The 225446-nt window shown below is 57.8% G+C and carries 239 protein-coding genes, 1 tRNA gene and 18 pseudogenes (2 of these 258 running past the window's edge); 122 read left to right on the top strand and 136 right to left on the bottom strand.

The features are described from left to right. The 4 genes from RBB80_RS17800 to RBB80_RS17785 form a co-directional block, all read left to right on the top strand. A protein-coding gene (locus RBB80_RS17800; protein WP_433963823.1) for a hypothetical protein crosses the window boundary here: on the top strand, positions 1 to 872 show its 3' portion. Its footprint begins 226 nt before the window's first position; the window shows 872 of its 1098 coding nt (coding positions 227–1098); its start codon lies beyond the left edge, outside the window; its stop codon occupies positions 870 to 872. A gap of 141 nt (positions 873 to 1013) precedes the next feature. Next, positions 1014 to 1805, top strand: a complete 792-nt coding sequence (locus tag RBB80_RS17795) for a glycoside hydrolase family 18 protein (protein ID WP_433963822.1) — start codon at positions 1014 to 1016, stop codon at positions 1803 to 1805. A 10-nt stretch (positions 1806 to 1815) separates the two neighbouring features. Further along, the gene (locus RBB80_RS17790; RefSeq protein ID WP_433963821.1) at positions 1816 to 2205 is read left to right on the top strand and encodes a glycosyl hydrolase family 18 protein; all 390 of its coding nucleotides are present in this window, start codon (positions 1816 to 1818) and stop codon (positions 2203 to 2205) included. Next, positions 2202 to 3443 carry a DUF5009 domain-containing protein gene (locus RBB80_RS17785; protein WP_433963820.1) on the top strand — a complete coding sequence of 414 codons (1242 nt, stop codon included), beginning with the start codon at positions 2202 to 2204 and terminating at the stop codon, positions 3441 to 3443. The genes RBB80_RS17790 and RBB80_RS17785 overlap by 4 nt, the downstream gene beginning before the upstream one ends. 16 nt (positions 3444 to 3459) lie before the next feature. Here the strand turns inward: RBB80_RS17785 and RBB80_RS17780 are convergent. The 5 genes and pseudogenes from RBB80_RS17780 to RBB80_RS17760 form a co-directional block, all read right to left on the bottom strand. Beyond that, positions 3460 to 4616: pseudogene (locus RBB80_RS17780) on the bottom strand (acyl-CoA dehydrogenase). 240 nt (positions 4617 to 4856) lie between these two features. Beyond that, a pseudogene (locus tag RBB80_RS17775) lies at positions 4857 to 6013 on the bottom strand (trans-sulfuration enzyme family protein). 42 nt (positions 6014 to 6055) lie between these two features. Beyond that, positions 6056 to 6982 (bottom strand): cysteine synthase A, encoded by a 927-nt coding sequence (cysK, locus tag RBB80_RS17770; RefSeq protein WP_433963819.1) that lies wholly within the window; start codon positions 6980 to 6982, stop codon positions 6056 to 6058. 101 nt (positions 6983 to 7083) lie between these two features. Continuing rightward, on the bottom strand, positions 7084 to 8202 hold the full coding sequence (locus RBB80_RS17765; protein WP_433963818.1) for a VWA domain-containing protein: 1119 nt from the start codon (positions 8200 to 8202) through the stop codon (positions 7084 to 7086). 16 nt (positions 8203 to 8218) lie between these two features. Beyond that, positions 8219 to 9208, bottom strand: a complete 990-nt coding sequence (locus RBB80_RS17760; RefSeq protein ID WP_433963817.1) for a VWA domain-containing protein — start codon at positions 9206 to 9208, stop codon at positions 8219 to 8221. Positions 9209 to 9624: 416 nt separating this feature from the next. On the opposite strand from RBB80_RS17760, the pseudogene RBB80_RS17755 reads away from it, so the two are divergent. From RBB80_RS17755 to RBB80_RS17730, 6 genes and pseudogenes are all read left to right on the top strand, one after another. Then, positions 9625 to 9819, top strand: a pseudogene (locus RBB80_RS17755) (DUF1015 family protein); the annotation flags it as partial. A gap of 70 nt (positions 9820 to 9889) precedes the next feature. Continuing rightward, positions 9890 to 11107, top strand: a complete 1218-nt coding sequence (locus RBB80_RS17750; RefSeq protein WP_433969732.1) for a DUF1015 family protein — start codon at positions 9890 to 9892, stop codon at positions 11105 to 11107. Between the two features lie 296 nt (positions 11108 to 11403). After that, the gene (locus RBB80_RS17745; protein ID WP_433963816.1) at positions 11404 to 12123 is read left to right on the top strand and encodes an N-acetylmuramoyl-L-alanine amidase family protein; all 720 of its coding nucleotides are present in this window, start codon (positions 11404 to 11406) and stop codon (positions 12121 to 12123) included. After that, the gene (locus RBB80_RS17740) at positions 12120 to 12773 is read left to right on the top strand and encodes a GerMN domain-containing protein (RefSeq protein ID WP_433963815.1); all 654 of its coding nucleotides are present in this window, start codon (positions 12120 to 12122) and stop codon (positions 12771 to 12773) included. Before RBB80_RS17745 ends, RBB80_RS17740 begins: the two co-directional genes overlap by 4 nt. A 174-nt stretch (positions 12774 to 12947) precedes the next feature. Next, positions 12948 to 13805 carry a glutamate racemase gene (gene murI / locus RBB80_RS17735; RefSeq protein ID WP_433963814.1) on the top strand — a complete coding sequence of 286 codons (858 nt, stop codon included), beginning with the start codon at positions 12948 to 12950 and terminating at the stop codon, positions 13803 to 13805. 37 nt (positions 13806 to 13842) lie between these two features. After that, complete coding sequence (locus tag RBB80_RS17730) at positions 13843 to 14220, top strand: EVE domain-containing protein (protein WP_433963813.1); 378 nt, start codon at positions 13843 to 13845, stop codon at positions 14218 to 14220. Here RBB80_RS17730 and RBB80_RS17725 read toward each other — a convergent pair. After that, positions 14217 to 15533: a Gfo/Idh/MocA family oxidoreductase gene (locus RBB80_RS17725; RefSeq protein WP_433963812.1), complete on the bottom strand. Its 1317-nt coding sequence runs from the start codon at positions 15531 to 15533 to the stop codon at positions 14217 to 14219. The genes RBB80_RS17730 and RBB80_RS17725 overlap by 4 nt on opposite strands. Positions 15534 to 15667: 134 nt before the next feature. On the opposite strand from RBB80_RS17725, the gene RBB80_RS17720 reads away from it, so the two are divergent. Then, entirely contained in the window at positions 15668 to 16429 is a 762-nt protein-coding gene (locus RBB80_RS17720; RefSeq protein ID WP_433963811.1) for an enoyl-ACP reductase FabI, read from the top strand. A gap of 197 nt (positions 16430 to 16626) precedes the next feature. Next, positions 16627 to 17136, top strand: a complete 510-nt coding sequence (locus tag RBB80_RS17715; RefSeq protein ID WP_433963810.1) for a DinB family protein — start codon at positions 16627 to 16629, stop codon at positions 17134 to 17136. A gap of 10 nt (positions 17137 to 17146) precedes the next feature. On the opposite strand, the gene RBB80_RS17710 is transcribed toward RBB80_RS17715, so the two are convergent. Continuing rightward, the gene (locus tag RBB80_RS17710; RefSeq protein WP_433963809.1) at positions 17147 to 17638 is read right to left on the bottom strand and encodes an amidohydrolase family protein; all 492 of its coding nucleotides are present in this window, start codon (positions 17636 to 17638) and stop codon (positions 17147 to 17149) included. Then, positions 17596 to 18447 (bottom strand): amidohydrolase family protein, encoded by an 852-nt coding sequence (locus RBB80_RS17705; RefSeq protein ID WP_433963808.1) that lies wholly within the window; start codon positions 18445 to 18447, stop codon positions 17596 to 17598. Before RBB80_RS17705 ends, RBB80_RS17710 begins: the two co-directional genes overlap by 43 nt. 102 nt (positions 18448 to 18549) lie before the next feature. Here RBB80_RS17705 and RBB80_RS17700 point away from each other — a divergent pair, with 102 nt between their 5' ends. Further along, positions 18550 to 19320 (top strand): amidohydrolase family protein, encoded by a 771-nt coding sequence (locus tag RBB80_RS17700; protein ID WP_433963807.1) that lies wholly within the window; start codon positions 18550 to 18552, stop codon positions 19318 to 19320. Further along, entirely contained in the window at positions 19217 to 19951 is a 735-nt protein-coding gene (locus RBB80_RS17695) for an amidohydrolase family protein (protein WP_433969731.1), read from the top strand. The genes RBB80_RS17700 and RBB80_RS17695 overlap by 104 nt, the downstream gene beginning before the upstream one ends. Positions 19952 to 20152: 201 nt before the next feature. Here RBB80_RS17695 and RBB80_RS17690 read toward each other — a convergent pair whose 3' ends face one another. From RBB80_RS17690 to RBB80_RS17660, 7 genes are all read right to left on the bottom strand, one after another. Beyond that, entirely contained in the window at positions 20153 to 21976 is a 1824-nt protein-coding gene (locus RBB80_RS17690; RefSeq protein ID WP_433963806.1) for an ABC-F family ATP-binding cassette domain-containing protein, read from the bottom strand. Positions 21977 to 22068: 92 nt separating this feature from the next. Then, positions 22069 to 22392, bottom strand: a complete 324-nt coding sequence (locus RBB80_RS17685) for a hypothetical protein (protein ID WP_433963805.1) — start codon at positions 22390 to 22392, stop codon at positions 22069 to 22071. Positions 22393 to 22665: 273 nt separating this feature from the next. Then, positions 22666 to 23037, bottom strand: a complete 372-nt coding sequence (locus RBB80_RS17680) for a hypothetical protein (protein ID WP_433963804.1) — start codon at positions 23035 to 23037, stop codon at positions 22666 to 22668. Between the two features lie 146 nt (positions 23038 to 23183). Continuing rightward, positions 23184 to 23441: a hypothetical protein gene (locus RBB80_RS17675; protein ID WP_433963803.1), complete on the bottom strand. Its 258-nt coding sequence runs from the start codon at positions 23439 to 23441 to the stop codon at positions 23184 to 23186. A 250-nt stretch (positions 23442 to 23691) separates the two neighbouring features. Beyond that, positions 23692 to 25164: a bacillithiol biosynthesis cysteine-adding enzyme BshC gene (bshC, locus tag RBB80_RS17670; protein WP_433963802.1), complete on the bottom strand. Its 1473-nt coding sequence runs from the start codon at positions 25162 to 25164 to the stop codon at positions 23692 to 23694. Next, positions 25161 to 25319 carry a hypothetical protein gene (locus RBB80_RS17665; protein WP_433963801.1) on the bottom strand — a complete coding sequence of 53 codons (159 nt, stop codon included), beginning with the start codon at positions 25317 to 25319 and terminating at the stop codon, positions 25161 to 25163. The genes bshC and RBB80_RS17665 overlap by 4 nt, the downstream gene beginning before the upstream one ends. An 89-nt stretch (positions 25320 to 25408) precedes the next feature. Further along, a complete protein-coding gene (locus RBB80_RS17660; protein ID WP_433963800.1) occupies positions 25409 to 25651 on the bottom strand; it encodes a hypothetical protein in 243 nt (80 codons plus the stop codon). A gap of 65 nt (positions 25652 to 25716) precedes the next feature. Here RBB80_RS17660 and RBB80_RS17655 point away from each other — a divergent pair, with 65 nt between their 5' ends. The 8 genes and pseudogenes from RBB80_RS17655 to RBB80_RS17620 all read left to right on the top strand — a co-directional run bounded on the left by RBB80_RS17655 (position 25717) and on the right by RBB80_RS17620 (position 31246). Further along, the gene (locus RBB80_RS17655) at positions 25717 to 26088 is read left to right on the top strand and encodes an NUDIX hydrolase (RefSeq protein ID WP_433963799.1); all 372 of its coding nucleotides are present in this window, start codon (positions 25717 to 25719) and stop codon (positions 26086 to 26088) included. 310 nt (positions 26089 to 26398) lie between these two features. Next, positions 26399 to 26638: a cold shock domain-containing protein gene (locus RBB80_RS17650; RefSeq protein ID WP_433969729.1), complete on the top strand. Its 240-nt coding sequence runs from the start codon at positions 26399 to 26401 to the stop codon at positions 26636 to 26638. 132 nt (positions 26639 to 26770) lie between these two features. Continuing rightward, positions 26771 to 27355 carry a helix-hairpin-helix domain-containing protein gene (locus tag RBB80_RS17645; RefSeq protein ID WP_433963798.1) on the top strand — a complete coding sequence of 195 codons (585 nt, stop codon included), beginning with the start codon at positions 26771 to 26773 and terminating at the stop codon, positions 27353 to 27355. Positions 27356 to 27570: 215 nt separating this feature from the next. Beyond that, positions 27571 to 27870: pseudogene (locus RBB80_RS17640) on the top strand (DNA polymerase III); the annotation flags it as partial. 410 nt (positions 27871 to 28280) lie between these two features. After that, positions 28281 to 28835: a PHP domain-containing protein gene (locus tag RBB80_RS17635; protein ID WP_433963797.1), complete on the top strand. Its 555-nt coding sequence runs from the start codon at positions 28281 to 28283 to the stop codon at positions 28833 to 28835. Positions 28836 to 29017: 182 nt separating this feature from the next. Next, a complete protein-coding gene (locus RBB80_RS17630) occupies positions 29018 to 29716 on the top strand; it encodes a hypothetical protein (RefSeq protein ID WP_433963796.1) in 699 nt (232 codons plus the stop codon). Between the two features lie 208 nt (positions 29717 to 29924). Then, positions 29925 to 30503 (top strand): annotated as a pseudogene (locus RBB80_RS17625) (MFS transporter); the annotation flags it as partial. An 11-nt stretch (positions 30504 to 30514) separates the two neighbouring features. Further along, positions 30515 to 31246: an MFS transporter gene (locus RBB80_RS17620; RefSeq protein WP_433963795.1), complete on the top strand. Its 732-nt coding sequence runs from the start codon at positions 30515 to 30517 to the stop codon at positions 31244 to 31246. A gap of 59 nt (positions 31247 to 31305) precedes the next feature. Here RBB80_RS17620 and RBB80_RS17615 read toward each other — a convergent pair whose 3' ends face one another. Together RBB80_RS17615 and RBB80_RS17610 are read right to left on the bottom strand one after the other, a co-directional pair. After that, the gene (locus RBB80_RS17615) at positions 31306 to 31548 is read right to left on the bottom strand and encodes an Rrf2 family transcriptional regulator (RefSeq protein WP_433963794.1); all 243 of its coding nucleotides are present in this window, start codon (positions 31546 to 31548) and stop codon (positions 31306 to 31308) included. Continuing rightward, on the bottom strand, positions 31524 to 31730 hold the full coding sequence (locus RBB80_RS17610) for a hypothetical protein (protein ID WP_433963793.1): 207 nt from the start codon (positions 31728 to 31730) through the stop codon (positions 31524 to 31526). The genes RBB80_RS17615 and RBB80_RS17610 overlap by 25 nt, the downstream gene beginning before the upstream one ends. Positions 31731 to 31772: 42 nt before the next feature. Here RBB80_RS17610 and RBB80_RS17605 point away from each other — a divergent pair. Next, positions 31773 to 32565: pseudogene (locus tag RBB80_RS17605) on the top strand (TIGR00282 family metallophosphoesterase). A gap of 202 nt (positions 32566 to 32767) precedes the next feature. On the opposite strand, the gene RBB80_RS17600 reads toward RBB80_RS17605, so the two are convergent. From RBB80_RS17600 to RBB80_RS17580, 5 genes are all read right to left on the bottom strand, one after another. Continuing rightward, entirely contained in the window at positions 32768 to 33601 is an 834-nt protein-coding gene (locus RBB80_RS17600) for an EAL domain-containing protein (RefSeq protein WP_433963792.1), read from the bottom strand. A gap of 352 nt (positions 33602 to 33953) precedes the next feature. Then, positions 33954 to 34133, bottom strand: coding sequence for a hypothetical protein (locus tag RBB80_RS17595; RefSeq protein ID WP_433963791.1), 180 nt, complete (start codon positions 34131 to 34133; stop codon positions 33954 to 33956). 11 nt (positions 34134 to 34144) lie between these two features. Then, positions 34145 to 34540: a hypothetical protein gene (locus RBB80_RS17590; RefSeq protein ID WP_433963790.1), complete on the bottom strand. Its 396-nt coding sequence runs from the start codon at positions 34538 to 34540 to the stop codon at positions 34145 to 34147. Between the two features lie 168 nt (positions 34541 to 34708). After that, the gene (locus tag RBB80_RS17585) at positions 34709 to 35251 is read right to left on the bottom strand and encodes a DinB family protein (protein ID WP_433963789.1); all 543 of its coding nucleotides are present in this window, start codon (positions 35249 to 35251) and stop codon (positions 34709 to 34711) included. Positions 35252 to 35461: 210 nt separating this feature from the next. Further along, complete coding sequence (locus RBB80_RS17580) at positions 35462 to 36541, bottom strand: trypsin-like serine peptidase (RefSeq protein WP_433963788.1); 1080 nt, start codon at positions 36539 to 36541, stop codon at positions 35462 to 35464. 352 nt (positions 36542 to 36893) lie between these two features. On the opposite strand from RBB80_RS17580, the gene RBB80_RS17575 reads away from it, so the two are divergent. Both RBB80_RS17575 and RBB80_RS17570 read left to right on the top strand, forming a co-directional pair. After that, positions 36894 to 37736, top strand: a complete 843-nt coding sequence (locus RBB80_RS17575) for a cysteine desulfurase family protein (RefSeq protein WP_433963787.1) — start codon at positions 36894 to 36896, stop codon at positions 37734 to 37736. Positions 37737 to 37778: 42 nt separating this feature from the next. Further along, positions 37779 to 38234 (top strand): aminotransferase class V-fold PLP-dependent enzyme, encoded by a 456-nt coding sequence (locus tag RBB80_RS17570; protein WP_433963786.1) that lies wholly within the window; start codon positions 37779 to 37781, stop codon positions 38232 to 38234. Positions 38235 to 38812: 578 nt separating this feature from the next. Here RBB80_RS17570 and RBB80_RS17565 read toward each other — a convergent pair. Further along, positions 38813 to 39754: an amino acid permease gene (locus RBB80_RS17565; protein ID WP_433963785.1), complete on the bottom strand. Its 942-nt coding sequence runs from the start codon at positions 39752 to 39754 to the stop codon at positions 38813 to 38815. A gap of 2 nt (positions 39755 to 39756) precedes the next feature. Next, a complete protein-coding gene (locus RBB80_RS17560; protein WP_433963784.1) occupies positions 39757 to 40695 on the bottom strand; it encodes an amino acid permease in 939 nt (312 codons plus the stop codon). A 178-nt stretch (positions 40696 to 40873) separates the two neighbouring features. On the opposite strand from RBB80_RS17560, the gene RBB80_RS17555 reads away from it, so the two are divergent. The 3 genes and pseudogenes from RBB80_RS17555 to RBB80_RS17545 form a co-directional block, all read left to right on the top strand. Beyond that, positions 40874 to 41440: a glutathione peroxidase gene (locus tag RBB80_RS17555; RefSeq protein ID WP_433963783.1), complete on the top strand. Its 567-nt coding sequence runs from the start codon at positions 40874 to 40876 to the stop codon at positions 41438 to 41440. A 471-nt stretch (positions 41441 to 41911) separates the two neighbouring features. After that, positions 41912 to 42568: a hypothetical protein gene (locus RBB80_RS17550; RefSeq protein WP_433963782.1), complete on the top strand. Its 657-nt coding sequence runs from the start codon at positions 41912 to 41914 to the stop codon at positions 42566 to 42568. 289 nt (positions 42569 to 42857) lie between these two features. Further along, a pseudogene (locus RBB80_RS17545) lies at positions 42858 to 43742 on the top strand (hypothetical protein); the annotation flags it as partial. A gap of 501 nt (positions 43743 to 44243) precedes the next feature. On the opposite strand, the gene RBB80_RS17540 reads toward RBB80_RS17545, so the two are convergent. The 3 genes from RBB80_RS17540 to RBB80_RS17530 are packed head-to-tail and all read right to left on the bottom strand — an operon-like array spanning position 44244 to position 45187. Continuing rightward, entirely contained in the window at positions 44244 to 44414 is a 171-nt protein-coding gene (locus tag RBB80_RS17540; protein WP_433963781.1) for a hypothetical protein, read from the bottom strand. A gap of 39 nt (positions 44415 to 44453) precedes the next feature. Further along, a complete protein-coding gene (locus RBB80_RS17535; protein WP_433969727.1) occupies positions 44454 to 44531 on the bottom strand; it encodes a hypothetical protein in 78 nt (25 codons plus the stop codon). Next, entirely contained in the window at positions 44507 to 45187 is a 681-nt protein-coding gene (locus RBB80_RS17530) for an SDR family NAD(P)-dependent oxidoreductase (protein ID WP_433963780.1), read from the bottom strand. The genes RBB80_RS17535 and RBB80_RS17530 overlap by 25 nt, the downstream gene beginning before the upstream one ends. Before the next feature lie 156 nt (positions 45188 to 45343). Here RBB80_RS17530 and RBB80_RS17525 point away from each other — a divergent pair, with 156 nt between their 5' ends. Continuing rightward, positions 45344 to 46102, top strand: a complete 759-nt coding sequence (locus RBB80_RS17525; RefSeq protein WP_433963779.1) for a DUF4239 domain-containing protein — start codon at positions 45344 to 45346, stop codon at positions 46100 to 46102. Between the two features lie 166 nt (positions 46103 to 46268). Continuing rightward, a pseudogene (locus tag RBB80_RS17520) lies at positions 46269 to 47270 on the top strand (alpha/beta fold hydrolase); the annotation flags it as partial. A gap of 243 nt (positions 47271 to 47513) precedes the next feature. On the opposite strand, the gene RBB80_RS17515 reads toward RBB80_RS17520, so the two are convergent. Continuing rightward, on the bottom strand, positions 47514 to 48839 hold the full coding sequence (locus RBB80_RS17515; RefSeq protein WP_433963778.1) for a protein kinase domain-containing protein: 1326 nt from the start codon (positions 48837 to 48839) through the stop codon (positions 47514 to 47516). Positions 48840 to 48990: 151 nt separating this feature from the next. Continuing rightward, positions 48991 to 50367, bottom strand: a complete 1377-nt coding sequence (locus RBB80_RS17510; protein WP_433963777.1) for a serine hydrolase domain-containing protein — start codon at positions 50365 to 50367, stop codon at positions 48991 to 48993. 206 nt (positions 50368 to 50573) lie between these two features. On the opposite strand from RBB80_RS17510, the gene RBB80_RS17505 reads away from it, so the two are divergent. The 4 genes from RBB80_RS17505 to RBB80_RS17490 all read left to right on the top strand — a co-directional run bounded on the left by RBB80_RS17505 (position 50574) and on the right by RBB80_RS17490 (position 54624). Further along, the gene (locus RBB80_RS17505; protein WP_433963776.1) at positions 50574 to 50909 is read left to right on the top strand and encodes a YegP family protein; all 336 of its coding nucleotides are present in this window, start codon (positions 50574 to 50576) and stop codon (positions 50907 to 50909) included. Between the two features lie 399 nt (positions 50910 to 51308). After that, on the top strand, positions 51309 to 52931 hold the full coding sequence (locus tag RBB80_RS17500) for a hypothetical protein (protein ID WP_433963775.1): 1623 nt from the start codon (positions 51309 to 51311) through the stop codon (positions 52929 to 52931). 23 nt (positions 52932 to 52954) lie between these two features. Continuing rightward, complete coding sequence (locus tag RBB80_RS17495) at positions 52955 to 53164, top strand: hypothetical protein (protein WP_433963774.1); 210 nt, start codon at positions 52955 to 52957, stop codon at positions 53162 to 53164. A 179-nt stretch (positions 53165 to 53343) separates the two neighbouring features. Further along, positions 53344 to 54624 carry a glycoside hydrolase family 38 C-terminal domain-containing protein gene (locus RBB80_RS17490; protein ID WP_433963773.1) on the top strand — a complete coding sequence of 427 codons (1281 nt, stop codon included), beginning with the start codon at positions 53344 to 53346 and terminating at the stop codon, positions 54622 to 54624. A gap of 206 nt (positions 54625 to 54830) precedes the next feature. On the opposite strand, the gene RBB80_RS17485 is transcribed toward RBB80_RS17490, so the two are convergent. Further along, positions 54831 to 55607 carry a hypothetical protein gene (locus RBB80_RS17485; protein WP_433963772.1) on the bottom strand — a complete coding sequence of 259 codons (777 nt, stop codon included), beginning with the start codon at positions 55605 to 55607 and terminating at the stop codon, positions 54831 to 54833. 263 nt (positions 55608 to 55870) lie between these two features. On the opposite strand from RBB80_RS17485, the gene RBB80_RS17480 reads away from it, so the two are divergent. The 3 genes and pseudogenes from RBB80_RS17480 to mnmA all read left to right on the top strand — a co-directional run bounded on the left by RBB80_RS17480 (position 55871) and on the right by mnmA (position 58759). Continuing rightward, a complete protein-coding gene (locus RBB80_RS17480) occupies positions 55871 to 56821 on the top strand; it encodes a hypothetical protein (protein ID WP_433963771.1) in 951 nt (316 codons plus the stop codon). A 75-nt stretch (positions 56822 to 56896) separates the two neighbouring features. Continuing rightward, positions 56897 to 57346, top strand: a complete 450-nt coding sequence (locus tag RBB80_RS17475; protein ID WP_433963770.1) for a VOC family protein — start codon at positions 56897 to 56899, stop codon at positions 57344 to 57346. A gap of 295 nt (positions 57347 to 57641) precedes the next feature. Beyond that, positions 57642 to 58759 (top strand): annotated as a pseudogene (gene mnmA, locus RBB80_RS17470) (tRNA 2-thiouridine(34) synthase MnmA). 13 nt (positions 58760 to 58772) lie between these two features. Here mnmA and RBB80_RS17465 read toward each other — a convergent pair. Both RBB80_RS17465 and RBB80_RS17460 read right to left on the bottom strand, forming a co-directional pair. Then, positions 58773 to 59354 carry a hypothetical protein gene (locus tag RBB80_RS17465; RefSeq protein WP_433963769.1) on the bottom strand — a complete coding sequence of 194 codons (582 nt, stop codon included), beginning with the start codon at positions 59352 to 59354 and terminating at the stop codon, positions 58773 to 58775. Between the two features lie 105 nt (positions 59355 to 59459). Beyond that, positions 59460 to 59855: a YtxH domain-containing protein gene (locus RBB80_RS17460; protein WP_433963768.1), complete on the bottom strand. Its 396-nt coding sequence runs from the start codon at positions 59853 to 59855 to the stop codon at positions 59460 to 59462. A gap of 445 nt (positions 59856 to 60300) precedes the next feature. Between RBB80_RS17460 and RBB80_RS17455 the strand changes: the two genes are divergently transcribed. From RBB80_RS17455 to RBB80_RS17440, 4 genes are all read left to right on the top strand, one after another. Next, positions 60301 to 60768, top strand: a complete 468-nt coding sequence (locus RBB80_RS17455; protein WP_433963767.1) for a BON domain-containing protein — start codon at positions 60301 to 60303, stop codon at positions 60766 to 60768. A gap of 290 nt (positions 60769 to 61058) precedes the next feature. After that, positions 61059 to 61436 carry a hypothetical protein gene (locus tag RBB80_RS17450; protein ID WP_433963766.1) on the top strand — a complete coding sequence of 126 codons (378 nt, stop codon included), beginning with the start codon at positions 61059 to 61061 and terminating at the stop codon, positions 61434 to 61436. Between the two features lie 163 nt (positions 61437 to 61599). Next, positions 61600 to 62643 (top strand): hypothetical protein, encoded by a 1044-nt coding sequence (locus tag RBB80_RS17445; RefSeq protein ID WP_433963765.1) that lies wholly within the window; start codon positions 61600 to 61602, stop codon positions 62641 to 62643. Next, a complete protein-coding gene (locus RBB80_RS17440) occupies positions 62640 to 63395 on the top strand; it encodes a 1,4-alpha-glucan branching protein domain-containing protein (RefSeq protein ID WP_433963764.1) in 756 nt (251 codons plus the stop codon). The genes RBB80_RS17445 and RBB80_RS17440 overlap by 4 nt, the downstream gene beginning before the upstream one ends. A 25-nt stretch (positions 63396 to 63420) precedes the next feature. On the opposite strand, the gene RBB80_RS17435 is transcribed toward RBB80_RS17440, so the two are convergent. Further along, positions 63421 to 64092: a DUF4197 domain-containing protein gene (locus RBB80_RS17435; RefSeq protein WP_433963763.1), complete on the bottom strand. Its 672-nt coding sequence runs from the start codon at positions 64090 to 64092 to the stop codon at positions 63421 to 63423. Positions 64093 to 64623: 531 nt separating this feature from the next. On the opposite strand from RBB80_RS17435, the gene RBB80_RS17430 reads away from it, so the two are divergent. Then, entirely contained in the window at positions 64624 to 65529 is a 906-nt protein-coding gene (locus RBB80_RS17430; protein WP_433963762.1) for a hypothetical protein, read from the top strand. A gap of 56 nt (positions 65530 to 65585) precedes the next feature. On the opposite strand, the gene RBB80_RS17425 is transcribed toward RBB80_RS17430, so the two are convergent. After that, the gene (locus RBB80_RS17425) at positions 65586 to 65771 is read right to left on the bottom strand and encodes a hypothetical protein (protein WP_433970074.1); all 186 of its coding nucleotides are present in this window, start codon (positions 65769 to 65771) and stop codon (positions 65586 to 65588) included. Between RBB80_RS17425 and RBB80_RS17420 the strand changes: the two are divergent. From RBB80_RS17420 to RBB80_RS17405, 4 genes and pseudogenes are all read left to right on the top strand, one after another. Continuing rightward, positions 65688 to 65891 (top strand): annotated as a pseudogene (locus tag RBB80_RS17420) (class I SAM-dependent methyltransferase); the annotation flags it as partial. The gene RBB80_RS17425 and the pseudogene RBB80_RS17420 sit on opposite strands and share 84 nt — an antisense overlap. Before the next feature lie 944 nt (positions 65892 to 66835). After that, complete coding sequence (locus tag RBB80_RS17415) at positions 66836 to 68356, top strand: M1 family aminopeptidase (RefSeq protein ID WP_433963761.1); 1521 nt, start codon at positions 66836 to 66838, stop codon at positions 68354 to 68356. A gap of 16 nt (positions 68357 to 68372) precedes the next feature. Beyond that, a complete protein-coding gene (locus tag RBB80_RS17410) occupies positions 68373 to 69347 on the top strand; it encodes a hypothetical protein (RefSeq protein ID WP_433963760.1) in 975 nt (324 codons plus the stop codon). Positions 69348 to 69721: 374 nt separating this feature from the next. After that, entirely contained in the window at positions 69722 to 70138 is a 417-nt protein-coding gene (locus RBB80_RS17405; protein WP_433963759.1) for a SixA phosphatase family protein, read from the top strand. On the opposite strand, the gene RBB80_RS17400 is transcribed toward RBB80_RS17405, so the two are convergent. Continuing rightward, entirely contained in the window at positions 70090 to 70944 is an 855-nt protein-coding gene (locus RBB80_RS17400) for a hypothetical protein (RefSeq protein ID WP_433963758.1), read from the bottom strand. The two genes, RBB80_RS17405 and RBB80_RS17400, sit on opposite strands and share 49 nt — an antisense overlap. Beyond that, positions 70923 to 71651, bottom strand: a complete 729-nt coding sequence (locus RBB80_RS17395; RefSeq protein ID WP_433963757.1) for a Ppx/GppA phosphatase family protein — start codon at positions 71649 to 71651, stop codon at positions 70923 to 70925. Before RBB80_RS17395 ends, RBB80_RS17400 begins: the two co-directional genes overlap by 22 nt. Positions 71652 to 71813: 162 nt before the next feature. Here RBB80_RS17395 and RBB80_RS17390 point away from each other — a divergent pair, with 162 nt between their 5' ends. From RBB80_RS17390 to RBB80_RS17370, 5 genes and pseudogenes are all read left to right on the top strand, one after another. Beyond that, on the top strand, positions 71814 to 73991 hold the full coding sequence (locus RBB80_RS17390) for an ArnT family glycosyltransferase (protein WP_433963756.1): 2178 nt from the start codon (positions 71814 to 71816) through the stop codon (positions 73989 to 73991). A 125-nt stretch (positions 73992 to 74116) separates the two neighbouring features. Then, positions 74117 to 74416, top strand: coding sequence for an ArnT family glycosyltransferase (locus tag RBB80_RS17385; protein ID WP_433963755.1), 300 nt, complete (start codon positions 74117 to 74119; stop codon positions 74414 to 74416). Continuing rightward, positions 74371 to 74934 (top strand): ArnT family glycosyltransferase, encoded by a 564-nt coding sequence (locus tag RBB80_RS17380; protein ID WP_433963754.1) that lies wholly within the window; start codon positions 74371 to 74373, stop codon positions 74932 to 74934. The genes RBB80_RS17385 and RBB80_RS17380 overlap by 46 nt, the downstream gene beginning before the upstream one ends. Then, positions 74886 to 76070: a hypothetical protein gene (locus RBB80_RS17375; protein ID WP_433963753.1), complete on the top strand. Its 1185-nt coding sequence runs from the start codon at positions 74886 to 74888 to the stop codon at positions 76068 to 76070. The genes RBB80_RS17380 and RBB80_RS17375 overlap by 49 nt, the downstream gene beginning before the upstream one ends. 104 nt (positions 76071 to 76174) lie before the next feature. Next, positions 76175 to 77134: pseudogene (locus RBB80_RS17370) on the top strand (ceramide glucosyltransferase); the annotation flags it as partial. 264 nt (positions 77135 to 77398) lie between these two features. Here RBB80_RS17370 and RBB80_RS17365 read toward each other — a convergent pair. Next, on the bottom strand, positions 77399 to 77800 hold the full coding sequence (locus tag RBB80_RS17365) for a MerR family transcriptional regulator (RefSeq protein WP_433969725.1): 402 nt from the start codon (positions 77798 to 77800) through the stop codon (positions 77399 to 77401). Positions 77801 to 77917: 117 nt separating this feature from the next. Here RBB80_RS17365 and RBB80_RS17360 point away from each other — a divergent pair, with 117 nt between their 5' ends. After that, complete coding sequence (locus RBB80_RS17360) at positions 77918 to 78667, top strand: SDR family NAD(P)-dependent oxidoreductase (RefSeq protein WP_433963752.1); 750 nt, start codon at positions 77918 to 77920, stop codon at positions 78665 to 78667. 384 nt (positions 78668 to 79051) lie between these two features. Here the strand turns inward: RBB80_RS17360 and RBB80_RS17355 are convergent, their stop codons facing one another. The 6 genes from RBB80_RS17355 to dnaK all read right to left on the bottom strand — a co-directional run bounded on the left by RBB80_RS17355 (position 79052) and on the right by dnaK (position 84360). Continuing rightward, positions 79052 to 80302 (bottom strand): DnaJ C-terminal domain-containing protein, encoded by a 1251-nt coding sequence (locus RBB80_RS17355; protein ID WP_433963751.1) that lies wholly within the window; start codon positions 80300 to 80302, stop codon positions 79052 to 79054. Positions 80303 to 80351: 49 nt separating this feature from the next. Continuing rightward, complete coding sequence (locus tag RBB80_RS17350; protein ID WP_433963750.1) at positions 80352 to 81254, bottom strand: Fpg/Nei family DNA glycosylase; 903 nt, start codon at positions 81252 to 81254, stop codon at positions 80352 to 80354. After that, positions 81238 to 81654, bottom strand: a complete 417-nt coding sequence (locus RBB80_RS17345) for a hypothetical protein (RefSeq protein WP_433963749.1) — start codon at positions 81652 to 81654, stop codon at positions 81238 to 81240. Before RBB80_RS17345 ends, RBB80_RS17350 begins: the two co-directional genes overlap by 17 nt. Further along, the gene (locus RBB80_RS17340; protein ID WP_433963748.1) at positions 81651 to 81983 is read right to left on the bottom strand and encodes a hypothetical protein; all 333 of its coding nucleotides are present in this window, start codon (positions 81981 to 81983) and stop codon (positions 81651 to 81653) included. The genes RBB80_RS17345 and RBB80_RS17340 overlap by 4 nt, the downstream gene beginning before the upstream one ends. Before the next feature lie 71 nt (positions 81984 to 82054). Then, positions 82055 to 82312: a hypothetical protein gene (locus tag RBB80_RS17335; protein ID WP_433963747.1), complete on the bottom strand. Its 258-nt coding sequence runs from the start codon at positions 82310 to 82312 to the stop codon at positions 82055 to 82057. Positions 82313 to 82443: 131 nt separating this feature from the next. Beyond that, a complete protein-coding gene (gene dnaK / locus RBB80_RS17330) occupies positions 82444 to 84360 on the bottom strand; it encodes a molecular chaperone DnaK (RefSeq protein ID WP_433963746.1) in 1917 nt (638 codons plus the stop codon). A 356-nt stretch (positions 84361 to 84716) separates the two neighbouring features. Between dnaK and RBB80_RS17325 the strand changes: the two genes are divergently transcribed. From RBB80_RS17325 to RBB80_RS17310, 4 genes are all read left to right on the top strand, one after another. Then, entirely contained in the window at positions 84717 to 84998 is a 282-nt protein-coding gene (locus RBB80_RS17325; protein ID WP_433963745.1) for a hypothetical protein, read from the top strand. Positions 84999 to 85191: 193 nt separating this feature from the next. Further along, on the top strand, positions 85192 to 86745 hold the full coding sequence (locus tag RBB80_RS17320; protein ID WP_433963744.1) for a DHA2 family efflux MFS transporter permease subunit: 1554 nt from the start codon (positions 85192 to 85194) through the stop codon (positions 86743 to 86745). A 171-nt stretch (positions 86746 to 86916) separates the two neighbouring features. After that, entirely contained in the window at positions 86917 to 88629 is a 1713-nt protein-coding gene (locus RBB80_RS17315) for a hypothetical protein (protein ID WP_433963743.1), read from the top strand. A 258-nt stretch (positions 88630 to 88887) separates the two neighbouring features. After that, the gene (locus RBB80_RS17310) at positions 88888 to 89922 is read left to right on the top strand and encodes a polyprenyl synthetase family protein (RefSeq protein ID WP_433963742.1); all 1035 of its coding nucleotides are present in this window, start codon (positions 88888 to 88890) and stop codon (positions 89920 to 89922) included. Between the two features lie 248 nt (positions 89923 to 90170). Here the strand turns inward: RBB80_RS17310 and RBB80_RS17305 are convergent, their stop codons facing one another. Further along, positions 90171 to 90401, bottom strand: coding sequence for a hypothetical protein (locus tag RBB80_RS17305; RefSeq protein ID WP_433963741.1), 231 nt, complete (start codon positions 90399 to 90401; stop codon positions 90171 to 90173). A 244-nt stretch (positions 90402 to 90645) separates the two neighbouring features. On the opposite strand from RBB80_RS17305, the gene RBB80_RS17300 reads away from it, so the two are divergent. The 4 genes from RBB80_RS17300 to RBB80_RS17285 all read left to right on the top strand — a co-directional run bounded on the left by RBB80_RS17300 (position 90646) and on the right by RBB80_RS17285 (position 92762). Then, entirely contained in the window at positions 90646 to 91233 is a 588-nt protein-coding gene (locus RBB80_RS17300) for a twin-arginine translocation signal domain-containing protein (RefSeq protein WP_433963740.1), read from the top strand. 8 nt (positions 91234 to 91241) lie between these two features. Then, a complete protein-coding gene (locus RBB80_RS17295; RefSeq protein WP_433963739.1) occupies positions 91242 to 91508 on the top strand; it encodes a hypothetical protein in 267 nt (88 codons plus the stop codon). Positions 91509 to 91607: 99 nt separating this feature from the next. Then, on the top strand, positions 91608 to 91979 hold the full coding sequence (locus RBB80_RS17290) for a metal-sulfur cluster assembly factor (protein ID WP_433963738.1): 372 nt from the start codon (positions 91608 to 91610) through the stop codon (positions 91977 to 91979). Positions 91980 to 91982: 3 nt separating this feature from the next. After that, positions 91983 to 92762 (top strand): class I SAM-dependent methyltransferase, encoded by a 780-nt coding sequence (locus tag RBB80_RS17285; RefSeq protein WP_433963737.1) that lies wholly within the window; start codon positions 91983 to 91985, stop codon positions 92760 to 92762. A 142-nt stretch (positions 92763 to 92904) separates the two neighbouring features. On the opposite strand, the gene RBB80_RS17280 is transcribed toward RBB80_RS17285, so the two are convergent. The 5 genes from RBB80_RS17280 to RBB80_RS17260 all read right to left on the bottom strand — a co-directional run bounded on the left by RBB80_RS17280 (position 92905) and on the right by RBB80_RS17260 (position 97435). Then, a complete protein-coding gene (locus tag RBB80_RS17280; RefSeq protein WP_433963736.1) occupies positions 92905 to 93330 on the bottom strand; it encodes a DUF4019 domain-containing protein in 426 nt (141 codons plus the stop codon). 128 nt (positions 93331 to 93458) lie between these two features. Beyond that, positions 93459 to 93929: a tRNA (adenosine(37)-N6)-threonylcarbamoyltransferase complex ATPase subunit type 1 TsaE gene (gene tsaE / locus RBB80_RS17275; protein ID WP_433963735.1), complete on the bottom strand. Its 471-nt coding sequence runs from the start codon at positions 93927 to 93929 to the stop codon at positions 93459 to 93461. Between the two features lie 206 nt (positions 93930 to 94135). Further along, positions 94136 to 95026: a hypothetical protein gene (locus tag RBB80_RS17270; RefSeq protein WP_433963734.1), complete on the bottom strand. Its 891-nt coding sequence runs from the start codon at positions 95024 to 95026 to the stop codon at positions 94136 to 94138. A 790-nt stretch (positions 95027 to 95816) separates the two neighbouring features. After that, a complete protein-coding gene (locus tag RBB80_RS17265; RefSeq protein WP_433963733.1) occupies positions 95817 to 96578 on the bottom strand; it encodes a heme-binding domain-containing protein in 762 nt (253 codons plus the stop codon). After that, positions 96578 to 97435, bottom strand: a complete 858-nt coding sequence (locus RBB80_RS17260) for a metallophosphoesterase family protein (protein ID WP_433963732.1) — start codon at positions 97433 to 97435, stop codon at positions 96578 to 96580. Before RBB80_RS17260 ends, RBB80_RS17265 begins: the two co-directional genes overlap by 1 nt. Before the next feature lie 447 nt (positions 97436 to 97882). Between RBB80_RS17260 and RBB80_RS17255 the strand changes: the two genes are divergently transcribed. Beyond that, the gene (locus tag RBB80_RS17255) at positions 97883 to 98602 is read left to right on the top strand and encodes an RNA polymerase sigma factor (protein WP_433963731.1); all 720 of its coding nucleotides are present in this window, start codon (positions 97883 to 97885) and stop codon (positions 98600 to 98602) included. After that, positions 98599 to 99225 carry an anti-sigma factor family protein gene (locus tag RBB80_RS17250; protein WP_433963730.1) on the top strand — a complete coding sequence of 209 codons (627 nt, stop codon included), beginning with the start codon at positions 98599 to 98601 and terminating at the stop codon, positions 99223 to 99225. The genes RBB80_RS17255 and RBB80_RS17250 overlap by 4 nt, the downstream gene beginning before the upstream one ends. A gap of 234 nt (positions 99226 to 99459) precedes the next feature. Here the strand turns inward: RBB80_RS17250 and RBB80_RS17245 are convergent, their stop codons facing one another. The 4 genes and pseudogenes from RBB80_RS17245 to RBB80_RS17230 form a co-directional block, all read right to left on the bottom strand. Continuing rightward, positions 99460 to 99855, bottom strand: coding sequence for a glycerol-3-phosphate dehydrogenase C-terminal domain-containing protein (locus tag RBB80_RS17245; RefSeq protein ID WP_433969723.1), 396 nt, complete (start codon positions 99853 to 99855; stop codon positions 99460 to 99462). 135 nt (positions 99856 to 99990) lie between these two features. Beyond that, positions 99991 to 101044, bottom strand: a pseudogene (locus tag RBB80_RS17240) (glycerol-3-phosphate dehydrogenase/oxidase); the annotation flags it as partial. Positions 101045 to 101055: 11 nt separating this feature from the next. Next, positions 101056 to 102552 (bottom strand): glycerol kinase GlpK, encoded by a 1497-nt coding sequence (glpK, locus tag RBB80_RS17235; RefSeq protein WP_433963729.1) that lies wholly within the window; start codon positions 102550 to 102552, stop codon positions 101056 to 101058. Between the two features lie 51 nt (positions 102553 to 102603). Then, a complete protein-coding gene (locus tag RBB80_RS17230) occupies positions 102604 to 103413 on the bottom strand; it encodes an MIP/aquaporin family protein (RefSeq protein ID WP_433963728.1) in 810 nt (269 codons plus the stop codon). A 300-nt stretch (positions 103414 to 103713) separates the two neighbouring features. On the opposite strand from RBB80_RS17230, the gene RBB80_RS17225 reads away from it, so the two are divergent. Then, positions 103714 to 104355: an O-methyltransferase gene (locus RBB80_RS17225; RefSeq protein WP_433963727.1), complete on the top strand. Its 642-nt coding sequence runs from the start codon at positions 103714 to 103716 to the stop codon at positions 104353 to 104355. Positions 104356 to 104372: 17 nt separating this feature from the next. Next, a complete protein-coding gene (locus tag RBB80_RS17220; protein WP_433963726.1) occupies positions 104373 to 105704 on the top strand; it encodes an ArnT family glycosyltransferase in 1332 nt (443 codons plus the stop codon). Positions 105705 to 105724: 20 nt separating this feature from the next. On the opposite strand, the gene RBB80_RS17215 is transcribed toward RBB80_RS17220, so the two are convergent. After that, positions 105725 to 106531 (bottom strand): glycosyltransferase family 2 protein, encoded by an 807-nt coding sequence (locus RBB80_RS17215; protein WP_433963725.1) that lies wholly within the window; start codon positions 106529 to 106531, stop codon positions 105725 to 105727. Between the two features lie 167 nt (positions 106532 to 106698). Between RBB80_RS17215 and RBB80_RS17210 the strand changes: the two genes are divergently transcribed. The 4 genes from RBB80_RS17210 (at position 106699) to RBB80_RS17195 (ending at position 111761) form a co-directional block, all read left to right on the top strand. Further along, the gene (locus RBB80_RS17210; RefSeq protein WP_433963724.1) at positions 106699 to 107763 is read left to right on the top strand and encodes a multicopper oxidase domain-containing protein; all 1065 of its coding nucleotides are present in this window, start codon (positions 106699 to 106701) and stop codon (positions 107761 to 107763) included. Between the two features lie 82 nt (positions 107764 to 107845). Next, complete coding sequence (locus RBB80_RS17205) at positions 107846 to 108412, top strand: multicopper oxidase domain-containing protein (protein ID WP_433963723.1); 567 nt, start codon at positions 107846 to 107848, stop codon at positions 108410 to 108412. A gap of 230 nt (positions 108413 to 108642) precedes the next feature. Beyond that, complete coding sequence (locus RBB80_RS17200; RefSeq protein WP_433963722.1) at positions 108643 to 110586, top strand: alkaline phosphatase family protein; 1944 nt, start codon at positions 108643 to 108645, stop codon at positions 110584 to 110586. A gap of 95 nt (positions 110587 to 110681) precedes the next feature. Next, a complete protein-coding gene (locus tag RBB80_RS17195) occupies positions 110682 to 111761 on the top strand; it encodes a YncE family protein (protein ID WP_433963721.1) in 1080 nt (359 codons plus the stop codon). Positions 111762 to 111822: 61 nt separating this feature from the next. Here RBB80_RS17195 and RBB80_RS17190 read toward each other — a convergent pair whose 3' ends face one another. Continuing rightward, positions 111823 to 112923: a radical SAM protein gene (locus tag RBB80_RS17190; protein ID WP_433963720.1), complete on the bottom strand. Its 1101-nt coding sequence runs from the start codon at positions 112921 to 112923 to the stop codon at positions 111823 to 111825. Between the two features lie 210 nt (positions 112924 to 113133). Between RBB80_RS17190 and RBB80_RS17185 the strand changes: the two genes are divergently transcribed. The 3 genes from RBB80_RS17185 to pulA all read left to right on the top strand — a co-directional run bounded on the left by RBB80_RS17185 (position 113134) and on the right by pulA (position 116926). Next, positions 113134 to 113916 (top strand): pullulanase-associated domain-containing protein, encoded by a 783-nt coding sequence (locus RBB80_RS17185; protein WP_433963719.1) that lies wholly within the window; start codon positions 113134 to 113136, stop codon positions 113914 to 113916. Positions 113917 to 114053: 137 nt separating this feature from the next. Beyond that, positions 114054 to 114446 carry a pullulanase-associated domain-containing protein gene (locus RBB80_RS17180; RefSeq protein ID WP_433963718.1) on the top strand — a complete coding sequence of 131 codons (393 nt, stop codon included), beginning with the start codon at positions 114054 to 114056 and terminating at the stop codon, positions 114444 to 114446. A gap of 11 nt (positions 114447 to 114457) precedes the next feature. Beyond that, the gene (pulA, locus tag RBB80_RS17175; protein WP_433963717.1) at positions 114458 to 116926 is read left to right on the top strand and encodes a pullulanase-type alpha-1,6-glucosidase; all 2469 of its coding nucleotides are present in this window, start codon (positions 114458 to 114460) and stop codon (positions 116924 to 116926) included. Positions 116927 to 117025: 99 nt separating this feature from the next. On the opposite strand, the gene RBB80_RS17170 is transcribed toward pulA, so the two are convergent. From RBB80_RS17170 to RBB80_RS17150, 5 genes are all read right to left on the bottom strand, one after another. Then, the gene (locus RBB80_RS17170; protein WP_433963716.1) at positions 117026 to 119287 is read right to left on the bottom strand and encodes an ABC transporter permease; all 2262 of its coding nucleotides are present in this window, start codon (positions 119285 to 119287) and stop codon (positions 117026 to 117028) included. Continuing rightward, the gene (locus RBB80_RS17165; protein ID WP_433963715.1) at positions 119203 to 119664 is read right to left on the bottom strand and encodes a permease prefix domain 1-containing protein; all 462 of its coding nucleotides are present in this window, start codon (positions 119662 to 119664) and stop codon (positions 119203 to 119205) included. The genes RBB80_RS17170 and RBB80_RS17165 overlap by 85 nt, the downstream gene beginning before the upstream one ends. Before the next feature lie 16 nt (positions 119665 to 119680). Beyond that, positions 119681 to 120013: a PadR family transcriptional regulator gene (locus RBB80_RS17160; protein WP_433963714.1), complete on the bottom strand. Its 333-nt coding sequence runs from the start codon at positions 120011 to 120013 to the stop codon at positions 119681 to 119683. Between the two features lie 251 nt (positions 120014 to 120264). Next, a complete protein-coding gene (locus RBB80_RS17155; protein ID WP_433963713.1) occupies positions 120265 to 120738 on the bottom strand; it encodes a cupin domain-containing protein in 474 nt (157 codons plus the stop codon). A gap of 21 nt (positions 120739 to 120759) precedes the next feature. Further along, the gene (locus tag RBB80_RS17150) at positions 120760 to 121095 is read right to left on the bottom strand and encodes a hypothetical protein (RefSeq protein ID WP_433963712.1); all 336 of its coding nucleotides are present in this window, start codon (positions 121093 to 121095) and stop codon (positions 120760 to 120762) included. A 358-nt stretch (positions 121096 to 121453) separates the two neighbouring features. On the opposite strand from RBB80_RS17150, the pseudogene mtnA reads away from it, so the two are divergent. The 5 genes and pseudogenes from mtnA to mscL all read left to right on the top strand — a co-directional run bounded on the left by mtnA (position 121454) and on the right by mscL (position 125470). Continuing rightward, positions 121454 to 122520, top strand: a pseudogene (mtnA, locus tag RBB80_RS17145) (S-methyl-5-thioribose-1-phosphate isomerase). Between the two features lie 96 nt (positions 122521 to 122616). Beyond that, on the top strand, positions 122617 to 123915 hold the full coding sequence (locus RBB80_RS17140; protein WP_433963711.1) for a VWA domain-containing protein: 1299 nt from the start codon (positions 122617 to 122619) through the stop codon (positions 123913 to 123915). A 56-nt stretch (positions 123916 to 123971) separates the two neighbouring features. Beyond that, positions 123972 to 124496 (top strand): hypothetical protein, encoded by a 525-nt coding sequence (locus RBB80_RS17135; protein ID WP_433963710.1) that lies wholly within the window; start codon positions 123972 to 123974, stop codon positions 124494 to 124496. Between the two features lie 123 nt (positions 124497 to 124619). Beyond that, positions 124620 to 124925: a permease gene (locus RBB80_RS17130; protein WP_433963709.1), complete on the top strand. Its 306-nt coding sequence runs from the start codon at positions 124620 to 124622 to the stop codon at positions 124923 to 124925. A gap of 146 nt (positions 124926 to 125071) precedes the next feature. Continuing rightward, positions 125072 to 125470 carry a large conductance mechanosensitive channel protein MscL gene (mscL, locus tag RBB80_RS17125; RefSeq protein WP_433963708.1) on the top strand — a complete coding sequence of 133 codons (399 nt, stop codon included), beginning with the start codon at positions 125072 to 125074 and terminating at the stop codon, positions 125468 to 125470. A gap of 215 nt (positions 125471 to 125685) precedes the next feature. Here mscL and RBB80_RS17120 read toward each other — a convergent pair whose 3' ends face one another. Beyond that, the gene (locus RBB80_RS17120; protein WP_433963707.1) at positions 125686 to 126426 is read right to left on the bottom strand and encodes a class I SAM-dependent methyltransferase; all 741 of its coding nucleotides are present in this window, start codon (positions 126424 to 126426) and stop codon (positions 125686 to 125688) included. Positions 126427 to 126620: 194 nt separating this feature from the next. Further along, positions 126621 to 127073, bottom strand: coding sequence for a hypothetical protein (locus RBB80_RS17115; RefSeq protein ID WP_433963706.1), 453 nt, complete (start codon positions 127071 to 127073; stop codon positions 126621 to 126623). Here RBB80_RS17115 and RBB80_RS17110 point away from each other — a divergent pair. From RBB80_RS17110 to RBB80_RS17100, 3 genes are read left to right on the top strand one after another with little or no spacing between them, the layout of a single operon-like run. Continuing rightward, entirely contained in the window at positions 127054 to 127761 is a 708-nt protein-coding gene (locus tag RBB80_RS17110) for a PA domain-containing protein (protein WP_433963705.1), read from the top strand. The genes RBB80_RS17115 and RBB80_RS17110 overlap by 20 nt on opposite strands. After that, positions 127716 to 128762: a M28 family peptidase gene (locus tag RBB80_RS17105; protein ID WP_433963704.1), complete on the top strand. Its 1047-nt coding sequence runs from the start codon at positions 127716 to 127718 to the stop codon at positions 128760 to 128762. Before RBB80_RS17110 ends, RBB80_RS17105 begins: the two co-directional genes overlap by 46 nt. Further along, complete coding sequence (locus RBB80_RS17100) at positions 128690 to 128878, top strand: transferrin receptor-like dimerization domain-containing protein (protein ID WP_433969722.1); 189 nt, start codon at positions 128690 to 128692, stop codon at positions 128876 to 128878. The genes RBB80_RS17105 and RBB80_RS17100 overlap by 73 nt, the downstream gene beginning before the upstream one ends. Before the next feature lie 315 nt (positions 128879 to 129193). On the opposite strand, the gene RBB80_RS17095 is transcribed toward RBB80_RS17100, so the two are convergent. Both RBB80_RS17095 and thiC read right to left on the bottom strand, forming a co-directional pair. Beyond that, on the bottom strand, positions 129194 to 129514 hold the full coding sequence (locus tag RBB80_RS17095; protein ID WP_433963703.1) for a hypothetical protein: 321 nt from the start codon (positions 129512 to 129514) through the stop codon (positions 129194 to 129196). Positions 129515 to 129530: 16 nt separating this feature from the next. After that, entirely contained in the window at positions 129531 to 131027 is a 1497-nt protein-coding gene (gene thiC / locus RBB80_RS17090; protein WP_433963702.1) for a phosphomethylpyrimidine synthase ThiC, read from the bottom strand. 338 nt (positions 131028 to 131365) lie between these two features. Here thiC and RBB80_RS17085 point away from each other — a divergent pair, with 338 nt between their 5' ends. From RBB80_RS17085 to RBB80_RS17075, 3 genes and pseudogenes are all read left to right on the top strand, one after another. Continuing rightward, entirely contained in the window at positions 131366 to 131899 is a 534-nt protein-coding gene (locus RBB80_RS17085; protein WP_433963701.1) for a ferritin-like domain-containing protein, read from the top strand. 93 nt (positions 131900 to 131992) lie between these two features. After that, positions 131993 to 132571: a TetR/AcrR family transcriptional regulator gene (locus RBB80_RS17080; RefSeq protein ID WP_433963700.1), complete on the top strand. Its 579-nt coding sequence runs from the start codon at positions 131993 to 131995 to the stop codon at positions 132569 to 132571. Between the two features lie 107 nt (positions 132572 to 132678). Next, positions 132679 to 133463 (top strand): annotated as a pseudogene (locus tag RBB80_RS17075) (alpha/beta fold hydrolase). 190 nt (positions 133464 to 133653) lie between these two features. Here the strand turns inward: RBB80_RS17075 and RBB80_RS17070 are convergent. Continuing rightward, positions 133654 to 134172 carry a GNAT family N-acetyltransferase gene (locus tag RBB80_RS17070; RefSeq protein ID WP_433963699.1) on the bottom strand — a complete coding sequence of 173 codons (519 nt, stop codon included), beginning with the start codon at positions 134170 to 134172 and terminating at the stop codon, positions 133654 to 133656. A gap of 491 nt (positions 134173 to 134663) precedes the next feature. Here RBB80_RS17070 and RBB80_RS17065 point away from each other — a divergent pair, with 491 nt between their 5' ends. The 6 genes and pseudogenes from RBB80_RS17065 (at position 134664) to RBB80_RS17040 (ending at position 139383) form a co-directional block, all read left to right on the top strand. Next, complete coding sequence (locus tag RBB80_RS17065; protein WP_433963698.1) at positions 134664 to 135119, top strand: cytochrome c maturation protein CcmE; 456 nt, start codon at positions 134664 to 134666, stop codon at positions 135117 to 135119. A gap of 18 nt (positions 135120 to 135137) precedes the next feature. Then, a complete protein-coding gene (locus RBB80_RS17060) occupies positions 135138 to 135884 on the top strand; it encodes an ABC transporter ATP-binding protein (protein WP_433963697.1) in 747 nt (248 codons plus the stop codon). Further along, a pseudogene (ybaK, locus tag RBB80_RS17055) lies at positions 135881 to 136378 on the top strand (Cys-tRNA(Pro) deacylase). Before RBB80_RS17060 ends, ybaK begins: the two are co-directional and overlap by 4 nt. Continuing rightward, complete coding sequence (locus RBB80_RS17050) at positions 136375 to 137064, top strand: heme exporter protein CcmB (protein ID WP_433963696.1); 690 nt, start codon at positions 136375 to 136377, stop codon at positions 137062 to 137064. Before ybaK ends, RBB80_RS17050 begins: the two are co-directional and overlap by 4 nt. Before the next feature lie 23 nt (positions 137065 to 137087). Next, positions 137088 to 137825: a cytochrome c biogenesis protein CcsA gene (gene ccsA / locus RBB80_RS17045; RefSeq protein ID WP_433963695.1), complete on the top strand. Its 738-nt coding sequence runs from the start codon at positions 137088 to 137090 to the stop codon at positions 137823 to 137825. A gap of 337 nt (positions 137826 to 138162) precedes the next feature. Beyond that, positions 138163 to 139383, top strand: a complete 1221-nt coding sequence (locus RBB80_RS17040; protein WP_433963694.1) for a YncE family protein — start codon at positions 138163 to 138165, stop codon at positions 139381 to 139383. Between the two features lie 402 nt (positions 139384 to 139785). Here the strand turns inward: RBB80_RS17040 and RBB80_RS17035 are convergent, their stop codons facing one another. The 6 genes from RBB80_RS17035 to queG all read right to left on the bottom strand — a co-directional run bounded on the left by RBB80_RS17035 (position 139786) and on the right by queG (position 144241). Beyond that, positions 139786 to 141024 (bottom strand): PP2C family protein-serine/threonine phosphatase, encoded by a 1239-nt coding sequence (locus RBB80_RS17035; RefSeq protein ID WP_433963693.1) that lies wholly within the window; start codon positions 141022 to 141024, stop codon positions 139786 to 139788. A 220-nt stretch (positions 141025 to 141244) separates the two neighbouring features. Further along, positions 141245 to 142024, bottom strand: a complete 780-nt coding sequence (locus RBB80_RS17030) for a hypothetical protein (RefSeq protein WP_433963692.1) — start codon at positions 142022 to 142024, stop codon at positions 141245 to 141247. Beyond that, positions 142008 to 142538, bottom strand: a complete 531-nt coding sequence (locus tag RBB80_RS17025; protein ID WP_433963691.1) for a YihY/virulence factor BrkB family protein — start codon at positions 142536 to 142538, stop codon at positions 142008 to 142010. Before RBB80_RS17025 ends, RBB80_RS17030 begins: the two co-directional genes overlap by 17 nt. After that, positions 142535 to 142972, bottom strand: a complete 438-nt coding sequence (locus RBB80_RS17020; RefSeq protein WP_433963690.1) for a hypothetical protein — start codon at positions 142970 to 142972, stop codon at positions 142535 to 142537. Before RBB80_RS17020 ends, RBB80_RS17025 begins: the two co-directional genes overlap by 4 nt. A 94-nt stretch (positions 142973 to 143066) precedes the next feature. Further along, positions 143067 to 143276: a hypothetical protein gene (locus RBB80_RS17015; RefSeq protein ID WP_433963689.1), complete on the bottom strand. Its 210-nt coding sequence runs from the start codon at positions 143274 to 143276 to the stop codon at positions 143067 to 143069. Beyond that, a complete protein-coding gene (queG, locus tag RBB80_RS17010) occupies positions 143240 to 144241 on the bottom strand; it encodes a tRNA epoxyqueuosine(34) reductase QueG (protein ID WP_433963688.1) in 1002 nt (333 codons plus the stop codon). The genes RBB80_RS17015 and queG overlap by 37 nt, the downstream gene beginning before the upstream one ends. A gap of 453 nt (positions 144242 to 144694) precedes the next feature. Here queG and RBB80_RS17005 point away from each other — a divergent pair. Both RBB80_RS17005 and RBB80_RS17000 read left to right on the top strand, forming a co-directional pair. After that, a tRNA-Ser gene (locus tag RBB80_RS17005) sits at positions 144695 to 144786 on the top strand. A 172-nt stretch (positions 144787 to 144958) separates the two neighbouring features. Continuing rightward, positions 144959 to 145438 carry a hypothetical protein gene (locus tag RBB80_RS17000; RefSeq protein WP_433963687.1) on the top strand — a complete coding sequence of 160 codons (480 nt, stop codon included), beginning with the start codon at positions 144959 to 144961 and terminating at the stop codon, positions 145436 to 145438. Positions 145439 to 145774: 336 nt separating this feature from the next. Here the strand turns inward: RBB80_RS17000 and RBB80_RS16995 are convergent, their stop codons facing one another. Beyond that, the gene (locus tag RBB80_RS16995) at positions 145775 to 146809 is read right to left on the bottom strand and encodes a hypothetical protein (RefSeq protein WP_433963686.1); all 1035 of its coding nucleotides are present in this window, start codon (positions 146807 to 146809) and stop codon (positions 145775 to 145777) included. Between the two features lie 307 nt (positions 146810 to 147116). On the opposite strand from RBB80_RS16995, the gene RBB80_RS16990 reads away from it, so the two are divergent. After that, positions 147117 to 147518 (top strand): hypothetical protein, encoded by a 402-nt coding sequence (locus RBB80_RS16990; RefSeq protein ID WP_433963685.1) that lies wholly within the window; start codon positions 147117 to 147119, stop codon positions 147516 to 147518. Positions 147519 to 147858: 340 nt separating this feature from the next. Here RBB80_RS16990 and RBB80_RS16985 read toward each other — a convergent pair whose 3' ends face one another. After that, positions 147859 to 148119, bottom strand: coding sequence for a hypothetical protein (locus tag RBB80_RS16985; protein WP_433963684.1), 261 nt, complete (start codon positions 148117 to 148119; stop codon positions 147859 to 147861). A 321-nt stretch (positions 148120 to 148440) separates the two neighbouring features. On the opposite strand from RBB80_RS16985, the gene RBB80_RS16980 reads away from it, so the two are divergent. Continuing rightward, a complete protein-coding gene (locus RBB80_RS16980) occupies positions 148441 to 149022 on the top strand; it encodes a PEP-CTERM sorting domain-containing protein (RefSeq protein ID WP_433963683.1) in 582 nt (193 codons plus the stop codon). A 935-nt stretch (positions 149023 to 149957) separates the two neighbouring features. Here RBB80_RS16980 and RBB80_RS16975 read toward each other — a convergent pair. The 22 genes from RBB80_RS16975 to RBB80_RS16870 form a co-directional block, all read right to left on the bottom strand. Beyond that, complete coding sequence (locus RBB80_RS16975) at positions 149958 to 150416, bottom strand: lysozyme (RefSeq protein WP_433963682.1); 459 nt, start codon at positions 150414 to 150416, stop codon at positions 149958 to 149960. Then, positions 150416 to 150688, bottom strand: a complete 273-nt coding sequence (locus RBB80_RS16970; protein WP_433963681.1) for a hypothetical protein — start codon at positions 150686 to 150688, stop codon at positions 150416 to 150418. Before RBB80_RS16970 ends, RBB80_RS16975 begins: the two co-directional genes overlap by 1 nt. A gap of 90 nt (positions 150689 to 150778) precedes the next feature. Then, positions 150779 to 152866, bottom strand: a complete 2088-nt coding sequence (locus tag RBB80_RS16965) for a hypothetical protein (protein ID WP_433963680.1) — start codon at positions 152864 to 152866, stop codon at positions 150779 to 150781. A 32-nt stretch (positions 152867 to 152898) separates the two neighbouring features. Then, complete coding sequence (locus tag RBB80_RS16960; protein WP_433963679.1) at positions 152899 to 153483, bottom strand: hypothetical protein; 585 nt, start codon at positions 153481 to 153483, stop codon at positions 152899 to 152901. Continuing rightward, entirely contained in the window at positions 153483 to 155807 is a 2325-nt protein-coding gene (locus tag RBB80_RS16955) for a hypothetical protein (protein ID WP_433963678.1), read from the bottom strand. Before RBB80_RS16955 ends, RBB80_RS16960 begins: the two co-directional genes overlap by 1 nt. A gap of 21 nt (positions 155808 to 155828) precedes the next feature. Then, positions 155829 to 156551, bottom strand: a complete 723-nt coding sequence (locus RBB80_RS16950; protein WP_433963677.1) for a hypothetical protein — start codon at positions 156549 to 156551, stop codon at positions 155829 to 155831. After that, complete coding sequence (locus RBB80_RS16945; RefSeq protein WP_433963676.1) at positions 156532 to 156789, bottom strand: hypothetical protein; 258 nt, start codon at positions 156787 to 156789, stop codon at positions 156532 to 156534. Before RBB80_RS16945 ends, RBB80_RS16950 begins: the two co-directional genes overlap by 20 nt. Next, on the bottom strand, positions 156789 to 157301 hold the full coding sequence (locus RBB80_RS16940; protein ID WP_433963675.1) for a hypothetical protein: 513 nt from the start codon (positions 157299 to 157301) through the stop codon (positions 156789 to 156791). The genes RBB80_RS16945 and RBB80_RS16940 overlap by 1 nt, the downstream gene beginning before the upstream one ends. Continuing rightward, positions 157302 to 157655: a hypothetical protein gene (locus tag RBB80_RS16935; protein WP_433963674.1), complete on the bottom strand. Its 354-nt coding sequence runs from the start codon at positions 157653 to 157655 to the stop codon at positions 157302 to 157304. It lies immediately after the preceding gene. A 4-nt stretch (positions 157656 to 157659) separates the two neighbouring features. After that, a complete protein-coding gene (locus RBB80_RS16930) occupies positions 157660 to 158013 on the bottom strand; it encodes a hypothetical protein (protein ID WP_433963673.1) in 354 nt (117 codons plus the stop codon). Positions 158014 to 158015: 2 nt separating this feature from the next. Continuing rightward, positions 158016 to 159287 carry a carbohydrate binding domain-containing protein gene (locus RBB80_RS16925; protein ID WP_433963672.1) on the bottom strand — a complete coding sequence of 424 codons (1272 nt, stop codon included), beginning with the start codon at positions 159285 to 159287 and terminating at the stop codon, positions 158016 to 158018. Continuing rightward, the gene (locus tag RBB80_RS16920) at positions 159284 to 161227 is read right to left on the bottom strand and encodes a hypothetical protein (protein ID WP_433963671.1); all 1944 of its coding nucleotides are present in this window, start codon (positions 161225 to 161227) and stop codon (positions 159284 to 159286) included. Before RBB80_RS16920 ends, RBB80_RS16925 begins: the two co-directional genes overlap by 4 nt. Position 161228: 1 nt before the next feature. Beyond that, on the bottom strand, positions 161229 to 161690 hold the full coding sequence (locus RBB80_RS16915; RefSeq protein WP_433963670.1) for a DUF6950 family protein: 462 nt from the start codon (positions 161688 to 161690) through the stop codon (positions 161229 to 161231). A 4-nt stretch (positions 161691 to 161694) separates the two neighbouring features. Further along, the gene (locus RBB80_RS16910) at positions 161695 to 162246 is read right to left on the bottom strand and encodes a hypothetical protein (RefSeq protein WP_433963669.1); all 552 of its coding nucleotides are present in this window, start codon (positions 162244 to 162246) and stop codon (positions 161695 to 161697) included. 5 nt (positions 162247 to 162251) lie between these two features. Next, positions 162252 to 162902 carry a hypothetical protein gene (locus tag RBB80_RS16905; protein WP_433963668.1) on the bottom strand — a complete coding sequence of 217 codons (651 nt, stop codon included), beginning with the start codon at positions 162900 to 162902 and terminating at the stop codon, positions 162252 to 162254. A gap of 18 nt (positions 162903 to 162920) precedes the next feature. After that, positions 162921 to 164087, bottom strand: a complete 1167-nt coding sequence (locus RBB80_RS16900) for a phage tail tape measure C-terminal domain-containing protein (protein ID WP_433963667.1) — start codon at positions 164085 to 164087, stop codon at positions 162921 to 162923. A gap of 308 nt (positions 164088 to 164395) precedes the next feature. After that, positions 164396 to 164650: a hypothetical protein gene (locus RBB80_RS16895; protein ID WP_433963666.1), complete on the bottom strand. Its 255-nt coding sequence runs from the start codon at positions 164648 to 164650 to the stop codon at positions 164396 to 164398. Between the two features lie 29 nt (positions 164651 to 164679). Then, positions 164680 to 165360 carry a hypothetical protein gene (locus RBB80_RS16890; protein WP_433963665.1) on the bottom strand — a complete coding sequence of 227 codons (681 nt, stop codon included), beginning with the start codon at positions 165358 to 165360 and terminating at the stop codon, positions 164680 to 164682. A 234-nt stretch (positions 165361 to 165594) separates the two neighbouring features. Beyond that, positions 165595 to 165858: an HK97 gp10 family phage protein gene (locus tag RBB80_RS16885; protein ID WP_433963664.1), complete on the bottom strand. Its 264-nt coding sequence runs from the start codon at positions 165856 to 165858 to the stop codon at positions 165595 to 165597. Positions 165859 to 165860: 2 nt separating this feature from the next. Then, entirely contained in the window at positions 165861 to 166190 is a 330-nt protein-coding gene (locus RBB80_RS16880; RefSeq protein ID WP_433963663.1) for a hypothetical protein, read from the bottom strand. Positions 166191 to 166207: 17 nt separating this feature from the next. Then, positions 166208 to 166591: a hypothetical protein gene (locus RBB80_RS16875; RefSeq protein WP_433963662.1), complete on the bottom strand. Its 384-nt coding sequence runs from the start codon at positions 166589 to 166591 to the stop codon at positions 166208 to 166210. 78 nt (positions 166592 to 166669) lie between these two features. Further along, on the bottom strand, positions 166670 to 167158 hold the full coding sequence (locus RBB80_RS16870) for a hypothetical protein (protein ID WP_433963661.1): 489 nt from the start codon (positions 167156 to 167158) through the stop codon (positions 166670 to 166672). 2 nt (positions 167159 to 167160) lie between these two features. Here RBB80_RS16870 and RBB80_RS16865 point away from each other — a divergent pair, with 2 nt between their 5' ends. After that, on the top strand, positions 167161 to 167574 hold the full coding sequence (locus RBB80_RS16865; RefSeq protein WP_433963660.1) for a hypothetical protein: 414 nt from the start codon (positions 167161 to 167163) through the stop codon (positions 167572 to 167574). Here RBB80_RS16865 and RBB80_RS16860 read toward each other — a convergent pair. The 14 genes from RBB80_RS16860 to RBB80_RS16795 all read right to left on the bottom strand — a co-directional run bounded on the left by RBB80_RS16860 (position 167560) and on the right by RBB80_RS16795 (position 176938). Next, positions 167560 to 167919 carry a phage head closure protein gene (locus RBB80_RS16860; RefSeq protein WP_433963659.1) on the bottom strand — a complete coding sequence of 120 codons (360 nt, stop codon included), beginning with the start codon at positions 167917 to 167919 and terminating at the stop codon, positions 167560 to 167562. The two genes, RBB80_RS16865 and RBB80_RS16860, sit on opposite strands and share 15 nt — an antisense overlap. After that, complete coding sequence (locus RBB80_RS16855; RefSeq protein ID WP_433963658.1) at positions 167916 to 168590, bottom strand: head-tail connector protein; 675 nt, start codon at positions 168588 to 168590, stop codon at positions 167916 to 167918. The genes RBB80_RS16860 and RBB80_RS16855 overlap by 4 nt, the downstream gene beginning before the upstream one ends. Next, entirely contained in the window at positions 168591 to 168785 is a 195-nt protein-coding gene (locus tag RBB80_RS16850) for a hypothetical protein (RefSeq protein WP_433963657.1), read from the bottom strand. It lies immediately after the preceding gene. A gap of 52 nt (positions 168786 to 168837) precedes the next feature. Further along, positions 168838 to 170037 carry a phage major capsid protein gene (locus tag RBB80_RS16845; RefSeq protein ID WP_433963656.1) on the bottom strand — a complete coding sequence of 400 codons (1200 nt, stop codon included), beginning with the start codon at positions 170035 to 170037 and terminating at the stop codon, positions 168838 to 168840. A gap of 168 nt (positions 170038 to 170205) precedes the next feature. After that, positions 170206 to 170925, bottom strand: coding sequence for an HK97 family phage prohead protease (locus RBB80_RS16840; protein WP_433963655.1), 720 nt, complete (start codon positions 170923 to 170925; stop codon positions 170206 to 170208). Further along, on the bottom strand, positions 170918 to 172633 hold the full coding sequence (locus RBB80_RS16835) for a phage portal protein (RefSeq protein WP_433963654.1): 1716 nt from the start codon (positions 172631 to 172633) through the stop codon (positions 170918 to 170920). Before RBB80_RS16835 ends, RBB80_RS16840 begins: the two co-directional genes overlap by 8 nt. 14 nt (positions 172634 to 172647) lie before the next feature. After that, positions 172648 to 172887 (bottom strand): terminase TerL endonuclease subunit, encoded by a 240-nt coding sequence (locus RBB80_RS16830; protein WP_433963653.1) that lies wholly within the window; start codon positions 172885 to 172887, stop codon positions 172648 to 172650. Then, the gene (locus RBB80_RS16825; RefSeq protein WP_433963652.1) at positions 172884 to 174371 is read right to left on the bottom strand and encodes a terminase large subunit; all 1488 of its coding nucleotides are present in this window, start codon (positions 174369 to 174371) and stop codon (positions 172884 to 172886) included. The genes RBB80_RS16830 and RBB80_RS16825 overlap by 4 nt, the downstream gene beginning before the upstream one ends. Beyond that, positions 174310 to 174711 (bottom strand): hypothetical protein, encoded by a 402-nt coding sequence (locus tag RBB80_RS16820; protein WP_433963651.1) that lies wholly within the window; start codon positions 174709 to 174711, stop codon positions 174310 to 174312. Before RBB80_RS16820 ends, RBB80_RS16825 begins: the two co-directional genes overlap by 62 nt. 534 nt (positions 174712 to 175245) lie before the next feature. After that, positions 175246 to 175635: a hypothetical protein gene (locus RBB80_RS16815; protein ID WP_433963650.1), complete on the bottom strand. Its 390-nt coding sequence runs from the start codon at positions 175633 to 175635 to the stop codon at positions 175246 to 175248. Beyond that, a complete protein-coding gene (locus RBB80_RS16810; RefSeq protein WP_433969720.1) occupies positions 175636 to 175788 on the bottom strand; it encodes an HNH endonuclease signature motif containing protein in 153 nt (50 codons plus the stop codon). A gap of 29 nt (positions 175789 to 175817) precedes the next feature. Next, a complete protein-coding gene (locus tag RBB80_RS16805; RefSeq protein WP_433963649.1) occupies positions 175818 to 175982 on the bottom strand; it encodes a hypothetical protein in 165 nt (54 codons plus the stop codon). Between the two features lie 9 nt (positions 175983 to 175991). Beyond that, positions 175992 to 176273, bottom strand: coding sequence for a hypothetical protein (locus tag RBB80_RS16800; protein WP_433963648.1), 282 nt, complete (start codon positions 176271 to 176273; stop codon positions 175992 to 175994). After that, on the bottom strand, positions 176273 to 176938 hold the full coding sequence (locus RBB80_RS16795) for a hypothetical protein (RefSeq protein ID WP_433963647.1): 666 nt from the start codon (positions 176936 to 176938) through the stop codon (positions 176273 to 176275). The genes RBB80_RS16800 and RBB80_RS16795 overlap by 1 nt, the downstream gene beginning before the upstream one ends. A 1356-nt stretch (positions 176939 to 178294) precedes the next feature. Here RBB80_RS16795 and RBB80_RS16790 point away from each other — a divergent pair. From RBB80_RS16790 to RBB80_RS16760, 7 genes are all read left to right on the top strand, one after another. Then, positions 178295 to 178999 (top strand): hypothetical protein, encoded by a 705-nt coding sequence (locus RBB80_RS16790; protein WP_433963646.1) that lies wholly within the window; start codon positions 178295 to 178297, stop codon positions 178997 to 178999. Positions 179000 to 179129: 130 nt separating this feature from the next. Further along, entirely contained in the window at positions 179130 to 179657 is a 528-nt protein-coding gene (locus tag RBB80_RS16785) for a hypothetical protein (protein WP_433963645.1), read from the top strand. Beyond that, on the top strand, positions 179657 to 179779 hold the full coding sequence (locus RBB80_RS16780) for a hypothetical protein (protein WP_433963644.1): 123 nt from the start codon (positions 179657 to 179659) through the stop codon (positions 179777 to 179779). The genes RBB80_RS16785 and RBB80_RS16780 overlap by 1 nt, the downstream gene beginning before the upstream one ends. Before the next feature lie 97 nt (positions 179780 to 179876). Continuing rightward, positions 179877 to 180146 (top strand): hypothetical protein, encoded by a 270-nt coding sequence (locus RBB80_RS16775; RefSeq protein WP_433963643.1) that lies wholly within the window; start codon positions 179877 to 179879, stop codon positions 180144 to 180146. After that, entirely contained in the window at positions 180139 to 180702 is a 564-nt protein-coding gene (locus tag RBB80_RS16770) for a sigma factor (protein ID WP_433963642.1), read from the top strand. The genes RBB80_RS16775 and RBB80_RS16770 overlap by 8 nt, the downstream gene beginning before the upstream one ends. A gap of 158 nt (positions 180703 to 180860) precedes the next feature. Next, positions 180861 to 181166 carry a hypothetical protein gene (locus RBB80_RS16765; protein WP_433970072.1) on the top strand — a complete coding sequence of 102 codons (306 nt, stop codon included), beginning with the start codon at positions 180861 to 180863 and terminating at the stop codon, positions 181164 to 181166. Further along, on the top strand, positions 181069 to 181365 hold the full coding sequence (locus RBB80_RS16760) for a helix-turn-helix domain-containing protein (RefSeq protein ID WP_433963641.1): 297 nt from the start codon (positions 181069 to 181071) through the stop codon (positions 181363 to 181365). The genes RBB80_RS16765 and RBB80_RS16760 overlap by 98 nt, the downstream gene beginning before the upstream one ends. Before the next feature lie 54 nt (positions 181366 to 181419). Here RBB80_RS16760 and RBB80_RS16755 read toward each other — a convergent pair whose 3' ends face one another. Further along, on the bottom strand, positions 181420 to 182553 hold the full coding sequence (locus RBB80_RS16755) for a tyrosine-type recombinase/integrase (RefSeq protein ID WP_433963640.1): 1134 nt from the start codon (positions 182551 to 182553) through the stop codon (positions 181420 to 181422). 241 nt (positions 182554 to 182794) lie between these two features. Here RBB80_RS16755 and RBB80_RS16750 point away from each other — a divergent pair, with 241 nt between their 5' ends. From RBB80_RS16750 to RBB80_RS16735, 4 genes are all read left to right on the top strand, one after another. Continuing rightward, the gene (locus RBB80_RS16750) at positions 182795 to 183148 is read left to right on the top strand and encodes an Arm DNA-binding domain-containing protein (RefSeq protein WP_433963639.1); all 354 of its coding nucleotides are present in this window, start codon (positions 182795 to 182797) and stop codon (positions 183146 to 183148) included. 4 nt (positions 183149 to 183152) lie between these two features. Then, positions 183153 to 183611 carry a tyrosine-type recombinase/integrase gene (locus RBB80_RS16745; RefSeq protein WP_433963638.1) on the top strand — a complete coding sequence of 153 codons (459 nt, stop codon included), beginning with the start codon at positions 183153 to 183155 and terminating at the stop codon, positions 183609 to 183611. Between the two features lie 100 nt (positions 183612 to 183711). Next, positions 183712 to 184125, top strand: a complete 414-nt coding sequence (locus RBB80_RS16740) for a tyrosine-type recombinase/integrase (protein WP_433963637.1) — start codon at positions 183712 to 183714, stop codon at positions 184123 to 184125. A 654-nt stretch (positions 184126 to 184779) separates the two neighbouring features. Beyond that, on the top strand, positions 184780 to 185421 hold the full coding sequence (locus RBB80_RS16735; RefSeq protein WP_433963636.1) for a choice-of-anchor R domain-containing protein: 642 nt from the start codon (positions 184780 to 184782) through the stop codon (positions 185419 to 185421). Positions 185422 to 185493: 72 nt separating this feature from the next. Here RBB80_RS16735 and RBB80_RS16730 read toward each other — a convergent pair whose 3' ends face one another. Continuing rightward, positions 185494 to 185739 (bottom strand): DUF2961 domain-containing protein, encoded by a 246-nt coding sequence (locus tag RBB80_RS16730; protein ID WP_433963635.1) that lies wholly within the window; start codon positions 185737 to 185739, stop codon positions 185494 to 185496. Between the two features lie 386 nt (positions 185740 to 186125). Between RBB80_RS16730 and RBB80_RS16725 the strand changes: the two genes are divergently transcribed. Further along, complete coding sequence (locus RBB80_RS16725; RefSeq protein ID WP_433963634.1) at positions 186126 to 186452, top strand: hypothetical protein; 327 nt, start codon at positions 186126 to 186128, stop codon at positions 186450 to 186452. A 171-nt stretch (positions 186453 to 186623) separates the two neighbouring features. Then, the gene (locus RBB80_RS16720; protein ID WP_433963633.1) at positions 186624 to 188054 is read left to right on the top strand and encodes a DUF2252 domain-containing protein; all 1431 of its coding nucleotides are present in this window, start codon (positions 186624 to 186626) and stop codon (positions 188052 to 188054) included. Between the two features lie 225 nt (positions 188055 to 188279). On the opposite strand, the gene RBB80_RS16715 is transcribed toward RBB80_RS16720, so the two are convergent. The 4 genes and pseudogenes from RBB80_RS16715 to RBB80_RS16700 all read right to left on the bottom strand — a co-directional run bounded on the left by RBB80_RS16715 (position 188280) and on the right by RBB80_RS16700 (position 191576). Then, entirely contained in the window at positions 188280 to 188978 is a 699-nt protein-coding gene (locus RBB80_RS16715) for an IS30 family transposase (protein WP_433969718.1), read from the bottom strand. A gap of 215 nt (positions 188979 to 189193) precedes the next feature. Beyond that, positions 189194 to 189391: pseudogene (locus tag RBB80_RS16710) on the bottom strand (IS30 family transposase); the annotation flags it as partial. 430 nt (positions 189392 to 189821) lie between these two features. Further along, on the bottom strand, positions 189822 to 190850 hold the full coding sequence (locus RBB80_RS16705; RefSeq protein WP_433969717.1) for an IS110 family transposase: 1029 nt from the start codon (positions 190848 to 190850) through the stop codon (positions 189822 to 189824). A gap of 183 nt (positions 190851 to 191033) precedes the next feature. Then, positions 191034 to 191576, bottom strand: a complete 543-nt coding sequence (locus RBB80_RS16700; RefSeq protein WP_433963632.1) for a TetR/AcrR family transcriptional regulator — start codon at positions 191574 to 191576, stop codon at positions 191034 to 191036. 157 nt (positions 191577 to 191733) lie between these two features. On the opposite strand from RBB80_RS16700, the gene RBB80_RS16695 reads away from it, so the two are divergent. Continuing rightward, positions 191734 to 192627: an NmrA family NAD(P)-binding protein gene (locus tag RBB80_RS16695; RefSeq protein ID WP_433963631.1), complete on the top strand. Its 894-nt coding sequence runs from the start codon at positions 191734 to 191736 to the stop codon at positions 192625 to 192627. Between the two features lie 551 nt (positions 192628 to 193178). Then, positions 193179 to 193535, top strand: a complete 357-nt coding sequence (locus tag RBB80_RS16690) for a hypothetical protein (protein WP_433970071.1) — start codon at positions 193179 to 193181, stop codon at positions 193533 to 193535. Here the strand turns inward: RBB80_RS16690 and RBB80_RS16685 are convergent. Then, positions 193432 to 194387: pseudogene (locus RBB80_RS16685) on the bottom strand (LysR family transcriptional regulator). The gene RBB80_RS16690 and the pseudogene RBB80_RS16685 overlap by 104 nt on opposite strands. A gap of 131 nt (positions 194388 to 194518) precedes the next feature. On the opposite strand from RBB80_RS16685, the gene RBB80_RS16680 reads away from it, so the two are divergent. Genes RBB80_RS16680 through RBB80_RS16660 form a run of 5 tightly spaced genes read left to right on the top strand, consistent with a single transcriptional unit; the run spans position 194519 to position 197857 of the window. Continuing rightward, positions 194519 to 194779 (top strand): hypothetical protein, encoded by a 261-nt coding sequence (locus tag RBB80_RS16680; RefSeq protein WP_433963630.1) that lies wholly within the window; start codon positions 194519 to 194521, stop codon positions 194777 to 194779. Continuing rightward, on the top strand, positions 194773 to 195546 hold the full coding sequence (locus RBB80_RS16675) for an MBL fold metallo-hydrolase (protein ID WP_433963629.1): 774 nt from the start codon (positions 194773 to 194775) through the stop codon (positions 195544 to 195546). Before RBB80_RS16680 ends, RBB80_RS16675 begins: the two co-directional genes overlap by 7 nt. 58 nt (positions 195547 to 195604) lie before the next feature. Beyond that, positions 195605 to 196699 carry a DUF1275 family protein gene (locus RBB80_RS16670; RefSeq protein ID WP_433963628.1) on the top strand — a complete coding sequence of 365 codons (1095 nt, stop codon included), beginning with the start codon at positions 195605 to 195607 and terminating at the stop codon, positions 196697 to 196699. Positions 196700 to 196734: 35 nt separating this feature from the next. After that, positions 196735 to 197178: an alpha/beta hydrolase gene (locus RBB80_RS16665; RefSeq protein WP_433963627.1), complete on the top strand. Its 444-nt coding sequence runs from the start codon at positions 196735 to 196737 to the stop codon at positions 197176 to 197178. A gap of 40 nt (positions 197179 to 197218) precedes the next feature. Further along, positions 197219 to 197857 (top strand): FMN-dependent NADH-azoreductase, encoded by a 639-nt coding sequence (locus RBB80_RS16660; protein ID WP_433963626.1) that lies wholly within the window; start codon positions 197219 to 197221, stop codon positions 197855 to 197857. Between the two features lie 769 nt (positions 197858 to 198626). Here the strand turns inward: RBB80_RS16660 and RBB80_RS16655 are convergent. The 4 genes from RBB80_RS16655 to RBB80_RS16640 all read right to left on the bottom strand — a co-directional run bounded on the left by RBB80_RS16655 (position 198627) and on the right by RBB80_RS16640 (position 202630). Beyond that, on the bottom strand, positions 198627 to 199184 hold the full coding sequence (locus RBB80_RS16655) for a DUF2252 family protein (RefSeq protein WP_433963625.1): 558 nt from the start codon (positions 199182 to 199184) through the stop codon (positions 198627 to 198629). A gap of 468 nt (positions 199185 to 199652) precedes the next feature. Beyond that, positions 199653 to 200078, bottom strand: coding sequence for a hypothetical protein (locus RBB80_RS16650; protein ID WP_433963624.1), 426 nt, complete (start codon positions 200076 to 200078; stop codon positions 199653 to 199655). Between the two features lie 832 nt (positions 200079 to 200910). Beyond that, positions 200911 to 202302, bottom strand: a complete 1392-nt coding sequence (locus tag RBB80_RS16645; RefSeq protein ID WP_433963623.1) for a transporter substrate-binding domain-containing protein — start codon at positions 202300 to 202302, stop codon at positions 200911 to 200913. A 94-nt stretch (positions 202303 to 202396) separates the two neighbouring features. Then, positions 202397 to 202630 carry a hypothetical protein gene (locus tag RBB80_RS16640; RefSeq protein WP_433963622.1) on the bottom strand — a complete coding sequence of 78 codons (234 nt, stop codon included), beginning with the start codon at positions 202628 to 202630 and terminating at the stop codon, positions 202397 to 202399. 526 nt (positions 202631 to 203156) lie between these two features. On the opposite strand from RBB80_RS16640, the pseudogene RBB80_RS16635 reads away from it, so the two are divergent. Continuing rightward, a pseudogene (locus tag RBB80_RS16635) lies at positions 203157 to 204306 on the top strand (IS30 family transposase). Positions 204307 to 204719: 413 nt separating this feature from the next. Here the strand turns inward: RBB80_RS16635 and RBB80_RS16630 are convergent. The 3 genes from RBB80_RS16630 to RBB80_RS16620 form a co-directional block, all read right to left on the bottom strand. Continuing rightward, positions 204720 to 205091 carry a transposase gene (locus tag RBB80_RS16630; protein WP_433963621.1) on the bottom strand — a complete coding sequence of 124 codons (372 nt, stop codon included), beginning with the start codon at positions 205089 to 205091 and terminating at the stop codon, positions 204720 to 204722. Further along, a complete protein-coding gene (locus RBB80_RS16625) occupies positions 204994 to 205839 on the bottom strand; it encodes an IS110 family transposase (protein ID WP_433963620.1) in 846 nt (281 codons plus the stop codon). The genes RBB80_RS16630 and RBB80_RS16625 overlap by 98 nt, the downstream gene beginning before the upstream one ends. 135 nt (positions 205840 to 205974) lie before the next feature. Then, a complete protein-coding gene (locus RBB80_RS16620; protein WP_433963619.1) occupies positions 205975 to 206145 on the bottom strand; it encodes a hypothetical protein in 171 nt (56 codons plus the stop codon). Between the two features lie 507 nt (positions 206146 to 206652). On the opposite strand from RBB80_RS16620, the gene RBB80_RS16615 reads away from it, so the two are divergent. Both RBB80_RS16615 and RBB80_RS16610 read left to right on the top strand, forming a co-directional pair. Next, a complete protein-coding gene (locus RBB80_RS16615) occupies positions 206653 to 207417 on the top strand; it encodes a hypothetical protein (protein WP_433963618.1) in 765 nt (254 codons plus the stop codon). Next, on the top strand, positions 207384 to 208691 hold the full coding sequence (locus tag RBB80_RS16610; protein ID WP_433963617.1) for a PP2C family protein-serine/threonine phosphatase: 1308 nt from the start codon (positions 207384 to 207386) through the stop codon (positions 208689 to 208691). Before RBB80_RS16615 ends, RBB80_RS16610 begins: the two co-directional genes overlap by 34 nt. Positions 208692 to 208804: 113 nt before the next feature. Here RBB80_RS16610 and RBB80_RS16605 read toward each other — a convergent pair whose 3' ends face one another. Then, positions 208805 to 209584, bottom strand: a complete 780-nt coding sequence (locus tag RBB80_RS16605) for a transposase (RefSeq protein WP_433963616.1) — start codon at positions 209582 to 209584, stop codon at positions 208805 to 208807. 382 nt (positions 209585 to 209966) lie between these two features. Between RBB80_RS16605 and RBB80_RS16600 the strand changes: the two genes are divergently transcribed. Further along, on the top strand, positions 209967 to 210206 hold the full coding sequence (locus RBB80_RS16600) for a hypothetical protein (RefSeq protein ID WP_433963615.1): 240 nt from the start codon (positions 209967 to 209969) through the stop codon (positions 210204 to 210206). Here the strand turns inward: RBB80_RS16600 and RBB80_RS16595 are convergent. From RBB80_RS16595 to RBB80_RS16585, 3 genes are all read right to left on the bottom strand, one after another. Next, positions 210193 to 210816, bottom strand: a complete 624-nt coding sequence (locus RBB80_RS16595; RefSeq protein ID WP_433963614.1) for a hypothetical protein — start codon at positions 210814 to 210816, stop codon at positions 210193 to 210195. The two genes, RBB80_RS16600 and RBB80_RS16595, sit on opposite strands and share 14 nt — an antisense overlap. 247 nt (positions 210817 to 211063) lie before the next feature. After that, a complete protein-coding gene (locus tag RBB80_RS16590) occupies positions 211064 to 211234 on the bottom strand; it encodes a hypothetical protein (RefSeq protein ID WP_433963613.1) in 171 nt (56 codons plus the stop codon). Positions 211235 to 211385: 151 nt separating this feature from the next. Next, entirely contained in the window at positions 211386 to 211685 is a 300-nt protein-coding gene (locus RBB80_RS16585) for a hypothetical protein (protein WP_433963612.1), read from the bottom strand. Positions 211686 to 211706: 21 nt separating this feature from the next. Between RBB80_RS16585 and RBB80_RS16580 the strand changes: the two genes are divergently transcribed. Then, positions 211707 to 212045 carry a hypothetical protein gene (locus tag RBB80_RS16580; RefSeq protein WP_433970069.1) on the top strand — a complete coding sequence of 113 codons (339 nt, stop codon included), beginning with the start codon at positions 211707 to 211709 and terminating at the stop codon, positions 212043 to 212045. Here the strand turns inward: RBB80_RS16580 and RBB80_RS16575 are convergent. The 6 genes from RBB80_RS16575 to RBB80_RS16550 all read right to left on the bottom strand — a co-directional run bounded on the left by RBB80_RS16575 (position 211983) and on the right by RBB80_RS16550 (position 217165). Beyond that, positions 211983 to 212189: an AlpA family phage regulatory protein gene (locus RBB80_RS16575; protein WP_433963611.1), complete on the bottom strand. Its 207-nt coding sequence runs from the start codon at positions 212187 to 212189 to the stop codon at positions 211983 to 211985. The two genes, RBB80_RS16580 and RBB80_RS16575, sit on opposite strands and share 63 nt — an antisense overlap. Positions 212190 to 212580: 391 nt before the next feature. After that, on the bottom strand, positions 212581 to 214014 hold the full coding sequence (locus RBB80_RS16570) for an APC family permease (protein WP_433963610.1): 1434 nt from the start codon (positions 214012 to 214014) through the stop codon (positions 212581 to 212583). Beyond that, positions 214011 to 214622, bottom strand: a complete 612-nt coding sequence (locus tag RBB80_RS16565) for a phytoene desaturase family protein (RefSeq protein WP_433963609.1) — start codon at positions 214620 to 214622, stop codon at positions 214011 to 214013. The genes RBB80_RS16570 and RBB80_RS16565 overlap by 4 nt, the downstream gene beginning before the upstream one ends. Next, positions 214592 to 215632 carry a phytoene desaturase family protein gene (locus RBB80_RS16560; RefSeq protein ID WP_433963608.1) on the bottom strand — a complete coding sequence of 347 codons (1041 nt, stop codon included), beginning with the start codon at positions 215630 to 215632 and terminating at the stop codon, positions 214592 to 214594. Before RBB80_RS16560 ends, RBB80_RS16565 begins: the two co-directional genes overlap by 31 nt. Before the next feature lie 148 nt (positions 215633 to 215780). Next, positions 215781 to 216323 (bottom strand): MOFRL family protein, encoded by a 543-nt coding sequence (locus tag RBB80_RS16555; RefSeq protein WP_433963607.1) that lies wholly within the window; start codon positions 216321 to 216323, stop codon positions 215781 to 215783. Continuing rightward, complete coding sequence (locus tag RBB80_RS16550) at positions 216320 to 217165, bottom strand: DUF4147 domain-containing protein (protein WP_433963606.1); 846 nt, start codon at positions 217163 to 217165, stop codon at positions 216320 to 216322. Before RBB80_RS16550 ends, RBB80_RS16555 begins: the two co-directional genes overlap by 4 nt. Before the next feature lie 309 nt (positions 217166 to 217474). Here RBB80_RS16550 and RBB80_RS16545 point away from each other — a divergent pair, with 309 nt between their 5' ends. The 3 genes from RBB80_RS16545 to RBB80_RS16535 all read left to right on the top strand — a co-directional run bounded on the left by RBB80_RS16545 (position 217475) and on the right by RBB80_RS16535 (position 221983). Beyond that, positions 217475 to 218383, top strand: coding sequence for an NAD(P)-dependent oxidoreductase (locus RBB80_RS16545; protein WP_433963605.1), 909 nt, complete (start codon positions 217475 to 217477; stop codon positions 218381 to 218383). Between the two features lie 110 nt (positions 218384 to 218493). Continuing rightward, on the top strand, positions 218494 to 219837 hold the full coding sequence (locus tag RBB80_RS16540; RefSeq protein ID WP_433963604.1) for a Gfo/Idh/MocA family protein: 1344 nt from the start codon (positions 218494 to 218496) through the stop codon (positions 219835 to 219837). A 340-nt stretch (positions 219838 to 220177) separates the two neighbouring features. Then, entirely contained in the window at positions 220178 to 221983 is a 1806-nt protein-coding gene (locus RBB80_RS16535; RefSeq protein WP_433963603.1) for a coagulation factor 5/8 type domain-containing protein, read from the top strand. 131 nt (positions 221984 to 222114) lie between these two features. Here RBB80_RS16535 and RBB80_RS16530 read toward each other — a convergent pair whose 3' ends face one another. Beyond that, positions 222115 to 223170: a HoxN/HupN/NixA family nickel/cobalt transporter gene (locus RBB80_RS16530; RefSeq protein ID WP_433963602.1), complete on the bottom strand. Its 1056-nt coding sequence runs from the start codon at positions 223168 to 223170 to the stop codon at positions 222115 to 222117. 139 nt (positions 223171 to 223309) lie between these two features. Then, complete coding sequence (locus tag RBB80_RS16525) at positions 223310 to 223822, bottom strand: cupin domain-containing protein (protein WP_433963601.1); 513 nt, start codon at positions 223820 to 223822, stop codon at positions 223310 to 223312. Between the two features lie 72 nt (positions 223823 to 223894). Between RBB80_RS16525 and RBB80_RS16520 the strand changes: the two genes are divergently transcribed. After that, the gene (locus tag RBB80_RS16520) at positions 223895 to 225280 is read left to right on the top strand and encodes a solute carrier family 23 protein (protein WP_433963600.1); all 1386 of its coding nucleotides are present in this window, start codon (positions 223895 to 223897) and stop codon (positions 225278 to 225280) included. Here the strand turns inward: RBB80_RS16520 and RBB80_RS16515 are convergent. After that, positions 225226 to 225446 carry the final stretch of a sensor histidine kinase gene (locus RBB80_RS16515; protein WP_433963599.1) on the bottom strand. The gene runs 505 nt beyond the window's last position, so the window shows 221 of its 726 coding nt (coding positions 506–726); its start codon lies off the right edge, out of view; the stop codon is at positions 225226 to 225228. The two genes, RBB80_RS16520 and RBB80_RS16515, sit on opposite strands and share 55 nt — an antisense overlap.

The following is a 225446-nucleotide window of genomic DNA, read 5'->3' as shown; positions in this document are numbered from 1 at the left end:
CGCTCCCCATTACGACTCTGTCAGTTTTGAATCCAGCGCTCAGCCAGATTACAAATATCAGCTTCACAGAGTCAGAAGCCGTGATGAACTACAACTCGCTGCAGGTAACTGGACGTCGTCGCCTCAGTCACGGCCTCGAGTTCCTCGCCAACTGGACTTACAGCAAGGGCCTGAGCAACAACCTTGGCTACTACGGAGCCAGTGGTGGCGCGGGCGACTCACAGAGCGCCTACTGGCAGGATGCGTACAACGGAGGAGCCGACTACGGTCCGGAGTTCTTCGATTCACGTCACAACATCTCCGTCTCCGGATACTATGAGCTGCCCTTCGGTCGCGGACGTCAGTTTGGAAGCGGTATCAACCGCTTTGCGGACGAAGCCATCGGAGGCTGGAAGTTCAGCACCATTATGAGCTTCCATACCGGCTTCCCAATCACGGTGAACTCAAACGCCCTTTACTCAACCACGGTCAATGCAAGGGCCTCACGCGCTAATCACCTTCGTCCGATGAAGGTAGTTGGACGAACGTCTCATAGCTGGTTTGGAACCGATCCTTCGGCCCAGCCTTGTGCCAACGATACTGACAATGGTCTCTGTGGTTATAGCGCAGAGAGCGCGTTTCGGTTCGGCAACGCCTCTGTTGGATCAGAACGTGCCCCAAGTTATCAGCAGGTTGATCTGTCTCTCTCGAAAGACTTCGCAATCACTGAAGGAAGCCATCTGGAGTTCCGCAGCGACTTCCTGAACGCCTTCAACATGGTCTCCCTCTCTCCGCCGAGCAACAATGCCACCCCCGGCAACTCGTTCGGGCAGATCACCTCCGCAGTCAACGAACCTCGTAACATCCAACTCGCACTGAAGGTAGTCTTCTAACCTCCAGGCGACTATTTCCTAAGGACGGCGAAGACAATTTCGCCGTCCTTCCTTTTGGATGTCTAATCAGAGACTCTCTTACTGCAAGGACATCTCGAGACCACAAGGCATATCTCGTCTGGCGAGCTGTGATAACAATCCATGAAAAATCACTACAGTTTTTTCGAGCTCATAATGGGTCGCCCACTCTCGTTGGCGTTGGGTATCCTCATTCTAGCTATGCACAGCCCCGTCCCTTCACAAGCTGCAACGCCCCTCACACATAAAAAAGAGGTCATTGCATACATTTTTCCAAAAGACAGGATCATTGCACCCGGAGAAATAACAGCAGGAAAATTGACGCGGATCAACTACGCGTTTGCCAACCTGCAAAACGGTCAAATTGTAGAAGGCTTCGCGCACGATGCTGAGAACTTCGCGGCCCTCAATGCTCTAAAACACGACAACCCATCTCTCACTATATTGGTTTCAGTTGGCGGTTGGACATGGTCCGGTGATTTCTCTGACATGGCCCTTACAGAACAAAGCAGAAAGATCTTCATCGATAGCGCGGTCAAATTCGTAGAAAAATACCAGTTGGATGGCCTCGATATCGATTGGGAGTACCCCGGAATGCCTGGCGATAATCATCGCTTTCGCCCCGAAGACAAGCAAAACTACACTCTTCTTCTCAAAGAGCTGAAGTCAAGATTCGATCACGAGGAGAAGAGCCTTCATCGGCACCTCCTGACTTCTATCGCTACCGGTGCTTCAACTGAATTCCTCGAACACACTGAAATGGGTAAGGTGCAAAAATACGTGGACACCGTCAACCTGATGTCCTACGACTACTACGTTCCAAGTTGGGATAAAACCACCGGGCACCATGCGCCTCTCTTCATCAATCCAGCCGATCCAAAAAATCTCCGCCGACCGCACTATTCACGAGTATGAGAGTGCTGGCGTGCCCGCGAAAAAATTAGTGCTCGGCGTGCCCTTCTATGGAAAGAGCTGGACTCAGGTTCCCGACCAAAGCCACGGACTTTTTCAGCCCGGCAAGGAAGCACCCAATACCTACCTCCCGTACAACTCTTTATCCAGCCTGCAGGGTGACGGTTACACTCGCTATTGGGATGCGCAGGCTTCTGCCCCGTATCTCTACAATCGCGACACCCAGACCTTCATATCGTATGAGGACCCGGAGTCACTAAAGAAGAAGTGCGAGTATGTGATTGATCACAAGCTAGCCGGCGTCATGTTCTGGGAGTACTCCGGTGACTCGGCCAACACCCTCCTTGATTCGATCAATATCGGTCTGCAGCAACACTCCACGACGCCACCGGAGTCCAAGTGAATTCGACGATTGAACTTCCGCTCACGCGCATTACCAGTTCAACCCGCGCCAACCGCGTCGCATCCGTCGATATCTTTCGCGGACTCACGATGACTCTGATGATCTTTGTCAACGAATTGGCCGCAGTCAAAGGTCTTCCCTGGTGGAACTATCACGCACTCGCAAAGGTCGACGCCATGACCTACGTCGATATGGTGTTCCCAGCTTTCCTATTCATCCTCGGAATGACAATTCCCATCGCCCTGGAACATCGCCTTCGTAAAAATCCATCCATGCCGGCTCTCTGGCTCCATGTGATCCTGCGAACGATCGCCTTAATCGTCCTCGGCCTCATTCTCGCAAACGCAGAGCTTGGAAGCCGTTCGCTGATGGGGATAGATCCGATGCTGTGGACCATCCTGGCGCTTACCGGTGCCGTACTTTATTGGAACGTATACAGCCGCTCCGAACGCCACCAAACTCTATTTCGAATCCTGCGGTTTTCCGGTCTGGCACTAATGGTGGTGATGTTTGCCATCTTCCGCAGAACGACGCTTGACGGACACGCAGCATGGATCAGCACATCTTATCCAGAGATCCTCGGACTGCTCGGATACACGTACCTCGCAGTCTCAATCCTATACATCGCAACTCGACGATGGCGCTGGGCACCCCTCGTGTGGTTCATCGCCATGACCGTCCTCTGCATCGCATCAACGGCAAAGTGGATTTTATTTCTCCACGGCGTTCCACTCTACCTATGGCCCTTCGGCAACGGGGCCATGGCTTCGATCGCTTTAGCCGGTGTAGTCACTTCGGGCATCTTCGTAGACAACCGCAGCCCCCGATGGAACACCTTTCGACAGAAATCTGTCGCGGCCATCTCATTCGCCAGCATCACGCTCTTATGCGGATGGCTCCTTACTCCATTGGGCATCTCAAAGATACGCGCCACGCCAACCTGGTGTCTCTACAGCGTTGGCTGCAGCGTATTGGTATTCACGCTGCTCTACTGGATCTGCGATGTCAGGCGAGCGGTTCGCTGGGCCGCATTTACGCGTCCGGCCGGCGAAAATACCCTTCTGACCTATCTGCTCCCCGACTTCTATTTCTTTATCGCCTCTGCGTGTGGTTTCACATACTTCGCGGAACACGCTAACTCAGGCTTCCCGGGCGTAATAAGGTGCCTGATCTTCACAGCATTGATTCTGGCGCTAGCTGCACTTCTGACCAAGTGGAAACTAAGACTCCAGATCTGACCGATACGAAATCGCGCTAGCCACGGCTAGGACTCTTCCCCAGCAGCTCTCGCGCAATCACCATTCGCTGAATCTCGCTCGTCCCTTCGCCAATCGGGCAGAGTCTTACATCCCGGTAAAACTTCTCCGCCGGATAATCCTTGATGAACCCATACCCCCCATGAATCTGCACGCCCTCGTCGCAGATCCTGCACGCAGCCTCGCTCGCATACAGCTTCGCCATCGCAGACTCCAGCGTCACTTTCTTGCCCGCATCCTTCATCTGCGCGGCACGCATCGTCAACAACCACGCTGCATCGAGCTGCGTCGCCATGTCCGCCAGTTTGAATTGAATCGCCTGAAACTCGCTAATAGCCTTCCCAAACTGCCGTCTCTCCTGCGCATACTTCATCGCCGCATCGAGCGCCCCTCGCGCCATCCCCAAACTCAGCGCAGCGATTGAAATTCTTCCTCCATCCAGCACGCGCATAGCATCTTTGAACCCGTCTCCCTCTTTCCCAACCAGGTTCTCCAATGGAACCTCGCAGTCCTCGAAGATCAATTCCGCTGTGTCGCTCGCCCGCAGCCCCAGCTTGTTCTCCTTCCGACCCGAGCGAAACCCCTTCGTTCCGCGCTCCACCACGAACCCCGAGATCCCGCCGCGAGTTCCTTCTCCTTATCCGTCACCGCGAGCACCACCGCGCAGTTCGCATAGCTTCCATTGGTGATGAACGTCTTACTCCCATTCAGCACCCATCTGTCGCCCTGCTTTACGGCCGTAGTGCGCGCGCCGCCAGCATCCGAGCCCGAACCCGGCTCCGTCAACCCCCACGCACCCAGCCACTGGCCACTGGCCAGCTTTGGAATCCACCGTTTTCTCTGCTCATCGTTCCCACAAAGCATGATGTGATTCGTACAAAGTGAGTTATGCGCCGCGACGATAATTCCTACACTCCCATCGACGCGCGAAAGTTCCTCAATCGCGAGCACATACTCCACGTAACCCATACCCGCTCCGCCCAGAGACTCGGGAAAGATCACCCCCAGCAGACCCATCTCCCCAAGCTTCTTCACCACCTCGTGCGGAAACTCGCTTTTCTCATCCCACTCCGAGACATGCGGCGCAATTTCGCCTTCGGCAAACGCCCGTACTGCGCTCTGCAACTGCTTCTGCTCATCGGTCAACCCAAACATGGACCCCTCCAAAGGCTTCATAACCTGCGCTAATACATGTATCACATCCATGCATACTCTGGCACGCTGCCGAACAGGTGTACCTTGCTCTGTCAGGGCGAATTCTGTGGTCCTCCGTTGGGTCGGAGTTGATTATCCCGACCAACGGGAGCACTGACACCTGTTCCTCGCCACCGCAAGGTATACAAGTCACGAAGTGACCGCCCTCCGCGCAGGAGGCCCGTCCGGCAGGACACCGCTTCAGATCTTATCCAGAGCTTGCGCCAAATCCGCGACGATATCCTCCACATCCTCAATCCCCACCGAAACCCGCATCAATCCGTCCGTAATTCCCAGACGCGCGCGACCCTCCGCTCCCACCGCAGCATGCGTCATCGTTGCCGGATGACATATCAGCGTCTCCACCCCTCCCAGGGATTCCGCCAGCAGTCCAAGCCGAAGCGCCTTTGCAAACTTGTTTGCCTTCTCCAGCGACCCCAGTTCCATCGAAATCATGGACCCGAACCCGTGCTGTTGCCGTTTCGCCAGTTCATGCTGCGGATGCTCAACCAACCCTGGATAAAACACCTGCTGCACCTTTGCATGGCTCTTCAAAAATCAGCAACCACGCGGCCATTTGCATCATGCTGCTTCATCCGCACCGCCAGCGTCTTCACTCCACGCAGCAGCAGATAGCTCTCAAACGGCGACAAGATTCCGCCCGTACACTTCTGCACAAACCGAAAGTTCTCTGCATGCTCCCGCTTGGTGCAGATCAGCACGCCGCCCAGCCCGTCCGAGTGGCCGTTCAAAAACTTCGTCGTCGAGTGCATCACGATGTCGGCACCCAGTGCGATCGGCTGCTGCAGGTAGGGCGACAGGAATGTGTTGTCAACACTCAGTTCCACGCCCTTCGCATGGCAGATCCTCGCCACCGCGCCAATATCCGTCAGCGACATCATTGGATTGGTCGGCGTCTCGATATGCACAAGCTTCGTCGCCGGAGTAATCGCAGCGGCAACATTCTCGGCCACGCTCGTATCGACGTAGGTAAACGTCAACCCGTAGTTTGTCAGCACCTTGTCGAACAGCCGCCCGGTCCCACCATACACATTATCCGAGCAGACTACATGGTCGCCCGACTTCATCATCGTGCATAGCGCGGTGATAGCCGCCATTCCGCTGCCGAACACATGAGCGCTCGTCCCACCTTCCAGGGAACACAGGCTCTCCTCCAACGCATCCCGTGTCGGATTAGTCAGCCGGGCGTACTCATGCCCCTTGTTCTTTCCGATCTCCTCCTGCTGATACGTCGAGGTCAGATAAATCGGTACGTTCACCGCGCCAGTCAGTTCATCCGGAGCCTGTCCATCATGAATCGCCCGCGTTGCAAAACCATGTCTCTTCTTCGCTTCCATTATTTGTAACCTCAATAATCACAATCTATTCGCAATCCAGAACTAATTCAGCAATTCCTTCGACAAATACCGCTCCGCCGAATCCGGAATCACCGTCACCACTCTCTTCCCCGCTCCAAGCTCCCGCGCCACATCAACCGCCGCGCACAACATCGCTCCCGCGCTGGACCCTGCAAACACACCTTCTTCCGCAGCCAGCCGTTTCACCATCTCCAACGCCGGCTCGTCCATCACCATCATCACGCGATCGCATACGGAGCGGTCAAACGTCGCAGGTATAAACGAAACTCCAATTCCCTCTACCTTATGCGGCCCTGGCTCCCCACCCTCCAGAACGCTCCCCTGCGGCTCTACGGCAACGGTCAAGATCTCTGCCCGTTTCTTCTTGAGAAACCGGGCGACTCCAGTAAACGTCCCCGCTGATCCCACGCCCGAGACCCATGCGTCCACGCGGCCTTCCATCTGTTCCCAGATCTCTGCCGCCGTCGTCTCCTCATGAAAGTCAGGGTTCGCCGGATTCTCAAACTGCAGCGCAGCGAACGCCCCCGGCGTCTCTTTCTCGAATTGCAAGGCCATCCGAATCGCCCCCGCCATGCCATCGGCCTCAGGAGTCCGCACCACTGTCGCTCCGAGTCCGCGCATCAGCTTGCACTTCTCCTCGGCAAACTGCTCCGGCACATACAGCATCACCTTGTACCCGCGATTGACTCCGATCAGCGCCAGCCCAACACCAGTATTCCCGGCCGTCGCCTCCACTATCGTGCCGCCAGGCTGCAGCACGCCCCGTCGCTCAGCGTCCAGCACAATCCCAAGCGCAGCTCTGTCCTTGATACTCCCACCCGGATTCAAGAACTCCAGCTTCGCCCAGATCTCTGCGCAGTTCTCGCTACCACTTCTCAGTTCAAGACGGCGAAGACGCACCATTGGCGTCTGCCCTACTAATTCCAAAATGCTCTCAACGACCTTCATCAATCCAATCCTTCACACACAAAATCGACCGTCATTCAACGTACTAACAGACGGAGGTATCCCAAGGCAATCGCCTGTAACTCCATCAGCGATCCTACGCCTCAGTTCTTCTTTTCTGGGTCACTAAAGCTTGCGCCGCCACCTTTGCTCGCATCCGCAACCACTCTCGGATAGTACCCGGTCCGGGTCCGCACCGACAGGCGCCCGAAGCTCTTAGACTTAGCCTCCACGTGCACCTCGCGATAACCACCCAACGTTGGCGACTTCGTTGAGTGATACGAGATCGTGTACTGCGTGCGAATATCCTGCGCCACCTCCGCGGCGATCGCATCGACCTCCTTCACCGACTTCGGAAAGTAAGCCGCACCACCGGTCTGCTCCGCCAGCGTCTCCAGCACCCTGCGCGCATGCCGCGACTCGCGCTTATCGGTATCCTCGCCAAACAACAAGCCCACGCAGTAAATCACCGGACCATCGAGATCTTGAATCCTCCGAATCGTCTGCTCCAGCGTCGCACTCGAAGCATTGTCTTCACCGTCTGTAATCACCAGCAGAACCTGCTTCGGATGTTTCGCATTCTTCGCCAGATAATCCGCCGAAGCCACCAGTGCGTCGTAGATCGCCGTTCCACCGCTCGACTTGATATATCCCAGGCCCTGTTGCAGCTTGTCGATATTGTTCGTAAAGTCCTGATCGATGAACGCCTCCCATGAGAAGTCCACCAGGAACTCTTCATCCTCGGGATTGGACAGCTTCACAAAATCGAGCGACGCCTTGTCCACCGCCACCCGCTTGTCGTACATCGACCCGGAACTGTCGATCAGCAGCCCCAGCGACACCGGCAGATCCTCGTGCCGAAACGAGTTGATCGTCTGCGGAACTCCATCTTCATAGATATGAAACGCATCTTTATCCAGCGTTTGAATCGACCGCCCGCTCCCATCCAGCACCGTCGCATTCAGGCGGACCTCGTAAGCATCCTGCCGCAGCGTATATTTGCCGTTCTCCCGCCCAATCACACCACTCCCCGCACCCTGCGGCGCGCCAGTCTGGCTCCGCGCTGGCGCATCAGGATCAGGTGAAGCCACCGGATCGCGATCGACAGTCAGCGAAGGCTGTTGTGAAACGGGTTGTTGTTTCGCGGGTGTCGGCGGAGATGCCGGCCGCTGGGCCCAACCGCCCACCCCACCGGCCATCAGCATCAACCATCCTGTGGCCATCCCTGGCCAAAAACTCTTACTGCGAAGGTGCATAGTACCCCTGGCGATTATGTACCGTCAGGTTCGGAAGCCCTGGCGGCGGAACGAGTCGTATCTTCAATTTACGCCAGTTCCCGTCCTGCTTCACCTCCGAAGGCCTGTACCCGATCACATATTCATTCCTCAGCTCCGCGCTGATCCGCGAAGCAATATCTCCCAGATCCCCCATCTCCGACACCCGGAACATCCTTCCTCCAGTCATATCGCAGATATCCGTCAACAGGATAGGACCCAGTTGCTCCTCGGTCGTCGGCGCATACTGATCGAAGATTCCGATCGAATAAATCTGCACATCGCTCTCCCGAACCACCCGCCGCAGCTCGCCCTCTGTATACCGGCTTCGATTATCCCCGCCGTCCGAGATAATCAGCAACGCCTTCCGCTCATACTTGGCCTGCTTCAGCTTATCCACACCAAGATAGATCGCATCGATCAGCGCAGTCCGGTTTTCGGGCTTCAACATCACCATCCGCGCCTCAACATCGTCCACGTCTGACGTGTAGTCGACAATCACCGCTGGCCGGTCATTGAAGCCAACCACGAAGAATTCGTCCTGCGGATTCGACGTTCTCAAAAACTCACTGAGCGCCTTCCGAGCCCGTACAAACTTCGACGACATGCTCCCGCTCAAGTCGAAGATGATCCCGATCGTCACAGGCGCATCCTGCGTCGAAAAGCTCTTGATTACCTGTCCCACATTATTGTCGAAGACCTCGAAGTTCTCCCGCTCCAACCCCGTAACCAGCCGGTTCATCGAATCAGTAACAGTCGCTGGAATCAGCACCAGGTTCACATCCACACGAATCCGCGCGTCCCGCCTCGAGGTGGCCAGCGCAGCCGCGTTTGCCGCCCCTTCAATGACAGGTTTCGTCTCCTCAGGTGTCTTCGGTGGTTTAGGTGGCGCCGGCGTATTTACTACATCCAGCGGATTTTCCTGCTCCTGAGCGCGGCAAACTCTACTCCCCAATGCACACCACAGCCCCAGGCACAGCAATCCCGCGAGCCCCCATGCAGCCCGACGCCCTCTCCGGCGACCTGCCCAATCTCTCCGCCTGTCGTCCTCGACAACTACTCTGTCCCGTATGTTGATCTCCATCTCGGCACCTATGCAATCCTCGCGACCACCTGGCCGTCGTACCATCCGTGGAGCTCCTCCACACCGTCTCCACTCATTACCAGACCCACAGCCCGCCAAGTCCACCAGATGCTGCGTTCTGAAGATAATAGACCCCGTGTCAACCCCTTTTGTCATCATTTCATCGCAGAACATCGCTAATCCTGTCTCGTCAACGTTCCACGCAGGCTTTCGGATTCGTTGCACCCTCTCTTCACGCCCAACCCGTACAATCACCTCATATTCCAACTCCGGAGAACCTTCAAAGCATGGCCCGTCTTTACCCCTTCCGCGCCCTCCGTTACGACCCCGCCCGCGTCAACATGGAAGACGTCGTCACCCAGCCCTACGACAAGATCACCCCGGCCATGCAGCAGCACTACTACGAAGCCAGCCCCTACAACCTCATCCGCGTCATCCTCGGCAAACACGAGCCCAACGACACCGAAGCGCAGGACTTCCTCCCCCGGCGAAAAGGCGCACAACGTCTACACCCGCGCCGCCGAAACCCTCCGCGAGTGGCGCAGCGACCGCATCCTCGCCGAAGAGTCCGAGCCCGCCGTCTACGGCTACTCCCAGACATACACTGTGCCCGGCACAAACGAAACCCGCGAACGTCGCGGCTTCATCGCCCTCGGCCACCTCTACGACTACGCTGACAAGGTCGTCTACCGCCACGAGCAGACCTTCCCCAAACACAAGTCCGACCGCCTCGCCCTCTTCAAGGCCACCCGCGCCTACTGCGAGCAGATCTACATGCTCTACTCCGACCCCGCCTTCACCGCCGAGAAGCTCATCTTCGGCGCCAACGGCCCCGACAAGAACTTCAGCGGCATGATCGGCCCCGACACCGCTCCAGCCGACCTCGCCATCACCGACGAGTACAACGTCGTCCATCGCCTCTGGAAGATCGCCGACCCCAACACCATCAACCTCCTCCTCACCGCCATGGCCGACAAGAAGCTCATCATCGCCGACGGCCACCACCGCTACGAGACCTCTGTCGCCTACGCCAAAGAGCGCTCAGCCCAGCTCAAACTCCCCTTCAAGCAGCCCATCCCGGGCGACGACGACAGCTCCCTCCGTCATCGCCGACGGCGACACCCGGTCCACCCTGCCCACCCCGCCTTCCCCGAAGCCGCCATGATGATGACCTTCGTCAACATGGACGCTCCCGGAATCACCATCCTGCCCACCCACCGCGTCGTCCACGGCCTGCCCAGCTTCAGCTCACCCGACTTCGTCACCAAAGCCAGCGCCTTCTTCAACGTCAAGGCACTCTCCTCCCCAGACCTGGCCGCCCTCAACGCCACCCATGGCACCGCCTTCCTCGCCGCCACAGGGGACGGCAACTACCTCCTCACCCCAAAGCCCGACGTCATCGCAGCGGCACTAAAAGGCATCTCCCCCGCCAGGCCCAACTCGATGTCGTGCAACTCCACAGCATCATCCTCGACAAGCTCCTGGGCCTCGATCAGGACACCATCACCCGCCTCGGCAACGTCCGCTACATCCGCGAGGCCTCCGAAGCCACCGCTCTCGTCGCCAGCGGTGAAGCCGACATCGCCTTCCTCATCAAACCCATCACCCTCGACCAGCTCCGCGACATCTCCCTCTCCGGCGACGTCATGCCCCAAAAATCCACCGACTTCTACCCCAAACTCCTCAGCGGCCTGGCCATCTACGCCCTCGACTAACACCCCTGACAGAACAGAAAGCCAGCTTGCATTGTCAACCGCAGCTTTTTGCTAGTGCTTTGTCCTTCTGTTTGTCATTCCGCACCCTGAGCGAAGCCAAAGGGAAGGAATCTGCTGTTGCTTTGTTGTCGCTTGTTCTTTTGTTTGTCATTCCGCACCCTGAGCGAAGTCGAAGGGGAAAGGAATCTGCCGTTGTCCTTGAAGTTTCGCCTCTGAACAAAATCGTCATCTCGACCGAAGCAGCTCACAGTCTCATCGTGAGCTGCGGAGTGGAGAGACCCCGTATTTCGCTTTTCTCTTACCTCTCCTGCCGCGCTCGACCGCACCCATTACAATCATCCAGACACTCTCTTGACGCACCCCTGCAAACAATTCGCCGCGCGCCTGTCCCTCGTCCTCCTCGCGAGCCTAGCCCCCATCACCGCTCAAGCCCAGCAACCCCTCCCCCGCACCACCATCTTCCTCGACCCCGCCCACGGCGGCCCAGACTCCGGCGCCAGGCTCTCCGACAGCCTCCCCGAAAAATCCCTCACTCTCGCCTTCGCCACCCGCCTCCGCGCCCTCCTCTCCACCAGCGGCTTCTCCGTCATCGCCACCCGCGACTCCGACCCCGCGGTCCCCTTCACCACCGACCAGCGCGCCGAGATCGCCAACCACTCCCACCCCACCGCCTGCCTCGTCCTCCACGCCACCGCCAGCGGCAACGGCATCCACGTCATCACCTCCGACGTTCCCCCACCCGACGACTCCGACGCCGACACCCACCACGCGATCCCCTGGGACACCGCCCAATCCGCCTCCATCCCCCAAAGCCTCGCCCTCGCCAACTCCCTCGGCCTCGCCCTCCTCCACTCCAGGCTCCCCGTCCTCCTCACCCGCTCCTCCCTCCGCCCTCTCGACAACCTCACCTGCCCCGCCGTCGCCATCGAGATCGCCCCCTTAGTCCCCGCCGACGGGGAAGCCACCCCTGTCAGCGACGCCAACTATCAGCAGCAGATCGCCCAGGCCATCGCCACCGGACTCGCCAACTGGCGCAGAAACCAGAACCCCGCCGCCGGAGCCGCCCGATGATCCCCCGCTATCAGCGCATCCTCTTCTGGAGCCTCATCGCAGGTATCTTTCTCATGTCCGCCTTCCTCCTCCGCGGCTGCCAGCAGGCTCACAAGCGTCTCGCCGCACTCAACGACGCCACTCCCATCGCCGCCCCCACCGCCACCAGCACCGAAGACGTCACGCTCTACCTCGCTAACGACGCCGACGCCTCCATCACCCCAACCACCGAATCCGTCGCGCTCCCTCAGGCCCCCACCCTCCGCGCTCGCACCCTCCTCGAGCACCTCCTCGCAGCCTACGCCCTCCCCAACTCCGCCCACCCACTCCAAAGCGGTCCCACAGTCGATGATGTCTTCCTCCTCACTCCCGCGACAAACACTCCCGACAAGTATCACGCCGACTCATCCCAGGGTGCGCAGTTGGCGATCGTCAATCTCCGAGGCTCCTTCGTAGACGACCACCCCTCTGGCATCCAGGTCGAAGCGCTCACAGTGCAATCGATCATCGGCACCCTCCACGCCGCCCTCCCGCAGGTCACCGGCGTCCGTTTCCTCGTCGACGGCCAGCCTCACGACACCCTAGCCGGCCACGCCGACCTCCTCCGCACCTACCCTGCAACCGACACCACCTCCCACCCGACCCCACCAACCGAAAATCCTCAGCTATAAAGAAAGAGCATAAATAGTTCATTCCTCGCCATCGTTCTGGCCGTTCTACGCTTCTGCCGTCATCCTGAGCGCAGCGAAGGATCCCGAAGGTCACCAAGCATTCACAACCTTCGGAACCCTTCCACCAAAAAATGTTCAACAATAACAAGAGCCTTCAGCAATAACAAAACAGCCATGACCGACAGCACTGCAGCCAATCCAAACACCCCAAAATCCCTCACCATCGGTGTCTTCGACTCCGGCTTTGGAGGTCTCACGGTCCTCCGAGCCCTGCTCCCCCTGATCCCAGGCGCCCACTACATCTTCCTCGGTGACACCGCGCGTCTCCCCTACGGCTCCAAGTCCCGCGAAACCGTCGCTCGTTACGCCGTCTCCAGCGCAAAGTTCCTCCACAAACAAGGAGCCGACCTCCTCGTCATCGCATGCAACACCGCCACCGCCCTCGCCCTGCCAGACATCCAGCAAGCCCTGCCCATCCCCGTCATCGGTGTAGTCGAACCCGGAGCCCAGGCTGCCCTCGCGACCTCAAGCTTCCCCGACAGCCAGAACCACGTCCTCGTCCTCGCCACCACCGCCACGGTCCAATCCCACGCCTACACCCACGCCCTCAACGCCCTCGGCCTCCAAGCCTGCGAAAAAGCCTGCCCACTCCTCGTCCCCCTCGTCGAAGAGGGCTGGACCAACCACCCCGTCACCGACGATGTCCTCACAATCTACCTAACCGAAGCCCTAGCCGCCGCGCCCGCCACGCAAACCCTCCTTCTAGGCTGCACTCACTACCCCCTCATCGAGCCCGCCATCCACCGCATCCTCAACTCCATCGGCCACCCCCTCACCATCATCGACTCCGCCGAAGCCACCGCCCGAGCCACCGCCACCCTCGTCGCCCACCACTTCCCCAACCTCACCCCCACCGCCAAACCCACCTGCACCTTCTACGCCACCGACTCCATCGAGAAATTCCAGCGCCTCGGCTCCAACTTCCTCGGCCAACCAGTAGCCGAAGTAAACCTCATCGACCTCGGCGGCTAGCCTGAACCTGCTTTATCCTTCAAACGGAGAGAATACGATGCCCTACCTGCTGAAAACCGAACCAACCAAATACTCCTTCGAAGACCTCGAGCGCGATGGCGAGACCACATGGGACGGCATCTCCAACAATCAGGCCCTCCTCAATCTTCGCGGCATGAAGAAGGGCGACAAGCTCGTCATCTACCACTCCGTCGTGGGCAAAGCAGCCGTAGGTACCGCAAAGGTCGTCTCCGTCGACGCCACCGACCCCAAAAATCCCCAGGTCCGAATCCAGCCCGTCAAGCGCCTCAAGACAGAAAAACCCCTCGACGCCATCCGCGCCGCCGCCGTCTTCAAAGACTCCATCATGTTCCGCCAGTTCCGCCTCTCCGTCGTCCCACTCACCGACGCGCAGTACGACTGGCTCACCGCCTAGGCCTTCTTCAAGATCACCTTCTTCTCAAAGTAGGAAGCATTCGCCATGTGGCAAGCCGCCGCCGCATGGTATCCAAACACCACGTCCTCCGCCACCGGCTTCCGAGACCTCACCGCGTCGAAGAACGTCGCCAGGTGCGGCCGCAGCTCATCCCACGACGGCCCCTTCCACATCATCGTGTCATCCAGCGGATGCTCCGCCAGAAACGCATCATGCTCGGCATGCCACTGCTTCTCGTACTGCGCATGCATCGCCGCCGGAAACCCATTGATCCCGTACGCCGGCGACCGATCCACTCCCAACTCCGGAATCAGCGTAACCGTATTGCTATTCGAAATCTCGATCACACCCTTCGGTCCCATCACGCGCGTTACCTCAGGCGTCTCCGTTCCCAGCGTCAGCCGCACCGTCACCGGCACATCGCCATACTCGAACGAGGTCACCATCAGGTCCGGCATATTCCGCCCATCCTTCCAGCGATAGATTCCCCCAATCGAATAAGCCCTATCCGGAATTGCATTGATCCCGGTTACAAATTGCATTCCGCTCAGCAGATGCACCATCAGATCGCCCGCCATCCCGGTGCCATATTCACGAAAGGCACGCCACCGCGCAAACGCAATCGGATCAAACGCCTTCTTCGGCGCAGTACCCTGCCACGTCGCCCAGTCCAGCGTCTCCGGCGAGAGGTCCAGCGGTGGTGGATACACCCACGCCCCACCCGGCGAGTTCCTCCCCAGCTGCAGCTCCACCTGGTGCACCTCACCAATCGCCCCGCTGTCGTACAACTCCTTCGCCTTCGCAAACACCTTCGAACTCACCCGCTGCGAACCCACCTGCACAAAGTTTTTGCTCCCCTTCACAGCCGCGACCATCTCCTCGCCCTCGGCAATCGTATGCGACATCGGCTTCTCACAATGCACATCCTTCCCCGCGCGAATCGCATCGACGGTCACTTGCTTATGCCAGTGATCCGGCACCGCAACAATCACTGCCTCGATATTTTTGTCCTCCAGAATCTCCTGGTACCGTCGCGTCGTCTTGATATTCGCGCCCGCAATCTCCTTGGCAAGCGTATGCCGCCCGTCATACAGATCGCACGCCGCAACACACTGCGCCTGCGGCAGAGTCACCGCGGCCCTCAGCAACGAAGACCCCTGAATCCCCACCCCAATGCTCGCAAACCGTACCCGGTCCCCACTCGCCACCGGCGGCGCCTGCTCCTGCCCAAGCATCACCGCTCCCGGCAACGCCGCCGCCATCGCCAACCCGCTGCCCGTCTGCAAAAACCGCCTGCGCGAAAACTCCGACATCAAAATATCCTCCTCAATCAACGCCTCCACTATAGAGGAACCTCACCCCCTCTCCTATCGCCCTCACCCTGCTATCCTTTCTGTTGGGCCGCCCCTCCACCGCCCAAGCCGTCTCGAAAGGATTACCGCGCATCATGATTGACCTCAAAGGCAAAGTAGCCGTCGTCTTCGGCCTCGCCAACAAACGCAGCATCGCCTGGGGCATCGCCCAGAAGCTCTCCGAAGCCGGCGCCACCCTCGCCATCTGCTACCAGAACGAGCGCCTCCAGCGCGAAGCCGAAGAACTCGCCGCCGACCTGCCCGGCACCAAGACCTTCCGTTGCGACGTCTCCATCGACGCCGACATCGACGGCGTCATCGAGCAGCTCAAATCCGCCTACGGCAAAATCGACATCCTCGTCCACTCCATCGGCTTTGCTCCGAACATCAAAAACAACGTCCTCAACACCACCCGCGAAGACTTCCGCATCGCGCACGACATCAGCGTCTACTCCCTCATCGCCCTCGCTCGCGCAGCCGAACCACTCATGGCCGAAGGCAGCTCCATCCTCACCCTCACCTACTACGGCGCCGAAAAAGTCTTCCCCAACTACAACATCATGGGCGTAGCAAAAGCCGGACTCGAAGCCGCCGTGCGTTACCTGGCCTCAGATCTCGGCGCAAAGAAGATTCGCGTCAACGCCATCTCCGCCGGCCCCATCAAAACCCTCGCCGCCCGCGGCATCAGCGACTTCACCAGCATCCTCACCGCAGTCGAGCAGCGCGCCCCACTCCATCGCAACGTCGACGCCCTAGAGGTCGGTAACACCGCCCTCTTCCTCTCGAGCCCCCTAGCCAGCGGCATCACCGGCGAAATCACCTTCGTCGACTGCGGCTTCAACATCACCGGCCTCTAGCATCGTCCTCGCCCTACTCCCCACTGACACCAACCACACCATCGATAACAACCAACAAACACGTCATCCTGAGCGAAGCAGGTCACAGTCTCACCGTGACCTGCGCAGTCGAAGGATCCCTGTATTTCGCATCTGTTTTTTCATCCCTCTCCCCTCCCGCTTCGTATATCCTTCTGTCCGTATAGAGGGAGCCACACATGACCATTGCTGAAATCCTCCTCCAGGACTTCGACACCGAGATCTCCAACACCCGCCGCACCCTCGAGCGTGTCCCCGAAGGCAAGAACGACTGGAAGTGTCACGACAAGTCCATGGTCCTCGGCAAACTCGCCATGCACTGCGCCACCCTGCCGCTCTTCGGCTCGTACATCATCGAAGACGAAGGCATGGACATGGCCGCCTCAAAACATCCTCACATGCCACTCGAGTTCACCACCCGCGCCAACGCCCTGCAAAAGCTCGACGAGAGTGCCGACGCCTGTCGCAAGGCCATCGCCGCATCCTCCGACGAGGATCTCGCCAAACTCTGGAAGTTCAGCTACGGGGACCAGCTCATCTCCAACAACTCGCGCGTCCAATCCTTCCGCCAGATGTGCTTCAACCACCTCATCCACCACACCGCGCAGCTGGGCGTCTACCTCCGCCTCAACGACATCCCCGTCCCCGCACTCTACGGCCCCTCCGCCGACGAGCAGTGGTCAGCCTGAAAGCAGCACCTCAAGGCCGCCTGTAAACCACCCCATTCTTCATCACAAACCCGACCTTCGTCGTCGCCGAGATATCCTGCAACGGATCTCCCGCCACCGCGATCACATCCGCATAGTACCCGGCCTTCAACTCCCCAATCTTCCCCGCCCAACCCAGCAGTCTCGCGCCGTTCAGCAGATCCGCCTGCAGCACCGCCGCCGGCTTCATCCCAAACTCCACCATCAACTCCAACTCCCGCGCCTGCGTCCCGTGCGGGAACGGCCCCACATCGCTCCCCACCGCCATCGGCACCCCCGCCGCCAACTGCTTCTTGAACTCTGCCGCATGATACGTAATCAACTGCCTCTCCCTAGCCTCTGCCGGCTTGCTCACAGCGTGGTCCGCAAAATACTCGCTAATCGCAAACGTAGGCACAGCATAAATCTGCTTCTCCTTCATCCCCCTCATCGTCGCGTCGCTCAACTGGTACGCATGATCGACCGAAGCCACGCCAGCCGCCACCGCAAACCCCGTCCCCGGCTCCCCCGTCGCATGGACCGCCACCCCCGCCCCGAACCCACTCCACCGCCCGTCCGCTCAGCCTCTTTCACCGCCGCTCGAAGCTCCGCCTCCGTGTACTGATACGGCGTCACGAACTCACCGTCCCGCACCCCATCCGTCCCTGTCTCATACACCTTCGTAAAGTCCGCCCCGCCCTTCCTCTGCTCCCGCATCACCTTCACAATCTCCTCACTCGAATCCGCATAGTCGGCATTCGAGAGCACCCTCTGCGCCGGGTTATACCCAATCGCATCCTCATGCCCACCCGTCAAATCGATCGCATTGCAACTCATCCGCATCCGCGGCCCCGGAATCAACCCCGAGTTGATCGCATTCCGCACCGCGACATCCGCGCAGCCCGCACCCTCGGTACCCATATCGCGCTCCGCCGTAAATCCCGCCATCAAATCCGCCTTCGCCGCCCCCGCTGCAACCAATGTCCGCTCCGGCACACTCTCCTGCACTGTCTGCAGATCCTCCGCCCCCGGATGCAGAAACAGATGCACATGCGCATCGATCAACCCCGGCATCAGCGTCGCATCCCCCAGGTCGATCACCTCCGCTCCAGCAGGTCGCTCCACATGCGCTCCCACCGCAACAATCCTCTCTTCCTCCACCAAAATCTCACCCGGTGCCACCACCTTCCCCGCAGCCACATCCAGCATCCGCGCCGCATGCAGCACCACCACATGCTTCGCCGAAGCTGCATCCTGCGCTACGCATAGCGACGCCGCAAAACCCGCAACCAACCCACAGAGAAGTTTTTTCATAGTCCAAGCAGCATATCGCACCCTCGCAAGCAAGCTATAGCAAGCAGCTAAGTCCCGGCACTTTCCAATTGACTTGACAATCCATCCACGCTAAACACAACCATGGCCAGTCAACTTTCAACCGCGCTTCGCAGAATCTTCGTCTTGCTGGCAATCCTGACTTACCCCGCATTCGCCGCAAATCCCAGGCTCCTCATCCGCAACGCGCGAATCATGACCATGGCCAGCAACCAGCGCGAGCCCATCAACGGTTACCTCTCCGTAGCCTCCGACGGCACTATCCTCGCCGTCGCCGCCGGAGAACCGCCCGCCACCCTCCATGCCGACAAGATCATCGACGCCCACGGAGACCTCATGATCCCCGGCTTCATCTCCGCGCACAGCCACCTCTGGCAGGCAGCCTACCGCGGTCTCGCCGCCGACAAGACTCTTCCCGGCTGGATCGACGACCTTTACGGCGTCCACGCCTCCAAAGCCTCACCCGAGGACATGTACTGGTTCGCTCTCCTCGGCTCGTTAGACCACCTCGAGCACGGCATCACCACCGCCTACAACTTCACCTACGGCGGACGAGCCAACCCCCGAACTCAACAACCAGTTCGAAGAAGCCCAGTTCCGCGGCGCAGCCGAGTCCGGCATCCGCTTCGTGCACAGCTACGGCCCCGACCGCATGTCTCCCTCAATCACCATCGATCAGGCACGCATGCGCCTCAAAGCCTTCCTCGACTGGACCGCCACTCAACCACCAAACTCCCACTTCCTCAGCGTCATGATCAGCGGCATGACCGCCTTCAACGACACCTACCAGCAGGCCGTGATGGAAGCAGACATGATGAAGGAGTTCCATCTCGGCAACCAGACCCACTACATTGAAGCGCCCGACGATCAAGGCGAACAGCGCGCCAAATTTCGCTGGATGATGGACAGCGGCCTGCTCAACAACCAGCTCATCTTCGGCCACTTCATCCACTCCGACGAATTCATCCTCCAGCAAACCGCCAAAGCCGGCGCCTCCATGTCGTGGAACCCACTCTCGAACGGTCGCCTGGCCTCCGGTGTCGCTGACATTCCGAAGTACCTCAAGATGGGCATCCGCGTCGGCATGGGCGTCGACGGCGAAGCCAGCGCCGACCTCGCAGACCCCTTCGAAAACATGCGCACCGGCCTCTACGCCATCCACGACAAGTACGAAGACGCCACCGTCATGAGCCCCTACCAGGTCCTCTGGCTGCACACCATGGGCTCCGCCGATGTCCTCAACGTCAAAGACAAACTAGGCTCGCTCGAACCCGGCAAGTTCGCCGACTTCCTCCTCATCAACCCCAAGCGTCTCGGCGTCTCCCTCGAAGACCCCTACGCCAACCTCGTCCTCATCGCCGCCGAGCGAGACATCGACAGCGTCTACGTAGGCGGCGAGTTGATGGTCGAGCACAATCAGCTTCTCCACCAAGACCTCGACAAAGTTCAATCCGAATCCGACCGCCGAGTCCTGGCGCAGCACTAGAGCAAAGTAGCAGTTGGCGTAGAGTCTGCCGTGCCCTTTTGTTTGTCATTCCCGAAGGAATCTGCGGTTGCCTTCCTCCACACCAACAGCAAATCCGCGCTAAAGCCGGGTGCCCCATATCTCGATTTTGAGATGTGGGCATCGGGCGAAAGCCCGACCGCTCTCTTCAGCCACCCAAACATATCCCCAGCAGCGAAGAATCTACCCAACCTTCTCGGTCAACTCAGCCCACCGAGCATACAGCCCATCTGCAGCCTCCTGCGCCGCCTCCATCTCCGCAAGCGCCGCCGTCAACCGCTTCGCATCCACCGCCACCGCCGGATCTTCTATCATCTCCCGAGCCTTCTGCAGCCGATCCTCCGCCGACTCCACCGCAGCCTCAATCCCCGCATACTCGCGAGCCTCCAGATACGAAAGCTTCTTCTTCCCACCGGACGTTCCATTCGAAACCGCCGCAGAAGCAGCAGGCGAAACCGCAACCCCCGCAGCCCCCGGAGCAATCGCCTCCTCCACCTTCACACCCCGCCACTGCTCCCACTGCGAGTAGTCCGCAAACATCTCCGACCCACCCCGCCCATCCAGCCCCAACACAATCGTCGACACCCGATCCAACATGTAACGATCATGGGTCACTAATACCAGCGCGCCCGTGTACTCCAGCAAGCTCTCCTCCAGAATCTCGAGCGTCGCAATATCCAGATCGTTCGTCGGCTCATCGAGCAGCAACAGATCCGCAGGCTCCAGCATCAACTTCGCAATCAACACCCGCGCCCGCTCGCCTCCACTCAGCCTCTCGACAGGCTGATTAAGTTGTTCGCTGGTGAAGAGAAACTTGGTAGCATAACTAGCCACATGCACCACCCTGCCCTGGTACACCACCGAGTCAGAATCCGGAGCCAGCGCCCGTCGCAGCGTCACGCCCTCCTCCAACTCGCGCATCTGGCTGAAGTAAACAATCTTCAGTGAAGCCGCCTTCTTGATCGTCCCCTTCGAAGGCTCCAACTCTCCAGTCAACAACCGCAGCAGAGTAGTCTTCCCGCTACCATTCGGTCCCACCAATCCCACGCGCATCCCCGAGGTCACCAGAAAATTAAGCCCCTCCACAATCTTCCGATCACCCAGCACAACCGAAACATCCTCCAACTCCACCAGCCGCTTCGTCTGCCGATCGGTCGCCGAAAAATCAATCCCCGCGCTCGACGTCTGCACCCGCGAGTTGACCTCCTTCAACTGCCCAATCAGATCCTGCGCATTATCGATCCGCGCCTTCGCCTTCGTACTCCTCGCCTTCGGACCGCGCCGCAACCAGTCCACCTCAATCTTCACGCGATTCTTCAGCGCATCCTGCAGCTTGCTCTGCGCCTCCATATACGCCTGCTTGCCCTCGATAAACTTCGAGTAAGTCCCCTTCACACGCAGCAGCCCTTCGGCATACACGCGGTTCAGTTCCACTATCTCTGTCGCAACATTCTCAAGAAAATAACGATCATGGCTGATAAGCACACAAGCAAAACTACCCTCATTCAGCAGCTCCTCCAGCCACGCAATCCCGGCTAAATCCAGATGGTTCGTCGGCTCATCCAGCAGCAGCACATCCGGGTGGGTCACCACCGCCTCCGCAATCGCCAGCCGCTTCCTCCACCCGCCGCTCAGCCGCGCCGCCTCCGCCGTCAAATCCGGAAAACCGGTCCGCCCCGAAGTCTCCCGCAGCCGTCCCTCATGCTCCCCTTCGGAAACCTTCGCCCGCACCAGCGCAGCCTCCAGCACCTCGCGCACCGTCACCCCCGGCGCAAACACCGACTCCTGCGCTACATATCCCACCCGCGCCCGCTTCCGCACCGCTACATCCCCGGCATCAGCGTCTTCATCACCCGCCAGCACCTTCAGCAGCGTAGACTTCCCCGCTCCATTGGGTCCAATCAACCCAATACGATCCCCATCACTCACGGTAAAACTGATCTCACGAAACAAAGGCGTAGCGCCAAAGGCCTTAGTCAAACCCTGCGCATTTAAGATTGGTGGCATTTCTTCAGTCTACCGTCTCTGCCAGATGCTTCCTAATCGAGCTAGGGCGAATCGTCACGGCTTGCGAGCCTCGCTTTGACTAACTGGAGAGTTCAGTCTTGTTCGATCGCCCTCGACTGAGGATTCAGCGAATAGTGGTGTCCGCCGCCTGAGATGAAGATAGTGCCATCTCGCCCCACGCTCATCTCATCGATCATTCCGGTCTGATGGGTAAGTGCGACGATTTCCGCACCCGTCACATCACTCATTTGATAAACGTTGTAGTCGAACATTCCACCTTTGCCTTCTGTCGCCGCAGTGAAGACGATGTCCATCCCGTCGTGCACGTAGGCAGCCTCCCCGAAGGAAGGACCGCTTGATGGCTCAGAGGGCACATGAGGTTGAAATATCCCTTTGGTTTGGTGAGGCTTGGCCATATCGAACTCTTCGATTAGTGATCCTATCGGGTATCCTGTCGTACTCACGAGAAATCTTTCTCCATCAGTAGAAACAGATAGCGAGCGAAGGTCGAAAAACTCCTGCTGAGTCAACTCCTCCGGCGCAACACCACCGATCGGGCCATCTGCACTGACCAAGACCTTAACCACGTCGAATTTGTGCCGTCGCGGACGAGCGATCGGAGAGTAATGCCCGTTGAAGCGAGATTTTACGTAAAGCAAGGTTTGGCCATCTGGGCAAAAACGCTGGCATCACAGCATCTTCTTCAGGATTTGATACGCGATGGGCATGGCTGCCATCGACTCTCGACAACCAAACCTCTGACTTTGCTTCGGGTCCTTCCGCCAACGCATACGCGACAGCATCTCCATTAGGGAAAGTACCCCATCGGTCTCCCAACCGCTTTTGCGATCCGTGAGGCGATGAATCGTGCCTGCTCCCGCAGTCTTGAGATAAAGCCACGACGAACTGCCTCCTACCACGGAGAAAACTCGCGGTATGGTGCTGCTTGCCGTCGCATTCGGCGACTTGTTGAGGGGGACAATGGGAGTGCTTTGACTACGGCACCCTGTGCTCAACCAAATAGTGCAGAAAAGAACAGAAACTCCAAACTTTTCGATCAAGAAAACTCTCCAGTTACCTGAGCAGAAAACGTCCAACTTCCTGCGGCAGTATAGCTTGGATCGTCGAAAGTTATACAGACCAAAGCAATATCGATGTCCTTATATTGCCCGGAGTCTTTTGACCTGAATCAGCATCACAAAATCAACTAATCCAGATCGAAATCCCTCAGTGGCCGATCCGTCAGCGGAGTCTCCTTCGCCTTCTTTACCGCCTCGGCAAACTTCTTCGCCATCACATCATCTTTGTTCTTCTGCGCATCCACACTCTGCTGAAAGATCGAATCCCTCCGCGCATCCGCCTCGCGCAACGCCTTCGCCGCCTCGCCAAAGTCCTCGAACATCTTCTTCTTCGGAGCAGACGTATGCGCAATCACCGACCGCGTCACCGGATCCACCTTCAGCATCCCCCACAATCCGGACACATCACCTCAAACGGCTGATCGCTCAAACCCATCGCAACACCTCACCCACCCATTCTAAAACCGCCAGCAAAGGTTGTCGCATAAGCAACGCACGACACACTTTTATCTCGCCCCAAAAATCGTCATCTCGACCGAAGCGACGCACGGTCTCATCGTGGGTCGCGCAGCGGAGAGACCCCGTATTTCGCTCTTGCATCTGAGTTTTTGCATCTGATCAGCTTCGGCCGGAGCCCTATAGCCGTACCACCACATGCCCCGGACACTGGTTCCCTGCCACCCCAACCAGCTTCTCCACCAGCCCATCCCCATACCGCGCCATAAACCAGACCCCCGCCACCACGCGTTCCTGCGGATGCTCACCCGGAAACACATTCAGCACAACCGCCTCCGCATGCTTCCGCAGACTCGCCTCCTTCTGCAGCTCAAACGTAGCCGCCATCCTCCGCAGTCGATTCATCTGGTACAGCATCTTCGACCCCGAAACCTCCGCGGACCGTCCCAGCGACTCATCCATCCCACCGAGATACTCGGTCAGCGCGCTCAACTCCGTCTCCACCGCATTCCCCACCGCAGCTAACTTGCGCTTCCCCTCAATCGGCATCGCCCGCGCCCCCAGCCTCTGCGCCAGCGTCTCCGCCGTGGTCATCGCATCCGGCAGCTGCACCTCATCCTTATCCATCACCGCAGCAATCGCCGGCTCCAGCAGGGTCGCGCTCAACCGCGGCAGCACCGGCGTAATCCGTCCCAATATCGCCTCATACAAAACCGCACTCTGCGCAAAGTAAGCAATCTCCGCCGGCCCACCCACATAAGCCGCAGTCGGCAACACCGTATCCTGAAACACCGGCCGCAGCAGCGCATTCGGGCTCAGCCTCTCAGGTGCCGCCTCCAGAATCGCAATCAACTCCGTCGTCGAATAACTTCGCCCTCCGGCCTTCCACTGCCCCTCTGCACTGCGCCGCAGAGCCACCCGCTCTCCCGTCGCCTCATCCAGCAGAAACAACATCGAGCCACCCTCGGCCACCAGCACCTGCGCATGATACCCACGCTCCACCAACTCTTCACCCCGAGCAATCAAAGCATCCTGCAACTCCTCTGCATGTTCAATCGCATATCGCAGCGTGCCGGTGCCCAATGCATGAAACGCCCGCGAGGCCGCATCCATCACCACCAGCCCCTGCTCTGAGAAGATCCTCGCGATCAGCCGTCCAAACGCCAACGCCAGCGTAGGCTGCCTCCCGCCTTCAGGCCTATAACACTCCCGCAGCCACTCACTCACCGGAGCGAACTCCAGCAGTTCGCTGGCCCGCTCCAGCACCGCCTCCAACCCAGGCCCAGGAACCACCACCCCACCCACCGGCACAGCCTTCGTCACTTTTATCCCAGCGCGCAGCGTCTCCACCGAACTCTTCGTCAACAGCGAAACCTGGTCCACCTCTTCCAGATCATGATCCTCGGTCGCCATCCAGAACACCGGCACATGCTCGACACCCGTAGCCTTCGTAGCTTCTTTCGCCCGCGCCACTGCCGTAGCCGCCTTCAGAATCGTCAACAGCGGCCCACCGAACAGCACCACCTGCTGCCCCGTCACCACCGCCCGCGCACCCGCGCGCAGCTTCGCAATGTTCGCCTTCGCGGCATCCCCCGCGCCAAACTCCACCGCCTGCTTCTCCAACAAATCCGCCAGCACCCCGGCATCCTTCACCGGCAGACCATTCCCGATCCACTTCCTGTAAACGGCTCAGCCCCATACCACCGCCGAACCGCGGAATCGCCGGCGCTCTCCGCCATCGCAAGATAGTCGCGATAAATCTGCGACACATGCGGCAACACCGTGATCGGATAACACTCAACGCTCATGCAGACCTATCCTCAACCTCATACACTGCGGCAACACACAGTCCCACAACAATTTTCTGCGCATCCCGTTTGATGCCCGTCACCCAAGTCTAGATGCAGGATGATACTTTAGCCTCATGTCCGTACAAAGAAAGAAGTCCACCAAGCCCAGCGCCCTCCAGACACAGGCCCCGAAACCACCAGCCGCAACCACCATCAAACCAGCTTCGAAGTTTGCCAAACCAAAGCTCATCTCCTCCAAACTCTCCTACAATGGCAAAGTCTTCTCCGTCTTCACCGACAAGGTCGAAGAACCCAGCGGCTTCGTCCACACCCGCGATGTCATCCGTCACAACGGCTCCGTGGTCGTTCTCGCCATAGACGAGTCCAAAACCCCGCCGACCCCGACGTCATCCTCGTGCGACAGTTTCGCCACGCTGCCGGCCAGTTCCTCATCGAGTTGCCCGCCGGACGCGTCGACGCCAAGGAAGCAACCCTGGCCGCAGCCAAACGCGAGATGATCGAAGAGACCGGCTATCGCGCCAAGCGCTGGACCCTCCTCAACAAATACTTCGCCAGCCCCGGCTTCCTCGGCGAATGGATGCAGATTTATCTCGCCCGCGACATCCGCGAGGGCGCCGCCGCCCCGGAACCCGACGAAAACATCGAGGTCTTCCGCCTCCCACTCTCCGAAGCCCTCGCCCTCATCGCGGCCAACAAGATCCACGACGGCAAAACCCTCATCGGTCTCATGCTCTACGACTCCGCCCGCCGGTCCGGCCGCCTCTAGCATCGAAATCCGCTACAAATTATTTAATCGAACTCAAGCTCCTACTCGACACAGCACCCCGGGGGCTGCGAATCTTCGCGCCATTCCCCAGGTTGAAGCCTCGTTCAGCCACCATCGCAGGGCATCGTGACGGCGCAGCACGTTCGTAACCACTCCTTTGGTTATCGCAAAAAAACAGGCCGCAGATCACGGCTTGCAGAAAACTCCCAAGAAGCTGTTTGCGTCAGACCTTAGCAATGGCGGTGCCGTTGAAACGCTTTCACTTCCCGGTACACCATCAATGTTAGGACGCACAAAGGGAGCATCTCAAGTGGCTCAATATAAGGGTACGGTCAAATGGTTCAACAACGCAAAAGGCTACGGTTTCCTGGGCCGCGATGGCGGGGCCGATGTCTTCGTCCATTACAGCTCCATCCAACGCGAGGGGTACAAGAGCCTTAAAGAAGGAGATGAAGTGGAGTTCGACATCATCCAGGGCACAAAAGGACCACAGGCCGATCAGGTGGCTCGTCTCAAAGAAGCAACTCAGGCACAGTCTCAGACTCAGTAAGACAGAGGTTCGATCCTCTACGGTCGGCGCAGCGGCTCGTACGATCAGCCCTGCTCGGCCCCTGCAAGGCTTTATCTCTCACATCTGTTGCATACTGACATCAGTGGCCGCACTCGCCTCTGAAGCCTTCCCATGGACAATATCTCGATCGCCCGCCTCCTCGACGAAACCGCCTCCCTCCTCGAGATCGACTCAGCCGACCCCTTCCGCATACGCTCCTACCGCCGCGCAGCCGAGGCCGTCGAGCAGCAAACCACTCAGCTCTCCACCCTCGCCGACGACCCCAAAGCGCTCCTCGCCATCCCCGGCATCGGCAAAGGCATGGCCGCCAACATAGTCTTTCTGCTCACCACCGGCACCATGCCCCTCCGCGAAGAGCTCCTGCAAAAATACAAACCCACCATGCTCGATCTCCTTCGCCTCCCCGGCATGGGCCCGAAAACCGTAGCCCTCGTCTGGTCCGCCTGCCAGGTCTGCGACATCGACGGCCTCGAAGCCGCCGCCAAAGCCGGCCATCTCACCAAGCTCCCCGCATGGGCGAAAAGTTCGTCACCAAGCTGCTCAAGGGAATCGAAGACCACCGCAAAAACTCCAGCCGCTTCCGCATCGACAAGGCCCAGCAACACGCCGACACCATCATCAATCTCATCCGAGCCTTCCCCGGCATCGACGAGATCATCCCCGCAGGCTCCCTCCGCCGCGGCCGCGAGACCGTAGGCGACCTCGACCTCCTTGCCACTGGCCCCGCCTGCGAACCCGACGTCGTCAGCGCAGCCGTCGAACACGTCGCATCCCTTCCCCTCATCGACAAGCTCATCGCCAAAGGCCAGAACAAAGTCTCCTTCACCCTTCGCAACAACCTTCAGGTCGACGTCCGCCTCCTCCCCCGCGCCAGCTACGGAGCCGCCCTCCAATACTTCACCGGCAGCAAGATGCACAACGTAGCTCTCCGTCAGCGCGCCATCAAACGCGGCCTCACCCTCAGCGAGTACGCGCTCCTTCGCCTGGAAGACAACGTCATCGTAGCCGCAGCCTCCGAAGCCGACATCTACAACGCACTCGACCTCGACTACATCCCACCCGAGCTCCGCGAGAACGGCGGCGAACTCGAGGCCGCCGCAAACCACACCCTCCCTCAACTCATCACACGAGCCGACATCCGCGGCGACCTCCACATGCACACCGAGGCCACAGACGGCCGCGACACCATCCGCCAGATGGCCGAAGCCGCCCTCGCCCGCGGCCTCTCCTACATCGCCATCACCGACCACAGCAAAAACCTCGCCATGACCAACGGCCTCGACGACACTCGCGCCCTCGCCCACATAAAACGCATCCGCGAAGTCGACGAAGAACTTCAGCAGGACCTCCTCGAACTCTCCGAGGCCCTTCAGCGTGACACACCTCCCTCAAAGTCAACCCTGAAGGATCTCTTCTCTCTTCTCAAAGACATGTCGTCTCGACCGCAGCAAGAAAACTCTTCAACCACCCCCAAAAGCCCATCGTCTCAACCCGAGCACGAAAGCCCTCTGACCTCCCAAAAACTCTGTCGTCTCGACCGGAGCACACCGAAGTGGAGAGACACGCTGTCGCACCCTCCGACCCATCCAAAACTTCGTCATCTCGACCGGAGCGCAGCGAAGTGGAGAGACCCCCGCATTTCGCCGCCCCCGGCACAAATCTCACCTTCCGCATCCTCCCCGGCATCGAAGTCGACATCCTCGCCGACGGCACCCTCGACCTCGACGACGCCACCCTCGCCCAGATGGACATTGTCGTAGCCAGCGTCCACTCCCACTTCAATCAGCCCGCCGAGGAGATGACCGCACGCGTCCTCCGCGCCCTCGAAAACCCACACGTCCGCATCCTCGGCCACCCCACAGGCCGCAAGGTCCTCGGCCGCGAACCCTACGCCATCAACATCGACACCATCTTAAAATCCGCCGCACAAAAAGGCGTAGCCGTCGAACACAACGCCAGCCCAGCCCGCGCCGACCTAAGCGACCTCCACCTTCGCCTCGCCAAAAAACACGGCTGCAAGATCGTCATCAACACCGACGCCCACGCCACCGAGGAGCTCGACCAGATGCGCTACGGCATCACCCAGCTCCGCCGCGCCTGGCTCACCCCCGCCGACATCCTCAACACCCAACCCACCGCCGAGGCCCTCCTCCAAAACCTCCGCCCCAAACCTTAGTTCCACAGAACAACGAAGTGGAGCCGTTCCAGTTGCCTTGCAGTTGCAGTTGCAGTTGCCTGCTCTCTTGTTTGTCATTCCGCAGCGCAGCGGAGGAATCTGCGGTTGCCTTCCCTCACTTCAAATCAAGGAACCACCGAACCACCAGCCACGTACCACCACTAACACCACAGGAGAGCCGCGTGCGTAAATCATTCCTCTTCGTCTTCGCCTTTATGGCCGCCACAACGCTCTGCGCCCGCGCCGCGCAATCCGACTCCATGGACTGCGGCGAGTTCGACAAGCCCATCACCACGCACGACTACACCAGCGCGCCCTCCGACACCCTTCAGCCACACCACCTCGAATTCGCCCGCCCCTTCGCCCCCAGCGGCCGACTGAAGCTCCACATCTGCCGCGCCGACCTGCGCGTGAACGTTCGGCCCGACACCAGGGAGATCAAGCTCACCGTCAATCTCAACACCCAATCCGGCAGCTACACTGTCGCCAACTACGTGCAAACCTTCCGCATCCAGCCCGACAACGGCGTCATCCAGCTCAAGTTCCCGAAGGCAGCCCACGCAACCGTAACCGTCACCCTCCCCATGGGCTTGAACTCCGACAACGAGATCAACCTAGGCTACGGTGACCTCGACTTCAACGCCACCGGCAGCTCTGGCCACCGCGAGATCAACCTGGGCATGGGCCACATGCAGCTCGTTCTCAACAAAGACAAAAGCTACTCCAAAATGGAAGTCAACGTAGGCTTGGGCACCCTCCACGACCACCGCCCCGGCGGCTCAGACGGCCACTTCACCACCACCAAAGAGTACGCAGGCACCGGCGCCGGCTCCCTCGAGATCAACGTAGGCATGGGCTCACTCGACATCCGCAACGAATAGCCCGCACAACAGATCCTCCCAACCACGCCCAAAGCAACTCCTCCGAAGCCTCGCAATTAAACGCATAGCTTCTCCAGCCCTGCGGCTGCTATGCTTCCCCGCTGTGAGCCCGCGCCCGAACATCTCGTCTCATCCGGCTGCTCCCACCCAGCAGACTCACAACCCATCTCTCGCTGCGGTTCATCTCGAAGAACCTGCGAGAATCTCCATGCGAAAGCCCGAGCGCAGCTTCTGGCAGATCTGGAATATGAGCTTCGGCTTCCTCGGCATTCAGTTCGGATGGGGCCTCCAGATGGCCAACATGAGTGCCATCTACGAGTACCTCGGAGCCCGCGCCGATCAGATCCCCATCCTGTGGCTCGCCGCCCCACTCACCGGCCTGCTCATCCAACCCATCATCGGCAACGCCAGCGACCACACCTGGGGCCCACTCGGCCGCCGCCGCCCCTACTTTCTCGTCGGAGCCATCCTCAGCTCCCTCATGCTCCTCTTCATGCCCAACTGCTCCAGCCTCTGGATGGCCGCCGGCATGCTCTGGATCCTCGATGCCTCCATCAACGTCAGCATGGAGCCATTTCGTGCCTTCGTCGCAGACATCCTTCCCGAAGGCCAGCGCACTCGCGGCTTCGCCATGCAGAGCCTCTTCATCGGCCTCGGCGCCGTCATCGCGTCCGCACTCCCCTGGCTCCTCACCAACGTCTTCCACATGACCCAGGTTGTCGGCGACACCCGCGCCGTCCCCACCACCGTCCGCATCTCGTTCTACATCGGCGCAGTGGCCTATCTCGGCGCGGTCCTATGGACCATCTTCACCACGCCCGAATATCCTCCCGAGAACATGGAAGCATTTCGCCGAGCCAAAAAAGAAAAACCGGCCTCCTCGCCGGCGCAAAGGAGATCCTCTCCGCAATCGCCCACACTCCGGAGACCATGCGCAGGCTTGGCCCCGTCCAGCTCTTCACCTGGCTCGGCCTCTTCTGCATGTGGCTCTACTTCCCCGTCGCAGTCGCCCACAACGTCTTCGGCGCCAACGACCCCACCTCACCCCTCTACAAAGAAGGCATCGAGTGGGGAGGCATCTGCTTCGCCGCCTACTCCGCCGTCTGCTTCGTCTTCTCCTTCACCCTGCCTTTTCTCGCCAGAAAGATCGGAAGAAAGAAGACCCACACCGCCTGCCTGCTGTGCGGAGCCATCGGCCTCATCTCCGTCGTCGTCATGCACAACAAGTACATGCTCCTCTTCACCATGCTCGGCGTAGGCATCGCCTGGGCCAGCACACTCTCCATGCCCTACGCGATGCTCGCCGCCACCCTGCCGCCCGAGCGCACCGGCGTCTACATGGGCATCTTCAACTTCTTCGTCGTCACGCCCGAAATCCTGGCCTCGCTCTTCTTCGGCTGGATCATGACCCACTTCCTCCACAACAACCGCATCTACGCCATCCTTGCAGGTGGCCTCTGCATGCTCATCGCAGCCGCCCTCATGCAGCGAGTCACCGATCCCCGCACCCTCAGTGTTCAGGACATATAACCAACAAACGCAGAAAAGCCCCGGCTCACACCGAGGCTCTCTCCAAAAGATCGAAAAATCTACTTCGTCTTCTTCATCCGCTTCACCACTCCAGACAGCGTGTGCTCATTCATCGCAGCCACAGCGTCCCCGCGCACCTTCTTGATCCACGCGCTCACGGCCTTATCCTCGATGCTCAACCAGTCTCCCGCCGAAGCCTCGAACACATCCCCAAGCCCGATCTGCTTGGCCGCAACCTTCAGCTTCGCCCCGCCATGCGGCCCCTTCTTCTGCTCGATCAGCCCCGCCTTATGCAGCAGCAAAAGGCTCTTCGCACCATCACGGCGCTCTCCTTCAGCTCTTCCGCAATCGCCGACGAGGTATGCATTGCCCCCGGCTCACTCGCCAGCACCGCCAAAATTCGCACGCTTAACTGAAACCGCCCACTCTGTGCCATGCAAAAAGCTACCACACCCAGCCGAAGATTCGCCGAATCATCCCTCATCCTCGAAGATTTCTCCACCCAGCCACCATGTAAACTTCTTCAGTGAACATCCTTTTTGTCGGCGACGTCTTCGGCTCCGCCGGCCGCCACATCGTCCGCGAACACCTGCCCCACGTCCTCGAAACCAACGAAGTCGACCTCCTCGTCATCAACGGAGAAAACGCCGCCGGCGGCTTCGGCATCACCCCTCCATCGCAGAAGAGCTCTTCGACCTCGGGGCCCACGTCATCACCACCGGCAACCACATCTGGGACAAACGCGAGATCTTCGAGTACATGACCGTCCCCGCCGACTCCCACGTCCGTGGCCGCCGCGTCCTCCGCCCCGCCAACTACGCCGTCGGCACCCCGGCTTCGGCGTCTACCAGGGCGAGCTCCCCACCGGCCAGGCCTACGCCGTCATGAACCTCCAGTGCCGCGTCTTCATGTCCTCCTGCGACGACCCCTTCCGCAAAGCCGACGAACTCCTCAGCAAGATCACCGCCAAGGTCATCCTCCTCGACCTCCACGGCGAAGCCACCTCAGAAAAAGTAGCTCTCGGCTGGTACCTCGACGGCCGCATCACCGCTCTCCTCGGCACCCACACCCACATCCCCACCGCCGACGAGCGCGTCCTCCCCAACGGCACCGCCTATCAAACCGACGTAGGCATGTCCGGCCCGTACGACTCCGTCATCGGCGTAGAAAAAGAGTTAGTCCTCGCCCGCTTCCTAACCGGCATGCCCGGCAAGTTCGAACCCGCCAAGGGCAACCCCAAAATGTGCGCCGCCCTCATCCAATGCGACGGAGCCACCGGCCGCGCCCAGCACATCCAGCGCATCATGCTCGGCGAGTAGCTTTCTTCGTACCTGCACAGAAACTTTATAGATCGTCATCTCGACCGGAGCCGTGCGGTCTTATCGCACGGCGCAGTGGATTGCGGCCACAGCTCTCAGTTGCAGCGAACCGATTCATACAGCGGTATCCGTCAAGACCCCCGCATTTCGCCTTTTGCAGTTGCTTGTTTTCTCCGAAATCAGGTCACAAGCCGGATAACTGTTACAGAATCTCTTGAATTTCTGGACCGCTTCTTAGGCGAATAGCCCTGCCATCACTGCCTGATCGCATTGCGAAACCACTCCAGCTCCGTCCGCGTGATCCGGGAAAATGCTTCGGCTCACTCCGCGGATATCGCACCTGCGGAATCTCGCACCCTGCCGGACGCGCAAACAGAAATCCCTGCATGTAACGGATCCCGAACCCTCGCAGCGTCAGGTACTCCTCCACCGTCTCGACACCCTCGGCGATCAGCTTCACCCGAAGCTTACGGCACACCTTGCTGAATGCCTCGACGATCGTCTTCTTCGCGCGGTTCGACGCGATCCCCTTGATCAGCTCCCGATCGATCTTCACCACATCCGGAGCGCATCGCGCCAACACACTCAGCCCCGCATACCCCGCCCCGAAGTCATCAATCGCAATCACCACCCCAGCCTTGCGATGCAGATCGACGATCCGTGCCAGTTCGTTGCCATCCAGCCGCACACCCTCTGACAACTCCAGCACCAGAGACTCTGTTCGCAGTCCATAGTGCTTCGCCAGCCGAACCACGTAGTAAGCGTCCTTGCCGCGCAGCTCCATCAAAGGCCCAAGGTTGATGGCAAGTTTAACGCCGCTCTCCTCCAACCGCATCGCTGCAGCCAGACGCAACGACCTCGCCATCGCAAGCTTGTCGAATGCAGGAATCTCAGAAGGCTCAAAGTCCTTTACCAGCTCGGAGTAGTTCTCTCCATGCGGCCCGCGGCACAGTGCCTCATACGCATAGACCGTCTCGGTCTCTAAGTCCACGATCGGCTGCAAGACAATCTGAAACTCAGGAAAAGTCCTTCGCATCCGATGCTTCGATCTGTAACCGCTCCGCGTCGAATCAAACATTACAGGGCCCCCTTACTTCACACAGCGCAATCAGTCTGGGAGAGACAAACATTTCCTTTGCTTCCACTCGCCAAACGGGCCATGTCGGGGTGTTCTCCCCTACAATCCGGCAAGTTGTAATTGAGCTAACGAAGAAAACATCGGCTCGGATGTAGCCTTTCTTTAATTCCCACTCCAAAAGTGGCTCTTTCGGCGGCAATTTGATATCACCGATGAATTCCCCAACCCCAATCCACAGCGGAAAAAGAGCAGCCCGAAAAGGCTGCCCTCTTCCCTACGCATCAAATCCCCATCGGCAGCGGGGACTAGCCTACTTCCTGCTCGCCGGCGGCACAATCCCGTTCATCCGCAGATACTCCACCAGCTGCCCATAATGATCGAAGCCATGCGCCACCAGGCCGCCCGCAAGGCTCGCCCGCGTCTGCGTCCCACGCACGCTCTCAAAAGCGTTCTTCGTCGTCAGCGTGCCAAACGCCTTATGCGCAAACACGAACGAAGCCTTCAGCGCCTCAACCGCCTGATCCTTCCCTTGATATCCGCCAGCGCCTTCACATCCACATCCGGCTTCGTCCCGCTCACCATCGAACCATAAAAGTAGTTCGCCGAAGCCACATGCAGCACCATCGCGCGAAATGTGCTCACCGTCGCATATTCGCTTCCCTGCCCAGCCGCAAAGATCGCCGCACTCGGTGCGAAATCAAACTTGTCCGCCGGCATCGCCTCGGCCAGCGGCACAAACTCCTCTTCCAAGCCCTTCAGCATCCCATCGAAGCTCTTCGCCGGTTCAATGATCGTTCCCGCAGCAATCTTCGGCTCTTTCGCATCCATCTGCGCCCGCGCGCCCGTCACACAACAACCCGCCAGCGCCAACGCCACAACCATCCGCTTCATCATCATCGTCTCTCCATATCGTTTCAAATGTGTTACAAACATTAGCCGCAGAACCGCGCTAAGCCTATCAGATTTCACCTCTTCATATGTCACGAAGCAGCGCCCCGCAGCCATCAACTCCGCGAAATCATCCCCACGATAAAAATCCTCCCAGCACCCAATGCCCTGCAGAGTCTAAGAGGAAGGAAACATCGCATCAGCCTTGACCTCTTCAATCTGCAACGCATGCCGCTTCGCATGCTGGCCCAACACCACCAGCCACTGATAGCAGTCCAGATCTCCAAACGCAATGTGAGGAAAGAAGTGTTCGCGAAGACTCGCATCCGACTTTGCAGCAAAATCCACCGTCCGCGCCCGAACCCTTCGCAGCTCCGCCACCAGCTCGCTCCGGTCAGTCCACCGCCCCACCGGGCGAACAGCCTCCCGCGCACTGAACTTGATAGCCCGTGCCTCCGCCAGTCCAAGTACCAGCGGCTCCTTCTTCCCAACCTCAGCCATCTTCTCCGGCTCCGCAACCCCGGCCAACGTCTTCGCGATCGCGCCCCGAATGAACTCCTCAAACAGAATGCAGTGCTCGATAATCTCCGCGATCGACCACCGATCCGGTCTCTCTCGAAACTTCCACTGCTCCTCCGTCAAACCATCAACCAACTCCTGCAGACGCGCCTCACTGGAAGCCAGTTGCTCCAACACAAGTCGCCGCTCCTCTACTTCCATTTCTCGCTCCCGTCCTGCCAACCACTCTCTTCCAACGATTGAAGCACAACATCGGCGGCAAAAACAGAAGCCTCTGCTCTCAATAAATAACTCACACTCACCAGGCCACCTAGTCCCAGTTCGCACGAGCCCAGTTGATCAGTTGCAAAAAGGCAGGCCCCGCCGATGCCACATTGTTATCGTCTTCAAACGGCCACGGAGCAAAAGGATTCAGCGAAAACTCCGCCTCCCCCCAACATCCACGCCCACAACATAAGGCCCATCCGGCCACTCAGCAAAATACGGCCCGCCGGAGTCCCCGGGACTGGAATCCCCGTCCTGAGTCTCCAGTTCCATAGCATCGCCGGAGTCGTTGCTATCCTCATCGTCATCATGAAAGCTGATCCCACCCTGAAAAGAGGGCTGCTCCGCATTCGCGATGAGACCCGGATAGCCAACCAGAGTCCAGACATTCAGATCGTTCCAGTTATCGTCATACGACCGTGAACCGAGCCAGCCCAGACTATCTCCCAGGCGGTCCTGCAGCTTCAACACCGCAAAATCAAACGCGGGGGCTGGAGGGCTATTCGTGTCGTACGAGGAAGACGCCTCAACATACGAGGTCACCCCAACGCCCGCGACCGACACTCCATTAAAGTAGCCCGGCGTAAATTGAATCATCGCCGGGTTCGCGCCCCACGGCACCATGTGCGACGCAGTGATCACGGTATTGGGTCCCACCAGCGTTCCCGTTCCGATCCCCGACGGGATAAAGCTCGAAGGATCCGTATAAACATCCAGCCTCCCTATGCACTGCCACGGATACCCCGACGGGAAGAAGGCCTGCCGCGCATCGCTGCCCCAGATATATCCGTGCGGATAGAGGCGGCTGCCGTCTTTGCGCCTCAGCATGGTTCTCGTCATCCGCGGAGACAGCTTCGGATGGTAGATCCGGTCAGCCCACTCCGCATAGAAAGGAGGCGAGGGCGGAGGCAGAGGCAGCGTCGGAGACTCCACCTGGATTCCGGGGCGCTGGCGAATGTACTCCTGAATAGGCAATCCACGCACCAACCCGTACTTGTTTTCAATCTGGTACGCCGCCATCCCATCCTTCAGCGACACCTTGTGGATCAACTTCTCTAACTTCAAATCGCCCGGCGCATCAACAAAGGTAAAGCTGTTGGATGACTTGAGTGATTGCAGCGCCTTGGGCGCCGTTCCGTGCTTCATCACATTGTCTAAGCGAAACACCTGCTCCCGAGTCAGTGGTGAAGATGCTTTGTGAGAGTCCAGTTTTGCCTTTCGCGCCATAGTGATCTCCTTGTGATTCAGATCTCAAGTTCCCATCACGCCCGGGGAATTCAGGAGGTCCATCTGGCGCACACTCGACCGCTTAGGCCAGCGTCACTTCATCCTCGATCTCTCCCTCTCTTCGCGTTTCGCCCTCCGGCCAATAAACTCGCACCTTCCACGTTCCCAGGAAACGAGAGCCCATACTTCATGCCTTGTATCGTGACGAATCGAGCCTTCGCGTTACGCCGGATTTATCTTCTTCGCTCACACTCGATGCGAGTACAACGTGCGGCATAAAACGTTGGCGGTCCTGTATCAAATCCTATGCACGCCAGTCAGCTTCGAATCACACTGGCAGTAAAATAAAACCATGAGCCGAATCTACATGGACGCAAACGCCACCACGCCTCTCCTCCCCGAGGTCTTCGAGGCCATGCGTCCCTTCTTCCTGGAGCACTACGGCAACGCCAGCTCCATCCATCAACAAGGCCAGTTCGCTCGCGCCGCCGTCGACCACGCCCGCGACCAGATCGCCAATCTCCTCCACTGCCGCACCTCCGAGATCGTCTTCACCTCCGGCGGCACCGAGAGCGACAACCTCGCCCTCTTCGGCACGCTCGAGAATGCCGCCGCACCCGCTCACTTCATCACCACCAGCATCGAGCACGACGCCATCCTCCGCGCCGCCGCGGCCCTCGCCAAAAAGAAGATAGAAGTCACCATCCTCCCCAGCACCCCGCAAGGCGTCATCGAGCCAACCGCCTTACTCGCAGCCATCCGCCCCGAGACAAAGCTCGTCAGCGTCATGTTCGCCAACAACGAGACCGGCGTCATCCAGCCCATCGCCGCGCTGGCCGCCATCGCCCACGCCTCTGGCGCTCTCTTCCACACCGACGCCGTCCAGGTCGTAGGCCGACTCCCACTCGACCTCAGCCCCAAAGGCGCGCTCAAGGACGTTGACCTCCTCACAATCTCGGGCCACAAGATCTACGCCCCCAAAGGCATCGGTGTCCTCTTCGTTCGTCGCAACGTCCGCCTCGCCCCTATGCTCCACGGCGGCAGCCACGAGCGCCAGCGCCGCGCCGGAACCGAAAACGTAGCCGGCATCGTCGCCATCGGTAAAGCCGCCGAACTGGCCCAGGCCTGGCTTGCGCAAGCCCCTCCACAGACTCAGTCACCGACAACACAAATCCGGGCACCAACACAAATCTGAGCAACGAAAAAATCCGGGTGCCCCCTATCTCGACTCTGAGATGTGGGCATCGGGCGCAAGCCCGACCGCTCCCCCCACCTCATCTCCGCCGACAGCCCCGCACATCTCGCTGCCCTGCGCGACCGTCTCGAGCAAGCCATCCTATCCCAGGTAGAAGAGTGCGGCGTCAACGGAGCCGGAGCCCCGCGCGTCTCCAACACCACCAGCCTCTACTTCGATCACCTCGAAGCCGAAGCCCTCGTCATCGCTCTCGACCTCAAGGGCCTCTCCGTCAGCGGAGGCTCCGCCTGCCAATCCGGAGCTACCGAACCCTCCCACGTCCTCACCGCAATGGGCCTCTCTCCCGCCCGCGCCCGCGCCAGCATCCGCTTCTCTCTCTCCCGCCTCACCACCGGCGAAGAGATCGACGAAGCCCTTACCCTCATCCCGACCGCGGTAGCCCGCCTCCGCGACCTGAGCCCCACCTGGCGCAAGGCCCCCGCCCTGACTCCCGCCTAGTGGGCTGAATCTAAAAAGCAGCGAAGGATCCCATAAGCCACCCGCAAGCCTTTGCTGTCATCCTAAGCGCAGCGAAGAATCCCATAGCCACCCACAAGCCCTTGCTGTCATCCTGAGCGCAACAAAGGATCCCATAGGCACCCACAAGCCTTTGCTGTCATCCTGAGCGCAGCGAAGAATCCCATAGCCACCCACAAGCCTTTGCTGTCATCCTGAGCGCAGCGAAGGATCCCGACGAGCCCCGCGCTACCCCTACCGCTCGTCTCTTTCAGCCCGCCTCTCCACGCCGTTGCCTGTTCTTTATCTTCCCTTGCGAGATGCTCCCCATCGACACGCAATTTTTGCGTTGTGAACTTCACATTCAAAACAACTAGCCGACCAAAAGGAAGCGCCTCGCAAGAGGCGGCCAAATCCGGCAAAAATAAATCCGCACAAGTTGGCGTATCTTCCGTCACGGAAAAACACGCGGCGAAACACCACGTTCCACCACGCATCTCACCGCAAATTCACCACCGGAAAACCACGTCCAAAAGACCGTTTTCGCCAAAACCCCCAGCAAAAACGGCCCTCCACTACGCTCACAGGTACCAGGGAATATTAACCACCACAATCCTCTGATTCCCCTTCACCAGCAGCAACAACTTCAACAACTGAACCCGCTGATTATGCAGCGCATTCTCCCACCAGTGCCGCACCACCAGCTCCGGCAGCAGAACCGCCACCTTCCGCCCGGGATTATCCTCCTCGAGCTTCAAAATGTAGTCCATCAGCGGGGTAATAACGAATCGGTACGAGGAAGGAATCGTCACCAGCTCCGGTTCCTGCAGCCCGTCCTTCTTGATCGGATCCATCACATACTCATGCCAAAGCTCGTCCAGACTGCCCTCTTCGTCATCCGAGTGCACATGCACGACTTTGATCTCCTTCGAAAGCAGCAGCCCAAACCGCATCGCCTTCTCCGTAATCCGGTCCCACCGCGCCATCGGTATCACCACAATCGGCTCCTGCAGATTCACCAGGTTCAACGGCGTCATATCCGCCATCTCCCGCTTCACCCGCGAGTAGTGCCGCTTTACCACCCACATGATTGCAATCAGCATCGGAACCAGCAAGGCCGTGACCCACGCCCCCGCCCGGAACTTCGCCACCAGCACAACGAGCGTTGTAATCCCCGTCGCCACCGCGCCCGTGCCGTTCACAACCATGTGCCAGACGCGTCCCTTGTGAGCCTCGCCCTTCTTCCAATGCACCACCATCCCCGCCTGCGAGAGCGTGAACGCAAGGAACGCTCCAATCGCATACAGCGGAATCAACCGGTCCGTCACACCACCAAACAGAATCAGGATCACCGCCGTGAACCCTGTCAGCGCATAGATCCCATGCGAGTACAACAGCCGCCGCCCGCGCAGAATAAACACATGCGGCAGATAATCATGCAGCGCAATCGCCCGCGTCAGTCGAGGAAAATCAGCAAACGCCGTGTTCGCACTCAACGCCAGCGCCAGCAGAACGCTGCCCATCGTCAGAAAATAAAACCACCCCGCCCGAAGACCGCAGTCACCAGCAGGCTCAGCAAACTTTGAAAATGCGCCGCATCCGGATCCATCGGCATCACCTGGTAGGTCTTAGCCAGATAAGCAATCCCGAACAGCAGCACCATCAGGATCCCGATAATCACCGTAAGCGTCCGCTGCGCCCGCTGCACCCTGGGTTCGCCGAACGCCATCACTCCGTTCGACACCGCCTCCACACCAGTCATCGCCGCGCATCCGCTCGCGAACGCCTTCAGCAGCATCCACGTTCCCAGCGTCCCCACCGTGGCCGGCAGCGCAGCAGGAATCGGAGCCATCGGCATCGGATGCCCACCCGCATGCACCGTCTTCCACATCCCAACCACAATCAGCGCCAGCAGCGTGCTCACAAAAAGGAACGTAGGCACCATAAATGCCGTTCCCGTATCCTTCACGCCGCGCATATTCACCAACGCAAGAATCACAAGAATGATCAGACAAATCAGCAGAGTATGGTTCTGCAAACCTGCAAACCGCGTGCCCTGCACCGACGACGTCAGCGCCGTCACACCCGCCGAGATCCCCACCGCCGCCGTCAGAATATAGTCGATCATCAGCGCCGCCGCTGCCAGCAGCCCAGGCTTCTCGCCCAAATTCTCCGATGCGACCGTAAAACTTCCACCCCCGCCAGGGTAAGCAGCAATCGTCTGTCTGTAACTGAAGTACACGATCGCCAGCAGAATCAGAATCGCCCCGATAATCCGCCAGCCATACTCCACCCCGCCGATCCCCAAGGGAATCAGCAGTGTCATCGCCGCCTCCGGCCCGTACGCGGCGCTTGTCAGCCCATCCAGGCCGAAGATGGGTATTCCCGCTGCGACACCAATATGCTCTGCCCGCTCCTCACTCGTAGCAAGCGGCCGTCCAATAATCGAATCTGTTAATGACATACGATTTAGATCCTACCGCCTCTGTCAACCCAACTCACTCAATCTCCAAATTTAACCTTCACCCCCTCCAAAAAGTCGTAAAGATCGCATAAAGACTCGTACGATCCCCGCCGCCCGAAAGGAGTTCCGAACATCGCGCCCCGCCTATAATCAACTCATAAAGATTTCAGGAGAATTCATGTCCACTGCTGCTCTCTACGACATCCCCGTCCACAAAATCACCGGCGAAGGCACCTCGCTCGCCGACTACCGCGGCAAAGTCCTCCTCATCGTCAACGTCGCCTCCAAGTGCGGCCTCACGCCCCAGTACGACGCCCTCGAAAAGATCTACGCCCGCTTCAAAGACTCCGGCTTCGTCGTCTGTGGCTTCCCTGCCAACGACTTCGGCGCTCAGGAACCGGGCTCGAACGAGGACATCCAGACCTTCTGCCGCTCCACCTTCGGCGTCGACTTCCCCATGTTCTCGAAGATCACCGTCACCGGCCCCAACACCCACCCTCTCTACCAATCCCTCATCGCCGCCGAACCAAAGGCCACCAGCCCGGGCCGCGAAGCCTTCCGCGAAAACCTCAACGGCTTCCTCCAGCAGCACAACTCCACCACCAATCCCGAACCCGGCATCCTCTGGAACTTCGAAAAGTTCCTCATCGACCGCAACGGCAGGGTCGCCGCCCGTTTCTCGCCCGAGGTCCTCCCCGACGATCCGGCCGTAGTCGCCGCCATCGAATCCGCCCTCAACTCCTGAACATCGAACCACAAACTTTGAGCCGGAGAGCACTCTCCAGAGCATGTCTCAAAACTCCTCTCCAAAATCGTCATTTCGACCGGAGCCGCGCAGGTCTCATCGCGTGGCGGATTTGAGCCAGAGACGCACTCTCCAGAGCATGTCTCAAAACTCCCTTCCAAATCGTCATTTCGACCGAAGCCGCGCAGGTCTCATCGCGTGGCGGATTTGAGCCAGAGACGCACTCTCCAGAGCATGTCTCAAAACTCCCCTCCAAATCGTCATTTCGACCGGAGCCGCGCAGTCTCATCGCGCGGCGGAGTGGAGAAACCCCGCATTTCGCTCTTTGCTTCTACCTTTCACCGATCCACAGCCTTCGGGGGTGCTTAGCCTACTGAGGCCCAAAAATCAGCCTGCGTCCTTTCGTTCTCCTCATCCGTCTCACCTAATATCTAAAATCCCCCTTAGCTTCGAGAGGAACCGTCCCCGCTAATGACCATCCGCACTGCTCTCCTGCCTCTAGCCCTGCTCACCCTCGGAACCCCTGGCCTTCTGCAAGCCCAGCAGGCTCCCATTCAGATCACCGCCGACCTCTCCGAAGCTCCCCGCAAGGTCTATCACGCCGAAGTCGACATTCCCGTCCAGCCCGGCCCCGTCTCTCTCACCACGCCCAAGTGGATCCCCGGCAACCACCGCCCCACAGGCCCCGTCGATGACATTACCGGAGTCGTCTTCACCGCTAACGGCAAAGTCCTCCCCTGGCGTCGCGACGACGAAGACCTCTACGAGTTCCACGTCACCGTCCCCGATGGAGTCACCACCCTCCACGCTCACCTCGACTGCATCGTCACCGCCCGCGTCACCGACAAGCTCGCCGTCCTCGAATGGGAAAAACTCCTCCTCTACCCCGCGAAGACTCCCGTCAAAGACATCGCCATTCAGCCCTCCGTCAAAGTCCCTGCAGGTTGGGGCATCGGCACCGCGCTCACTCCAACCGACGGCTATGATCCGCAGAACCCCAAAGGCGGCCTCACCCACTACGCCGCCACCACCGTCGAGCAGCTCGAAGACTCCCCGTCATCACCGGCCAGTACTTCCACGAGTTCGCCCTCGCACCCGAGGTCACACCCAAGCACTACATCGACGTAGTCTCCGACTCACCCGAAGACTCGAAGCTCCGCCCCGCGCTCCTCGCCGAACTCAACAACCTCGTCCGCGAAACCGGCGCCGCCTACGACTCGCGCCACTACAACGTCTACCACTTCCTCCTCACCCTCTCTGACGTAGCCGGCGGCGAGGCCTCGAGCACGGCCAGTCCTCCGACAACGGTGTAGGCGAAAAGGGCTTCTCCGACCCCTCGCATCAACTCGCCGAATCCGACCTCCTCTCCCACGAGTTCACCCACTCCTGGAACGGCAAGTACCGCCGCCCCTTCAACCTCTATCAGGACGACTTCGAGAAGATGCAGCAGGGCTCGCTCCTCTGGGTCTACGAAGGCATGACCCACTACCTCGGCAACGTCCTCGCCGCCCGCTCCGGCCTCAAGTCGCAGGAGCAGTACCGCGACATGCTCGCACTCTCCGCCGCACAGCTTGATTACAAGCCCGGACGCGAGTGGCGCTCCACCGAAGACACCGCCATCGCCGCCAGCATCCTCCGCGGCGGCAACCCCGCCTGGTCGAACTGGCGCCGAGGCCAGGACTACTACCAGGAAGGCGAGCTCTTCTGGCTCGACGCCGACACCCTCATCCGCCAGAAGACGAACAACAAGAAGTCCCTCACCGACTTCCTTCACATCTTCCTCGGCAAAGGCGGCAACACCGGCCCGCTCATCGTCACCTACAACCGCGACGAGCTCATCGCCGACCTCGACCAGGTCTACAAGTACGACTGGGCCACCTTCATCCACGAGCATATCGACAACCTCAACCCCCACGCCGACCTCGCCGGCATCGAACGCGGCGGCTACAAGCTCGTCTACACCGATGAGCCTTCAAAGTCCGAACGCACCATGGCCGACTCCGGCAGCCGCCGCGGCACTTCGGTCAACGTCTGGTACTCCTCGGTATCCGCATCACCGCCGAAGGCAACATCGCCGACGTCCGCTGGAACGGCCCAGCCGACAAAGCAAAACTCTTCCCCGGACAGAAGATCATCGCCGTCAACGGAAAGGTCTACTCCCCCGACGCCCTCAAGACCGCAGTCAAACAGGCAAAGGGAACCTCCGAGCCCATCCACTTCATCCTCCAGAGCGACGCCTTCGTCACCACCGCCGACATCGACTACCACGACGGCGCACGCTACCCACAACTGGTCCGCGTAGACGGCACCCCCGCCTACCTCGACGACATCACCAAACCACTAGCCAAGTCCGAACCCATCCCCGCAGAGAAGAAAGAAAAAGACTCCACGGAAGAATCATCCAAATAAAAATAGAAAACTCGAAAACCAAAGCGCCGTCCTCAATCAAAGGCGGCGCTTTTCACTGCGACCTGGAAGTAACGAACTGCCAAAGCGGTTCCCTCGCGGGTGCAGGGGCAAATTCGTAGTGCAGGGGCAAATTCGTAGCATCGCTAATCCCTTATCACTCGTCATCTCGACCGAAGTCGCGCAGTCTTATCGCGCGACGCAGTGGAGAGATCCCTGTATTTCGTCTTTAGGTAGTGGGTGTGTTTTTTGCAATTCTCTAGATATATCCGATTGCTGGTAGCCTCATATTCGTCCACATAGAGAACTTAGACAATGCCAGAGCTATATCTGTACTTTCGCTGCCCGAAATGTTGATGACCGAACGATACTCCCCGACTCCACCCTTGTAGATCCATCAGCACGTCACCGTCGGATGCCAGGGATACTTGGATTTACATCCCAACGCGAAACCACTATTTTCGCTACCCGTAGCACCATACACCTCGCCCGTCACATAGCTTGCCTCCTGCGAAGCCAGCAACACATACAGAGGAGCCATCTCCACCGGCTGCCCCGGCCGTTTCATCGGCGTCTCCGAACCGAAATCCGGAATCTTCTTGGCAGGCTACCCACCGCTGGTCTGCAGCGGAGTCCACACCGGCCCCGGTGCCACACAGTTCACCCGAATCCCCTCCTCCGCCACCTGCCGCGCCAGCGCTCTCGTAAACGCAAGGATCGCTGCCTTCGTCGGAGCGTAGTCGAGCAAACTTGACTAGGATGCGTCGCCTGAATCGAAGCCGTCGTAATGATCGATCCACCCGGCGGCATCAACAGCAGCGCCGCCTTGCACATCCAGAACAGCGCAAACACATTCACCCGATAGGTCTCTTCAAACAGCTTTGTCGTCATGTCCGCAATCTTTTCGACCGCGTGCTGTCTGCCCGCCACACAAGCCAGAATATCCAGCCCACCCAGCTTCTTATGCGCCTCCTTCACCAGCTTCACGCAGAACTTCTCATCCTTCAGATCGCCCGGCAGCGCAATCGCCTTCCTTCCTTCAGCCTCAATCAACGCAATCACCTCACGCGCATCCGCCTCTTCGCTGGGCAGATAGTTGATCGCAACATCAGCGCCCTCTCGCGCAAAGGCAATCGCCGCAGCACGTCCAATCCCAGAGTCCCCGCCCGTCACCAGCGCCTTCCGATTCGGCAGCCGTCCGCTCCCCCGGTAGCTCGTCTCGCCATGATCGGCCTTCGGCGTCATCTTCTTATCCAGCCCCGGCACCCCCTGCGTCTGCTTCTTGAACCTTGGCCGCGGATACTGCTTCGTCGGATCCTGCAACGTATAAAGACCACTCATCGAAATCACCAACCCCTTTTCATAAAGCTTTCACTTGCCCGATTGGATGCGGATTCGGCGAAGACACGCTAACCCATCCCCGCGAAAAAATTAGGGGCTGAACCCTGGCAAAATTCGATAAGCTTGAAGACCATCACGCGGAGATACTCGGCCTGCATGCTTACTCTCACCCAAAACATAGTCATCCTCATCGTCACGATGGCCTGCTCCATGCTCTTCCTGGCTCTTCTCAACCGCGTCTGGCCACGCGAACGCCGCACCGTGCACAACGACCTCATCGGCTGGCAGCTCGGCATCCTCGGCACCACCTACGCGGTCATTCTTGGCTTCATGCTCTACACCGTCTGGACCAACTTCGGTGAAGCAAACCTCAACGCCGACCTCGAAGCCAACTCCCTGCGCAACCTCCATCAACTCGCCGAAGGTCTTCCGTCGCCGCAGCGCCTACTCCTCCAACACCAGACCCGCGCCTACGTCGATGCGGTCATCAACCAGGACTGGCCCGAGATGCATAACAGCCGCCTCCCCGAAGAAAGCAGCCTCATCAATCGCGATATGTGGAAGACCCTCATGTCCGTCAAAGCCGCCTCCCCCTCCGAACTCCTCGCCGAAGATCACGCCCTCAGCGAACTAAGCGCCCTCACCGAACACCGCCGCACCCGCCTCATCCAAAGCGCCTATCGCCTTCCCACCATCTTCTGGGCGGTTCTCCTCGCCGGCGGACTCGTCACCATTCTCTCGGCCTCCCTCTTCGGCTCAGCCAATCGAGCCCTTCACGCGCTCCAGATCTTCTGCTTCACCCTCCTCATCACCCTCGTGCTGCTCGCCATCGCCGACGTCAACCTGCCCTTTCGCGGCTGGGTGCACGTCACCGACTTCGCCTTCCAGCGCGCCCAGCAAAATATGAGCGAATAGCAGCTCCGATCGTGATATCCGATATATCTTGGATCCAGCGCAAAACTATCGCCTGCCCGGGAGTCAACATTGACATCGCAGACCAGCCACCTTCGCCGCTTCGCTCTCCTCTCTCCTCTCCGTCGTAGCCGCCGCCACAGCCCAGACCGCGCCCACAAAGTGGCCCGCCCAGGACGCCACCTACGTCATCAAAAACTTCCACTTCAACACCGGAGAAACCCTCCCCGAACTGAAGCTCCACTACCTCACCCTCGGCCAACCCCACCGCGGCGCCGACGGCCACACCGACAACGCCGTCCTCCTCCTCCACGGCACCGGCGGCGACGCCCACTCCCTCCTCAACCCCGCCTTCTCTGGCATCCTCTTCGGCCCCGGCCAACCATTCGACATCACAAAATTCTTCATCATCCTCCCCGACGACATCGGCCAGGGCGAATCTTCCAAGCCCTCCGACGGCCTCCACATGCGCTTCCCGCAGTACGACTACGACGACATGGTCGCCTCGCAGCACACCATGCTCCTCGAAGGCCTCCACGTCGATCACCTCCGCCTCATCCTCGGCACCTCCATGGGCTGCATGCAGTCCTTCGTCTGGGGCGAGACCTTCCCCAAATTCTCTGATGCCCTCGCGCCCTTCGCCTGCCTCCCCGTCGAACTCGCAGGCCGCAACCGCATGTGGCGCTACATGGCCATGGAGTCCATCAAGCACGATCCCGCCTGGAACAACGGCGAGTACACCACCGAACCCGCCGAAGGCCTCCGAGGAGCAAACGACCTCATCGTCATCGCCGGCAGCGCCCCGCTCCAGATGCAGAAAAACAACCCCACCCGCGCCCAGGCCGAAGCCTACATCGACCGCGTCCTCACCGCCGACATCGCCCGCACCGATGCCAACAACTTCCTCTACTACGTCAACGCCTCGCGCAACTACAATCCCGAACCGAAGCTCTCCACCATCACCGCCCCTGTCCTCTGGATCAACTCCGCCGACGACTTCATCAACCCACCCGAACTCGGCATCGCGGAAAAGTTGGTCGCCCGGATGCCCAACGCAAAGTTCATCCTCATCCCCATCTCCGACGCCACCCGCGGCCACGGCACCCACACCCAGGCCGTCGTCTGGAAGCAGTACCTCATCGACTTCCTGGCTCAGACAGAAAAACACTAGAGCGAAGTCTTATTCCCTTCCGACCAACGGGACGACCAACACCCACCAATCGCCCCGAAAAAGGTATACGAGTCACGAAGTGACCGCCCGTATCGGGGTCCCACAAACAGGTCTTCGTTTGTGGGGTGACAAAGCGCAGTGGGCCCGTCCGGCAGGACCTATCTTTCACACCAAAAACTGAAACAAAAAAGGTGCGGAGAGCCCTCTCTCCGCACCTTCGTTCCTTACCACACCGGCAATCAGCTACCGACGATAGTTCTGAGCATAGCTGTCATGAGGCAGACCTTCCCCGCGACCCTTCCTCACCATCGCAAACGCCTCATCCCGGCTCATCGTCCCGCCAACCACAACCAGGTACGGCGCATGCCCATTCGGCGTGAACACCTCGGGCCGCAGATCCGGATGCTTCGCGGCAATAGTTGTCACCTTCTGCTGAGCCAAAGCCTCATGGTTATAAGTAAACGCCACCACCCGCCACTGGCCATTGCCACTCCCCTGCGTCGTTCGCTCAGGCACCGAAGCCACCGGCGTCACCGCAGCCGCAGCAGGAGTGGCTACAGCAGGAGCCGCTTCAGCAGCAGGAGCCTCCAGGGCGGGCGCGGGAGCCGCGTCACTTCCCTCCGTCACAATCGCAGGCACAGCAGAGTTCGCCTGTACCGCCGCGCTCGACTTCGACCATCGACCATGCACAAAGAATGCAATCAGCAGCAACAGCAGCATCGCCCCCACACCGATCGCAAGCCGCCGCCCTTCGATGCCGCGTGTCTCCACCTCCACCGGCACTTGGACGCGATGCGTAGGATACGTCGGAAGCTCAGCAGGCGTCTCAGCCACCTTCTCCGTCTGAGGCTCCTTCACCGCAACAGGGCGGGCCTCTACCCGAATCTCCGTATCCGGCCGCAACGCCGCGACGATCTCCGGAATTCCCCACTCCCCGCTCATTCCCTTGCGAATAATTGCATCGAACGGAGCCTCCAGCGGCTGGTCTCGCTTCGTCTCGTCCAACACCTTCTTCTGCGTCAACGCCTGCAGCAGCACCACCGCGAAATCACGCGCGTCTTTGCTCTTCAGCTCGCGTCCCTCCTGCCCCTCGGGAGTCTCCCGAATGCAGTCGCTTCGCAGCTTGATCGCCTCACCAACCGCAAGCACATTCGCCGGCTCGATATGCTCATGCACAAAGCCATTCGTATGCAGCGCGTCGAGCGCAGACGCAAGGCTCGTCGCCACCTGTCTCGTCTCCTGCACCGTCAACCGTCGCTCCGCCACAATCTCGCCCATGTTGGCATCCACAGACTCCATCACCGCGTAGACCAGCGAGGTCTCATCCAGCGTCACGCGGCCAAACTGAATCAGCTTCACGAGATGCGGATGATTCAGTGCCTGGATCCCGCGCCACCGCACCAGGATCTCCTCATCATCGAAGTGAGATTCGATCAGCCGTATCACCGTCGGCCCACCCACGCCGTTCGACGTCGAAAAGAAGGCGCTCCTGCCTTCGGGCCGTATCAGCTTCGTGAGAGGAAACGCTCCATCGATCGTTCTTCCTTCATATTCCGTCCAGAGTTCCATGTTAATCCACCGTCCTAAGTATTGACTCAAGGGAGAAGGCCGCACAGGCCAAAATAAAACAAAGAGGGACGACGAAAACACCTTTGTGCAACCATACGCCTCGTACACCAGTGACCATTATCCTTTATTGCGCCGCGCCTCTCAACGGATACTAGCTCCCCGATGGAATTACCAGGTATTGCTCTAGCTTCCCGTCCGGCTCCTCATACGTCGTCACCCGCAGTTGCCTGTCAGGAAAGCTCACGGTAAAGACCCGAAACCTCATCCCGCCACGCAACTCCTCGTCCGCCTGCTTGAAGCTGCTAGGCGTCCCCAGGGGTTTCAAGCTGCTCGCAAAATCCTGCAACGCCTCCGCCGTAAAATAAGCATCGCAAAACGCCGTCAACTGCGAACGATCCAGCTTCCCGTCCTGCAACCCGGTAAAGATATCCAGCGCACGCTTCTCCGCCGCCGCAGCGCCATCCGCCGCACTGGGGCCGGCGCTCTGCCCAAGCACCAGCGGAGCGATCTTCCGCACCAAAGCAGCCGCCGCGCTCGAAGCATCTTCATTCGTCAGCACCGTCACCGCCGCCTTGTCGTCAGGAAACACCGTATTCTGCGAGACAAACCCCGATACCTCCCCGCTATGCGACACGATGCGGTGCCCCTCTCGCTCCCCCACCTGCACCCCCAACCCATAATGCGTGCCGCTCCCGTCCTTCAGCTTCGCCTCCGTAAACATCTCCTCATAGGAAGCCGGAGCCAGCAACGTCCTATTCATCAAGCTGATATTCCACAACGCCAGATCGCTCGCCGGCATCGCCAGCTCCCCCGCCGCAAACATCCATCCCGTACCCTCCTGCGGAGCCGGACGCAGCGGCCCCAGAGCATGCTGGTAATAGCCCGTCGGATCGTTGGCCGGCAGCCGGCTCGCATCCGAGTTCAAAACCCCGGTCATCTTCAATGGCTTGAAGACCCGCTCCTGCAACTGCTCGATCAACGGCTTGCCAGCAACAATCTCCGCGATCCGCCCCGCAATCACATAGTTCGTATTCGAGTACTGCCACTTCGTCCCGGGCTCGAAGTCCAGCGGCTTCTTTCCCCACACGTCCAGAATGTGTTGTGGCGTCGACGGCTGCATCATCGACGTCATCACATAGTCCTCAGGCCAGAAGTCCTGATACCCCGAGGTCATCGAAAGCACCTGCCGCACCGTCACGTCCTTCGCCCGCGTCAACTCCGGCAGATACTTCCCCACAGGATCGTCCAGCTTCACCTTGCCGTCCTGCACCAGCAACAAAATCACCGCCGCCGTAAACTGCTTGCTCACCGACCCGATCGAGTACTGCATCCTCGACTCCGCCAACATCACCGGCTCCAGCCGCGCCTTTCCATAAGCCTTCACGAACGCGATCTTCCCATCCTGCACCACCGCCACCGAAGCACTCGGCACGCCAGTATCCTTCATCACCTCAGCCGCCGCCGCGTCGATCCCGGCCGCCGTAGCTGCCGACAGCAAACTCTGCGACCACGCCGCGCTTACCGCCACAAAACCCAATCCAAAAACGCCGCCGCTCTAACTCGCAGATTCACCATGCACGAAAGACTATCAGCGCCCCCATCGACTCGCCACCCCGCCGCATTCAACCAGCGAACATAATTATTTAAGGCTCTCAAAACACCAACTACAATCCTCGTCAGCAGATTCCGGGCCCCAGCAAACACTCCCAAAGCACCCACCCTCAAGGAGAGTCCATGTCAGGCACGTTCGAAATCAAGAAGGCAAAAGACGGCGAGTTCTACTTCCATCTAAAGGCCAGCAACGGCCAGATCATCCTGGCCAGCGAGATGTACGTCGGCAAGTCTTCCGCCGAAAATGGCATCGAGTCAGTCAAGAAGAACGCCTCCAACGACGCCCACTACGAGCGCAAGGAATCCAAAAACGGCCAGCACATGTTCAACCTCAAGGCCGCCAACCACCAAGTCATCGGCACCAGCGAAACCTACACCACCACCTCGGCGCGCGACGCCGGCATCGAGTCCGTCAAAGCCAACGCCCCCGAAGCCCCAATCCACGACCTGACCGCATAAGTACCCGGACATGTGAACGCCGCACGTTCATTCTGGCAATCCGGCAATGCGTTAGATTTGAAGTCGTGGACTATCGCCGAACTGACTTGCTAGCGGTGGCGCGCTCATGTGCGGTGGAGGGGCAACTGTGAAGATCAAAGCGGTTGAAAACTCGACTGCTGTGGCGGAATTGACTGGGGAGAGATAAGCATAATCAATAACGCTCTTAACGAAATTTGTAATGGTATCCACCTCGAAGGAGAATTCGATACACGCATGGGATACTCGGCCGAAGAGGCCAGGAGTCTTCTATGCCAAGTTAACCAACTGGGCAGAACGATCAAGATTTGAGCTATCCCCAATACCCACAACGACCCCGTTCTTTGTAGGTTCCCGTATGCATTTGCTACCCTTGCCTTTATGCGTCTTCGCCAGCTTTCGCTCGCCCTCCTGCTCTCCTGCACCACCCTCCTCGCCCAATCCTTCACTCCAGTCCGCGAGCAGAAAAATCTCTCCCCCGCCGCAGCAGCCAAGCTACACACCCTCGAGACTCTCAACTCCCTCCCCGCAGGCGACTGGCGCTTCCACGTAGGCGACATCCCCCACGGCGAATCCACCAGCCTCGACGACTCCTCCTGGACCCTCGTTCAGCCCAAGTCCAAAGCTCCCCACGAAGCCGTCTGGTACCGCCGCGAGATCGAAGTCCCCAGGACACTCAACGGCTACGACATCACCGGCACCCGCATCTCCTTTCAGTTCCGCTCGAATGCCAACGGCGCCGTCCCCGAGATCATCTACTTCAACGGCAAGCGCGTAGCCCTCGGCGAAGACCTCGAGCCCATCGTCCTCTTCGACCCCGCCAAACCCGGCGACAAGATCCTCGTAGCCGTCAAACTCCTCCAAACCGTCGACGACAAAACCTTCTCCGATGTCCGCCTCACCATCGAGCCAAACCCCAACGCCACCGGTGCAACTGCCCGCCCCTCCCCAGACGACATCCGCATCCAGTGCATCGCCGCCGCAAACCTCCTGCCCGCACTCCCCACCCCACGCAAAGACCTCCTCCCAAAAGTCGAAGAAGCCGTAGCCGCCATCGACACCGACGCCCTCGCCTCCGCCGACCAGGTCGCCTTCGACAAATCCCTCCGCCACGCGCAGGAGATCCTCGCCACCCTCCACCCCGTCCTCTCCGAAGCCAAGATCGACCTCGCCGGAAACTCCCACATCGACGCCGCCTGGCTCTGGCCCCGCAGCGAAACCATCGACGTCGTCAAGCGCACCTTCACCACCGCGCTCCAGCTCATGAACGAGTACCCCGACTACACCTTCTCCCAATCCGCCGCGCAGTACACCGAATGGATGGCCGAAAAATACCCCGCCCTTAACGAACAGATCAAGCAGCGCGTCAAAGAGGGCCGTTGGGAGATCGTAGGCGGCATGTGGGTCGAGCCCGACCTCAACCTCCCCGACGGCGAATCACAGGTTCGCCAGCTCCTCCTCGGCCAGCGCCTCTTCAAAAAGGAGTACGACGTTACCGCCCGCATCGGCTGGAACCCCGACTCCTTCGGCTACAACTGGCAGACACCCCAGATCTACAAGCGCTCCGGCCTCGACTACTTCGTCACCCAGAAGATGCACTGGAACGACACCAACCAGCTCCCCTTCCGCCTCTTCTGGTGGGAGTCTCCCGACGGCAGCAAAGTCCTCACCTACTTCCCCACCGACTACGTCCACGACAACGTCAACCCCACCCGCATCTCCGGCGACTTCGCCGAATCCGCCGACCGCAACCCCGGCACCACCGAGATGCTCGACCTCTACGGCATCGGCGACCACGGCGGCGGCCCCACCCGCGCCATGCTCGACCAGGCCGACCACTGGATCGCCGCCGGCAAACACGACGCAGTCCCCACCATGCGCTACCACACCGCGCAAAGCTACTTCACCAACGTAGAAAAAACCTCAACCCCACTTCCCCCACCTGGGACTACGACTCGATCGCGAAGGGCTACACCGCCCCACCCGCCGCCAACGGCGCACTAGGAATCCCCACGTGGAAAGATGAGTTGTACTTCGAATTCCACCGCGGCGTCTACACCACGCAAGCCGCACACAAGCGCAACATGCGCACCAGCGAAGTAGCCACCCTCGACGCCGAAAAGCTGGCCTCCCTCGCCTGGCTGAACGGCCAGCCCTACCCCAACCCCGAACTCACCGAAAGCTGGAAAAAATCACCTTCAACGGCTTCCACGACCTCGCCGCCGGCTCCGGCATAGCCGTCATCTACAAAGACGCCCAACGCGACTTCACCGAAGTCTTCAACTCCGACAAACTCATCACCGAGGCCTCTCTCAAAACCCTCTCCGACCAAATCAACACAACAAACCAACCCGGCGAAGCGATCCTCGTCACCAACACGCTCGCATGGCCGCGCAAAGAGACAATCAAGATCGATGTGCAAACGCCCGAAGCTGGTGAACTCACCCTCACCGATGACGCCGGACGCAAGCTTCCCTACGAAGACCTGAACGAAGGATTAAATAATCGAGATCACACCGTGCTCGCCACGGTCGATGTACCTGCACTCGGTTACACGGTCCTGCACGCAACCGCTTCATCGTCAGCCAAGCAGCCGCGTGGCTACGAAACCGCCCCCGCCGACCTGACCCTCGCCAACGACAAGCTCATCGTGACCATCGATCCAAAGACTGGCTGCATCACCCAAATCACCGATCCGACGATGGTCCACAAGTACCTGGCCCCCAATTCCTGCGGCAACCAACTTCAAGCCTTCATCGACACCCCGAAGGAATACGACGCCTGGAACATCGACCCCGGCACCCTCGACAAAGCCCCATCCATCATCGACCATGTCGACTCCATCCACGTCGTCAGATACAGCCCACTCCGCAAGGCCATCCGCATCTCTCGCCACTGGCAAAATTCCACGTTCACCCAGAGCATCTCCCTCGACGCCGGAGCCGATCACATCGACATCTCCAACGACATCGACTGGCACGAATCCCACGTCCTCCTCAAAGCCGCCTTCCCGCTAGCCGCCACCTCCCCCAAAGCCACCTACGAGATCCCCTACGGCTCCATCGAGCGCCCCACCACCCGCAACAACTCCTGGGAGAAAGCCCAGTTCGAAGTCCCCGCCATGCGCTGGGCCGACCTCGGCGACGACCACCAGGGCCTCTCCATCCTCAACGACTCCAAGTATGGCTACGACGCCGTCGGCAACACCCTTCGCATCACGCTCCTCCGCTCCCCCACCTGGCCTGACGCCGAAGCCGACCGCGGCCACCAGCACTTCGTCTACTCCCTCTACCCCCACACCGGCACCTGGAAGCAGGCCCAGACCGTCCGCCGCGGCTACGAACTCAACGACCCCCTCAAAGCCACACAAGTCTTCGCCCACACTGGCACTCTCCCCGCCGAACACTCCTTCGCCAGCATCGAAAACCCCAACGTAACCCTAACCGCCATCAAAAAAGCCGAAGACTCCGACGCCCTCGTCTTCCGCATGTACGAGTGGGCCGGCACCGCCACCGAAGTAAAACTCCACATCCCCCACGGCGCCACCTACGCCATCGAATCCAACATGATGGAAAAGCCCGAAGGCGACCACCTCTCACTCACCAACGACGTAGTCACCGTCCCCATCGAACCCTACGAGATCCTCACCCTCCAGGCCATCTACCCAAACCCGTCCGTATCCGGGAACAAACCGTAGATCATCATCCGCCCACCAGCAGAGTGCTGCCGAAGGTCTCCCTTCCGGTAGCACTTTTTTCGCCCCGAAAAACATCTGGCACCCGCGTCATTTCCACCGATCTATACTCTCTACAACCCTTGACCCAATCAACTTGACCCAATCAACTTGACCCAACCACGTACTGCCGCAAGGTTTCTCTCATGATGCGCCGCGCTCTGCTCAGTCTAGGCACGACCTTCTTCCTCATCCTTCCCTCGCCCGCTCAGCGCCCAGGCCGAGATCGGGATCAGCCCATCAATCCACAGGCCCCGCTTCAGGCCGAACTCCTCTCGCCCGTCGACGCCGGCAAACTTTCCATCGGAGCCTCGGTCTTCGCCAAAGCACGAGTCGATTGGAATCAGCCCACATGCCATCTGCGCGTGGGATCGATGGTTGTCGGTCACGTCCTCGAGCTCGAGAAGCGAACAAAACAAAACAAAGGATCCAGCGTCGCCATCGCCTTCGACCACGCCGACTGCGAAGGCCGCATCACTCCCTTTCCGTTCACTCTCTTCGCCCTCGTCGCCGCTCCCGAAGTCGATGAAGGTATCCCCCTCAGAGACACCAGCACAAACTTTGGCGCGGCAAGCACCCAACCTCACATGGCCGGAGGTCTCAAGGGACCCTCCACCGCCCCTAGGCCAGTGGCCACCAAAGATGACATGAGCCTCGGCGGGAAGACCACGAAGGACAGGACCCCTTCGGTCATTCTCGCCGGACAGGTCATCGGCCTCAAGAAGGTTACCCTCAGTGTAGGCACCGGTCCCGAGGGCTCCTCCGTCCTCTCCTCTCTCAAAGACAACATCCGGCTCGAAGGGGCGACCCAGCTTGTCCTTATGCCCCAGGCTTCGGTCGCTCCCAAACCAAACCCGACCCCCACGGCAGACAGAGAACTTCCAACCCTCACCTCCGAGTCTTCTTCTCCCCTCCCACGCCTGCGCCTGCTCCCGTCCTCCCCCCACCCCCACCCCCACCCGAGATCGACGAAACCAGCGTCTGCACCGCCCCCTGTTCCCTCGTCCCCGCAACCCACGACGTTGTCTCCGCAGACGCCTCGCTCTCTGTCTCTACAGCCCTCTTCGGCTTCGTACCCCACAACACCAGAGAGTTCAGCGCCTTCGACTACCAATCCACCCTCTCCTACCTCGACTCCCACAATCTTCTCTTCACCTACGATCCCCACCGCCTGCGCCAACGCTTTCCCGCCGGCATCCGCTCCGAGTCCATGCGCACCATTCGAGCCGTACTCCTCGACCCCTCCACCCTCAAGGTCAAAAAGATCGTCGACTGGCAGGTCCAGGGAGAAGGCCAGTTCATCTGGCGCGCCGCACCTGGCGAAATTCTCGTTCATCTCGGCCATCACCTGCGCCTGCTCGGCACAGACCTCACCGTCCTGCGAGAGACCTCGGTCCCCGGTCAACTCGTCTTCGTCTCAAGCTCTCCTTCCGGCGATTACGTCGCCGTCGGAACTCTGCATGAGCGCCACACGCCCACCATGCACGACCAGCTCGCCGAAGATCTCCGCATCGAGCCCGAAGAAGACATCGACATTCAGCTCTACGACCGAAACTTCACTGTCCTGCTCACCACCCTCCAGAGCTCCTCTCTGCCTCCACCCGTCCTCTCTGACGCTGGTGAAATCCGAGTCCACTCCATCGGCCAGGACCGCTGGCGCATCCGCGAACTTCGCTGGGATCGTACCGAACGCACCATCGCCAACATCAACTCCGAGTGCCGCCCAAACCTCGCCACCCCACTGCCCGACTCCGTCTTCCTGGTCGGCTGCAGCAACGCTCCACTTCGAAACTGGTATCGTCTCCTCCGTCTCGACGGACGTCCCATCCTCAACGGCCACGGCTCCTCTGAGGAGATCGAGCAATCCTCCGGCAGCAGCAATCAGGACGACCTCGCCGTTCGAATCGTGCGCGCCCGCTTCTCCAAAGCACGCGGCGGAAGCTTCAAAAGCAGGAACTCAAGGAGCAGGAGGTCAGTGTCTTCAGGGTCAGAGACGGAAAGCGCATCTTCTTCTCCATCAATCCCGACGTCTCCCTCGCCGAGCAATCCTTCGCCTTGTCGCCCGACGGTGCTCAGCTCGCCATTCTCTCCGGTATCAACCTCTCGATCTACCCCGTCGCGAAAGCAACTCAGTAAAATACAAAATCAATCTCACAGATGAAGCCACCTCCAGAGCCCTACCGTCGGGGATTGGCGTCACACCAGGCTCGCTCGCACGATCTACAAGAGGACGTCCATGATCGCGAACCGTTCTGTCCCCGTCGACACGGTACTTCCCCACATCTTTTACCGCGACCTGGCCGCAGCCATCGATTGCTTAACCAGGACCTTCGGCTTCGCGGAACACTACCGCTATGGAGACCCCGTCAGCGGCGCCCAACTTTATCTGGGCAAAGCGTGGATCATGGTCCAGGGCACACGCGCAGACAGAGCCACACCCGCGCAGTTAGGCGCCTCCACCCAGAGCCTGCCCATCTTTGTGGAAGATGTCGAATCCCACTTCAACCAGACGAAGAGTTCAGGAGCCACCATCGTCGAGGAACTTAATGAGACCGTCTACGGCGAGCTCCAATACGCCGCGCTCGATCTTGACGGTCACCTCTGGTTATTTTCTCGACACGCCCGCGACCTAAGTCCCGAACAATGGGGCGCTACCTCGGCTCCGACCACTTCTCAGGGAACCTGACCCCCGAAAATTCTGTCAAGCCCCAACACAGCAAAACCCGCGCCAACCCAGCGAAATCGCGTGGCGTATCAGTTCCACTCCAACTGCTATACTCAATAAAGAGTAAGAAAAAGCCCCGATAATCCGGGGCTTTCCGTGCGTTTAGCACATAAGCCCTTTGAAATGAGGAATCTGCAAGTAAGTCCTTTGGCAGGAATATTTTACAGAGATAACTCTGCCGCAAGTATTTGAAAATAAGCACCTTACACGCGGGTAATAGGGGGTACCCCAGCCTGGCCGCACCAGAGAACCAACAATGCCCACTGAGCCCAACAACACGATTGCGGTCGCCATGTCCGGAGGAGTCGACTCCTCCGCCGTAGCCGCCCTCCTGCGCGCCCAGGGCCACGAACTCGTCGGCCTCACCCTCCAGCTCTGGAACCAGCGCCGTCTCGCCGGACACGAGGGCATGCCCGAAGCCGTCCAGGGCCGCTGCTGCTCCATCGACGACGTCTACGACGCCCGCCACGTCGCCGAGCAGCTCAACATCCCCTACTACGTCGTCAACCAGCAGGAGCGATTCGAAGCCGACGTCGTCAAGCCCTTCGTCTCTGAGTACCTCGCCGGCCGCACGCCCATCCCCTGCACCCTCTGCAACAATCACCTCAAGTTCGACCAGCTCCTCACCACCGCCCGCCAGATCGGCGCCGACCGTATCGCCACCGGCCACTACGCGCGCAACCGCTTCGATGAAGCACGTCAGCGCTGGATCCTCTCCCGCCCCGAAGACAAGTCGAAGGACCAGACCTACTTCCTCTTCGGCCTGACGCAGGAGCAGTTAAGCCGCACCATGTTTCCATTGGGCGAGATGCAGAAGCCCGCCGTCCGCCAGATGGCCGCAGACGCAGGCCTCGCCGTAGCCCAGAAGTCTGACTCCCAGGAGATCTGCTTTATCCCCGGCGGCGACTACAACACATTCCTCAAGGCCTACCTCGACGAGCAGGGCGAAGATCTCCCCAACACATCCGGCGAGCTCGTCACCACCACCGGCGAAGTCATCGGCCACCACGAAGGCATCCAGAGCTTCACCGTCGGCCAGCGCAAGGGCCTCGGCATCACCAGCCCCAACCCGCTCTATGTCCTCGCCATCCACCCCGACTCGCACCAGGTCACCGTAGGCTCAGACGAAGATCTCCTCTCGCGCGATCTCTTCGCCAACCGCCTCAACTGGATCTCAATCCCCGAACTCACGGAACCCATTCGCGTAAGCATCAAGATCCGCCATCGCCACACCCCGGCCATGGCCACGCTCACCCGCGTCGACGATCAGACAGTCCACGCCCTCTTCGACGAGCCCCAACGTGCAATCACCCCGGCCAGTCCGCCGTCTTCTATCAGGAAGACGAGGTAGTCGGGGGTGGTTGGATCACCTGACAGAATTCAGAACCTACCAGCCGTCATCGGAGTCAGGACTACGAGCGCTCGTTCGTCCGCTCCCAAATCCCTTCGCCCGGCCAACCAGAACGTCCAACCCCGCCTTCAACCCATTCACCAGACCGGAAACCTCGCGCAGCGGAACCTTGATACCCCGCTGAACCGTCTCCGAGATGTCGGAGGTGGTATTCAGAACCGAAGTCACCATCCCATCCACCCGTGCCATCTGCGCCCGAGTCTTCGAGTTCAAATCGCTCGCGGTCGCGTCAAACTCCGTCGCTTTCGCACGAAGCACATGGCTCGTCTCGACCAGGTTCTCGGTGATGATCTTTACCTTCGGAGCGGTGTCCTGAATGAAGCTGTGAGAACTCTCCATAAGGGGCATCACCTTCGCGCGAATCTCTTCAAAAATCTCAAGCCCCCGCTTCCGAGCCTTTGCCGCGCCAACAGCCACCCTAACCACAGCAATCGCCTGGACCAGCATCGACAAGGCCACGATGCCGACAAAGATCATCAACAGCTTCGAATTCCCCGACGAAAGCGAGTCCGGGTCCTGCAGCCACATACCTGACATCACGATCCGTATCGCTTCCATAACGTCTCTCAATCCCTCATGTTACGAGATAACAATCATAAGGCCCGGCCGCCAGCGAGGGTCGACCGGGCCCAGACTATCAGAACCGACTAACAGATAACCGCTTTACGACGGAGAATCGCCCGTCGTATTCGCATACGCCTCTTTACCCGCATCAATCGCGGCACTCACTTTATCGGTATGTTCCTGCACCAGGCCTTTGCCCTTCTCAACATACTGAGCCCATTGAGTCCGACCGCGGTCGTAGTACTCCTTACCGCGATCGACATATTCGCTCACCTGCTGTTTGCCTTGGGCAGCCAGAACATTCGCACGATCCTGCGCCTGCTGCGCGAGAACAGCCGCTTTGTCCTTGGCATCGAGAGCGCTCGCTACCAGATCCTCACGCGTCTCTTTCCCAGCCTTCGGGGCATACAGTACCCCTACAAGTGCACCAATCCCCAATCCCGCCAGGAACCAACCCAGTCCACTCACTCCACTCTCGTTGTCGTTATCTGACATGCTCATTCTCCTCTTTCAGGCTTCAAGTGCGGAATCTGCTTCTCCGCCTTTTATAACTCAACTTGCAGATTTCTAATCCATCGGATCTGAAATCGGATCCGGAACACTCTGCCCCGCCCAACCAACCGGCAAGGCCTCAATGCCTTCGTTTAGGGAGATGCCCCACGCTCCAATTAGGTTGCGCGCCCATCGCCACACGCATCATTTGCCACAAACCATGCACCCCTGCTCGCATCCCGTTTGATCGGCGCCAACCAAATGCTACCCACGAATTTTCGATATCTTTCGGAATCAGATCCGTCTAATCCTCAGGTAGACAACCCTCCGCAAAAGATGAGGAAACCCGTATTCGCTGGAAACTTCGATCTGAGACGCTGCACCGGATAGCTGTTCAGTGATTTAGAGTGTTCGCAGTGCAAGTCACTCGACGCACGAAAGGGGCTTCATGTACGCCGACCGTCATCTCTCCGCCACCCGCGCCTTACTGGCCATCGCAACTCTCGCCATCACTTTAGGCTTGTCCGGATGCAAGAGTTCCGCGCCCTCTGCTCCAACCGACGACGCCAGCCTCACCGCCGCGCTTCAAAGCCGCATCTCCAGCGACAACGCCCTCACATCTGAATCCATTCAGTCCTCCGTTCAGAACTCTGTCGCCACCCTCACCGGCAACGTCAGCAGCGAAGCAGCGCGCTCTCTCGCCGCAGCCGACGCCGCTCAGGTCGCCGGGATCAAGACCGTAGTCAACAATCTCTCCGTGCAGGCTCCCGCTCCAGCCATCACCGCCGCAGCCGTCCCCCTCCGCCTCCTTCCCCAGTCGCACCAAAGAAACTCCCCGCCCCCAAACCAGCACCGAAGCCAAAAGCCCCCGTCGTCCACGACTCTGCGCCTGCCGATATTCCAGCCCCTGAGGTAGCAGCCGCCGCTCCGCCTCCGCCTCCGACCCCGCAACAGGAACTCCCTCCGCCTCCTCCACCCCCACCACCTGCGCCCGAGTTCCGTAACATTACGGTCCCACCCGACACCACGATCCCCATCCGCATCACCCAAACCCTCGACAGCGCCACCACTCAACAGGGCGACACCTTCACCGGCACCATCGCCACCGACATCATCCTCGACGGTATCGTTGTCATTCGCCAGGGAACCCCTGTCTCAGGCCGTGTCTCCGCCGTCCAGGAAGCAGCCCACTACAAAGGCAGTTCCTTGCTTACCGTCGAACTCACCAGCATTAATCGCCGTGGCGAAAAGCTCGCCGTCACCACCGAACCCTACAGCGTCGAGGGCAAGGGCCGCGGCAAAAATACAGCCGAAAAAGTCGGCGGCGGAGCAGCCGTCGGTGCTATCCTCGGTGGCATCCTCGGCGGCGGCAAAGGAGCCGCCATCGGCGCAGCAGCCGGCGGCGGTGTTGGTGCCGGAGCAAACACCATCACGCGCGGCGAACAAGTTCAGATCCCATCCGAAAGCCTCATCCGCTTCCGCCTGACTAACACCTTATCCCTCAAAGTTCCAACAAAAAATACCGAGAGCACCAGTTCCAATCCTGACCTTCAACAGCGGCCTGGAGACCAGCCGCCACAATAGCAAACCTTTGCATCGAACCGTTTAGAACAGGGGAGCCAGACCACTCGGCCTCTCGCCCCATCGCCTGAAACTCATCATCGCGAAACGCTTCTAAACCAAGCTGCACCTACGAATCCGTCACAAGACTGCCCTAACCAAAACGTCACTCCAGAGGTGTTCCGTCTTGACGAAGGCATCGCTCGACAATGCGTCTCGCCCCGCAGGGTTTCTCACCTTCACCCTGCATGCGCATCTTCCCTATGTCGTCAATCACGGCACGTGGCCCCACGGCCTGGAGTGGCTCCACGAAGCCGCAGCCGAGACCTACCTCCCCTTCCTCCGCGTCCTCAAAAATCTAGAGCGCGATCAAATCCGTTTCTCCTGCAACCTCAATCTCTCGCCCATTCTGCTGGAACAGCTCTCTCACCCTGTCTTCCTGGCCGAGTTCCCCCACTACCTCACCCGCAAGATCGTCGCAGCTCGTGAAGACGAAGCGTTTTTCCTGCAATCCGGCGACGGTCATCTTGCCGAGACTGCCCGTTTCTGGCAGCGCTTCTTTTCCCAGGCACTCGAAGACTTCAACCACTTCGACCGTGATCTCATCTCCGCCTTTCGCCACTTCAACGACACCGGCCTCATCGACATCATCACCTGCGGAGCCACCCACGGATACATGCCTCTGCTCGGCACCGACGAGAGCCTCCGAGCCCAGATCCGCACCGCCGTCGACACCCACATCCGCCACTTCGGCAAAGCTCCCCGCGGCATCTGGGCACCCGAGTGTGGCTACCGCCCCGCCGGCCCCTGGAGCTATCCCGTCACCAACGCCGACGGCAGCCCTACCCCTCCAGCTTTCAATCGCATCGGCGTCGAACAAGCTCTCTCCGAGTCCGGCCTCGAGTTCTTCTTCGTAGACACCCACCTTATCGAGGAGTCCCGGCGCACCTCCTCCCCTACGACCGCCCCGGCAATAACAAGCCGCAAAGCCCTGATGAGGATCGCCAGACCCACCAGCCGCATCGTTCCCTCTATCAGCCCTACTACGTTGATGGCCCCTACGACAAACAACACGCCACGACCATCTTTCCCCGCGATCCCCGCACCGGCCTCCAGGTCTGGTCCGGCGATACCGGTTACCCCGGCGACAGCGTCTACCTCGACTTCCACAAGAAGCGCTGGCCCGGCGGTCATCGTTACTGGCGCGTCACCGGCTCCAGGGTCGACATGAACGACAAACAGCCCTACTACCCCCAGGAAGCCGCCGAGCGCACCAAAGCTCACGCCAGTCACTTCGTCCATCTCGTCTACGAGGCGCTAAAGTCCGGCTTCAACGACACCGTCCCACCCATCCTCTGCTCCCCCTTCGACGCCGAACTCTTCGGCCACTGGTGGTTCGAGGGCCCACTCTGGCTCGAAGCTGTCGCCCGCAATCTCCATGACTACGAGTCGGGAATCAAACTCATCAGCTGCGCCGACTACCTCGATCATTATCCACGCGCCGGCTTCATCGCCATGCACGAAGGATCCTGGGGATCGGAAGGCAACAACCAGGTCTGGCTTAACCCTGAGACCAGCTGGACCTACACCCACATCTATCCCGCCGAGCTCTACGTCCGCGACGTATGCACCGCAGGCCTCTGGCGCACCTCCTCCCTGGGCATTCGCATCATGCAACAACTATGCCGCGAACTCCTTCTTCTGGAATCCTCCGACTGGCAGTTCCTCATCACCACCGGCGCAGCCCGCGACTACGCCGAAATTCGCTTCCTCACCCACAACGATCAGTTCAACGAAATCAAAGCCCTCTGGCAAACCTACGAATCAACCGGCACAATCACCGAAGCCGAGCAAACGCGCCTCACCGAGATCGAGCTCCGAGACAGTATCTTCCCCGACATCGATCCTGGACTGTGGGTCGCTGGCGCCTCCGAGACACGCCCCGACCAACCCGCAACCCATCCAGTCGAAACCACAGTCTGACTACATCCCAGCGTCTCGCCTTATCTCAAAGCTTGCCGAACACACTCTTGAGCAGTGGAGTCACTTGAGCCGATGGATTGGTGCGGATCTTCGCCTCTTCCTGCCCCATCATTGTGAACATTCCATCGACGCTCTTCTCCAGAACATAGCCATTGATGTCGACCGACGGCGTCTTCCCAAACGGCATCTGCGGTGCAGATCCCATCATCTCGGTGAACTTCTCCGTCACCCCCGTCTTCGCCATCTCCCGTTCGATGATGGGTCGAAAAGCCTCTGACACCTGCGAGGAAGTTGTCCTCTTGAAGTAGTCTGTCCCTGCCGTATTGCCGCCCATCACAATCTGCTTTGCGTCTTCAAAACTCATTGCCTTCAGCGCATCCATAAAGATCGACTTTGCCGCGGGAGCCGCCGCCTCCGCCGCCGCGTTCATGCTGTGCTCGAACTCATCAACCTTCGCGCCCATCCCAATCGCGCGCAAACCCTTCTCCACCGTACGCAGCTTCTCAGGCATCGTTATCTTGATCAGCGGATTGTTCTCAAACCCTCCGGGCCTGCCGGTCTCAGCCACCGCCGAGGTCACTCCACGCGACAGCGCTTCCTTCAATCCACCCGAAGCCTGCGCAGTCGTTAGAGAGGAAGCATCTCCCATCACAAACTTCGGAGAGCTACTGACACCGACCGCGGGATTCATCAGCATCGCGAAAAGCGCAAGGTTGCACACAGAGCGTATTTGCACGGATAAACCATACTCCCGCAAAATGAGTCCACGAAAACTTCTCAACCTCGAGAGATCGAGATAGCGTCTCCAGTTTCATCTCGTCAACGTATCTTCACACCAATGTTCCAACGCCCTGGGCCACCATCGCCACCCTACCCGTCATGGTCAATCAACGCCGGGCCAAAACCTGTCAAGCCCCTCATCATAGAAAACCCGCGCCAATCCAGCACATTCGCGTGGCGTATCAGTTCCACGCCACCAGCTTTAATGGATAAAGCAGACAAGACCCCGGAACCACCGGGGTTTTTCCATTTAACTTGTAAACCCTTTGATTGGAGATATTTGCCCACAAGCCTTTTGAAATGAATATTTTGCAAAGGAGATAAATCGCAAATAACTCAAAACAAGCATTTTACATAGGGTAACCCCCAGGGAGTGCCCCCACAAGCTCTACCCTGAAGCCAACCAAAGCAGCCCAGGCCAATCGAAAGGAGAAGCCCGACAGTAACGATGCCGACCCAGACCCAACCCCGCAACGCCGCTGTCATCCAACCCAGCATCATCACCCAACCGAACAACCCACTAACCCGCTGGCATCTTCTCTCGCTCGACGCCCCTACCGTCGCCGCCCTCTGGACCTCGTTCATCGCCTCGGTCAGCCACATCCATCTCCCGCTCGCCTCCACTCTCGCCATGGCCATCGCCGTCTGGATGCTCTATGCTGCCGACCGCCTGCTTGACACCCGCTTCATCGGCACATCACGCAAGGAACACCTCGAAGCCCGTCACTTCTTCCATCACCACCATCGCCGCGTCTTCCTCACCGGCGTCCTCCTCGCTTCGGCCGCGCTCGCAATCCTCCTTCCTCAACTGGAAGCCGAAGCCATCCACCTCTACCTCGTCCTCGGAGGGCTTCTCTTCGGCTACTTCATCCTCATCCACGCCACCAACAGCGCACACCGTCTCCCCAAGGAGATCGCCGTAGGCCTCTTCTTCGCCGCAGCTACCTTCATCCCCACCGTAGCTCGCCGCCCCGACCTCCGCATCCCCCTGCTCCCCATTGCCATCCTCCTCGCAATCCTCTGCAGCCTCAACTGCCTCTTCATCTACGCCTGGGAACACGCTGCCCCAACAAGCACAAACCAGACCCACTCCAGCCCTCCAACCCACGCCACGACGCGTCTTGCACTTCGCAACCTCCCACTTCTCACCATCAATCTCATCGTCCTCAGCGTCGCCTTCGCTCTCCTCGACCATCAAGTTCCCTGGCCGATCCCCTATGCGATCGCCGTCTCTGCCGCATCCCTTCTGCTCCTTCATCATCGTCGGCACCACATAGCGCGCCTCACGCTGCGAAGCCTCGCCGACCTCGCCCTCACCACTCCCGTCCTTCTCCTCCCGCTTCTCCGTCGCTAATGGTCCCCCAACCCAACTTCGACCGCATCGCGCGTCCCTATCGATGGCTTGAATACCTAACCCTCGGCCGCGCCCTCGAACACTGCCGCCTTCACTTCCTTCCCCATCTCCTGAAACAAAAACAAGCCCTCATCCTCGGCGACGGAGACGGCCGTTTCCTGTCCGAACTCCTCCAGCAAAACCCCGCCCTCCACGCCGATGCAGTGGATACCAGCGCCGCCATGCTGCAGCTCCTCCGCCAACGCTGCGAAACCCTGACCCCTGACGCATCCTCACGCCTCACAACCCATCACGCCAACGCGCTAACCGTCCCTCTCGACAGATCCTACGACCTGATCGTCTCTCACTTCTTCCTCGACTGCCTCACCCAACCCGACCTGGAAACCCTCATCAACCGCATCGCTCCCACCCTCTGCCCTCAAGCACTCTGGCTAGTCACGGACTTCCACATCCCCACCGGCCTCATGCGTCTTCCCGCAAAGATCCTCGTCCGCAGCCTCTACATCGCCTTCCGCATACTCACCGGACTCCGCACTGCAAAACTCCCTGACCACGCCACGCCACTCCAGCAAGCCGGCCTCACCCGAATCGCCCACCAGCACCGATTAGCTGGCCTTCTAGTGACCGAACTCTGGCAATTCAACTCACCTGCTCAACAAATGCCTGAGGAAACGAAGCAAACTTTTTCCGCCCGGAGCGGAGAACCGCCCTACAATCCCCGTATGTCGCGCACCCACTCCTTCCCTGTCGCCGCGCTCCTCCTCATGCCTCTCGTCCTGCACGCCCAGACAACTCTGCAACCCAGCATCGCCACCAACTCCCCCGATGGCAAGCCACTCTCCACCCGCGTCGTCGCATACAACATCGACGCTAAACTCGACGCCAGTAAGAAGACTCTCGACGCCACTGAGACCCTCACGTACAAAAACCTAACCGGCCAACCCCTCACCTCCATCCCCTTTCATCTCTACCTCAACGCGTTCCGCCCCGAGTCCACCTTCACCAACGAAACCCACTTCACCGGCGGTGTTCGCGGCTCCGAAGACGATAACAACTATCCCGCTAACGAGCGTGGCAGCATTACCATCTCCCACATCGACGCCGACGGCTACGGCGACCTCACCGCCTCCATGCACTTCATCGCCCCCGACGACAACAACGCCGAAGACCACACCGTAGCCGAACTAGCCCTTCCCCATCCCCTCGCTCCCAACGACTCCGTCACCTTCCATCTCGTCTTCCACGACGTCTTCCCTCTCTCTGTTGCGCGCAATGGCTACAAGCGCGACTTCATCATGGGAGGCCAGTGGTATCCCAAGCCCGGCGTCTTCTGGCACGCAGCCTGGAACTGCCACCAGTACCACGCCACCACCGAGTTCTTCTCCGACTTCGCCACCTTCAACGTCTCACTTACCCTCCCCGCCGCTACGTCGTCGGAGCCAGCGGCGTCCCCACCGGCGAAATCATCAACACCGACAACACCAAAACCCTCACCTTCTACGGCGAAGACATCGGCGACTTCGCCTGGGCCGCCAGCCCCAACTTCACCATCACCGACGGCACCTATCTCTCTTCCCTCGGACCAGTAAAGATCCACGTCCTCGCGCTCGCCTCCCATCCCAAAGCCGGCGCCCGTTACCTCGACATCATGCAGAAGACCCTCGCGCAATATGATCATCGCTACGGGCCCTATCCCTACAAGGTCATCACGGCCATCGACCCCGAACCCGGCTCCGAGATGGGCGGCATGGAGTACCCCACTCTCTTCACTGGCGACACCTCCTGGTACGATCCCACCTACCTCACCGAGCAGGCCGTCGAGCACGAGTTCGGCCACCAGTACTGGTACGGAATGGTCGCCACCAACGAGTTCGAAGACGCCTGGCTCGACGAAGGCATCAACTCCTACACCGAAGTTACGGTCATGAACGCGATCCTCGGCTCCCAGAGCTCCACCTTCGGCCGGTCGTACGCAAACTTCAGCGACACCGACCTCCGACGCCTCGACTACATCGCCAAGCCTGACTTCGATCCGGTCACTCGCTGGGCCTTCAAATTTCGTGACTTCTTCTCCTACGGCGGCATCACCTACGGAAAATCGGCGACACTCCTCGCCACACTCGAAGGCCTCATCGGTCGCGACACCATGGAGGAAGCGATGCGCACCTACTTCCTGCGCTACCGCTTCACCCATTCAACCACCGAAGACTTCCTCCGCACCATCGAAGAGGTCGCGATCAAAAACGGTCGCGCTACCGCCATCGGAGGCACGGTCATCAATCCTTCAACACAGACCGTGCGTCATGCAGACACAGCTCAGCTCATTCAGCAGAGTGGCCTCGCCGCCGTCTTCAACGCTCCAAGCAACTCTCAGGTAGTCCCCATCTCAAGCCTCCGCCCTTACTTCAACCAGGCCGTCTACGGAACGCAGGTTCTCGACTACGCCGTGGATCAAGTCTCCTCCGATCCAGTCACCTGGTGGCTTCCCGAACCGAAAGACAAGAAGCAGACCCAATACCTCTCCACCGTCTACCTGCATCGCAAGGGCGACTTCACCCTCCCTGTCACCGCCGAGATCTCCTTCGACGACAACACCCGCCTTCGTGAACACTGGGACGGTGTCGATCGCTGGACCAAATTCACCTACACCCGCAATGCAAAGATCCTCTCCGTCGAGATCGATCCCGACCACACCCTCCTGCTCGACAAAGACTTCTTCAACAACAGCTTCACCACCGCAACCAACAACGTCCCTGCACGCAAGATCTCCAATATCTGGCTCAGTCTTCAACAACTCTTAGCCCAACTCTCCTCCTGGATCGTGTAAGTGCTGGATCGTGTGAGTGATCGTCCGACAAACCTCAAGCCCCGCAACCACGAATCAGGAGTTCCGCCACATGCTTGAACGCCGCAACATCTTCCTTCACGGCCTGTTCCTGACGTTACGCCGCTTCCCGGCGGTTCTGTGGACCTACGTCTTCAATCTTGGCTTCGCCCTGCTCTTCACCGTTCGCCTCCATAGTCAGTTCAGCTCGATCATGGATCACTCCCTGGCCGCACAACGACTCATGGGCGGCTTCGACATCGGCACAATGGGTCAAGCTCTTCTCACCCTTCAAGACGGTCCCTCCGCTAACAGAACGGAGTCCTACTCCGCGATTCCCCTCTATCTCCTCGTGTATTTCTTGCTGGTGCCCGGAACCCTGTACTGTTACCAGACCAAGAGCCCTGCCCGCCTCAGTACACTGGTGCACCAGGGCCTGCTGCACTTCTGGAGATTCTTCCGAATCACCCTCCTCACCATCCTTGTCGCGGCGCTCATCCTCGGCCCTCTCGCGTTTCTCCAGGCCAGGTGGGCCGAACACGTCGACAAACACGCCGTCGAACGCCAGGCTTTCTTCGCAACCCTTGTCGGCTACGTCTTGATCTTCCTCGTAGCCTCCATCCTTCGTCTCTACTTCGATCTAGTCGAGGTCTACACCGTCCAACTAGGTCTGCATCTGCGCCACAACGGCAAGCCGGACCGCCGCGTCCGCCGCGCCCTCGCCCCGGCGTGGCGAACCCTTCGCGCTCACTTCTCGCAAGCGTGGCCCATCTTCCTCTTCCTCACCCTCCTCGGAGCGGCCGCAGTAATCCTCACCGCCCGCGTCTCCATGCACATGCTCGCCCAGCCGCGAGTCTGGCCAATGTTTCTGCTTGCCCAATCAGGCCTCTTCGTCTTCTTATTCACCCGCTTCTGGCAGCGCGGAGCCGAAACCTCCCTCGCGCTCCAGAACCCAATCTTCACCCCTCGCCCTTGCCGATCCTTCCAATCGTAAGCACGGTCAACCCTATCGACCACCCGCAGCCCAATCACCCCATTTCAACTCCCACCCCGATCCAGCAAATCCCGCAGACGGCCCCGCCCCTTGACCCTATCCCGAACCCAGAACCCGCCTCCCCCTCCCTCGACGAGCCAGATCCGGGAGTCTTCCATCACGACCCGGTCAAACCACCGCAGTAGCCCGGCACCTCACCACCCGCTCACCGCCGGGCCGCGTTCCAGAAACAACACTACGGTAGAATGTGAATAGATTATGAATTTGTATATCCTTCGCCACGCCAGTGCCGGCCTTCGCCGATCAAACCCCTTCTCGACCTGAAGCGTCCCCTCGATAAAGAAGGGAAAAAGCACAGCCTACAGCTCGCCTACGTGCTCAATGCATTGAACATACAGTTCGATCTCATCGTCTCGAGCTCTCTCAAGCGCAGCCTCCAGACCGCCACTATGATCGGCACCGAGACCGGCTACGAGGCCCCGATTCAACAGTCTGACGCACTCGCTCCCTCTGCCACCGTGAAAGACTTCCAAAAGCTCCTTCGGGAGCTCTCCAACCGCGAAAACGTACTCATGGTTGGCCATAACCCCAACATCTCCGTGTTCTTAGGATCACTCCTGGTGCCAGCCTCAAGCCCGGAAGCCAAAATCCGCCTCCGCAAGGGCTCCATCGCCCGGGTCGTCCTAACCCGAGGCCCTGCCACTCTGCAGGCCCTCCTGGACCCCCGCACCGTCCGCGCCCTCTACGCCACCTCGACGAAGAGCTCCCGCCGGAAGATCTCGCGGAAGTAAGCCGCCTCCTTCTTCAGCGACCAGGCCTCCAACTCTGCCCCGCCGCGCCCCGGGACCAGCTCCAGCAGCACCCGCTTCGGATACACATGCGTCTTCATCTGGAGTACCGCACTCGCCCGGTCCTGATTCAGCGCCACGGCCAGCCGCAGCAGCACTACTGCCCGCGTAACGTTTGCATGCTCATCCACAGGAATCCATCGCATCGGCCGATCCAGCGGATCTGGACGGCTCTTTCCCATATACCGGGCGACAGCGCTGACAATCATTCGTTGCTCAGGAGAAAACCCGAAGATCTCCGAGTTCGCAATGATGTATTGCGTATGCCGGTAGTGTCCCTGGTGGTTCATAAACTTCCCGACATCCTGCATCATCGCCGCCGCCTCAAGCCACAGCCTGTACTCCTCTGGCAACTCGTGCACCCGCGCCAGCGCATCGAACAGCTCCACCACATGTTGCCTTACCGGCTCCACCTGCCGCTGCTCGATTCCATATCTCTCACAGACCTCCAACACCCCCGCCCAGCGTTCGCTCTCAATTTTCTGGTGCACCGAAGTCCTCAGATCCACCTCCGCCAGCATCTGCGCCAACATCCCATCCCGCAACCCCAGCGGCGAGTAGCGAAAGCCCTTCAACCCCATCTTTTCCAGCAAGCTCGCATACACGAGCGACCCGCCAATAATGATCTCCGACCGCCGCGGACCGATCCCCGGAACGGCCTCCCGCTCCGCATTGTTCATCTTCGCCAACCGATCAGCGAGCCTCCGCACATCCGGAGTATCCGCAGTCAAAGCCCCGACGCGCTCCATCCGTTTTTTGCCAGCGTCTTCTTCACCACCCTGCCTTTGCGAACATGCCCACTCGCCTCGGCCAGCGCCGACGCCGTTCCCGAGGTCGCAATCACCAACCCCACCCTCGGCGTCCCCAGCTTCTTCTCTGCCCGCTTCAACTCGCGGTCGATGAACTGTTTCAACCGCGCAACATCCTCCTTCGACGGCGGATCGGTCCGCAGAAACTCCTCCTGCAGCCGTACCGCGCCCAACGGCATGCTCACCATCGTCTTGATCCGTCCACCATCGGAGAGCGTCACCTCACAGCTCCCGCCACCCAGGTCAATCAGCAGAGAACGACCCCGTGCCCCGACCTCATGCGTCACTACCCCCAGATGAATCAACCGCCCTTCCTCAAGCCCCGAGATCACCTCAACGCTCCATCCAGTGGTCGCCTTCACCCACTCGGTAAACGCCGCCGCATTCCGCGCATCCCGCATCGCGCTCGTCGCCACCACACGGACCTTGTCCGCCACATGGAGTTGTACTGCTTTATGAAACCGCTTGAGCGCCCGAATAGTCGCCGCCATCGCCTCCGGCGAGATCACTCCGGTCTGAAAGACACTCTCTCCCAGCCGCGTAACTTCGCGATCTTCGTGCAAAGTCTTCAATCGGTGCATCTGAACCGTAGCAATCTTCAACCGGCAAGAGTTCGACCCAATATCGATCGCGGCAAACGTAGGCATATTCCGGAACCACCTCAGGGAGCAAAAATCCCACCACCAGCAGATTACATCCCTCGATCGATTCTCTGAATCCGTCTGGCCAGTGTCAGCAGCGCACCTCTCTCCCATTTATGCTTAGAGAGCCCCACAAAATCATGATCACAGACACCGTACTAGAAACAATTGCCGAACCTGGGGCCTCCCTCGAATCCACCACCCCCCGACGCTCTACAGCCCTCCTCGTTCTCACCGGCCTCTGGCTCATCATCTTCTTCGCAGCTCTCTTCTCCCCCGCTGCTTGATGACGCCGACGCCACCCACGCCAACGCCGCCCGGCACATGGCCATCTCCGGCGACCTCGTTACTCTCCGCGTCGACGGCATCCGCTACCTCGAAAAGGCACCCCTACCCTATTGGCTGGGAGCACTCAGCTTCCGACTCTTCGGATTCAACACCTTCGCCGTACACCTTCCGCAGGCAATCGGCGTCTTTCTCCTGGCTCTCCTCGGTTATCAATGGGCCTATCGTGCCTTCAACCCGCGCACTGCCTTCTACACGGGCCTCGCAACCCTCACTACAGTCGGCGTCTTTCTCTTCACCCGCTACTACATTCCGGAAGTCCTGCTCTCGCTCTTCCTGGCCCTGGCCCTCTTCTGCCTCCTCCGATCGCTCGTTCCCCAGACAAGTCAGACAACGACAGTTCAACGGCCACCAAAGATCAACCCTGCCTCTTCCAATGCCGAAAAAATAGGGGCCATCGCGACCGGAACGCAGCGGAGTAGAGAGTCTTCGTCCTCTTTCTCCCCAGCCGTCTACGCCTACGCCATGTGGACGGCTCTCGCTCTGGCTGTGCTTACTAAAGGCCTCGTAGCCCTCGTATTCTTCTTTGGCACAACCATCGCCTACCTCGCTCTCAGCGGGGAGTACAGAAACTGGCGGCGTCTCAAGCCCTTCACAGGCATCCTGCTCTTTCTCGCCATCGCAGCTCCCTGGCACATTCTCGCCGGCCTGCGCAACACTGGCGGCATGAACGGGCACGGCTTCTTCTGGTTCTATTTCATCAACGAGCACGTGCTCCGCTTCCTCGGCCGCCGCTATCCCAAGGACTACAACAAGCTACCGGGCTACCTCTTCTGGAGCCTTCATCTCGTCTGGCTCTTCCCCTGGTCGCTCTTCTGCGGAACCCTGTGCCGGCAGGCCTATCTCGCCTTCCAGCGCTATCGAGCCTCAAACCCCGCTCCCGTGGACGAAGCAAAGACCTTCTATTGGCAGCCCTACGCGGTCGTCCTGGTTGGCCTCATTCTGCAAAACGCTTTAAAGATCCCTTACATCTTCACCCTCTTCCTGGCGCTCATTCTCTTCCTGCTCCACGGCCTCCGTCGCCGACAGTCGAACTCTCCCTCCGGCACTCCGCTGCTCCGCGTCAACACCCTCGCCCAGCGCACCACCCTTATTCTCAGCCTCTTCGCCTCACTCGTCCTGGTCTTCTTCTCCCTCTCCACAAACCAGGAGTACTACACCTTCCCCGCCTACCTCGCGATCATCATCCTGCTCGCCGTCGCCCTCAGCCGCGCCGAGCAGACCTTCGCCATCGACCGATCCTCCCGCCTCTGGATCACCGTCGCCCACGCCACCCTCACTGTCCTGGGCCTCGCCATCACCATCACCCTCATCTACGGCCTCTGGACCTCCCGACACCTTCCCTTCGTCCCCGACATCGGCGATCTCCTCGCCCATCGCGGCGTCGGCGACTATACCCTCTCCATGTCCGGCATCTTCGATCTCACCGGCCCCAGCTTCGCCGCGCTGCGCCTTCCCGCCGCAATCGCCGCGATCGCCTTCCTTATCGGTCCCTCGGCAGCCTGGCTTCTTCGCACCCAGCGTCGGCACCTCGCCTCGACCGCGGCCGTGGCCGTCACCGCTACCACCTTCTTCATCGCAGCCCACCTCGCCTTCGCCCGCTTCGCCCCCATGCTCTCTTCAAAGAGCTTTGCCGACACGATCCAGCATCTTGAAGCCAGCCACGCCATCTCTCCTGACGACAAAGTCATCTTCTACGGAGACCAGTCCTACGGGTCCTCGATCACCTTCTACCTTGGCCGCCAGATCGACCTCGTCAATGGCCGGGCCTCCTCCATGCTGTTTGGCGGCACCTTCCCCGACGCACCACCCATCTTCCTAACACCGCAGGATCTCCTGAACGTCTGGGGCCAAGGCGAACGCAAACTTCTCTTCGTCCCTCTCGATCAACGTGGCGCAGTCGATCAAGTCCTTGGAGACCACAAAATTCTTCTCTTCGAAAGCTCCGGCAAAGCCCTCTACACCGACCGTCCCCTCGAGAACTCAGGCAGGACTCCCTGATTCCGAACCGCGGCCATCGTCACATCAGCGCTCTATCGCAGCACCGGGTTATCTGGCAAAGCGTCTAACAGCAAAATGATAGGCCGTACACGCAGAACAAACCAAAACTCGACGAAGAAGTCCTAGTGCACGAGACCTCTCCCCATAACGCCAGACCGCGCCGCCTCTGGAGCCCGGTCTCTCTCGCCGTCATCTTCTTTCTCTGGCTCATCCTTCAAATTGGCGGCCTCTTCAACCCCGGCCTCCTCGACGACGTCGACTCCATCTACATCGAGATCGCCCGCGAGATGCTCCAGCGCCACGATTTCGTCACACCCTACATCGACGGCATTCGTTTCTTCGACAAGCCTCCCTTATGTACTGGATGGCGGCCGGCTCCATGCACCTTTTCGGCATCCACGACTGGGCCGCACGCCTTCCTCTAGCCCTCGCCGTCCTCGCGCTTCTCCTCTCCGTCTACGCCCTCGGCATTCGCCTCTTCGCGATGATCTCCCCGGCGGAACAGCCCGATCGCGGAGGCTTCTACGCCGCCCTCGCCATGGCCACCAGCATCGGCCCCTACCTCTACACTCGCTTCTACATACCAGACATTCTCCTCGCACTCTGGATGACCCTCGCCGTCCATCTCTTCCTCATCGCCCTGAATCGCGTCCAATCGGTCCCCCTTCAACCAGTTCGTACATCCCAGACCTCCCAGTCGCAAAAATCAGCCCTCTTGCCCTGCCTCTCGTTCGCCGCCGTGATGGCCGCAAATGTCCTGACCAAGGGCCTCATAGGCCTCGTCTTCCCTATCGGCCTCGTCCTTCTCTACCTGGCCTTCACAAAACAACTGCGCGCCCTCCTGAGGCTCCACCCTCTTCCCAGCGCGTTGGTCTTCCTCGTACTCGCAGCGCCGTGGCACATCCTCGCAGCTTTGCGCACCCCAGCGATCCCCTCCCCGTGAACCTTGGCCTTCCCGCAACTGGTGGCTGGGCCTGGTTCTATCTCTACAACGAGCACATCGCGCGCTTCCTCTCGAAACGCATTCCCCACGACTACGGACAGACTCCCCTCTTGCTCTTCTGGGTTTATCTCGCCATTTGGATCATGCCTTGGACGGTCTTCCTCCCCGGAGCTATCGCCTGTCATGCCCGAAACCTCCGCCATCGCGCGTCCAGCATCAGCACAAACACTCTCACCCTTGCACGCGAACACGAAGCATCGCTCTCCCTTCTTCTCTGGTGTCTCCTCGTTATGGGTTTCTTCTCCCTCTCAAGTCGCCAGGAGTACTACTCCATTCCCGCAATTCCCGCCCTGTGTCTCATGGCCGGCGGGCTCCTCGCTCGAGCCGACCAATCTCCAAACTCCAAGCCAATCGGAGCCGAGGCAGCGAGGAGCGCCCTCCGCTGGCATCTTTACCTCCTCCTCCCCCTCACCACCGTCATCGCTATCGCCTGCGGATACTTCGCCCTCACCGCACCGCGCCCAGCCCCCGGCGCCGACCTCGCATCACTCCTCAACTCCAACCCGGACTTCTACAACCTCTCCCTCGGACATCTCTTCGACCTCACCGGAGACGCGATGGGCCTATTCCGCGCACCACTTACGGCCGTCGCCCTCAGCATGCTCGGCGTCGGCATCGGCAGTTACCTCCTTCGCCGCCGGTCCTTCACCTACGCCGCGAATCTCGTCCTGGCCGCAGCCATGACCGTCTCTCTCCTGGCCGCCCACGAGGGCCTCGTCCGCTTCTATCCAATCCTTGGCTCGAAGGACCTCGCCCTTGCCGTCAAACAAGAATTTCGTCCCGGCGACCGCGTCATCATCGACGGCTGGCTCTCCTCCGGCTCCTCCATGCTCTTCTACACCGGCCAACAGGCAGGCCTCGTCAATGGCCGAATCTACGGCCCCTGGTACGGTTCCTTCTGGCCCGACGCTCCCCCAATCTTCGGCACCGACGACGGACTCCGCCAAGCCTGGACCGGGTCCCAGCGCATCTTCCTGCTCACCTTCAGCAAGCAACGCGCCGCCGACCTCGCCCGCTTCGCCCCCGTTCACCGGCTCGCAACAGAAGGCGGCAAATTCATCCTCTCCAACCGCTGATTGTCTCGCCCCCACCGCTTCAACAGACCCCGAATAAGACCACAGTACCCTCGAATCTCTCGCAGTGGCACAACAGGACACGAGCCGATATCCTTATAGAAGCCATGTCTCCCATCCTGCTCCTGATCGCTCGAGGTGCCCTCATAGTTGGCATCTTCGGCACCCTGACCTCCGGAGTATCTTTTCTTCTCGCCTTTCTGGGCGGCCTTCACTTTCGCTCCCGTCGCAACGATCAGGGCAGCTACTCCCCGCCGGTAAGCATCCTCAAGCCCCTGCACGGCAAGGAGGCAGGGCTGGAGGAAAACCTCGAGAGCTTCTTCACCCTCAACCACCCGGAGTTCGAACTCATCTTCTGCGCAAGGTCGCTCTCCGATCCCGGAATCCTATGCGCTCAAGAGGTCGCCCGCCGATTCCCATCAATCCCCGCGCGTTTCCTGGCCTCAGGCGAGCCGCTCTGGCAGAATCCCAAGACCTTCTCGATGTCGCTCCTGGTCAAAGCCGCGAAGCACGAAGTCATCCTCTTCTCGGACAGCGATGTCCGCGTCGGACCCTCTTACCTTCACGATATCCTGCAGCCTCTCGCCGACCCAGCCGTGGGGTTGGTTACCTGCACCTTTCGGGGCGAACCAGCAGGAAACAGCTCCCTCCTGACAGCGCTCACCCAGACTGTCGAATTCTCAAGTGGCGTCCTAACCGCAAATCTACTCGAAGACATCAAGTTCGGACTCGGCCCGACCCTACTCACCCGAAAGGCCATGATCGACGAAATAGGCGGTTTCAAAGATATGGGAGATCTGTTAGCCGACGACTTCTGGCTCGGCAATCGAATCGCAGAAAAAGGTTACAAAATAACCCTTTCCACAACAATCGTCGATCACTTTATCAACTACGGAAGCATCATCGGCGGATTGCACCACCAAATCAGCTGGATGAAGAACACTCGCTGCTCCCGGCCCGCCGGACACCTCGGCTCCGGCCTCACGTTTGCCATGCCCTTCGGCATCATCGGCTTCCTCTCCGCACTCGCCATCGGACGACCCGTTATCGGTTTCTGGCTCCTGTTTGCCGCGCTCGTCAATCGCTGGCTTCAGGCCCTGCTCATCGGCTTCGTCATCATGCGCGACAAGCTCTCTCTCTTTCTTTTGGATCTACCCATTCTGCGATCTGCTCGGCTTCTACAGTTGGGCGGCCAGTTACTTTGGACGAGAGATCGTCTACCGCGGCGAACGCTATCGCATCAACCCAGGCGGGGTCCTGGTTCGCCTTGGCCCCTTGTAACGCCATTCACTCGACACCGCGTCCCGAAGTCATCCGTCCCAACGCTGGCCTCAACTGCCCTTCTTATCCTTCCGCCCAGGAATCACCACCTGCCTACGCATAGGAACCAGCCCGGCGCCAGGCGTCTGCTGTTGCTGCATCCTCGTCAACATCTCCGTCCGAACATAGTCGACAAAACCCTGCATCTGCCGGTTCATCTCCTCCATTCGCTCCCGCATCTGCAGCACAATCGCGATCCCGGCAATGTTCACCCCAAGATCTCGCGCCAGGTTCAAAATAAACTCCAGCCTCTCCAGGTCTTCATCAGTGTAAAGACGCGTATTTCCCTCACTCCGCGACGGCCGCAGCAGCCCCTCCCGCTCATACAAACGCAGCGTCTGCGGATGAATCTCGTACATCTCCGCTACCGACGAGATCATGTACGCGCCCTTGGTCTTCCGCTTTGTCGCCATAGTCCCAACCCCTGAGTCCCAGCCCTGATGAGATGCCTTACCGAAGTCTAGCTCTTCACGACATACGCAAGTCAAACAAACTCCACTATGCTCTGGATCAGCATCTCACCTACAACTATGAAGACCGCCAGAGCCTTACTTCACGCCACGCAGATCCTCACCGGAATCGCAGCCATCGCCGCAGCCCGCGCCTTTATGCCTCACCCTGAAAAGCGCCATCGCAGCCGAGTCGTTCTGATAACCGGAGGCTCCCGAGGCCTCGGCCTTGCTCTCGCACACCGCTTCGGCCAATCGGGAGCAAAACTCATCCTCGTCTCCCGAAACTCCGAGGATCTCACCCAGGCTCGCGATACCCTCCTCGCACACAAAGCCGTCCAGCACCCCGACGACATCCTCCTCCTCCCCGCCGATCTCACCGACGCCTCCCAGGCAGCCATGCTTGTCGACTACGCGGTAGGCTTCTTCGGCCACATCGATATCCTCATCAACAACGCCGGCGTCATCGAAGTCGGCCCAGTCGAAAACCAACCCATAGCGGCCTACCGTCGCGCCATGGCAACCAACTTCTTCGCAGCTCTCTACACGACCAACGCCGCTCTCCCTCACCTGCTCAACCGCAACCCCATCTATGGGGATGCCGCAATCGTCAACATCGCCAGCATCGGCGGTAAATTCGCCATGCCGCACCTGCTTCCCTATGTCGCCAGCAAGTTCGCCCTCGTAGGCTACTCCCAAGGACTCCACGCCGAGCTGCGCCACAAGGGAATCCGTGTCACCACCGTCTGCCCGGGCCTCATGCGCACCGGCGGAGAGGTCCACGCGAACTACACAGGCCAAACGAAAAAGAGCAACGCTGGTTCAAACTAGCCGCTAAAACTCCCATCATCGCAGCCTCAGTCAACCACGCCGCCAACAAGATCTACAACGCCGTCACCGCAGGCCGTGCCGAGATCACCATCACCCCACAAGCCTGGCTCGCCGCTCGCATAACCGGTCTAGCCCCCGAGACCACACAGTACCTCGCAAGCCTCGCCAACGAGTTCCTTCTGCCCGCCCCGTCCGGCAACAACGAGGTTCCACTCGGTTTCTCCATGAAGATATCGGCACACAAAGCCAGCGAGGTATTCGAAACGTAATCAAAATCACATCAGTTGACATGACGACAAACAATCCCCTACATAATTAGGGGCAAAAAAGGGCTGATCTACCTACAATCAGCCCCCGCCTTCAAACAAACGCACATTCAGTTCATCAAACGACCGTAAACAAACCGTCCCGCGGATCCTCCGGATTCAGCTTCGCCAACTCCCGCAGAATCTCCTTGCTCCGTTCGTCCTGTACCTTTGGCAGCACGATCTTCACCTCCACGATCTGGTCGCCGCGCACGCCCTCACGCGAAGCCGATGGCACTCCTTTCTCTCGCAGTCGCAACTTCTGCCCCGTCTGGGTTCCAGGCGGAATCTTCAACTGCGTCCTCGCCCCTCCCTCATGCGTATCGATCGTAGGCACTTCAATCTTCGCTCCCAGCGCAGCCTCCGTCATCGTAACCGGAACAGTTACATATATGTCATCCGCACTTCGCGTAAACACCGGATGTGTCCCTGCTTTGATAATCAAAAACAGATCTCCGGCAGGCCCTCCATTAATCCCGGCATTTCCCTTTCCCGCCAGCCGAATTCTCTGTCCATCGCGTGTGCCCGCCTTGATGCGAAACTCCAGCGGCTCCCTCTTCGTCACCACGCCTTCGCCATCGCATGTCGGGCACGAGTTCTGCACCTTCCCGGACCCGCCGCACCGCGGGCATTGGATATTGAACTTCATCCGCCCGCCCATCTGCGTCACCTGTCCTGACCCATGGCACTCCGGACATTCCACACTTCCGCCCGTAGTCGATTTACCCTTGCAAGTCGGACAAACCTCCTGCCGCTGAATCTCCAGCCGAGTCACACCACCGCGCACCGCCGTCCAAAAGTCGACGCTTACTTGGTATTCAAGATCGGTCCCCGGCTGCGGCCCACGCGAAGCCTGCCTCCCGCCATTGAACATCCCGCTGAAGATGTCTTTAAAGCTCCCGCCGAATCCACCACCTGATTCCTGCTGGGCCGATCGTCCGCTCTGAAAATCCGAAAAATCGAATCCACCAAAGTCGAACGGAACCTCCTGGCCCGCGCCTCGGCCCGCGCTTGAACGCCCGCCGCCATACCCCGCAGAAGATGCCCCGCCACCATAGCCCCCTCGAGCAGCAGCCTCCGCCGCAGCCGAATCGATATTGTCCGAGTAAAACCCGAACTGGTCGTAGATCTTTCTCTTCTTGTCGTCACTCAGAACATCATTAGCCTCGGAGATCTCTTTGAACTTCTCCTCAGCTTTTTTGTCATTCGGATTCACGTCCGGGTGATACTTCCGCGCAGCCTTCCGAAAGGCCTTGCGAATCTCCTCTGCCGTCGCCGTCTTCTTCACGCCCAGCGTGCCGTAATAGTCCTTCGTCTGTGTCGTCGCCATAACCTTCTTCCATTCTCTTACCAATGCGCCTCACGCGCATCTCTAAACCTTACCCGACCTTCTCCTCCGCAGCCGCCTGGCAAACCGGACACCAAAACAGATTCCTACCAGCCATTACCCTGGTCAGAATCTTCGTTCCGCTAATCCAGCACGGCCGCCCCTGCCGCCGATACACATAATGCGCCTCTTCCTTCAGCACTGGCCTACTCTTATATGGCCGATCCTTAGGCTTCGTCGTCACGATCCGCCGGTCAACCATCCCCGCCTTCATCAACACGCCCGCCTCCTTCCATATCGACCGCAGCGTGCTCTCCTCTACCTCCTTCCCCGGCGTAAACGGACTCAGCCTCGCCCGAAACAGCAACTCCGCACGATAGATGTTGCCAACTCCCGCGGCCACCGACTGATCCATCAATAGCTCGCCAATGGCCCTCTTGCTCTTCGCGACCCTCGCAATCATCTTCTCCGGCCCATCTCCATTCAGAGGATCGGGCCCCAACCGCTCCAGCAGCGCGTCCCACTTCTCCTGCGAGTAGATCGAGCAGTCCATCGGCCCCCGCAACTCCACCCAGGCAACCTTCGCCGCTTCAATATGCCCGGCCCCATCGTCATCCGAGTACCACGCATGCCGCCTACTCACCCCGGGCGCAGCCGGCTTCTTCACCGCAGCCTCATTCCACATCCGCAACCGCAGCGCACCACGCACATCAGACAGCGGCCCCGAGCCCTCCGTAAAGTCCCCCTGCAGCCCAAGATGCACATGCAGAATGAAGTCCTTCCCAAAGTCATATCCCAGGTGCTTTCCCACAGCCAGCACCCGCTTCAGCCTTCGCCCGTCAATCATCTGCGCGTCGGTAAATCGCCCTTGCGGCCCATCCACCCGAATCACCTTTCCTGCAAACGCAGCCGTGTGCCTCTCGGACCATCGATGAATCTCATTTCCCTCTGGCATCGTCTCTCAACCTCGTCGCAGTCCCCTGCGTCTGATGTCGCCGCCGAACACGGCGCGGCCGCCCACTGGCCTTCAACTCATACTGATAGTGCTCAATAATGCGCTCCGGAGTCCACAACGCCCGATGCTCGCCCTTTTGCGTCTGCATCCTATCGATCTGGATCTCGTCCATCTGCCGCATCATTCGCTGCAGGTCTCTATAGTGCTCCGTGTAAGCACTCTCTTCACTTTCGATCAGCGGTTGCATATCCACATACACCGGCTGCGCCCATTCATAGAACGTGTGCCACACGTCGTAGACATCAAGGTGGCCCTTCTTCACCAGGAGCGACAGGTGCTCGTAAAAATCCAGCACCTCGAATGCATTCACCGGCGGCTCCTCCACTGTCCAGAGCTTCAATCCCTCCCCGTCCAGCCTCGACTCCGCAAGCCTGCGCCGCACCGCGACAAACTTCTCCGATAAAAGAAGCTCAACTGTTTCTCAAGATTCTCAACTGCGCGGTAATCCCGCTCATGCCGCAGCTGCAAACCCGCATAAGAGATAGCCGCAGCACTGGTAACCACGAGAGCTGCTGTTGCCACCGCCTGAACCGCCTCCCAATTGACCACCAGATGTCCTCCAACAATCCTTGGATGCCTCCCCGCAGCATCCCCATCTGACAAGCGGCCATAAACAGCGAGGACGACGGCCAACGCACTTGAAGTCGCGTCTGCCTTCGTCCTCACCATCTGCTTAATCTCGATCTCCTACCAGTACCAGGAAGCAAGTCGGCTCGTTTCGAGCTCGCTTCATCAAAGCATTAGTTCCAAACCTGCCGTGCTTCAATCGCCTCAATCTGAAACATCTGGTCCGGCTCCATTTGCTGCATCCGCTGGGCGAACTGCATTGCTTCTTCCTTGGTATCGAACATCATCCGGTTGTACAGCCGGCCTGCTCGAACCTGGTCGCACTTCCACATCGTCTCGGTCATGGTCTTCCCTCCAAGCAGTCCATTGAGTTCCAGGTTCTCCATCCAAAACGTCCCTGCGTACTGATCTTCCCTTTTTCCCTTCGTCACCGCTACACACCTTTCTGGTGATAGACGCACTCTACACGCCAACCGCCGTACGCCGGCCTGATAAAAAGGAGGGCACCCCTCAGGAACGCCCCTCGCCTTTATTACGTAAACCCGGCTTTTACGGATTACACTTATTTCTTTTCATCGACGTCGACATACTCAGCATCGATAACGCCTTCATCCTTCTTCGGCTGTTCGTGAGATTCGGTCGCCGCTGTCGCACCATCGGTCGGTGCTGAAGCCGCTGAGGCCTTGTACATCGCCTCAGCCAGCTTGTGGCTCACTGTCGTTAGACGATCCTTCGCAGCATTCAGCTCTGTCGCACTGGGAGTTCCAGCCAGAGTCGTCTTCGCCTCAGCCAGCGCAGTCTCCACCTCGGTCTTATCTGATGCCTGAACCTTATCGCCAGCATCCTTCAACATCTTTTCGATGTTGTAGACCAGCGAATCCAGTCCATTCCGCGCCTCAACCGCGTCGCGCTGCTCTTTATCTTCAGCAGCATGAGCCTCGGCATCCTTCGCCATCCGCTCAACCTCTTCCTTGCTCAGGCCCGACGAGCTCGTAATCGTAATCTTCTGATCCTTGCCAGTCGCATTGTCCTTCGCCGTTACATTTAGGATGCCGTTTGCGTCGATGTCGAACGTAACCTCGATCTGCGGCACGCCACGCGGAGCCGGCGGAATCCCTGAAAGCTTGAACTTACCCAGCGTCCGGTTCTGCGCCGCCATCGGCCGTTCGCCCTGCAGCACATGCACCTCAACCTCAGTCTGCGAATCAGCCGCCGTCGAGAACGTCTCCGTCTTCTTCGTCGGAATCGTCGTATTCCGGTTGATCATCGCCGTCGCCACGCCGCCCATCGTCTCAATCGACAACGTCAGCGGAGTCACATCGAGCAGCAACAGGTCCTTCACCTCGCCTGCCAACACGCCAGCCTGAACCGCCGCGCCGATCGCCACAACCTCATCCGGGTTCACACCCTTATGCGGCTCCTTGCCGAACAGCTCCTTCACCAGCTGCTGGATCTTAGGCATACGAGTCTGTCCACCGACGAGAACCACCTCATCGATCTTGCTCGCATCCACGCCAGCATCCTTCATCGCCTGCTTCGACGGCCCAATCGACCGCTGCAGCAGATCATCCACCAGCGACTCCAGCTTCGCGCGAGTCAAGTTCCGCACAAGGTGCTTCGGTCCACTCGCATCGGCAGTAATGAACGGCAGATTGATCTCCGACTCCTGCGCCGTCGACAGCTCGATCTTCGCCTTCTCCGCAGCATCCTTCAACCGCTGCAGCGCCATCTCGTTACCCTTCGCATGCAGATCAAGCCCGGTGTCAGACTTGAACTCGGCAATCAGCCAGTCCACGATTCGCTGGTCGAGGTTGTCACCACCAAGGTGAGTATCACCATTGGTCGACTTCACCTCAATCACGCCTTCGCCAACCTCGAGGATCGAGATATCGAACGTACCGCCACCGAAGTCATAAACGGCAATGGTCTCGTCCTTCTTCTTATCCAACCCATATGCAAGCGCAGCCGCCGTAGGCTCGTTCACAATGCGCTTCACATCAAGTCCTGCGATCTTGCCGGCATCCTTGGTCGCCTGACGCTGCGCATCGTTGAAGTAAGCCGGAACCGTAATCACAGCCTCGTTCACCGACGTTCCAAGATAGTCCTCAGCCGCCTTCTTTAGCTTCTGCAGAATCATCGCCGAGATCTCAGGCGGAGTGAACTCCTTGCCCTGCGCGCTCACCACAATGTTGTCGCCCTTGGCGATAACCTTGTACGGCACCATCTTCATCTCGTCGCCAACTTCATTCATACGGCGGCCCATGAACCGCTTGATCGAATAAACGGTGTTCTCCGGGTTCGTAATCGCCTGGCGCTTGGCCACCTGGCCCACCAGCCGCTCCCCGCTCTTGGTAAACGCAACCACAGACGGAGTCGTCCGGCCACCCTCTTCGTTCGGGATCACCTTCGGCTCGCCGCCCTCCATCACCGCCACGCATGAGTTCGTCGTTCCCAAGTCAATTCCAATAATCTTCGCCATCCCACATCCCCATTCCGGGCTCGCAGCCCATCAACATTTTTGACTGCTCAAGGATCTCAGCTTGAGTCACTTATTGTCAACTATTCTGATGTACCCCCCACCTCTTAGATTCAAAACCGTTACCTTTCTTCCAAATAGCTTCAGACGCCCATCAGACATTACGAAAGAACTGAAATTCGACCCAAAATTCGCTCCAAGACCTCCAGTCCCCGCCCCGCCCCTCCGATAAACCAAACAGGCGATCCGCCAAAATATCCGGACGACCTCGCCCAAGCGGTCCCCCGAAGGTGTCATTGTCGCCCTTGATGCCCCCGGTTACGCTTCCTTCAATTAATGCATCACTTGGAGCTCTGCTCATGCCTTCCCTTACTGCACGCCGCACCGCACGCCGCCTTTTGAAAGTCGCCTCCCTGGGCCTTGCAGGCCTCCTCGCCGGTCTACTCTCCGGCTGCAACACCACAGAAGACTCCCCCAACATCTCGACCACCACCTACACCTGGTCCGCCCACCTTCCCAAGAGCCTCGACGCCGTTCAGGTTCCCCCACTCCGCCACTCCCCCTCCACGCGGAGACTTCAAACGGGTTCTTACCACAACGTCTCCCAGTCAATGGGCCCGATGGGCCGCAACCCCTCCTAAGCCCATTGGCACCGAACCGGCAGTCGAACGCCGGAAACCACAACCAACAAGCGCGGCAGGCTCCATCCAACGGGCCTGCCGCGCTTTTTGCGTCGTTAACCGCCCCATGCGACCCAAAGAATGCATCCATTACCTCCTTTTTTGCCTCTATTTAGGAGACAATCACTGCACCCAAGGAACCCCTCGGAAGACCATGGCCTCGGCTGCGACCGCACCACAAGATCAATCCGCTTCCGTCACCCAAGGCGTCAACCCCTGGCTGATCGCCGCCTCGGTCATGCTGGCCACCTTCATGGAGGTGCTCGACACCGCGATCGCCTCGGTCGCCCTGCCCTACATCGCTGGCTCCCTCTCTGCCTCAAACGACGAAGCCACCTGGGTTCTCACCAGCTACCTCGTAGCCAACGCGATCGTCCTTCCCGCCAGCAACTGGTTCTCCCTAAAATTCGGCCGCAAGCGCTTTCTCCTCTCCTGCATCGTCATCTTCACCATCGCCAGCTTCGCCTGCGGAGCAGCTCCAACCCTGCCCATATTGCTGTTGGCCCGCATCGTTCAAGGCGCCGGCGGTGGCGCCCTCCAACCTCTCTCCCAGGCCATCCTCCTCGAATCCTTCCCACCCGCCAAACGCGGAGCCGCCATGGCCGTCTTCGCCTTCGGAGTCGTCGTAGCCCCAGTCCTCGGCCCCACCCTAGGCGGCTGGCTCACCGACACCTACTCGTGGCGCTACGCCTTCTATATCAACATCCCCATCGGCGTCCTCGCGATCCTCATGATCAGCCGCTTCGTCCACGACCCGCCGTACATCAGCAAAGCCCGGGTCCCCGCCTTTGACCGCTACGGCTTCGCCGCCCTCGTCGTCTGGACAGGCTGCCTCCAGGTCGTCCTCGACAAAGGTCAGGAGGACGACTGGTTCGGAGCCACCTGGATCCGCTGGGCCGTCTTCTTCCTCATCACATCTTTTATCTACTTTTGCTGGCACTGCTGGCGCGACAAAGACACCATCGTCGATCTAAAAGTCCTTAGAGACCGAAACTTCCTCCTCGGCTCCATCCTCATCTTCATGTTCGGCGTCGGCATCTACTCCACCGTCACCGTCCTGCCGCTCTTCTATCAGGAACTCCTCGGATATACAGCCTTCACGGCCGGTCTCGTCGTCGCGCCTCGGGGCATCGGCGCAGTCTGCGGCATGCCCATCATCGGCTATCTCTCCAACAAGGTTGACCCGCGCTACCTGCTCACCTTCGGTTTCTTCACCTTCGGCCTCACCACCCTCTACTTCGGCAACGTCACCCTCGACATCTCCCCCACCACCCTGCTTCTCCCTATCCTCATCACCGGCTTCGGTCTCAGCTTCGTCTTCGTCCCCATCAGCACCGCCGCCTACGGCACCCTTGATGCGAAACAGATTGGCAACGCCAGCGGCCTCTTCAATCTCATGCGCAACGTCGGCGGCTCCATCGGCATCTCCATCGCCTCCACCCTGCTCACCCGCCGCGCTGACGTCCACCAGAACGAGATCCTCAACTCGGTTCCCCGCACCGGTCAGCAGTTTCAGAACTCCCTCGGCAGCGTGACCCAGTTCCTGAGCAACCCCTACGGACAGACGAACGCCGCCGATCCCGCCCAAGCCATGCTCTACCAGCAGCTCGGTCGCCAGGCCTCACTCTGGGCCTTCGTCGACGTCTTCCGTTGGCTCTCGCTCCTCTGCTTCTTCTGCGTCGGCATCGTCTGGCTCTTCAAAAAGTAAAACCAGGCAAGCCCCCGCCGGCGCTCACTAAAAGCCGTCCTTCCGACCAACGGGAGGACCTAAGCACCCACCCAACCAAGACCGGTACACAAGTCACGAAGTGGCCGCCTCCCGCGTAGGGAGCCCGTCCGGCAGGACAGCCGATCCGGCCTCTGAGATACCCTCAAAGACATGCAGCGCGACCGGCTCCCTTATCTCCTTATCCCTCTAGCCGCCTGCATCGCCATCCTCCCTCTCATCCTCCACGGCTGCTCCTGCGGCCACGACTTTGACTTCCACCTTCTCAACTGGATGGAGGCCGCCCGTCAGTTCTCTCACGGCAACCTACACCCTCATTGGGCCTACACCGCCGCCTGGAACGCAGGTGAACCCCGCTTCGTCTTCTACCCCCCACTCTCCTGGGCCCTCGGCGCCATCCTTACCCTCATCTTCCCAATCAGCGCAACCCCCATCCTCTACACATGGCTGGCCCTCACCGCCAGCGGCCTCGCCCTCCATCGTCTGGCACGAGACTTCGCTCCTCCAACCGCCGCTCTATTAGCCGCAATCCTCTACACGGTGAACCCTTACATGCTCTTCACCGCCTACGAGCGCACAGCCTACGCCGAGCTTCTCGCGGCCGCCTTCATCCCACTCCTGCTCCACGCCATCCTGCGCGAGCGCGTCACCATCCCCGGCATCGCCATCCCCATTGCCCTCCTCTGGCTAACCAATGCCCCCGCCGCCGTCATGAGCTGCTACGCCCTCGCGCTCCTCACCGTGATTCGCCTCGCCAGGCCCTCCAACACGCCTCGCAAAGATATTGCCGTCAACACCGTCGCCGGCACTCTCCTAGGAATGGCCCTCGCCGCCTTCTACATCCTCCCCGCCGCCTACGAACGCCGCTACGTCCAGATCACCATGGCCATCATCCCCAACATGCGCATCCAGGACAACTTCCTCTTCCACCACACCGGCGACGCCCCCCACGATCAAGTCCTCCACACCGCATCGATCATCGCTCTCATCCTGCTTGTCGCGACCCTCACCGCCATCGTCATCTCCATCGCCCAACTCCGCTCACCCCGCAACCCGGATTCCCGAACACCATCCGACACAGCAGCGCCGAGACCAACCAACCCCAATAACCAACCGTCATCTCTATTGGAGCGCAGCGAAGCTGCCCTGTGCTCCATCAGGATCCGCACAACTTCCCTCCTCGCATCTCTTGCCACCCTCACCGTAGCCATCAGCCTCCTCCTCACGCCAATTACCAACATCCTCTGGAACCACGCCCCCGAGTTAGCCTTTCTCCAATTCCCCTGGCGCTTCCTCGCGATCCTCGCCGCCGCCATGAGTCTGGCCATCGCCTTAGCCATCGCCCGCGTAAACCTCAAACCCACGGCCAGCGCCGCAATCACAATCGTCGTCGCCGCTGCTCTCACCTATCCGGCATACGCCCTCTTCCACCAATCCTGCGACGAAGAAGACACCCCCGCCGCCCGCGAAGCTCTCTTCCACTCCAACCGCGGCACAGACCCCACCGACGAGTACACCCCCACGACCGCCGACAACGACCCCCTCGCGCAAAGCGACCCCGCCTACTGGCTCTCCCCCGACCCCAACGCCAAAGCCCCCACCCAAACCCAGCCCGCACCCGCACCCACACACCTCACCCTCAACCCGCCCATCCCCGAAGACCTGGTCCTCAACCTCCGCGACTACCCCGACTGGCGCATCACCGACAACGGTTCCCTCATCACCACCCGCGAACAGCGCGACGACGGCCTCATCGCGCTCCCCCTTCCCCCGGCCCTTCCACCATCGACATCACCTACGTCCGCCACATTGACCAAACCCTCGGCGACATCCTCTCCACCATCGCTTTCGCTCTCCTCCTCCTAATCCTCCTCCGCAAATCCCCCACGACGAACCAAACCTGAAACCCAACCCTGGGGCACTTTCGGTCTCAACGGCCGCCCGTCACCCAAGCGCAACGTACACGACTGTCATTCTGATCCCGAGCTAGTCGACGGGTGAAGAACCCAGCATTGCCTCGACTTCTCCCACTTCAAAAATATCCCGCGCGCCTAGACCCTAAACCCAGCCCTACACGCTAAGCCTTACACCCTAAGTACTCAAGCTGATTTATCATCGAACCCGATGCAACCCACAGTAAAAGACCTGCTTCTCTCCGGCGTACAGCTTACCGACTCCGCCCTCGAACGCCTCCTGCCCGCTACCGACACCCTTCCCCACTCCATCCATCGCGCCATGCGTCACAGCACCTTCGCTGGTGGCAAGCGTCTTCGTCCCATCCTCTGCATGGAAGCCGCCAGAATGGTCACCGGCTCACAAACTTATCCCGAAGGCATCGCCGATCTCGGCGCAGCGTTGGAGATGATCCACACCTACTCCCTCATCCACGACGACCTCCCCGCCCTCGACAATGACGACCTCCGCCGCGGCCAGCCCACCTGCCACGTAGTCTTCGGCGAAGCCACCGCCATCCTCGCCGGCGACGCCCTGCAAACCCTCGCCTTCCAGACCATCGCCGGCCTTCCCATACCATCCCCCACCACCGTCGCAATCATCCGCGAGATTTCCCTCGCCGTAGGTACCGGCGTAGGCCGTGTCGGCGACCTCGACACAAAACTCCCTCCCGGCATGATCGGCGGTCAGGTCATGGACATCGAAGCCGAAGGAATGCCCCCGACGGCCGCCCTCGTCGAAGCCATCCACCGCTCCAAGACCGGCGCGCTCATCACCACCAGCATCGTCTCCGGCGGCCTCTACGGTCTCAGCCTGCGGCATCGCTCAGCGAGCAGCGGCTATGGAAACGGCAGCGATGAACCCGCCACCGAATCAAAATCTCGCTCTGACACAGGCCGCACCGCCTACGCCCCCTACGCCGACACCATCGCCCGCCTCCGCACCTTCGGCGAGAAGGCCGGCCTCGCCTTCCAAATCGTAGACGACGTGCTCGACATGACACAAAGCTCCGAAGAACTAGGCAAGACCGCAGGCAAAGACACCGCGAGCATCAAAGCCACTTGGCCCGCCGTCTTCGGCATCGAGCAATCCCTCCACGACGCCGAAGAGCTTATCGCGGACGCCTTCGCCGCCCTCGCACCCTTCGGCGAAGCCGCAGCGCCGCTCAAATCGCTCGCCCAATATCTGGTCGAGCGCAAAAACTAACAGAATCTCCTCTCCACCCCTTCACGAACGGTAAACTCTCAGCCTACGAAGATTTTCCTCTTCTCCGTCAGTAATCTCTCGGCTCTTGCCATCGCAACACTCTCCGTCGCGAGTCTCTCTGCCTTCGCACAATCCTCAGGCACCCTCCTCGTAGCCTACGTCTCCTGCAACAAAGATCACAAAGTCGCAGCCATCGACCGACTCTCGCAACACATCGCCCCGAAGAGGGAAGACCCGTCTTCAATGAACTACGCAGGGTAACCCGCGTCCATCCATTCCTTAAACAGCGAAACGCGATCCGCTGACCACGGTTCATCAGGAGGCATGGTGCCTGCGGACACCGTACCGTAAACAAGACTTGCATTAGCGGGGACACGCATCCATGCGAAGTCATCAAGAGCAATCCCATCAGGCTTCATGCATTCAACGTCCCCATCCCGGAAAAGAGGGCGGATATCTTTAGCAAAGCTGAGCGCCATGGAGCCTCCTTAACGATACAAAGATGATTCTGGATTCTACGCCACTCCCCACGTCGCAGAATCGATCTCCTCTGTTCGACCTTCCTCATCGACCTCCCTGAATTTCACAAATGCCTGACATCCACACGCTGCATGGGTCTCGTACCCCATGCACCCGGAAAGTTCTCCGAGACCCCTGGGCCCCTAAAAATCGCAGCGAACCGTGGATGAACTTTTCAGGAATTGAATCAGGAGATTTACCGCAATGAATACGCAAAAAGAACTTGAAGCCATCCGTTCGTCAGAAGATAACCAAACAGGGTCCTCCCGACGATCGTTTCTCAAAGGCGCCGCGCTTACCGGAGCCGCAACCTTCGCCGCTATCGGCGCACTCTCCACCACAGCCTCAGCCGAGCAACAGGAAGAGACAGACAGCATGCAGTACGAACACGAACACCTCAAGAAAGGCGATCGCGACATCCTCATCGCCGCACAGATCGCCGAAGCGCTCGCCGTCACCACCTACACCAACATCATCAACACCTCTCCCTTCTTCAAAACAATCCCTGACGACGATCAGGGCTACCTCATCGGCGCTCGCCAGGAGGAGATGTCCCACTATCTTCTCGAGCAGTCTGTCACCGACCAGTTCACACCCTTCACCCAGTTCTTCTATCCCAAAAAATGTTCTCCGACGCTCAGACCACACTCAACATTCTGGTCACTCTCGAGGACGCATTCATCGCGGCTTATCTTGTTGGCGTTCGCAACTTCTCCACTCGCAACCTGCGCCTCACCGCGGCTCGCATCATGGGCATCGAAAGCGATCACCGGACCCTTGCACGAGTCGTAGGTGGCGACGTGACCCCGCAGTTTGGCGGCCCGATCAAATCGATCACCGGTATCCAGGGAGTCGTAGAGAGTATCGCTCCCCCGAACAACAACGGCTACGAAAGAACGTTGTGCTGGACTTCGATCGATCAGGCTTTAGCCGCACTCACACCCTTCGTAAACTTCAGCGCCGCCAAGGCCGCAGGCTTTGACACCGCACAATCCTTCCCATTCGAGCCCTTCACCCCAACCCTGCCCAACCCGCTCGGAGACTTCATCTCCTTCAGCGGCTGCTAACCCACTCTACCCAGAATGCCCACATCTCAACCCTTGAGGTGTGGGGCATTCGTGCGTCACCAACATTTATTGCAGAGCTGTCCTCTATCATCAACACAGATGCTCACCGAGTCCGACATCCTCAAGGCCCTCCGCGACTGCTACGACCCCGCCCTCCCCTGCAACATCGTGGACCTCGGCCTCATCCACTCCCTCACCATCACCCGCGACACCGAAGCCCCCGGCACCAACATCTCAGGCGTCCCTCAAAAGCACATCATCGAGATTGCCCTGACCCCCACCCAAACCGACGAAGCCTCTCAAGCGAGACTCGTCTCCCAAATCACACACCGCCTCGCGGGCCTTGAAACCGTAAGCCGCACCACCATCACTCTCCTCAAAGCCCCCATCTGGACGCCACTCAACATCACCCCAGCCGGCCGCAAAACCCTCGGCCTCGACGGCAACCCCAACCTCATCCAGATCCGCTAAACCATGCCCCCACGCAAATCCAAATCCGTACTGGTGATGCCTCCACCACCGCCGCCACAACATCCCTTCGACCAGATCCACGGCGTCGAAACCAGCGGCCTCATCGCGGCCGGCAACCTCACCACTGGCCATCCCAACGACGCCCACGTCACCGCCTACTACGGCGTCGCTCCGAGCATCCTCCGCACTCTCATCGGTATCTGGCGCGACAGCAATCCACCTCACCCCATCCACCACTACACCTTCGTGGACATCGGAGCTGGCAAAGGCCGCGCCATGCTCGTCGCCAGCGAACTCCCCTTCCACCAAGTCATCGGCATCGAACTCAACCCCAACCTCGCCGACACCGCCCAGCTCAACCTCGAACACTGGCGTGCCTCCCACGCCGCCGACACCACAGCCTCAGCACTCGCGCCCATCCGCCTCCTCGAACAAGATGCCCTCACCTTCGACTTCCCACGCACCCCCACACTCGCCTTCCTCTTCCACCCCTTCGAGGCACCCGTCCTCAAGCTCCTCCTTCGCCGCATCGAAACCCAGTTCGCCGCACGCCAAGGCGCACCCACCCCTGCCTTCGACCTCCTCTACGTCAACTCCGAGTGCCGCGCCGTCCTCGACTGCCACCCTGCCTTCACCCGGCTCTTCCTCGGCCCCGTAGCCATGTCCCCCGAGGACCACGCTGCCGACCTCGCTGCCATCGCCCAGCAAAAAGAGTACGGTTCCACCGGCGACGAAGAGTGTGCTATCTACCGCCTCACCGGCCGCAAAAAACAACCCGCCTAATCCAAGACGATTTCTCAGAGCGTGACATAAGCCGCGCCCCAAGAATCGCCGTCTGCTTCCGAGCAGCCTGCCGCGATCAGTGTCCCGCCGGATAAGAAGGCGGCTTTGGCGGTCCACCAGCGCGTGCGACCCACCACAATCCTTACTTGATGTAATACCCAGACACCCGCCACACCTTGTCCTTTTCCCGACTCATAATCAAAGTCTCTTGCGCGGCGGGCTTATGCTCAAAGCTTGTCATGTCCAGAATCATGACGTAGTCCCCTTCCGGCACACCCGGCAGCAAAGTCGTATACGTGGCGCTCTGCAGCTTTCTGCTATCGAGCTTGCCCATCGGCTCCCGCACCGACTTCATGGATGACTCAAACTTCTCCACCGTAACCGCTCCCCTCAACACCGCCGCTGCCGCCTTCCAACTCTCGGCATACTTGCCGGCATCCATCATCGCCAACCAACTCTCGCCCTCCCGAACGGCCATCTGCTCCGCCGTCTGCTGCACCATCGGAGAGTGCTCCTGCGCAGCCCAGCCCACCGGTCCACAAACCATTCCCGCCCACACGCTAATCATCAGAGCGCTCTTCAATACCATCCGCATACAGACCTCACTCAACAAGATTAGTCAGACACGCCAATGCTAAGCGCCCCCACCGTTCGAAGCCAGACAATTCCCAAAGCTAATCAGCACAGAGAACAGCTCTACGCCTTCACCCGCACATAAAACATGCGCTCATCCCCACCGGCATGTTCAATCACGATCTCCCCATCGGCCCGCTCCACGACACTTGGGAACTTCTCTCCCCACTCCACCAATACAAGCGCATCCTGCTCCTCGCTCATCTCTTCCAGTCCCAGCGTCAACAACTCCCGTTCCGTCTCCAACCGGTAAAGATCGAGATGAAACAGCCGCACCTTCTTCCCCGTGTACTCGTGCACCAACGTAAAAGTAGGACTGGTCACCTCCTCCTCCGACGCTCCAAGAGCGGCGGCAATCCCCTTCACCAGCGTAGTCTTGCCCGCGCCCAAATCCCCTCGCAGCACAAACATCTTTGGCACAGGCAGCAACATCTCTGCTACCCTCTCACCCATCGCCAGCGTCCCCGCTGCGCTCCGCGTCTTGAACCGCTTCTTCTCCCGCAATTCCAAGCTCACCCTTGTTGCCTCCCCCATATCGTTCTTCATCTTCTTATTTTGAACGGAAATCCTCCTCCATCCCGCCCCATTTCCCCTTGATACAAGATCAATACGTTGCGCATAAAATCCCGGCAGATACTTTCGAGCTAAAAAGCCAAGCGAAATTCATACTTGGCTCTCATAGGTCGATGAGACGGTCTGGGTCTATCGACGATGATATTTTTACCGCGGTGCTCGCGCGTTCATTTCACACAGACACTCACCGCCGTCGTTGCCGTGACTGAACCGCTTGTGCCCGTTACCGCAATGATATAGTTTCCGACGGTTGTACCTGAATTTGTTGTGCAGGAGCCGGTGGGTTCAATAGCTGGATTATTGATCCCGCCACATCCGATGGCAGCTCCGGAAACGATAGCGACTGCCAGCATGGGAAGTAGTGTCTGCCATCTCCATCGGATACGCGGTCGATAAAAAATTAAAATGGCCACCGTGATGCTGCTGTAGAAGAATGAGAGTTGCTTCGCGGTGGACCGAGACGTGGAACCGGATGCAGTGGTATTCACAACGAGTGTTGCTATCGCCGCTGTCCCCAACCATACGGAACCAGGTGCGCCAATCTGGCACGTAGGTTGGTAAGCTGACCCTTCAGGACTGATGACAGCACATGTCAATGCCACACTTCCACTAAATCCTCCGTTTGAAAACACGGTGATGGTCGAATTTGCAGATACTCCAGCAACGACGCTGACTGGCGTGCTGGTAAGCGTGAAAGTTGGTGGAGCGCCGAGGCGCGATGTGGTAACTGTGTAGGTCCCACGCGATAGATTGCTAAAGGTAGAGACTCCAGTCTGGTCCACGCCTCCCAGCGTAATCTCCTTCTTGCCAACAAATATAGGGGAGAAAGCAACTCTGAAGTAGGCTACAACGTTGTTCCCGAAGGTTGTCGCATAAGTCCCTATACCAAACAACGTGCATTGACTGTTGGTAAGGGCAGCAGGTGATCCTGAGGTTATTGGCGAGCCATAGTTGGTGCCAGCGTCGTTCACTAGAAAAATGTCAGTCGAACCAGGGTCATAACGCAACTTACATGCGTTGGCGGCGAGGGTGTTATCTCCTAAGCTCTTTAGGTTCAAAAAAACAGATTGAATTTTAGAGGTTGTGTCTGAATATATCGCCGTAAATGTTTGCTCCGAGCCACTCCCGGAAGAAGGCGATATAAATACAGGAGACACGCTAGCGGCGACGTTATAAATTCCAACTTGTGTCGGTGGATTTGCATCTCCTGTCCATTCTTTACTGTCAGCAGACAGGTATACTTGCTTAGCCCCCTGAATGCAGTTGAGAAAGCTACAAAAAATCTAACCGTCACGCTGTCGCCGGAGATGTTTGCGGAAGATAAACTGGCGAGCACCGAGCATTGGGAGTTACTGACACTCTGAGCAGTTTCAGCGGTGGCCATGGTGGAGAGGAATTTACCTCCCGAGTCTTGTACCAGTTGGATGACTCCTGAGCTGACGTTATAGGTCAAAATGCATTGATCTGACGACCATCCGCTCCTACTTAGCGGAGTAACACCGTTCATAATAAAAAGAGAAAACGACTGCACATCCGTTACACCTCTGGGAAAGATGTAGGTCGCCACAAATGCCTGCTCTGAACCACTACCGACCGACGGAGAAAAAGACACCAGGTGAGCGCTTTGGGCTCTCAAAGCAATGCTCGCACCTATCCCAACAATTAGAAGCGCGAGCACCCGACCTAGCTTCGACGTAGGGCGAAACGATCTAACGACTACGTGATTGAAACGAATCATGCCTATCCTCCGAGATTCACTAAAGAACCAGCAAGAGTTTGAACGGCTACTGTGACCTCCCCTAGCGAGTCAGACATAGAGTCTCCTTGCCTCCCTCAGTCGACCTCTCACTACTGCTTTAGGAATGCGATCAAGTTCCGCCGTTCTTCTGCCTTGGGAACGCTGAAGCTCATATTGTTGTCCGGAACCATCAAATCGGGATCGCTCAACCACTTCTCCAGGGTCGCATCGTTCCAAGTCACACCAGAATTCTTCAAGCCCGCGGAATATGTAAATCCCGCAATGCTCCCGGCCCTTCTGCTATACACTCCGGCCAACCTCGGTCCCTCCCGGTCGACAGCTATCGCATGGCAGCCCGTGCAGCGCTTCTCAAACACTGCCTTACCCCGCACCGCATCACCATCCCCAGCCAATGTCGCCTCGCTCCCACCCGAGCTCTTGCCGAGCATCGACAGCGTTTGCACATCAGCCTTGGAAAGCTTCGCGTTCCAGTGCAGCAACCGATACTGCAGCGGAGGCATGTCCCCCTTCTTTGCCTCTTCGACGATCTTCGCAGCCAAAACCTCCTGCTTATCCGTCGGCATCTGCTCCCAGTGTGAGAGGTCCATCTTCTTGCGTGCCTCAATGATGTCCCTCTCAATCAGCCACGATCCCGGAGCAATCCGCGCATACACTGGCCAGCGAGTCTCGCTCGAGTGGCAGTCCGCACACTTCTTCACCAGTACCGCCTTCGCGTCTGCGGGCATAGTCGCACCCTCCAGCAGCGTGCCGAACCCTTTCGCCGGCTCGACACGCGGGTTCCCAAACGGATGAACATTCCCCAACGCCACTACTGCGGCTACCGTCAATACCGCAGCAATCCAAGGGCGCATTAGACAGTCTCCGCCAGTGTCGAATCGACGACAGCCAGATGATTATGTCCTCGAACGACCTTGACCTTAGTCACTCCGAGCACACTCTCCAACTTGCCCGCTGGAACCATCATCGGTCCTGGATTCGGAGCCGCTCCCGGTGCAGGCTGCGGAAACGCCGTCGCCAGCGCCGTGTGGAAAGCCACATTGCCTTCGACCTTCTGCACAACCTGGTGAATGTGACCGTTCAAAACCGTCACCGAGCCGAAAGGATTCAGCATGGCGAGCGCCCGCTCACCGTCCTTCGTGCCCCATCCCCATTTCTCATAGACCATCCACAAAGGAATATGCGCGAAGACCACGATCGGCGTTGAATGGCTCAACCCGCCCAGGTCAGACTTAAGCCACTTCAACTGATCCTCGCCCATATTCCCCATCGCATCTACTTGTACGCAGTTGTTCAAGCCTACAAAGTGAACGCCCTTGTGGTTGTAGCTGTACCAGCCATTGCCCACGGTGTTCTTGCCAAAACGTTGTTTGTACTGCGTACCGTCGTCGATATAATCGTGCTCTCCTGGCACATAGAAAACCTCATTTTTGAAGTCCTTGATAATTTGCGAGGCCGTATCGAACTCCGCTGCTTTCGAATTCTGCGTGATGTCGCCTGTGTGAAGCATGAAGTCGGGAGCCTTCACGCCGACAGGCACAATATTGGCCCTCTCAATCGCCTTCTTCAGCGTTCCTGTTACATCCGGGTTGGCACCCTTATTGAAGCCAATATGGCAGTCGCTAATCTGCACGAAGGAGAAGTCCTCTACCTTACCAACACCAGCACCGCCACCCTTGATCGTCTGCGCTAACAATTTCGAAGTTGGCACGCCGCCAACCATCGACCACAAGAGCCCTGTGCCGGCCCACGCCATACACCCTAAAAAATTGCGCCGATCGATGCCATCTCCCGCGGGTTGCGCAACACCCAGGTTCGCGCGCTCTACTTCGTCTTCCTTTAAACCGATTCATATCAATCTCCATCTGATTCTTGATTGCCTACACCGTCCTAAACTGGCGAGACGCGCGTTTATTCCCGTCCGTCCATGAAAAACGCGAGGAATAATCCGGCAGCAATTTGGTTAACAAAGATGCTTATTCGCCTGTTGTGGCCGAGGACGGCGAATTTCACGTTCATCCCTAGAACGCTGGTAACGGTGTGAAATAAATCTGCATCATCTTAGTTTCAGGAGTGGTACCAGACTTCTCTTTAGCCAGCGGTTCTAACATTCGTTTCACAACCATTCGTCATGTTCCCTCATGCCGATCCTCACACCATGATCCCTGAAACCATACCCACCACCCGTTCCGCCATCCCCCCGCCATCCTCCGCGCTTGACTTTGCTATGATCCTCAAAGCTGCTGAGCCTGGTCGTCGTTGGGATCGATCATGGTCCGATTCCGCTCCACGGACCGCAGCCCGTAACCCCAGCCAGCTCGAGGTCGAGGCAAACTGCACCATGCTCTCTAAAACCACCCGCAGCGCAGACTTCGAGCGACTAGCGCTTCCTCTCTTCGCATCGCTCTACAACCACGCCTCCTGGCTCACTCACGATCAGGCCGAGGCCGAAGATCTCGTGCAGGAGACCTTCTCAAAGGCTCTCCGCGCCTTCGACTCCTTCCAGTCCGGCACCAACTTCAAGGCTTGGATCTTCCGCATACTCCGCAATACGTTTCTCACCTCGCGCACCGGCATCGGCTTCTCCCGCACCGTCTTCCTCGAAGACAATCCCGAAACACTCGACACCACCAACGCGGGCCCCACCCCAGAAGACAATCTCATCCGTCTCGACAACCAGGCCGCTCTTCACACAGCACTCGATCAGCTTCCGCCACAACTACGCGAAATTTTGCTGCTCTGCGACGTTGAAGAGATCAAGTACAAAGACATCGCCCTCATCCTCGACGTCCCCATCGGCACGGTTATGTCTCGCGTTTCGCGCGCCCGCAGCACCCTCCGTCAACTCTTGCAGCCGCAATTTGGGAAATCCCTATGAATCAGCCGTCACAAAACAATTACTCAACGGAACATCTCAACCCGGACGAGCTCAACGCCTTTGTCGACCGCGAACTCTCACCGAGCGAGCAGCAGGGAGTTCAGCATCATCTCGCTGCCTGCCATGCCTGCACGCTCCGCGTCCTCTCCGCCACCCAACTCAAAACCGCAACCGCCCGCGCCGGGCAACGATTCGCCGCGCCGCCCGAAGCCTTGGCGCGCCTCACCGCCCAGCTCCATTCGCAACAAATGCAAACGCAACCGAAAGCGTCTGCAAACATCTATCACTTCCGTCCCGCAGCCTGGACAGCACTTGCCGCAGCCATTCTTCTTACCCTCTCCCTCCTTGGTTGGCGTCAGTTGCATCCAACCAACAACCTCGCCGCAGAACTCCTCGACCAGCACCTCGCCGCTCTCTCCAGCGGAGCAACCCCACAAGTCATCTCCACCGATCGTCACACCGTTAAACCGTGGTTTCAAGGGCGTCTTCCCTTTAGCTTCAACCTTCCCGACGTCCTGCCCCCCGACACGATCTTAAAGGAGCCGATCTCACCTACATCGGCGGACAACCGGCCGCACTGCTCCTCTTCACCATTCACAGACATGAAGTCTCTATCTTCCTGACGCAACGATCCGCCACCCCAGCCCTCGCCACACTGCCCAACATACGTGCAGGTTTCAATCTCCAAACCGCCGCCACATCGGACCTGCGTATTGTTGCCGTCAGCGACGTCAATCCCGCCGACCTCAATCTCCTGTTGTCCGCCCTGGTTCGTACACAGAAACCCGAGTGACCGAATGAAAGTCTCTTCGGCACGAACGAAAAGCTCCACATCCGGGTTTTCGTCGTTTGGCAGTTCACACAACAGTTGGCGCGGTCGGGTATTTCGTGCCCTGAGGAATATATTGGGCTGCCAGCGCGCCAAAGATTCTCACCTGCTCCTCGGCCCACGCTGCATCCTTGCCGATTTCTCTGGCGAGTAGAGATGCAACCTCAGGCGCTATCGCTATCGCCGCACGCGCGTTCAACAGCAGAGCACGAGTGCGTCGCGCCAGAGCATCGTCCAACGTGCGAGACATCTCGTTTCGTGCGGCCCATACGATCTCCGCCGCAATGTAAGGAAGATCAGGATGCAGTAGTTTGGCAAGCTCGGGGTTTTCTTTTGAAAGTTCGAGAATTGCTGGAGCATCTGCTCCATATGCGGACAGACTGCCAAATTCCTCAGGATGCTGATAGTAGCCGTGAATATGCATGGTAGCCGTAACACAAGGCTTTTCGTCCAGTCGACCGAGGGTAGTGGCGTGGTCGACACAGTCTTCGGCCATGTGTCGATAGGTCGTCCACTTTCCGCCGACGATCGTGAGTAGACCGGAGTGGTCAATGTGAATCGTGTAGTCGCGCGAGAGCGAGGAAGTCTTTCCATCGCTGGCTCCAGCAGCCTTTACCAGCGGCCGGATGCCGACATACACGCTGAGGATATCCTCTCGAGTCGGCTTGTGGCTCAGATAACGGCCAGCTGTCTCAAGGACGAACTCAATCTCCTCCTCAAAGGGTAGCGGCTCGTACGATACCGTCTCGATAGGTGTATCCGTTGTACCGACCAGAGTGCGGTTGTGCCAGGGAACGGCAAACAGGACGCGTCCATCGTCGGTGTGGGGTACAAGCAGAGCCGTGTCCCCGACCAGGAACGACCGGTCGAACATAAGATGAATTCCCTGGCTGGGCGCCATCATCGTTTCGGCCTCGGGTTCGGCGAGCCGGCGGATTTCATCGGTGAAGATGCCTGTGGCATTCACCACGGATCGAGCCGCGATTTCAAACCTTTCTCCGCTTTCACTATCTACGGCCACCACCCCCTGAACAAAACCCGACTCATCTTTCTTCAGCTCGACTACGCCCGCGTAGTTCAACAGGGTCGCACCATGCTCCGCGGCAGTCGTCATCAGATTGATCAGCAGACGCGTGTCATCAAACTGCCCGTCGTGGTACATCACCCCCACGCAGGCCGTCCTTGCGAATCGTCGGCAAAAGCTCCAACGTCTCTTCGAGGGAAAGTACCTTGGACGCGCCGAAGCTGTATTTTCCTGCAAGAAAGTCGTAGACCTTCATCCCAATACCATAGAACGGCGCCTCCCACCAGGAGTAATTCGGGACGATGAACTTCAGATCCTTCACGATGTGCGGAGCATTGCGCAGGAGGATCCCCCGCTCCTTCAACGCTTCCATCACAAGCGAGACGTTCCCCTGCTCTAGGTAGCGGACACCACCATGAACAAGCTTGGTGGCGCGGCTGGAGGTTCCTTTGCCAAAGTCTTCCCGCTCCAGAAGCAGCACATCGTAACCTCGCGATGCTGCATCGACGGCAACCCCCGCTCCTGTAGCTCCTCCGCCGATCACCACAATGTCCCAGGGTTCTTTCCTATTGCGTACACGAGCTACCATCTCATCGCGATTCATCTGCTCTCCTTGTTCCAATGGCGAGAACGCTCGACAGCTTCTCTCCAATTCTCCTGTAGCTTTTGCATCTGTTTTTTGTCGGTCTTCGGCTCGAAGATGGTGTCAGCCTTGCGATGCTGCGTCAACTCGTCGATGCTACTCCAGAATCCGCTGGAGAGACCGGCCAGATAGGCAGCACCAAGCGCCGTCGTCTCAAGCACAGCGGGGCGATGAACCGGGACACCCAGCAGGTCGGCCTGAAACTGCATGAGGTCGTCGTTGGCTGCGGCTCCCCCATCTACGCGAAGCTCCGTGAAGGGATTTTTCGTATCGGAGTCCATCACTCCAAGAACGTCCGCAACCTGAAATGCGATGCTCTCGATGGCGGCTCTCGCGATGTGGGCGATTTGTGTGCCGCGCTGCAGGCCAATGATCAAGCCCCTTGCCTGCGCATCCCAGTAGGGCGCGCCAAGGCCGGTAAATGCCGGAACAAAGACCACACCATCCGAGTCAGGCACAGAGGCCGCGATCGCCTCCACCTCCGACGATTTTCGGAAGAACTTCATGTTGTCGCGAAGCCACTGCACCACAGCTCCGCCGATGAAGATGCTGCCTTCAAGTGCATAGGCAAGTTTCTGATCTGTGCTACAGGCAAGCGTTGTAATCAGCCGATGGCCCGAAAGCGTGAACTTACCACCGATATGCTGCAGCAGGAAGCAACCCGTCCCATAGGTATTCTTGGCGTCGCCGGGAGAGACACAAAGCTGCCCAAACAACGCGGACTGCTGGTCGCCAGCCATTCCTGCGATCTCTACTTCGCCGAGGCCGAGTGAGGTCGTTACCTGTCCTACGTTCTCGTTAGACCAGACAACCTCAGGCAAAAGACTCTTTGGAATATTGAAGAGCTTCAGCAGGTCGTCGTCCCACCGGTCTTCCACGATGTTATAGAGAAGCGTCCGCGACGCATTGGTGCGATCTGTGATGTGACGTTTCCCACTGGTCAAATTCCACACCAGCCAGCTATCGACCGTCCCAAAGGCGAGTTTTCCTGCCTCGGCACGCGCTCGTGCTCCACTGACGTTTTCCAGTATCCAGGCGACTTTGCTCGCGGAGAAGTAAGGGCTCAATAGAAGTCCTGTCTTCTGACGCACGGTCTCCTCCGCTCCACCATCCGCGAGCTTCTTTGTCAGGCCAGAGGTACGGCTGTCCTGCCAGACGATGGCGTTATACACCGGTTTCCCTGTCTCGCGGTCCCAAACGATCGTTGTCTCCCGCTGATTGGTGATCCCAAGCGCGACGACATCCCTTGGGCGTACTAGCGTTTTGGCCAAAACCTCAATCGCAGAGCTGAGCTGCGAGGTAAGAATGTCAAAAGGATCATGTTCTACCCAGCCGCTACTCGGATAGATCTGAGGGAATTCGCGCGATGCAGTCCCCGCAATCTGACCGTCATGATCGAAGAGGATCGCGCGGGAGCTCGTCGTTCCTTGATCGAGCGAAAGTACATACTTCATCTCGTCTCCTCTGATGCTCGTGTCTTGAAAAACGATTTTTTCCGTCGAGCGCTACGCCTTCGCCGCATCGAGCAGCGCTTTCTCTCGCGCTGGCAGAAAGGGTCGAATCAGAACCTGGTAAGTTCCCCCGCCCACAAGTCCTCCAAGTAGCGGCGCGACGATGGGTATCCACCAATAGCTTTGTGGCGAAGGCAGCGCAGAAGCACCCCAGCCTGTGAAAAAACAGAACAGCCGTGGCCCAAAATCGCGGGCAGGATTGAGCGCCCATGCTTCCAGGTAGCCCATCGAAGCGCCAATCAACGCCACCAGAAACCCAATCATCAGCGCTCCTGCGTTCGCCCCGGGCGCCATTTCGTTGTACTGCTCAGTAATTGCAAAGATGCCAAAGATCAGAAATGCAGTAAGGATGATCTCATCCCCAAAGGCGTGCATCGGCGTAATCGCGAGGCCCGGGTGAGTGAAGAAGACTCCCGCGGCCCCGCCTGTAGCGCGGGTAAGGTGATTCGTCAGATTGAAGTTGTCGATCACCGGGGAGAACAGCGTATACACGATCCCGGCACCGAGAAAGGCCCCGGCAATCTGCGCGAGGCAGTACGGAAGCACCTTGCGCCAGGAAAACCCTCGGTATACTGCGAGTGCCAGCGTAACGACTGGATTACCGTGGCAACCGCTCACCGATGCCGTCGTGTAGATAGAGATCGTTACCGCCAACCCCCACGCAATACACACTCCCCAGTACGCCTGCTGATACGGGCTCGGACTATACAGCGTGTACATTGCCGCGACCGAGTCGCCGAAGGCAATAATGATAAACATCGCCACTGCCTCTGATATCAACTGCCCAGCGAACGTCTTGCTCATGCAGCGCTTCTCCTGACTTGCTAGATCGATTTACCGCACTTGGACGGCAGCCTCCACAGATCAAGATTGCGGATGCCCGTTCGCTCGCCATTATCTACATTTTTTTCATTGCGTGGAGCATTGCCTCACAACGTCTGTCAAAATCCAGATAGTTGCCATCTTCCACGCGAAGTAACGATTGTCTCAGATCCTCATCGAAAATTCTGCGATGTCCACACCCGTGAGCTGGGTCAATGAAGTCCGTGAACTCCCCTCTTGTCCCGTCCGATCCCGCATAATGGGAAACTAGGGAGTTTTCGCATGGGTTTATTCAGCAAAAAGATTAAGCAGGAACACAAGATCATGCTCCAGCATGATCGCGCCGCCGGTACGCTTCAACCTGAATCGCACCGCGCCACCTCCGAGTGCCCCCAACCCGAGCGCTGGAGCATGATCGACTCCATGACCGCCGAGCTCGAGGTCCTCGAGTTCCTCGCTACACTGGTCACAACCATAAAGCCCATGCTGGTCGTTGAAACCGGATCTTTCCTCGGCGTTTCCACAGAATGGATTGCAAAGGGTCTCGAACGCAACGGCTTCGGCAAGGTCGTCAGCTGCGAGTTTGACCCCGTCGTCTATGCTCGCGCAAAAGAACGGCTCGAAGCCTCCCCGCTCAAGCCCTGGATCGAACTTCGCAACCAGTCCAGCCTCGAGATGACCATCGACGGCACCATCGATCTCTTCTTCTCCGACTCCGACATGCCGATCCGCGAGCAGGAGGTGAAGCGCTTTCTTCCGCAGATCAATCCCAACGGCCTCATCCTCATGCACGACGCCAGCTCGCACCACAAGGTCGTCCGTGACGCGGCGAAGTCGATGGAATCGGAAGGGCTTCTCTCCGTCGTCTTTTTACCTACCCCTCGCGGACTTGTCATCGCGCAGCCTCGCGCCGGCCGCAGCTAAACGCGGGGAATAAGCGAATGCCAAGCCCACAGACACAACGACGGTCCTTTCCTTTTAGAGCACCGTGGCACATCTTCTGGGTCGGATTGCTCCTCCGTGTCCTCTACATCACTCTCGCCCATACCTATCGCATCCGCCCCTCGGAGGATCATCTTCAGTTCGGCTGGGAGATGGGCCGAATCGCCCGCGCACTCTCTACCGGCTTCGGTTACGCAGACCCCTTCACGGGTCATTCCGGCCCCACCGCATGGGTACCGCCTCTCTATCCTCTGCTGCTTGCTGGCGTCTTCAAGATCTTCGGCGTCTACACCGCAACGTCCGCCTGGGTCATCCTGACCATCAACAGCATCTTCTCCGCAGCGACGGCTCCTCTTATATTTGAAATCGCCGCAAGATGCTTTCGTCCAACAGGCCGAGCCCGTAGCATCGCCCTCTGGTCAGCATGGCTTTGGGCGCTCTATCCCGCCGCTCTGCAATATGCCGTTCACTGGGTCTGGGACATGGCACTTACGGCTTTTCTCTTCTCCGCCGTAATCACGATTGCCCTTCGTGTTCGCAACATAGGCGAAGATCCTCCAGAGCCGAATCCTCAAACTACGCTTCGATGGTGCGCCTTCGGGCTCTTCTGGGGCATGATCGCACTCCTGAACTCGACCATTCTTCTCTTCCTCCCTGTGTGCGGCGTCTGGATGCTCCTTGGCACTGCAAAAAAGGACGCAGCGCTCGGCCCCGCGGTCGGCAAAGCCATCATCGCCGCAGCAATCTTTCTCGCCTGTCTTGCCCCGTGGATGGTTCGCAACGAAAACGTCTTTCACGCCTTCATCCCTATTCGCGGCAACCTCGGCGCAGAGCTGCACGACTCCGTTCTCGACTCCTATAACGGATTCACCGTCGGCACTAGAGTCCCTGTCTGCGACGTCTGCCCGGAGTATCTCGAATACAAAAATATAGGCGAATACGCCTACGTCCAGCGTGAAGGAAAGCTCGCGCGCGAACATATCCGCACCCACAAACTGCGCTTCTTCGAACTCGCTCTCAAGCGTTTTTACTTTTACTGGATCAGCGTCCCCAAGCCAGTCGAAAAAGGAGTCCTCAACGAAGCCTTCCGTGTTCTGAACTACAGCTTTGTCAGTCTCGCCGCGCTTCTAGGTCTCTTATTAGCGCTGAAGCAACGCATCCCAGGAGCCATCCTCTTCGCATGGGCTTTTGCGCTTCTACCGCTTACCTACTACTTCGTCACTGTCCAGGCACGCTTTCGTCACCCGCTCGAACCGCTCATGACCATCCTTGCGGTCTATCTTTTCCAATCCGCCTCGCGTTCAGGTCGTCGACTGGCAACTCCGCTATGAGAGTCTCACAAACCCTGCATTCATGTCTGAGTGTTACTAGAATTGCCGATCTGCCACGCCTTCGCATACTTCCAGCTGATATAAGCCGAATGGTAAAGATGAAGTAACAACCCCTCGCGACCGTCCATAAATCCCAGACGAAACCCGAAGTTCCAGACAAACGTCAGGATCGGGACCAAAGCAACGTTCCAGCAGAACGCTACCCACGAACGGCTGACCTTCCCCTTTTCCGCAACGATCTGGCCGCCAAGACTGCTATACCGGTTCATGTGTTCAAGATAGATATTCAGATCGGGATAGCCATGGTGGAGAAAGTCATTCTTCATCGTCTCCACCCCGCCCGCAATCTGCACAGACTCATGCACCGGGCGATCGGTGAAGCAGGCCGCGCCAGAGTCCGTCAAGCGACGAAACAGCCGTAGCTTAAGATCCGGATAGTAGCCCCCGTGACGCATCCAGCGTCCGAGAAAGACGTGCCGCAGCCGCAGCCGGTAGCCATTGATCTGCGTCCCATCCTGTGAATCTGCCTCGAGCATCCGGCCAATTTCCTTCTGAAGCTCGACCGTTAGCTCTTCATCCGCGTCAAGCGAAAGAACCCATGTCCCCACACACTTTTCGATAGCAGAGTTCTTTTGCTTCGCAAATCCCTTCCACGGCTCCGTAAAAGTCTTCGCTCCGAAAGACTTCGCAACCTCCAAAGTACGATCGGTCGAACCCGAATCCACCACCACCACCTCGTCCGCAAACTGCACGCTCGAGAGCGTCCGCGCGAGGTTGGCTTCTTCATTCAGCGTGATGATGGCAACGGATAGTGTCGACCTCGGCATGTCTCTTCATTCTATGTGCCTTTGCCACGAATCCAGACACCTTCATCGTGTCGTAACAAAGTCAGACTACTGTTTTCCTGGTGCAGGAAGATTGGAAACAAGCTGATTGAACCGCCATTAATGAATTCTCCCCTCACAAAAATTCCATCCAGTCCCGGCCGCGGCCGATGCTAACCAGACGACGCCTTCTCCAACGGGGGCTCACCACCGCTGCTGGGTTCAGCATCAGCAAAGCGGTGCCAGCAATGCAACAGGCGATGGCCTCACCCGCGCAGGTACGTAGCGGAGTCAAGCTTACGCCCTACGTCGATGCCCTTCCCACTCCCCCGACTATCCGCGCAACGGGAAAGCCAAACGAAATAATCGACATCGAAATGCGGCAGTTTCAACAGAAGGTCCACCGGGATCTCCCACCGACAACCCTCTGGGGATACAACGGATGCTGGCCCGGTCCAACCATAGAAGCCGAAAGCGGCCAGCCCCTCAGTATCAACTGGATCAGCAAGCTCCCCACAGCGCATCTCCTCCCCATCGATCACTCGATCCACGGTGCTGAATCGTCTCTCCCCGCAGTCCGCAACGTCGCGCACCTCCACGGTGCCTGCACGATGCCCGACGACGACGGCTATCCCGAAGCTTGGTTCACCGCGCAAGGTGAACACGGTCCGCATGGGTCGAAGTTCAACCCGCGCCCCTCCGCGTATCCCAACTGCCAGCCTTCCACCGCTCTTTGGTATCACGATCACTGCCTCGGCATCACCCGACTGAATGTCTACGCTGGATTAGCAGGCTTCTATCTCATTCGCGACGAAGTGGAAAGAGCACTCAACCTGCCGCAGGGCGACTTCGAGATTCCCCTCATGTTGCAAGACCGCCTCTTCCACCATGACGGCTCTCTCTTCTACCCAAAAGTTGTCAACGGTCCGAAGGAACACCCGGTCTGGATCCAGGAATTTTACGGCGATTACAACTGCGTCAACGGAAAAGTCACCCCTTCCTGGAAGTCGAGCCGCGCAGGTATCGCTTCCGCATCGTCAACGCAGCTAATGCACGCTTCTACCATCTGCGACTCTTCAACTCCGACGCTACTGGCAAAGTCCAGAATGATTCCTTCGACGTGCCGTCCTTCCAGCAGGTCGGCACCGACTGCGGTCTGCTTCCTGCCCCCTCGAACTCCACTACCTCCTCATCGGACCAGCCGAGCGCTTCGATATTGTCGTCGACTTCTCTGACTGTGAAGGCAAATCCTTCGCGCTGATCAATGACGCCCCTGCTCCCTATACGATGGGCGGCCAGTGCCTTGCCGAGGATGTCATGCTCTTCAAGGTGACCAAGCCTCTTTCGAGCAAAGACACCAGCGTAGTCCCTGAAACGCTCGCGCCCTTCGAGCCGCTCTCCCCCGACTACGGAACCCGGGAGCGTCTCCTCCTCGTGTCAGAGAAGGAGCGTCCCTCCGACGGCTACGTTATCACCGGCCTTCTGGGAAACGCACGCTGGCATGAGCCCATCACCGAAGATCCCAAGGCGGGTTCAACCGAGATCTGGTCCTTCGTCAACACTACGGGCGACGTTCACCCCCTGCACGTTCACCTCGTACGCTTCCAGGTCTTGAATCGCCAGGCCTTCGACGTGCCAACCTATCAGCAGACAGGCAAGCTCGTCTTTACGGGAAAGCCAATGGCGCCAGAAAGCAATGAGCGCCCCGCTTACAAAGATACGATCAAGTCTTACCCAGGCTACGTCACCCGCGTCATCATGCGCTTCGATCTCCCTCACGGAGCGCAAGTCTCTCACGGCGACGAACTCCTCTACGTCTGGCACTGTCACATCCTGGAGCACGAAGACAACGAGATGATGAGACCTTACAAAGTCATCGTTTAGCTCACACAATTCGTGCCTCGCACAGGTTGACAATGAATGAGAGATGAACGGAGGGTTACTTTCAAATTCATTTTTGGTGCGACGAAATGCTGCAAACAATGTAACCGCAATTATTGATCATTTCATTTACGCGTGACACATCAACGCGACCTTTGCCTCTACGGTTATCCCACTGAGGTTGTATTCCCCAACGGGTCAATCCGTTCCCTCAGTTTTCCGGAGGTATCACTTTGAAACGTACTGTCAACGCCCCTAACGGGACCTTGAAGTGCGGCGCGACGATGTTGATTGCGCTGCAAGTGTTTGCGGGACTGCCACAATCCGCCTACGCCCAAACTGCTGTCCCCGAAACAAAGACCCCCATCAAGCACGTCATCATCATCATCGGTGAAAACCGTACCTTCGATCACGTCTACGCAACCTACAAGCCGAAGGAAGGCGAGACCGTCTCGAACCTCCTCTCCAAAGGCATCGTCAATGCCAACGGCAAGCCCGGCCCAAACTACTCCCTCTCCGCTCAGTTCTCGGCCCTCGACACCACCACCGCCGACAACGGAAAATATTCCAACAGCCCTCAGTTCAAGAGCATCTACAGCACGCTCCCGGCGGTGCTCGCTGGAGGTCCTGAAAAACCCAGCGTAACCAGCGCTCCTTTTACCACACTCAAGGTGGCCGAACTTGCGGACACCGGCCTCGCGGCTGGTTATGACAAATTCCTGTTGACTGGCGCAACCGGCATCGCTGGCGGCAAAGTCGACACCCGCATCACAAACGCAACCAACCTGCGCGAAGGTGTCTTCCAGCTCAGCGGACCCAAGATGCCATACGACGCCTACACCAACAGCCCCGTGCACCGCTTCTTCCAGATGTGGCAGCAGTTGGACTGCAACGCCGACTACTCCACCGAAGACAACGCCAGCGGCTGCTTGAACGACCTCTTCCCTTGGGTTGAAGTCTCGGTCGGCACCGGTAGCAACGGCGCCGCACTGCCAGCCAACTTCAACGAAACGACCACCGGCGAAGGCGCCACCTCCATGGGTTTCTACAACATGGCGCAGGGCGACGCTCCTTACTTCAAGAAGCTTGCTGACGAGTACACCATCAGCGATAACTTCCACCAGTCCGTCATGGGCGGCACCGGTGCCAACCACATCATGTTCGGCTTCGGCGATTCCATCTTCTACACCAACAGCAAGGGCGTTGCCGTCAGACCACCAACGAATCAGGTTGAAAACCCCAACCCCCAACCCGCCACCAATGACTTCTATGATCAGGATGGCTACGGCGGCGGCAGCTACGTCAACTGCGGCGACCTCAGCCAGCCAGGTGTTCCGGCAGTGACCAACTACCTCCAGTCCCTCAAGCGGCCAGTGAAGCCGAACTGCGTCAAGGGCGACTACTACCTCGTAAACAACTACAACCCCGGCTACAACGGCGACGGCACCCTCACGTCGCAGTTCTCGCCCTTCACCATTCCTCCCACCAGTCAGAAGAGCATCGGCGACGATCTAGTCGCTCACAAAGTTCCCTTCAAATACTTCGGCGAGAACTGGGACCTCTACGTGACCGATCCCACCGAGTCGAACTCGTTCGATGCGTATTGCAACATCTGCAACCCCTTCCAGTACCAGACCCAGTTCATGGGAACCCAGGCCGCCCGCCAGACCTACATCGCGGACACGACTGAGCTCTATGAGGACATCGACACCGGCAACCTGCCGCCAGTCTCCATCGTCAAGCCCAGCGGCATAAACGATGGTCACCCGGCGTCTTCCAAACTCGACCTCTTCGAAGGCTTCACCAAGAAGATCATCGACGGCGTCAAAGCCAACCCGACCCTCTGGGCCGACACTGCCATCTTCGTCACCTTCGACGAGGGCGGCGGATACTACGACTCCGGCTACATCCAGCCCGTCGACTTCTTCGGCGACGGTACCCGCATTCCTCTCATCGTTGTGTCGAAGTACTCCGTGGGCGGCCACGTTTCGCACGAGTACGGCGATCACGTCTCGCTCGTGAAGTTCATCGAGAAGAACTGGGGACTTCCGACCATCTCCGACCGCAGCCGCGACGACCTGCCGAACCCGATCCAGAAAGCCAGCAGCCCCTACGTCCCGACGAACAGCCCAGCAATCGGCGATCTAACGGATGACTTCCAATTCTCCTCTAAATAACAGCTAGTCTGATTTGCCCCCCTCTTCGACGGCCAGCCAAGCTGGCCGTCGAAGATACCTTTCAAATCTAAATAAATAACTCACTGATAAATCCAATGAATAAAACGATCCAACGTCTACAAAAACTAACGTCGAAGACTCTTCCTTCAGTGATCCTCCTCCTGGGAACTCTCTCCTCTTCCGTGCTCTACTCAGCGAGTCCTACATCTCTGCCGCAGTTTCGTATACGAGACCAATGGAACCTCGGCGGCACGGGCGGCTGGGGTTATCTCGTTCTTGATGCGCCTGCCCATCGTCTTTACATTCCCCGCACCAATCGCGTGATGGTCGTCGACACCGACACCGGCAAACTGCTCGGCGAAGTCGAAGGCATGAAGAACATCCGTGACATCGCCCTCGATGACTCCGGAAAATACGGCTACGTCACCGACCCGACCGACGGATCAGCCGGCTTTGTCCGCGTGTTTGACCGGTCGACCCTCAAGCTGGTCGCATCTGTACCCACCGGGGCCGTCCCCTCTGCCATCGTCTTCGATCCCTCTTCAAAGTCCATCTTCGCCTTCAATTCGCACAGTCACAGCGCAACCGTCATCGACGCTACGACCAACCAGGTCACCGCCACCATCCCGCTTGCAGGACGTCCAGGCTCAGCGGTCACAGATAGAAGCGGTACTGTCTTCGTGACCCTTCCGGCCCTCGGTGAGATTATCCGCATCGACGCTACCGCGAAGAATGTCTCGGCTTCCTGGCAACTAGCGCCGTGCACCGGGCCCAGCGGACTCGCAATCGACAGCGTCCGCCATCAACTATTCACAGCCTGCGAAGACCATAAGCTGGTCACCGTCAGTTCGGAAACGGGTCAAGTAGCCGCCATCGCAGACGGTCCCGCAAACGCCGGAGATCTAGACTTCGATTCGCGCCACAATCTGCTATTCGTCGCAGACACAACCGGCACGCTTTCCATCTTTCGCCGCGAGTCACTTCTCAAATATTCTCGGATACAGCAGGTCAAGACCCAACCCGGTGCCAGAACCATGATCGTCAGTCAAAATGACGCCAAAGCCTACCTGGTAACGTCCAGGTTCGGCAAGAACACAGACGCCGCGTCCGAAGAACTACAGTTCCGGCCCACTCCAGTTCCCGGCACTTTCTCCGTTATCGTAGTCGGCCGATAGCACGGAGCAACAGTAGTCAGATATAAGTGACGTGCACCTCAAACTCGGATCCTATCGCAGACTACGGCGCAACCAACGGCGGCGGCTGCCCCAACGAAACGTGTCGATACTCCGGCGAGTATCCAAGCTCACGCGCATAGTTCAATATCCTCTCGAAGTCTAAGCTGATCGTCGCGCCGGCCTTCTGCGTTACTTCATCTTCGATCGGAAGGTCGAAGTCATCAGCTCCATAGTTCAACCCAACAAGCGCATGCTCATTCTGAGTAAGTACCGAAGTACGAATTCTCGGAATATTGTCGAGGTAGATTCGACAAAGAGCAAGGTGGCGCAGATACTCCGCAGTCGTAATCTCGATACCACCAATCTGCGTGAAGTAGGGTTTATAAGTCCAGCAAAGAAAACTTCCCAGCCCTCCCGTCTCATCCTGAAACTGCCGCGCGCGCTCGAGATGCTCCAGCCGCTCTTCCAGGCTCTCGTCAAACCCAATCACCATCGTCGCTGTCGTCTTCAGGCCTCCGTCGACGATCGCCCTCTGCGCCTCAAAGTATTGCGCCACGGTGTATTTGAACTTTGAGTGTCGCGCGCGAAAATCCTCGGTCAAAATCTCCGAACCGCCTCCGGTAATCCACCGCACTCCAGCCTGCTTCAACCGCGCCGCAGCTTCGGCATAGCTCAGCCTCGCGTGATCGGCCAGGTACATGAACTCCGCAATCGTCAGAGCGTAGAACTCCAGCGCATCTCCATATCGTGCCCGAATCGCAGCGAATAAATCGCAGTAGTAACTCAGCGGCAGGTGCGGATTGAACCCTCCGTTGAACGCCGCCAGGTCCCCACCCAGCGCGAGCAACTCATCCAGCTTCGCAAATACTTCCTCGTGGCTCAACACGTATCCCCCATCTTGGCTAGGCAGTTTGTAAAAAGCACAGTAGTCGCATTGCGCTACACACACGTTCGTATAGTTAATGATCCGCATCACCATATACGTGCAGGAACCCGGAGCATGAAATCGCCCGCGCACCCCGGCCGCAAGCGAGCACAACTCGGCATCGGACGCGTTGTTCCAAAGCCACCGCGCCTCAGCCCGACCAATCCGGGAGCCCCGTGCGACCTTAGCGGCAATCTCTGAAAACGTAGTCGCAACAGAAGCGGCAATCTGGCTCATCTTTCTAGTGTAGTGCGCCGACGTCGGCCAGACCACTCGTAATCTCAAAGCAAAACTCGGGCACCACAAAAATGGGCCCGCAATTCGCTTGACACTCGAAGTTCAATTCAACTAGTGTCGCGGCGCTGCTATTGGGAGTCTCCGGCGAACGCAAACCGACCGCGTCGTTGACTCCAAACGAAACCAGCCAGTTTCTTCGAGGAGCCACTCATGAAATTCGCGGTTACCACACGGCGCTTTCTGCGCAAGGCACGGTCTCACTTCTTCATGCTTCTGCTGTGCGTCTTTGCAGCCGCTCAGGCCTTTGCGGCCATTCCGGCGGGGGACATACGCATCCACTACCACCGGCCGGATGGCAACTACGCTGGCTGGACCATCTATGCCTTTGATAACACAACGGAAAACACCGGCAACTATGGCGGTGGCCCAGTCCAGGTGACTGGCACGGACAGCTTCGGCGCGTATTTTGACGTCGGAGTCACCCCTGGCGCGCAAGAAGTTGGCATCATCATTCACAACCCAACGGCATCGGGCGGCGACCAGAAGGACACTCCCAACAATCTCTTTGTCGACCCCGCGACACAGGGTATCGAATACTGGGCGTACTCCGGGATAGCAAAGCTATATACCACTGCGCCCAGCCTGACCAATCCCACCGCTCTGCTGCCGGGATACGTCCGTGTTCACTACCACCGGACGGACGGCAACTACGCAGGCTGGACCATCTATGCATTCTTCGACACCACGGAGTTCACCGGCGACTACAACAGCGGGCTCGTACCTGCGACGAATACTGACGCATACGGAGTGTATTTTGATGTTGCGGTTGTCCCGAACGCGCAGAACCTTGGGCTGATCATTCACAATCCCTCTGCGCCAGGCGGCGATCAGAAAGACCTGGACCGAACGAGTTTGTCGATCCTTCTACCGAAGGCTTTGAGTACTGGGGCTACACCGGGATCGGCAAGCTGTACAAGAGCCAGCCAAGTCTGACCAATCCTAACGCGCTGCTGCCCGGGTACGCTCGCATTCACTACTTCCGGCCCGACGGGAACTATGCGAACTGGACCGTCTATGCCTTTAACGACACAGCGGAGTATACCGGCGACTTCAACGACGGACTGACCGGAGTGACCAGCCATGACTCCTACGGCGCCTACTTCGACATAAGCCTCATTCCCAATCCGAAGGACCTCGGATTCATCATCCACAACATCTCTACCGGGGTTAAAGATCCCGGGCCTGACATGCATCTGAATGTCGCCACCAATACCCAGGCGTGGGTGATCTCAGGCAACGCGACTGTCTTCACCACAACGCCGACTCCTACCCAGATACTGGATAGTCTGCTGAACGTGGAGCAGGCATACTGGCTCGATCGCCAGCGAGTCGCTATCCAGCCGCAATTTGCTCAAAGTGGCGATACCTTTGCGATAAGTTCCAGCCTCACCGGCGGCCTGTCTGTCACTCCCACCGGCGTTACTGGAGGCACCAATATTCCGCTCACTATTGGGGAGCCCTGACTGCGGATGAGTTGCTCCGCTATCCGCAGTTGAGTAGTTACACCGTCCTGCAGCTACCGGCGAATACTCCGCTTTCAACCTTGCAGACGGCGCTCGAAGGACAGCTTGCGTTTTCCGCAATCGGTTCGAATGGAACGCTGCAGTATGCCACAGGCATTCAGTTCGCTGGCGTTCTGGATGATCTCTACTACTACCCTGGCAAGCTGGGCGTCGTCTTTCACCATTGGGACGACAAAAACTGGCGCGATTGGCCCGACGACGAGGATTGCGCCGTGAAGCTAAAGCTCTGGGCGCCCACCGCACAGACTGTCTTCCTGCAACTCTTCGATCACGAATCCGATACGTCGCCTTCCGCCGTCGTCCCAATGCATGAGCACGATGGTGTATGGGTAGCGAAAGGTGACCCCAGCTGGAAAGATAAGTACTACCTCTACAGCGTGAAGGTGTGGGTATCAGCCGACGGCGCGGTGGACACCAATGTCACCAGCGATCCCTATTCGATCGACATTGCGTTGAACGGCACCAAGAGCAGAATCACGGATCTCGACTCCGACAAAACGAAGCCCGCGGGTTGGGACGAAGAAACGTCGCCTCAGCTACGAAGCGTCAGCGATATGAGCATCTATGAGCTGCATATTCGAGACTTCAGCGTGAACGATCTCACAGTTCCGCTGGCTCACCGCGGCATGTACGAAGCGTTTGAGGATCATGGTTCCGACGGCATGAAGCATCTTCGCTCTCTGGCCGAAAGTGGGCTCAAAGCAGTGCACATCTTACCCTCGTTCCACTTCGCCAGCGTGAATGAAGACAAATCGAAATGGATCATTCCTTCGGGTCTCGGGGAATTTCCACCGGATGGCCAGCAACAGCAGGCAGCAGTAACCGCAAGCCAGACCAGTCCCGCCTACAACTGGGGTTATGATCCCGTCCACTACATGACGCCGGAAGGTAGTTACGCGATCGATCCCGATAACCGCGTGCGTGAATATCGAGTCATGGTCGACGGTCTGCACAAAGCCGGACTTCGCGTGGTTCAGGATGTGGTCTTCAATCACACGAATGCCAGCGGCGAGGGGCCCAACTCCAATCTCGACGAGGTAGTGCCAAACTACTATCACCGCCTCGATGCGAATGGAAACCTCGAAACAGGTTCTTGCTGCCCGGATACTGCAAGCGAACATCGCATGATGGAAAAGCTGATCATCGACACCCTCGTGCTCAACGCAAGGGACTATAAGATCGATGGTTTCCGCTTCGACATCCTGAGCTTCATGTTCACTTACAACGTGCAGGCCATACAGCAGGCCCTGCAGGCGCTTAATCCCGAGAAAGACGGTGTCGACGGATCGAAGATCTATTTGTATGGAGAAGGCTTCAACTTCGGAGATACCGCGAACAATCAGATAGGCCCCAATGCCTCGCAGATTAATCTTTATGGTTTCGGCGTTGGCACCTTCAACGATCGCATCCGCGATGGCATCCACGGCGGCAGCCCGTTTACTGACGAGCGAGTGCAGGGCTTTGCCACAGGACTCTTCACCGACCCCAGCGATTACACCAACTCAAATCCGCCGCTAAACGGTCAGCAAAATCAGTTGCTGCAGTACTCTGACTGGATCGACGTAGGACTCACAGGAAATCTGCGCGACTACAGCTTTATCGACAGCGCCGGGGCGACAGTAACCGGAGCCCAGGTGCTCTACAACGGACAACCAACCGGATATACCAGGAGCCCAATCGAGGCAGTGAACTACGCGTCCGTCCACGACAATCAGGACCTCTTCGACAAGGTCCAGCTAAAGTCGAGCTACAACGACAACATTGCTACTCGTGCCCGCAGGCAGGTGATAGGCATGAGCCTCGTAACCCTCGGGGAAGGAATTCCCTTCTTCCAGGCAGGCGATGATCTGCTTCGCTCCAAGGACATGGACCAGAACAGTTACAACTCCGGAGACTGGTTCAATAAGATCGACTGGAGCGGTAAGACCGCAAACTGGGGCATCGGTTTGCCCATCGCAAGCCAGAACCAGGCCCAGTGGCCGATCATGATGCCACTGCTCAGTAACTCTGCCTACACGCCGCTTCCAGCAAATATCGCATACAGTAAAGCGGCGTTCAGCGAATTGCTGCGGATTCGCTACAGTTCAGAGTTGTTCCGCATGCCCACATTCGAGGAAGTGCAGCGCAACCTGACGTTTCTGAATACCGGTTCAAACCAGACGCCGGGGCTGATCGTAATGAAGCTCGATGCGAATGGCGGGAGCTACGGAATCTACAAACACATCGTGGTGGTCTTCAACGCAACCAATGCGTCCGTAACCTTTACCAACACTCATCTGCAGGGCTTGGGCCTCCATCTGCACCCGGTGCAGCGAAGCTCAAGCGACCCGGCAACTAGGCAGTCCACGTTCAACTCCAAAGAAGGAACCGTTATCGTCCCGGCGCTCACAACCGCTGTCTTTGTCGCCGAAAGCGAGTAGGCATCTATCGCCCACAACTGATGTCCGTCTGACCGTTTCAGAACCCGTGAATCAAAAGAGCTCAGAGTCGGTGGCACGGATTTCAGCTCTCGACGAGGTCTACTCCGTGCGCAGCGCCTTTATCGGATCGACTCGAATCGCGCTCCGTGCCGGAATCGCACATCCGATCAGGGCGACCATGGCGAGAAGAATCGCGATAGACCCGAAGGTCAGCGGATCATCAGGTCTGATCGCAAACAGCATGCTGGCCAAAAGTCTCGTTGAGAACATCGCCACGATAGCTCCTGCGGCAATTCCGGCGACTACTGGAGTCATGCCACGCATCAGCACATTGTGCAGAATCTCCTCCTTGGGAGCGCCAAGTGCAATTCGTATCCCAATCTCCCTGGTCCTCTGAGCCACCGCCAGCGCAAGTGTTCCACTCACCCCCACCACTGTAATGAACAATGCCAGTGCCGCAAACAGACCTAGAAGCGTGGCCGTCACCCGCGGTGTTCCCAACTGTGCACTTCGTAGCTGATCCAACGTCCGCATCTCGGTCACCGGCTGGTGCGGATCGATCTGGTGAATGACATCGGCGATCCGGTTGGCCGTGTACATCGGATACACACGCGTTCGTACCAGCAGGTGTGCGTCGGTAAGAGTAGGAGACTGATCCTGCGGCAGATAGATTCCCTCTTTCGAATCCTTATCAAGTCCATACTGATGGACACTGCTCGAAACTCCGACGACAGTGATCCACGTCTTACCGTTGTCTGTCGACACGTGACGGCCGATCGGATCTTCCGTAGGCCAGTAATGTTTTGCCATACGTGCGTTCACGATAGCTACGGCGGGAGAGTTTTCCGTATCTCCGTCCGTAAACGAGCGCCCGGCAAGAATCGGCACACCAAGTACGCGAAAGTAGTCGGGACTTGCTAGTTCAAAGTCCACCTGTGGCATCAACTCGCCGGGGTTCAAAGGCCGCCCCTCCAGCAGCACGCCTCCCGTCATTGTGCCCATGTTGCTGTTGAGCGGGACCATCACGCTCACTGCAGCGCTCTCGACTCCGGGCAGTCCCGTTACACGATTCAGCACCTGGTGGAAAAACTGATTCAGCTCTGTGCGCTTCGCATATTTGGTCCAATCTAAACTGATACGCATTGAGAGCACATTCGCGGTCTTGAATCCCGGGTCAACTGACAGCAGCTTGTGCAAACTCTGCAACATCAATCCCGCACACATCAGCAGCACGAAGGAGAGAGTTACCTGCACCGCAACCAGCGCCTGACGAGCCCGCGTCACTCCTCCGCTCCCAACTGATCTTTCGCCAGAGCTGGTCAGAACACTCAGACGATCGCGGCTGGCCACAAATCCAGGAAGTGCTCCAAACATCACGCCCGCAATAACCGAGAGAGCAGCTACAAACAAGAACACCCGGCCATCGAGATGAATCTCTCCCGACAGCGGTGTCATTCGTGCCGCGTAAGCAATCAACAGCTTCGATCCAACCGCCGCAATTGCGAGTCCCAACACCCCTCCTGCAAGCGCCACTACCATGCTCTCAGTCAGAAGTTGTCGAAAGATGTCCCAGGAGGTCGCACCTGTAGCCATGCGAATAGCCGTCTCCTGAGATCGGCGAAGTTGTCGCGAAATGGCCAGATTCGCCAGGTTCGCGCACGCCAGCAGCAGCACCAGTCCGGCCGCTCCCAGCAGAGTCAGAAAAGTGGGCCGCGCCGCATGAGTCAGTTCCTGCTCCAGACCCGTCATCTGTGTTGAGACTCCCGCGCCTGACGGGTACGATTTCGGATAGGTAAGCGCCAGCCGATTCGTGATCGTAGCCAGATCACTCTGCGCCTGTGTTGTTGTCACCCCCGGTTGCATCCGCGCGAAGACCGCGACCATCCGCATATCCCGGTCCGCGATCATCTTCGGATTGGACCGGAAGGGGCAGGACGTCGTCGGCATGTAAACATCGTTTGCGTCCGGATACTCCGGAAGCGGCGGGAGTACCCCAACGACTGTATGAACGCGATCATTCATCTCGAACGTTCGGCCGAGTATCTTAGGATCCCGGCCAAAATTCTTCACCCAGTACGCATAGCTCAACACCAGCACAGGCTCAGCCTTCGGGCTCTCGTCTGCTGGTGTGATGAGCCGCCCCAGCACAGGCTTCACTCCCAGCACGTCAAAGAAGTTCGCAGAGACCACCCCTGTACTCACCCGCTCCGGTACCTTTGCTCCAAGCAGGGTAAAGGTCATCGAATGATATTCGGCCAGGTCGGAGAACACGTGATTCAGTTGGCGATACTCCTCGACCTCCTGCACAGAGAATCCAATCGGATCCGTTCCGATGCGCGCTGCCGTCTGTTCAACATGCACGATCTGCGTCGGCTTCGTATACGGTAGAGGCGCAGCAGCACTCCATTAATGACAACAAAGATCGCAGCATTCGCACCGATACCAAGGCCGAGCGTCAGAATCGCCATAAACGCATATCCTGGACTGCGACGGAGCGTTCGCCATGCATAGCGAATGTCGCGAAGTATATTTTCCAGCGGCGCAATGCTGTTCCTCTTCCAAAGGTCCTCGCGAACATGCTGCGGAGAACCGAACTTCACATAAGCCTGCCGCCGTGCTTCCTCTCTGCTCATTCCGCGAGCCAGATTCTCATCGCATTCCAGAGTAAGATGATTCTCCATCTCGAGACTCAACTCTGCATCGCTTAGCTGTCTCTTGAAAAATCTGCGCAAGCTCATCTGAGTTCCTTTCGCGTTACAAATCCCCCATGACGAGGCCGATTGCACGCACCATCTGCCGCCAGCGATTCGTCTCCCGCGCCAGCTGTTTCTTTCCTGCCGAAGTAAGTCGATAAAACTTCGCTTTGCGACTGTTTTCGCTTGTGCCCCAATACGACTGCAGCCACTCCCGATCTTCAAGCCGATGAAGCGCCGGATACAGGGATCCCTGTTCCACCTGCAGCACGTCCTCGGACGTCTGTTCGATCACGCGCGCGATGGTGTGGCCATGCGCCGGCCCCATCACGAGCGCCTTGAGGACCAGCATGTCCAAGGTTCCCTGAACCATCTCGCTGTCTTGTTTTTTCATTCGCTCCAAACCCAGTCTCCACTAGAACGTCTATGGGGAGAAAGATAACACCACTCGACGTTCTATGGGAAGCAACAGAATTTCAGGCGCGCCTTCAGAAGCGATAGAAGCAGTGGAGGAAACGCTCAGCACGCGTCATATGGTACTTCCAACTCTTCTTCTACTCCATGGCCAGACTAAGATACCGAAACTACCTCAAAGCCAGCCAGCCCCACCACAATTACCACCCGTTAGCCACAGCAAGCGGTCGATCAGGCAGTAGCTTTGATCGGAGGCCCAAGAAACTCCACTCCCCAGCTCGCTCCATAAGCATTCAACACCGACTGCTCCGGACGACCGGCCTTCATAATCTCTCCCAAGCCAACGAAAAACTTCATCGCATCCATCGCCGGCAGCAGCAACACCAGTTGCCGCGACGGACGCTCGCTCACATTCACGAAGGTATGCGCCAAGCCTCCCGGCACACTGACAACATCTCCCGCTGTAGCGCGAAATCTCTTCCCCTCCACTTCATACAGATACTCTCCTTCAAGTACCCGAAACACTTCAGTCTCAGAATGACGATGCAGCGGCGGCCCAAACCCTGGCGCATTCACCGTCTCCATCAAAGTAAGCGCCTCGCCGGTTGCATCATGTGGCAGCCGCACCGCAAGCTCAAGCCCCATCGCGGGAATCTTCACCATCGAAGGTTCATCGGGGGCGGAATGAAAAAACTGAAACGACATAGCGATACATCCTCCTCGTATTCACTTATCCGTATCCTCAAACGCATACCTGCCTAGCGCAAACGGACGCGAAACCGCCGGCTTGCTGTCCAGCGGATAAGACGGATAAGGATCGACGGTCCCTGTAGGGAAACCCCAGATCTTCCCGGTCCGCAGATCCACAACGACCTTCCCATAGACCTGCCCCGTCCCATCTGGATACCGCAGATTCTGCACCCCCGGCTCAATGTAGAGCGCATGAGCCGGAGACGAGTCAGCCGCAACCGGTGGTGGTGACACATATGGCCTCGCAGCGATCGCAACCAACGCTATCGCAATCACGGCCAGAAGAACATTTGTCAGCACATCTTTTCTCACGAGAACCTCCCTTACCAACCAGACTCAACCGCAGCTTTATTCCCGGTTTGGACGAGAACCCGCACGAAAAGCCTCACCGGAGAGAAATAATTCTCACGAACCTAACACTCGCAACGTCCCCGCCGATAAAGCCCCCATGTTCTCAAAGCCGAAATTCTCCGACGGAAGATTCTGCCCCCACTGCAACACCGAATCCCTGCACCGGTCTCACCGTCGCGGCTGGGACTGGTTCTTCCACTACCTTGCTCTGCGCCCCGTTCGCTGCACCTGCTGCTGCCAACGCTTCTACGCCCCCAGAACCGCGTACGGACCCCATATCCGCCCCCATACAGGACATTCGCGATAAACTAGAAGGGACATGATCCCTACCCTCGAATGGCTCCCCACCGGCGTTAACTTCCTCGACCAGACCAAGCTCCCCCTCGAGGAGACCTACGTCCTCGCCACCGACTACAAGCAGGTCGCCACCGTCATCCGCGACATGATCGTCCGCGGAGCACCAGCCATCGGCGTCTCTGCCGCCATGGGCATGGCCATCGGCATCGACCGCAGCACCGCGACCACCCTCCCCGCCCTCACCGAAGAAGTCGCCCTCATCGCCAAAACCCTCGCCGAGACCCGCCCCACCGCCGTCAACCTCTTCTGGGGCATCGACGAGATCCGCAATCTCTACAACGAGCTAGCCGCAAAAAACACCGCCATCCCGGAGATCAAATCCGCCGTCGTCGCCAAGGCACGCCGCATGTACGACGAGGACATCGCAGCCTGCAAGCAGATGGGCGCACACGGCGCATCGCTCCTCCCCAAAGAAGGCACCGTCCTCACTCACTGCAACGCCGGCGCCCTCGCCACCTGCGGCTACGGCTCAGCCCTCGGAGTCATCCGTGCCGCAATAGCCCGCGGCCACAAGATCGACGTCTTCGCCGACGAGACCCGTCCCTTCCTGCAAGGCGCCCGCCTCACCGCATGGGAGCTCATGAAGGACAACATCCCCACCACCGTCCTCTGCGACAACATGGCCGCATCCCTTATGCGCCAGGGCCGCATCCAGGCCGTCATCGTAGGCGCAGACCGAATCGCCGCCAACGGAGACGTAGCCAACAAGATCGGCACCTACGGCGTAGCCATCCTCGCCAAAGAACACAACATCCCCTTCTACGTCGCCGCCCCCTGGTCCACCCTCGATCTTCAAACCGCCACGGGCGACAGCATCCCCATAGAACAACGCGACGCCCGCGAGGTCACTCACTCCAACGGCAAGCAGATCACCCCCACGGCGTAGCCATCGAAAACCCAGCCTTCGACGTCACCCCCGCAAAGTACGTCACGGCCATCATCACAGAGCGCGGCGTCCTTCAAGCCCCCTACAACCAATCCATCCGCGCCATGTCGAAGCAAGTCGAACCCGAGCTAACAGCAGTCTAGTCAGCCACCTCACGTACCTAGAGCAGGCTCGTAGATTCTCTCGCGCATACACATTCCGGTTGTGTTCAACTATCTTTGAACACAACCGGAGAACCAATGCTGAGCAAGCTTCCCCTCCTGTTTCTATTTCCCTTCACGGCCCTGCTCTCACAAACCACTTCACAAGCGCCCCAGCCCACACAATCCGGCGTCACCCTGCGCGCCCGCACGCAGCTCGTAGTCGTAGACGTAGTCGTCACAGACAAGGGTCAGAACCCGGTCCGGAATCTGAAAGCCAGCGACTTCACACTACTGGAGAGCGGCCGCCCACAGCAGATCAAATCCTTCGAAGAGCACACCGGCCAGTCCGCGAAATCCCCTGTTGCAACCTTACCGGTCAATCCCCCCGGCATCTTCTCCAACTACTCGTCAGCTCTCACCAACGACGCGGTCAACGTGCTCCTCGTCGACACTCTCAACACGCCCGTCACAGACCAGATCTATCTCCACGATCAATTTCGCAAATACCTGAAGACCGCCAAACCCGGCGCCCCCATGGCAATCTTCGGCCTCACCACCAAGCTCCTGTTTCTGCAAAGCTTCACTTCAGATCCGGAACTTCTCAAAGCCGCTATCGACAAGAACATCAGCCACTCCCCTCTCATAGGCCGCGTTACTGGAGGCAACACCCTCCAATCTGCAGATGAAATGAGCGAGATCGTCGCGACGAGTGGGCTTGGTGCCGATCCTGCGCAGGCCGCTATGATGCAACAAGTCGTAGCAGACCTCAAACAGTTCGACGCGCAACAAACCTCCTTCCAGTCTCAACTCCGAGCCAAATACACCCTCGATGCCATCAATCAGCTCGCTCGCTACCTCTCCGGCATCCCGGGACGCAAAAATCTCATCTGGTTCTCGGGCTCTTTTCCACTCGACGTCCTCCCGGATGGCTCCATTAACGATCCATTCACGGTAGTAGCCAGCTCCGAGGCAGAGTACCGCGAGACCACAAACCTCCTCACCCGTGCTCAGGTCGCCGTCTATCCCATTGACGCCCGCGGAGCCACGACATCCCCCAACATGGACGTCTCGCAGTCCACCGCCATCTACGTCGACGACCCCAAACGCTTCAACGCCGACGAGGTCAAGTACCACCTGACAGCCGCCGCCGAAAACATGACCATGTTCCGTATGGCCGATGACAGTGGAGGCCACGCCTTCCTCAACACCAACGACCTCGTCGACGCGGTAAACAAAGCCACCGCCGCCGGCTCCCACTACTACACCCTCACCTACTCCCCTAATGACTCCAACTGGAATGGCAACTTCCGCAAGATCCAGGTCAAACTTCAGCAATCCGGTCTGAACCTCGCCTACCGTCACGGCTACTTCGCAGACGACCCAGACTCCCCCTAAAGCCTCATAATAAATCCGGCAAAGCCTCAGCCACCGCAGTCCCACCCGTGGATCCCATGCACGTCGCCATGATGCACGGCGCACCCGATTCCACCCAGATCACTCTCAAGGTCCGCGTTCTCCCCGCCAACAAAGCTCAAGAAACAGACGTGGCCAAAGGCAATACCCTCAATCCATCCTCGGAGATGAAAGGTCCCTATCGACGCTACGCCATCGATATCGCCGCCGACCCCTATACCATCCACATGGACCAGGCCTCCGATGGCAACCACCTCGCCGAGCTTCAATTCCTCACTTACGTCTACGATCAAAACGGCAGCCTCCTCAACATGGAAAACGACGCTGTCCGAGCCAATTTTCCACCCGGCCTCTACACCCAAATCCTGCACTCAGGTCTTCCTTATCACCAGGAGATCAGCGTCCCTCTTAAGGGCGATTTCTACCTTCGCATCGGCCTCCACGATCTCGTCACCAACCGCATCGGATCTCTCGAAGTCCCCATAGGTACCGTCAAAGACCTGCCCCTGCTCCCAACCTCCACCGACTCCAAACCACCCTCGGCACCCTCAGCAGAGAAGTAGCTCCCACCATCGATTTGCCGCGGTCAAAAACGCGCCCTTACCCCTCTGCGCCTCCATAAGACCCACTGCACAAAATGGCACCAAACCGTCTACACCCTTATCCTTATACGTAGACACATCCGCGTGAGACCTCCCATCTTCAATCCGCGTGCGCACTCTCTTCTACGCGGCAGCCTCCTCGTTCTCATCAGTCTCGCCGTCGCTCTCCTCCTCTCCGACTTCCCCCACAACCGCGCCACCCCACTCCTCATCCTCCCCGTCCTGTTCGCCATCGCCGGCACCGCCGACACCATCCGCTGCATGCAACGCCGCTGGAGCTTCTATCACGCCGGCGTCATCCTCTGCATCTACATGGACCTCATGGCCCTCTGCATGATTCTCTTCTTTCTCCTCTACCCCTACGCCCGCTGGATCGCATCCTCGCAATAACGAACTTCCTCGCGAAAACCCACCCCTGTTCACCCGATCAACCACCCACTCCATCCTCTAAAAATCCACTAGGTTATACTCGCCGCACCGGAACGAGCAGCGATCAAACGGTTCCCGGCACGATCAACCTTTAGGAGACTGACCTCATGTTCAAAGGATTCCGCGATTTCATCCTGCGTGGCAATGTCATTGATCTTGCTGTCGCCGTCATCATCGGAGCAGCATTCACGGCCATCGTCACCTCGTTAACTGAAAAAGTCATTGGTCCTCTTATCGGAGCCATCATAGGGAAGCCCACCTTCGGCTACCTGGTCGCACACGTCAACGGCGGAGAAATTCGCTACGGCGACTTCCTCACTGCCGTCATTAACTTCCTGATCCTCGCCGCCGTTGTCTACTTCTTCCTCGTCATTCCCACCCAATATCTCCTCAAGAAATTTCACCCCGCAGTAGTTGAACCACCCGCCACCAAAGCCTGCCCGCAGTGCCTTGGCGACATCCCCATAGCCGCCACTCGCTGCAAGTTCTGCACCCAGCCCGTATAACTCCGCTCGGCAAACGACATCGCGAGAACGGCCCAAAATCCGTCGTGGGCCGTTCTCGCGTCGTCAACAACCCATTGCTGTGACTTCCAATCAAGTCCAATAAGCGCAACAGAAAAGGGGTTCTCCTTCAACTGAAGAGAACCCCGAAGAAAAGATCATCCTAAAGATCAGCCCGCCCAACCCGGGGCGGCCAAGGATCTAACAGCCCAAACAGACTAGCGTTTATGCGCCACAACCAGCATGTTCTGCGACAGAACAAACCGAGTATCGCTCGTCTCAGCGGCAAGCAGAAGTCGATAGGGAAAAGTTCCAGCCTCCCACACCAGCCGTCGCCCCATACTCATGAGTCCGTGTGGAACCGGCTTATCCTCATAAGCCGCAACCTTCCAGAATCCGATCGTAGTCAACAGCTGGTTCGCAGAAGTAGGAGTGAAGCTCTGCTCATGCGTAAGGTCGCCGTAACGAACTCGCATTCCGAAGATGCCCTCCGCATTCGGAACATGAATGAGACATTTGCCCCCCGGACGCAGCACCCGAAAGACCTCGTCTAGAACCACGAACGCTTCGTCCCGCGTCAGGTGCTCCACGATATCCCAAAGCAGAACGACTCCCACCGACCCGCTCTCCGCGCCTTGCAGATAGTCCAAAAGTTCGCCCTGCGATATGCCGTCGATTCCAAGCTTGTGGGCAAGAGCCACCTGCTCTCCCGAAACATCGACGCCCGTGACCGAAGTAAACCCGTTCAGCCGCAGAACGTGGACGAATGCCCCGTGCCCGCACCCCAGGTCAAGGATCGGCGTGTCTTTATCAACCGCAAAGTGGCGACGAATGACTGGCTCTATGTATCGCCTTCGATCCGCAAACATCGTCTGGTTTTGAGAAGGAGCAGCTTTTGCCTGACCGCTCGTTACATAAGAGGAGTACAGACGGCTTCGCCACGTATCCTGGTTAACCACGAACACCTCGGAGTCTAGACTTTCCGCAAGTTTACCATGTTCAGAGAGTTAGCCGAGTCGTATCGGCCGCAAAGACCCCCTGCCAAATGTTCCCCTGAACGTCATTTTTCTGCTCTTGCTCGTCAGTCCCAGCCGCAGGACAACATCTCCGCTCTGATGCGAAAAGCAGTGCAAGGGTCGTCACACTCCTCGCGTTAATTTAAACTTCGCTGAGCATCAGCAAACCCACACATGCCAATCCAGTCCGCACCCCTTTTGCGATACCCTACCTCATAGTCCACAAACCACACCGAGGCCCACGACTTGACCCGTCTCCGCACCGTAGCCTGCCTGCTTCCTCTCGCTGCCCTCACGCTCGCCCAGTCCCCCACCCCCAGGTCTTCGGTTATCGCGACTTCTCGCAACAGGCAAAGTGGGACAAATCCTTCATGGCAGTCCCCGACGCTGCACTCGCCGGCCAGCACCTCAAAACCCTCACCTCCGCCCCCCACTGGGCCAGTTCGCCCGAGGACTACGCCACCGCCGTCTACGTCGCCGACAAGTTCAAAGCCGCCGGCCTCGAGACCCAGATCATCCCCTACAAAGTCCTCCTCACCAAACCCGTCAAAATCGTCATCGAAGCCTACGATGCCGACGGCAAAAATCATGTCCGGCCCCGCCCCCGAGCACGTCGACCCCAACAAATTCGGCGGCGACCCCTTCCAGGACGACCCTCGCATCCTTCCCGCCTTCAACGGCTCCTCTCCCTCCGGCGACGTCACCGCCGAGGTCGTCTACGCCAACTACGGCACCCTCGCCGACTTCCAACAGCTCGCCAAACTGGGCATTAGCGTCAAAGGCAAGATTGTCCTCGTCCGCTACGGCGAAAACTTCCGCGGCATCAAGACCTACATCGCCCAGCAGTACGGAGCCGTCGGCGTCCTCATCTACTCCGACCCCGCCGACGACGGCTACTTCCGCGGTGACATGTACCCCCGCGGACCCTACCGCCCCGAGACCGCTGTCCAGCGCGGCTCCATTCAATTCCTTCCTATCTACCCCGGCGATCCCACCACCCCCGGCGTTGCCTCCACCCTCGACCTACCCGACTCCAAACGCATCCCCGTCGACAAGCTTCAGAACAACCAGCCCAGCATCCCCACCAATCCGCTCTCCTACCACGACGCCGCGCCCATCCTCAAAGCCCTCGGCGGAGCCGAATCCCCACGCGACTGGCAGGGCGCACTTCCCTTCACCTATCACCTAGGAGCAGGCGGAACCCACAGCACTCCCCCAAAATCACCGTCCACATGCACCTCGACCAGGACATCGCCCTCCGCACCATCTGGGACGTAGAAGGCAAGATCGCGGGTACCGACAACTCCGACGACTGGGTCGTAGCCGGCAACCACCGCGACGCCTGGGTCTACGGCGCAGTCGACCCCAACTCCGGCACCGCCGCCATGCTCGAAACCGTCCACGGCCTCGGCGACCTCCTCAAACAAGGCTGGAAGCCTCAACGCACCATCGTCATCTGCAGCTGGGACGCCGAAGAAGAAGGCCTCATCGGCTCCACCGAGTGGGCCGAACAGCACGAAAGAGTCCTCGCCCACGCCGTCGCCTACTTCAACACCGACGTAGGCGTCGCCGGTCCCAACTTCGACGCCGCCGCCGTCCCCTCCCTCAAGCAATTTGTCCGCGAGGTCACCAAAGAAGTCCCCAGCCCCAAGGGCGGCACCGTCTACGACCAGTGGAAGGCCGACCAGGCCGCCCCCGCCCCCACCCGCCGCAGCCGTCGCCCCACCGAAACGACCGACTCCGACGTCCACATCGGCACCCTCGGCTCCGGCTCCGACTACACCCCCTTCATCCAGCACCTCGGCGTCCCCTCCACCGACATCGGCTCCGAAGGCCCCTATGGCGTCTATCACTCCGTCTTCGACAACTACAACTGGTTCACCAAATTCGCCGACCCTACCTTCGTCTATGAGCAGCAGCAGGCCCGCGTCTTCGGCCTCGAAATCCTCCACATGGCCGACGCCGACGTCCTCCCCTACGACTACCAGCTCTACGGCAAGGAGATCGTCGGTTACCTCGAAGCCGCGCAAAAACTAGCCACCACCAAAAACCTCACCCTCGACTTCGCCTCCGCCCTGGCCGCCGCCAACCGCTTCGCAGCCGCGGGCACCGCCATCCGCGCAACCCAATCCGCCCCCCGGCGAATCCCACCACCCTCAACCAGTCCCTGCGCAACGCCGAAGGCGCTCTCCTCAACCCCGAGGGCCTGCCCAAGCGCTCCTGGTACAAACACACCATCTACGCCCCGGGAGAGTTCACCGGCTACGCCGCCGTCGTAATCCCCGGCGTCAACGAGGGAATCGACGCACCCGACGCGACCCGAGCCCAGGCCCAGCTAGCCGCTCTCACCGCAGCCCTCAACCGCTCCGCAGCGATATTAGAGTCCGCCAAATAACCATCAACTCACCACAAACCACCATCCTCAACACCACTGACGTTAGACTCCGACCAACGGGAGGACCACCCGAAGGGGTACACAAGTCACGAAGTGACCGCCCTCCGCGCAGGAGGCCCGTCCAGCAGGACAGCAGTCTCAAACAAAACCATCCCCCAAAAGGTGTATCTTTCATTGCCGAAGTGGGATATCCCCATTTGGTCACCTGCCGCATGATTACTCTCAAGACGGTCAAAGCCGCCCAAAGGAGACTCCCCAATGGTCCATGATCTCGTTTTAGCTTTGGTATTTCTCGCAATGATAATTGCTCCTGCACTACTTGCCATGCGATCCGATAAACAGGAGAAAGATATTCTCTAGACTCACCCCTGTGCTGCCGCCCCACGGAGTAAGTTGTTGCCAGCCCACACCAACCCGCATCCTCCATCGCACCGCGGGCATGGCATTCAACTTCAGCGCTGACCAATTCGAGCCGTCCTTCGAGTCCAGCTCTGAATCACCCCTTGCCGCCCCGCAGCGCAGTCCGACTCGCCCCCGACGCAACAAACTCGCAGCCACCGCTACGAGCCAACCTAAACCGAACTCCTCCCCAAAAGATAAAGGCCGCCTCCAAACAATGGACGCGGCCTCCTTCATTTCCACCCAAGGGAATCTACCCCCGCAGAGCCATCTGCTCCGTCACAATCTGCGTCAGGTCCTGCTTATGCAGACCATGCTCCTTCGCATTGAACTCGTCCACCTTGCTCGACCAGTTCATGCTGCAGAACTTCGGCCCGCACATGCTGCAGAACGCCGCTTCCTTGTAGTAGTCATCTGGCAGCGTCTCATCGTGCATCCCCCGCGCCGTCTCCGGATCAAGCGATAACGCAAACTGCTTATCCCAATCGAACGTATACCGCGCATGCGAGATCGCATCATCCCGATCCCTCGCCCCCGGTCGATGCCGCGCCACATCCGCCGCATGAGCAGCAATCTTGTAAGCGATGATCCCGTCCTTCACATCTTTCTCATTCGGCAGCCCCAGGTGCTCCTTCGGAGTCACATAGCAAAGCATCGCCGCCCCATGCCACCCAATCATCGCCGCGCCAATCGCCGACGTAATGTGGTCATAGCCCGGAGCAATATCGGTCACCAGCGGCCCCAGCACATAGAAAGGAGCCCCATCGCAAAGCTCGACTTCCTTATCCACCTGAAGCTTGATCTGGTCCATCGGAATATGTCCCGGCCCCTCGATCATCACCTGCACATCGCTCTTCCAGGCCTGCCGCGTCAGCTCACCCAGAGTCTTCAACTCCGCAAACTGAGCCTCATCGCTCGCATCCGCCAGACATCCCGGCCGCAGCCCATCGCCGAGCGAGTAGCTCACGTCATACTTCGCCATCACCTTCGTAATCCGGTCAAAGTTCTCATACAAAAAGTTCTGCTTATGCTTCGAGGTCATCCACTGCGCCAGAATCGCCCCGCCCCGGCTCACAATACCGGTAATCCGCTTCGCCACCAACGGCACATACTCAATCAGTACGCCCGCATGAATCGTAAAGTAATCGACTCCCTGCTGCGCCTGCTCTTCAATCACCTCAAGGTAAAGATCAATATTCAGATCCTCCACCCGCTTCACCCGCGAGAGCGCCTCATACAGCGGCACCGTCCCAATCGGCACAGGGCTATGCCGCAAAATCTGCTCTCGAATCATCGGTATATCCCCACCTGTCGACAGATCCATCACCGTATCCGCGCCAAAGTGCACCGCCGTATGCAGCTTCCGCAGCTCCTCATCCACATTCGACACCAGCGCCGAGTTCCCGATATTCGCATTGATCTTGCACAGCGACTCCACGCCAATCGCCATCGGCTCCAGCTCCACGTGGTTGATATTCGCAGGGATGATCATCGTCCCCTTCGCCACCTCGCTCCGCACCAGCTCCGCCGCAATCTTCTCCCGCTGAGCGACATAAGCCATCTCCTCGGTAATCAAGCCCTTCCGCGCAAAGTGCATCTGGCTCATATTCGTGTCGCCAGTCCGCGCCGCCTCAGCCTTGCGCTTCACAATCCACTCCGCCCGCCCCGTCGGCACCTTGTAGTCGTTGCCGTGCGAATGCGCCCCATTACCGTTGCCGTTTGAAGCTGCGCCGTTCCCGTTTTCGCTCATGTCTCTCTCCTGCCCGTCTTCCACTGTTATCGAGTAAGTATACGATGCACGCGCCGCCGCCAGGGCGTCACCTCACCTCGTCGGCCCGGCTGATCTGCTCTCTAACGTAAAACCAGCGTCTCACCCCAACCACGCCTGCGCCCGCACCAAATCGGCGTTTTACACAACTCCCCACGGCCAACCATCTCCTCCTCCTGGCATCCAACCCACCAGAACGCAGAACGACCGTGAGCACCCCGGCTTGAACGTTCGCCGCTCTCACCCACACTTCACGCAACCTACAAGACGCCTTCCGCGCCTGCGAGACAACTCGCGACTTTTCAAAAAGGAGTACCACCATGAAGCTATTCTCAGAAAACATCGAAGACCTCCGCACCCTCTACATCGCCAACCTCAAGAAGGCGCTCGACATGGAGCAGAAGATCACCAAAGCACTCCCCACCATGATCGAGAAGTCCACCGATCCGCAGCTCGCCACCGCCTTCCGCAACCACCTCACCGAAACCCAGGGTCACGTCGCCAAAGTCGAAAGCATCCTCCGCGACGCCACCAACGGAAACGCAGACACCTCCACCTGCAAAGCTATCTCCGCCCTTATCTCCGAAGCCGAGGACAACATGAAGGACGCAGCCGACAGCAGCATCCGCGACATCACCCTCATCGCCTCCGCCCAGCAGGTCGAGCATCACGAGATCGCCGTCTACGGCACCCTCCGCACCTGGGCTGAACTCCTCGGCGACGACGACGCAGCCGACCTCCTCGACAGCATCCTCGACGAAGAGAAGAACGCCGACGAGCTCCTCTCCACCATCTCCGACAGCGTCAACACCACCGCCGCCGAGACCAAACCCGTCACCAGCACAGCAGTCTAGTCAACATGGATCGCAGTCCACCTGAAAAGCGGAGGCCAAGCCTCCGCTTTTCTTTAAGTTGCATCGGTACCTACTAGTTGGTAGTATCCCGCCGTGCAAGGTGATACCGCAGATCGAATCCTCGAATCCGCTCACGCTCTCCTCGCAGATCGCGGATATTCAGCATTCAGTTATGCGGACATCGCAGCGATGGTCAAAATTCGCAAGGCAAGCATTCATCACCACTTCCCCACCAAAGCGATCCTGGTCACCACCGTCCTCAAACAACATCGCAACGAGCTGGGCCTAGCCCTCAGAACCGTCACCCAGCGAATCGACAACCCACTCAAGCGCCTCGACGCCTACGTTCTCCATTGGGAGAAATGCATCCGCGAGAAAACTGAGCCCATCTGCATCGCCGCCCTGCTCGGCGCCGAACTTCCCTCGCTTCCCGACAAGGTGCAGCTTGAAGTCAAGCGTTACTTCCGCGACCTCAAAGAGTGGGTCAAGGAAACCCTGCAACAGGGCCACTCGAAAGGCATCATACGGCTGGAACAATCAGCATCCACTGAGGCCGAGACGTTCATAGCACTGATGCATGGAGCCATGATCTCCGCCCGGACCTACGGAACCAGCAAAGTCTACACATCGGTCATGCAGGGAGCCCTGCGCCGGCTCGACGCACAACTGTAAATCCAGACAAAGATGATCCAAAACAGAGAAATCTTTTCAGTTTGGCGTATTCTACCAACTAGTAGGTAGAATCTCTCTCTAACGAACCCCAACCCGAAAGGACCACCATGAAGTTCCCCTTCTTATCCGCCGCCGCTCTCGCGCTCCTCCTTCCCGCGGCAGCCACTCCCACCCCTGCACAGACCCCAACTCCAACCGCACCCGTTCACAACGTAATCCTCGTGCACGGTGCCTGGGCCAATGGCGCAAGCTGGTCCAAGGTCATCCCTCTGCTCGAGGCCAAAGGCCTGCACGTAGTCGCCGTGGAGCTTCCCCTTACTTCACTCGAAGACGATGTCGCCACCGTCAAACGGGCGCTCGCCCTTGAAGATGGCCCAGTTCTCCTCGTCGGCCACTCCTACGGCGGCGTCGTCATCACCGAAGCAGGCACAGATCCAAAGGTCTCCGGCCTGGTCTACGTCGCGGCCTTCGCCCCCAACGACAATGGTTCGATCAATCAGTTGAGCCAGGGGGCGCACCTCCTCCTGGAATTGCCGAGATCCGTCCCGACGCCCAGGGCTTTCTTAAGCTCACTCCAAAGGGCATCTCAGAGGACTTCGCTCAGGATCTCACTCCTGCAGAAAAGGCAGACCTCACCGCCACCCAGGGCCCAACCAACGCCAAGGTGCTGGGCGGCACCATCACCACCGCGGCATGGCATCAAAAGCCCTCCTGGTACGTTGTAGCCGCCAACGATCGCATGATCCCACCGGACGCAGAGCGCTTCATGGCCAAGGCGATTCATGCGGAGACCATCACCCTCCCTTCCAGCCACGTCGCCATGCTGTCGCATCCCGCACCCGTAGCGGCACTCATCGAGCAGGCCGCCGCGTCCACTGGATCCGCCAAATAACCATCTCCCACCGCAGGGCTGTGTCGCAACTCACGCGAGTCAGCCCTGCAAAAATCACCCCTTAGCCCCACCAACATCTCCACGATCCTGCGCCAACATCGAAGTGACATAGTGGTTGACAATCGCATTGTCGAATTCGCCTCGTCACCGGAGCCAGAAAACAGCCGTCACCACTGCGACCGTCACCCTTTCAGCGATCGAGCCTCAACTCCAACTCCCAGGTCTGCCCCACCAGGTCCTTCCCAAAACTCCGGTGTCTCTCTTCCTTTACCAAGCGAAATCCTGCCCTCTCGTAGATGCGATGAGCCCCGGTAAGAATGCTCTGGGTCCACAGTACAACCCTCCGGTAACCCGCACTCTCCGCAAACCCGACACACTCCCCAACCAAAGCATCTCCCAATCCCATACCCCGCGCGCTCTGTTCCACGAACAGCAACCGAAGCTTCGCCGTATCCGGCTCACTCGGATGCTTCACCAGGAAGATGTGCCCCACACTCTTCCCAGCAACCTCGGCAATCCAGCACCGCTCTCGCAGCGGATCAAAATTTGCCACAAAATCACTTACAATCCCCGCAACGAGAGCCTCAAATGTCTCATCCCACCCATACTGCTCCGCATAACCAGCTCCCTCTTGGCGCACCACTAGACTCATGTCCTCTACGCGATGCGGACGCAAAACATAGGGTACGGTGCCACGATCACTCTTCAACAAATCTCCTCCACGACCCGTTCCTCAGCCCAGTGCGATCTTCTTCCCGTCGGGAGCGTCGAAGTTGGTACGCGGGCCCTCTCAAGCGACCCTACCTCAACGTTCGTACCCAGGAGAACAGGTACTCCTCCAGAACCTTCGACATCTATCGGAAGACGGCAAAATCCTGTCAAGCCCCGATGACGCGAAAACCCGCGTCCAGCGCACCTTTTGTCGTGGCGTATTACCCATATGAAACGTCTACAATAGGAGCAGGGAGAAAATGGATAGCATGAGTCTCAAAAAACAATCTTTACCGTCATAAGTGCATGAAAATAAGTATTTTGTACGTAACCCCTTTCGATGAGAAATTTTACGGGTATATATACCCCTGTAAGCTAGTCATTCTAAAACAAGTTCCGCGCAAGATACCTTGCGGGGAGGGGGTACCTAACCCATCAGGTTGGACTACCCAAACCGAACCCGCGAACGTAGACTGAGAGACGAAGAACATGGCAAACGCAACCCACAAGAGCCCGATGAAATTCATCGTCGCCACAGTAATCATCGTGGCCACTATCGCGTATCTCTCGTTCACCGGCGGACGCGACAATAAGAGCTACTACGTCACCATTGGCGAGCTTCAGGGGATGGGCAACAAAGCCTACGTCCGCCACCTCCGCGTCGCGGGTAACGTTGCCCCCGGCAGCATCCACCGAGTGGGCACCAGCGCCACCTTCGACCTCCTCGAACAGGGCCGCAAACTCACCGTGGTCTACCAGGGTTCCGAGCCGCCCCCCGACACGTTCAAGGACGACGCACAGGCCCTTGCCGTCGGCACCTACGGACACGACGGCGTCTTCCACGCCACCCAGCTCCAGGCCAAATGCGCCTCCAAATACGCCCCAGCGCCGACCTCGGCAACCCCTGCCACCACCGCCGCCGCAACCATCCCCGCAACTCGCTAACCGTCGCGCCCGAAAAATATGACGCAGACGGTAGAGACAACCCGCAGCAGTCCGACTCCATCCACTGCCGGCAGCGACTGCATCTCGCTCGACTCTGTCTCCAAGATCTACGGGTCCTTCGCCGCCCTCCGTAACGTAACCACCAGCTTCTGCACTGGCTCCTGCACCATCATCCTGGGCGAAAACGGCGCAGGCAAATCCACCCTCCTCCGCATCATCGCCGGCCTCATCACGCCCACACGCGGCAGCGTCACCGTCTTCTCCGACTCCCCGCACCAGCAACGCCGCCGCATCGCCTACATGAGCCACTCCCCCATGCTCTACGACGAGCTCACCGCCATCGAGAACCTGAACTACTTCTCCTCTCTCCATCGCGATGGAGGCTGCGCCTGCGTGGGCAATCCCGAGATGGCCCTCCGCGCAGTGGGCCTCGATCCCGAGCTCAATCGTCCCGTAGGCCAGTATTCCCAGGGCATGCGCCAGCGCACCTCCCTCGCCCGCGTCCTCCAGACCGATCCCGAGATCATCCTCCTCGACGAGCCCTTCTCCAACCTCGACGCCGCCTCCGCGCGCCACATGGTCGAACTCCTGGCCGACTTCCGCACCTGGCCCGTAGCACCAGTCAACGGTGCCGCTGGCGCCCGCACCATCCTGCTCACCACCCACCAATCCGCCCTCGTCGAACCCATCGCCGACCGCACCCTGACCATGCGCAACGGCCAGATCCTGGACGCTCAGGACTCCCCAGCCGAGGCCGCGGGGTGAAGACGCCTGCCCCATCCAAGACCAACGCTGCCCGCCTCCTCGACACCCTGGGCATCCCCTACGAACTCCGCCCCTACGTGGTCGATCCCGAAGACCTCACCGCCATCTCTGTAGCCCGCAAGATAGGCCTCCCCCGAGCAGGTCTTCAAAACCCTCCTGGCCCACGCCAACACAGGCGAACACATCTTCGCGGTCATTCCCGGCGACGCCGAACTCGACCTCAAGAAACTAGCCCACGCCGCCGGAGCAAAAAAGCTGAACTAGCCTCTCTCAAAGAAGTCGAACCGCTCACCGGCTACATCCGCGGCGGAGTCACGGTCATGGGAGCCAGGAAGCCCTTCCCAGCCTTCGCCGACGAGACCATCGAACTCTTCGACCAGATCTCAGTCTCCGCAGGCCAGCGAGGCCTCCAGCTCCTCCTCGCTCCCGCCGACTACCTCCGCGCCGCCAACGCGACCCTCGCCGACCTCACCAAAGGTCCCACGCCGGAATGAAGTACCTCCAGCACGTCCTCGACCACCTCCGCAAAGACCTCCGTCTCGAATGGAGATCTCGCGATTCCATCAATGGGATGCTCTTCTTCTCCCTCCTGGTAGTCGTCGTCTTCGGCCTCGCCTTCGACCCCACCAGCTATCCCACAATGGCCCGCCAGATCTCCGGCGGCATCCTCTGGGTAGCCCTCCTCTTCGCCTCCATCACTGCCCTCAACCAATCCTGGACTCGCGAGCAACGCAACAACGTTCTCGAAGCCCAGCGCATGGCTCCCTCCCCCGCCTCGGCCCTCTTCCTGGGCAAAGCACTCGCCAACATGCTCTTCGTTCTTGTGGTCGAGGCGGTACTGGCCCCCATCTTCATCGTATTTTTCAACCTCCACGCGCTTGGCAACGTCTGGCTCCTCGCTCTTATCCTGCCGCTGGGAACCTGGGCGCTCGTAGTCAACGGCACCTTCTTCGCTGCCCTCGGACTTCGCGCCCGCAACCGTGAACTACTCCTGCCGTTACTCCTTCTGCCAATCTCCCTCCCCGCCCTCCTGGCAATGGTTCAGGCCACCACCGGCGTCCTCACCGCAGATCTCGACCCAATCCAGATCAACACCTGGATCAAGCAGCTCCTCGGCTACGACATCATCTTCACCACGGTCTGCATTCTGCTCTTCGAGACTGTTCTCAACGCCGAATGACCCATTCGAGATAAACTAGGTCTATGGAGCAGCGTACCCCCACTCTCCGCGGCGTCGCCTGGCTCTGGTTTGGAATCAGCGTCGCTGTGCTCGCGACCGGCTTCCGACAGGCCATCTTCCTCGTCCCCACGGATGCGGCACAGGGCAACGTCGGTCGCATCTTCTACTACCACGTTCCCATCGCGATGTTGAGCCTGATCTTTCCGTACATCAACTTCGCGGCCTCCCTCTTCTACCTCTACTGGCGACGTCGCGATCCACTCAAGGCCCTCACCGCAGATGCCCTGGCTCTTACCACTGCGGAAGTGACCGTCGTCTACTCCAGCATCTGCCTGCTCACGGGTATGCTCTGGGCCCGCGCCACGTGGGGCATCTGGTGGACCTGGGATCCACGCCTTACCAGCATGCTGCTGCTGTGGCTGCTCTATGTCAGCTACCTCATGCTGCGCCGCTTTTCCTCTACCGGCCAGACCCACACACTAGCCGCGGTCCTCTCCGTCTTTGCCGCAGTAGACGTTCCCATCGTCTACATGTCCATTCGGTGGTGGCGCACCCAGCATCCTGCACCGGTATTCGGCGGTGGACCTGACTCGGGCGTCGATCCGTCCATGCTCCCTGCTTTTTACTGGAACCTCGCTGGCTGGACCGTTTGGGGCGTCTGTATCGTTCTCTTCCGTTTCGCCCTCGAGCGTCGTCGCCAGCTTGCCGAGCAGGAAGCCGCGCTGAAAGCCATCGAAGCTTCTCTGGAGATCCCGCAATGACTTGGCGTTCTTTCTTCGATATGAGCACCATGCCTCACCGGCATCTGCTCTTCGCTTATGTGACTGTTTGGGTTATTCAGGGAGGATATTTCGCATGGACTGCCTGGAACTGGGTCCACGTGCGGGGTGGCCGCCGCTAAAAATCAACGAAGCCGCAGGGGGACCGCAGCTTCGTTGTCCGAGTAGGAATTGCACGTGATGCTGCAAATCGACCTTCGATGATCAGCATCGACAACATAAACACCAGGTGGCATCCAGAAGTTTCTCGGAAACAGCAAAAAAATCCCTACCGCACCTCCTCTTGCCGCCCTTGGAACACCTCGATAGACTCCGAACAGTGCCCACGCCCCACCTCTCTCCCTTCCGTTTCATTATCGTCGCAGCATTCGCATTCCTCCTCGGCCTCTCCGGCTGCCGCAGGAGCAGCTTCCCCGACGTTCCAGCCGGGTATCGGGAGTACGCCTACATCAGCAACGGGGGATCGAATACAGTCACCGTGCTTGATCTCGTCTACCTTCGTCAGGATCGCACGCTACAGGTAGGCGCCAATCCAATTAACCTGGCTGTCAACCCGGCTCGAAATGAGATCTACGTCGCCAACGTTCAATCAGGCACCATCTCTGTGATCGACGCCGAGGCAAATCGCGTTGCGGCGACGATTTCAGTTCACCGCCAACCGTACTTCATCACGGTCGACCCTACTGGCCACCGGGCCTACGTCGCCAACTACGGCTCCAACAGCGTGAGTATCCTTGATCTGGATCGTCGACGTGAAGTCTTCGTCGCAGGAGCTGGCGAGCAACCCGTCCAGGCGCACGTATCGCCGGATGGCCGCACCCTGGTGGTCACGAATCATGGCAGCGGCAGCGTGTCTCTCTTCGATGCAATTCCGTACGACCCTGCAATGCCGTCATCTGGAGCGACCATACATCTTCGTTCGACATATTCCGGCTGTCCGGGAGCCTCGGACACTGTGATTCTGCCCGACTCCTCGAAGGCGTTCGTGGCCTGCTCTTCTGGACACCAGGTGATGGCAGTAGGTCTTGCGGCAGCGCCTGGATCATGGGCAGCTAAACAAAATCCTTCGCTTACATCGGACCATATGCTGGCCTTGCTTGATGTTGGGAAGACGCCGGTTCATCTTGCGATGAAGCCGGATGGCGGGGAGATTTTTGTTTCAAACTTCGATTCGGACAGCTTCTCTGAGATCGCTACTTGGACCAATGAAGTAGGGGGAACTTACGCCATTGGAAACAGGCCAGTTCGTGGAATTGTTAGCGGTGACAACAGCATGCTGTGGATCGCGAATTCGGGAGCAGATTCTATAGGGCTTTACAGTGTTGACGATGGGAAGCTGGCCGGCAGTGTTCGTACGGGCTCCGGGCCAGATGCGCTTGCATTTTCGGAGGATGAGCATCTTTTGCTGGCTGCGGATACGCATTCCGGCGACGTTGCGGTGATTCGGACAGCTGGGAAACAAGGACCTGCACTTTTTACCATTCTTCCGGCTGGAATCTCTCCAAACTCGATTGCGATTAAAGCGATTCGAGCAAAATAGTTTTTCAAAAAAATTGGCGTGGTGGGCGACTAGATCTCTGTTCTTTTGCTGGGTTTTTGAGGGGTGTTTTGGAAAATGCGCGTGTTTGATCGTGGTTTTTTGGTGGTGCGATCGTGGTGAAATGCGTGGTAAAGATGGAGTGCTGACAGCGTACTTTTCGCCGCCGAAAAATACGCCATGTTTTCCAACTATTTTTTGAAGGGGCCAGCTTTTCTGCAGACTCGCCCTTCGTGGGGATTTGCCGCTTTTAGCAAAGGTGCAAAAGCAGATTCCTCCGCTGCGCTGCGGAATGACAACAAAGGGACAGGCAACAACAAAAGCAAAAAGGGACAGGCTACAACAAAGCAAAAGGAAGGGTTCCCAGAGGGTTGCTTTGCGAACTGGCGGTTGAGGCCATCGTCCTCAGGTCTGGCGGGCCAGTACAAGGGTGATGTCATCGGGCTGCTCTTCGGCGCCGATCCAGGCGTCGAGCGCCAGCATGACCTGACCCGAGATGACGTGCAGGGGCTGATCCCGATAGCGGGCGACGACCTCCATCATGCGCTCTTCGCCAAACTCGCCGAAGTCGTTCTCGGGTTCGGTGACACCGTCGGAGTAGGCGACCATGATGTCTCCGGGCTGCATGCGGAAGCGGTCTTCTTCGTAGTGCATGCCGTCCATGAGGCCAACGACGGTACCCCCTTTGTCGAGTCTTCGGATGTGGCCGTCGCGGCTGAGGACGAGAGGTGGGAGTTGTCCCGCGTTCGAGTAGGTCATCATGGCTGTGGCTACGTCGTAGTGGGCGAGAAACAGGGTTGCGTACTTTTCGGGCTGGGTGCTGCGGTAGAGGTGTCGATTGAGGAGGGAGAGGATACGTCCAGGCGACTGGAATAACTCGTCGCGGTCTCCGCCACGGCCTTCCCTGCTAGCCACGAGCCCCTCCACACTGGATTCGCTGTAAACGAGCTCTTCGCTGGCAAAGCGGTAGGCCCGCACTGCTGAGTGGAGGGTCGCCATGAGCAACGCAGCTGAGATTCCCTTTCCGCTTATGTCGCCGATAGCGATGCCTACACCGGTCTCGCGGCGGTTCACCATGCCTGCATGTGCTTCTTCATGGAAGACGAGAAAGTCGTAGTAGTCACCGCTGACCGAGCGTGCCGGGCGACAGACTCCGTGCAGATCGAGGGTTTCCAGTCCCTGGGAGTGGAGCGGAAAGAGGTTGGCCTGAACCTCTTGCGCGATGGAGATCTCGTTCTGCAGACGCTCCTTCTCCTTCTGTCCTTCAAGGAGACGCTTTAAAGATCCTGACATGGTGTTGAAGGATCGACTCAACTCGGCTAGCTGGTCGTCGCTCTTCACGCCGATACGGTAGTCGAGATCTCCATCCTCGATGTGCTCCGTTGCGCTGTAGAGATCCGCCACCGAGGATGTGATGGAGCGACTGAGTCCGATGGCCATCCACAGCGCCAGCAACTCAATGAGAGCGAAGACCACGCAAAGCAGGATGATACCGATGCGCCAGACGCTGGTGACGATACCGCCGAGCGAAGAACCGAATAGCTGGTTGTATAGGAGAGAGGGCCGAGACGAGACCGCGATAAAAATGTTGTCTCGCTCTCCTGAATCCCATTCCGTGATCGGTTCGGTCGAGGTGAAGCTCACACTGGTGTCCGCGAAGTTGACGGCCGGCGGCTCGGCCCCCCGACGACCCAGGTCGATCCACCGTTGATGCCGTCTGATCCCACTGCGAATCTGACCTTTTGATTCGATTTTTTAGCGGGAGCAGGAGCGACGCTTTTGTTCTCCTGACTGATCTCGTTGTCGGTTCTTCCAGCGCGCTGGGGCAGCAGGCTGGCCTGTCCCAGGCCCTCTGAGGCCAACTTCAGAAAGGCGCTGTCAACCGGCAAGCTCGACAGCAGAGTGAAGATGCGTCCGTCGCTCCACTTTTTCTGATGAACGGCGACAAGATAAAGGTCATGGCCGTCGAGAACCAAACCTGAGAACTCACCACCCTGCAGTTCAGTCGCCCAGGGAGGAGACCGAACGGCGCTTTCCCGCGATATTTTGGGCCGAGGTCGAGCTGAGCGCCGTTCATAAAGACGCGTAGCTCGCGATGCGACCTGATGCGGGGTATTTCGAGGCGAGCTACTTCCCCGGCCTGTTCGATGTCCTCGATCTCACCGCGAATTTGCTGCGCTGTATCCTTCGGGCGTTGGGCGACGAGCGCTGTGGTGAGGTCGGCGCGGTGGCCGCTCTCGTTTCTCATCTGAACCAGCTCAGCCTGTAGCCGGGAGTCGGTGAGGTGAATGGCGAACTGCCCTGCGGCGACGTAGGCCAGAACGGCAACCAGGGTGAGGAACAGGACCACCGGTGCAAGACCGATGAGGAGATAGGTAAGCACGAGCTTGTTGCGGAGGCTCCAGAGCAGATGCTTTCGCACCATCTGCCAGGTGAGGGGGATAGCGACTGAAATGAGGGCAATTCCGACGAAGAACTGCAGAACTCCTAGAAACGTCCCGAATCCGCCTGGGATCCAGCGACGAACGAACAGCACGCAGAACCACAATCCAAGCCAGGCCGCGGCTCCTGCAAGTCCTGTCGGCAGGCGTTCTCTCAGCAAGGTGAGGACGCGCGGCCCGGTAGGGCTATTCGGGTCTTGCATTGTTTGCCGCCTCCAGTTCCGCCTGCCGTGCCATCCTTAGGGCGTGCCTCGTTGCCGAAAAATGTGCTCCTGCCAGCAAGAGCAGGCCGGAGAGAAACGCCCACATCATCAACCCTACCGAAATATAAAACGGTCCGTAGACGGACTGAAAGTCCAGCCAGGGAAGCGCCCTGATATAGAGGTACTTCGCCATCTGCCAGAGCAGGCCGATGACGATTGCCGTCGGCAGCACGGCTCGAGCCGGAATCTTTCTGTAGGGCAACAGCCAATAGATTAGAAAGAAGAGCAGGATGCTCGCAAGCCCGGCGCAGAGCTTGAGGAAGCCGTAAGAGACGAAATGAAAGACAGCGTTTTCTGTATGGCCGAAGAAGACCCAGGCCAGGATTGTTTGCTGGCTCGCCGTGGACGCGACGGAGGCCATCGCCAGCACGCCGACCGCGAAGGCGAGTCCAAGCGATATGGCCTGATTGTGAAGGTAGTTTCGATTCTGACGCACGCCCCAGACCCCGTTCAACGCGACCTCCAGGGGAGAAAGACACCGGTCGAGGTGATGAGCAGCATGACCAGCGAGAAGAGCTGCGTTTGTTTGTGGGGGTGGGCCAGGAGCTGCATGTTTCGCATTACGAAGTCCTGGCCGACAGGAAGCAGATTCTTCATCATGTCGCCGACGATAGCTTCCATCGAGCGCGAGTGAAAGACGCTGCGGCAGAGGGTCAAAAGCAGCACGATGAAGGGGAAGAGCGAAAGAATGACATTGGCGGCCACACTGAACGCGTAGGTATGGACCTCGGTGCGGGCCATGTAGCGGACCAGTGCGACGATCTGTCCTGAGAGGCTGTCCTCACGGACGATGGGCGCGACATTCTCGATCGGCTTGGGCGGCAGATCCGATTGTTCGGTCTTGGAGGGAGCGGGCGCATTGGGTTTTTCGGGCAGAATTGACGGCATAGGAGAGTTCGATGCAGAGTAAGGTGGACCAGGTCGCGCGACTCACTCCGATGCTAGCAGAGGGTGTCCGTTTGCGGTGGTCCCTGGTGTTTGCTTAGGATGGCTGGCGGTTTGGCACGGTCGTGAGGCTGCGGATGCGTGCCAAAGCCCACTGAGAGGACTCCGCAAGCACGGTATCTTCAGCCACGCTCCATTGCTCGAGCTGCGGGAGGAACTGTGGGTCTCCGCTGTTTCCCATGGCGATGGCGACGTTGCGATGCAATCGCTTCAGGCGGGTTCGCTCCAGGGAGAGCCCTTGAACCATCTCCTGAACGTCGCGGAGTCCATCTCGGCGAGCCAGGACAAGGACGGGTTGATCAACTGCTTTCGAGCGAGCAAGCCATCGCTTTTGGAGATTGGAGAGCGGCGATTCCAGGGGCAGACATCCTGGCAGATATCGCAGCCGAAGACCTGGCGGCCCATGGGCTCGCGCAACTCTTCGGCGATGACTCCCTTTTTCTCGATGGTGAGGTAGGCGATGCAGAGCGAGGCGTCCATCTCATGCGGCGCAACCAGCGCGTTGGTGGGGCAGGCGTCGATGCAACGGGTGCAGCTTCCGCAGCGGTCGGCAGCGGTATCTAGTTCGAACTCGGGCGACATGGGGATTGAGGTGACGATGACGCCGAGCAGAAGCCAGGAGCCGAGCTTCTGGTCGAGGATGCAGGTGTTCTTGCCGACCCAGCCGATGCCGGCCTTGGCGGCCGCGGCTCGCTCCACCAGAGGGCCGGTATCGACGTAGCAGCGAGTCTGGCAGTCAAACCGTTCGTGAAGTTGCGACTCGATTTTCTGCAGGCGGCTTAGCAGCTCGTCGTGATAGTCGGTGGGGGTGAGTTCGTCAGGGCTCGTGGGATCGGTGCGGCCGCTCCAGGCATAGCGGGCGATCCATCCGGTGCCGGGTGCGGCCTCGTCGACCGAGAGTGGGGCGGCGGTGTTGTAGTTCAGTGCGCAGACGATGACTGATTGCGCCCAGGGCATCACGATTTGCACGTCGCTTCGTAGCAGGACCCCGTGGTCGTTGCGGCGCTTGAGATACTCCATCTCGCCTGCTCTGCCGGCGTCGACCCAGGCTGCAAATCGCTGCGCGTCGAGAGATATTGCTTCTGCTTCGGAGGTTGCGGATACGACCGGTGCTACACCCGCGGTGTCGAAGCCGGAGCGCGTGGCTAAGTCGCGCAACCATTGCTTGAGATCGGATGTCCATGCTGCGGCGGGTTGTGTTGTCTGCGTCATCAAAAGCTCGCTACTCCGCAAGAGACTTCTTTTGATCCGCCTTCAGGATAAATTGGGAAGGAGCAACTATTTAGGTGCTCGCACCGCCTTAGACAAACTGAACCCAGGCGCGGGGCCACGGGTGGAGCGGGCTGGATTGATGACCGGCCGTACAGCGCATGCGGGCCGTCACACCCACCCCAGTAAGATGGCGCGGCTAGGAACAGATGGCATTGCACCAGACACACCTTTGCCAGTAGACTTGTCATAGCTGGGCACGACGTCCGAATCTTCGGGGAGATGCCTGGTCACAAGTCACTATCGATGGATGTGCGCTCTTCGCCTTTCGCGCCTGCTCGTATTCGGCTGCCACTCGATAGGTTAGTTACAGTCCCTCAGACTGCAATTAACGCCACACTGACACCGCTTCTTTGGCCACGCTGAAGACGGTATCCAGGTGATTGATAAAAATGCGGAGAGGTGGCAGAGCCCGGTTGAATGCACCTGACTCGAAATCAGACATAGGCGTAAGTCTATCGGGGGTTCGAATCCCTCCCTCTCCGCCAGCATTCTAGCCAAACAACTGAAAACACTGGTAAAGCGCAGCAGTTCAGTGACTTAGATAAGACCTTACTTTTCTCTATAGGCTATCCTGAACCCTGTTTTACCGTCCTTTCGAGCGTAAAACCGTACCACGGCTCAAAAGTCGTACCACGTAATTCCCAGGTAATCGGACTATTGAAGTGCGTTGCAGAAGGTCTCACGACCCTGCGATCTGTCCTCATAGTCTCCTTCTTCCTTGCCATCACCATCGCACCAGCCCACGCCAAGGTTCAGTTCTTCTCGACCTTCTCTGCCAACGGAGTACCTGCACAGGAATGCCGCGACGCCTCCGCCATTGTCACTCCCTTGATCGCACAGTTCCACGGCCCAGCCGACTGGACCTGGATCATAGTGTGCGATGAGGCTGCCTGGAAACGGGTACAGGTTCACATCGATCAGTTTGACCCGATCGGGTACAAGATCCTTGGCACGACGAACCTCGAGGGACACGTCACATACATTCGCGGCTTCTACGTGCTCCACCCTGCATCCACCAATGCACTGGCTCAGCCGGATCACACGATCGCTCACGAGCTAGGTCACATCACGATGAACACGCATGACGAACGGAGAGCCGAGCGGAAGGCAGAAGAGCTTCTGAAGGTCGGATTATGAGCTCCGTGATGTTCTTTCGATCAGGCGGCACTTGATCTCAGTGCCGCCGATTTACTCGCACGTAAAGTAGACGGCGGTTTCGAATTCACCGAATTGGAAGGGTTCTCCGAATCACCTTCGGGGAATCATAGGCAGTTTCCGCAGTCTTCACTACGCAATCACCCACACTCGGAACAGGAATGCCTGTGCCGTCCGTCCGACTCGTAGTGTTAACAGACCCTGGCACCAACACACGAGTATTCAGCAAAGTGTGTCGGGATCATTCGTGGCGCACGTCAGAGATCGTGATCCAATTGGAGACACCGTCGCTCACGAACGTCTTCGAGCCATGCTTACCTATCTTGACGGGATCCGGATTCCCGTCGATTGTTTCGTCCGAAGCCGGGCGAACCTTGAGCTTTTCCCCCCAGCCACCTCCGCTACAACCACCTCCTGACCACCGGTATAGAGGTCCACGGCTGAAAGCCCAATCTTGAATCCAGTGGTAATGCTCGGAAGGTCTTGCGTGAACGCATGAGTACCATCGCATCGAACCAGAACGTTCGGTGTGCTGAAAGCCTGGCTCGCGGTTGCCGGCGGGTCCGGGGGACGAGGGATTACACGGCGTTGAATTCGACCCTGCGGTCCAAAAGTATACGTGCCGCCGTGACTCGTAATGCTCGTCTGGTCCGGTGCGACCTGAGCCGCACTGCTTAGGGCAGCAAAAAGCACCGAGGCACCGTTTTCGCTCGACACAACGTTCGGGCCCGTCTGATTCTGACCCAATAGGTTCATTATCAGCTTGCTGCTCTGACCACTGTGCCGGATCAGCGGCGTAGGGGTTGGAACGTCCGGAGTCGGCATCCCAAAAAGGCAGTTCTGGAGGAAGAAGAAAGCTGGCTTGTCTCCCAGATCGAACATGGGAATCTCGAATTGGTTCACCAACTGAGTGTTCCCGCAGTCGTCTCGAAGACCGATTTGCAAAAGGTCGACACCCGGCCCGAAATCGGACACCGGGGAGGGGACGGCACCTGTCGCCTGGTTCACGATCAGTATTTGTCCGCCGATCATGCGAAAGTTCGTAAACACCGCGCCACTCAGAATCCGAACCGTGGTGCGCGGGAAACCCGGCCGCGGCCCAAATCCAGCCCATACCACGTCCTTCATGGACCACGTTCCTACTGGGATCTTGCAGGCGTCGGTCGGCGCGACGAGCGAGTCGTCGAACTCCAGGATCTTGCGCCCCTCCACGCCGGACATGGCGGTGATGAGCGACTGCCAATCGGTGAAGACGTTCCCTCCCAGGATTTGGATTCCCCGGGCCGGAACACGAAGACGTTTCCGTTCATTGTGTCCTCCTGGCTGCCGCGGAACGCGGTTTTGCGTGGCCATTGCGGATCAGGAGTCCAAGCTCCTCGTTTATGAACGGGCTCCTGGGTGAGCGATGACCTTGCACGTAAGGTAGCGCTCCGAAGCTTTCTGCATCGGATTTTTCCGCACACGCGCGTGTTAGACCTGTGAGTGTGCGAGAGTGCCTGATGAGTAGTGCGTCATCCTGGTAAAGTGTTTTTGCGCATGGGCTCACGTTCATTGTCGGCGCCTCTGGTCAAAACGCTTTCGCATTGCCACGAGCAATGGGATCCCGATCCCCAGTACGAAATAAATACTAGCGGGCTCAGGTATCGGAGTGGCGGAGCCAATGGGTTTGCCGTCCGCGCCGCTCCAAGTTGCGATCAGCACTTTCGGTACTGTGGTGCCGTTTACCGTCACGGATTCACGGATCGTATCCAGGGTGGAGATCCCGTCGGCGCATGTCAATGTTGCCGTAAACGGGTTCTGGAACGACGGGGCGCAGTTTGGGTCCTGTGGGGTGATTCCGATTGCCGGGTTTTTGCCAACCGCTGGCAAATCGATCGTGACCTGTAGGTCGAACACCTTCGCCGTCACACTGTTACAACAGTTGAATGTGAAAGTGGTGGTGGTGGTGGGATCGGTGATCGAATCCGCATTGGCCTTGGGGGCTGATGCGACACCGATGGCCGCGAATAGTACGGCGATGATCCAGAGAGATTTTTGCGCTGAGGCAGGGCACATGGGGTGACACCTCCCGTGGGAGGTAAGTATATCACCGGTCGTACCGTTCTTAGTTGTGCGGAGCCATTAGCCAAGAAGGGTTCAGACCAGACGCTTACGAAGAAGGGTTCAGACCAGACGCTTACGAAGCACCGGAGTTCCCTTCGGCAACAGAAAAGCCCCGGCTGACACCGGGGCCCATCTTGATGAATGAAAGGAGTCACCGAATGCTGAGCCTTAGAACCCGCATCCGGGTAGACCTTGGGATCCAGTGCCGCATGCGCTGGAATCCCGCTTTAGTCTACTGGTTCTTGAACCACTAGACTAGTGATTCTCGCATATGTTCGGAGTGCCTCGGTTCGTCAGCGCTACTCCCGAGCCTCCGCCCAGCCGCGTTGCCACGCCTGACTCTTGGTGTCGTCGTTCTGGCCGCCGCTCTGTCCACACTCGAAGCCCTTATCGTAGTCGGCAACTTCCTCGTCGGTATGCTGTCGCAACATGAACGGCTCTGTGTCCAATTTGACATCGAGTGCAGCCTCACCGCTGAGACCGCCTTCACTGTAAGACTCGGATGTTCGACTCTCTTCAGTTTCGGATTTGGGGAGCATAGCTTCAATAGTCGGTTTCATCTCAGACCTCATTGCAGTTGTCACAGCCTTAACCATGCTCTACGAGGGCCATGTAGCAAGCTGTGATCTCTGTGATGCGGTCCAAGGGTTCCTCGGCCTAGTTTTTGATACTGAGACGAGACAAGCCCGATGTTTCGTAGCCGGCCAGCCATTGTGCAAAAAGCGTAGCAGAGTGATAAATCGGAAACGCCAGCCACTTGAACGCATAGAATCTCTGTTTGTAACCCGACTGTTACTTCGATTAGATGCAAACTCTTTCATCTTGCGTGGCGAGGGAAGCTGGGCTTACAATTCGCCACCTTTAGGGATTTAGGAGGGTTCATGCGAAAATCCATTTGTGTTCTGTGTCTTCTGCTCTTTGCCGGTTGCCTGGCGGTCCGGGCAGATTCTCTTGTGTCGGTCACGATCAACGGCTTCTACCACAACGGCGACGACAGCTTCTCGAGCACATTTTCGTTCGATCCCGCCCAGGTGTACACCATCCCCGAAGGAGGGTTCGAGACCGACTTCTTATACCCCATCTCAAGGCCCGACTTTCCCCTCGACTTCTTCGACACAGCGGATTTCTTTTCAGGCGGCCAGTCCCTTATCCTCAGCTTGACGGGAGATCCGCAGGCGATTTTTCTAACCGGCGCGTGCCAGGACTTTCCTGGTTTGGCCGCCCCCGGGTTTATTCCCACCTTCAAAACAACGACGTGCGATAACCCTGGCTTTATTGAGCAAGGCGGTGGGAATTCGTTAGAGGAAGTCACCGAAGTCGACTCGGTCGACATCCTCGTGCAGGGGAGTGCAACCACACCTGAGCCGTCAAGCCTCATTCTGCTCGGCACCGGCCTTGTCGGTCTCCTTCAAATTGGCTTCAGCCGCATGCGAGCAGCCCCTAAAGCCAGCAACATGCCTTGAGGACATGTGGGAGGAAAGTCGTCTGTGTTCCATATAGCCAGCAGTTTGTCGTCGTACGTTATCGTGTCCCGCGCTTTGAAGAGAAGAAACGCACGACCCAGTCAAGATGCCGCCACGTCTCCGTGCGTTATCGGCCTCGAGCTCCTTCATCCGTGTGTTCAACTGGCGCATCTCTTTCGCGTGCTCTTTAGCCCTGAGATGCGCCTCGACTGAGCCACGGTCTCACGGTCGCCGAATCCCATGGCCCTGTACTGCTTCGTAAACTTGATCTTTCGTCGAACGCTCTCACCTTTCTCATTACCGCTTCCGTTGAACCCTCTGTCTCCTATGCCTGAGCGTATCGAATTGTTCCTGGCTTAATTCGATGTCAATGGAACCTGGTCTGCGCTCTTTCAACCTCTGCCTCACCAACTGAATGTCTCGAAACCGGCAATTGGCTGCCTCCATCAGACCGATGATCTTCTCTGCGTTAGTGAACTCCCAGTGAGTTCCAATCAGTGTGTTTCCCTCGAGGAAACACACGTCGTATCGCATCATCGTTTCCTGGAAGTACATCTTGACGATGGGCACGAGGTGGACTCACTTGTTTGACGTAGCTCTGGTCATTCCCCAAATGTCTACAGTGGCGTAGACAGCGCCACAATGAACGCATCTTGAGTAATCGATCGTCAATCGGACAATGTCTGCCGGACGGATCAACTTCTCACACGATGGGCATTTGTCAGAGAGACCGTCTTCAGGGATCGTATATGTGCGTCTCATGTCGAGATTATAGAGCGAATAAAAGGCGAATATGTGGAAATCGACCACCTTATTGCAAATGCGAGACTTACGGGCATGAACGACGCAGCTATCGGTAACAAGCTGGAACAGTTGGAGAATATCGCTACTGCAACGAGAAAAGCCCCTCCGATTAGAGAGGGGCTTCTTCGTGTCTAGTTGTTGGAGAACATCTCGGATTCTGCAGTTCGCCGGGTAATCAGACCGGGCAGTTTTACACCGCCGCCGTAGACCCATTGCATTAGCTGAGCCGGAACCGAGGTGTAGTCGCCAGCATTCAGTACCTTTAGCAAAGTCGAGGTCTGAAGTCTGCCCGACCCTTCGTTATACGTCCATGACACGAGACTGTCGTACTGACCCTGCGTCAGTGGTACCTTCACCAGATGCTCAACGGCATGTTCCGCGTAAGCAGCATCCTGCAGGAGGAGAGCAGTTCCCTGCTCCTCACTCACGCCACCAGCAAACGGAGCCTCCGATGCCGCACCGCAGATTGGCCCTTGGTGTACCAGGTGTCCATAACCGATCGAAGCGTCATGAGCTGGACAGTTATAGAGATGGGGCTTGAACCCCTCACCCGTTTTGATGAGGTTCAGACCTGCATTCGATAGCTGCATTACTTCCTCACCTCGGTCACTACCCATGCCAGGACGCTGATCACCCCAGTGCTACCAGCCGCCGCGCCCACCACCCACCATCGCCATTGAGAGAGTTTGGCGACTGCAATCTCGAGCAGGGCGACTCGACCTGGTTGTCCATTCCCCACGAGTCCGTGGACGTCGGACTCGAGAACCGCTACCCTTTCACCTGTGTCACGGGCAAAGGAGTTGAAGTCACCTCGCAGAGCACGAAGCTCCGCGAGGATCAGGCCTTGTGTTACGTCATTCATCTAGTACCTTTCTTGTGTGCAAGGAAAAGCAGCTCAACCCTGATTGAGGATGGAGCTGCTCATTGTTGAAGATCGCTTAGCCGAGTGGGCTTAAAACCTGCCTTTGCGCAGGAAGTTACCAAGTTGGAAGGGCGAAGTTGTGCTGGCAGGAGCGGAGATAGCTGCACCGAAGGAATAGAACATCCCCTGGTTCTCCGTGCCGCCGACCGTGGTGGCAAACGGAACCGCCAGCGTCAGAGTGACACCGAGTCGGCTCTCGGTCACCCAGTTCGTCCACTGGTTATTGCAGGGGTTATTTTGTTGGACAAGGGTGCATTGTGTCAGCGCGGTCCCAGTGAAGAACAGGCTGGAGTCAGCCACCTGAAACATGGTCCCGTTCGGACCGACGCCAGGGTTCCCCAAGGCTGAGACACCGTAGATCTCACCGGCGGCTCCTCCTGTGAGGATCATGTTCGAACCATTGTGCTCAGTCTTGTAACCGAGTATCCAGATCTTGCAGCCGTTGCATTGCAGCTTGGCGCTGAGTGGCTGTTCCTGATTGAGCTGCCTTGCCCAGAAGCTCTGACTCGACTGCAACACTATAGGCGTGCTGCCTCCCAGAATGCAGTTCTCGCAGAAGAGGTTCCCTGCGCCTGGCGAGGACGTGTAACTGGAGGTCTTATCGTTCAAGATGACCAAGGTACGACTTCCAGTGTGAATGATTCCGTTCTGACCTTGAGGACATCCTTCGATGATGAGAGGCGTTGAACTCGATCCCGCTACGGTGAAGACGATGTTGTAGGTGGCTCCAGGTGGCGGGGCCGCATAGTTGCATTTGATGTGGTTGATCGTGTCCGGAACGTTAATGGAATACGTGCCACTTGCCACGATATTGAGCCCATACTGGCCTGGAGGTGCGTAAATGGTTGGAACTCCGCATCCTGCCATTGCCGTTGCCCATGTCGATACATCATCGCCAAACCGACACCATGTGCCTGCCGGTGGATCCGACGCCAGTGGAGTCTCCTGTACCGGTAGGTTCAGGGTGTTGAAAGTAGTGCCGGTATCAAACAAAGTCGCTGGAGTTCCGGTAGAGTGCAGCGTGATGTTTCCCGGTGCGTCTGTAATGCATACGCCGGTTCCACAGTCGGTGATGTTGCTGGTGTACCCAGTGATCGTTGTGTTCTTGATGAAGAATGTCGAAGCCGGGAAGCCCGATGTCGTCGAGTTCTTGAAGGCTAATGCGCCATTGAGCGCATAGACTTCAGAGTCCATAACAAGAGCCGAGGCATTCAAGTCGGTGTTCGTCATGGCTGGAACACCGAATGGCTGGAAGGAGAACAGGTGTCGCCAGAAGGTCTTCAGCTGGTTGCCAAGAATACCTACCGAAGTCTGTCCCTGGATCGTGATGTTCTCGCCGGTCATGGCGAAAGCGGTGTTACCAGCTAGTACCGCTTCTGAACATCCGTACATCGCGAAGTTCTTGAGAAGACCAGGTCCCTCTTCCGCTCTGGACATATTGAGAGCAGCCGGACACTTCGAGTCATCTGCCCAGGCTGCGACGTTGCTCATCACGGCGTAGTTCGAAGGAACGTACTCCGTGACATCGATGCTGGGATTTCCCGCACCGATCTCAAAGCCCATGCCGGAGATGTTTACGTTGTACGTGTTGTTGGTGTTGACTGCATTCTGGTTCCAGAAGTTCGTCGCCGTGCTGCCTATCGGAGAGTTCGGCAACAGCTTGAAGATCGACTTGTAAGGTCCATCACCCCACATCGACCAGTACGCGCCAAGCGGCGTGATCTGATCGCTGGTGGCATAGACACCAGTAGGGAAGTAGATGAAGAAGGGAAGAAACCCAGCGTTTGTGTTGCCGTTGAACAGGTTTCCGTTGTACATCGGCGTTGCGGCCGACGTGAATGTCGGCGCCGTAGCGAGTGTCATCTGCGTTGCAGTGATCGTCGATCCAGCAGCGATGTTGGAGAAGAAACCGCCCTTGAGCTGAACCTTCGTCGCACTGTTACCGGCAACGTAGCCAGCTCCGAGGAACTGGGGTCCAGAGACATACGTGATCACTGGATTGCCAGCTTGTGTAGCCACCATGGTTCGAGGTAGACGCGCGATCTTATTCGTGAACGTGGCGATACAGTTTGTCGTCAGCGTGAGATGCGTTGCATCGGTCACGGAGGCAATCTGCATGAGCGTTCCGTTTACATAAATGGGCCCAGACGTCATCCCTGTGAAGGGGTGCCACTCACTTCGGTTAGGTTCGGAGTGTTGATCGTGCAGCTTACCTGCGCCGGATCGCCGCCGCGCATCATCGAGAACAAATAGGTGAGGCAGTCTTCGTTGTCTGTCACGCCGTCTGGAACAGGAGTGCAGATACCGTTGCTCATAGCGTTTATGACGGGATACGCGCCTGCACTGAAGAATCCCGGCGGGTAGGAGAGCAGGTCATTCAGCTTGGCGCCGGATCCGATCGTGGTCGGCGCAATGACCTGAATGCTTGCATTGGTGTAGGTGACGGTATCGGTGCCGGGGTTGGCCAGCGTTCCGGTATTCATCGTCGAGGTGTAGCTGCCCACCGGCGACGTGTTGGTGGCAGACTGGGTGCACAGACCTGGAGGTGTCGCGAATACGGCAGCGCCAGCCCCCACGTTGACCGTGGGAGCTGCGTTGTTGACGACGGTATAGATCCCTGGAGGAACCTCGTCTCCGACATGCATCATCAGCGGAGTGCAGGTCGCTGTGTACGCGGTGGCGTGACAGAAGCTCGTCAGACCCAGCAGGATGGCGATTAGATAGAGTCGTCTCATTATTTGATGAACCAGGCCGTTCCGAACCATTCCGCTTCGAGGGGGACTCCCACTGTCACGGTGGGCATTGTGCCGGCGATGTTTCCGCCCGTAGCAAAGCTAAAGGTGGATCCAGCAGCAGGCAGGATGTGAAGGCGAGTTGAAGTTGTTGCGTTCACGCCCGCGGGTGGGGTGATGGTTGTGATCGTGATTGAACCGCTCAAGTTGATCGTGGCCGACGTCGGCGTGATGGTAGCCGCAGCCGTAATCGCCTGAATGGGATTGAACTCGTAGGTGCCTCCCATCGGTGCGCCGATGACACCAGCTCCGGACGCTGTGCTATTCGCTGTCAGGTAGCTGTTGGCCAGAGAAATGGAGATGCCGGCCGAGTTGCCGCTAAATGACGAACCCCAAAAGATGCCTTCATTCTTCAGGAACAATCCAGCCGAGGTGATGTTCAGCGCCTGAACGGCGTTGAGGCAGAGCTGCATGTTGGCGTTCGAGGTATTGAACCATCCGGTATTGAGACTGCCGAAGGCGAAGGTGGGAGCCGCGCAGGTGCCGATAGGGCCCTCGATCTGGCCAGTGAAGACCGGATTGGCCTTTGGCAGCAGTGATGCAATAGGAGTCCCTGAGTCCGCGGTCGTTCCGTTGACATTGCTGAACGTTGCAACGTCTCCGGCAACAGTAACCTTGGGGAATCGCTGTGCAAAGAAGCAACTCGTTCCGTCATAGAAGACCGTGAAGTTGGTCACGGCACTCGCAGCAGTCGCTACGGAAGCAGTAGTTCCCCCATCCACGTTCTGCCATGAACAGCCCGTACCGAGTACGAGAGCTGCTCCGCCAGTTGCATCCTGAATAGCCTCGAGGTTGAAGAACGAACCATTGACAAGACCGCTGACATTGATTGTCCGCGAAGCAAGGGTATGCGCCATGGCCAGGGTTGCATTCGTCGTTGACGCGCCGGCCGTCGAAAGCGTGACCGTCGCCGCGTCGGTGAGAGCTATGAAGGCTGATGGAGTCCCAGCTCCACTAGTGGGAACAACTACAGTCAGGGTTGCAGTATTGCCTGACTGTGCAACGGTCATAGTCGCGGTGTTTCCCGAGACGATCTGTTTCACTGGCACAAAGAATGGTCCGCCGTTGTCAGACTCTTCGATCTGACCAGCAGTCGCGAAGAAGGCTTCCTTGACGGTATTTGGCGATGACACGGTGACCGCGACGTCGCCTGCCGACCCAACCTGCCACAGAAGTTGAGAGTTATTGACAGGGTCAGGGCAGACGATGTCGGTGTTGCAAACGGCTGCCGTGTCTGCGCTACCACCATTCGCCTTTCGAACTCCAGAGAGAGACGCAGTTCCCGTACCGCCTTGAGCTGCATTGATCGGAGTGCTCAGTGCTCCAAGCGAGGTGATGTCGTTGTTTGCTCCGGATGCGGCGGCGCCGATGTTTGCGAGCGCGGCTGGAGCATTTGAGATATCCGAGAGATTGTTGGCACCCTGAGTAGCGCCAACGATACGGCTATCGTTACCCTGAGCTGAAGTCCCGGCGGTGGTGCCGTAGACGACCGTCGCATCACTACCTGCCGGACCCTGGGGTCCAACTGGGCCAGCGGGGCCTGGCACAGTGCTGTCTGCTCCGTTGGCACCTGTGGCTCCAGCTGCGCCGGTGAGTCCAATTGGACCCTGGGGTCCGGTCAGTCCGATCGGCCCCTGAGCACCCGTAGCACCCGTAAGACCAATTGGGCCTTGAGGACCAGCGGGACCCGTAGAGCCATTACCGGAGCCGTCGCCAGTCGACAACACCACGTAGACGTGACCGACGCAGTTCTCGAGAGTACCGACGCCGTCGACGTAGAGCGTAAAGAGAGAAGGCATGTTGCAGGTGGTCGGCACAACGCTACCGAACGAACTCTGGATAGGCTGAACATTGGTGGTCTGTGCAGGAGGAGCATAGGCATCCAGCGCCCACGTCGCACCGGTGATGTTCGGCACCGGCGGGAACACGAAAGCGCTCTGGGACGCGGTGTTGGTGATCTGCACCGCATACAGGATGTTGGCCGGGGTTGTGAGAGCAGAGTCTGGGATCTGGCAGGTACCGGCGATTGCGCCAGCGGTGATAGCGCACGTGAAAGCCTTTGGCGAGTTGAGTCCCTCGCCTTCCCCTCCAACGAATGAGATGGGCTGACCGTTGAGGGCGACAGGAGTGAAGCTCACCTTGCCAATCGCGATAGGTACACCACCCATACTGATCGAGTGGGCAGTGACGGTGGTCATCTGCGCATGGCACAGCGAGGTAAAGCCGACGCACAGGAGCGCGACGGCTGCTTTGAGCAGACGATTCATGGAGGTCCTTAGGTTCTGGTGCTAGAGGGAAACGGTGGGGGAGGTGGTCTTGTGACGATGCGGGACCTGGTGCATGAGTGCCGCTTCGGCCCGCTCACGTAGCCGCTCGCTCATGAGGAGGTTGAAGGCGTCCGTCCCCATCAAAGCCGTCTCTTCATGAGTGAAGGACGCCATCACATGGATGTCCGGAACTCGCTTGTACACGCCACAGAGTTCTTCGCGGGATAGTGTGGCTTTCCACTTCTGGTAGTCAGCCTCGGAAAGAGTGCCAGCCTTGCGCATCTGCGGATAGTGGATAGTCTCGTCCGTGCAGAGGGCCGCGTGGATCTCAGCAATCTTTTGTCCGGGTACGAGGGTCGTTGGACCGCCACAACCGGGACATGAGACGCTTCCCTTCTCGTCGACCAGACCGGCCTGCTTCGCCATATCGATGTGAATGCTCACTGGGCAAGGGGAAGCACCGTTCGCCGCGGCCTCGGCAAGGTCATTGCATGCCGGACAATCAGCCTCATGGATGATGGTGTCCTCGGGATGAACATACCCTTCAGGGAACACAGCCGGAGCCTCAGCAGATACTCTCTGCGGACCAACGTGATGATCCGGAACGTGCTGGCTCGTGGAAGCGAGTAGCTTCTCGTGAGCCGCGCCGCGACTGCATCGATACAGGTCCGGGTGCTGATGAACGTTCGCGCGGGGAGTGTGAAAGCAGAAGTGCTTGAACGAATTAAGCAGTGGCTGGGGCATTGGCTACTCTCGGTACAATGGTTTCCGTGGCGATATCGTAGACGAAGTCGTCGTTGTGATTCAGAAGTTGATTGAACTGCTCCGAAGTGATCCCGACAGGGTCGGCAAACGGAGTGATCAGATCACCCTTCGCGTCCTTGAGGATGGCCATTGGTACAAGCGGGGTAATCGTCGCGTCTATGGAGCACGCGACGTGATAGATATTCCCAGCCGAATCGTGTTCGAGATAATAGATCATTAAAGCCACCTGTAGGAGTAATTGAGCCAGAGAGAGCTCACCTGAGCGTCTTCCTCTTGCGCTGTGGAGTTTGTGTTTGAGCTGACTTGTGTACCGCTGGTGATGTCGAACGAACCATTCCTCAGAGCCGTTACGCTCATGCTTGGAACGAAGGACTGAATCGTCTCCGGACCACCGGGGTTCTCCGGAGTGCCGGTCTGCATAATGACAATGTTCGTCGGGAAGAAGCTGTCGACCTGGACAGTAGGCTGCCGACCTGCTTGGGTAGGGATAGTCACCGTGGTGGCAGCGCCGACCTGATTACCCTGATACGACAGTGAGCCTGAGCCACTGGCAAAGTTGATCGCTGCGGAACCAACGCCGTGGAGGATGTGACCGTTGCTGTCGATGATGCCGATCCCGCCCAGCGTCCCCGCCGTGATGGGAGTTCCATCCCCGAAGGTCATGTTGCCTGCGTTATCGATCGTGAATACCAACAGACCAGCAGTTTCATCTTTGACTATGATCGACATTTAAAGCACCGCATAACTGAACGTGTGGCTGCTGGTGTTGGTGCTGGCGATCGTGAAGGACGATGGGAGGGTAAAGGTGTAGAGGATTCCTCCGCCGTCCACGCTCCCGATTCCCGCAAACTTCGGACCAGAGATGGTGGCGGTCCCACCAGCGCCAATCGTGATTGATCCCTGAAAGCGAGTCAGCGCAGCCGAAGTGACTGTGTTGGCTGCCAGGGCATTGTTGCCCACGACCGGGTGAGCGTTGAAGGACAGGTGGGTGGTTGCCGTACCGGGACCTACGTTGACGTTCGCGGAGTTATCCCCGGTCAGCAACTGAGTCCCGGCTGTCGCATTGGCGATATTGAATGGCATGGCTTTACCAGGTTCCGTAGGTGACGGTGATTGTGAAGCCAGAGGCGTTGGTCCAGGTAATGGTCGTTGTAGTCACCGAGCTAGGAGCCTGAGAAGCCGTCACCGTAGGAACTACGATGGAGACCACTGTGATCCCTGTAGAACCTCCGGGAGAGATGTTCACCGAGCCCGTGTTGGCTAGAGGAACACCAGGTACCGCGAGTAGATTCCCGAAGATGGCAAGCGGCGACACAATACCGAAGCTGTTGACCGTCAGGGCTTGGCCGTTGACTGGCAACGAGCCAAGCCCCATCTGGTTGGAGTTGTTGACGAACATGATGTCAATTCCGGCTGTTTCATCGCGTAGTTGGAATGACATGATTAGATCGCCGTGAGTGAGTAAAGACGAGCACCGGAATTGATCTCCAACTTGAAGCCTGTTGGGACCACGCTGGCGATAGTCGTGGAAGGAACACCGTCAACATGGCTGGTGTCGTTGGAAGTGTTGCTCCCTGTGACGTCGGCACCAAACTGACCTGTAGCTGCGTACGGGACACAAGCGACTGACTGTACAGCTAGGTCAGAAGCTCCAATCGCATACAAAGCCAGCGAAGCGAAGTTCGCCCCCGCAGGAGCCGTCCAGTCGAAGGCCATAGCCACGGGCGACGAAGTGACGCTTCCGTTGGCAAGGAAGTCTTGGAATCCAGGGTTTGATGTGCTACCAGTTCCACCCGGAATGACGTTTGCAGGTTGGGACGATCCGGGCTGCCATGCCACGCGGAGAAAGATACCGCCTGATCCGGACCCGTGGTAGACCGTGTAGGTGATGCGATACTTGGCTCCTGGATTGACCTGAAAGGCAGGCGAAAACATGAACCCACCACCAACACCAATACCACCAGGGACGAAAGCACGCTGTCCAAACGAGTCGCTACCCAGTGTGAATGGCGCTGCTGGGTTGAGGACCCAACCCTGAAGTGTTCCCAGGGAGAAGGTGCCGTTCGGAACGATGGACGAACCCGTTGCCGTGTAGACGATGGGCTGAGAAGCCGTAACATCCGCTGCGCCGGTTGTGTCGGTGAGTGAGACTCCAGAGAACCAAACTCCGCCACCAATCCCTAATGTCCCTCCGAAGTTGTCTGTGAGGCTCAGCGTGTAGTTCTGAGTAGCAGATGCTACGAACGTGAGTTGAAGGAACGTAAACGAGGTAGCCACAGTAGCAGCTAATATCGCTCCCGTTACACTGCCAGAAATTGCACTGGCAGGACTTGCCTTTTGAAGTGTCACTGCTCCACCGGAGACATCAATGGCAGCCCCAATAGCATTACCGACTAGAGTGTTCCCTGCTGCCTGCACCCATGCTTGGAACTGATAGGTGTGACCAGCGGTGAGTGCCGCAGTCTGAGAGATGAATCCTCCAACAACCTTAGCTGACTGACTACCGATCTTGTGTTGAGCGGTGTCAATAGTGGCAGAGGCTGTACCGACTGCCGTGATCCAGTTTGCAAGACCGTTGGCGAAGTTGCTGTTAACCAGCATCTCGCCGGGTGCTGTTCCGCCGAGTAGCGAACCAGCCGTGATCACAGGAATCTGAGCAGCCAGTGTGCCGAGGAACGTAGGCGTCAGAGACACCTGGTAGTCGTTGATGGTCACCCAGGAAGAGAATGTTCCGTTCGCTCGATAAGACCGGATTTGGACGTTGTAGAAAGCACCGGGGATGACGTTGCTGATCCACTGCTCGTTGAGGCTGATATCCGCTGGGGGCTCTGAATAAAAGACGTGGCACCCGACGGCTGAAACTGTATCTGGATGCCGATCGCCCGGTTGTCAAGAGGTGTGTCCCACGTAACAACAATCAGGTTGTTCACGGTTCCATCAGGATTGATCTGAGCTACGTTGGGACCGGAGAACAACTGCATGTTGGTCGGCGGAGCAGGAACCAACGGTGTCTGAGAAGGCAGAGCCGGAACATCATAGATGGTCAGCTCTTCAATCGTGGACCAGTTGTAGATAGATGCGTCAGTCTCGTTGACATTGAGGCTGTACTTGATCAGCGGAGCACCGCTGGCTTCGTCCTCCACGACGGAGAGATTGGAACCCAACACCTCAAGAGACTTGTTGACCCAACCTAGCTCGGGGATATTGAAAGAGAAGACATCCTTCTCCTGCATCACGTAACCGGACATGTTCAGTTCGAGCGTGCCGCTTCCCTGAAAGCGGTTGCGGAGCAGCATGATCTTAGCTACGCGCTGCGCCTGTGCCATCGACAGCACAGACTGAAGCGAGAGCTCCATCGGGTGTGGGTGGCCACCGTCCTCAGTCAACCATTGATTCGAGGGAAACCCGTGAAGAGTGTCCTGAGCGTATGGAGGAAAGTTGGTGGGCTGGAAGGCGAAGCTGAAGTTGTTCTGCGCCTGACCGTTGAAGAACCCATTTTGGTCGTAAAGGTTACCGGCCACGTTGAACGGGAACGTGGGGGCGATGAAGGTACCGTTCACCTCATTCACCAGATCGGGCACGCTGTGGTTTGGCTTCCACTGAATCGTGTCGGTTAGGTGTTGCAGCCCGAAGGTGAAGCTCGGTCCAGACCAGTAGGCAGGCCAGAGGTAGTGCTGGCCGCCGATCTGCGAGTACATGCCAGCGGCACCGTTCATGATGTTGGATAGAGCATCGCCTGGAGCCGTGGACGTGTCGTAGTGAAAGTTGCAGGTGTAACGCGCTTCAGTCTGCCCACTCGCGAGAGGGACCTGCTCATCGCATACGTTGGCCGCTGCAATCAACTGAAGCTGGTTCACCGAGTTGTCGCCCAAACCAAACTGAGCATCGGTGATTATGTCTCCAGCAACCAACGCCCAATTCGCTGTGAATCCCGACGTCTGAGTACGCGGATCCCAGATATTGTTCTTCCCATTGACGGTAACCCGGATCTCGGGCTCTGTGGGGAAGGTGCCTGGGTCATTTTCAACCTTGAGATAGAGATAGCAGCATCCGCCAACCCAAGGCGAACCGCCCTTGCCATCAGGTGCCCAGAGTGGATCGTTGGCGGTGAGTCCTTCGAGGACGGTACCGTCTGTCTGATCGCCGAACCCGCCGACCTGACAGAAGACTTTACCGCCGAAGTTGAACTGAACTCCGTTTGGACCTGTGTGTGAGTTACCGTCGGCGTTTCCGCCGAACGTCACACCGTTGCGAGTCACACTGCCTACGCCACCAGCGAAGTGAACCTGGCGGCCATCCAAATAGATGTTGACGACGCTGTCGCATACGTGACCGGCAAGCACGATGACGTAGTTGAGTTGATCGTGGTGAGAACCAGTAGTACTTTTGTAAATGATCACACCGCCGACGCGCTGCTGACCGTAGATGATCTGACGAGCAGAAGCGGGAGTGCGGGTGGTGATGTTCTGTCCACGGTTGTTGGTTAGAGCGCTGGCGATAGCGCCAGCTTCCATGCTGATGCCTTCCATGGCAATAGCAAACATGGCCTTCTGGAACATTGGATTGACTGTGAGCGCGGGGTCAAACATTGCGGTGAGTACTTCAGCCCCAAGTACCGCTCCGATTAACGCTGCTCCTTCAATTGCCTTCGCCACGCTAGACGCTCCAACTTCTTACAATGTGTGCTTTGCCGTTTCTGTCGGCCAGGGGAAGACGGACGGGTCCGTCCTCGGAGACTGAGATAACGTCTCTTCCGTTCAGGTGGACAACTCCAGCTATGAGGTTGTCGCCATTCTTGATGACGACGAGGTCGCCTCGCTTAGCCATCAGCGGATACGCATGCTCTTCTAAGCCGTGCTTCTGAGCACAGTAAGCGGCTGCATCTGCGACGGTAGAGCCGCCGGTTACTTCCTTGATGGCTCGTAGTGCTCCGAACTCATTGGTGTATTTGTTTCGGAACTCTTCGGCAATATCAACTCCCGTGTAAGAGAGGATCGCGTCGGCCGCGTACAGGCAGCAGTCATTGGTTCCCCATTCGAATGGCTTACCAACTGACTCCACAAGGAAGTTGTGGAAATGCTCTTCTCGCCAGTGTTCATGAAGTCTTGAAAGTGCCATAGATTTATCCCCACACGTCGGCTTGGTCATTGAGCGACTCAACCCAACCGAAGGCTGTGTCCGTGGGATACAGCACCCTCTGACTGGCTGATGTGTAACGCAGATTGCTGGCTCGTGAGAGGTCCAACATCTTGGTCTCGAGAGCGAGGGTGATGGAGATGCTGTCAACACCCATCGACACGGAGGGCTGGTCCATGGTGCCGTTGAAGACTTGATACGGCGAGCCGACGATGACGCCATTGGCCAAGCAGCCAAACCACATCTGTGCTTGAGCACCGGGTTGCATATCGGTTATGCAGTCCGCTAATAGCACCGGATCGATACCACTGAGCGTGACTGTGGTTCCAAAAGCGTGGACATCGGTTCCCTCTTGAATCGAACCGATCTTAGCGAGTGAACCGATTCCGATAATTGGCTGGGAGTTCCATATGATGGTTCCATATCCCGTCCACACCCATTGAATAGAGGATCGGAAGCTCAGTTGCGCGATAAAGAAAGGCTGGAACTTTCCAGCCGAGATGGCCGTAGCCAGCGCGGGATCTAATGCTCTTGCCATGTGGTTTACCGATACTCCGTGAACGGGTAGGAGACGTGAGTGAGGCCGTCTACTCCGCTGCTGAAGGTGCCTTTGTTACTCGCAAGACGGAACAAGCCGAGAGGGTTGCTGGTGATGATCGGGCTGTTCGCAACGGGAACCTCACGTAGAGATGGCCAGATGTTGATGGCCGCCTTGCCGTTGACATCCGAGCTGACGGTGTCGAGTACGCGATGGAGACGGAAGCCAACCTGAAGGAAGTCACCGGCGAGTAGCAAGCCAGACTTCAAGGCTGTCCAACCTGTGGTGAAGAGGATTTGCCCACCCGCGACTACGGCTACGGAACCATCCACAACCGGCGTTCCCTGAATCACTCCTCTCGGAGAAGTCTTCAGGGGATCGCCGAGCTGGAAGGCGTTCAGCATCCCCTGGCACTGCATGAGTGCCGCGAGGACGGGGTCGGCCTGTTTCTGCGTGAGTGGAGGATAAGTTGCTGTTCCCGATAGAGCGTCGGCGCCAGGCCATATCTGCGCCTGTGCTCCTCCCGTAAAGATGGAATTACTCATGGCAACAGCCGTAGAGAAGTTCCAATCAACGGACATGAGTGCGCCCGAGTGAGCAGGGAATGTCACCAGCGTCACGGTATTACCGAGAACGTTAATCAGAGATGTAGGCATGAGTTCTTTCGGAGGTTGTTATTTCCGCTGTGAAGGTGGTGTGCGTCTACGGTCCTGATTCTGGCTTTGAACCGTGGACGCAGAGATATGCGGAGCGGCGGCTTGAATGCCGCGCATCATTTGGACTCGCGTCTGAGCTGGATCGGTTGAGCCGGAAGCATCGATGTTGATCGTGTGTCCGCCGCCACCCATATTCTTGAGCTTGTGGTTGGGGATAATGTCTCCCTGACCCTGAGGAACGAAGAGCTCTGGGCCTTGTTCGCCAACTAAAGCTGGTCCGTCGATCGCGCCGCCAGAAGCGAAGGCAGCTATGTCGCCGAGAGCTGAAGAGTCCGAGGCTTCGGTAGCAATTCCACCAGCTGCCTGATCGCTTGCGAATGCTCCTTGCGAGATACCTTGTACAGCGTCAAGACCGTCATAGCCGGGTCCCAACGCGCCACCTCCGAAACCCCCAAAAGAGGTTCCGAACATCTTGTTGACCATTCCCATAAAGCCAGACTGGGAACCGCCGCCACCGCCCCCGGGTCCGCCGCCGCTACCCGGTTGATATTTGTCAGCCGAGGTAACATACATCGGGTTGTTCTTGGTGCCGAGCTTGCCGCCACCGCCGAATCCGAACGCGCCGAGTACTGAACCTTCGCCCTTTTGCAGCGCAGTGCCAGCAACTGACTTAGCCAGGCCCGCCCCATAATCGCCGAAGGCATCTCGGGTCTGTCTCCCCGTCATGTGCGGTGTAGTTAGTACATGCAGGATGGTGTCATTGAGACCCTTGAGGGTGTTCGTGGCGAGCTCGTGCATCTGAGCAGCCGCATCACGGGAAGCTATGACAAAGTCGTCCAAAGCACCGGTCGCACCCTTCAGCCCCGAGGTTGCGGCTGGGTTGGTGTTCTGGTTGTCCTCGTTGATCTGGTTATTCCGATTGAACGTGAGCTGATTCTGAGCGTTCCGGTTCGAGGTGAGAGCAGCCTGACGGGCATCGTCTGTGTGATACGACTTGTCAGTTGCAATATACTTAGCCTGGTCCTGCAGCTCCTTCAACGCATCGTTGTACTCCTGAGTGTGGAGTGCAGCCTGCATGCGAGCCGCGTCCAGCTTGGTGAGCTGACCGGTTGCCACACCCATCTGGATAGCCTGCTGAGCCAGGGCGTCGGAGTTCTGCTTGTTGAGGTCGAGGGTCTCACGCATGGAGGTGATGCGTGCGAGGGATCCCGCGCCGGTCTGGTTGATCTGATTGTTCGCATCGTCTGAGAGGAAGTTGCCCTTCTCCCGTTCGCGGTAGTCCTCTCCGGTGATCTTGACGTTCTCAGCTTCGTAAGCCTGCCACTTCTTGAAGAGCTCGAGGTCTTGCTCCCAAGCCTTGACCGTAGCCTCGATCGCTTTACGAGCGGCTTCGGCTGCCTTCTTGGCTGCCTCTGCGGCTCGTGTTTGCTCTCCCTTCTGCTGTTCGAGAGCGTCGGCGGCGACCGTCTGGTCTGACTCCTTGTAACCGGAGACTAGATTGTGTTTCTCACCCTTGAGCTGATCCAGAGCGGCCTCGAGGAGGCAGTCTGGTTTGAGAAGTCGATGCCCTTATAGGCGTACGGGCTGTCCTTAGTTGCGGCGACGGCTGCTGCATCATTGCGCTGGGTGTCGTATACCTTACCCAGCTCGGTGCCAACTTTGTCGATCGCCGCTGTGATTGCGGAGAGACGCGCGGTGCGGTCGGCGGCCTTTGCTGATACTTCATCGCCTGGCTTGGCCGAGTCCAATGCTTGGTCAGCGCGACGATTGCTGGTCTTCAGGTCTGCGAATGCGGAACTGATGACGCTGTCGCTGCCAGTGGTCTTCGAGACATCGGTGCCGAGTAGCTGGAGGCCGATCTGCTTGAATGCCCCGATGGAGTTCTTTTGAGGAGCTCGTCGATAGTCTTCGAAGCACGGTTGGCTTCTTCGGTGAGTGCGAACGCTGCTTTACGATCCTCATCCAGAGCGAGCGCCAGCAGGTTCTCCGGCTTATGCTCGAGCTTGGCGATCGTATTCGCCAGCTTATCGTTCGCGACGTCGAGCTCGATGCCTGACTTGCGAGTGGAATCGTTCAGGGCCTCAAACCCTTGCTTCACGTTGGTTAGGGAGTTCTTGGCGGACTGTGAGAAGTCGTAAACCTTCTTACCCAGGTCAACGATGATGGTAGCCATCGCAACGGCACCCACAATGGGGAAGGCGCTCTGCATGACGCCGCTCAGGAGCTTCGACTGGGAGAGCAGGCGCTCGATGGCGCGGGTGTTGTTTCCGAGTGGGTTCTCGAGGAGGCGGATAGACGCTGAGGCAGCCTGCATGCTCGTGACGGTGGTATGTCCAGCAGCCTTGGCGCTTGCACCCATCTTTTCGGCGGCGCGACCGGCGGCGGTGAAGCCCATTACTGCTGGCTTCTCGTCCACCTTGAGGATGATGTCTACGCCGCCTGCCGCTTGAGTGCTCATGAATTTCCTTTTCTTGCTGCTGCCGCCTCGACCTCAGCTATCAGCGTGGTGCAGATGGTGTTCGTTACCTCCTGGCTTACGGCCTCCCAGGCGGGACGTATGAAAGGATGCTCGGGGACGTCGTGAGTCTGCTTGCCGGGTCCTTTGGTCTTACCGTCGGCGTAGAGCCGTGATTTGCCCCCTTGGACGCCACGGTGTCCGTACTCTACGAGGTTGGCAATCCACGCGGTCTCTTTATCGGGACCGATCTTGGCCTGGAGGACACCGTCTCCGTCTTCGCTGACGCGGATGATGATGTCCGACTTGAGTGCCCCAGGAGGCAGGATGCCGCCGGAGTAGTCCTTTAACTGGTGCTCGCTCCGTGATCGCTGCCTGCACGATCTGCGCACCAGCCCGGAGAGCTTTGCGGGTTGCACGTTCAGCAGCCTTGGTGCCGAGGTCGTTCAGTTTGGCTTGAAGCTCAGAGATCCCTTTGATTTCGAATCCGTCTACTGCCATGCCTAGCCCCTACCCAGCACCTCACGCAGGCTGTTAGCCAGGTGGAGGCGTTTCTGTTTCGTCATGCGAATCCTCTTCGTCTCCACGACCTTGTTGGATTTACCCGGCCGCGGGAGGACGAGGAAGTCTTCGTATGTGGTTTCTTTCTTCGGCGTGCGCTGACCGGTGTTTGCAACCCACCAAGTAAGCTGAGCGAACTGACGGTCTGCGATCTCGAGGCCGACACGTTGACGCTTCAGGAGCGCATCGAACATCTTCGGAGTCATATCCCAGAAGTCGTCGTCCATGAGCTTGAGGTCGTATCTTGCGAGGCTCCAGTAGCGGTGCCACAACTCATCACTATCCGGGGCTACTCCGGCTGAGTGGGGTCCGGCTTCGCGTCCTCAGGCTTCGCGAGTGAAGGCATCGCGAGGATGTAAGCGGCGTTGATGTAATCCGGGAACTGGAACATGTTCTCGAAGGTGATGACCTGTTCGTCGACCTCATCAAGGGTGATGGTCGGGTGATGCGTGATCAAACCAGCGAACACGAGGATGCTGAGTTGGGTCGCGTCGATGCCCTGGAGGCTAAGGCTGGCGAGGAGGTTCGACTCCTGTTTGGTGTAACCGGCAGCGCGGAGCATCTTCTCGGCGGTCTTGAGGGCGCGGTAGGTGTAGCAGAGGGAGTAGTCACCGGTGCAGCACTCGAGCTTGATTTTGGGCAACAGGGGATTTACAGCTTTAGCTTTAGCCATGGGGATCGAAGACTTTCAGAGGTTGATTGGGCTTAACACAGGAGGGCGTCCCCGTGAGGAGACGCCCCAATTGAACTATTAGGCTCCGGCTGTGAAGGCGAGAGAGTTGATCTTGATCGAAAACGAAGAGGTGGAAACCTTCGTCTGAGAGATATCGAACGACCCTGCTTCCGTCACGATGCCCGAGATGACGTAGGAGTCTCCGGTGGCGAGCTGTGACTGGAGAGGGTTGACCGGCAGCTGGAGTTTGAAGTCAAAAGCGTTTCCACCGGTCGCTTGGAGGGCTGCGATGAGTGCCAACTGTCCCGCGTTGTTGCTGACTCGGTTGTAAGTTCCGCTGAGAGTTCCGAAGTCAAGAATGGTGCCAAGATCAGAGCGAATCTGGCCACTATCAAAGTTCGTATTTTGCGCGGTCTCACGCTTGAAGCCGTCGAATTTGAAGTCTGTGAGCTCACCGATCGGAATGAAGGTTTCGGTGCCGGTTGCGCCGGTGACGCCGCCGATGGAGAGGACGGTTCCTGCTCCGAGAACTGCGGACTTGCTAGGTACGGGGACGAATGCTGGCATGGATGATGCTCCTGTGGGTTAGGGGTGAAGTTGCTCGTCACATAAAACTCGACCAACCCGCGGTATTCGAGGAGAACGTCGTCGTAGGGGAAGTCGATTGTCTGGATGAGGCTGATGAAGATGCCCTGCTGGTTGTACTGAGCCAGTGCGGCGATGACCGTGTGTCGCAGGGTCACAACGTCGTTGTAGCTCTTGCCCCAGCAGTTGACCTCGACTCGCTGACGTTGGGTGCCGTAAGTGTCTTGGGTGGCCTTGCTGCTGCCGCCGACGAAGAGGTAGTGGATCGCTGGGAAGATGAGCTGGTCTTTGGGGAGGACCACAGGATAGATGCCGCCGACTGCGAGCGCAGTGATTGCCTCCGACCCACGAAGCAGGCCATCAAAGATGAGTTCAATCATTGGCTACTCTCGTCCTGAAATCTCGTAGCAGAGGAGGGTGACCTGCTTGTTGGCGGCCTTGTCATTGACCACCGCTTTGATCTCGTAGGTGTGCGTGACGCCGGTGGTGGGTTCGATGTAGATGACTCGCTGTTGCGCTGAGAAGATGACGGAGGATGTCCAGCGGAGAGTGATTCGATATGTGGTTTGCGAGACAAATTCAGCAGTCGAATACAGCAACTGGCTGGCCTGGATGTCGACGCTGGCCCAAGCGCTGTAGATCGTCTGCCATGATGCCGGTGTCGGCTGAGAGAAGGGGTCGAGATCGGAGGTGGTGGACTGTGACTGTATCTGTATCCGGCGGTTGAGTTTTCCTATGTTCATCGGTAACTGAAGACCTGGACCTTCTCTGTGTCCAGCAGCGCGTTCACTCCCATGGGGATGTTCTTCAGGTTGAGCTCGCTGCTCGATGACCGGTTCTCATACCAGTGGCCGATAAGGAGCAGCATCGCGATCACGACGGTCTGTGGGCAGGTGTTGGTGTCCACACCGTCGCCGTATGATCCCGCGACGAAAGTGATCTTCACTGATCCCGGCTGGTAGGTGAGCACGGTGGGCCAGTAGGTGCCCTTGGCGGGAACTATGCGGGCTGGGATCGATGTGGTGTCGACAACGTATTGCGCTGGATCTAATGTCTGCGGTGCGCCGGTCGAGTCGACGTAGGTGATCGACGTGACGCTGACGGTTGCAGGACGGGGAAGGTCGATGGTGATCTTGTCCCAGAAGCTGGCGTAGTGGGGCCAGTCGTTCCGGTTGGCCGGATTGATGGTGCCGTTCTCGTCCCACCAGAGTGGGAAGTAGTCGAGCGTGCGCAGCCATGTCTGGTTGAAGAAGGCTCGGTGCGTGTACTTCTCGCAGTACTGGCGGGCCGCGATAGCGTATGCGCCAATGAGGAGATCATCATCCGGGAAGTCAACTTTGAGGTGGCTCTTCGCCATCTGCAGCGATACCGGCTCGACGGTGGGCGGTGTCACGAGTTGGAGGGACAGTGGCATTTAGAGTCTGGAGGCCTTCTCACGTTTGCGCTTCGGTGGGATAGAGGTGACGGAGTTGAGCAGGTAGGTCTTTGCTCGGCCTTCGCTGATCCAGCGGAGGCCAATGGTGTCAGGAACATCGAGGAGTTCGTTGACCAGGATGGGCCGAAGGGAGACATTCTCATCGGAGAATGTGTGCAGGATTCGAATCAGCATGGAAGACATCGTGCGAGGCCGCACCGGTCAGGGCGCGGCCTCACGCATCGGGCTAGATGTGAGTTGCGAGCTTCAGGAGAGGGTGCGTACCGGCGTCTGTGGAAGCGCCACCGACACGGGCGTAGGCGAGGAAGCCCACCTCCAGCGAGTCAGCGAAGCGCTCATCGAGACGACGGATGCTCAGGTCGCCATCGGTGCGCAGGAGGTAACCCTGGCTGAAGTCTCCGAAGAGCACGCCGGTGTTGCCAGCAACCGCAGCCGACGGGAGTGCCTGGTTGAGCACGATCGGACGACCGAGGATGTGGTCCAGCACTCCGGACGACGGGTTGGGGATGAACAGAGGACGGTTCAGCGTGTCCTTCAGGCCCATCACGTATGCGCGGGTCGTCGAAGACATTACCCACGAACTGGTTCCCTCGTACGCAGGGTCGAGCGCACCGTAGATCGCGGTGAAGTCGTCGAAGTTCGGACCAGTGTTCGCGACGGTGGTCGCGCCCAGGGTTGCGCCGGTGATGATCGAAGCGACGTTGGACGCGTTACCGTTCGTGATCAAGAACTCGAGACCACGGAAGTACCGCAGGCCGTACTTATCACGCAGCCAGGCATTGAGGTCGAAGTAGCTGTCCTCAAGCTCCTGCACGGAGACCTTCACCATGGTGGCCACGGTATCGGTCTGCATGATGAAGCCGGAGAAGGCCGGATCAACTTCACCGACAACTGTGTTCTCGCCGGTCATCGTGGTCAGGGTGTTGCCCGTGTCGTTCGACATGGAGACCTTGATCGGTGCACCGTTGTTGTTGGTGACCTTCTTGCCGACGATGCTGACCGTGTTACCGACCAGCTTCTGCGCGTCGATGAGAGTCGGCAGAAACTGCTGCGGGATGATAGTGCCAGCGTTGACGGTGCTCAGGTCGCGACGCTCACGGAGGATAGAGCGATCTTCCTGGGACAGGTTGTCCTTACCGAAGCGGATGTAATTCTCGAAGGCGCGGGCTTCGGCCTTCTGCTTTTCGTTACCTTCGACCGAACCGTCGCCGGGTGCGGGGCGGGGCGGGCGCTGGGTGGAGCGGGTCTCGGTGTCGAGCTGCGCGAAGCGCTCAACGAGGGTGATGTCGGCCTCGAGAGCTTCGACGTCAGCAAGCATCTTGTGGGCGGAGGTGCGCTGCTCGGCGGTGACAACATCCTGCTGGAGAATTGCCTGCGCGTCCGTGATCAGCTTGATGCGCTGTTCCTTCATGTCTTTCAGAATCATGGTGAGTCCTTTGAGTTCGCCGGTTGTATGCCGGGGGCTGGAGCAATGGGTTGGCGGAGGGCGCAGGACAGCGCACGGCGGCGGGCCGGTGCTTCGCAGCAGCAAGGCGGACGGGTGCGAATGAACGCATCAGACGGAGCTGACCGAGGACCTTGCGAAAGGTGGGGTTTATTTCATGCGGAGAGATGCGAGCTTGAGGCGGAGTTCCATGGTCTCTTTCCAGTCACGGGAGCCCATCTCTACGTCGTCATCATCGCGGTGCTCGCAGTTGGAGTCGCTGCATGCGGTGTCGGAGCAGTTGACGCAGTCGCCATCCTTGCATTCCTGACATCCACAGGTGCAACCTTCATCTCGTGTCTCGTTGATCCGAGACCGGATCTCCTTGGGTGCTGATCGGAGTGAGACTGAGGTGTCGGGGTAGGCTGGGGCGGCGGTGATCGTCACCTCGTAGAGGTCGACATCGAGCAGAGTACGAACGACGCGGCCTTCATTGTCCTCGTTCCACACATCGTTCTGACAGACGAATCCGAAGGAGCATCCGTCCACATCACCACGCTCGATTGAGACGACGAGGTCGTTGGCTGTGGTGGTGTCCGGCAGGATGCACTCGAAGCGCAGCCCGGTCTGATCGATGGTCAAAGTCAGCGTGCTCGACTTTGTGCGGCCTAGGACGAGTGAGGTGTCATGCGAGTAGAGGCAGAGCACATCAGGCGATTCCTGGAGTGTACGAGTAAACGTTGAGGAGGACACCAGCTCGAACCAGCCACCCATGTCCAGGGACAGCGAGTTGAAGACGGAGCTGTATCCGGACAGGACGCGTTGGCTCTTGTCGTTGGTCGCAACGCGGAGTTCGCGGGCTTTGATCTGGCGTACTTCGCGCTTATTCATTCGGTGTCTCCGTGATACTTGCTTCCGCTGCGGCTGCTGCGGCGTCGCGGTGTGTGTTGATGTGCAGCGAACGGATCGCCTTCACGAATTCTTGCTGAGCCTGAGCGTCAAGTTCTGCCTCGGTGAACGTCTCGGCACGCTTTGCCATGGACCGGCAGACCGATTCGATATTCTTCGCCGAAACATACGTGTCACGGTTCTCTACTTCTCCGTAGGCGTGGCTAACTGCAGCCTCGGAAATGGATATGAGGACTGGCTTGAACAGTGCGGAAATGGTGTCGAAATCACGCTTTTCACGCTTGATAAGCCGCTTAAACGCGTCTCGGTAGATCGTTATGTAGGCCGAGGAGTACCGGTTCAGCATCGACCGTTCAGCTGGGGTTGGCGCACCGTCAGGGTTTGGCTGAGGTCCGCCGATGGGCTGATCCTGCAGGGACTCGGTGTCCAGGAGACGGGCTGAGTTTTGCATGTTAACAGGGGACCAGTAAACATCTCCTGTCGGGCCGATTGGGTTGAGTCCGAGATCTTCACGCACATCGTTGGTGCTGAAGAATCCCCACTGCTTGCCGGTTGCGAAGCCGGTCATCGTAGTCGAGAAGTCTCCGCGCAGTCGTTCCGTAACGTCGAACTGGACGAAGAAGCGACCAGAGTTGCGTCCGATGACCGGGAGCAGCTTGCGGGCCAGCTCAGCTTCGAGCCTGGATAAGTACGGTCTCAAACTGTCGGTAATGAACATCAACGAGGACTGTTCGGCGTTCGAGTTTGATAGCTTGCTCGTGTCGCCCACCATGTGAGGAGGGATGCGGAACAAGGCTGCCAGCTCGGTGCGCTGGAACTGACGCGTTTGGAGGAACTGGCTGTCCTCCGGGCTAATGCCGATTGGCGTATAAGTCCAGGAACCGGGCAACACAGCGGTGCGGCCTTGGTTCTCGCCGCCCTGAGTACGTTCCCAAGACTCCTTCACTGCCTGCATTTCAGGATCGTCCAGATCGGATGAGGTGGAGAGGATTCCGCCTGGCTTAGCGCCATTGCCGAAGTATCGAGCACCGAACTTCTCTGACGCTCGTGCTAGTCCAATTCCTTGCCGGGCAAGCTGGATGGGGCTTAGGCCCTTGAGACCGTCGAACGAAAACAAAGGTACGTGGAGCACATCGGCTGAGGCGATGACGCGGAACTTACCCTGAGCCATTCCGTCGGTGGTCTGGTAGACGAGGTCTCCGTTGCTGTCACGCTTGGGTTCGGTGAGCTGAGGGTGCAGCGGCCAGAGGGCGACGGGGCGATCAGCCTTATCGCGCTGGATCTCTGCAAAGCAGTTTCCGGTCAGCGCGAGTGCGCCAACCATCGACTCCCAGAACGTGAATGATGTCATCTCCGAGTTCGGAGCCACTCCAAGCAGGTGGGAGAGGATGTGATCTGTGGACTCTTTGCGGCCCTTGTCGATGCGCTCGTACACCTTGACTGGCAGCGATGCGACGGACTCGGATAGAACTCTTACGCACGCGTAGACCGTGGCCTGTTGCAGAGCGGTCGAGATCGAGACCTGTTCGCCGCTGGCCGTCGGCTCGCCGGAGGAAGCCCAAGCGAGGAAGCCAGAGGTGGACAGCGGGATGGCGGGGTTATTGAGTGGGTCGCCACGCAGCTCAAGCTGCGTTATCGCAGGTGTCCGCAGTTCACGGGCGAATTGTTTGATGGCAGACTTGAATCCCATGCTACGGGTGATCCTTATATGACGAATGGCGTGAATGATTTCCTCTTCTTGGCTGGAATGACCATGGCGCGCGACATTCCAATGAAGAGGGCGACAGCTGGATCGATCTTTGCTTCTGGCTTCGGCTTGTCCGGCATCGTCAGATTGCCGGCAGGTGTCTCTCTGGATAGAACGTTACCCATCGACCATGTCAGAATTGGGTGTCCGTCATAGTGGAAACGGCCATCGTAGACAGCTGCTTCCAGCTCCTTCATGGCCGGCGACAAGACCGCAGGCGACGGGGAACCTCAGCGAGCGTTACGCCAGTAGCTTCGTTGATACGCTGCACGTACTGGTCCGCATAACGGGCGTCAAACGCCAGTTCCCGGACCTTGTACTGCTGAATGTCTCTGATGGCGTCCGCTTCGAGAATGGAATAGTCCATGCTGTTCCCATTAGTGGCGATAAGGAACCCGTCATGCTTCCAACGCTGATAATGCTGATTGGCTGGATCATTGATCCTGGCCTCAGGTAGGTAACAACGTGTGAATGCGTAATAGTGGGCTTTTCCATCGATGTCGCGCCGGAACAACCGGATCGTAGCGGCGAGATCAATCTTGCTAGCAAGGTCGGACGAGTGAATACAGACATCGTCCTTAAAGTCTTCGACCTTGAGGGAGGTATCAGCACACCGGCGGAAGAACTCCATGTTCATCCAGGCGGTCGCTGCTGTGACCCAGTGGTTAAGATGCTTGCATCGGAACGTACCCTGCTTCGCCGAGTTGCGTACCGCTTCGGCTTGAGCTTCAACCAGGAACTCTTCAGATACACTGACTCCGAAGTTCGGGTTTGCTTGAAGTAGGGCTTCCCTGCTGGTCCAATCGACGTCAGGGTCTGCGGTGTAGATCGCGCCGAAGAGACGATCATTCGGGATGGTGCCGTTGAGCATCTGCTCGACTTCACCCTGCTTGGAGTGACACGGCCCTTCGATCGTGTCGCCGGCGGTGGAGATGATGAGCTTGAGGGGCTGTGACCTGCCGACCATCGAGGTGGACTGGGCGTCGTACAGCGAAGAGTCTTTCCACTGGTGAGCTTCGTCACCGATGAACAGGTGAGTCATTGCACCGTCTCGGCCTGAGCCGATGACGGGCTTCATGCGTGAGCGGGTCGATGGTTGGATCAGGGACTTGGCGTTGACAACGATGCCGAATCGCTTGCAGAGCTCAGGCAGCCCTTCGAGCATCGCTTTTGCAGGCCGGAAGACTTCCCATGCCTGTTCCTCGCTCAAGGCGCCGCAATACGTCTCGGCTCCAGGCTCACCATCGAAAAACGTCATGTAGAGCGAGATGGCGGCAGCCAGGGGAGACTTGCCATTCTTCCTCGGGATCAGCAGGACGGCTTCCTTGAACCGGCGCAGACGGGTGTCTACGTCAACGAATCCAAAGATGGAGCACACGATCCACACCTGGAAGTCTTCAAGGAGAAGAGGACTTCCCTGCTTCTCACCCTTCTCATGGGGGCAGAGCTGGATGAACTTGCAAACCCTCTCGGCTCGTTCGGGGTCGTAGGTCCAGCGCCAGTCGGTGCGGGCTAGGTCATCCAGGTAACGCTGACAGGATTTCTGGATCCACTGGCAGTTCGGGATCTCGCCGGTGACGACACGGGTGCAATAGTTGAACGCACGCTGGCTAAAGTTTTCAGTTGAGGAAGTTGTAGGGATCGGACTCGGCCGGCTTACTTGATTGGTCTGGTTCGACATTCAACTTTGCTCTATCTGCCGGGGATAGCCCGAGCCTCCCCAGGCCATTCATGAGCTGGGCTACTTCAGACGCGCGGGATAGTGTCCCGCTACGGAATGCTTGCGTCAGCCTGCACACAACCTCGAGGATGATTCGGTCAGAGGAACCAAGTGAGCCCGCGGGAGCGCAGTCTACGATCTCTTTCCAGACAGCCTTCTCTTCCTTATTGAGGTGTTTGGGCGCCGGGCCTATAGCTGACGCTGGCCTCGGCTCTGCTTTACGCTGAGTGAACCGCTTCGGATTCTTCGCGATGGCTCCACTCAGTTCGTGAGCTTCGATCGACTTACGGTGAGCTGGCATAGGATGGTCGGTTTTGCTGAAGTGTGGGTATGAAAATGCGACCGGTGTGTGGTCTCGCGTGCCGCTGCCTGAAACAAATGATGACCCCATACCCCGTGCAGCACCTTTAAGACCCTGCCGTACAACGACTTACGTTGACTCTGCATCACAGAGCGTAGGTGCAATGATGAAACCAGTTTCTATTCCATTCGGATGCAGTATGGTTGGCTGTTCAGTTGATGCTGTTGGGTTCTTTCGTGAGAGAACAGACTCGTTCAGTCAGAAACATGGATACACATCAGTTCCTACTGGTCTTAAGTTCTGTTGGTGTGTCGAACATAAGAAAGCAGTGACTGACTTTGTTGATGGCCGACTTGGAACGTCAGTCTTGCTCTGATGTCTTGTTCACCTCGTCTGACTCAGTCTTGTCTACGATGTATCGCTTGGTAGAAGGAACCTGGTTGACGGCTCTATGGTTGCCGGGCATCATCGGCGGCCACACGCTGTTGAACGACTCTGATCCTGTTCGCTTAGACCGTATCCAAGACATTAGTTTCATTGATACACCTGATCGCAGGGTGAGTCATCATCTACCGTGGTCTTGATGATCTTCGTGTCGGCACTGATGCGTCGCTGTGAGCCGTCTTCGTTCAGCACCTTGCTGTAGAGCACAGGCTGTGTGCAGTCGACGATGACTGCTCTGGTGTGATGATCGTGAACGAGATAGAACTGGGCAACGTAATGCAACTCGAGTGTCTTGGGGTGCGGTTCGGATCTAACACGACCGTGCAACGGATAGATTCTGTGACCGGTCACGGGACACATGTCTGAGTCAGGAACGGTACACACAGCGTTTGCTGGAATCGGCCTGTGTCCGACGACGCTCACTGGCACTTGAAGCAGCAGCTCATCACCGTCATAGACTTGATAGACTTCACGACTCATTCAGTTGATCCTTTGTTCATTGGCGGTCTTGGCGCGGTGACAAGCACGGCAGAGTGACTGCAAGTTGGAAATGTCTAGTCGTCGTTCAGGTGACACTGATATTGGTACTTTATGGTCAACATCAGTTGCTGTTACGAGGCGGCCGGCTGCCAAACAGGCGACACATAGATATCGATCGCGCTTCAGTGCGATGACTCGCAAGCGCTTCCATGATGCGTCGTAGCCACGAGATGCTGCTGATCCACGCCACCGGTCATGATCTCTACGGTGATCGGCGTGGGCTTCACAGTATCCACTGGCGACCAGTTCTGGACAGCCCTGTCGTCGACATGACTTCTTCGCTGCATAGGGCATGACTACTTCGCCGGCGGGACAGATAGGTTCTTGATCGGAGACGGAACGAAGAGACCGAAGACTGAGAGCATCCCACCATATATAAGGTTGTGCTTGATCTTCAGCAGTCCGGCTGGAGTGAAGAGATCTTCGATGTGCTCGGCTGAAGTCAGGAACTGATGTGTCGTGAGCGCGGCGCCAGAGATGATAGTGACAGAAGCTGTCTTGATTGCAGTCTCAGCGTGTAGAACGCTGGACTTGATGGCGGGTAGATTCGCCTTGAGCTGGTCGGTGAGTGTCGACATTAGAATGCCCTTCCTACAGCGACACCGAGTAGGACCTGACCGATAGTGGTCAGCATCTTCTTCCATGCTGGCTGAATCTTGATCTTCTTGAGGGCAACGTTCTCTGTTGTGAGATCCGCTTCCTTCTGTTTCTCGAGAGTGACGGTTTGTTTGCAGCTGTTCAACTCAACCGACTGCTCTTTGCAGCTCATTGCGTTATCAGCCAGTGTCTTCAGATCATTGCCTGTGATGGTTGCTACAGGTACAGTGCCTGCTGCTTTATCGGCCGCGGTGGTCACTGCTGGTGTGGTCGGTGTGGCTGGAGTCGTGATCAGCGGTGTAATGGTGATCGGAGCCGGCGACGCCTGCTTGAGAGCAGCGATCGCCTGTTGGACTGTCTGAACGGCCTGAATCTGCTGCTGAATGGCTGCGACTTGGGTCTGGGTGTCGGCGTGGATCGCCTGGATCTGTTTGTCTATCGTGGCTTGCTGAACTTGCCCTTGCTGGACTGCCTGGGAAGCCAGAGCGTTCCTGGCAGCGTTGGCGTTCGACTCGTGTACGTACAGGAAGCCGACCGTGGAAGCCGCGAGGATGACAAAGGTCCAGGTACGGATGTGATCGTGGAAGATCGACGAGCTGAAGATCGAAGTTACTGTCGGTGCCTCTGTAGTCGGGGTCGTAGACATGAATTAGGTTCCTGAGGACTGCGAGAAGTGACCGGGAACTTCACTACTCCAAGATGTTGGCGAGTAGATACACGAAGGTCCTCTAGCAGAGCAGTGACTGTGTAACCAGTCGTTGGAGTAAGGAGGCTCTGTCTCCTGTCATCCCGTTACATGGCACGCTTGGTAGCTCAGGTCATCTAAACGAGCTCACCTCTCCGGATTGGCCGACTACTCAGGCTGGTACCAGATCAAAGCTGCTCGCCGCCGGGTGTTCATTCCGGACTCCCCAGACCTTCGTATGAACAGCTGAGCCGTTCGCCTGGGTGCATTAACCATTACTTGCTTACCCGGTCGTGTATCCGGGCGGCAGCTGCGCTTACGCCAGCTGCCCCGAGAGCGGATCTTCTCTGCTGTGAGGACCCGATCGTGTTGGCGGCCCACCCGATTTTCACGCCATGGATGACTCCAGGGTTTGTGACCAGCTGTGTAATCAGCTGGGGGAATCTGGTGGATGTGGACCCTTACTTCTACGGCTGCCAGAGCTATAGGGCCGCTCTTTTCTGACAGCTAATGGTGCTTATGTCGATCGTGCAATAGGGTGATGCTGGTGCCAAAGACATCACCGACTCTGCTCTATTTCAGTTGCGGAGGGAGTCTGCACGCGCTGGATGCCTGGGGCACGGAGCGGAGCGAGAGTCGGTGGAGTGGCCGCCGTTGTGCTGCCCATCTAGGGGACTCGGCCGCGGCCTGCCGGAAGAGTTGAGGCTCAGTGGCCTCTACTACCTTATTCCGTCCAAGTGAGGGAAATTGGCCCCTGTTTCAGCAAGATAGGGCACTTTATTTGCGAGTGACGATCTGAGGTTGAGAGTGCAAAGTGAGTGCACACCTGATTCATGTGGGGGATAGAGGGGCAGTCTGAGTATCGGCGGGATCGTGTATCCCCTCTACGTCGGCAGGCTGCTCGAGAACACAAAGGCTTCTACTGATCCACATCGGCCCATGTCGGCGGCTCCAGCCCGACCGCAGGGCCTGAACTCTCCAAACTCACAGTCTCCACCACTGTCCTTTGAGTATTTAAGGTCTCGTCTTTCGGGTGGGACACCGACATGCAGAATGTTGTTGTCTTGGCCTTGCTGTGGGTAGACAGTGATCTGAGTGACTCGGTGGAGGCTGAGTACTCGACTGGATAGTAGTTGTAATTAGGTTCGTTGCAATTCAGGTGTCGTCTACCGGCGGAAGCCGACCTGAAGCCTTCTGGGCATTAATTTGGTGTTTGTCCGCGAACCGCTATACTAGTCGAAAGTAGAAGCCCCGTACGGGACTTCCGAGTCAAGCGACTACCTTTGACTCGTTCCATCAATTGGATACTTTCGAATCATGACGAGCAACACCACCTCCCTCAAGTCCAAACGCGGCCGCAAGCCCAGCGACCTGGCCGACTTCATCGGGAAAACATTCGGACGATTGACGGTCATCCGGCGAGCTCCACGCAAGTCGGCTACAGACCGCAACCCTCAGGTTGAAGTTGTCTGCTCCTGCCCTAAGAAGAAGACCAAAGTAGTTCGCACACAGGACCTTCGTGATGGCAAGATCGTGGGCTGCGGATGCCGTGGCACGGAGACGTTCAATGATTTTCAGGACCGGCAGGCGCGCAAACTGGATCCTCGCGCTTGCCGGCAGATCTTCACGGATGCCTACCGCTTCCCCAAGCAGGACCCGAAGGTAGCCAAGCGGAATAACGTACACCCGTACGTTATCCGCGCTGTGGTTCGCCTCCACCAGGCTCGTTTGATACGCAAGTTCAAGGGTCTGTTCACATCAAGCAAATATGGGAATGCTCCTTCCCGCCAAGGTACTGGTTTACTGCTGGCCGAATTCAGATTCCTCCGTGCCCACTTCTTTCGGTTCCTGGTCAACTCGGGATCGAGGTATGACCGGTGGGCTCTCAAGTCGGAGTTCCGGGAAGTCACGACTGAGGATGAGGATGAAGGTCTGGTTCTCGAGTGGGATGACTTGGACGAAGATTTCCGTGCCAACACTCTCCGATGGAGTCCCGGCGCTGCTGAATTACTGGCAGCCTGATCAGGGCTTCTGATCTAATGCCGCGCCAAGCCGCAATATCCCTCTAACCCCTCCGCTCCGCCCTCCATCCCACCGACCGTCATTGAACGGCAACCGCGTCTCCCCCGGCGCACATCGAAGGTACAACTCAATGACAGAAGCAACACGCACAATCCCTCTATCACGCGCACTCGTAGCCCGAGTAGATGAAGCAGACTACGACGAGCTCTCCAAACATAAATGGTACGCACGCTACAGTGAGTCATCGCGCTCTTGGTACGCATTCCGATCTGGTTACGTCAACGGCAAGCGATCGACGATTCAGATGGCACGCCAGATCCTAGGACTCAAACATGGAGATGCTCGACAGCCAGACCATAAAAACCATGACACTCTGGACAACGTTCGAGGCAATCTGCGTATCGCCACCCGAAAGCAAAACTGCCGGAACCGCCGGCGACGCACCGACAACGTGTCAACGTTTAAAGGGGTCAGCTGGAACAAGGGTGCCAGTAAGTCCGGAAGATGGCGCGCGCAAATCTGGGTCAACGGCACAAACAAGCTGATAGGTCATTTTGATGATCCGATCGAAGCCGCGAAGGCCTATGACCGACGCGCTCGGCAGGAGCAAGGAGAGTTCGCCTACACCAACTTCCCGGCGGAACAGGTGGCTGCTTAATGACGACTCCTCCCCTGCTCATAGTCACCTCCGCAATCATCGCTGCATCGATCCTCGCATCCACCTACTATCGAGTCCGCCTTTCATTGCTCGAACGTAAATTCCGCAAGCTCGATCAGTAACCTGATCTTCCCATTTAGACCACGTCCTTCCCCAATCAAGCCGGCATCGATCCCCTCGATGTCGGCTCCCGCCAAGCACCAGCTACGAAAGAGACCAATGCCTCCTGCTACCGCCCTCGCCTCGTTTAATCAGACCGAACCCGAACCAGAACTCGTAGAGCGCATCCCCATGCACCAGGCCCGCGCAATCATGAAGCCGGCGCCGTCCTTGAAGCCCGGTCCATCGATGATGGATGGCTGCCTCATCGATGAGCCGGAGAGTTTGGCGATTCGTGACGCCTGGCGATTCGCATTCCCGATCCGAACTGTCACGCGTGAGCAGTTTGAAGAGATGACGACGCGCAACACGGTGGTGTTCAATGCATAGATTAGATACGCTCTACCGAGAGTGGACAGAATCGGGACGTCAGAATCCCGATGCTCTCCTTCGGGAAATCATAAAGATCGCACGGGCGATTGTTTGGAGTCGTGCACCTCGACATGCAGATGAGATCGCCCAGGAAACCGCAGTGTATTGCTGGAAGCATCTCGCGCAGTTCGATCCGGCGAAGTCTAGCTTGACTGGCTGGGTTAGGCTCAAATCGAATGCGACTCTCAATGACCATCTTGCCTGGATATACCGAAGCAGAGAGATCTTCGCCGACGGTATTGAGATCGACCAGATCGACTATGCCGGCGATCATGAGGGCCTTTCAACTCAAGCCTACGAGCGATTGAGAATTGCCTTCGGCGATCAGAAGCCTCTGCTTGATTTGCTCATCGCCGGCTACTCCATGACAGAATGCGAATCACTGCTTGGTCTCTCGCGTAAGGCCATCCGCTATCAGCTGGAGAAGATCAAGAAGGCTGCAGCATCGGCTACAGGAACTAACCCTGGACAGCTCAGAGGATTCGAGGATTGTGAATCTCAACGGGCTGCCTGACGATTTATAATCGACGTCATCAAGGATAATCTTGAGCGGGCAGTCGGTGGTCCACAACACCTGCTACCTGACTTCATCGGCTGAATCAAGCTGCTGAGGGTCACATGAACAACGCCCGATGCTCAGGCATCAGGAGTAACGTATGTGGAGATTGATAAATGAATACTGAAATGCTTGTAACACCTCCAGATGGTTCGATGTTTTATTCATCTAGGAAGTCGTTGGGTTTCCTCAATGCATTGTCTAAGTTGGGTGACCATATATCGTTTCGTGAAGCTCTGACCCTTGTAATTGATTGGGCGATGGATGCAGAGTCGGCAGAAGCGATAGCGTACTGGCTATGGCAAAACAAGATGAATCCTGAAGATGACAGTTTTTATGTCTTCGCGGCTAATCTTGCGTATGCCTTCGGTAACGATGGACACTTGGAACCATACGACATGGAAGGCTTTCTCGATGAGTAAGGCTAAGACCATTGCTGATCGAATCGAGGAGTATTGCTGCTTGATGACCGCGCAGCAGTTGGCCGAACTACTAGGTGAGTCGGTGAAAACACTGTATGCCAGAGTCAGCCGAGGAGCAATGCCAGCCGTGAGAATAGGTGGGGCGGTCAAGTTCGACCCTGTCATGACGGCTATCTGGTTGAGAGAACAATCGGCATAAACACTAAAGCCTCCGGCGAATAACCGGAGGCTTCTTTGTTTGTGTACGTGGTCGCTACAGGTATGAAGGCAGATTGTTCACGGCGAGCTGTACCGATGAATCCTCAGATGGCCTCAAGTAGCGCATGATCGATTCGAGGTCCGAATGACCCGACAGCTTCATTACGGTTCGGATGTCTACGCCACTGCGTAGCAACCGGGTGATGAAGGTTGCTCTGAATCGGTGCAGATACCAGAACCCACATTCCTTATTCCGTCCAGCACACCCTTCACATTCACCACAGCTGAGTTCAGCGCTCCGAGCAAGTCCCTTCAATCGCCGTAGTAGATGACCATCAGGAGCATCATCACGTCCGCCACGCTTACCGAATATCAACTTTGGTGTCGGATGCGTCTCACGATACGCCTTTAGCCGGTTTAGCAGATCGGCGGGTACTGGAACGTCTCTCTGTTCGGCATCCTTCACTTTGAAGTCATACCGGGGGTTCGATTGAACTCTAAGAGTCTTCGCTGTCCAGTTGATCGAGCGCCATTCGAGATGCATAGCCTCCTGTTCACGTAGACCACACGCTAGGAAGACACCAAACAATAGCCTGTCGTATTCCGTGGTGAGCGATGCAAAGAGCGGCTTGAGATCGCTGTCCTCGAAGATCTCTACGCTTTGCTCTTCGTATCGAGGCGCTGGCCCGCACACCACATCAGCATCCATGCCAGCGAAAAGCATGAATGACCTGAAGTTACCGTGTCGGTTGTAGAGGGTCCGATCAGCGAGACCACGCTTGCGCATAGCTGCCTGGAACTTAGTCATGTCCTCGCGCGTGATCTGGTCGACGTAAACCTTGTTGCATGTCAATTGGAACTCTGCGACCGCGTTGTCGACGACCTGGGCGGACTCGAGCGCCCCACGCGCTATGGCCGCCTCCTTGTATCCCGACCTGGCATCTCTGATTGTGACTCGTTTTACGTCCGTCACGACTTCCAGGTCTACAGCCTTGGCCTCGACTAGAGCATCAACTCTGCGTTTCTTTTGGTTGAGGGCAGCCAGCGCGTCGGTCGCATTACCTTTGACCTTAGTCCAGACAGTCTTCGATCCTGAGTATGAACGAAGCTCATAGTGCCCCACAGGAAACGAGCGTTCGAATCCCTTAACGACAACCGCATTGGGCTTAACTTTCCCATTGGCCGACATCACAACCGGGTAGCGTTGCCATCCATTCTCAGTCTTACACTTGCGATACAGAGCGACAGTTCGATTTGCCATCGGTCTTGCGTCTCCTCCTCAAAAACAGTACCATAACCGTACCAAGGAGCCAAACACAGTGAATTTACTGGAAAATTACATGGTATGGGTAGAATCCCTCCCTCTCCGCCATCTACTAGTTCCAGAGACATCCAGATGAACCGCAATAACCCCCGCCAATGCTGGGGTTATGTTCTTTCGGCTTCCAGTGAGGTACAGTGAAAGCCAGCCTTCAGTGAGGGTAGATCCGCGGGTACCTCACTTGCGTCATGCGGGTACATCCAAAAAGCGGGCTCGAGGGCACAATGGCGCTGACCGATACGGAGATCAAAAGGGCGAAAAGAGAGAGAAGGCCTACAAGCTGAGCGATGGCAGAAACCTCTATCTGTGGATCACGCCTTCGGGTGGGAAGTTGTGGCGCTGGGCCTATAGGCATGAGGGAAAAGAAAAGCTGATGACCTTTGGAAGATACCCTGAGGTATCGCTTGCGCTGGCCCGGGAGCGCCACGTGGAAGCCCGGAAATTATTGGCTGTGGGAGTTTGATCCCATGGCAGAACGAAAGGCCAAGAAAATCGCGGATCAAGCTGCCGGCGAGAACTCCTTCGCCAGTCTTACACAGCGGTGGTTGGAGCATTGGCAGCAGGGGAAGAGTTCTCGCCATGTAGATTCGGTGCGACGGCGGATTGCGGCCGACATTCTCCCTCGCCTGGGACAACGCCCTATCGCCGAGATAGACGCATCTGAGTTGGTCGCGATGACCAAGGCGATTGAGCAACGCGGAGCTGGCGATATTGCCAAACGAGCTCTACAAGTCGCCGCACAGGTTTTTCGGTATGCGATCGCCCATGGGTATGCCACTCGTAATCCCGCTATTGAGTTTCGACCGAGTGACATTTTGAAGGCCACCCGCAAGACGAACTATGCTCGGGTAGATGCCAAGGAACTTCCGGACTTGCTTAAGAAATTGAGGTCTATCAAGGAACGCATGTTACTCGACTCGCCATGAAACTCTTAGCACTAACCTTCGTTCGAACGAGTGAATTGATCGAGGCGAAGTGGTCCGAATTTGATCTGGAGGAGCTCGTTGGGATATTCCTGCCGAGCGCATGAAGATGCGTACCCCTCATATTGTTCCTCTGGCTAAGCAATCGTTAGAAATCTTAGTTGTCCTGAGTGGACTGTCTGGGCACAGCGACTGGCTGTTTCCCGGTGATCGGAATCCGGCCAAACCGATGAGCAACAACACAATCCTCAAGGGGCTTGAGCGGATGGGATACAAAGGCAAAATGACTGGGCACGGTTTTCGAGGGGTAGCCTCTACGATTCTGCATGAGCAGGAGTATGCACATGAGCACATAGAGCTCCAGCTCGCGCACTCCCCAAGGAATGCAGTAAGCGCGTCCTACAACCATGCCCTGCATCTGAAGTCGCGAACAAAGATGATGCAGGATTGGGCGGATTTCTTGGAACAGACTCAACGAGGCGCCAAGGTTTTGGCATTCCGCGAAGTGGTGGCATAGTCCCGAGGACCAAATCGCAGCGCGGTCGGGGGAAAATTCGAAACCTGACCCTCTGGTCCCAAAGAATAGACTCGAGACTTGTGTGCGTTTAGACATAGTTGTTAGACCTAGTATTTTCAGTTGTTTGAGCAGATCTCCTCCTACGCGGTACAACTCCATCTGAACAGGCCCCCGCTACAGCATCCGCTACAGTCGACGTTGATTGACGCTGTTATTACTCCGGACGCTATCCGAAGTTCCCGCCGCATTTTGTCGAACGTTATTGATGCAATCTGGGGATCCTTTGATCAGAAAGCGTTTTCGACCTCGCAGCTCGCGAAATCGGCAAGAGTTGGCGCGACGGAACTTCGATACTCAGTCGGGCGGGCGGCTCCTCAGCATCGGTTCCTAACAGGGTGAAAGTCAAAGCCATATCGGTCATAAAAACCCTTACTAAATAATTTCGACAGGGATTGCTTCAATGATTCAGCTAAAGTAAATATTTTCAGTAACTTAGGAAGAAATCTCACTTGCTTTTGGATAGGGATAGGACTGACATAGACGGGTCAAATACCCCATTTTGGTCTCTCAAATTCACTAATGTTCTCCGTCCACTCTGGTGCTAAAGTCTCATCAAGCTTCATTTAGCACCGGTAACCCAGGAGTAGTGACCTTATGCGGACCCAAAGTGTTGCAATGCTTGGATTAGTTGTCATCTGCCTTGCGTCTGCCTCCCCATCGAAGGCTGATACGATCTTCACGAACCTTGGACCCGGCCAGTCCTTCAACCCAAACGGCGGCTGGGTCATCGGAGACTGTTGCAGCGAAGGCCCAGGCCAGGTCTTTGCCTTTCCCTTCATCCCCACTCAAACTGCCACCTTCACCGACGCCACCCTCGCGCTGCAACGCATATCAGGCCCCAGTCCGCTCAATGTCGAAATTCAAACGAGCTCCGGCGGCATGCCCGACGCGATTCTCGACACACTGACCCAGACCATGGACCTCTCACCAATCCCTTCTCTGGTGGACTTTACCTGCTCGACCTGCGGTGTTCTCAACGCCGGAACCCTCTACTTCCTCGTCGCCCAGCAGACCAATCCCCTCAACGTGGCCTCCTGGGGATTCAGCAACAGCCAAATCGACACGGCCTTCTTCAACGAAAACGGCAGCGCCACCGGCCCGTGGACTCCGAACACTGGTCCCATCTCCGCCTATGAACTGCACGGTGTCGCAATCGCACCCGAGCCGCCGAGCGCTCTCCTCCTTGCCTCCGGGCTCATCGCCCTCCTGGCCGTCGGCTACAAGAGATTCGTCTAGCCCAAGCGCAACCTCGCAACGACGCGGGCGATCAGACCGCCGCCAGATCCCCGCCTCAAAATCACCACGCCCCTACCGCGGATACAGACTCGCCGGGTCATACGGCCCCTTCGCATTCCCCAGCCCTCCCACAAACTGCAGCGTAGGAATCCGTTGATCCACATCCGGCAGCGCCGGAAACGCCTCATGCGGCTCCCCCTGATACCAGTACGCCACCGAGTAGTAGTTATCCGACCGATGATTCGCATGCCCATGCTCGATACTCGCCCTTATCGACTTCGCAAACAGAACCGGCGAATCAAAGTGAAACCGATACATACTCGACCGCTCTCAATGTTCTAGGTCCTCGCCGACTCATCGAACCGCCTAGACAATCCCCGCTGATCAGGGGAGGGTAGGCAAGGGCGTCGCTCTCTGAGCAGCAGACTCGTTCACGCTCAAGCTTTACTCGCAATCGCGCCGAGACCCATACGATGTCGGTAGTTTATGTCTTCGCATATGAATATCAAGCGATAGCTAAAAGAGCCGTCTCCTCTCTGAACTCGAGGCGATGAGGCACACAATGGGTATCGCGTCGCGGCCCGCGGATCAGTTCAAGTGTCACGAGACTGTCGTCTGGAAATGCTGGGCTCAGTTCCAACCTCAGATATTCGAATAGTTGCCTGCTGCGAGATAGTCGCGGCTCAGCAGTTCCCCAAGAGCTTTTGGAACGCCTCCCGCAGTTGCAGGCTGGATGTAAACCTGAGACGATACGCGGGTTCGACGGAGGAGGCGGCATCGGCTGCGGGCCAGGTCTGCGAAACCAGGGCGGGTATACCGATTCCTGGTTTGAGGGCATTACACACGTTACCCATCGACTGATGATTCATGCAGGCCGGGAAATGGATATTGTCGAGCGTTTACAGCTAACCGAGGATGAAACGATGTTGATTTTCGAGCAGGAAATCTATGCCGAAGGTCGTACCGTGAAACGGAAGGAAGAATTTCCCGTCGCCCTAACGGGCGAATCCTTCCCAAAGAGCACGCCTTAGCAACCCGACCATAAGCCGTTCAGAAGTCGTAGCTGAATTGGCCTGCTTTGTCTGAAACAGCTGCCGAAGCGTCCGAAAAGCGGTAGACTGGGCTTCGCCCGGACGGTGACGTAGGGAACATGGTTCTGAGTGAAGATATAGGTGCTGGAGATGGCGGCAAGGGGCGTCACAATGAAACACGCAGCCACGCACGCGAATCCAGAGTCCCGGCAACCCGTCAACCTCAAGACCCCGTCCCAATTGGCAAGCAGCTCGCGGGCCGAGCTCGCGGCGATGGGCGAAGCGTTGCGGGACAAGTGTTCGCGCAACTCGCACGCCGAATGGAAGCCGTCGCGCGACCGGCCGGATCCACTAAGGTTGATCGAACAGTCCGACCAGGGACGCATCCCTGAGCTGGTGCCGATCCGGCACGGGAGAATGCTGCAATCGCCGTTCATCTTCTATCGCGCGGCGGCGCTGAACATGGCAGCGGACCTGGCGTCCACGCCCACCACGGGAGTCCGTGTACAGGCCTGCGGCGACGCTCACCTCGTGAACTTCCGTGGCTTCGCTACTCCGGAACGGCGGGTGCAATTCGACATCCACGACCTGGATGAGACGCTCCCCGCACCATGGGAGTGGGACGTGAAGCGGCTGGCGGCGAGCTTCGTACTGACGTGCCGGGACAACGGCCTCGGCGACGTGAGTGGCGCAGATGCAGCCCGCGCTTGTGCACGGTCATATCGCGAGCACATGATCGCGTACGGCAAGATGCCGGTGCTGGACGTGTGGTACGCGAGCCTCGACGTCGAAGCCCTTCTGTCGACGATCCAGGATGAAGAAGGCCGCCGGCGCGTGAAGAAGCGAGTGGCAAAGGCGCGAGAACAGAGCGCTCTCGAGCATGATTTTCCCAAGCTCGCGCACGAGGTAGGCGGATCGCCAATGATCCGGGATAACCCGCCGACGATCTATCACTGGCGCGGCGAATCCGGTCGCGACGAGTTCCATGACAGAGTCCGGGAGGCCATTGCCCAGTACCGGGAGAGCCTGCGGCCGAATGCGCGTGTGCTGCTCGACCGCTTTGAGTTCAAGGACATGGCCATCAAGGTAGTTGGTGTCGGCAGCGTGGGTACCTTCTGCGCCGTGGTCCTCTTGATGGCCGGCGACAAGGACCCGCTGTTCCTCCAGGTGAAGGAGGCGCGGGCCTCGGTGCTGGAGGCCTACGCGGGAAAGAGCGTCTTCGCCAACCACGGGGAACGATGCGTGAACGGACACCGGTTGATGCAATCGGCCAGCGACATCTTTCTCGGCTGGACCGCAGGCAAGTTAGGGCGGCATTTCTATGTCCGGCAGCTAAACGACATGAAGTTGAAGCCGATGGTGGAACAGTTCAACTCGACCGACATGATCCAGTTCGGCGAATGGTGTGGCTGGACGCTGGCGCGCGCCCACGCCCGTAGCGGAGAACCGGCGGTGATTGGCGGGTACCTTGGCAAGAGCGACACGTTTGACAAAGCTATCGCCGCTTTTTCAATCGCCTATGCCGATCAAACCGAGCGCGACTACGAACTCCTCAAGAAGGCGGCGCAAAAGGGAAAATTGGAAGTGGTGATGGAACGGTGATAGCCGCGTAGGCGTAGGTCGACACGGAAAAACCTGTCTAGCTGGTCGCTAGTTCGATGTCGCCTGCTTAAAACGGTCTCTGAAGTGCGTAGATTACCTCCTTAGCAGCCGATTAGCGGCGCTTCGCGGGATTGTACCCAAGTAACGGTCAATCCGGAAGCAATAGTGAAGTCCCTGCAAAGTCCGGCGCCCTGATGGTCGAAGTTGCCGCAAACCCCGGCGGGCTCAACCGGTCGATGCAACACTGGCTTGCAGTTTACTCGCCGGAGTTTCAAAGCCCAAGGTCTTTCGCGGGCGTTGATTGAGGCGCAGGGCTACCTTGTTGAGATCGGCTTGAGAGTGGACGGACAAGTCGGTCTTCTTGGGGAAGTACTGTCTTAATAGTCCGTTGGTATTTTCATTGGTGCCGCGCTGCCAGGGGCTCTGCGGATCACAGAAGTAGACCTTTACATTCGTGTCTACCGTGAAGCTCTTGTGTTTGGCCATCTCGTGCCCCCGGTCCCAGGTCAAGGAGCGCCGCAGGGTGGAGGGCAGTTTGAGCACGTGCTTGCTCAGCGCGGCGACGACCGTCGTTGTGTCTTTGCTGGGCACTTTGACCAGCATGGTGAAACACGAATGTCGTTCCACCAGGGTTGCGATATGACTGTTTTTGCTGCCTGCGAGCAGATCGCCCTCCCAATGACCGGGAATAGCGCGGTCTTCAACCTCGGCAGGTCTTTCGCTAATAGAGATGGCATCGACGATCTGACCTCGAGACTGTCCCGCAGCGCGCGAGTGCCGTGAGCGACGTATAAGCCGCTTGGACCTGAGGTGCTCAACCAGCTCTTTTTCAGCACTCCGCGGGCCTGGATGAATAAGCTGCGGTAGATGGTTTCGTGGGACACACGCATGCTCTCGTTGCTGGGATAGTGGACCTTCAGCCATTTCGAAATCTGTTCCGCCGACCAGTCCAGGATCAGTTTACTGGCCACGATCGTCCGCAACTTCTCTTCGATGGCAAGAAGGCACACCTTGGGTCGCAGAGCCGACTCCCAGGCCTGACGGTCGGCTTCGCTGGCTCGATAGAGTGGCCGGCCACCGTGACGCGACACCTCCCGGCTCACTGTCGACACAGCCCGTTGCAACCCGTTGGCTATCTCCCGAATCGACGAACCGGAAGCAATCCCTCGTGAGATGTCTTCCCGCTCGGCCAGCGTCAGCGTTCGCGGTGAACGCCGACGAGCAGCAGGAACTATACCTCCGCGCTGCGTCAACAGGAACCGAATAGAACCATGCCCCTTACCGAAGGCGCGCCCAATGTCATGCAATGACTCGCCCGACTTCCAACGGCGCCACATGTCGATCCGCTGCTCAGTGGAAAGCCTGTTCCGTTTTCCTTGTGCCATAAACACCACCTTTAGAAAATGAATTCATATCAAATGGTGTTGCACCGACCGGTTGAGACCGCCCGCCTTTTCGGACATCCATGATAAGTAAAGTCAAGGGAAAAGCGAGAATCTTGGTGCCACGCTCGGAGGGCGCGGGAGGATGTATGTTTTTGCAGTTCCTTTCATAGCGCTTTTGTTTTTGGTTCCTGCGGTGGCACGCAGAACCAGACATCCATTTGCTGTCTCCGGCCGGAGCCGTCACAGATGTTTGAGTTGAGGTTCTCTGCCAGTCTCGAAACAAGTGAGTTGGAGCCTTGGGAGCGGATGCTCCGTCGCTCAGCCGAAAAGTTGTGAGACCTGGCAGAGTGCGCTTGAAAAGCCCTGAATATGGCAGCCGTAGTTATGCTGCAACTCTGCTGTGAACCTGGTGAGTTACGAAGGCACGTTCTCCACGATCGATGGCCAGAAGGTATGCTGCCAGCTTGCGGGCGACGGCGATGGTAGCTTGGTTGCGGTTGCTCTGCGCGGCTTCGCGCTCGTAGAGAACGGCCAGCTCCGGGTTGAGTCTCGGAGCCAGATGCGCGGCCTCCAACAGCACCGTCTGCAAGTGTCGATTGCGCTGTTTGGAGATGGGCATGCGCCTGGAGCTGTCGGCCGAGGTTTTCTCTCCGCTGCACAGGCCGCAGTAGCTGATGACCTGCTTGACGGAGTGGAACCGCTCGACCTCGCCGACTTCGAGCACCCAGGTCAGCGCCGTGACGTGGCCGATGGCAGGGATCGTCATCAGCCGCTCGACTCGCGTTGCCAGCAGTGGGTCGGCTTCGAGCGAACGCAGCAGAGCTCGTTCCGTCTTCTGGGTGCGCTCGATCATCTCGCACGTGAGCTTCAGCAGAGGCCACAGCGAGGGGTCGACCTCCGGGTTCGCGGGTAGAACGTGGTGGAAATATCCTTGCTGATGCAGCTTCTCCTTGTTGTAGCTGACGCCGGACTCCATCAGCAGCTGCGCGATCTTGTTCTTCAACTGGACGTTCTGCCGGACCAGCAGCTTCCGGTAGCGCAGGGTGCGCCGGCGCTGCCGGATCTCCATCGGTGCCATGTAGCACTCCGGCAGGAAGTCACAGCGCAGGCAGTCCGCGATCCTGCCTGCATCGATGCGATCGTTCTTCTTCTTCGCCACGGCGATGGCACGCAGCATCAGCGGATGAGCCACCTTCACCGCTGCCGCGTGCGGTCGAAGGTAGTCGTAGATCCAGCCCGTAAACATGGTTGCTTCCATCGCCACCGTCCAGGGCTTCGCCAGCGTCCCAACCCACTCCCGCAGGTCCTGCCGCGCCGCCGGAATCTTGCCCTCCGACAGCACCTTGCCACTGAGGTCCTTCACGCAATCACTGATCGTCTTCTTGTGGATGTCCAACCCGATGAAGTTCATACTGCTCACGAGGAGCCTCCTTGGATGTCTCTGAATCAGCCGCTTCTGCTGAGTTCAGCCCTTGTACACCAAGTGCTCCTCAGCCCAACGACTTATCCATACAAACAAGTGGGTAAGTTCCGGTTAACCGACCAACAGGTCAGAATGCGAAGGGTAGCCACCCGACCTGGATCCACCGTGGCTTTAGTCGCGAACGAATCGATCAATCAGCACTTTAAGTCTCCTGCGGAGAACTTTTGTCGCTGGTAGATCGTGAGTGAGCCCGTCTACAGCCAGCATGAAGACCTCCGAGACCTCTTTAGTACCAAGGACAGCCTGCGTGTACTTAAGTTGAATCTTTCTGCGCCTTTCGTCAATGTCCGGTGTGACTCGTCTGCATGCCTCATAGAATTCCGTGCCCATCGGAGCATTCACGATTAGCTCCCTCCACGGGGCAAGCAGCAGAGCTTCATAGACCGACATAAGCTTTTCCCGTCTGCTTCCCGGCTTTGCGAGAGCGTGTTCCGCGACCCGATACTGTGTTTCGAAAAGGTCCTCCAGAACGGCGCCAAAAATCTCTTCCTTGCTCTTGAATTTCCGGTAGATCAGCGGTCGCGATACGGCTGCCTGTTTGGCGATATCTTCGAGCGAACTCTTCGCATAGCCAAATTTAAGGATGCAGTCGCGGGCAGCATCGAGGATGACACGCCGCCGTGCTGCATCTCGGTCAAAAAATATTTTCTGCATATTTTTGAATCGTTACAAACGATACATAATCTGTAACATTGTAACAAAACTAGGCGAAATTACCCTTCGTGCCGCATTCGCACATATGGATGGCGCTGGTGTCATAACCGAACTTGTTCGGACAACTACTCAAGAGAAAAAGCGAAAGGAGATTCAAATGAACAGTTCAAGCAACCTGCTCGTGTTGGGTGCAACAGGACAAGTAGGAAAACTTGTTGCAAAAAACCTAAAAAGGGGAAAAGCAAACTTTTCGGTAGGGTCGCGAAGGGAAGCGAATCTGGAAGAGCTTGCAGATCAATTCGGAGCATCGCGCTTTATCGATCTTGATGATCCAAGAACCTTCGATGAGGCATTGAAAAACGTCACAGGCATTTTTCTGATAACCGGTTATACGGTTGACATTCTTGTGCAAAGCAAATCACTTATCGATGCGGCAAAACGTAATGGTGTCAATCATATCGTGCACCTCGGCGCATTCACGACAGACCAGGACTCCTACGCTACGGTTTTCGCTTGGCATCAGATGATTGAAGCATATCTTCGCACCAGCGGCGTTGCATGGACGAATTTACATCCCAATATGTTTATGCAGAATTTACTAACCTATACCTCGATCAGAGGTGGTCAGTACAGGCCGTACACTTCCAAAGCCCTTGGGTTCACTGCTTTGGAAGATCTAGCAGAAGCTGCAGCCGTAATTCTCATGGAAGGGCCGGGAAAACACAGTGGAAAGGACTATTTCTTTTCAGCGGATGCACTTACTCCGCAGCAAGTAGCTGAAAATCTAACCGCGGCTACCGGCCGTAAGTTCACAGCAGCAGTCCTCGATGCCGAAACTTTCCTAAACGAAACGACCCAGCCGGGTTCAATGTTCGAACCAGCGTATTCAAAGGGAGGATTCGAATTCTTCCGCTACGTCGAGGACGGAAGAATGGCTTACGTTGGAACCGTAAGAGACGATACAAATAAAATTCCAGGTCGCGAACCATTGTTGCTCAGGGAATGGGCAAAAGTACACGCCAATGAGTTATTGGAGATTGCGGGTAGCTAAAGCTGTTGAACTATTTCCATCTCAGTTGCAGATCTGCAGAAGGCCCGCAACTGAGTAGGAAATGGCACGCGACCGATATCAGCATTGCGTGCAGCACAAGGGATGCTCTCTCAGGCGAGATCGCTGCCCTTTGTGCCAGTTTGGGAAAACAGAATGCGCCTTCAAGTGGCTCGATGTTGCCTACCAGGAGCGTGATTTGGGTCTACTGAGCCTCAAGACGACTTCCTGCTCGATTCCTTGCGCACCGATCTTCGTCTCACCGAGCTGGTGAAACGAGTGCGTCTCCCGTAATAAGTGATTCAAGAGCCAAGATTCCAAAATAGCAGTGGTGAGGCTGGACGTGGTCGCTGGTGCCCATCCGTAGAATGTGGGATCGAACACATTTTCGTCTTCTTTGGCTCACTGGTGCTCTCGCGCCGGTTGTGTTCGTTGGTGGAGAGTGACGGGCAACTCGGAAGTTATTCACTTGATTTCATAACAGTGTTTGCTCTGCCGAGGCGCGATTAGACTCTGGGCATCGACGACCGAAGGTTCGGGAGAAGGAGCCGAACATGATCATTGTAGGAGTGGATTATCATCCAAGCGTTCAGCAGGTAGCGTTTTTAGATACTGAGACGGGCGAGACAGGCGAACGGCGACTGAGCCACAGCGATGGAGAGGCAGAGCGTTTATGTCGCGATCTACAGCGAAGACAGGTCAAGGTGCGTGTCGGGATAGAGGCCACCGGACATGCACGCTGGTTTGAGCAATTGCTGGCTGAGTTGAAGTTCGAGCTGTGGATTGCGATGGCACGCAAACTGGCCGTCAGCCTCTGCTGGATGTGGCGCAAGGGATTCGATTACTCACAGACTTTGCAGTTCGATTCGCACGCGGGAAAGCCTGTAGCTTTGTTAGAGCGAAAGATCTGAAGTTGTCTACGACTGCCGCTTGAAATCGTTTACTGACAGCGATACCAATTTCACACATCGGTATGCGGTCCAAAATCTCACAAGCGACCACCGAAGCGACACTATGTTTGACGGCCGATGCGGGCAGAATGGAGACACCCATGCCTGAAGCGACGAGTGAAATCAGCGTTGGGATCTCTGCTGCGGTCTGGGAGACATTGGGTGCAATCCCGGCATCGCGAAGCATCCCGAAGATTAAATCGTGGAATCCAGGGGCATAGGCACGTTCATACCCCACGAAGTCCTGACCGGCCAATTCGCGCAGGCGCACCCTTTTCTTTTTGCCAGTTTATCGGACGAGGGGACGACGAGTACGAAGGGTTCGCGATGCACTATGACAACATCGAGGGCCGAGTGCTCACCAATTGGCACTCGAAGAAATCCAATGTCGAGGGCCCCGGTCTCGAGCATCCGTACCTGCTCCGCCGTGACAATGTTGCGCAAACTCAACTCTACTTCGGGATTCAACTCTCTAAACCGGCGAACGATATCGGGCACAATCTCCCTTCCCGCAGTTGAGATGAAGCCAATCCGCAATCGTCCCAGTTTCCCATTGGCAGCCAGCCTGGCCCTGCGAACCCCTTGCTCCAATTGCGACAGCGCCGCAGCGGCATCATCGCGAAAAGCGAAGCCGGCCGCGGTGAGCGTTGTTTTGCGTCGGTTCCGCTCGAAGAGCCGAACGCCGACCTCCTCCTCAAGAGCTCGTATCTGAAGGCTTAAAGCTGGCTGGCTGATGTGAATCAACTCCGCAGTACGCCCGAAGTGCAGAGTCTCTGTTATCGAGAGAAACGACCGAATTTGACGAAGTTCCATCTCACTATGTTATTTGCGGAACTCATCACAGGCAATAAAACAAACAATGTCACTTATCAGAGGCTCAAAGTCTCTAACGGGTGTGCCAGAGAAATGGCCGCGATACCGCAATAGAGCGAGGACTAACGAAGATGAAATTCAATTTCCTACAGAAGCAAACCTCACGCCGTGAAATGTTGCGAGGTTCAGTCACGCTGGCCGGCAGCGCCCTTCTGACGCACCTCTTTCCCGCGACGTTGCTCCGCGCCTCTGCGGCGGGCTACGGGCAACAAACGCCTTCACCGGCCGACCTGCTCGCGAGTATGCGCGCCAAGTTCAACGCCGCACCCCTCCAATCGCAAAAACTTGCTGACAATGTCACGATGCTCTCCGGCCCCGGGGAAGTGTGTTAGTCCTCAACGGCCCCGACGGAAAATTCGTCGTGGACACTTTCGTTGCACCTGCATGGCCGAGGCTCAAAGAGGCTCTCGATGGCCTGGGCAATGCGCCTGTGAAATGCGTCATTGACACCCACTGGCACTTCGACCACACCGACAACAACACGCGTCTTCACGCCGCTGGAGCCACGGTCCTTGCGCACGAAAACACAAAAAAGCGCATGTCAGAGCCGCACGATCTGCCGGTCTTATATCGAGGAACAGACGGCGCGCTCGCCGGCTTGCATTTCGACCCTTCGCCCGTGGAGGCCTTGCCGCAGCAGACCTTCTTCGATACCTGCAAGTTGCAAGCCAATGGCGAGAGCCTCGTGCTCCAACATGTTGCTCCCGCGCACACGGACACGGACATCCACGTTCATTTTGAAAATGCCAACGTGATTCAGATGGGCGACCTGTTTTTCAACTGGATGTATCCCTACATCGACCCCAGTACGGGCGGAAAAATCACCGGCATGATCGCCGCCGCCAACAAAATTCTGTCGCTGGCCGGCAACGACACCAAAATTGTTGCGGGGCACGGCCCGCTCGGCAATAAAGCGGATCTCATGGAATTTCGCGACATGCTGGTCACTTCGTGCGATCGCGTTGAGAGATTGAAGTCCGCGGGAAAGTCCGCCCAGGAGGTCGTCGCGGAAAAGCCCTTCGCCGATCTCGACCCCATATGGGGCAATGGCATCATCAACAGCGAGCAGTGGGTCCAAGTCGTCTATCTGACCCTCTGAGTATCCAGGCCTCCGAGGCAGCGCAGGCATTTGGCAGGGATAAGGAATAGGAGCAGCGATGGCAGTCAAAGAGCAGACACATTTCGATGATCTCCTTCTCACTGGGTCGCTGCTTGTGCTGACCTTTTCAACGGGTCTTGTGGATGCCGCAAGCTTCCTTGCTTTAGGTCATGTTTTTACCGCCAATATGACGGGCAATATCGCCTTTACGGCGTTCGCTTTGGCTGGCGTACCTGGACATTCGATAACCCGATCAGTCCTCGCGCTTCTCTCAGCTCTGGCAGGCGCAGCCGTCGCGGGACGTATCGATAAGAGGCTGGTCTGGAAACGTCGGAATGTCTGGCTGTCTGCATCCTTTGCGATCGAAGCAATCTTTCTGACGTTTGCCTTCTGCCTCGCCTGGTTCACTCGAGGTCAGACAATCCAGGTCTCCACAGTGAATAGCCTTATTGTTCTGGCAGCATTCGGTATGGGCATCCGCAACGGCACTGTGCGCAGGCTTGCGGTGCCGGATCTCACCACTACAGTCCTCACTCTCACTGTTGTTGGGCTGGCATTCGAGTCCTTCATTGCAGGAGGAGACAACCTGCGTTGGCCGAGAAAAGTAGGGTCGATCGTGATGATCTTTATGGGAGCAGCCACAGGAGCAATGCTGCGCCATTCGTTAGCGCTTGTTCTGGGAGGGGCCGCCTTGCTGACGGCGTTCTGCGCGACCGTCCAGCTTCTCCGCAACGAAACTGAGCATGAGGCCAGGCTCGATGTCGGGATAAAAAGAATTGGACTTGTTGAAAAAGATCGAGATCTAACTGTGTTTCCTAAGGAGCAACAAATGAGTCATTCGATGAAGCCTATGCGAGCAGTGCGAGGAATCTCTCAGTCCCTCTGCATCGTTTTCCTGCTGTTTACGTGCGGCCTGCTGACAGCGCAGAACAAAGAGAATCGTGTTCGGAATATCGTTCTGGTTCACGGCGCCTGGGCAGATGGTTCCGGCTGGAAGGGCGTCTACGACATTCTTGTCAAAGATGGCTTCGACGTCAGTATCGTCCAGGAGCCAGAGACGTCCTTCCAGGACGATGTAACTGCCGTGAAGCGTGTCCTCGCACTGCAAGACGGACCGAGCATCCTTGTCGCCCATAGCTACGGGGAGCCGTAATTACGGAAGCAGGAAACGAACCATCGGTCGTTGGCTTGGTCTATATCGCGGCCCACATGCCGGACTCAGGCGAGAAAGAGTCAGAGGACGGAAAGCGCTTTCCGAGCGACCTCGCCAAATCAGGCGCCATAAAGAAAACGCCCGACGGTTTCACATATATTGACCCGGCACAGTTTCATGAATTGTTCGCAGCTGACCTTCCCGCCGACAAAGCCGCATTCATGGCGCACTCGCAGGTGCTCAACCTTGCGGACAATTTCTCAGCGACGATCACCACGGCTGCCTGGAGAACCAAACCGAGTTGGATGCTGGTGGCGGGAAGCGATCGAACCATCAACCCTGACCTTGAACGGTGGTACGCCAAACGAGCTGATAGCCACACCGTCGAAGTCGCAGGCGCCAGCCACTCAGTCTACGTCTCGCATCCCAGGGAAGTCGCAGATGTAATTGAGAGTGCAGCACGTGCAGTCTCGAAGTAGCCTGGACTCCGTAAGGAGTCCCATACCCAGGAGGGACCAAGTGAGAATTCTCGAAATTCAGTCGTCACCAAGAGGCGAGTCTTCCGACTCGATCAACCTCACCCAATCATTCATCGAGGCGTGCAAGTCCGACAACAACTCGATTGTTGTGGATACGTTGAACGTTTGGCATGAATCGCTACCGGAGTTCGACTACGAGGCAATTGGAGCGAAGTACAAAGCAGTGAAGCACGAAACGATGACTGAGGCGGAGTCCAACATATGGGAGCGTATTCAATCGTTGATCCACCGCTTTCAGAACGCCGATCGAATCGTCTTAGGAACTCCAATGTGGAACTTTGGCCTGCCTTACAAGCTCAAACACCTGATTGATCTCGTGGCGCAGCGAAACTATCTGTTTGCCTACGACGGTAAACAGTACGGCCCTCTCTTGAACGTGGAAAGGGCAATCGTCGTCTATACGCGCGGTTCACGTTTCCTGGAGGGTACTCCTATACCGCCCTCGCGATTCGATCACCAAGCAACCTATTTGGACTTTTGGTTGCAGCTTGTAGGTGTTCAAGATCTTCGGAGCGTGGTTGTTGACAACGCGTGGAATCGAGATCGTCAGGAATCAGAAGTGAGCCTGGCGAAAGGCAAAGCGACTCTGGAACAACTGGTTGAGTGGTTTCTCTGTTAATAACAGAGCTGCAGCAACGTGCGTTGACCCTGATTTAAGGATCGGAGGAGGGCTTGCAGCAGATATGGGAAGATCGTCTCGTGCAGTTGCGGGATGATGACAGGCAACTCGGAAGTTATTCACTCGGACGTAAAACCGGTTTCTCGTACAGTTGCCTACCTTGAAGCCAGTATCCCGTATCGCTGAAGAATTCCATCTGGTATCGAGCAGCTCTGAGCCCATTACAGAATATCGTTGTAAATTCAGCTTGAAATCGGCTCTCCAGTACGAAATAGCGTTTCATCTGACAATTTTATGAGGCTCGCAATGTCAACACCAAGGCGCTGAGGACTCTCACGTTGGATCGTTGCAATTCGATCTGTGATGGCAGAGGGATCATGGACAGGTTCCGGTTTCTTAGCAGGCACTCTGTCGGTGAATTTCAGAGTGGCAACGTCCACATGTAACCAAATAGGTTCCTGGCAATTCCAAACCAACATACCTGCCTTCAGAACGAACGGTCGTGATCTTCCATTCTGAATCTGATCGTTCAGGAATGACCCTATCGCCTACTTGTGGTTCAGGCGGGACGGATTCGGTTTCTCAAAACCCCGCTTTTCGCGACCTACGGATAGGCCTCTGATCGTCAATGATCTAGCTGATCTTCAGCTAGGAAGCGGTTCGCGATTTGCGGTCATTTGAGATTGATCGTGACGCCGAGCAAGAGACCGCTTTGGGCCGCGTCGTAGACGAAGCTTGAACTGGGCCGGTAGTTGACATCAAGATACCGCTAGCCTGCCCCCAGCATTACAGTGGGTTTGACCCTGTAGCCCAGAAAGGCCGCCACCTGGTAGTCGACATTTGCCTGACCGGCGCCGGCATCGCCCAGGACTGTCACCGAAGCCTTGGGCGAAAGCCCCATGCTGATCTTTGCCCCCGCAATCACGTCCACAAAGTTGGCTGCTTGTGAGTAGTTGGATAAAAGACCAGACGGCTGGAAGCTCAAATTTTCGCCTATATGCCAGTACCGTAGACCGATCAGAGCGTCAGCTTGCAACTTTGGGCTATCCACAACGCGGTAACCAGCCTTGGGGGTGAAGATCGTCTCAGTTGCCTTTGCTTTTATCGAGGCTATGCCAGGAAACGGACTCTGTGGGAAACGCCTTGTCGTCGCCAAGTGACAATCGCCGCATGCCTGAACCATGATCCCCGACACGGGTGCCTTCGCGAGGTCTGGCGCCTGGACGATGGCCGCACCGCGGAAGAACGTGAAAGGCGATACGGCCATCCTCTGATATTTAACCGGGATCAAACCCGGAATTCGATCGGCGTCCGATTCCTCGAGCACCTTGACAATATCTTGCGACTTCGAACGAGGTTCCATTCCGCCTGCGAAGTGCGTGAGAACTTTTCGCGAAGCGCTTTTCCTTGCTTGCGCCTTTCAATCTTGGATGAAGCGACAGCAGATTCCATTCTGATTCTCCTTACCTAATGCACCATTTGAAATAGTTACATTGTCGAATGCTTCTGAGTCTGCGACGACCGTTCACAGTAGCGTGCAACGGTAACAGCGGGACGGCCTGCTTCAAGAGGCGACCAAAGCTCATTCGAGCCCCTTCCTTTTCCATTGATTTCAGGTTTCAATAACTAGTAGTAACCGAGCATCTTTAGCATGCGGATCAGCTCCGTAGCGGGTGTCGCATAAAGAACAACAGGAAGCATGGGCAGTGCGGCTGATATTGCCAAAGCTATAAGAGTTGGCTTGTCGATGGGCACAAGTCGCATTTGTCTTACAACTGTGAAACTGCTTCCGAGATCAGCCAACGACGACGCATCGGGGTTTCCCAAGAGCGTCTCGCCTGCATGTTGTTTTTCCTGAATCCACTTTCCGGTCGAATGACTGGTTATGGATTGTCACTTGAGCACCGTATTCGAGGAGGCCTTTCCTTTTGATCTTGAGCAGGACAGGCGTGACAACTAGAAGAGGAGCTACAAGGAAGATGATCGCGAGGACCCCATAGGCGATCATGGGAAATTTTAGGGAGGAGAGTGAAGCTCCCTGATAGGCAATGGCATTTCCTACCTCAGCAGCAATGACGGCCCCTCCAGCGAAAACGATTGGGCTGAATGCCTTTTGACCCTCCGATAGGAAGCCAAGGCCGGCCGCCAAGTCAGCATGTGTGGCAACGAGAAACAGGTTGATTCTAGAGACGCTCCAGAGGAACGAAGTCCAGAGGAACATCCTCCAGCACCACCGCAACAGGAAAAAACCGGAAGATTGGGGGTACTAACGAGAGTGAACCACCGACCGGCCGGACTCATTGCGCCAGATCCTAGGCTATGCCAATTGGAAGTACCAGTCATCAGCAATTCGGTTTTGACGAAGGAGATGGACAGGAATAGTGCGACAAAGCGAGGTCCCGAAGGAACGGAATTTTGATCTGTCGCTCCCATGCCAGCCCCTGCACGAGTGACAGGAGAAGCAGAGGAAGCCACGCAATTAGGACGGCGGCTAAGGCTCTCCGGAGGACTAGCCTGCGTTCGTCTCCGGCATGACCTAACAGAACCAGGAGCCAATGCAGCGGCCGCCATCGGTGATCGAGAAATTTTCGGCTATCGACGACCTTACCTGAGCCATGACTGGTTATCCGGGGCACCCGACGGATGCCCTTCTCGCTACTATGATCGCTCTCATCGAATTAGATCTGGACAGACCTGGCCGGCCCCTAAACCTCTCTTAGCCAAACAGCCGACGGTTGGGGACGATCGAAGGTACACCATTGTGCCTGAAAGTCTCATTTGCAGCAATGTGGGCGAGACTTGCGTCGCTCGCCCCAATGGTTGGAGACTATCGACTTGACATCGCCAGGCCAGACTCGCGGCGCTCTGTTGCGCTCCGGTCGCATCGCCTGCCGCAACTGCGTCAAGCACATCAGAGACGAGACGGAAAAATACTACGCGTCAACTCCAGAATGGCTCTCTTTGTCAGCTACGCTATTACAAGGATTGGCCTTGCTCAACCACAAGCTTGTAGGCGACGTAGTACTTGTAGATATTGCTCACGTACTGAACTGTCACCGGCCCCACACTTTGTGCAACCAGCAATTCGACGTTGCCGAACCACTTGTTGGGGTCCAGTCCAGCTGCCGGTGCTTTTTCCGGAGTGCCGCGATGCGATTGGGCCCAGCGTTATACGCGGCAAAGGTAAACAGTAGACGGTTTACGGGATCAATCCTCGGGTCGTTGAAATAATTGTCCGAGATGTCACGCAGGACTTTAACTCCCGCGTGGATATTGTTCTCGGTGGTCATTATGTCAGGAATGCTGATGGGCGGCGCCGCGGCGGTAGATGGCTTGACTTGCATGATTCCAACCGCACCGCCGTTTCTCGCCGATTGATCCAGCAGTGACTCCTGGTAGCCCTGGGCCACTATCATCAGGTAGTCAAAGCCGTATTGAGAGGAATACTTCTTGAAATAGGCAACGGTCTCGTTGAACTTCTTAAGTTCAGATTCAGAGGTCGCGTTCTTGACGAACTGATTATTTTGCAGATACCGCCGGACTAAGGTACCGCCGAACGATGTTCCCGCCGAACGTGTCTTGATGAATTCATCCAACAATTCTTTGAGCTGCGGATTGTTCTTGCGCATCGCCCATGCGAGTTGTCCTTCGCTGCCGATCGCGAGTTTTGGGTATGGCGTGATGTTCGGAAGCATCTGCGACCAGAGGTTGGCGCGTTCGGTGATGGTGACGGTCGCCGGAATTAGGCCTGCGTTGACCATTTCCATCAAGTCTTCATCCATCAAACTCTTGTCGGCAGCCTGGATCAGGATCGCCGGTTTGCCCTGCGTTCGCAATGAGTCATTCACTTTCTCCAGACTTTGTGAGTAAGTGGTGAGTGGATTGACGAAGATCTTTTTCCCGGCCAGATCCTCCAGCGATGAAACCGGGCCGAACTGCTTTCCCGTGACGACGATCTGTTGCTCGTTTGTTTGTATTGGAATCGAGAAAGCGACCCGTTGTTGACGTTCGGGAGTCACAACTAATCCGAAGGCAATCAGATCACCGACACCCTGAGTCAGAGCTAACTCAACCTGATCGGGGCGAACAGGGATGAACGTGACCTGCACATGTTGTTTTGTGGCGCGCAGCTTTTCATTGACAAATTGCTCGAATGCCCTGAGCGCCTCGTAATAAATGCCCGCTGGACGGCCGTTAACGTAGAAAAAACCGGTGCGGCTGTATAAAACCAGGGCTCGAATCGTCTTACGTTTTACGATCGCGTCGAGGTCGTCGGCGTGGCGTTCGAAGTTGAGTGGCAGGGCCTGACCAGGCGCGGGTGAAGTTGGTGGTACAGACTGAGCGCGAGCCGGCGGCGCTGTCTTGCCATTGACGACTAAGAACAAGAGGCCGAACAACAGGGCCAGCCGTACGTTTTTTCGATACGAAGCGATGTTTGCGGACACAATTACCCCCGCAGCTCTACATTTGCGTCACTAACTCGCGAAGTTAGTGACGCAAATGTAGAGGGCTATTCGCCGTGAGTGTTTCCTGCAAGTCTCATTGCGTTACTGCCTTGGTCGTTGCTTTGCTGGCGTCTTTTACGCCAACGGATGTCTTCTCGCCAGCCTTCTCCGTGTAGTTGACGGTGGCCTTCTTAGTCCCTACTTTGGCGCCTTTGCCGGATTCCCTGGCACCCTTCACGGCCGTTTGATCGGTGTACTTGATGGTGTGCTCCATACCGTCAGCCGTCTTGACGACCACAGTCTTCGAGTCCTTATCGATACTCTTCACAATTCCGCTTACTGCGTGAACCACGTCCTGGGCAGTAGCGCTTTACCAGGCAATAGCCATGGCTGGAACAAACAACCCGGAGAGCAATCCTAAACGCCTCTAATTGACCGCCTCGAACGCAATAGCATCGCAAACCTCCTTGTCCGATTTGTGAGTCCTATCGTACACGCGACTGCCCATGGCGAGTCGAAGGGGGCATTCTCATCGGAATCTCTGGCAACTGCTTCCGTAGAGTGGGCGGGCCCTTTGCTGAAAGCGATGCCTCGTACCAGCAGGACCCGGTATATGGCCTGTAGATCGAGTTGATTGTCTGTCTTGATGGAACAAAGCCGAATGTTCTGGCTGCGGCTGTGGCCCCGGGGCGCTGACATTTCTGACGGTACCGCAAGCGAAGTGGCGTTATCGGCAAGTTCAGCGAGGTCCTGGCTCCAGGACGAACTACTACTAAGTTGCCGCAAACCTGGGCGGTCTCAACCGGTCGGTGCAACACCATTTGATATGAATTCATTTTCTAAAGGTGGTGTTTATGGCACAAGGAAAACGGAACAGGCTTTCCACTGAGCAGAGGACGGAGATGTGGCGCCGTTGGAAGTCGGGCGAGTCGTTGCATGACATTGGGCGCGCCTTCGGTAAGGGCATGGTTCTATTCGGTTCCTGTTGACGCAGCGCGGAGGTATCGTTCCTGCTGCTCGTCGGCGTTCACCGCGAACGCTGACGCTGGCCGAGCGGGAAGACATCTCACGAGGGATTGCTTCCGGTTCGTCGATTCGGGAGATAGCCAGCGGGTTGCAACGGCCTGTGTCGACAGTGAGCCGGGAGGTGGTGCGTCACGGTGGCCGGCCACTCTATCGAGCCAGCGAAGCCGACCGTCAGGCATGGAACTCAGCTCTGCGACCCAAGGTGTGCCTTCTTGCCATCGAAGAGAAGTTGCGGACGATCGTGGCCAGTAAACTGATCCTGGACTGGTCGCCGGAACAGATTTCGAAATGGCTGAAAGTCCACTATCCCAGCAACGAGAGCATGCGCGTGTCTCACGAAACCATCTACCGCAGCTTATTCATCCAGGCCCGCGGAGTGCTGAAAAAGAGCTGGTTCAGCACCTCAGGTCCAAGCGGCTTATACGTCGCTCACGGCACTCTCGGGCTGCGGGACAGTCTCGAGGTCAGATCGTCGATGCCATCTCTATTAGCGAAAGACCTGCCGAGGTTGAAGACCGCGCTATTCCCGGTCATTGGGAGGGGACCTGCTCGCAGGCAGCAGGAACAGTCATATCGCCACCCTGGTGGAACGACATTCGCGTTTCACCATGCTGGTCAAAGTGCCCAGCAAAGACACAACGACGGTCGTCGCCGCGCTGAGCAAGCACGTGCTTAAACTCCCTGCGACGCTCGTTGACCTGGGACCGAGGCCACGAGATGGCCAAACACAAGAGCTTCACGGTAGACACGAATGTAAAGGTCTACTTCTGTGATCCGCAGAGCCCCTGGCAGCGCGGCACCAATGAAAATACCAACGGACTATTAAGACAGTACTTCCCCAAGAAGACCGACTTGTCCGTCCACTCTCAAGCCGATCTCAACAAGGTAGCCCTGCGCCTCAATCAACGCCCGCGACAAACTTTGGGCTTTGAAACTCCGGCGAGTAAACTGCAAGCCAGTGTTGCATCGACCGGTTGAGCCCGCCGGGGTTTGCGGGCGGGTTCGGTTTCACCTTTCCGGATAGCCGGTTATACGGCCAAGTGCCGAAAGCATAGATCGATCCGGACGATTCGATAAGTTGCATTGGCCTTCCATGAGAAGGCCGGTCGGTGTCAACCCGTTTTGTGTAGTTGGGGACAAATTCATCTCCTTTCCGGTCTGAACGCGATTGCTTGCACGCCGAGCTGCTGCTTTTGTCGCCACCCTTCCATCCGCACTCTGTTGTGAGCGTTCCATTGCTCGGTGCAAGTTGGTGTTCTCGATTTAGCCGGTGCTGCCACCTGTTATTGCGACCTTTCGCTCGATCTCACAGACGGAGTGTTGGGCCAGGCCAATGACGCAGTCACCGGAACTCGGCTTATGACGCTAAACCTCCACACCTCTGGACTGAACTATGCCACTGCCGGCAGTGTGGCCCGGCTGCTTGGCCGTAGCGGTATATAAACCTCTCCGCTCACCCATAGTCGATGCAGCAGGACGGCCAGCTTACGCGCGACCGCGATCACTCCGCGTTTCTTCCCGCGCTTGCCTCCGTGCTCAGCCAGTTTCATGCCCCATCGGCGCAGGTCGCTGTCGACGCCCCACGGGCCAAGAACGTGGTGCGCAGCCTGCACCAGGAGTGTTCGCAGGTACGGATCGCCCTCTTTGCTGATGTGCATCTGCGGCTCACTCTGTCCCGAGTTGCGCCTCCCAGGTTGGAGACCCACGTAGCAGGCGGCATCCCGGCTCTTGCGAAAACGGTGTGGATCTTCCAGCGTCAGCATATAGGTGAGGGCGATTAGCGTTCCCACTCCCTTGATCTGCTTCAGCCGCTCCGGCTTTTGGATACCTATTCCGCGTCATGGACTCAAGCAGGTGGTCGTACTCGCAGATCCGTTCGCTGACCGACTCTATCTCTCTCATCATCGGTTCCAGTGCACTCTTCAACTCCGGACTCAGATCCTGGGCGGCCTTCGGCTTCATCCCGCGTGCGCTGCATCCGCGGAGCCGCTCGCCGTAGGACTTCGTCAGACCGCGCGCCGCGTTGACCAACATCGTCCGTGTACGCACCAGAGCGGCTCGCGCCCGGATCACCGTCAGGTCCGCTTGGGCCTCGGCGCTTCGATGCTTCACTGGACACAACAACTGTGGATCTATCCGTACCAGTCGTGCAAGCGTTCTAGCGTCGATCCGATCATCCTTGCGCCTGCTCTCCCCGATCAGTCGTACGCTGCGCGCGTGCGCCACGATCGCTTCATGACCGAGCTCGCTAAGCAACCGGCTTACCCACGGTGAATGCGTTCCGGTCTCTAGTGCGATACGGCTCCGAGGCATCGCTCCGAAGATCTCTTTTATCGCCTTGGGCGTCGTGCTCAACCTCTGCTCCATCAGGACGTCACCTGCTTCATCGAGCACGCAATAAAGGCTCGACCTATCGCCCAGATCCACACCGACGGTCAGGTGTATCGGTCCTGCTTGTTGAGTGTCTGCTGCATCGTCGTAGTGGTAAGCTTCTTCATCGCCGGTCTCCATGTCTCCCGCGCATCAAGCGCGTCGATAACTTGGGAGCTTAACGCATCCGCTGGAGACCGGCCTTCTCATCCCATCTGTTATCGCCATTCGACAGCCTGCCGTCGGATTCTTGGCCGAATCGTGGAGAACGGTTGCTTAGTGGATCTTCTGCTGAGCGACAAGCTGTTCTGTCAGATCCAATCGTTTCTTCCAGGGATCTACCTCCGCCACCGGTCCGTTGTTGGTGAAATCCATGAGCATGTCCGTTATCGAGTCGTACGGTGGCCAGTCCGGCAGACCTTTCGCGTTCGGATTCCCTGCTTTCACGAAGTTTGCCCAGTAGGTGTCCCGTTGCTTCAGGCGCGACTGTGCTCGCGGATGCTGAAAAGATCAGCACGATTGAACGGCAGCATCGAAAACTGCTCGCGATTGAGATGGAAGCTTATGGTCTATATGCACCAGTTGCAGATTCTAGGGTTCCTCAAGCGTCAGCCTTATCAATGAAGTCTGTATCAGATTCGCTGATGAAGCGAAAAACGACTCTTTTCAAAGATACGCGGCGTATAACCGCCACGGCGTCGAGTTCGTCCTTCCGGACACTCTGGAGGCGTTAGACTTGATGGGCTAGGCTCTCGATAAGATGGGCCGGAGCACAGTAAGGTGCGGTTTGCCCGTGATTCGAGAGCCATGCCCGCGCGTCTGCAGGGTTGCCGAAGGAACGACTCATGGCCTCGGTATTTCACCTAATAACAAAACGACATCGCACTGCTCATTGTGCCAGTGGCGCATGTGGCAAAGCCCTTGCTAAGCTCTCGGGCATGCGCTGGCTGCATTTTGCTGCTCGTAGTGTCGTCTGGTCTGTTGCTGAATGCCGGCGCCTCGCAGGTAGCTGCTCCGGCGCAAGCCACTCCCGCGCTGACCATCAAAAATATCGGGCCGGGAGTTGTCGCGATTGATGGCGACTGGCAGTTCCATCTCGGCGATGATATGCACTGGATCGATCCCGCCTACGACGACTCGCAATGGGAACATATCAAGGCGGACAAGAACTGGGGTGAGCAGACTCATCCGGGGTATGCGGGCTTTGCGTGGTATCGTCGCCACCTCGACATTGCTCCACCAGTTTCAGGCAGGCAGAAGCTCGCGATCCTGATGCCGCCCGTCGATTCCGCGTATGAGATCTACTGGAATGGAGAGAAGGTCGGTCATCAGGGTGTGCTCCCGCCCGGGGCCGTAGGGTATTACTCGCATCGCGAGTCCTTCGCCTTGCCGTCGTCCCTTTCCGGAGCGGAGCGGGGTCTCCTGGCACTAAGGGCGTGGAGAGCGCAGCCTAATTCAACCGGTCTTGACACTACCGGAGGATTGAGTGCTCCACCACTCATCGGAGCCGCACCGGTCATTGCCGCGAAAGTAGGCCAGGCTGATTTCCTGCGGCTGAATGCGAGCCTGTTCGGCCGCGCACTTAGCTTTTTCTTCCTGTTGATTGGAACTGTATCGTTCTTCGTGTGGGTGCGGGACCGTGAAAAAGGCTCTATCTCTGGTTCGCGATATGGCTTCTGGCGGAGGTGGCCTATTTCTATCTCCACTCGACTCACATGATCGAATGGATTTCGTACCCGATTCTCAGCGGCTGCCGGACGTTTGTGTTTTCGATTGGGGACTGCTCATTATTTTTGCTGCTGCTGCATTTGTTCAACCTTCAAGGTAACCGACAGCTGCTCCGCTGGACCTGGGCAGCCGTTGCAGTCCACCTCGGCTTTGGATTGGCGGATGCAGTCGTATTGCTGGATTGGGGAGACGCCGGACCAACCACGCAATGGTTGAACGCGGTAGTCACTGCGGTCTGGGCGCTATCTCAACTGATGGTATTTGTACTCGTTTACCAAGGCCTGAAACGCAAGCTCGACCTCCCCCGTAATCTGGTCGCTGTCACAGCCTTTCTGCTTTATCTGTGGGACTTTGTGAGAGTTGTCAGCTCCCAGGGGATACGCTTCACTCACTGGGGCCTGCATGACAGGATCACGGGGCCGCTGTTTCATTTTGCAGGAGCAGAGATCACTTCAGGGCAGATTCTCGAGACGCTGTTGTTGATTTCTCTCGCATATGCGCTGATGCGATATGCCGTGGAACAGCGCAAGCACGAAGAGGCCCTGGAATTGGAGTTCAAGTCGGCCAAGGAGGTCCAACAGGTGCTGATTCCAGAGGCCCTTCCAGAGGTGGGCGGATACGCGATCCAGAGCGTCTACCAGCCAGCACTGGAGGTGGGTGGAGACTTCTTTCAGATCATTCCTCTCAAGGACGAGTCCGCGCTGGTCGTTTTGGGCGACGTGAGTGGCAAGGGTCTGAAGGCGGCAATGAATGTCGCGCTGATCGTCGGCACCGTGCGCACGCTCGCCGAGTACGACAGCGACCCCGCCGCGGTGCTTACTGGACTCAACCGCAGACTGGTCGGCCGAATGCAGGGCGGCTTTGCGACCACTATCGTACTGAAACTGGGCACTTCGGGCCATTGCTCGCTCGCCAACGCCGGCCATCTGCCCCCTTTCTCAATTTCCAACGAAATGCCCCTTGATCCTTCGCTGCCTCTCGGCATCGTTGCCGAGGCAGACTACGTAAGTCGATACGTTGTGCTCAGCGACGACGATCGCATGACCCTCTACACCGATGGTGTGCTCGAGGCCTGCAATTCAGCGAGAGAGTTGTACGGATTTGAACGCGTCAAGACTCTTCTCACCAAACGTCCCGATGCCAGCACCATCGCCGAAACTGCCCGAGCGTTCGGGCAGGAGGACGACATCACTGTGCTGACCATCACGCGGCTTCCCGTAATTCAGATTGTCGAGGCGACTTCCGTAGGAGTCGCAACTAGCTAACTCACAGCAATGGCGCTTACATCCGTCTTGGCGGATTAATGGTTGAAATAGCCGCACCGCACCAGGCATTTCAGACAACCGGGTGGTAACTCCAGAATTGTTTGAATGTTAAGTCACTGAGCAGCACGTGGTGTTGCATATCGCACCGAACGCGACTGTTCCCTGACTGCTCTTTGTACCATGCAGCGAAGCGAGAACCGATGGTAGGTTCGCACCACACGGGTCTTTTGCGCGTGCCAGGTAGCCCCCGAGCCGAGCGAGTTTGGTGGGATATAAGGAGAGGGCGTTTCCCATAGCTGCTGTCTTCGCGGTGTCGCTGACGAGTTGGTCGAGGAGGTGGATTTCCTGAGGGTGAACGCCAGTTCTGGCGCGTCTTCGGGGACAGCTCGGTTGAGCATCGTGATCCAGAAGATCTTCCAGCTGAGCAGGCAAAGGATCGCGAGCAGGTTGACGATTCGTTCGGCAGCCCTGAGTCGCGCCTCTTCGGCCTTGCAGCCCGATTTCAATATCTTGTGGAAGGTCTCGATCTTCCAGCGCAAGCCATACCAGCGAAGCTTCTCGATGGCCTCTTCGCGGCTGCGGACGGTCAGGTCGGTGATCAGCTTCCAGTCGAGCGCAGGGTACGCTTTGAGAGCAGGAGGTGATTCGATCAAGGGCGACGCCGCGCTTGTCTGGGGTGCGCGCCCTTCTTCTTGGCTACTCTGGTCAGAAACTGGGTACCGCTCTACGTGGGGCGGCGTGCTTGAGATCTGGAAGAACCTGCAACCGGAGGCGAGTTGACGCACCTCGTAGCGAACAATCGGTCTGCTTATGAGATCCACCTTAGGTGTAGCAACCGTTGCCACGACATTCTTCGATTTGGAAGGCCTGTAATCCTTGGGGGCATATTTCATAAGGTCGATCATTGAGTGTTTGCCTTTCTGCTAAGTTCAACTAGATGGTCTTTTTCTAAAGCGCTTGCAGGTATTACAGGCTAGTCTTACGTTTTACTTGATGCCCATTGAGTGAGCCTTGAAAGAGCTTTGACATAGCCTTGATGTATGCCTTGATATGCCTTGATATGCCTTGATGTGTACAAGGTCATCCGGCTCTCCTGCTGCGACTCAATGACTCAGAGGCATTGGCCCTCCAAGTGTTGTACTCGAGAATAAGCGACTTACATTTTGAGAGACCTGAGTGCCAGTCGGCGGTCAGCCGAGTTTGCGGTCTATAAGTGAGACGCGCTATGCCTACGAGTCGAGCATCGGGCAGCGTATTCCAAACAGGAGCAAAGTAGTGGAACCCCTTTGCCTCGGCCGCTTCAATTTCACGCTCCCAGAGCATCGCTTTGCCGGCAAAATGGGCCGACGCACCCAACTCTTGTTCGGTCGGCTCCCCTACACTACTCAATCCGTAAGGGTGAAGTGGTTCGGCATCGTTGCCGCTATTTGGCATGAGGTGTGGAACAAACTGCAGAACTCCCATGTTCTCGAGAAGGTGGACCCGATCCCAAACCTCCTGACTAGCGAGGGCTGAATGGTAAATCGAAAAAACCTTCAGTGGAGCGAGTGTAGCCAGACGGTTTGAAGGCCCAAATCACATGGGATTCCATAGATCCAGCTTTGAAACGCTCGTAGTTTTGTCGGATCATCGATTTATTGACACCGCCATCAGCAGCCAGGTTGTGTGCATGGTAAAGGTCAACAAGAAGGCGTAGCGACCACACATCCCCAGTGGCCTTGAGTCGGGCCACGGGCGATAGTTCGGTGGCTGCACCTTGCACAAAAGTGTTCGGAAGCCATATGAGATCTTCAGCATACGTTGGACCTTCCTCCCATGATGATGTGCGAACAAATCCACCGTCGCGCATTTGCAGAACGCCCCGGCTCACAAGGAGGTCTCTGATCTTACGGACGACTACCGCCTTAGGCGATTTCGCATCTACCTTGCCCTCCACACTCGCCTTTACGATGGCCTTCTCGATGGGTGATAGGGATGCGATTTGCTTCGCTACGTTGTCCTCTGCAAACGTCGGCCAGTCCGTAAGACGGTACCGCGGACGGGCCTTGGTGTGACCTTCTCCGTAGGCGAGAAAGCCTTGGTCAAGCAACTCCTGGATCGCTTCAGCAGCATAGGTGCGGTGCATTCCGGCGTGAACCTCGCAAGACTTCGCAGACCACTTGCTCGTCTTATTATCCCGCCCGGTTCCGTTCGCAATGGTGAGATACGCCACTGGGAGATTGATCTTGCCAGTGGCACACAAAGCCCACCAGATACGCTTGTCTATATTGAAAAACCCTCCACCCTTCGACTTCACCTGACCCCTCATAGCTTCTCTCAATGGTTATGATTTCTGTTGCATCCGCGGGTCCTCAGCCATCACATGGCGAGACTCAGGCAGTGCGCTCTGCGCGCGCGTTGATCCATTCGGCAGCGGCCTCGTGAGTGATTCGCACGGATCGGCCAAGCCGGACGAGGTCAGGGCCGAGGCCTTGTGCTTTGAGAGTGTCAAATTGGCGGGTGTTGATCTTCGCAAGCTCGCAAAATTCTTTTACCGTGTGCATGGACTCTCCTGAATCGGTTGGTCCTGCATATCTCAGGAGAGTGGATTGTTTGGTTCGCGATTGCCTCAGCGACCTGTTTCAGCAGGGTGCGCTCTGGCTCCGGTGCGCACCCAGGGTAGCTAAAGTTCTAGAGGTATCAAGCGAAGCATGGTCAATTCGTCACCGGCTTCGTGAAACACCCATACTTTGCGTAGTTTTCCAGCTCCTCCACGGTGCGACCCTTGAAGAAGTCGTCCGGGTTCCTCGGGGAAACAATCAGCCCCATGACCTTGCTCATCTCTGCGATGGCCGCAACCTGCCCCATGATCGAACCTTTGGTCTTCTCCGGAGGAGCCGTGGCGAGGTCGTGGAGCATAGTGAGGACGTCTTCGCGAGTGAAGCCGATCTTCCGCAGACTCCGCACCTCTTCTTTCACCATCTGCGTCATCAACCGGTCGCGGTAGTTCTCCATGTATGCCTGGATAGGCTTGCGGTGATAGACGCGGCTGGCTTCTTCTTTGGTGTAACCGACCTCCGCGCCGGCCGCTTCGATGCGCTCGAGCTGCGTCGCGTTTGGGTCTGGAAGCCCCTAAGTACGTGGAAGCAAAACAAAGCATCCTGCTCGGTGATAGGAGCTACTTCCCGCGGCGGACGGCGCTGCGCTGGCTTGACGCTCTTCTTCTGCATCGTGATCTTCTCCTTCGTTTTTGGCCGTTACGTGGGGACGGCGGTAGCAATTCCGCACTGGTGCGAACGAATCAGACGATCCCTATGCCTTGACCGTGAGACTCTCAAGCCATTCGTCGATCTGCTTCTCGATCCAATCAACTGAGCGGCTGTTGCGCCCCAGCGAAACGGCGGATGGGAAATTTCCTTTCGCCATCATGGCGTAGAGGGAGGATCGGGAGAGGCCAGTACGAGACTCGACCTGTTTTCTGCGAAGAATTGTTATTGAGCTGCGGACTTGTTCCGACATGCTTATGGTGCCTCCGTGGATTTGCGTTGGCTGAACCAACCCTTTGCAGGGGTCCAGGCGCTGAAATCCAGCGGGGACTACCGAGTTACTCTCGAATAGTACATCAAAAACTGGAACTGCGTGGGACTCTCAAGGCACCGATGGACACCTTCAATGGCAGGTCTGATTTGAAGAGAGACAGCGATTCCGTGCCTAGCGCCTGTGCGGGTCAGGTACATCGGCGGGTATGTCTCGGACTTCTCTTTTCAACTTATTGATAATGCGATTTTTGCGAGGCGATATGAATCCCCCTCCCGCCATTCAACCTGTTCCGACACGTGCAATAGATCCTTTCGATTGTCAAAGTCCGTTGCACTGCGGACTTATCTATTTGTTACTTCGATGACAACTGTCAAACCCGCCATTCGGTCGTCGTTTTTAGGTTTTCCGCCGCCATGTCGCACTCAGGAAGACGGCTGCCCCGGCCCCGACAAGAAGGAATGTTGAGCCGAGTATCTTGGCGATCGCTAACCCCTTGTGCGGCTCGTCTTCGGGCGGAACGAGCGCCAGGACAATCGTCAACATAGTGGTAATCAGGCCGACGGAAGCGAGTAGAACTGCAACGGACCGGCCCCCGGAAACCGGATTCCCCCTGCGGAAAAGGTTCGCGCTGCAACCGGATCATCGCCAGAAAAAGAAAGACAAACGGGATGAAGTAAGTGACGATCGACATGCTGACGAGCAGGTCGTAGGCGCTTTGCACGGAGCTGCCAGCCTGGCTTAGCAACGCACAGAGCATTCCCGCAAAACCATAAAAGATAATGGCGATCCATGGCGTGCCCCACCTTGCATGGACGCGTCCGAAGGCCTTGGGCAGGTATCGATCGATGCCGGCCACAAAGGGTAGACGGGAGGTGGATGAGAGGAAGGAAGCAGCTCCTCCGATGCTATTGAGCGCAACGAGAAGCGCAATCAGGACGACAATCCACGAGAGACCGAGGCGGCCGCACATTACCTGGATGGCGCTTGCAAAACCGCCAACTCCGCTGATTTCACCGCTGGGCAACGCGATAAGCATAGCGATTGTTCCTGCGATATAACTGCCGGCGAGAATCATTCCGGAAACGATGAGCGCGCGAGGAATAGTGCGCCGGGCATTCTTAATCTCCTCGCTCATGAAGGAGCCCGTCTCGCAACCACCGAATGCGAAGAAGATCGTCGACCAGAAGATGGCGTTTTTGAGATCGGCGTGAGGAGTCATACTCGCCGCCGTGAACTTCGTGGCGGACCCAAAGCGGAAGACGCTGACGCCTGCGAGCATGAGCAGGATGATGATCGGAATCCAACTACCAAGTGCGCCTACGCTGCTTAGCCACTTTCCGAATTTCAACCCACGAACGTTGAGTGCTGTAATAGCGGCGAGACATCCCAGAGCAAACAGGAGGTAGTAGCTCCCGGTAGTGGCTAACTTCTGTCCATGGGGAAAGGCGAAGAGTAGGCTACCCGCTCCGAAGTAGAGCACGGCGGGGAAGTATGGAAGATTACTCATCCAGTACGTCCATGCAGCCAGAAAGCCCGAGAAGTCGCCAAAAGCGTGCTGCGTCCAGACGTAAAGTCCGCCCTCCTCCGGATAGCGCGCCGAAAGTTCGAGCACGCTCGCAGCGAGAGGCACGAAGAAGAAGAGACACGCGAAGATCCAGACCAGGATCGTGCTGGGCCCAGCCGCAGCCGCCGTTGCTATCCAGCGCAAACTCAGTCCGCCCGCAATGTAGAAGAGGGTTAGATCGAAGAGACCCAACTCGCGCTTCAGTAGTTGCTTCTCCCCCAGTCCACCCGGTTCCGTCATCGAGCGTCATCCAGATCGCGAAGCACCGCCATCGCAGCATTGCGCCCGTTGATGCCGATGACGCTGCCGCCGGGGTGTGTGCACGCGCCGCACAGGTAGACGCCCTTCATCGGGGTTCTCGCCGTAAGGCGGTTGCCCCACATGTACGCAGGAAGGCACTCGCCCTGGAAGATGTGTCCGCCGGTGAGACCGACCTTCTGTTCGATGTCCGGCGGCCCCAGTACCTGCGCGTCGACGACGGCGTCTGGCAGATTACTGCAAAATCGGCCGATCGAGCCCAGTGCCAGGGCCTTCGCGTCGCTGCGGTGTTCTTCCCAACTTCCAGATGCGAATTTGTAGGGAACGTATTGCGCGAAGACGCTCATCGTGTGCAAACCCGCTGGTGCTACGGTTGCATCATGCACGCTCTGAAAGTAAAGCTCGCACCAGAGTTGTTCCGGAAGGAATCCCGAACGGGCTGCGGCATAGCTGGCCTTCCACTCCTCTTTCGTTAGAGGAGCATTGATCTGGCCGTAGTGATGTGGTTGTTCGATTCCCGGTCGAGCCGTGAAGTTCGGCAGCTCGCGAAGCAATACGTTTAGCTTGACCGTGCATCCTTCGATCGGCACCGAGTGCACTTTTGCAGCCCAGACCGGGTCCGCATCGACGTCCAGCATGCGCAGTGTGCGGATCGGGTCGGCATTAGAGACGACAACCTGTGCAGTGATTCGCTCTCCCCTTCGAGCAGCACGCCCTCACCGGGGAGAATTCGTGCCACGTTGACGCCCGCGGCCACGATCACTCCGGCTTCGCGGGCAGCATCACAGAAGTAGAAGGAAACCATCCCCATGCCGCCCTTCACATAACCCCACATGCCTGGCATGTCCCCGAGCCGGCCTGAAGCGTGATGGAAGCGAATGGAGGCTGTACCCGCGTCAAAAGGACTTGCGTTTGTGCCGATCACGCCTTGCCCCAGATAGGCAGACTGCATTCGCTCGTCGATAAGATAGCGCTCGACGAACTCCGCCATGGACCAATCAAAAAGAAGACTGCGCGCTTCAGCGTCATCCTTTAGAAGCTCTTCGAGTTGCTCGTGGGTGGGCGCATCGCCAATCCATAGATCGCGTCGGCTCTCGTCTGGACCGTCGCCAGGAATGCCGCTTGCAGGACGAAGCGCATCTCGCAATCTGCGAATTACGTCATTCATCGCGCGCCAGCCTTCAACGTCCCGTGGGGAGAAGCGGCGAACCTCTTCTTCGCATCGAGTGTCATCATCCCAAAGCTGAATGCTGCTGCCGTCCAGAAAAGGCACAAAGAGACCGTTGACAGCGGGTATCCAATCGAAGCCGCGCGCTGGCAACCCGAGTTCCTTAATCACGAGCGGATGCAGCAGTCCGGCGAGATAGGCGCAGGGCGACATTCGAACACCGGGAAATGGCTCCTCGACAGTACAGGCGCCCCCAACCCGCTCACGGCTTTCGAGCACGAGCACGCGTTGACCTGCACGCGCCAAGTAAGTCGCGCACGCCAACCCGTTGTGGCCCGCACCCACAACGATCGCATCCCAGTGGCGTGCGGCGATCTCTTTGAGTGGCGCCGGAAGCCCGATCTTCCCCAACATTGCTGCTGTCGCAGACATACTGGCAGTATCTACGTCAGAGTTCTAATAACAAAGGGAAAACAACCGATGCTGAAGACGACATCGGTAAGGTTTACTCGAATCAAACAGCCGGCCTCCGCGAGGGTCGTGGGAATTTTGCGCTGCCAGCGTCCTTGCTGTGCAATTTTCAGCACTCGGCCGCCAACAAAATCCTTAGATCGCGCAAGTTGTTTCCAGTAGCGCCGGTTACGATGTTCAAGCCTGCTTCCTGCAAAAAAGTGCCGGAGTCGAAGCGTTCTAAAGACCGCTGAGCCCGAGACAGTAGTTTTTCGTCATCCAAAAGAGTCTTCTCATCCACAACGGCACCCGCGGCAAAACTGTTTCCGTCGATGCCGTCCGTGCCCGCTGAGAGAACGACCGTGCACGCGTCCAACGACCCTAACAAGGTCGCGGCATAGAGCGCAAAGTGTTGATTGCGTCCACCAATCCCCAATTTATCGCTCCCCTCCGCAGATACTCCCGGGGACAACTCAACCGTCACTTCACCAGAAGAGATCAGACAGACGCGCCGATGATCCCGCCTCAGGTCCCGAAGGCGTTCAAGCAGATATTCGGCCGCGGCACTGTAGCTCCAGTCATCGCAGGTATTGTCGACGACCGCATAAAATCCGAGATCTCTAGCGCGTTGTTCGACGATCGCCACCAGATCCTCGGACGATAGCAGTGTCACAGCTCTTGAGCGCAGTTGCGCCGATTTGGGCGTTTCACGAAGTTGGGTTGATGAAAAAACTGCCGCACCGAGGCCGGAAATCTATCCATCAGACCATACCGCTCCAGGATCTGCTTGCACTGATCGACGGTAGAGCTATCAGGCAGCGTGGGGCCGGATCCCAGTGCGTCCAGATGCCTCAACGGCACATCCGAGATGAGCAGCGAGTAACTCAGGATACCCCCGGCCTCGAGGGCCAGTCGGCCTCCCTTCACCGCCGAGAAGTGCTTGCGTACACAATTTATCTCGGCAATCGAACCGCCGCTATGCACCAGCTCTCGATGGAACTTCACCGTATCTTCAAGCGAGATCTTGGAATCGAGTGGCAATTCCATCATCGCAGAGGCGCCTCCGCTGATAAGAAAAAGACAGAGCGAATCTCCCATCGCGGTAGCTTCTTTTCGTAGCGAACGAACAAGCGCCAAGGCAGCTTCGGCTCCATCAATCGAGGCTTGATTGGGTGTTGGATGTCCTCCGGCAAAAAACTGAAAGCCCGGAGGTAGATCTGTTGGCCCGCCGCTGGCAATCACCACCCCAGACAAATCGCACCGGCTCAGCCCTCGTAGAGAGGGCAACAGTGCTTTGATCATCGGAGACGCCGCTTTACCCGCAGCTACCACGCCGATGCGGCGTATAGGGCCGAGGTCGATTACGTCGTCGCCGATCGCTAAGAACGTTGTGTCGCCTGCCCCCGATATTCGCTTGACCTTGCGGTTAACAGCTTGCTCAATGCTGCAATCCGCAAGAGACTGCAGGAAGAGGTTACAGGCAACCTCTCGTAAGCCCGACCCAGCCGTTGTCATGCAGCGACACCCCAGTAATCCCCGTTCTTAGACTTCGAAGCACAACTATCGAGCGAGACTTCCGGCCAGGCAAATTACTCTCGCTATGGACAGCCACGCGGCCCCCAAAAACATTCAACGCGCACATTGGCACTCGGACTCAAGAAAAATGCGCTCCGCCTCTCGAAAAACCGCAAACTACTTTCCACACAGTGGCACAAGGCTGGCAACGAAGGAGATACTAGTTAAAGATCGCACCATCGTCAAAATTTCTCTTCACCCTGCCGTCTTTCAACATTAACTCAAGTCCACGAGGAGAATTAAAATCGCATGGCAAAGCTCGGATTTCTTGGTTTAGGCATTATGGGCGGCCCAATGGCCCTTCATCTTATTGAAGCAGGCCATCAGGTCGCCCTATGGTCGTTTAGCAAAGAAAAAGTCGAGGCGCTCGCAGCCAAAGGCGGTATCTCGTGCGCTACACCCGCCGAGGTAGCGCGGAAGAGCGACTGCATCTTCCTCTGCGTCGGTAACACGGAGATGTCGCGAAAGGCGATCCTCGGCAAAGACGGACTCGCGGAGACCGCTGCCAAAGGAACCATCATTGTGGACTGCAGTACTGTCTCCCCCTCTGCAAGCCGTGGCATCGCCGCAGAACTCGCCGAGAAAGGCATCGCATTTCTGGACGCGCCCTGCACCGGATCTAAAGGCGGGGCGGAAGCAGGGACACTCACCTTCATGGTCGGAGGACCACAAGACGTCTTCGAAAAGGTGCGTCCGTACTTCGAGGCGATGGGTAAGCAGCTCTACTATTGCGGCGGCGCCGGCATGGGGCTTCACGCCAAACTCTCACAGAATATGATCCTCGGCAATCTCCTTCAGGCATTCAACGAGAGCCTGATCCTCAGTACCAAAGCCGGAGTCGACCCGGAGATGATGCTCGACATCCTCAACAATAGCGCCGCCAAATCAGGCCTGATCTCAATCAAGGCACCTTTGGTCTTTGCACGAGACTTCACTACGAACTTCTCCGTAAAGTGGCTCGAGAAAGACATGGAGTTGATGCTGGAATCGGCCGCCGAACTGAACGTGCCTGCGCCCCTGACGGCACTCTCGCGACAGCTGTTTCGCGCTGCCATTGCAAAAGGGTACGGCGAAGAAGACATTTGCGGCTCCATTCGTGTGATGGAAGATATCGCCGGCTGCACGGTCGCCAGCAACTCAAAGACGCAGCAAACATGACTGGTCGACGGTTCAAACCTCCGCGCGGCTTAGAAACAAGACAAAGCCTCTGACAGAGAATATCGTTTCAGAGAGCGACCAACTTCATGATGCGAGGATAAGTACACGTGTTGAACCGCAGAAATTTCCTGAAAGCCGCGGGAACAGCAACCGCGGAGACGCTGCTGGGATCGAAGATGTATGCGCTTACAGCAGCTCAGACTGGTCCTGCCGCGCCGGTTGAAGCCAACGATCACGTACAGTTCGCACTGATTGGGGCCGGCATACAGGGCCAATCCGATACGAAGTTTGCAGTGCAGGTTCCGGGCGCGAAGTTGGTGGCCGTAGCAGACTGCTACGACGGCAGGCTCGAGCGCAGCAAGGAACTCTGGGGCACCGACATTTTTACGACGCGCGACTATAAGGAAATCCTGGCCCGCAAGGATATCGACGCCGTCATCATTGCCACACCGGATCATTGGCACAAGCAGGCTGCGGTCGACGCCATGAACGCGGGAAAAGACGTCTACTGCGAAAAACCGATGATCCATCTGTACTCCGATGGACCTGAAATCATTGAAACCGCCCACAAGACAAACCGCATCGTCCAGGTCGGAAGCCAGCGCGTAAGTTCGATCATCTACTCGAAGGCCAAGGAACTGCTCGCTTCAGGTGCCATCGGCCAACTCAATATGGTGACAGCTCGCTGGGACCGTAACTCGTCGCTAGGCGCATGGAACTACACCGTACCGCTTGATGCTTCGACCGAAACCTGCGACTGGCCTCGCTTCCAGGGGACCGCTCCCAAAATTCCGTTCAATGCGGAGCATTTCTTTCAGTGGCGCAAATGGAAGAGCTACGGCAGCGGCGTAGCGGGAGATCTCTTCGTTCACCTCTTCAGCGGAACCCACTTCATCACCGGATCAAATGGCCCCACGCGAGCGATGGCAACCGGCGGGCTGCGCTTCTGGAAGGACGGGCGCGACGTCCCCGACGTGATGTTGGGCCTCTTTGACTACCGTGAAGGATTCAACCTCAGTCTTCGCGTGAACTTTGTCGACGGAGGCGAAGAGAGTGAAGGACTGATCTTTACCGGGTCGGAAGGCACCATGGAGATCGCGGGCAACACAGTCAGCATAAGCCGAGTGCCGCTCCAGAAAGAACCCGGCTACATCATCGGAACATTTACAGAGGCAATGCAGAAACGCATCCTGGAAAGCTATCGGCAGAAGTATCCGGTCTCACATCCATCCGGAGGCCCGTCGGCCACGTATGAGAAATATGTTGCCCCGGCCGGATACAGCGACAGCTACGACCATTTCAGTAATTTCTTCTCGGCGGTTCGCACCCGCAAGCCCGTTGTGGAAGACGCAGTGTTCGGCTTTCGTGCGGCGGGGGCTGCATTGCTGAGTAACCTCAGCATGGAACGTGGTGAAGTAGTGAAATGGGACCCGGACGCGATGAAGCTCTTGTAAACAAACATTCCGTAAAGGCGCCGTGACAGAGCGAAGAGGAAATTCTTCAATAGAGTCTTTCGTCTCGTTCTTCGGCTTACTATTTGCAATGGAGTCTGCGTCACAGAAGGTCCGCGTTTTTGTTTGATGGATCGACGTTCGGAGAAATTGACATGAAACTCTGATCTGCGACGCAACTCACCCGAAGTCAATCTCCATCTCCCGAATTATTTGCTAAAATTCGACCATCTAAAACGTTTTTGTGGAGTGAAAACTCCCAACATTCCCCTGGTTTGACAAGCGAGTAAAACGCAGCTATCGTTGCCGCGCAATCCACCCCACGCGTACCGGAGTTGCAAACGTGAAATATACAACAAGCAAAACTTCCACTGCGAAGCTACCCTTCGCTCGCCTAGTCGGAACACTTCTCTTATCGGTAGGTGTTCTAAGCGGCTCAGCCGTCGCTCAGAACACATCAGATCTCGGCTCCAACGTTTACATCTTCGATCCCAGCATGCCGACAAGTCAGATCCAGGCAACGGTCGATTCCATAGCCAACCAGCAGGTTAGCAATCAGTTTGGCACACAGCGCTACGCACTTTTATTCAAGCCGGGCGTCTACGGCAGCGCCGCCACTCCCCTCAACTTCAAGGTAGGCTTCTACACCGAGGTGGCCGGATTGGGCGCTTCGCCGGACGATGTCGTCATCAACGGCTCCATCGATGTCTACAACCAGTGCTTCGGCCCGAACAATTGCATCGCGCTCGACAACTTCTGGCGGTCGCTGTCGAACCTCGCCATCAACGTCAACACTCCTAACTTTGGCTGCTACTCTGGCGAGTTCTGGGCCGTATCGCAGGCTGCTCCGATGCGCCGCGTCCACATCACCGGCAACACCACGCTGATGGACTACTGCTCAGGCCCCTCGTTTGCGAGCGGAGGCTTCATCGCCAACACTCAAACCGGCTCCATCGTCAACGGGTCCCAGCAGCAGTTCTACGTGCGCAACAGCAACATCGGCTCCTGGTCGAACGGCGTCTGGAACCAGGTCTTCTCCGGCGTCATTGGAGCGCCCGCGCAAAGCTATCCCAATCCCACCTACACCACCCTCTCTACCACTCCGGTGACCCGCGAAAAGCCCTTCCTCTTCGTCGACGCCTCGGGCAACTACAACGTCTTCGCTCCCGCGGCGCAGACCAACACCAGCGGAACCAACTGGGTTACCACCTCAACCGCCGGACGCACTCTTCCCATCAGCAACTTCTTCATCGCCACTCCCTCCACATCGGTGCAGCAGATCAACGCACGGCTGGCCTCTGGACAGAACCTGATCCTTACGCCAGGCGTCTACCAGCTCGATCGATCCATCGACATCAAGAAGCCTGATACCGTCGTTCTCGCCCTAGGCGATGCCACCCTCGTTCCACAAAACGGAACGGCAGCTATCACCATTGCGGCCGTTGACGGCGTCCAGGTCGCCGGTCTGATCGTCGATGCAGGTCCTGTCCAGTCGCCGGTACTCTTCCAGATCGGAAAGCCAAATGGCAAAAAGCCCAGTGATCCGAGCGACCCGGTCACGCTCAATGACGTCTTCTTCCGTATTGGAGGAGCGACTCAAGGCAGTGCTGTCACCAGCCTTCAGATCGACCACGATAACGTCCTGCTCGACGACATCTGGGCATGGCGCGCAGACCACGGCGCTGGAGTCGGGTGGATCGTAAACACCGCGGACCATGGCCTGGTCGTCAACGGCGACAACGTAACCGCAACCGGCCTCTTCGTGGAGCACTACCAGAAGGAGCAGGTACTGTGGAACGGCAATGGCGGCGAAACTATCTTCTATCAAAGTGAGTTGCCATACGACCCGCCGAGCCAGAGCGCATGGACCGACGGAACCGCCAACGGCTATCCATCCTACGCAGTCTCCAACTCAGCGACCACGCATCAGGCCTATGGCTTAGGCATCTACTCTTTCTTTAACCAGGGGATCAACATCATCGAAGACAACGCGATGACCGTTCCCAACGCAAGCGGAGTAGCGATTCACGACGTCGGCACGGTCTGGCTCAATGGCAGCGGGCAGATCACCCACGTGATCAACGGACAAGGCGCGACGGTAAGCAGCAGCAACGCCGATACGCTGAGCCCCGTCGTGTTCTACCCATAGAACCCCTGCACTTCGCCGGGACAAACCTGTATCAGTATTTGGGGCAGCAGACATCATGCTGCCCCAAATACTTTTCCCGCGTCTCTCGAAGAATCGGGGCTCCTCACAACCCCGGCAATCACGGGGCGCAATCAAGTACTCACTTCCAACTCATCGAACCTGCGCCACTTGTAAAACCAGATCGAAACGATCCAGCTCAAAGCAAAAAGTCCAATGATCACGTAACCCAGTGTGCCGAAGTTTTCATTGAGAGTTCCAACCCAAGACCAGAAGGTTCCGTGAAAGTGAAACTGATCCGCCATCAGGCCGAGGGCTTCAATTCCCCCGACCAACACCGCAACGACCACCGAGATCAGGGTGATCGTCATGTTGTAGTAGATCTTGCGAATCGGCTTCACAAACGCCCACCCATAAGCACCAAGCATCAAAACATTATCTGTGGTGTCGATCAAAGACATACCTGCGGCAAACAGCGCGGGAAAAACCAGAACTGACCACAGCGACAATCCTCTTGCGGCCTCGGAGGCCGAGAGGCCAAGCAGCCCAATCTCCGTCGCGGTATCGAATCCGAGGCCAAACAGAATGCCGAGCGGGTACATGTGCCAACTGCGGCGGATCAACGCGAACATCGGTCGAAACAGACGAGAGAGAAATCCGCGGCTGCCCAGCAGCAGATCGAAGTCTTCCTCAACATAGCGCTCCCCTCGACGAACCCGCCGGAAAGCAAGATACACCGACCGCAGCACCGCCATGTTCACGATCGCGATTGCAAAGAGAAACAGCGTCGAGACGAGCGTCCCAACTACTCCGCCGATGTGCCTCGCCGCATCCAGTCGATGTTGCAGCGACAGTGCCGTAGCCGAGATAGCAATAGACCCCAGCACCACAATCGTCGAGTGTCCGAGCGAGAACATGAATCCCACCGCAACCGGCCGTTTGCCCTCCTGCATCAACTTCCGCGTTACGTTGTCGATCGCTGCAATATGATCGGCATCCACCGCATGACGAAGGCCAAAGCTGTAAGCCAGGAATGCAGTACCCAGCAACACGGGATAGTGTCGAAAGGCGAGAAACGCCCACATCCAGGCAGACACATTCATCAGGAGAAGAAGCGTGTAAATAGCGACGACCTTGCGCCTGGTATTGGCCGCAATATGGTCGAGCACTCCGCTAAACAAATGTTTCATTCAGTCCTTACCCAAACAATACGAATCACAGTACAACATCAGGTGAAGCAGCGTCTTATCCGTGGCTGAAGATATCTTCACATCTTCGAAGTTAATCGCTGACTGCAATACTGACACGACAAGCAGACGCCTCCGTCTCTCAGGGAGCGACTCGGGTCAAAGCCGTGATCTGGTCAACAAACTCAGGCCACGCCTCACACAGTTCCTTCCGCTCGCCGGCCTCATAATCCTCAAACTCGAAGCCAGGACTCACCGTACATCCCAGCAGCGCCCAGTTCCCTCCCTCTAGCAGGCGCGAGCCTTGCCACACCCCTCGCTCCACAACCACCTGCGGCCTCTGTCCTCGCAGCAGATCGTTCCCAATCACTACCGTCTGGCCCTTTCCCTTCTCGACCAACTGCAACATCTCCACCGCATCCCCAGCATAAAAATGAAACACCTCATCTGACTTCAGCCGGTGCATCTCACTGAACGTCTCCGGCTCCAGCAGATAATAGATCGCAGTCGCAATCCGCCGCGCTCCCGCATACCTCTTGTCCTCAAACATCTCGGCGCCCACCTTCTCCGCGGCCTCGTAGGTCCTCACATACCATCCGCCCTCTCGCGGATGGGGTTGCAATCCCAGTAATTTCTTGACGTCCTCTGCTGTCATCAAAGCCCTCTCACGCTATGCTGGTACTACTCCATCCATTCTAGTTTCCCGTCTCACAGGAGCCCTGACCTGATGCACCTCCGTACTCGCCTGGAGCACTACTTCGGCTTCTCAGCACACGCGACCAACTGGCGAACAGAGATTCTCGCCGGCCTTACGACCTTCATCACGATGGCTTATATCATCTTCGTGAACCCTTCCCTGCTCAGCAAAACCGGCATGCCCCTCGCCGCCATCACTACGGCGACCTGTCTCTGCGCGGCCTTCGGCAGCATCCTCATGGGAAGCATCGCCAACTATCCTCTCGCCCTCGCACCCGGCATGGGTCTCAACGCCTACTTTACCTACACCGTCGTCCTTGGCATGGGCGTCCCCTGGCAAACTGCTCTTGGCGCAGTCTTCCTCTCCGGAGTTATCTTCCTCGCCCTTACCTTCACCGGCATTCGCCAGCGCCTTGTCGCCGCTATCCCCCATCAACTCCACGCCGCGGTCGGCGGAGGCATCGGACTCTTCATCGCCTTCATCGGCTTCCGCAATGCAGGCATCATCGTCCCCAGCGCCGCCACCACCGTCACCCTGGGCAACCTCCGCGCCCCTCAAACCGCGCTCGCCATCTTCGGGCTCTTACTCATCGCGTTCCTGCAGGTCCTGCGCGTCCGAGCCTCCATGCTCATCGGTGTTCTCACCACAATGTTTCTGGGCATTCTCTTTCATCAGGTTCACTGGCAACCCTCTACCTACGACCTCACCGCGATCAAAGCCACCGCCTTTCATCTGGACATCCTCGGCGCTCTCCACGTCGGAGCCTTCGAGATTATCTTCGTCTTCCTCTTCGTAGACCTCTTCGACAACATCGGCACGCTCGTCGCCGTCACCCAGCGCGCTGGACTCATCGCTCCCGACCACACGATCCCTCGCCTCAACCGCATCTTCCTGGCCGACGCCAGTTCCACTATTCTCGGCTCACTCGCCGGAACCAGCACGGTCACCAGCTACATCGAGTCCTCCGCCGGAGTCGCCGCAGGAGGACGCACTGGGGTCACAGCGATCGTCGCCGGCATCCTGTTCTTCCTCTCGCTGTTCATCGCTCCCTCGTCGGAGCTATCCCGACCTTCGCCACCGCGCCTGCACTCATCCTGGTCGGCGGCCTCATGCTTACCGGCCTCGGCGAGATCGAGTGGGACGATCCCCAAATCGGAATCCCCGCCTTTCTCACGGTCGCAACGATCCCTCTCACCTGGTCCATCGCCGACGGCCTCAGCTTCGGACTCACCAGCTACGCACTTCTCCAACTCCTCACCGGCCGCGCCCGCCGTCAGGACTGGATGCTCTATCTCCTGGCGACCCTCTTTCTCCTTCGCTTCATCTTTCTCCTCCGCAAATAGGCCACGCCTCCCAGAACTTCACAGCTCCTTTTCTTTATTGCCATTCCTGCGGAAGAATCGAAGCAAAAGTTGAGAAGAGCCCGATTCATAAACCAACGATCCGGGGAGGTTCAAATCCACCTCCGTCCCCACTCCAGCCTCGCTCCACACCGCCAGTTGCCCGCTGATCCGTTTGGCGCGCTCTCGCATGCCAGGCAACCCCCAATGGCCCGCGCGCTCGCCTTCCTGGAGGACCTTAC

It is taken from the genome of Tunturiibacter gelidiferens (assembly GCF_051013345.1).
GTDB lineage: Bacteria > Acidobacteriota > Terriglobia > Terriglobales > Acidobacteriaceae > Edaphobacter > Edaphobacter gelidiferens_A.
Note: the sequence above shows the minus strand (reverse complement) of the source record. Positions and strands in the feature narration are given on the sequence as shown.

Bases quoted from the DNA above. Each gene is read 5' to 3' on its own strand.
- RBB80_RS17555 (WP_433963783.1), top strand. From the start codon at position 40,874: ATGTCCACTGCTGCTCTCTACGACATCCCCGTCCACAAAATCACCGGC.
- RBB80_RS17310 (WP_433963742.1), top strand. From the start codon at position 88,888: ATGCAACCCACAGTAAAAGACCTGCTTCTCTCCGGCGTACAGCTTACC.
- dnaK (WP_433963746.1), bottom strand. From the start codon at position 84,360: ATGGCGAAGATTATTGGAATTGACTTGGGAACGACGAACTCATGCGTG.
- RBB80_RS16990 (WP_433963685.1), top strand. From the start codon at position 147,117: ATGGGTTTGCCGTCCGCGCCGCTCCAAGTTGCGATCAGCACTTTCGGT.
- RBB80_RS17575 (WP_433963787.1), top strand. From the start codon at position 36,894: ATGAGCCGAATCTACATGGACGCAAACGCCACCACGCCTCTCCTCCCC.
- RBB80_RS16955 (WP_433963678.1), bottom strand. From the start codon at position 155,807: ATGAATCGTCTGCTCAAAGCAGCCGTCGCGCTCCTGTGCGTCGGCTTT.
- RBB80_RS17460 (WP_433963768.1), bottom strand. From the start codon at position 59,855: ATGTCAGATAACGACAACGAGAGTGGAGTGAGTGGACTGGGTTGGTTC.
- RBB80_RS17645 (WP_433963798.1), top strand. From the start codon at position 26,771: ATGGACAATATCTCGATCGCCCGCCTCCTCGACGAAACCGCCTCCCTC.
- RBB80_RS17265 (WP_433963733.1), bottom strand. From the start codon at position 96,578: ATGCGCCCTTGGATTGCTGCGGTATTGACGGTAGCCGCAGTAGTGGCG.
- RBB80_RS17675 (WP_433963803.1), bottom strand. From the start codon at position 23,441: ATGCTGAAGGTGGATCCGGTGACGCGGTCGGTGATTGCGCATACGTCT.
- RBB80_RS17255 (WP_433963731.1), top strand. From the start codon at position 97,883: ATGATCCCTGAAACCATACCCACCACCCGTTCCGCCATCCCCCCGCCA.
- RBB80_RS17185 (WP_433963719.1), top strand. From the start codon at position 113,134: ATGAAATTCGCGGTTACCACACGGCGCTTTCTGCGCAAGGCACGGTCT.
- RBB80_RS16595 (WP_433963614.1), bottom strand. From the start codon at position 210,816: ATGCACCGCACCTATGCTGCTGAAGCGATCCAGGAGTTGCTTGACCAA.
- thiC (WP_433963702.1), bottom strand. From the start codon at position 131,027: ATGAGCGAAAACGGGAACGGCGCAGCTTCAAACGGCAACGGTAATGGG.
- RBB80_RS17285 (WP_433963737.1), top strand. From the start codon at position 91,983: ATGCCCCCACGCAAATCCAAATCCGTACTGGTGATGCCTCCACCACCG.
- RBB80_RS16525 (WP_433963601.1), bottom strand. From the start codon at position 223,822: ATGACAGCAGAGGACGTCAAGAAATTACTGGGATTGCAACCCCATCCG.
- RBB80_RS16885 (WP_433963664.1), bottom strand. From the start codon at position 165,858: ATGGCAGTAGACGGATTCGAAATCAAAGGGATCTCTGAGCTTCAAGCC.
- RBB80_RS17730 (WP_433963813.1), top strand. From the start codon at position 13,843: ATGCCCTACCTGCTGAAAACCGAACCAACCAAATACTCCTTCGAAGAC.
- RBB80_RS16795 (WP_433963647.1), bottom strand. From the start codon at position 176,938: ATGTCTACGACCCCGACTACAGAGGCACCGACAGTAACTTCGATCTTC.
- RBB80_RS17600 (WP_433963792.1), bottom strand. From the start codon at position 33,601: ATGCGAAGGACTTTTCCTGAGTTTCAGATTGTCTTGCAGCCGATCGTG.
- RBB80_RS16775 (WP_433963643.1), top strand. From the start codon at position 179,877: ATGCCTCCTGCTACCGCCCTCGCCTCGTTTAATCAGACCGAACCCGAA.
- RBB80_RS17105 (WP_433963704.1), top strand. From the start codon at position 127,716: ATGCACCTCGACCAGGACATCGCCCTCCGCACCATCTGGGACGTAGAA.
- RBB80_RS17305 (WP_433963741.1), bottom strand. From the start codon at position 90,401: ATGGCGCTCAGCTTTGCTAAAGATATCCGCCCTCTTTTCCGGGATGGG.
- RBB80_RS17160 (WP_433963714.1), bottom strand. From the start codon at position 120,013: ATGAAAAAACAAGACAGCGAGATGGTTCAGGGAACCTTGGACATGCTG.
- RBB80_RS16585 (WP_433963612.1), bottom strand. From the start codon at position 211,685: ATGGAGAACTACCGCGACCGGTTGATGACGCAGATGGTGAAAGAAGAG.
- RBB80_RS17725 (WP_433963812.1), bottom strand. From the start codon at position 15,533: ATGTCGGAGTTTTCGCGCAGGCGGTTTTTGCAGACGGGCAGCGGGTTG.
- RBB80_RS17500 (WP_433963775.1), top strand. From the start codon at position 51,309: ATGCGTCTTCGCCAGCTTTCGCTCGCCCTCCTGCTCTCCTGCACCACC.
- RBB80_RS16740 (WP_433963637.1), top strand. From the start codon at position 183,712: ATGAAGATGCGTACCCCTCATATTGTTCCTCTGGCTAAGCAATCGTTA.
- RBB80_RS17610 (WP_433963793.1), bottom strand. From the start codon at position 31,730: ATGAGGGATGATTCGGCGAATCTTCGGCTGGGTGTGGTAGCTTTTTGC.
- RBB80_RS17290 (WP_433963738.1), top strand. From the start codon at position 91,608: ATGCTCACCGAGTCCGACATCCTCAAGGCCCTCCGCGACTGCTACGAC.
- RBB80_RS16930 (WP_433963673.1), bottom strand. From the start codon at position 158,013: ATGTCATTCCAACTACGCGATGAAACAGCCGGAATTGACATCATGTTC.
- RBB80_RS17245 (WP_433969723.1), bottom strand. From the start codon at position 99,855: ATGCATATTCACGGCTACTATCAGCATCCTGAGGAATTTGGCAGTCTG.
- RBB80_RS17015 (WP_433963689.1), bottom strand. From the start codon at position 143,276: ATGGTTCAAGGGCTCTCCCTGGAGCGAACCCGCCTGAAGCGATTGCAT.
- RBB80_RS16825 (WP_433963652.1), bottom strand. From the start codon at position 174,371: ATGTCGAACCAGACCAATCAAGTAAGCCGGCCGAGTCCGATCCCTACA.
- RBB80_RS17440 (WP_433963764.1), top strand. From the start codon at position 62,640: ATGAACGACAAACAGCCCTACTACCCCCAGGAAGCCGCCGAGCGCACC.
- cysK (WP_433963819.1), bottom strand. From the start codon at position 6,982: ATGAAGGTCGTTGAGAGCATTTTGGAATTAGTAGGGCAGACGCCAATG.
- RBB80_RS16980 (WP_433963683.1), top strand. From the start codon at position 148,441: ATGCGAAAATCCATTTGTGTTCTGTGTCTTCTGCTCTTTGCCGGTTGC.
- RBB80_RS16755 (WP_433963640.1), bottom strand. From the start codon at position 182,553: ATGTCGGCCAATGGGAAAGTTAAGCCCAATGCGGTTGTCGTTAAGGGA.
- RBB80_RS17215 (WP_433963725.1), bottom strand. From the start codon at position 106,531: ATGCCGAGGTCGACACTATCCGTTGCCATCATCACGCTGAATGAAGAA.
- RBB80_RS16800 (WP_433963648.1), bottom strand. From the start codon at position 176,273: ATGTCGACACTCACCGACCAGCTCAAGGCGAATCTACCCGCCATCAAG.
- RBB80_RS16695 (WP_433963631.1), top strand. From the start codon at position 191,734: ATGAACAGTTCAAGCAACCTGCTCGTGTTGGGTGCAACAGGACAAGTA.
- RBB80_RS16680 (WP_433963630.1), top strand. From the start codon at position 194,519: ATGAAATTCAATTTCCTACAGAAGCAAACCTCACGCCGTGAAATGTTG.
- RBB80_RS16875 (WP_433963662.1), bottom strand. From the start codon at position 166,591: ATGGCTAAAGCTAAAGCTGTAAATCCCCTGTTGCCCAAAATCAAGCTC.
- RBB80_RS17280 (WP_433963736.1), bottom strand. From the start codon at position 93,330: ATGATTAGCGTGTGGGCGGGAATGGTTTGTGGACCGGTGGGCTGGGCT.
- RBB80_RS16945 (WP_433963676.1), bottom strand. From the start codon at position 156,789: ATGATCTATTATCTCGAACACGATTCGGCTGGGAATATCTATCACGTC.
- ccsA (WP_433963695.1), top strand. From the start codon at position 137,088: ATGGAGCAGCGTACCCCCACTCTCCGCGGCGTCGCCTGGCTCTGGTTT.
- RBB80_RS17695 (WP_433969731.1), top strand. From the start codon at position 19,217: ATGATCAGCGGCATGACCGCCTTCAACGACACCTACCAGCAGGCCGTG.
- RBB80_RS16545 (WP_433963605.1), top strand. From the start codon at position 217,475: ATGGCAAAGCTCGGATTTCTTGGTTTAGGCATTATGGGCGGCCCAATG.
- RBB80_RS16865 (WP_433963660.1), top strand. From the start codon at position 167,161: ATGATGCTCCTGTGGGTTAGGGGTGAAGTTGCTCGTCACATAAAACTC.
- RBB80_RS16715 (WP_433969718.1), bottom strand. From the start codon at position 188,978: ATGGCTGAAGGTCCACTATCCCAGCAACGAGAGCATGCGTGTGTCCCA.
- RBB80_RS17455 (WP_433963767.1), top strand. From the start codon at position 60,301: ATGTACGCCGACCGTCATCTCTCCGCCACCCGCGCCTTACTGGCCATC.
- RBB80_RS17505 (WP_433963776.1), top strand. From the start codon at position 50,574: ATGTCAGGCACGTTCGAAATCAAGAAGGCAAAAGACGGCGAGTTCTAC.
- RBB80_RS16720 (WP_433963633.1), top strand. From the start codon at position 186,624: ATGAAACACGCAGCCACGCACGCGAATCCAGAGTCCCGGCAACCCGTC.
- RBB80_RS17020 (WP_433963690.1), bottom strand. From the start codon at position 142,972: ATGCCGTCAATTCTGCCCGAAAAACCCAATGCGCCCGCTCCCTCCAAG.
- RBB80_RS17340 (WP_433963748.1), bottom strand. From the start codon at position 81,983: ATGGTGAGGACGAAGGCAGACGCGACTTCAAGTGCGTTGGCCGTCGTC.
- RBB80_RS17740 (WP_433963815.1), top strand. From the start codon at position 12,120: ATGATCCCCCGCTATCAGCGCATCCTCTTCTGGAGCCTCATCGCAGGT.
- RBB80_RS17250 (WP_433963730.1), top strand. From the start codon at position 98,599: ATGAATCAGCCGTCACAAAACAATTACTCAACGGAACATCTCAACCCG.
- RBB80_RS17395 (WP_433963757.1), bottom strand. From the start codon at position 71,651: ATGCCTACGTTTGCCGCGATCGATATTGGGTCGAACTCTTGCCGGTTG.
- RBB80_RS16970 (WP_433963681.1), bottom strand. From the start codon at position 150,688: ATGAATGACGTAACACAAGGCCTGATCCTCGCGGAGCTTCGTGCTCTG.
- RBB80_RS16985 (WP_433963684.1), bottom strand. From the start codon at position 148,119: ATGAAACCGACTATTGAAGCTATGCTCCCCAAATCCGAAACTGAAGAG.
- RBB80_RS16975 (WP_433963682.1), bottom strand. From the start codon at position 150,416: ATGCAGCTATCGAATGCAGGTCTGAACCTCATCAAAACGGGTGAGGGG.
- RBB80_RS17705 (WP_433963808.1), bottom strand. From the start codon at position 18,447: ATGAAAAAACTTCTCTGTGGGTTGGTTGCGGGTTTTGCGGCGTCGCTA.
- RBB80_RS16790 (WP_433963646.1), top strand. From the start codon at position 178,295: ATGACGAGCAACACCACCTCCCTCAAGTCCAAACGCGGCCGCAAGCCC.
- RBB80_RS17380 (WP_433963754.1), top strand. From the start codon at position 74,371: ATGCACCTTTTCGGCATCCACGACTGGGCCGCACGCCTTCCTCTAGCC.
- RBB80_RS16830 (WP_433963653.1), bottom strand. From the start codon at position 172,887: ATGAAGGAGCTGGAAGCAGCTGTCTACGATGGCCGTTTCCACTATGAC.
- RBB80_RS16965 (WP_433963680.1), bottom strand. From the start codon at position 152,866: ATGCAGATTGCCTCCGTGACCGATGCAACGCATCTCACGCTGACGACA.
- RBB80_RS16855 (WP_433963658.1), bottom strand. From the start codon at position 168,590: ATGCCACTGTCCCTCCAACTCGTGACACCGCCCACCGTCGAGCCGGTA.
- RBB80_RS16730 (WP_433963635.1), bottom strand. From the start codon at position 185,739: ATGTATCGGTTTCACTTTGATTCGCCGGTTCTGTTTGCGAAGTCGATA.
- RBB80_RS17465 (WP_433963769.1), bottom strand. From the start codon at position 59,354: ATGGAAGCGATACGGATCGTGATGTCAGGTATGTGGCTGCAGGACCCG.
- RBB80_RS17315 (WP_433963743.1), top strand. From the start codon at position 86,917: ATGCAGCGCGACCGGCTCCCTTATCTCCTTATCCCTCTAGCCGCCTGC.
- RBB80_RS17050 (WP_433963696.1), top strand. From the start codon at position 136,375: ATGAAGTACCTCCAGCACGTCCTCGACCACCTCCGCAAAGACCTCCGT.
- RBB80_RS16890 (WP_433963665.1), bottom strand. From the start codon at position 165,360: ATGAGCACTCAAGCGGCAGGCGGCGTAGACATCATCCTCAAGGTGGAC.
- RBB80_RS16745 (WP_433963638.1), top strand. From the start codon at position 183,153: ATGGCAGAACGAAAGGCCAAGAAAATCGCGGATCAAGCTGCCGGCGAG.
- RBB80_RS16835 (WP_433963654.1), bottom strand. From the start codon at position 172,633: ATGGGATTCAAGTCTGCCATCAAACAATTCGCCCGTGAACTGCGGACA.
- RBB80_RS17690 (WP_433963806.1), bottom strand. From the start codon at position 21,976: ATGCCACCAATCTTAAATGCGCAGGGTTTGACTAAGGCCTTTGGCGCT.
- RBB80_RS17700 (WP_433963807.1), top strand. From the start codon at position 18,550: ATGGCCAGTCAACTTTCAACCGCGCTTCGCAGAATCTTCGTCTTGCTG.
- RBB80_RS16960 (WP_433963679.1), bottom strand. From the start codon at position 153,483: ATGAGACGACTCTATCTAATCGCCATCCTGCTGGGTCTGACGAGCTTC.
- RBB80_RS16845 (WP_433963656.1), bottom strand. From the start codon at position 170,037: ATGATTCTGAAAGACATGAAGGAACAGCGCATCAAGCTGATCACGGAC.
- RBB80_RS17530 (WP_433963780.1), bottom strand. From the start codon at position 45,187: ATGAGTGGTCTTTATACGTTGCAGGATCCGACGAAGCAGTATCCGCGG.
- RBB80_RS16760 (WP_433963641.1), top strand. From the start codon at position 181,069: ATGACAGTTTTTATGTCTTCGCGGCTAATCTTGCGTATGCCTTCGGTA.
- RBB80_RS16995 (WP_433963686.1), bottom strand. From the start codon at position 146,809: ATGGCCACGCAAAACCGCGTTCCGCGGCAGCCAGGAGGACACAATGAA.
- glpK (WP_433963729.1), bottom strand. From the start codon at position 102,552: ATGAAGTATGTACTTTCGCTCGATCAAGGAACGACGAGCTCCCGCGCG.
- RBB80_RS17715 (WP_433963810.1), top strand. From the start codon at position 16,627: ATGACCATTGCTGAAATCCTCCTCCAGGACTTCGACACCGAGATCTCC.
- RBB80_RS17095 (WP_433963703.1), bottom strand. From the start codon at position 129,514: ATGAAGGAGGCCGCGTCCATTGTTTGGAGGCGGCCTTTATCTTTTGGG.
- RBB80_RS17140 (WP_433963711.1), top strand. From the start codon at position 122,617: ATGCTGAGCAAGCTTCCCCTCCTGTTTCTATTTCCCTTCACGGCCCTG.
- RBB80_RS16750 (WP_433963639.1), top strand. From the start codon at position 182,795: ATGTTCTTTCGGCTTCCAGTGAGGTACAGTGAAAGCCAGCCTTCAGTG.
- RBB80_RS16785 (WP_433963645.1), top strand. From the start codon at position 179,130: ATGACAGAAGCAACACGCACAATCCCTCTATCACGCGCACTCGTAGCC.
- RBB80_RS17165 (WP_433963715.1), bottom strand. From the start codon at position 119,664: ATGAGCTTGCGCAGATTTTTCAAGAGACAGCTAAGCGATGCAGAGTTG.
- RBB80_RS17590 (WP_433963790.1), bottom strand. From the start codon at position 34,540: ATGATGATGAAGCGGATGGTTGTGGCGTTGGCGCTGGCGGGTTGTTGT.
- mscL (WP_433963708.1), top strand. From the start codon at position 125,072: ATGTTCAAAGGATTCCGCGATTTCATCCTGCGTGGCAATGTCATTGAT.
- RBB80_RS17515 (WP_433963778.1), bottom strand. From the start codon at position 48,839: ATGGAACTCTGGACGGAATATGAAGGAAGAACGATCGATGGAGCGTTT.
- RBB80_RS17155 (WP_433963713.1), bottom strand. From the start codon at position 120,738: ATGTCGTTTCAGTTTTTTCATTCCGCCCCCGATGAACCTTCGATGGTG.
- RBB80_RS16575 (WP_433963611.1), bottom strand. From the start codon at position 212,189: ATGTCGGAACAAGTCCGCAGCTCAATAACAATTCTTCGCAGAAAACAG.
- RBB80_RS17065 (WP_433963698.1), top strand. From the start codon at position 134,664: ATGGCAAACGCAACCCACAAGAGCCCGATGAAATTCATCGTCGCCACA.
- murI (WP_433963814.1), top strand. From the start codon at position 12,948: ATGACCGACAGCACTGCAGCCAATCCAAACACCCCAAAATCCCTCACC.
- RBB80_RS16860 (WP_433963659.1), bottom strand. From the start codon at position 167,919: ATGAACATAGGAAAACTCAACCGCCGGATACAGATACAGTCACAGTCC.
- RBB80_RS16940 (WP_433963675.1), bottom strand. From the start codon at position 157,301: ATGTCGATCATAGTCAAAGATGAAACTGCTGGTCTGTTGGTATTCACG.
- RBB80_RS16805 (WP_433963649.1), bottom strand. From the start codon at position 175,982: ATGCAGCGAAGAAGTCATGTCGACGACAGGGCTGTCCAGAACTGGTCG.
- RBB80_RS16870 (WP_433963661.1), bottom strand. From the start codon at position 167,158: ATGCCAGCATTCGTCCCCGTACCTAGCAAGTCCGCAGTTCTCGGAGCA.
- RBB80_RS16770 (WP_433963642.1), top strand. From the start codon at position 180,139: ATGCATAGATTAGATACGCTCTACCGAGAGTGGACAGAATCGGGACGT.
- RBB80_RS17365 (WP_433969725.1), bottom strand. From the start codon at position 77,800: ATGGCGACAAAGCGGAAGACCAAGGGCGCGTACATGATCTCGTCGGTA.
- RBB80_RS17475 (WP_433963770.1), top strand. From the start codon at position 56,897: ATGATCGCGAACCGTTCTGTCCCCGTCGACACGGTACTTCCCCACATC.
- RBB80_RS17350 (WP_433963750.1), bottom strand. From the start codon at position 81,254: ATGCCAGAGGGAAATGAGATTCATCGATGGTCCGAGAGGCACACGGCT.
- RBB80_RS16935 (WP_433963674.1), bottom strand. From the start codon at position 157,655: ATGCCATTCAATATCGCCAATGCGACAGCCGGGACTCAGTTGCTGACC.
- RBB80_RS16915 (WP_433963670.1), bottom strand. From the start codon at position 161,690: ATGGCACTTTCAAGACTTCATGAACACTGGCGAGAAGAGCATTTCCAC.
- RBB80_RS17540 (WP_433963781.1), bottom strand. From the start codon at position 44,414: ATGAAACGGCCGGGGCAGCCGGTGGAGATGGCTCCTCTGTATGTGTTG.
- RBB80_RS16705 (WP_433969717.1), bottom strand. From the start codon at position 190,850: ATGAACTTCATCGGGTTGGACATCCACAAGAAGACGATCAGTGATTGC.
- RBB80_RS17360 (WP_433963752.1), top strand. From the start codon at position 77,918: ATGAAGACCGCCAGAGCCTTACTTCACGCCACGCAGATCCTCACCGGA.
- RBB80_RS17565 (WP_433963785.1), bottom strand. From the start codon at position 39,754: ATGGGCAGCGTTCTGCTGGCGCTGGCGTTGAGTGCGAACACGGCGTTT.
- RBB80_RS16820 (WP_433963651.1), bottom strand. From the start codon at position 174,711: ATGCCAGCTCACCGTAAGTCGATCGAAGCTCACGAACTGAGTGGAGCC.
- RBB80_RS17110 (WP_433963705.1), top strand. From the start codon at position 127,054: ATGCCGACGGCAAAAATCATGTCCGGCCCCGCCCCCGAGCACGTCGAC.
- RBB80_RS17580 (WP_433963788.1), bottom strand. From the start codon at position 36,541: ATGGCGCGAAAGGCAAAACTGGACTCTCACAAAGCATCTTCACCACTG.
- RBB80_RS17085 (WP_433963701.1), top strand. From the start codon at position 131,366: ATGAAGCTATTCTCAGAAAACATCGAAGACCTCCGCACCCTCTACATC.
- RBB80_RS16815 (WP_433963650.1), bottom strand. From the start codon at position 175,635: ATGAGTCGTGAAGTCTATCAAGTCTATGACGGTGATGAGCTGCTGCTT.
- RBB80_RS16735 (WP_433963636.1), top strand. From the start codon at position 184,780: ATGCGGACCCAAAGTGTTGCAATGCTTGGATTAGTTGTCATCTGCCTT.
- RBB80_RS17320 (WP_433963744.1), top strand. From the start codon at position 85,192: ATGGCCTCGGCTGCGACCGCACCACAAGATCAATCCGCTTCCGTCACC.
- tsaE (WP_433963735.1), bottom strand. From the start codon at position 93,929: ATGGGGGAGGCAACAAGGGTGAGCTTGGAATTGCGGGAGAAGAAGCGG.
- RBB80_RS16905 (WP_433963668.1), bottom strand. From the start codon at position 162,902: ATGCCTACATCTCTGATTAACGTTCTCGGTAATACCGTGACGCTGGTG.
- RBB80_RS17355 (WP_433963751.1), bottom strand. From the start codon at position 80,302: ATGGCGACGACACAGACGAAGGACTATTACGGCACGCTGGGCGTGAAG.
- RBB80_RS17325 (WP_433963745.1), top strand. From the start codon at position 84,717: ATGCCTTCCCTTACTGCACGCCGCACCGCACGCCGCCTTTTGAAAGTC.
- RBB80_RS17230 (WP_433963728.1), bottom strand. From the start codon at position 103,413: ATGAGCAAGACGTTCGCTGGGCAGTTGATATCAGAGGCAGTGGCGATG.
- RBB80_RS16850 (WP_433963657.1), bottom strand. From the start codon at position 168,785: ATGCTGATTCGAATCCTGCACACATTCTCCGATGAGAATGTCTCCCTT.
- RBB80_RS17190 (WP_433963720.1), bottom strand. From the start codon at position 112,923: ATGAGCCAGATTGCCGCTTCTGTTGCGACTACGTTTTCAGAGATTGCC.
- RBB80_RS17560 (WP_433963784.1), bottom strand. From the start codon at position 40,695: ATGTCATTAACAGATTCGATTATTGGACGGCCGCTTGCTACGAGTGAG.
- RBB80_RS17795 (WP_433963822.1), top strand. From the start codon at position 1,014: ATGAAAAATCACTACAGTTTTTTCGAGCTCATAATGGGTCGCCCACTC.
- RBB80_RS16765 (WP_433970072.1), top strand. From the start codon at position 180,861: ATGAATACTGAAATGCTTGTAACACCTCCAGATGGTTCGATGTTTTAT.
- RBB80_RS16700 (WP_433963632.1), bottom strand. From the start codon at position 191,576: ATGCAGAAAATATTTTTTGACCGAGATGCAGCACGGCGGCGTGTCATC.
- RBB80_RS17030 (WP_433963692.1), bottom strand. From the start codon at position 142,024: ATGCAAGACCCGAATAGCCCTACCGGGCCGCGCGTCCTCACCTTGCTG.
- RBB80_RS17220 (WP_433963726.1), top strand. From the start codon at position 104,373: ATGCCAAGCCCACAGACACAACGACGGTCCTTTCCTTTTAGAGCACCG.
- RBB80_RS17685 (WP_433963805.1), bottom strand. From the start codon at position 22,392: ATGGCCAAGCCTCACCAAACCAAAGGGATATTTCAACCTCATGTGCCC.
- RBB80_RS16780 (WP_433963644.1), top strand. From the start codon at position 179,657: ATGACGACTCCTCCCCTGCTCATAGTCACCTCCGCAATCATCGCTGCA.
- RBB80_RS17400 (WP_433963758.1), bottom strand. From the start codon at position 70,944: ATGGAGCGCGTCGGGGCTTTGACTGCGGATACTCCGGATGTGCGGAGG.
- RBB80_RS16670 (WP_433963628.1), top strand. From the start codon at position 195,605: ATGGCAGTCAAAGAGCAGACACATTTCGATGATCTCCTTCTCACTGGG.
- RBB80_RS16630 (WP_433963621.1), bottom strand. From the start codon at position 205,091: ATGCTGACGCTGGAAGATCCACACCGTTTTCGCAAGAGCCGGGATGCC.
- RBB80_RS17115 (WP_433963706.1), bottom strand. From the start codon at position 127,073: ATGATTTTTGCCGTCGGCATCGTAGGCTTCGATGACGATTTTGACGGG.
- RBB80_RS17300 (WP_433963740.1), top strand. From the start codon at position 90,646: ATGAATACGCAAAAAGAACTTGAAGCCATCCGTTCGTCAGAAGATAAC.
- RBB80_RS16650 (WP_433963624.1), bottom strand. From the start codon at position 200,078: ATGTTCCTCTGGACTTCGTTCCTCTGGAGCGTCTCTAGAATCAACCTG.
- RBB80_RS16520 (WP_433963600.1), top strand. From the start codon at position 223,895: ATGCACCTCCGTACTCGCCTGGAGCACTACTTCGGCTTCTCAGCACAC.
- RBB80_RS16590 (WP_433963613.1), bottom strand. From the start codon at position 211,234: ATGCACACGGTAAAAGAATTTTGCGAGCTTGCGAAGATCAACACCCGC.
- RBB80_RS16625 (WP_433963620.1), bottom strand. From the start codon at position 205,839: ATGGAGACCGGCGATGAAGAAGCTTACCACTACGACGATGCAGCAGAC.
- RBB80_RS17765 (WP_433963818.1), bottom strand. From the start codon at position 8,202: ATGGCCACAGGATGGTTGATGCTGATGGCCGGTGGGGTGGGCGGTTGG.
- RBB80_RS17480 (WP_433963771.1), top strand. From the start codon at position 55,871: ATGCGCACCATTCGAGCCGTACTCCTCGACCCCTCCACCCTCAAGGTC.
- RBB80_RS16605 (WP_433963616.1), bottom strand. From the start codon at position 209,584: ATGAAATATGCCCCCAAGGATTACAGGCCTTCCAAATCGAAGAATGTC.
- RBB80_RS16690 (WP_433970071.1), top strand. From the start codon at position 193,179: ATGATCATTGTAGGAGTGGATTATCATCCAAGCGTTCAGCAGGTAGCG.
- RBB80_RS17135 (WP_433963710.1), top strand. From the start codon at position 123,972: ATGCACGTCGCCATGATGCACGGCGCACCCGATTCCACCCAGATCACT.
- RBB80_RS17435 (WP_433963763.1), bottom strand. From the start codon at position 64,092: ATGCTGATGAATCCCGCGGTCGGTGTCAGTAGCTCTCCGAAGTTTGTG.
- RBB80_RS16840 (WP_433963655.1), bottom strand. From the start codon at position 170,925: ATGAATAAGCGCGAAGTACGCCAGATCAAAGCCCGCGAACTCCGCGTT.
- RBB80_RS16570 (WP_433963610.1), bottom strand. From the start codon at position 214,014: ATGACGGAACCGGGTGGACTGGGGGAGAAGCAACTACTGAAGCGCGAG.
- RBB80_RS17585 (WP_433963789.1), bottom strand. From the start codon at position 35,251: ATGGAAGTAGAGGAGCGGCGACTTGTGTTGGAGCAACTGGCTTCCAGT.
- RBB80_RS17525 (WP_433963779.1), top strand. From the start codon at position 45,344: ATGCTTACTCTCACCCAAAACATAGTCATCCTCATCGTCACGATGGCC.
- RBB80_RS17225 (WP_433963727.1), top strand. From the start codon at position 103,714: ATGGGTTTATTCAGCAAAAAGATTAAGCAGGAACACAAGATCATGCTC.
- RBB80_RS17210 (WP_433963724.1), top strand. From the start codon at position 106,699: ATGCTAACCAGACGACGCCTTCTCCAACGGGGGCTCACCACCGCTGCT.
- RBB80_RS16530 (WP_433963602.1), bottom strand. From the start codon at position 223,170: ATGAAACATTTGTTTAGCGGAGTGCTCGACCATATTGCGGCCAATACC.
- RBB80_RS17430 (WP_433963762.1), top strand. From the start codon at position 64,624: ATGCCGACCCAGACCCAACCCCGCAACGCCGCTGTCATCCAACCCAGC.
- RBB80_RS16900 (WP_433963667.1), bottom strand. From the start codon at position 164,087: ATGCGTGAGACCCTCGACCTCAACAAGCAGAACTCCGACGCCCTGGCT.
- RBB80_RS17550 (WP_433963782.1), top strand. From the start codon at position 41,912: ATGACCATCCGCACTGCTCTCCTGCCTCTAGCCCTGCTCACCCTCGGA.
- RBB80_RS16910 (WP_433963669.1), bottom strand. From the start codon at position 162,246: ATGGCAAGAGCATTAGATCCCGCGCTGGCTACGGCCATCTCGGCTGGA.
- RBB80_RS17720 (WP_433963811.1), top strand. From the start codon at position 15,668: ATGATTGACCTCAAAGGCAAAGTAGCCGTCGTCTTCGGCCTCGCCAAC.
- RBB80_RS16560 (WP_433963608.1), bottom strand. From the start codon at position 215,632: ATGTCTGCGACAGCAGCAATGTTGGGGAAGATCGGGCTTCCGGCGCCA.
- RBB80_RS17665 (WP_433963801.1), bottom strand. From the start codon at position 25,319: ATGAGCGTTGAGTGTTATCCGATCACGGTGTTGCCGCATGTGTCGCAG.
- queG (WP_433963688.1), bottom strand. From the start codon at position 144,241: ATGACGCAGACAACACAACCCGCCGCAGCATGGACATCCGATCTCAAG.
- RBB80_RS17195 (WP_433963721.1), top strand. From the start codon at position 110,682: ATGAATAAAACGATCCAACGTCTACAAAAACTAACGTCGAAGACTCTT.
- RBB80_RS17060 (WP_433963697.1), top strand. From the start codon at position 135,138: ATGACGCAGACGGTAGAGACAACCCGCAGCAGTCCGACTCCATCCACT.
- RBB80_RS17620 (WP_433963795.1), top strand. From the start codon at position 30,515: ATGGACCATCTTCACCACGCCCGAATATCCTCCCGAGAACATGGAAGC.
- RBB80_RS17205 (WP_433963723.1), top strand. From the start codon at position 107,846: ATGCTCTTCAAGGTGACCAAGCCTCTTTCGAGCAAAGACACCAGCGTA.
- RBB80_RS16550 (WP_433963606.1), bottom strand. From the start codon at position 217,165: ATGACAACGGCTGGGTCGGGCTTACGAGAGGTTGCCTGTAACCTCTTC.
- RBB80_RS16950 (WP_433963677.1), bottom strand. From the start codon at position 156,551: ATGCCCCAGCCACTGCTTAATTCGTTCAAGCACTTCTGCTTTCACACT.